Raw genomic sequence first — 179,897 nt, 5'->3', positions numbered from 1 at the left:
ATGCGTCCGTAGCTCAGTTGGTTAGAGCACCACCTTGACATGGTGGGGGTCGGTGATTCGAGTTCACTCGGACGCACCATTCAATCTCGATATCGCCTTCTTTCTAAAACCTTTCCTTACCCTATCTATTTCAAACTTTAGAACAATTCCTTATCACTCATTCATCCACATATTGCTGGCCTAAATGTTATTATCGCGGTGGTTTCATTTGTTGCGCAACAAACGCAATGGATTTATTACATTTGCGCAGCAATCGTCGATTTTTTAACTAATCACGTGTTGATTGAGGCAAATTCGTTGTCATTTCTAAGACTAAGACCGTATAATACGAAACGTCATTTCAATTGAATGGTTTCAGCCCTTGATCTGTCGCTACGCAAACTACAACTCATATATGCTTTCGCGCTTATCAATACTTAAACGCGGAGAACACTTTTCCGCATCCATCCCTCAGCTGTCATCTATTCTTAGTCATGTTTCTACATCCCGATTACCGACGTTCAAATTTTTAGGCAACGTTAACCTTTTAAGCAACATCGTTTTATCGGCTTCATCTCTTGCCCACGGCAATGCCTTGGACACTCTGTTTTTTCAATCCATCACAACTTGCAGAAATTAAACTTCATGAAAAAGACCAAAATTGTATGCACCATCGGTCCTAAGACCGAATCCGAAGAAATGCTAAACAACATGCTGACCGCAGGCATGAACGTTATGCGTCTTAACTTCTCCCACGGTGATTATGAAGAGCACGGACAGCGCATCAAAAATATCCGCGCTGTTATGGAAAAAACCGGCAAGAAAGCCGCGATCCTGCTGGACACTAAAGGTCCAGAAATCCGCACCATGAAACTGGAAGGCGGCAAAGACGCTGCGCTGACCGCTGGTCAGACTTTCACTTTCACCACCGACCAGAGCGTTATCGGCAACACCAGCCGCGTTGCGGTCACCTACCCTGGCTTCGCCGCTGACCTGAAAATCGGCAACACCGTGCTGGTTGACGATGGCTTGATCGGTATGGAAGTTATCGAAGTTTCAGAAACTGAAGTGGTATGTAAGGTTCTGAACGCAGGCGACCTGGGCGAAAACAAAGGCGTTAACCTGCCAGGCGTTTCTATCCAACTGCCAGCGCTGGCTGAAAAAGACAAACGTGACCTGGTATTCGGTTGCGAACAAGGCGTTGACTTCGTTGCGGCCTCTTTCATCCGTAAACGTTCTGACGTCATGGAAATCCGTGAGCACCTGAAAGCCCACGGTGGCGAAAACATTCAGATCATCTCTAAGATCGAAAACCAAGAAGGTCTGAACAACTTCGACGAAATTCTGGAAGCCTCTGACGGCATCATGGTTGCTCGTGGTGACCTGGGCGTTGAAATCCCAGTTGAAGAAGTTATTTTCGCTCAGAAAATGATGATCGAAAAATGTAACCGTGCACGTAAAGTTGTTATCACTGCAACTCAGATGCTCGATTCCATGATCAAAAACCCACGCCCAACCCGCGCAGAAGCAGGCGATGTAGCTAACGCCATTCTGGACGGTACTGACGCAGTGATGCTGTCTGGTGAAAGTGCTAAGGGTAAATACCCTCTTGAAGCCGTTAGCATCATGGCAACTATCTGTGAGCGTACTGACCGCGTAATGCAGAGCCGCATTGATACTCTGCACGACAGCCGTAAACTGCGCATCACCGAAGCTGTTTGCCGTGGCGCGGTAGAAACTGCTGAAAAACTGGATGCTCCACTGATCGTGGTAGCGACTGCCGGTGGTAAATCTGCGAAAGCCGTTCGTAAATACTTCCCAGATGCCATGATCCTAGCTCTGACTACTAACCCAGTCACCGCGCGCCAGCTGATCCTGAGCAAAGGCGTTGTTCCTATGCTGGTTAAAGAGATCGCTTCTACTGACGATTTCTACCGTATTGGTAAAGAAGTTGCGGTTGAAAGTGGACTGGCTCAGAAAGGCGATATCGTCGTTATGGTTTCTGGCGCACTGGTTTCCAGCGGCACAACCAACACGGCATCTGTGCACGTTCTCTAATAGCATTTATTCTCAATATATCAAGCGCCGGTTTCCGGCGCTTTTTTTTTACATTTGTACAGCATTTTTTCCTCTTGAATTCGTATTATTATTATAATTAATTTTCAAATCAAATAAGATGAATCCAATAGAAATGACCTGTTTTCTCTCCTTTTTTTAACCTTTTGGCAAAAGAAGGCGTTTCTTTGAGCGAACGATCAAAATAAAGCGATTAAGTACGAAAAATTTATTCTCTTTAGAAAATAGTTTGTGTAATACTTGTAACGCTACATGGAGATTAACTCAATCTAGAGGGTTTTATAATGAATCGTACTAAACTGGTACTGGGCGCAGTAATCCTGGCTTCTACTATGCTGGCTGGTTGTTCAAGCAATGCTAAAATCGACCAACTGTCTACTGATGTTCAGACTCTGAACACCAAAGTTGATCAGCTGAGCAACGACGTTAACGCAATGCGCGCTGACGTGCAGACTGCTAAAGACGACGCAGCACGCGCTAACCAGCGTCTGGACAACATGGCTACTAAATACAAGAAATAATATTTCTTGAGTCATGTAATAAAGGCGCACTTCGGTGCGCCTTTTTTTATCTCTCGATTCCACACCCTCTCGCCCTCCTCTTTTTCTACTTGCGCATAGCCCGCTTTTTTAAGCCCGACACATGCCCACATCACAGCAATAAAAAAAGGACACCTTGCGGTATCCCTGTTAAACGGCGTAAGACTACGCTCAACGCTCGCTGATAGTTTTTACTCTGCTACGCTAGTCGACGTCGCCTCAGCTTGCGTAATCTTCACAGCGTTCGTCTCAGGCTCTGATTTCACTTCCTGACCGTGGTTCACAATCACCGGCATACCTGACCGGCGCTTCACTGCGTCGTCAAACACCAACCGATCGGTTAGTTGGCTATCAGCAAACTTCTTCGCGGCAGGCTTTAGCGCAATATGCATCGTTTGCGGATCGTCTTTCTCAGTGCGTGATAGCGGCTGGTGCACTTCTACATAGCGCTTGCCATCAGGCTCCACCGACACTTTCACCGGTGCATTCACAATCTGCACTCGGGTTCCTTTCGGAACGGTTTTGAATAATGCTTCAATATCATCAGGACGCAGGCGAATACAACCGGAGCTGACGCGCATTCCAATGCCGAAATTAGCGTTAGTACCGTGAATCAAATAGACCCCACCTTGCGCGGATAGACGCAGGGCAAACAGCCCCATCGGGTTTTCTGGGCCAGCAGGTACCACCGCAGGCAGCGTGACGCCCTCAGCTTTATAATGCTTGCGAATGTTCGCCGTTGGCGTCCACGTTGGGTTAGCAATCGGCTGAGAAACGCTGGTCACCATTTCTGGCGTATTTCGCCCCAGCTGACCAATACCAATCGGATAGACCACGACCTTGCTCTGTCCTTTCGGATAGTAGAACAAACGCATTTCAGCCAAATTGATGACAATCCCCTCGCGCGGCGCGTCCGGTAGCAGCATCTGAGTCGGAATAGTCAGAACCGTACCCGGTTTCGGCAAATAAGGATCGACACCCGGATTGGCTTCCAGCATCCCTAGCAACCCGATTTGGAAGCGCGCGGCAACATCCTCTAGAGGTTTGCCATTATTCTGTACGGTAAACGTGGTGTTTTCGCCAATCAAACGGCTGTCTGGCGGCGGTAAAGGATATTCGGTTGCATTGGCGACAGACGTCCCTGCCATCCATACCGAAAGCAACATAGTTACAAGAGGTAGTGCACGCTTCATGCTTGATTCCCAGTCTTATCAGCTACCCTTCAGGCCGAAGGATAATCAATTAATTGTACAAGGCTGTAGAACTGCCCGTTTTATAAACACCCGTTATACTAACAGCCAGAGAGGAAAAGGCAATTTAAATGCCAGTAAATCAATGCGTTACTAAAATATTTTTGCTATACATTTCAGTTTGTTAACGGTTTCGCTGCTAATATGCACAAAAAATTAACCTCCGTGAATCAGATTGATCTGTTGTTCGGCGCATATTAACGATGTGGACTGCACAAAAAAACCGCAGCTGAACTACCAGCAACTATAATTAATCAAATTGTGCGACTTCTCGCCCATCCCTCTTCCAGCCCCCGATTCGGGTGGAAATATTTAGGTGGAAATATGGTGCGCTGCCTATTTTTACTCATTGCTTTCCTCTCCATTGGCACCGCGAGCCACGCAGCGCCGAGTAAAACCCTTTCGCTTCCTACCACCATCAATTCTGCCTATGGTGATTTTGATGCCATGCAACAGCGTAGGATCGTTCGTGTTTTAATCCCCTACAGCAAAACCTTCTATTTTTTAGATAACCAAGGCACTCCGCGTGGGCTGATGGTTGAGCTGATGCAACAGTTTGATAAAACACTTAATCACGGCATTAAGCCTGATAAAAAGATCCACATCGTTCTCATCCCCACCTCACGCGATAGGCTTATTCCTGATTTATTGGCGGGGAAAGGCGACTTGATCGCCGCAAACCTTACGGTTACACCAGAGCGTCAGCAGCTGGTTGATTTCACGATCCCGTTAGCCAGCGGCGTGCACGAAGTTGTGGTGGCCAATAAACTTCAACCCGCGCTAACAACGCGAGATGACTTAGCGGGCAAAAGCGTTTTTATCAATCCATCCACCAGCTATGTACAGAGCATTGCGCAGCTTAATCAACACCTCGCTAGCAACCAACTGGCTCCGGTTGAAGTCATTAATGCCCCAGGTAATCTCGAGCCTGAAGATATTTTAGAAATGGTAAATGCGAATTTGGCAGGTTATACCGTTGTCGATCGCTATCTCGCCTTGCTATGGCAGAAAATCTATCCCAATTTGGTAACCTACGACCAATTCGCATTGCGAAGCGACGGCAATATTGCCTTAGCCGTGCGGAAAAATTCGCCGCAGCTGCTCGCCGTCCTTAACCCATTTTGTAAAGCGCACAAATTAGGCACGTCGTTTGGTAACCAGCAGGTTTATAAATATTTGCGCAGCGTTAAGTGGGTAAAAAGCGCGACATCAGAAAACGAGATCGCAAAATTTAATCAGCTCACCACCATTTTCCAAAAGTACGGACAGGAGTACAGCGTAGACTGGCTACTGATGGTGTCTCAGGGATATCAAGAGTCGCAGCTAGACCAACGTAAACGGAGCCATAGCGGCGCCATTGGCATTATGCAGATACTCCCAAGCACGGGAAAAGATCTTAAAGTCGGCGATATTTCACAGGCAGAACCGAATGTGAATGCGGGAATTAAATATATCCGTTTTATGCAAGACCGTTATTTTGCCGATCAGCCCATGGATGAGCTCAATAAAATGCTCTTCACCTTTGCAGCCTACAATGCAGGCCCTGCGAAAATAGAGAGACTGAGAAAACAGGCCAAGCTGATGGGGCTTGATCCTAACCGTTGGTTTAATAACGTAGAGCGCGTGGCGCAATTAAAAATAGGGAATGAAACGGTGCAGTACGTCAGTAATATTTTCAAATATTACGTTGCTTACACGCTAATCAAGCAGCAGCAACAGAAGAAAGAGCAGGCTATTTCGCCTGCTCCCAATAAACCTAGTGCTTAATGATGTACATCGTCTGGCTGTAGGCCACATCTTCAGGGTTAGTAATCGGATACCCCTTCACCCAAGGCTTAATTAAGCGGCCATTGGTATATTGGTAGATGGGCGCAATCGGCGCTTGGTCGGCCAGAATCTGTTCAGCCTGCGCGTAGTCGGCGTTACGTTTACCTGCGTCAGTTTCCTCACTGGCCTGTTTTAGCAGCTTGTCGTATCCGGGACTGTTAAATTTGGCGATATTTCCGCTATGGCTCGATGTTAACAGCGTCAAGAACGTCGATGCTTCATTGTAGTCACCCACCCAAGACGCGCGAACCACATCAAATTTGCCGGTGTTGCGGCTATCGATATAGGTTTTCCACTCTTGATTAGTCAGTTTTACCTGTGCACCCAACGCCTTTTTCCACATTGAAGCCACCGCAATCGCAATTTTTTGGTGGTTCTCAGAGGTGTTGTATAACAAGGTGAGTTTTAACGGCTTATTCGGCCCATAGCCCGCTTCTTTCAGCCACGCTTTAGCCTGTTTATTGCGTTCGGCCTGCGTCATTTTCTGGATAGCCAGCGGTATAGGCTCGAATCCTGCGGTCACATCCGGCGTTAGGTGATAGGCAGGCTTCTCGCCGGTACCCAAAACTTTCTCAGCAATGATCTGTCTGTCGATGGCGTACGAAAGCGCTCTGCGCACGCGAGCGTCATTGAGCGGTGCTTTTTGGGTATTAAACGCGTAGTAATAGGTGCCTAGCTGGTCCGGCGTATAGACCTGTTCAGGAATATCCTTCATTAATTTGTGGTACATATTTTTAGGGAAGGATTCCGTGATATCAATATCCCCTGCCAGATAGCGCTTGGTTGCCGCCGACTCTTGGTTAATAGGGATAAATGTCACCTTAGTTAAAACGGTATTTTTACGATCCCAATAATACGGATTAGGCTTTAACACGATTTTTTCGTTAACGACCCGCTCCTGCATGGCATATGCGCCATTGCCCACCAAATTCTCTGGCTTAGTCCAATCGTTACCGTATCTTTCAATCGTTTTCTGCGGTACGGGGAACAGGCTAAAATTAGCCAGCAGGTTTACAAAGAACGGCACCGGCTTATTCAGCTGTACCACCAGCGTATGCGAATCTGGCGCAGCAACACCTAACTTTTGTACCGGCACTTGACCGCTAATAATGCCTTCAGCGTTGGCGATCCCCGCCATTTGAGCAAACCAAGCAAACGGCGACAGCGTTTTAGGATTAACTAAACGCTGCCAGCTATAAACAAAATCATAGGCCGTTACCGGCTCACCGTTCGACCACCTGGCGTTCTCCCGCAGTTTAAACACATAGCGTTTGTTATCGGTTGTTTTCCAGCTCTGGGCCACACCCGGCGTCGGTTTACCGTCTGCGCCCTGATTAACCAACCCTTCAAACAGATCTCTCGCCACCTGCGCCTCAGGTAATCCCACCACTTTTGCCGGATCTAACGAAGCAGGTTCATCTTTAATATGACGAACAATCTCTTGTTTTTCAGCCAATACGGCTCCCGCAGGAACCTGCGCGGCCTGCGCAGAAACGAACCCCGAAGCAATCAATGCGGATAATGCAGTAATACGAAAAAGATGCATAAATGGAACCCTATATATCCAAAATCATTGGCACGGCCGGCGGCATTCCCTAATCCCAGACACCTTCATTCCTCACGCTCGTTTATTTTTGTCGTTGCGAACGTTTTCTGAGGTCAAAAAGTATGCCTTAATAAGAAGGTTAACAGACGGAAATTATTCAGACTTAGCCCCAAATAATTGGAGTGCATCCAAGCAGATGGCGAGCACAGATGCAGCTTCAAGTATGACAACGTTATTCTACTATTACGGGAAACCTGTTGCATGGGAAATGGTGTAAAACAGATCCGCCCTCGTTCCGAACGCGGCCAAATTAGCGCGACGGCGGTCACTTATGGACACTCGCTGCTCGGTGCGCCGCTTCTTTATTTCCCCGCCGTTCAGCCCGATCGTGATACGGGGCTGATTATTGCCGGCACTCACGGTGACGAAACAACCGCGGTCATCGCCCTGTCCTGCGCGTTGCGCAGTCTGCAGCCGATGCAACAACGCCACCATGTCATTTTGGCAGTCAATCCTGACGGCTGTCAGCTAGGACTACGAGCAAATTCTGCGGGCGTCGATCTCAATCGTAATTTTCCCGCGGCTAACTGGCTATCCGGTCATAGCGTTTATCGCTGGAACAGCGCCAGCAGCGAACGTGATGTTAAATTATCCACCGGCGACGCGGCGGGTTCAGAACCTGAAACGCAGGCGCTTTGCCAGCTCATTCACCGTTTAAAACCGGCGTGGGTGGTTTCGCTACATGAGCCTTTGGCCTGCGTGGAAGATCCGCACCAAACGCTGCTCGGACAGCAACTTTCCGCCGATTTTGAACTGCCCTTAGTGAGCAACGTAGGGTATGAAACGCCGGGCTCATTTGGTAGCTGGTGTGCCGACCTCAGCCTGCCCTGCATCACGCTAGAGCTACCCGCGATTTCTGCCGATCTCGCCAGCGAAAAATACCTTCCGGCACTGCTGGCGCTGATCGACTACGATTTATAATCCGTGTTTTACGCTGGCACGTTAAGCTGAATGCCACCACAGCTGAAATTCAGCGCAGGGCTGGCATCCTGCGCCAGCCACGTAGGGCCATCAAGATCAACAAATTTGGCCGCTGGCGCTAACGGCAAAGCCGCACGAATAGCGCGAGAGGTGCAAATCATGCAGCCCAACATAAACGCCATGCCCTCTTTCTGCGCCAATGACCGCAGCGCTATTGCCTCAGTCAGACCACCGGTTTTATCCAGTTTGATATTTATCATGTCATAGCGACCTTTTAGCGCAGCAAAATCATCACGGGTATGACAGCTTTCATCAGCGCAAACCGGTAAGGGATGAATGAAATGAGCTAGCGCCTCGTCTTGGTTCGCCGGTAAAGGCTGCTCCAGCATCACCACCCCAACATCGGCCAGCAACTGGCAGCGCGCCGCTAATCCTTCGGCCTGCCAAGACTCATTGGCATCAACAATTAACGTCATCTCGGGCACAGCGGCGCGGATCGCCATCAATCGCTCAGTAATAAGGTGATCGTCGAGCTTAATTTTCAGCAGCGTAGCGCCTTTCTGATACAAAGAAAGCGCGGTGGAGGCCATCTGCTCCGGCGATCCAATCGACACGGTTTGCGCCATCACAATACGTTCTGGCTGTGTGACATTACATTGCTCCCACAGCGTGGTGTTAGTCTGCTTACACACCAAATCCCATAACGCACAGTCAACCGCGTTACGCGCTGCGCCTGCGGGTAATCGCGCTAATAACTCACGGCGATCAAGGCCATTCTCAATGGCTGATTTCACCGAGGCAAGCTGCGCCAGCACAGAGTCCACGCTTTCGTCATAGCGCGCATAGGGCGTACATTCACCGACGCCAACCACGCCATCATGTTCAATTTCCACGACGACGACGTAAGCTTCGGTTCGGCTGCCCCGAGCGATCACAAAAGGCGTATGCAAAGGCCAGACTTCTGAATAAAAACGCATTGTTTTCATACTTATTCCTTAGCGCTGATAAAATGCAGGATGCGAATAGCTGAAGTATTAGCCAAGAACATCATAATGTTATACCCAAATAATTCATGTTGCATTGAGGCAGCAAGTGAGCGCATCCCGATGAGCTTACTTATGTAAGTGATTCGGGTGTGCGAATGCAGCTAACAAAAATGCAGCATGAAGTATGAAGGGTATACGTAGCTATTTAAAATTGTTCGTATATTCAAGGTTATCGTGTTAGCGTAAACTCTAGTTCGTGTTAACTAACTGTAATAGGAAATACCATAATGACGCAGACAGTTCATTTTCAAGGCAACCCAGTGCACGTAGCAGGCCAAATCCCTCAGGCTGGCGATAAAGCCAAACCCTTCAAACTGGTAGCTAAAGACCTTTCCGATGTTGATCTGGCAAGTCTGGCTGGTAAACGTAAAATCCTGAATATCTTCCCAAGCATTGATACCGGCGTTTGCGCAGCATCAGTGCGAAAATTCAACCAGCTGGCAAGCCAGACTGATAACGCCGTTGTGTTGTGCATTTCGGCCGACCTTCCTTTCGCTCAGTCTCGCTTCTGCGGCGCTGAAGGCCTGAACAACGTCATCACACTGTCTACCCTGCGTGGCGGCGATTTCAAGCATGACTACGGCGTAGCCATTACCGATGGTCCATTGGCTGGTTTAACCGCACGTGCCGTGGTCGTTTTAGATGGCAATGACAACGTGGTCTATAGCCAACTGGTAAACGAAATCACCGAAGAGCCAAACTACGATGCGGCATTAGCTTCGCTGAAGTAAAATTGTTGCGATATTGATTGTTGTAACGATAGAAACAAAAACGCGGTGCTATTTCAGCACCGCGTTTTTTTTAGTTCTCTTCTGCGTCTGGGTGTGTTTCCACATGACGCCGGCTGCTAAGGCCATACTCGCGTAGTTTATTGGCAATCGCGGTATGCGATACGCCCAAGCGTTTTGCCAGTTTTCGCGTGCTTGGATAGTTGCGATACAAACGGGTCAGCACTGAACGCTCGAAGCGCTTGCAAATATCATCCAGTGAACCATCCAGAACTTCATCGCCTAGCGCCATTTCAGCTTCAAACTCAGGCAGAACAACGTCCTGTGGACGCAACTCATAGCCTTCAAGCTGGGTTAACGCGCGGTAGATCGCATTCTTTAGTTGACGAACGTTGCCCGGCCAACCGTATTGACTGAGGAACGCGTTCAGCTCAGGCGCCAAACGCGGTCTTGGCATCCCCTGCTCATCAGCAAAGCGCGATACAAACAGCTCGGTCAGCGGCATGATGTCCTGCGTACGTTCACGCAGCGGCGGCAGATTTAGCGTCAAGACGTTAAGGCGATAATAAAGATCTTCACGGAACAATCCACGTTGCACCAGATCGATCAGGTTTTTCTGGGTCGCACAGATAACGCGAACGTCTACACTCACTTCGTGTTCTTCACCCACGCGGCGGAACGTCCCGTCGTTGAGGAAACGCAGTAGTTTGGTTTGCATGCGCGGCGACATTTCGCCAATTTCATCCAGCAACACCGAACCGCCGTTGGCTTGTTCAAAGAAACCTTTTTTGCCTTCCAGCGCATTCGGATAGGCACCCGCGGCGTGGCCAAACAGTTCGCTTTCAGCAACGTCATCCGGTAACGCCGCACAGTTCAGCGCAAGGAATGGCTGCTTACCGCGTGGGCTACGCAGATGGCAGGCGCGAGCCAGCACATCTTTGCCGGTACCGGTATCACCCACAATCAGCAAAGGCGCGTCTAGCATCGCGAGCTTACGCGCTTGATCTAGCACCTGACGCATTTTCGGGCTAACGCCGATAATGTGCTCGAATTCGCTGTCGTCATTGACCGCGAGGTTTTGCAACTGACGTCCAATGCGAACCGCCGATTTCAACACCACCACCGCCCCTACCGGCGCAGACATTTCACCCTGCTCTTCACCCAGATAGATTGGCGTGATATCCATCAGGTAATCCTGACCGCGAATAACCACTTTTTCGGCATGCGGAGCAACGGTTTCATTCTCCAGCCAGCGCAAAAAGTTGTAGCCGCCAATCAGTCCACCCGCGGTTTGATTACAGATCTTATCTTCCGTGGTACCAAACAGCATTAACGCCGCTTGGTTTGCCAGCTCAACTTTCCCCTTCATATCAATAGAGAAAACCGGCTCTGGCAGTGATTCTAGCAGCGCCCACATTGCACGATGTTCACGCTCTGACGGCATGTATGGCACGGTGCGTACGTCGGTGACACCGCTGATGCGGCGAATCTCTGCCATCAACTGACGGAAGACTTCGAAGTCAAGTTCATTAAAATTCAAATAGATACGACCGATGGTATCGATCTCAATCCCACGTAAATCAATATTACGCGCTGCCAGCAGATCCAGCAGTTCTCGGGTTAAGCCGATTCGGTCTTCACAAAAAACTTCCAGGCGCATCAGTTTTGACCTTAATCTGCATATTACGGTGTGTAAAACATACGTGTAGATACACGAGAGAAAACCAATTGCCCTACATCACGCTCGTTATTATGGCGATTGTACGACAACTGAAACAGTAACTGTCAGTATAAGTTGACAGATCTTTCTATTGTTATCCAGCCAGTCATTTCTGATTTACAACTTAGCTAACTATAAACTAGCGCAATGACACCTCAACAATTGTTACTACAAGCTATATAATTATCTTCTAGGTAGGCATCATGCCTATATCATCATGTCTAGACAGCAGAATCTTATCACCTATTCATCACACATTTTAGATATAAATAGGGGAAGTGCAGCATATGATCATCCGACAGGCCGTCCCTACAGACTATGATAGCATTTTGGAAATTCAGCGACTGAACACGCCTGAAAATCTGGATGCCGAAAACCTCCAACAGGGATATATCGTTTCACAAATGAGCCGAGCGCAGCTTGAAGCCATCAACAGCAAACTGGGCATTTTAGTTGCCGTTGAAGGCAAAACCGTCGCTGGATTCGTCTGTATGACCGCGACCTGCGCCAAACCTCACCCTCCAGTGATTGATGCGTTGCTTGAACAGGCCGAAACCCATTCGCTCAATCAACGTCCAATGACCGAACTCAGCCCTTTTCTGTATGGTCCCGTGTGCATCTCACGTCGTTTTCGCGGCGCTGGCGTGCTTTCTCAGCTCTTCGCCGCGGTAAAATCGCATATGCATGGAAAATACGACGCGGGTTTAGCCTTTATCGCCGACGATAATCCACACTCGCTGGTTGCCCACATTCAAGGACTTGGCATGAGCGATGTCACACGCTTCCGCTTCGATGGAAAAGATTACCACCTTGTAGCGTTTGAGGTATAAATAACGGCTTAGATATTGTTTCAATGAGATTTTCTTAGATTAAATGGATGATTATTTCCCATGACAAACACCTTTTTCGTTACGGCCGACTGGCTTTCAGCACATTTGAACGACGATGATATTCAACTCATCGACGCACGTATGCCTCTCGCCGGACAAGAAAATCTGCGCGATATCCATGCTGAATTTATCGCTTCACATCTACCCGGTGCGCTGTTTTTTGATATTGATGCCCTCTCCGATCACGCTAGCCCATTGCCTCATACGATGCCGTCGGCCGAAAAATTCTCTGCTGATATGCAAGCGTTGGGAATAAATCGGGAGAAACATCTGGTGGTATATGATGAGGGAAACCTGTTCTCTGCCCCGCGTGCGTGGTGGATGCTGCGCACTTTCGGTGCCCAAAAAGTCTCGATATTGGCCGGTGGCTTTCATCAATGGAAAGCACAGGGCCGCGAGCTAGAAAGCGGCCTGCCAACGCCTAAACCTGCGTCCTTCAGCGCTCAGCTCGACCCACGCGTGATTAAAAACGCCAACGACGTTTTGCTGGCAACCCAAACTCAAAGTGCTCAAATCGTTGATGCACGTGCGGCTGCGCGGTTTAGAGGGGAAGTCGCCGAGCCAAGAGCGGGATTACGCCAAGGCCACATCCCCGGCAGCCATAACGTACCGTGGGGCGATTTAGTCAAAGACGGGGCATTAAAACCACACGAAGAATTGAAAACGATTTTTGCCGCGGCGGGCGTGAGTTTTGAACAGCCGATTATTGTTAGCTGTGGTTCTGGCGTCACTGCAGCGGTGGTGGTTCTGGCTCTGACCACGTTACAGGTCAACGGCGTGGCACTTTATGATGGTTCGTGGAGCGAATGGGGAGCAAGAGAAGAGCTCCCTATCAGTCGTTGATACCGCTATGTACAACATCGATTTTTATTATTGCCCATTTAATAAAAATACAACCTCCCCCAGATAATGGGGGGACGTTGCTAAATAGCGCTGCCAATGCAGATCCCACACACCGTTTTGTGCCAGCCCGATTTTAAAGGGAATTTTAAGCCTTAGTAGCGCCGGCAGGTATTCTTGATAGCGCGTAACCGTATGCCGTCCTTGGTAAGTCTGAATCACAATTTCATCAACAGGAAGTTGGTTAAGCTGTTCGATACTGCCAGTTTTAGCCCAATCTAATAGCCCTGTGACGCTCAGCTTACAATTCGGCGGCAGTTTGTTTTTCAGCTTTCGCAAAAAAACAGAATATTGATCGAGACGATAGCTGTTGGCATCAAAATCAATTTGCATACCCACCACATGACTTCCCGTTTTAACCCAATTCTGGCGCAGTTTTAATAACGCATTCAGCATCGAATCAGGGATATCCAGCGTTGACACCCGCACCGTAATCCAGAGCTCAGGCACTTTAACCGCCGAATAAGGCAAACCCCGCTTATGTAGCACGGGTTTACCCTGCCGAAGCATAATCTCAGCCTGATGTAGGTACAAAATTTGCGCCTGTTTTAGCACCGGCTGAGATTGCACGGCTGACCATAACCAAAATGCATGATAACGCTTGGCGTCCACCCGCCCCTCATCAGCATGTACGCTCAGACTCAGGATCAGCCCTATGATTCCCCAGCGCCAGAGACTCACCAATAAAACCGCAAGCGGTTCGCCCACTCACTGCCGGGATAATCATTTTTGAGCAGAAGAAACCATCTTTGGCGGGTATTTTTATCAATATCTTGCCCGTCGCAATCGTTATAGCCTGACGGGGCGTAGCACATCACCGCGCGGTAAAGCGCATAGCTTTTATCTTCAGGGGGCGCATCAGGCATACCAATCACGCGTTGGTAATTCATTAAGCGACTGACCGAACGATCGGCATATTGAGAATCAACCTTGGTTAAATCAGCGACGATACTGATGCTGTAGCCATCAGGCATCACGAGGTTGGAAGTACGAAAATATTCGCCTAAACAGTTTAAGGCTCGAGCATCTTTTGGGCGCTGCACCAAGGTTGACACAACGTCATCAAGCGCATGACAGACATATCCCTCTTCCGCATTGCGGCCATCCCAAGTGAAATCGCTAAGCGCGACATCTTTCATATCATCACGCACGGGCTGCTTAAACAGTTCGGTACGGGGCTTATCTTGTAAATATCCTTGATAGTCACCGTTTAGTAATTCCTTCGCCAACAACGTATGCAGGGCGATAATCTGCTCTTCCGCACTTTGCCCTGTTTCAACCTGTTTACGCAGTAATTCTTGGCTCGCCAGCGCCTTCAACACGCTTGAACGATAGGCGAGATTTACCACCGGGCTGCTAGCCGCAAAAATATCTTCAATTTTTCCCTGATGAGTCAGACTATTGGCCAATTGATATTGCAAAAACGCCTGCTGTAACCCTGCATGATCGATAGTCAGCAAATGCCGCCAATAGGTTTCAGCATCAGACCATTGCCCTAATCCTTGCATCGCAAGGCCCCGTAGCACCTGTTGGCTGAACAACAATGTATCATTTAGCGCATCTTTGTCTTCGGGTGCTGCAGCACTGAGTACGCCGGCATAATCATGCTTCAGGTAGAATGCCCATGCCGTTTGCAAATACTGCCAAGCAGGCAGCATATTTGCTTTCTCAAAGAGTGCCTTATAACTTGCCAATTCTTCTGCAGTCACCGGCGTCGCCGTTGTTTCTGTTTGGTAATGTTCACGCAGCCGTTTTAACACCTGAGTAAACGTTATTTGTGGGCTGTTAGGTTCACCAATAAACGGTGGCTTGAGGTATTGATTCCCCAGCAATCGCGTATCCAGTTCATTGATCACCGACTGTAGCGCTTCTGGCGTAGGAGCCTGAGCAATGGATTTTTCTCCCGCCACAGCCAACGCATTGTAATCCCCAATATACCAATTGATTCGGCGATACAGCCCTTGAACAGATTGAACATAGAGTCCCGCGGGGAAGCTACTCAGGTATTCATCCCCTCTCTGTAGAGCCAGCGCGGCAGCCGCTTTATCGCTTTTCGCGCTATCAAACATCCCCATGTCATCTACCGCATCAGCGACAATCTGATTAAGCGCGATACGAAATAGCATATACTGCGCGGTTTCAGCCACCCATGATTGCGAGCTTTGTTTCAACGCGATAAATTTTGCTTCTGCATCAGAGAAATTACCGCGATAAAAGGCATCAATGCCCGCCAGATAATCACGAAATGCCTGGGCGTGCGAACCTGCGGGGAATGGTTGATCCGCCTGCTGTTTCTCTTCTTCGGCGTCATGCAACAAACGAATGCGTTCGTTGGCCAAAGCGCGGCGCTGCTCATCAGTCAGGGACGTATCCGCCAATAATTGGCTAAAAAAACGCTGCAACGTTGCAGGGTTGTTGGACACCCAGCGGCCGCCATCCATATTGGTGTAGCTCGGCTCTAGTGATACCCCCTCCAGATTAATACTCATTTTACGCGCGTCCGCCATCAGCGCCTGCACGTCGACAGGAATAACAATGCTTCCTGTTTCGTCAAAACCATCAGTCGTTTTAAGGCGGGTAATATAAAAAGGCGTTTCACGGTAGCTGCGTTCATCGGTGGTAATTTGCCGGAAAGGCGAAGCAAAATGATGTTGTTCAGAGGCCAACATGAGCAAATTACTGCGAGTGTCATTCGCGGGGGCATAAAATGGGTAGCTGTCCATGCTGCATCCTTCAGCCCACCATTCACACTCATCGACATCCATTGAGGCTAATGCCTGCTGGCCGCACACCAAGACAAACACACCAAATATCCATTTATTCTGCTTCACCTTGCATCCTTATATTTGTCTCATATGAAAACGGCTATCCGCTGAGCGCTTATTAGATAAGATTCAACCGATATAATATACGTAAGCGTGTATCCAAACCATTTAGGCAGGCTGAAATTAGGATATTGGAATGAGGGTTTGCATTATTCGGGGAAAAGAGAGTGGAGGGACATTTTAGCCCCTCCATTTTAATTTAGCCTACTGAAGGCCGATCGCCCTTCTTCGGCGCAACGCGCTTCAACTGAGAAATCAATTCCTTACGGAAATCACCCAAACGCGGTTTGTCATTTTCCAGCCACGGCAGAGGACGACATAGCTCCATCGCTTTAATCCCCAAACGCGCGGTCAGTAACCCGGCACCAATGCCTTGCGCGGCACGTGCTGAAAGACGAGCAGCCAGATCTTGCGAGATCCAATCCATGCCCACCTCACGCACCAGCTCGGAAGCACCGGCAAAGGCAATATTGAGCAGCACCAAGCGGAATAAGCGGATGCGGCTGAAATAGCCTAATTCAATGCCGTACAGCGCCGCAATTCGGTTAATCAGGCGGATATTTCGCCACGCGATAAACGCCATATCCACCAGCGCCAACGGGCTCACAGCGATCATAAGGGTCGATTCCGCGGCGTAGCGGCTGATTTCACGCCGAGCCTGAACGTCCAGCACCGGTTGCACCAGTTTGCAATACAGTTCGACCACTTCTCGATCGTTATGCGTTTCATGCAGCGACGCCTGCCAGCGCTGTACCGCCGGATGGCTCTGGTCTAAATTCGCCTGCTGCATCAGTTTTTCACAAAACGCCTTACCCTGCCCGATGCCGTGGCTATGCAATAAATCGCGCGCAACGTCACGCTCTTGCGCTCGTTCGCGTAAACGATACAGACGCCGCCATTCCGTAATTAATGAACCAACGCCCGCTAATACGATCAGGCCACCGGCAACGGTTCCGCCCAGCGCAATCCAATCCTGCTGTACCCATGCCTGATGAAACCACTGCACGCCTTGGGCTATCACGCTCACGCCAAACAGGGCTAAACCAGCCCCCACCATGCGCCGCCATAGGCTACGCTTTGGTTTCAGCGCCGCATTGATAATGCCTTCTGCGCGCCCTTCGTCCTGCTCTTCCGTCAGTACTTCTGGCTCGGCTGGGAGGAAATTTTCAGCGTCCTGTGGCGCAAACTGTTGGCTGGCTTTCAGCACCATTTCCGGCTCGGTCGCCAGTGGTTGGTCGAAATCAATTCTTGGTTTTATCGGTTCGCTCATCGCAGCTTATCTCCCAATAAAAACTCCATCACGCTGTCCATGCGGATATGCGGTAATGGGCTGTCCACGTTCATACTTTGTGGGCGGAAATCTTCAAAATGGAACCCTTGCTTCTGCCAAAACTCGTTGCTGGGCAAACGCGCGGGCACTTCGCCGGGAAATACGGTCAGTGGCTTCTCATCGGCAAGGCGATATCCCTTCAACGCGGGAATTTTCTGCCCTTGATGCTCAACTAAACCGCTCTGTGTGGCCTGTACCGATGCGATACCGGCGCAGTCCATGCTAATCCCTTCGAACGCCGCATTTTGCCATGCGTCCTGCACCAGCTGTTGGAGCAAAGACACCAGATTGGCATGCTGATCGGCGGTCACGTGGTCGGCTTTGGTGGCCGCAAACATTAAGCGATCGATGCACGGCGAAAAAAGTCGGCGATACAGCGTACGTTTGCCGTAATGGAAACTCTGCATCAGCTGAGTTAACGCCAAACGCATTTCATTAAACGCCTGCGGTCCGCTATTCAGCGGCTGTAAACAATCCACCAGCACAATTTGGCGATCGAAACGGACAAAGTGCTCTTTGTAGAAACCCTTCACCACTTCGTTGCAATAATAGCTGTAGCGCGAGCGCAACATGCCGATGTTGGAATGCTTATCGGCCTGAGCCAGTTTAGATTCCCCCATACTTTCGACCTGCGGCCAAGGGAAAAACTGCAGCGCGGGCGCACCGGCTAAGTCGCCGGGCAACACAAAACGCCCCGGCTGAATAAAGTGTTGCCCTTCCTCTTTGCAGCGCAGTAAATAATCGGTATAAGCCTGTGAAATTGCCGCTAACTGTTTTTCATCTGCCGGCGCCAGCGGATCGCATTGTTCACATAGCGCTAACCATTCAGCGGCCCACTCTTTACGCTGCCCCTGCAATAAGCCATTCATCTGACGCGACCAGCTCAGATAGTCTTGCTCTAGCATCGGCAAATCGAGCAGCCATTCGCCGGGATAATCGACAATTTCCAGATACAGCGTCGAAGTATCTTTAAAATGGCGCAGCAGTGAATCATTACTGCGAAACTTCAGCGCCAAACGGATCTCACTCACGCCACGCGTCGGCGTTGGCCACGTTGGCGGCGTACCGTAGAGCTGAGAAAGCCCTTCATCATAGGTAAAGCGAGCCACGCCAAGATCGCGTTGCGGTACACGTTTTGCGCCGAGTAACCGCTCTTCACGCACGGCAGAAAACAGCGGTAAACGAGCGCCGCTGTGAATATGTAGAAGTTGGTTGACCAGAGAAGTGATAAATGCGGTTTTTCCGCTCCGGCTTAACCCGGTCACCGCCAAACGTAAATGGCGATCGACACCTCGGTTAACCAGAGACGCTAATTCATTTTGTAGCCTTTTCATTCCTCTCCTTACACGAAGCCGTTATGGCTTTTCAGCTCCGTGGCGATAACGAGACGTTGCCTGACGAACTGCGCGCTGTAATAAGGGTTCTAAGCCCCATATTAACAGCCAGCGCAATGGCCGCCACGTTACATAACGTAATACACCGGCGGCAATACCGGCTGGAGCAAAAGTCAGCCCCAAAAGCAAACCGTTCTTAATCAGGCCAGGCAGATGACGCCGAGCCTTGCGGCCACCTGCACGCAGCATATCAGCAGGTTTAAATTGACTCATCGTTTTCTCCCCAGCGTGTCATTAATAAAACTATAAATTCTGGAAACGCTTATTGACGCCAAACGTTTCCGAGGTCACATAACGTTCTAAACGACGCAGGCGCTGCTCGCATTCATTAAGTTCCGTGGTAACCACCTGCATTTGCTGACGCGGTGACGGTTGATGATCGCCGCTAAGCTCCGCAACTTGGGCGGTAGGCAGCGTCATTGATAGCACCACGTACAATATGGCGGTGATGATAAACAGGCCGCAGAAAATCGACAGCACCGCCATCACGCGCACCAGAGCAACAGGAACGCCCATATATTCGGCCAGCCCTGCGCAAACGCCTTTCACCACGCCACGCTCAGGAATGCGATACAGTTTTTTACCGCTCATCGGCGTTGTCATTTAAGCGTCCCTCCAGTTTGGATGCTCCGCATCCAGAATGGATTCCAATGCGCTAATACGCTGACGCATGCGCTGTGCTTCTTCATTCAACTGCGCTAAGCGCTGCACTTCTTGCGTTTGCAAGACGCTATCATTTTGCTGGCGATTGCTGTAATGCAGCCACAGCCAAACAGGTAATACAAACAGCACAAAAATAGTCAGAGGGATGGCAAGAAAAAGGTAGCCCATCGTGAATTCCTTATTATTAGTTTACAGCCGTTAGCAACAGTCTATTCCCTTCTCCGGCGTTATGGATGTATTCCATACCATAACGCCGGTCATTTGATTTTAAATCGCGCTTATTCAGAACGATTCATTTTGGCTTTTAACGCCGCCAGCTGTTGACCGATTTCATCATCGGCTTTCAGATCGGCAAACTCTTGGTCGAGCGATTTCTTTTTGCCCAAGCCCATGGTTTCAGCTTCGGCTTCCATATGATCGATACGGCGTTCAAACTGCTCAAAACGCGCCATCGCCTCATCTAGTTTACCGCTGTCTAACTGACGACGAACTTCACGAGAAGAGGCCGCAGCCTGCTGGCGCAGCGCCAATGCCTGCTGGCGAGCGCGTGTTTCCGTCAGTTTGCTTTCCAGCTCGGTGATTTCACGCTTCATGCGATCCAACGTTTCTTCCACGTTGCTCACCTCATGGCGCAGCGTGGTCAGCAAATCACTCACGCGCTGTTTTTCAATTAACGCCGCACGCGCCAGATCTTCTTTATCTTTACGCAGCGCCAGCTCGGCTTTGTCCTGCCATTCGTTAAGCTGAGTTTCACCCTGCTCGATACGGCGCATCAGCTGTTTTTTCTCGGCTAAAGCGCGGGCGGAAGTGGAACGCACTTCGACCAAAGTATCTTCCATTTCCTGAATCATAAGGCGAACCAGCTTCTGTGGATCCTCTGCTTTATCCAACAGAGTATTGATGTTGGCGTTTACGATGTCGGCGAAACGAGAAAAAATACCCATTGTTAATACCCTCACTCTTGCGTTGCGGCGTGCGTTTGGTTCGGCACATCCGTTGTTAAAATGGTTTACTGTCTCGCAAATACATAATCAACTATCGTGCCAACTTTTAAATTAAATTTAATAAATTGATTTATAAGGAAATAATAAAAAACATTGCCATTAATGGGCAAATCGTGATGTGATGAATTTAGCCAACAGATAGCGAAATTCACTAAATGGGATCCTGCGATGTCAGATAATATTGAAAATATGCTCGGCCAAGCCAACAGCTTTCTTGAAGTGCTGGAGCAGACTTCGCAGTTGGCGAAGTTGAATAAGCCGGTATTAATTATTGGCGAACGCGGGACAGGCAAAGAGCTGATCGCTCATCGTCTGCACTATTTGTCTAACCGTTGGCAGGGGCCGTTCGTGTCGCTAAACTGCGCCGCGCTCAATGACAACTTGTTAGATTCCGAACTTTTTGGCCATGAGGCCGGCGCGTTTACCGGTGCTCAGAAGCGCCATTTAGGCCGCTTCGAACGTGCCGACGGCGGTACGCTTTTTCTTGATGAGCTGGCTACCGCGCCAATGTTAATTCAGGAAAAACTGTTGCGCGTGATTGAATATGGTCATTTAGAACGCGTAGGCGGCAGCCAGCCCTTGCAGGTCGATGTGCGTTTAGTGTGCGCGACCAATGCCGATTTACCGGCCATGGCTGAAGCGGGTACCTTCCGCGCTGATTTACTGGATCGTTTGGCTTTTGACGTTATTCAACTGCCGCCGTTAAGAGAGCGTCGCAGCGACATCATGTTATTGGCTGAGCATTTTGCTATGCAAATGTGTGGTGAACTGGGGCTCGCGTTCTTTCCCGGCTTTAGCGATGCCGCACGACAAACGCTGTTGGACTATGGCTGGCCCGGCAATATCCGTGAATTAAAAAACGTCGTGGAGCGTTCAGTCTATCGTCATGGTGATTCACCCGAACTGTTAGACGCGATTGTGATTAATCCTTTTAAACATCACACAGCCAGCTTGCCCTCTTCGGCCAGCACGCCTGCGGCTCTACAAGGGGATGCTCAAACGGTGCAGCCGTCTTTACCCATCGATCTTAAAGATTGGCTGGCAGAACGCGAAAAACAGATCATTATTCAGGCGCTACAAGAAAGCCGACACAATCAGCGTCAGGCCGCAGAGTTACTAAATCTGACCTATCACCAACTGCGTGGGATCATGAAGAAGTTGGGGATTCAGGGATAGTGGCGATCTGGCGGTTAAGTAGTCATATCGCTGGGGCGATCGAGATACACGGGTCTAGCACACCGCGGGGCCGTTATGGAACACATCCTTGTGTTCCACCCTGCGGGCCAACGCTTCCGCGTTGTTCAACTTTGCTCCAAGCAAAGTTGTCGGCGGCTTACGCCGCTACGACCCCATCGGTGTACTCCCCCTAAAATCAAGCTCAAGCTTTAAAATTGCTCTAGATAAGAAGTTTTAGGCAAAAAAAAAGCCAGCACCCGGCTGGCTATAAAGTAGATCTGGAAGCAATGTGAGCAATGTCGTGCTCTTAAGAGAATTGATTGCCCTGAGGAGGCATTCTCTAAAGAACGAGATGGATGATAATGGTTATCACTACCATGTGTAAAGTGGTTTGTTGCGAATTTTTCTTATTTGTATTTGCAGCGTGCGCCAGCTCACATCTTCGTGGCCGCTTTATTACGCAATATTTAGCACAAAACCCCGCTGTTCCGTGATTTCTGACTTATGCTTACCATTAGATTGGTTAAGCAAAAGGCAAATAACCCCTTCATCTCACTGGAATGATTGGGCTGCCAGCCAATGTACGTTACACTAAACACTTTGCTCAACAACCTCTTGAAGCGTTTATGCGTGGTCTAAAAACCCTGATGCTGGCATTAAGTTGCCTGTCTGCCGTTGCGACAGCAGCCGAAATTGCCCCTGTGACCAAAACCAAACCGCTGCCGGATATCCGCCAGAGCGGCTTCATTTATTGCGTCAGCGGGATCCTGAATACCTTCAATCCACAGATGGCAAGCAGCGGTCTTACGGTCGATACCCTCGCCGCGCAGCTTTACGATCGTCTGTTAGATGTTGACCCCTATACCTACCGCCTCATTCCTGAATTAGCCCAGAGCTGGGAAGTGTTAGACGGTGGCGCGACCTATGTGCTGCATCTGCGTAAAGACGTTCCGTTCCAAACCACAGACTGGTTTAAACCAACGCGTAAGATGAACGCCGATGATGTGGTGTTTAGTTTTAACCGCATGTTTGATCCTAACCATCCGTATCATGAAGTGAACGGTGGGCATTATCCCTATTTCGAGAGTTTGCAGTTTAGCAACGCAGTGCAAAGCATACGCAAATTGGATAGCTCAACGGTAGAAATTCGGCTTAAACAGCCGGATGCCTCTTTCTTATGGCACCTTGCCACGCATTACGCGCCAATACTCTCGTCCGAGTACGCGGATAACTTAGCGAAAAAAGGCAAACAGGAAGATATTGACCGCCTGCCCGTGGGCACGGGGCCGTTTATGCTCAATGAGTACCACGCGGGGCAATATATTCGCTTGGATCGCAACGATGCGTTTTGGAAAGGTAAACCGCGGATGCCACAGGTTATTATTGACCTCGGCGCCGGCGGTACGGGGCGTTTATCCAAATTGCTGACCGGCGAGTGCGACGTACTGGCTTACCCTGCGGCCAGCCAGTTGAGTATTCTGCGCGACGATCCGCGTTTGCGTTTAACGCTGCGCCCTGGAATGAACGTCGCCTACTTGGCGTTCAACACCCGCAAGCCGCCGTTGGATAATCTAGACGTGCGCCGTGCCATTGCTTATTCCATCAATAACCAGCGCCTGATGCAGTCTATCTACTACGGCACGGCGGAAACCGCGGCTTCGCTGCTGCCTCGTGCCTCTTGGGCGTATGACAGCGAAGCAAAGATTACCGAATACAATCCAGAGAAATCACGCGAACTGTTGAAACAGGCCGGCGTTACCAATCTGCATTTACAGCTGTGGGTGCCAACGGCGTCTCAGGCTTATAACCCGAGCCCGCTAAAAACCGCCGAGCTGATTCAGGCTGATATGGCGCAGGTGGGAATTAAGGTCAGCATTATTCCGGTGGAAGGTCGATTCCAAGAAGCGCGCCTGAGCGACATGAGCCACGATATGACGCTCTCCGGCTGGGCAACCGACAGTAATGACCCAGACAGTTTTTTCCGTCCGTTGTTGAGCTGTGCGGCAATTCAGTCACAGACTAACTTGGCGCACTGGTGCGATCCCTCTTTTGACTCATTGCTGCATAAAGCCCTGCTGTCTCAGCAACTGTCACAGCGCATTGACGATTATCAGGACGCGCAAAAGATCTTAGAAGAACAACTGCCGATCTTGCCTCTGGCCTCATCGTTGCGCCTACAGGCATATCGTTATGACATAAAAGGATTGGTCTTGAGCCCGTTTGGTAACGCCTCATTTGCCGGTGTTTATCGTGAAAAACAGCCAGAACCGGCTGCCACCAACGATCCTGATGCGGGACCACCGACGCCAGCCTCAGAACCCCCTGTCGTCGTGGAGGATAAACCATGATTATCTTCACCTTGCGTCGCCTTTTACTGCTGCTGGTGACGCTGTTTTTCCTGTCGCTAGTAGGGTTTAGCCTGCTCTATTTCACGCCACATGCGCCGTTAGGCGGCGCTTCGCTGTTCGACGCCTACCGTTTCTATGTGCATAGTCTGCTGCAAGGCGACTTCGGCGTTTCCAGCATTAACGGGCAGTTGATTATCGAACAACTGAAGGAAGTTTTCCCGGCCACCATGGAGCTGTGCATTCTGGCGTTCGTCTTTGCGCTGGTAGTGGGTATTCCGCTGGGCATTATTGCCGGTTTACTGCGCGGCAAATGGCAGGATGGTGCGATTAGTGCACTGGCGCTGTTTGGCTATTCAATGCCGGTATTTTGGCTGGCAATCCTGCTGATGCTGTTCTTCTCGTTGCATCTCGGCTGGCTGCCGGTTTCAGGCCGCTACGATCTGCTCTACCCAATGAAAAACGTGACCGGTTTTGCGCTGATTGACGCTTGGCTGTCAGATTCTCCATATCGTGATGCCATGCTGATGAGCGTTGCCCGTCATATGATCCTGCCGGTAACGGCGCTGGCGCTGGTGCCGATGACCGAAGTTATCCGCCTAATGCGTATCAGCACCGATAACGTCGTCAGCCAGAATTATATTAAAGCCGCCGCCACCCGCGGTTTGTCGCGTTTCACCATTATTCGCCGTCATGTGTTGCACAATGCGCTGCCGCCGATTATTCCACGGTTGGGACTGCAATTTTCGACCATGCTGACGCTGGCGATGATTACCGAAGTGGTGTTCAGCTGGCCGGGACTCGGCCGCTGGTTGATTAACGCCATCCGCCAACAAGACTTTGCCGCAATCTCAGCCGGTGTCATGCTGGTGGGCACGTTGGTTTTAGTCGTCAACGTGCTGTCTGATATTGTGGGTGCGCTGACAAATCCGTTGAAACATAAGGAATGGTATGCACTTCGATAACGTATACCGCGAAAAACGCGTACCGAGCCCGCTGCGTCAGACATGGCTACATTTCCATGCCGATACCCTCGCCATGATTGGTCTGTATGGCGTGCTGCTGCTGATCGCCCTGTGCTTTTTTGGCACCATGCTGGCTCCCTATGCGTTGGATCAGCAGTTCCTTGGTTATCAACTGCTGCCGCCGTCGTGGTCGCGCTACGGTAACGTTTCATTCTTCCTTGGCACCGACGATCTCGGCCGCGATATTCTTAGCCGCCTATTAAGCGGCGTCGCGCCAACGTTTGGTTCCGCGCTGGTCGTCACCATCGCCGCCAGCTTTTTTGGCGTCATTATCGGTATTCTAGCGGGCGTTACCCACGGCCTGCGTTCCGCTATTTTGAACCATATTCTGGATACGTTGCTGTCTATCCCTTCTCTGCTGTTAGCTATTGTGGTTGTCGCCTTTTTAGGGCCGCGCCTTGAGCACGCCATGCTGGCCGTGTGGTTAGCGCTTTTGCCACATATGGTGCGAGAAGTTTATACCTCGGTTCACGAAGAGCTTGAGAAAGAATATGTGGTTGCCGCCCGTTTAGACGGCGCATCAACGTGGTTTATCCTGTGGGATTCCGTGTTGCCCAATATCGCGGGCGTGCTGGTAGGTGAATTTACCCGTGCTCTTTCCATGGCGATATTAGATATTGCCGCGTTAGGCTTTCTCGATCTGGGGGCTCAACTGCCGTCGCCGGAATGGGGAGCCATGCTAGGCGATTCCTTGGAGCTGGTTTATGTCGCGCCGTGGACGGTGATGTTGCCAGGGGCTGCCATTATGGTCAGCGTGCTGCTGGTGAATTTGTTAGGCGACGGAATGCGCCGCGCGATTAACGCCGGTGTGGAATAGGAAACAAAATGCCGTTACTTGATATTCGTAACCTCACCATTGAATTCATGACCGCCGAAGGGCCAGTCAAAGCCGTCGATCGGGTCAGCCTCACGCTCACCGAAGGCGAAGTGCGCGGATTGGTTGGTGAATCTGGCTCAGGCAAAAGTTTAATCGCCAAAGCGATCTGCGGCGTCACCAAAGATAACTGGAAGGTCACCGCCGACCGTTTCCGCTTTGACGACATTGACCTGCTGCGCTTAACGCCGCGTCAACGGCGTCGGTTGGTGGGCCATAACGTGTCGATGATTTTTCAGGAGCCGCAGTCCTGTCTAGATCCTTCTGAGAGCATTGGTAAACAGGTGATTCAGGCGATCCCCGGTTGGACCTATAAAGGCCGCTGGTGGCAGCGTTTTCGCTGGCGTAAACGCCGCGCCATTGAACTGCTGCACCGCGTCGGGATTAAAGACCACAAAGACATCATGCGTAGCTTCCCGTATGAGCTGACGGAAGGTGAATGCCAGAAGGTGATGATTGCCATCGCCTTGGCTAACCAACCGCGTCTGCTGATTGCCGATGAACCGACCAATGCGATGGAGCCAACCACGCAGGCGCAGATTTTCCGTTTGCTGTCGCGCATGAATCAAAACAATAACACGACAATTTTGTTAATTAGCCATGACCTGCAAATGATGAGTAAATGGGCTGACCGCATTAACGTGATGTACTGCGGACAAACGGTTGAAAGCGCAGCCTGCGAAGATATTTTAGTTGCGCCGCATCATCCCTACACGCAGGCGCTGATCCGCGCGATGCCTGACTTTGGCCGCGCATTGCCCCATAAAAGCCGCTTAAACACGCTGCCGGGCGCGATCCCTTCGTTAGAACATTTACCTATTGGTTGTCGCTTAGGGCCTCGTTGTCCGTATGCGCAGAAAAAATGCATTGAGACACCGCCTCTGCGCAGCGTAAAAACGCATAAGTTTGCCTGTCATTTCCCGCTTAACATGGAGGAGACGCAATGAGTACGCTGTTGGAGGTGCACAATCTACAAAAAACCTTCCGCTACCGCACCGGCTTGTTTCGTCGCCAAAATCTTGAAGCGGTTAAACCCGTTAGCTTTACCCTGCGCGAAGGGCAAACGCTGGCGATTATTGGCGAAAACGGCTCGGGGAAATCAACGCTGGCAAAAATGCTGTCAGGCATGATTGAACCCACTGCGGGCGATATCGTCATTGATGACAAGCAGCTGCAGTACGGCGATTTTCGCTACCGCAGCCAGCGGATCCGCATGATTTTTCAGGACCCGTCTACGTCGCTCAATCCGCGCCAGCGTATTGGTCAGATCCTTGACGTTCCCCTGCGGTTAAATACCGAACTCGATGCACCACAACGTGAACAGCGTATCAATGAAACGCTGCGCCAAGTCGGTTTGCGTTCCGACCACGCCTATTACTATCCGCATATGTTAGCTTCCGGGCAAATTCAGCGTATCGCCTTGGCGCGAGCCTTGATATTGCAGCCACAGGTTATCGTGGCGGATGAAGCGTTGGCGTCGCTGGATATGTCGATGCGTTCACAGATTATTAATTTGATGTTGGAACTGCAGCAAAAACACGGTATCGCTTATATCTACGTCACCCAGCATTTGGGCATGATGAAGCATATTAGCGATCAGGTCATGGTGATGCATCATGGCGAAGTTGTGGAGCGCGGTAGCACGTCAGAAGTCTTGGCGGCTCCACTGCATGAGCAAACTAAACGCCTCATTAATAGTCATTTTGGTGAAGCGTTAACGGCCGATGCATGGCGTCGTGACGGTGGCGTTTTCTGAAAAGCGATTTTATCGCCAATTACGGACTAAAATTCAGCCACTGCTCCGAGCAGAGCATCAAAAGCATTCCACAGTGAATCAAGCGTGATAGAATCGCTCGGTTTTGTTTTATTAACACAAGTGCTGGAAGAATTAACAATTCCTGTTTCTATATCGAAGCATGAATCGGTTTTCCTCCGCCTCTATCAGTTTATGCCCTGCTCCTCCAATATTATTGGTATCGCAGTACGGCATAAACTAAGACTACAAGGACTATTTGTATGGGTTTTCTAACCGGTAAGCGCATTCTGATCACTGGCGTAGCCAGCAAACTCTCCATTGCCTACGGTATTGCACAGGCTATGCACCGTGAAGGCGCCGAGCTGGCTTTCACCTACCAGAACGACAAACTGAAATCTCGCGTAGAAGAATTCGCCGCTCAGTTGGGTTCTAATCTGGTTCTGGCTTGTGACGTAGCAGAAGACGAAAGCATCGATGCGATGTTTACCGAGCTGGCAAAATCTTGGCCGAAATTCGACGGTTTTGTTCACTCCATTGGCTTCGCTCCAGGCGACCAGTTGGACGGTGACTACGTGAATGCGGTTACCCGTGACGGTTTCAAAATCGCACACGACATCAGCTCTTACAGCTTCGTTGCGATGGCAAAAGCATGCCGTACTATGCTGAACCCAGGTTCAGGTCTGCTGACTCTGTCCTACTTGGGCGCAGAACGCGCAATCCCTAACTACAACGTTATGGGCTTAGCTAAAGCATCTCTGGAAGCTAACGTTCGCTATATGGCTAACGCGATGGGCCCTGAAGGTATCCGTGTTAACGGTATCTCTGCGGGTCCAATCCGTACGCTGGCGGCGTCTGGTATCAAAAACTTCCGTAAGATGCTGGCTCACTGCGAAGCGGTTACCCCAATTCGCCGTACCGTTACCATTGAAGACGTCGGTAACTCAGCCGCATTCTTGTGCTCACCGCTGGCAGGCGGTATTTCTGGTGAGATCCTGCACGTCGATGGCGGTTTCAACATTGCAGCCATGAACGAACTGGAACTGGATTAATTTCCGTCGTTTATTCTGCTGAAAAATCCCTGGCTTCGGCTGGGGATTTTTTTATCTCTGCGCGGTTATTCCTTTTCAGCCTAGGCTATTCCTTAACAATATTTCATCTCTAGGCCGCATTCGGCAAGGATAGTACCCTGTTTCATAAAGGGTTCCCCCTTTTCTTGCCCGACGTCTGAAGGATATCCGATGGAGCGACCAAACTCGCCGCTGACGATTTTTAGCTCACGCCATAACGCACCGACCTCTGAGGCGGATAATCACCAGCATTTGGCTCAGGGCCGCTTTCCGTTATTCAATGAACGAACTGAACGTGATACCTATTTCCGACAGGTTGGCGATGCCTATCGTGAGCTGTTAGGCTCAGAGCCTGAAGTCTCGCGCGAGTACTCTCTCTCACGCTATGATCGCTTAAGCATTGCGCTCACCGTGGCACAAGTTTCTCAGGTAACGCCTTTGTGCTCTTTTTATGCCAAGCAGTTGGCACCGCTGCATTGCCCGCATAACACCCGTGAAAGCAATCAGCGCTTAGCTCAAATTACCGAGCACGCTCGGTTACTCGCATGGGACCCCACGCGCAGTACGAAACAAACCTTGCGCGCGCTGCGTGCGGTAAAATTGTCCTATCCCGATATAGTGACACTGTCACAGATTGTGGGCTTTGTGGTATTGCAATCTCGCCTTATTGCCGGGACGGCGGCTCTTTCCGGCTGTTCATTACCATCTGAGCCAAGAATATTTCCCACCCTTGAATTGGCTCCGCTAACGGAAGCGACATCGGCGGCATGGCGTCCTTGGCTACCGCTCGGTGCCGATGCCACGCTGGCACCGGTGGCAATATGCGGGGCGCCTTCGGGGCTCGCCATCGTCTTAATGCTGATTAAGATGCATGACGGGGAAGGTGTTGATATCACTAGTGAAATTTTTAGCGAAGGCTATAACTGTAGCGATCTACTGCGTCAACCGCTGCGCGAACTGGCCTTTTTAGTCAGTGCTAGGCTTCTCGGCTGTCATCGCAGTAGCCAGCACCACGCCCGTCGCTTCTTGCTGCTGAGTAAACATCGCCAGCAGGCGGATGCGGTACTCGCCAATCCCGTTACCGCGCTTTCTCAATGCAGTCGTCGAGAACAGGCTATCATTCAGGCCAGTCTGACTCTCACGCAAACCCCCTGCTTGTTCTCGCCCGATCACATTGCGTCTTTAACTCAGTCGGGGCTGTCTGCCGCAGAAATTCTTGAGCTTATCATTGCGCTAGCAACCGGCGCGTGGAGCCAGCGGCTACTCGTTTCGCTGGGGGAATGAGCAGATTTCCACCATTTGCCGATCATTTCATCCACAGTCGCATCATGGGCTTGCTCACAGGCACTGATTCGCGTAAAAATGTGAACCGCTCTTGAGGTCATTCACTTCATCCACCTGCCGGAATCTACGTTTCAATACTATGTTTCAGGATAACCCGCTGCTCGCGCAGCTAAAACAGCAACTGCACTCCCAGACACCACGCGTTGAAGGCGTCGTTAAAGGGACCGACAAAGGTTTTGGCTTCTTGGAAGTTGACGCCCAGAAAAGCTATTTCATCCCGCCGCCATACATGAAAAAAGTCATGCATGGTGACCGCGTTCTGGCTGCTGTTCACACTGAGAAAGATCGTGAAGTCGTTGAGCCGGAAGAGCTGGTTGAGCCTTTCCTGACAAGATTCGTTGGCCGCGTGCAGAAAAAAGACGATGATAACCGCCTTTCCATTATCCCCGACCATCCATTGCTGAAAGATGCAATCCCATGCAGAGCCGACAACAACGTCACGCATGAGTTTAAGCAAGGCGATTGGGCCGTTGCCGAGATGAACCGGCATCCGCTGAAAGGCGACCGCACTTTCTTTGCCAATATCACCACGTTTATTACCGATGCGGATGATGATTTCGCGCCGTGGTGGGTCACGCTTTCCCGTCATGGTTTGGATCGCACGGCACCAGAATGGTCTGGTAGTGAAATGCATGAAGAAGGCTTGGAGCGTGAAGATCTCACCTCTCTGCCATTCGTCACCATTGACAGCGCCAGCACGGAAGATATGGATGATGCGTTGTATGTGCAGGAGAACGAAGACGGTTCTCTGGCCTTAACCATCGCCATTGCCGATCCAACGGCCTACGTTGAACAAGATTCCGAGCTGGATAAAATCGCTCAGGTACGTGCTTTCACGACTTATTTGCCTGGTTTCAACATTCCGATGTTGCCACGCGATTTGTCTGACGATCTGTGTTCACTGCGCCCTAACGAGCGCCGCCCTGCGCTGCTATGCCGCGTCACAATACAGAAAGACGGCGCTATTTCTGACGATATTCGCTTCTTTGCTGGCTGGATTGAATCTAAAGCCAAACTGGTTTACGACGAAGTTTCAGATTATCTGGAAGGCGTTGGCAGTTGGAAACCGGAAAATGCCCAAATCGAACAGCAGGTTCGCCTGTTGCATCGTTTAGCGGATTCCCGTTCTGATTGGCGTCAGCAGCACGCGTTGGTATTTAAAGATCGCCCAGATTATCGCTTTGTTTTAGGCGAAAAAGGCAGCGTGGTTGATATCATTGCCGAACATCGCCGTGTGGCCAACCGCATCGTGGAAGAGTGCATGATTACCGCTAACGTCTGCGCCGCTATCATGCTGCGCGAACGTTTAGGCTTTGGTGTTTACAACATCCATTCTGGTTTCGATCCGGCGCTGGTTGAACAGGCCGTGAGCATTCTGCAAGCCAACGATGTATCTGCCAACGCAGAAGCATTATTGACGTTGCAGGGCTTCTGCGAACTGCGTCGTCATTTGGATTCGTTGCCAACCACGTTCCTCGATAGCCGCGTGCGCCGTTTCCAGACCTTTGCTGAAATCAGCACCGAGCCGGGCCCGCACTTTGGTTTAGGCTTAGAAGCTTACGCAACCTGGACTTCGCCAATCCGTAAATACGGCGATATGGTGAATCATCGTTTGCTGAAAGCGCTGATTGCGAATAAACCCGCCGAACGTCCTGATGACGCTATTACCGTGCAGATGGCAGAACGCCGTCGCCTGAATCGTATGGCAGAACGCGACGTGGGTGATTGGTTATATGCTCGCTTCCTGAAAGATAAAGCGGATCCTGCGATTCACTTTAACGCTGAAATCGTTGATATTTCGCGGGGCGGCATGCGCGTGCGTTTGGTTGATAACGGTGCGATGGCGTTTATTCCATCTTCCTTTATTCACGCCGTGCGTGATGAACTGGTATGCAGCCAAGAAACCGGCTCCATTCAGATCAAAGGCGAAACCGTTTATCAAACGGGCGATGCCCTGCAGGTTTATCTGGTTGAAGTGCGCCTAGAAACGCGCAGTATTATTGCCAAGCCTGTCGTTTAATCTGAAGCATTGAGGCACATGTGGCGCTTGCCCCATGTGCCTCAATTGTTTAAACACTCGGCATTAGATCAACAGACGTTTTTCACCGATAAAAATCAATCCCAATCTGGCGCAAACTCAGGGCTGACTAAACGCTCATTGCGTTCAAGTTCTGCAATCTGCTTCATTTCCGCATCGCTTAAAACTATCGTCAACGCATTTAGATTGCTTGCCAAATTCTCACGCTGGGTGGACGAAGGGATCACCGTGTAACCCTTTTGCAACGACCACGCCAGAGCCACCTGCGCGGCGCTCACACCATGCGCCTGCGCAATCTGATTAATGACAGTGTCAGTTAGCACTTTGCCATAGGCGAGAGGCATATAGGCGGTCACTGGAATACCCTGAGACGCAGCAAACTCGGCCACTTGTTCATTTTGCAGGAACGGGTGGATCTCAATTTGCTGGCTGGCAATATTCTGCGCGCCAACGGCATCGATGGCCTGCTTCATTTGTTCGATAGTAAAATTCGAAATCCCTATCGCTTTGGTTAAACCCATCTGCTGAGCCTGATACAACGCCTGCATACTGTCAGCAATGGTTGGCGATGCATCACGCGTTGGCCAGTGGATCAGGGTTAAATCGACCTGCGCCAAACGCAGTTTTTTCAAGCTTTCTTGCAGGCTTTCAATCAGCTTTTCAGGCGCAAGATTTTCTAGCCAAATTTTCGTGGTGACAAACAGTTCATCACGCGGTACGCCGCTCTCTTCGATAGCTTGTCCAACCTCAGCCTCATTGCCATAGATCTGCGCGGTATCGATATGACGATAACCCAGCTCTAACCCATTGCGCACAGAATCAATCACGACCTGCTCTTTCAGGCGAAACGTTCCCAGTCCCAGTTTTGGCATCAACATTTTAGCGTTGCTCATTTTCTATCCTTTTGATTTTGTAAGATAACAGAGTGATGTTGGGCGTAAGCGTTGCCCTGTTGCTGAGAGTGAGTATGTGAGGAAGTTTTTTTGTTATAAATAGCGTTAATTGCAAATGTATTGTGATCAACAATCACAAATGCCCAGACTAATCTTATTCCACCTTCAATTATTGACTCAAACGCAAAGGTGTTGTGATTCAGATCGCCTATTTTATGAAAATAAATAGTGTGATAATTGCCTCAGTTGCTAATGACATTATCGAATCACAACACGGCGCCACGCCCTATTCTGCGCCGCATGAGGAGTTTCATTATGAGTAAGATTTTCCTGATCAACGGTATGAAAGCGTTTGGCCATTCTAAGGGTCAACTGAATACCACTCTGCATGACGTCGCTAAAGAGACATTGGCTGCGATGGGCCACGAACTGCGTGAAACCACAATTGACCACGGTTACGAAATCGAACAAGAAATTCAAAACTATCTGTGGGCCGACGTGGTTATTTACCAGATGCCGGGCTGGTGGATGGGCGAGCCGTGGATCGTTAAAAAATATATCGACGAAGTCTTCACCGAAGGTCATGGCCGTCTGTACGCCAGCGATGGTCGTACCCGTTCAGACGCGAGCAAAAAATATGGTTCTGGCGGCTTGATTCAGGGTAAGCAGCACATGTTGTCTCTGACTTGGAATGCGCCGCAGGAAGCTTTCGACGATCCAGACCAGTTCTTCCACGGTCAGGGCGTTGATGGTCTGTACATGCATTTCCATAAAGCCAACGAATTCTTGGGTATGACTCGTCTGCCAACTTTCCTGTGCACTGACGTGATCAAGAATCCAAATGTGGAGCACAACATTGCATGTTACCGCGACCATTTGGCAACCGTGTTTGCTAACAAATAAGAGATTGCGATGATTACTGTTATTGCCGAAATCAAAGTTCGTGCGGGACATTTAGACGCTATCGTTAAGCGCTTTCAGGCTTTGCAGGCAGAAGTGCTGGCGGAGGAAGGTTGCTATCAGTACACGCCGCTCACGGATGCCCTGCCCGCTATCGAGCGTCAGAGTTTAGCCGCTGACACACTTTTCATGGTTGAACGTTGGGAATCTCACGCGCATTTGGATGCCCATCTTAAAACGGTACACATGGTTCGCCACCATGAAGAAACGCAGGATCAGGTAGAATCTGTCACCCTGCGCATCTTGACCGATCATTCTGTTTGCTAACAGTTTTTATTGCCACTGCGTCTATGACTTTAGCCGCTGATATTTCAGCGGCTTTTTTGTGCGGCTAAGCACTTAGCCTTTGGCTTTCAACGCGGTTAGCTCGGCGATACGCATAATCACCGATACCGCTTTTTCCATGCCTTCTAGTGTGATGAATTCATGTTTGCCGTGGAAATTATAGCCCCCGGTGAACAGATTCGGGCAAGGTAGACCACGGAAAGAGAGCTGCGCGCCATCTGTACCACCGCGAATCGGGCACATAATCGGCTCAATGCCAACGTCGTGCATTGCCTGCTTTGCTAATTCAATGATATGTGGGTGTTTGGCCACTTCATCACGCATGTTGTAGTAGCTGTCATCTAACGTCACTTCGATATAGCAGTCACGGTGCAACCCTTTACCTACTTTCTTCGCGATATCCATGATGTTTTTCTTGCGTGCTTCAAAGCCTTCACGGCTGAAGTCGCGCACGATGTAATGCATTTCGGCTTTCTCAACCGTACCTTTCATCGATGCAAGATGATAAAAACCTTCATAGCCTTCTGTGTGTTCAGGCGTTTGCTCTGGCGGTAATTCATTGTGAATACGCGCCGCGAGTGACAGCGCGTTAACCATCACGCCTTTCGCCGTGCCCGGATGCACGTTGTTACCCACGATCTTAATCGTCACCGATGCCGCATTGAAGTTTTCACATTCCAACTCGCCCACGCCACCACCATCGACGGTATAGGCCCATTCCGCGTCAAAGGCTTCAACGTCAAAGAATTGAGCCCCCTTGCCGACTTCTTCATCAGGCGTAAACGCGATGCGAATATCGCCGTGCGGAATGTTGTTATGCTTGAGGCGCAGCATGGCGGTCACGATCTCGGCGATACCGGCTTTGTCGTCGGCCCCCAGCAGAGTTTTGCCATCGGTGGTAATCAGCGTTTGGCCTAACAGCTGGTGTAATACGGGGAACATCACCGGAGAGAGAACTTCATCACCAATGCCCAAGGCGATATCACCACCGCGATAGTTTTCAACGATCTGCGGGTTCACATTTTTACCGCTGGCGTCGGGTGCGGTATCCAAATGCGAGATAAAACCGATGGTCGGCGCTTTCCAACTAACATTAGACGGCAGCGTTGCCATCACACAGCCATGATCGCTTAACGTAACTTGCTCGAAACCGAGCTCAACCAATTCTGCCTGTAGCGCCCGCGCCAACTTCATCTGGCCATCGGTGCTAGGAACCTGACGTACACCTGCTTTGGACTGTGTGTCGAAAGAAACATAATTAAAAAAGCGATCGAGTAAGTTATTCATAAAAGTGTCTCGCAATGATTCGTTATTCGTCGCAGTCCACATCATTCCCATAATCGATGGTTAAGAATGAAGGACAAGTGCCGCATTAGATAAATAACCCTGAAATTTTATGCTGGGTTTAAACAATCGACTAATGGGCTAGCCTGACAACGTCAAGTGGGGGCTTTGCAAGGGTATCTCTTCATAATCATGTGATCTGTCTCTTATTATGAAAAATCCCCTAGGCCCTCGCCATAGGTTTTACATTATGCGTAGGGCACAAAACGGAAATATTGCGTCAGGTCATTTTTAGCTAAAGTTAAAGAAAGTAAGGAAAGTAATACCGGATAAAAATAGCCGTTTCGCAGGATTTCTGCCCCATTTGGGGTAAATTAGTGCATCATGGTGCGTCTAAGGCGGGAAAATCAGGTTTTCTTGGCAGGCTGGCTTTTAATTAAGGTTCACACAGTCTATTATTCGCGCCTTAATTTTTGAGTGGCGCCGCTGGTTTTGAGCTACCTGACTCATTGATTTGCTTTGAGTCTTCTGCTTCTACAGTCTTTTTTTTCAGCGGCGGTTCTATCTGCAACACGTAACGGGATAGAGTAGCAAATAAATGACTGAGATATCTTCTCTGGGTTCTAACGCAGCATTACAGCCTGTTGTTCGTTTGACAGGTATCCGTAAGTCTTTTGATGATAAAGACATCATCACCGATCTTGACCTTACTATTAATCATGGCGAGTTCTTAACCATTCTCGGCCCCTCTGGCTGCGGGAAAACCACCGTTTTGCGTCTTATTGCCGGTTTGGAAGACGTTGATGATGGGCGCGTGATTTTGGACGGTGATGATATTACTCACGTCCCGGCTGAGAATCGTTGCGTAAATACGGTATTCCAAAGCTATGCGCTGTTTCCGCACATGACCGTGCTCGACAACGTCGCTTTTGGGTTGCGCATGCAGAAACGCCCTGAAGCAGAAATTATTCCTCGCGCTCATGAAGCGCTGCGCATGGTGCAGTTAGAGGAGTTCGCCCAGCGTCGTCCTCATCAACTGTCTGGTGGGCAGCAGCAGCGCGTGGCGATTGCGCGTGCGGTGGTAAATAAACCCAAGGTGCTTTTGCTGGATGAATCGCTGTCTGCGCTTGATTATAAGCTACGTAAACAGATGCAAAATGAGCTTAAAGCCTTGCAGCGTAAGCTGGGTATTACCTTTATTTTCGTCACTCATGACCAAGAAGAAGCGCTGACTATGTCAGACCGCATCGTGGTGATGCGTGATGGCAAGATTGAGCAAGACGGTACGCCGCGCGAAATCTACGAAGAACCCAAGAATCTGTTTGTCGCCAGCTTTATTGGCGAGATCAATATTTTTGACGCAGAGGTTCTGCATCGCGTGGATGAATATCGCGTGCGTGCCAACGTTGAAGGCCGTGAATGCAATATTTACGTCAATGCTGAAATGGACGTACAGCCAGGCGATAAGCTGAACGTGCTGCTGCGCCCTGAAGATGTACGGGTTGAAGAAATCCACGATGCCGGACAGGTGGATGGCATCATCGGATATGTGCGCGAACGTAACTATAAAGGCATGACCTTGGAATCTACCGTTGAATTAGAAAACGGCAAGATGGTGCTGGTGAGCGAATTCTTTAACGAAGATGACCCCGACGTCGATCATTCGTTGGATCAGAAAATGGCCGTGACTTGGGTCGAAAGCTGGGAGGTGGTGCTGGCTAATGAAGAAGTCGCGTAAGTATTTTCAAAACGTGGTGATCACAACCGTGGTCGCTTGGCTGGTGCTGTTTGTTTTTATGCCGAATCTGATGATTATCGGCACCAGCTTCCTAACTCGTGATGACACCCATCTGATAAAGATGGTGTTTTCCTTCGATAACTACACTCGCTTATTTGATCCATTGTATGCCGAAGTGCTGCTGCACTCGCTGAATATGGCCATCATCGCCACGCTGTGTTGTTTGGTGATCGGGTATCCTTTTGCCTTTATTCTGGCGCGGCTCCCGGAAAAAGTTCGCCCTCTTCTGCTGTTTTTACTGATTGTGCCTTTCTGGACCAACTCGCTGATCCGTATTTACGGCCTGAAATTATTCCTCAGTACCCGAGGCTATTTAAACGAGGTTCTGCTGTGGATCGGGATTATTGATAAACCGCTGCGCATTATGTATACGCCTGAGGCTGTGATCCTTGGGCTGATTTATATTCTGCTGCCGTTTATGGTCATGCCGCTCTATTCCAGCATCGAGAAGCTGGATAAATCGGTTTTAGAGGCCGCGCGTGATTTAGGCGCAAATAAGTTCCAGACGTTTATACGCATTATTATTCCTCTTACCATGCCCGGAATTGTCGCAGGTTCGTTGCTGGTCATGCTGCCTTCTTTGGGGCTGTTTTACGTTTCCGACCTGCTGGGCGGCGCGAAAAACCTGCTGATCGGCAACGTGATCAAAAGCCAGTTCCTGAATATCCGCGACTGGCCATTCGGCGCGGCCACCAGCATCTGTTTAACGCTGGTCATGGGGATCTTGCTGTATATCTATTACCGCGTTGGGAAACTGATGAATAAAAAGGTGGAACTGGAATGATCGGACGCCTGCTGCGCGGTGGATTTATGTCCATCGTCTACGCCTATTTATATATCCCTATTATTATTCTGATCGCTAACTCATTTAATAGTTCGCGGTTTGGCATCAATTGGAAAGGCTTCACCTTTGATTGGTACAGCACGTTGATGAACAATGATAGCCTGCTGCAAGCGGCTGGGCATTCCATCACCATGGCCGTCCTTTCTGCCACTTTTGCCACGCTCATTGGCTCGTTAACGGCGGTGGCGCTTTTCCGTTACCGATTCCGTGGCAAGCCGTTTGTTAGCGGGATGCTTTTCGTGGTGATGATGTCGCCCGATATCGTGATGGCAATTTCGCTGTTAGTCCTGTTTATGCTGCTGGGCGTCTCTTTGGGCTTTTGGTCGTTGCTGTTCTCACATATCACCTTCTGCTTGCCCTTTGTGGTTGTCACCGTGTATTCGCGCTTAAAAGGTTTCGACGTGCGAATGCTTGAAGCAGCAAAGGATTTGGGCGCGGGTGAAGTGACAATTCTGCGAAAAATTCTCCTGCCGTTGGCGATGCCGGCGGTGGCTGCGGGTTGGCTGCTGAGCTTTACCCTATCCATGGATGACGTGGTGGTTTCATCATTCGTGACGGGGCCAAGCTATGAAATTTTACCGCTGAAAATCTACTCGATGGTGAAAGTCGGCGTTTCACCAGAGGTAAACGCATTGGCCACTATACTGTTGGTGCTTTCGTTAGTCTTGGTTCTGGGCAGCCAGCTTATTTTGCGTGATAGAACGGCCAATAAGTAGAGTGAAAAACGATGCCGGTCGCTATTTGGCCGGCAGTAAACTTTGCTTAACCATTGAAATATTCGCTAAAAAACCGCCCCTCAATAAAAACTTCACACAGCAGATCGCTTTATTGCCCCCAAGATCTATATTTATTGTGTATTCCTACAGCAATTACTATACAAGACTGTTTTAGCTCAAAGCATTGTCGTTAACGCTGGGGCAAGTGTGATCCACGTCGCAATTTGTCATATAATTCATCCAGGATTTCTTTCGATAAAACGACAGCATGCCGTGACGGAACACAGCTAATGCTTGATGTTAACGGGGCTAACATGGCGTCTTCTAAAAAAATCGGGCTCATTGCCTGTACCGGTATCGTCGCGGGAAACATGATGGGGAGCGGTATAGCGCTCCTGCCTGCGAACCTCGCCAAAATTGGTTCTATTGCACTCTTCGGCTGGATCATTACTCTAATCGGCGCCATGTCATTGGCGTATGTTTTTGCTCGTTTGACGACTCGCGACCCGCAGGTCGGTGGGCCAATCGCCTATGCGGGTCGATTAGGCCCTGCATTCGGTTTTCAAACCGCCGTTCTTTACTACCACGCCAACTGGATTGGTAACCTAGCCGACTGTTTGGCCGGTGTGGCTTATCTCTCGATCTTTTTCCCCGCGCTCAATCACCCGATCCCCGCAGGGATCGCGAGCATTGTGATTATCTGGATCATGGCGCTGGTGAATATGATGGGTGGTAACTGGGTCAGTCGCTTAACCACGCTGGGGCTAATTCTGGTTTTAGTTCCCGTCATTGGCACCGCCGTTGCCGGCTGGCATTGGTTTGATCCTGCGCTTTATCAGGCAAACTGGAACACCTCAACGCATACCGACAGCAAAGCCGTTATGCACAGCATTTTGATTTGTCTATGGGCGTTCGTCGGCGTGGAATCGGCGGCAGTTAGCTCAGGTTTAGTTAAAAACCCACAGCGTACCGTGCCTATCGCCACCATGCTGGGCACCGCGCTGGCGGGCATCGTTTATATCTTAGCCACCCAGGTGATGAGCGGAATGTTCCCTGCTGAAGTGATGGCGAAAACCGGTGCACCGTTTGCCGCCAGTACCTCATTGATGGTCGGTAGTTGGGCCGCTCCGGTGGTGTCTGCTTTCACTGCGTTTGCCTGCCTAGCGGCATTAGGTTCTTGGATGATGTTGGTCGGTCAGGCTGGCGTACGCGCCGCTCGTGACGGTAACTTCCCTAAAATTTACGGCGAGGTCGATAGCCACGGCGTACCGCGCAAAGGGATTATTTTGTCAGCCATAAAAATGACGCTGTTGATGGCGTTCATGACCTTTATGAGCTCGAAAGGCAGTAACTCATCCGATATTTTTGGGGAGCTCATCGGGATCGCGGTTCTGCTTACCATGCTGCCGTATTTCTACTCCTGCGTAGCGTTGATTCGTATGGAAGGCGCTTCGCTGAGAAATATCGTGAGCGTAATGGCCGCAACCTTAGGCTGTATCTTCTGCTTTATCGCTTTGTCAGGCGCTGACAACATCAAGCTCACCGCCACCTTTATCATCAGCTTAAGCATTTTGATGTTCTATGCCCGCAAACAAGGGGAACATGAAAAAGCCTATGCAATTCAACTCAAGAAAAATCCACCGCCTGACGATAACTTAGGCTAAGCATTTATTTGGCTCGATTAGCTGCGCCGCCACTGTTTTTTTGATTGGCGGCGCGAATGTCTTTCTCCTCCCGCTTTACCTTTACCCCTACTCCCACGGCTCCTATAATGACCGCCCTGATGGCGCGACTCCCATAAAAACGTTTTGTTCTTGTTGAAGTGTTCCATTCAGGATTCATAGAGATTTTCTCTTTATTTCGACCTTCACTATAGGGATACGCTGAATGAAAAAGTGGTCACCTCTGGTAGCCGCAGGTTTGTTGGCTTTGGGAGTTAATGCCGCAATCGCTGCCGATGCGCCGAAAACGGAAAATGACAATAACACTGTCTATTTCTATAACTGGACTGAATATGTGCCGCCGGGACTGCTTGAGCAGTTCACCAAGGAAACCGGCATTAAGGTGATTTATTCCACCTACGAGTCCAACGAAACTATGTATGCCAAGCTGAAAACCTATAAAAGCGGCGCATATGACTTAGTTGTACCTTCCACTTACTTTGTTTCCAAAATGAGTAAAGAAGGTATGCTGCAAAAGATCGACAAATCTAAGCTGACCAATTTCCATAACTTAGATCCAAATCTGTTGCACAAGCCTTTCGATCCAGAGAACGACTATTCTATTCCGTATATCTGGGGCGCGACGGCGATCGGCGTTAATTCCGATGCCATTGATCCAAAAAGCGTGACCAGCTGGGCCGATCTGTGGAAACCAGAATATAAAGGCAGCCTGCTGTTGACCGATGATGCCCGCGAGGTTTTCCAAATGGCCCTGCTTAAGCTCGGGTATTCGGGCAACACCACCGATCCCAAACAAATTGAAGCCGCTTATGAAGAGCTGAAAAAACTGATGCCAAACGTGTTGGCCTTCAACTCAGATAATCCAGCCAACCCGTATATGGAAGGCGAAGTGAATCTGGGCATGGTTTGGAATGGTTCAGCGTTTGTCGCTCGTGAAGCTGGAACGCCGCTCGAGGTTATTTGGCCAAAAGAAGGTGGGATTTTCTGGATGGACAGCCTGTCGATTCCTGCCAATGCGAAAAACCCAGAAGGCGCGATGAAGTTAATTAACTTCCTGCTGCGCCCTGAGATCGCGGTGCAGGTAGCGAAAACCATCGGTTATCCAACGCCGAACTTAGCCGCTCAGAAGATGTTGCCTAAATCAATTTCTGGCGATAAATCACTGTACCCTGACGCAGAAACCATCGCCCATGGCGAATGGCAAAATGACGTGGGCAGCGCCAGTGAAATTTACGAAAATTACTTCCAGAAGCTGAAAGCAGGCCGTTAATCTCTATCTTTCCCGGCCTCCCTGTGTGGATGCCGGGAATTATCAAACAACAAAAATCATCAAGAAACCGTTTTGAACGCGCGGATTTTTTGCAGGTGCTGCGACAAACTTTTAAATTTATGCGTTTGCTGCTCATCCCAAATAATTTCATAGAACGGCTGCAAATATTCAGCGCTACGCTGGCTGTCTAGCACTTCATCGGTGCGAGAAAGCACCGCTAAACACCGTTCGCGATTCTTCTCACGGAAGTTTTCAACGCACTTGGTCGCAATATCCAAATACTCTTCTGGACGGTCAATCTGACCCACCATATTTTCCTGCGGGAACAAATTAGGATTGAACATCACCTGTCGAATACCGCACAGATAGCCGATACGCTCAGCCCAAAAACCGCCGAGCCCAACGCCGCAAATCAGCGCATGGCTATCGCCTGCCTGCTGAACCACTTTATCGACTTCTTTCAAAAGATGCTGCATATCATGACGAGGGTGACGGGTGCTGTAGCTAATTAAACGCACGTCGGGGTCGATGAATTGCAGCTGCATCACCTTTTCGTGATTGCCCGGACTGGTGGAATCAAAACCGTGAAGATAAATAATCATGTTCTCACTGCTCCCAAAAAGCGGCTAACCCTCAGCCGCTTTGCGTTATTGTCATTTGAGCGTCGAGCTTATGCTTTGCTCTCTTCCCAACGCAGATGAAGTTGCTCCAGCTCTTGATGCGCCGTTTTCCAACGCGGTGAAGCCATTAACTCTTCACGTGTAAATTTACCATTATGATACAGGGCGCTAACGCGTTCTGCGGTGATCGGCGCCAAATTATCTAACACGCTCACCGCGCCTGCGCGATGATTACACACCAGAATCATATCGCAGCCCGCATCCAGCGAGGCTTGCCCGCGTTCAGCGTAGCTACCCATTACCGCAGCGCCTTCCATTGACAGGTCATCAGAGAATATCACGCCGTTAAAGCCAAGCTGCTGGCGTAATACCTGCTTCAGCCAGTATGGCGAACCGCTGGCCGGAAGACTATCCGCCGCTGGGTAAATCACATGAGCCGGCATAATTGCGTCGAGCTTAGCGCGTGAATTCAACTGGTTAAAAATAACCATATCATGATTAATGATTTCTTCCAGCGGACGCGGATCTATCGGCGTTTCTTTATGCGAGTCTGCGGTGACTGCGCCATGCCCGGGGAAATGCTTGCCCGTGGTTTTCATGCCAGCTTCATGCATGCCATCGATGAAGCTTTCCGCCATACGAATCGCAATCTGCGGATCTTCATGGAAAGAACGTTCACCAATGGCGGCGCTGCCGTGGCCGAGATCCAGAACAGGCGCAAAGCTGATATCGATATCCATCGCCATCATTTCGTTGGCCATCAACCAGCCCGCTTCCTGCGCTAATCGGCGCCCCTCTGCATCGCTATTTATTGCGGCAAAAGACTGCGCAGCGGGCAGTCGCGTAAAGCCTTGGCGAAAGCGCTGCACTCGGCCGCCTTCCTGATCCACGGCAATAACCAGACGATTGCGTGACGCCTCACGGATCTGGCGCACCAGCTCACGAAGCTGCTCGGCATCATGGAAGTTTCGGGTAAATAAAATCAGACCGCCTACCAGCGGATGCTGCAAAATCTCACGCTCTTCAGCATCCAGTTCATAGGCTGCCACATCCAACATTACAGGACCCACAGGGATTCTCCTTTATACCCATCATAATTTGAAGCTGCATCCATGTTGGCTACGCCAATTATTCAGGGTGTAGATATTAACTATATTGCGTGATGGCGTGATTTCACGCCGTCAGTGTTTTTATCGCGCATACCGCATCTGTGCTACTTTCCCATTTTTAGCTGTGAAAGCAACAGATTGGCGGTCTCACGAAATGAATTCTGTTTTGATTGTTGCCAACGCACTTCATACCATAACCATGCCATATAATCGACGCGCGGCAGCCATTGCTCAACATGCTGTTGCAATTTTTTCGCATCGCAATAGCCTCCGGCCCGCACGTATCGCTGAGTAAAATCGCGTCGCTGTGCATACTCCCAACCGAAACTACGGTACATGGCGGCCAGATCCAAAGCAATATCGCCCACCGCAGCATACTCCCAATCGATCAACCGCAGCCCGTGACTCGTCAAAACGATATTACCCGGATGAATATCCATGTGCAGCATGGCAATTTTCAACGGCTGAGGGACGTGGCGAGACTGCCAGTACTGATGAATTCTTAATCCTTGCGGCGTCACTCGCTGGTGGGAACTTAGTTGGCAGTAGGATTGGCAATGACTATGAAAATCCCGCGCCTGCCCGCAGGGTTTTATATTATGCAGCGTAACGATTTTTTCGGCTAAAGCTTGCAGATGCGGCTGATAGGTTGTTTCGCTGAGAACGTCGCCCGAAAGCCACTCAGTGACTAACCAACCATCGTGCAGCCCTAAGCTTTGTGGCGCGAGGTCATAACCCGCCGCTAGCTGTAATGCATGAGCCTCACGTTTGCGCTCGATGCCTAGTTGCGCTTTTTCTACGGTTTGGGGACGAATTAAATAAGTGACACCGTCACTCAGTTTTGCCTTCCAATTCACGCCGGTTAAACCTTCAACCGGCGAAAGCTGCCACTCATGCGGTGCTACAGATGGAAAACAGCGGGCCAGAACGGCCCGCACAGAAATCAACGAAGGGTGAAAAGCATTCGACATAGAATCAGCGTGTCACGGCCCCATTGCCAGACCAGATAATCTCACCGGTTTGCACCAGCATCAGCTGCATCGCCACTTTAGGTGACTGTACGTCGCCCTCTACCGTGCTATACAGCACGTATTGAGCGTTTACAATGCGCGCTAAACCAATCGCTTTACGGCGTGAACCTAAGCTATCTTCGGCAGATAAGCCCAGTGACTGTTTGGCACTGGTAACCTGATTAGCGGGAACCAGCGTAAATTTATTGCCCTGCTGCAGCGCCTTTTTCAATTCAGCCGTGGCGTTTGATACCTGCAAGCTACCGTTGGTTTGGTTTTGCACGTTATCCACCAGCAAAACGCTGCCCGCGGTGACGTCTGGCGAGCCTAGCATCTGATTAATCAGCGGCGTTAGACTAGCGCTCCAGTTGAAGCTTTGTACCTTCGGCGGCGTTGGCACCGTAGTCACCGGTGGCTGTTCGGGCGGTGTGGTCGGTGCCGTCACCGGCGGCTGTGTTTGCGTTGGCTTTTCTGGTTCGGTGGTGGTTTCACTACCTTGTTGAGTGATCGTTTGACAACCCGCCAGCACCATCGCCGCGAATGTCACACCTAAAAGCTTCTTCATCATCCCTCTCCCATGAGGTTGTGGCTTAATTTATAGATAGAGGTAGAGACGTACCTGTTTTGCTCGGGTATTCGCGCTGGTGGATTCCAGACGCACTTCTTGGCCTGGGTTTAGCTTAATCGTCCGCGGTGGTTCGTGTGGGAAGATATCCAGACCTTTGGCGTCATACCAATAAAAACGGTAGTTCAGCGTGACAGGCTGTTGCTCTTCACCATAATTAACCACGGCGCTGGCCACAGGATAGATATCCCCCGACGATACGGTTGGATTATCCGCCGTCACGCCTGCCGTGAGTACCGAAGGATCCATCACCACTCGCTGCCCATCGCTGACGGCGATGTGGCTCGGCGTGCTACACCCTGCGAGTAATGCCAGCGGCAAGATCACCGTCAATGTACATCTGGATAATGAGAATCGCATAACGGTGAACTCCAACTGAATATTTTCTGCCTAGCAAAACGCGGCAGGATGACATTAACGAGCGAGCAAAGGACCTAATGAACGGCCGCCCAACAAATGCATGTGGATGTGATAAACCTCCTGCCCCGCATGACGGTTGCAGTTGATAATCAGGCGATAGCCATCTTCAGCAATGCCTTCCTGCTGGGCAATTTTTGCCGCTACGGTGACCATTCTGCCCAGCGCCGCTTCATCTTCTGGCTTAACGTCATTCACCGTTGGGATCAGCTGGTTTGGAATAATGAGAATATGGCTAGGTGCCTGTGGAGAAATATCACGGAATGCAGTTACTAAGTCGTCCTGATAAACGATATCTGACGGGATCTCACGACGAATAATTTTGCTGAAAATAGTTTCTTCTGCCATGACGAATATCCTTTAGCAATCAATTGAGATAAAAATCTTGTGCTTGCAGTATGAGTAGAGCGAGCTCGGCTTTCAAGCCTGAGAGGGAGACAAATCATCAAGTGAGGGAAAATCAGCCGAAATCGCGCGGTGTTTCTTGTTCTATCGCCGTCATAATTAAAGTTGCTTGACGTATCACGGGTATCAGCGTTGAAGGAGCACGTCCTTGTGCTCCATCGCAAGTGAGGCGGTCTAACTAGAGAGGATCCACCTTCAAACACGAAACCGCATGGCGGAAACTCCCCTCCATTAACGGCCGCGTTAATGCGCATTCTGGCCCAGCAATTGGGCAGCGTGTACGGAACACGCAGCCTGATGGTGGATTGATCGGCGAAGGTAGCTCGCCTTCCAAGAGCTGAATTTTTTTATTGCGCTCTAAATCTGGGTCAGGAACCGGCACCGCAGACATCAGCGCTTTAGTGTAAGGGTGCTGAGGATTGTGATACACCTCATCATAGGTGCCGAGCTCAACCGCGTGGCCGAGATACATCACCAGAACGCGGTCGGAAATGTGTTTCACCACGGCAAGATCGTGCGCGATAAAGATCAGCGAAAGCCCCATTTCTCGCTGAAGCTGCTGTAGCAGGTTAACAACCTGCGCCTGAATCGACACATCGAGCGCGGAAACCGGCTCATCACAAATAATCAGCTTGGGTTCCAATATCAGTGCTCGAGCAATCCCGATGCGCTGGCACTGACCGCCCGAGAATTCATGAGGATAGCGGTTAATCAGGTTCGGCAATAACCCCACTTTCATCATCATATTTCTGACGCGATCTTTCACCTCGCTGCGCGCCATTTTGGGATGATATGTCCGCAGCGGCTCCGCAATGATTTCACCGATGGTCATGCGCGGGTTCAGCGATGCCAGCGGATCTTGGAAAATCATCTGGATATCGTGACGGACTTCATGCCAATGTTTGGCGTCCATGCCCAGCAGACTCTTACCGAGCCACGCCACGCGGCCATCGGTCGCTTTCACTAAACCGATTAATGCACGCGCCAGCGTTGATTTACCGCAGCCCGATTCACCAACCACGCCTAGGGTTTCGCCTTCATACAGGCGCAACGTCACACCGTCGACCGCTTTCAAGGTTTTGGCTGGTTGCCAGAACCACGCCTTGTTGTCTTTTATCTCGAAGTGAACCTTCAGATCGGCAACTTCGAGCAATACTTTTTTGTCTTCGTTGCTCATGCCAATTCCTCCACGGTTCTAAAACAGGCGCGTAAACGCCCTTCCCCAAATGACTCCAGCGGCGGCATTTGCATACACTGCTCAGTAGAGTGAGGACAACGCGGCTGGAATGGGCAGCCTTTCGGCAAGCGCAACAGATTGGGTGGATTACCAGGGATGGTTAGCAGAGATTCATTTTCGCCGTCTAAACGCGGCACTGCGTTTAGCAGGCCAATCGAATAGGGATGGCTAGGCGAATAAAATACGTCGCGTGCTTGACCGTATTCCATGGTTCGCCCGGCATACATCACCAACACTTTGTCGCAGATGCCCGCCACCACGCCCAGATCGTGAGTGATCATGATAATCGCGGTATTAAACTCGCTTTTCAACTCATTGAGCAGCGTCATAATTTGTGCCTGCACCGTAACGTCCAATGCCGTGGTGGGTTCATCAGCGATCAACAGTTTAGGCCGACACAGTAGCGCCATGGCAATCATCACGCGCTGACGCATACCGCCGGAAAACTCATGCGGGAACATGCGCATGCGCTTGCGCGCTTCCGGCATTTTTACCGCATCCAGCATACGCACCGATTCTTCGAAAGCCTGCGCTTTGCTCATGCCTTTATGCAGCATCAGCACTTCCATCAGCTGTTCGCCGACGCGCATGTAAGGGTTCAGAGAGGTCATCGGATCTTGGAAGATCATTGCAATCTCTTCGGCGCGCAGTTTATTGAGCTGCTTCTCCGGTAGATTGAGTATTTCACGTCCGTTGAACAACGCGGAGCCGCCGATACTGCCGTTTTGTGCCAACAATCCCATCAGCGCAAACGCCGTTTGTGATTTCCCTGAACCCGACTCGCCAACGATACCGAGCGTTTCACCCGCTCGCAGCGAGAAGTTTAAATCGTTGACCGCCGTGACATCGCCGTCGTTGGTGGTGAAGGTGACGCGGAGATCTTTTACCGCCAGCAGCCGCTCTGCGCTTTTATCTGTTGTCATCATCGTAAACTCCTTAACGATCTTTCGGGTCGAGGGCGTCACGTAGACCATCGCCGATAAAGTTGAAACAGAATAGCGTCACAACTAGAAACGCAGCCGGATACATCAGCAACCACGGAGACACTTCCATTGAGTTGGCGCCATCGCTCAGCAACGCGCCCCAGCTGCTCAACGGTTCTTGAGTCCCTAGCCCTAAGAAGCTGAGGAAGGATTCAAACAAAATCATGCTTGGCACCAATAAAGAGGCATACACCACTACCACGCCCAGCACGTTGGGAACAATATGGCGAGTGACAATTTTGCGTGTGGATACACCGCCCACCAGCGCCGCTTCAATAAACTCTTTGCGCTTCAAACTCAGCGTTTGTCCACGCACGATACGCGCCATGTCCAACCACGACACCATGCCGATCGCCACAAAGATCAGCAGGATATTTTGCCCAAAGAAGGTCACCAGCAAAATCACGAAAAACATGAATGGGAAGGAGTTGAGGATCTCGAGCAGGCGCATCATCACCGAGTCGGTTTTGCCACCCACGTAACCGGCCATCGCGCCATACAAGGTGCCAACGACCACCGCAACCAGCGCCGCCGCAATCCCTACCATTAACGAAATACGGCCGCCAATCGCCACGCGCACCAGCAAATCACGCCCGGAAGAATCCGTGCCAAAGTAGTGGCCTGACTCCATATCTGGCGCCGATGACATCATTCCCCAATCGGTGTCGTCATAGGCAAATTGCGATAGCATCGGGGCAAAAATCACAAATAGCGCGATCAGGCTCAGTACAAACAGGCTCGCCAACGCGGCGCGGTTATGAACGAAACGACGGCGCGCATCTTGCCACAGGCTACGACCTTCCACTTCCAGTTGTTCACCGAAATTTTCGACCACCTGCGCATTTTTTTTATTCAGTAACATTTGCGATCTCCCGAATCAGTAACGGATTTTCGGATCGATGACGGCATAAAGCACATCGACAATCGCGTTAAACAGGATGGTCAGCGCGCCAACCAAAATGGTTAGGCTCAACACCAAGGAGTAGTCACGGTTCAGCGCACCGTTAACAAACAGCTGGCCGATACCCGGCAATCCATAAATAGTTTCGATAACCATCGAACCCGTAATAATACCGACAAAGGCTGGGCCTAAATACGAGAGCACTGGCAGCAACGCAGGTTTCAATGCGTGACGCAAAATAATGCGACGCATCGGTAAGCCTTTCGCCCGTGCGGTACGAATAAAGTTGGAATGCAAAACTTCAATCATGGAGCCACGGGTAATACGCGCGATGCTGGCGATATAAGCTAATGAGAGTGCCACCATTGGCAAAATCATAAACTTGAGCGCCCCGCCGTTCCACCCGCCTCCCGGCAGCCATTTCAGCTGAATGGCAAAAATTAACACCAATAACGGCGCAACCACGAAACTGGGGATGACAATACCGGTCATGGCCACCCCCATAACCGCATAATCCCATTTGCTATTTTGTTTTAGCGCAGCTAACACGCCCGCCGTCACACCAAAAACTACCGCCAATAAAAAGGCTGCAAAACCTAATTTGGCCGAAACAGGAAACGACGCGCTCACCAAATCATTAACGGAATAATCTTTATATTTAAATGAGGGGCCAAAATCACCGTGGCCTAATTGCACTAAATAATGTCCGTATTGTTTCCAGATAGGATCGTTAAGATGATATTTCGCTTCGATATTAGCCAAAACTTCTGGCGGCAAAGCGCGTTCACCGGTAAATGGGCTACCCGGCGCTAAGCGCATCATGAAGAATGAGATGGTGATCAGGATAAATAGCGTCGGTATCGCCTCAAGCAAGCGCCGAAAGATAAATTTTAACATTGCCCTAGCCCTGCACTTCAGCCTTATGGCTGATTATATTTTTGAAAAGTGGCGAGGTTACCCTGCCACTGCTACTTCTATATCGGCTATCAACGCCGTAGCCTTATTTGCTACGGCGTTGATAAATTTACATATATTAGTGCTGAATAATGTACAAGTTTTTATCGTATACGTTATCTTGCGGATCTTTACCGGTATAACCGCCTACATAGGGTTTCACCAGACGCGCATTAACGTAGTAATAGACAGGGACAATGGCAGAATCTTTATCAAGCTGCTGTTCAGCCTGTTGATAAACGGCGGCTCGCGCCTCTTTGCTGTTGGTTTGCAGTGCGCCAGCCATGATTTTATCAAAGGCTGCGCTCTTATAGTGAGGCGTGTTACTGCTGCTGTCAGACAGCATCATGTTCAGGAATGAACTTGGCTCGTTGTAATCGGCACACCAGCCCGCACGCGAAACATCATAGGTGCCCTGATGACGGGTATCCAAGAACGTTTTCCACTCTTGGTTTTCCAACTTAACGTTCACACCCAGATTTTTCTTCCAAATAGAAGCTGCGGCAATCGCCAGTTTTTTATGCAAATCGGAGGTGTTGTACAACAGGTTAAACGTCAGTGGTTTATCTGGGCCATAGCCCGCAGCGGCGAGTAACTTCTTCGCCTCTTCATTACGTTTTTCCTGTGACCAACCAAACCACTCAGGCGGGGTTAACTTAGCGCCATCGGTATAAGGAGGGGTAAAGCTGTAGGCTGGCAGATCGCCCTGGTTTTTGACTTTGTTAACGATAATATCGCGGTCCATCCCTAACTTAAGGGCCTCACGCACGCGCTCATCGTTAAATGGTGGCTTCTGGTTATTAATTTCATAGTAGTAAGTGCACAGATAGGGATCGGCTTTAACTTCCTGCGGGATCTCTTTTTTCAACTTCTGGAATAGTTCGATTGGCATATTATTATAGGTGACATCGATTTCGCCGGTACGGTAGCGGTTGACGTCGGTCACTTCAGAAGCAATAGGCAGGAACGTGACTTTATTAATAACGGTTTTCGCATTGTCCCAATATTCAGGGTTACGCTCTAAGACAATACGCTCGTTAACGACCCAATCTTTTAATTTATAAGCGCCGTTGCTCACGTAGTTTTCAGGCAGCGTCCATTTGTCGCCAAATTTTTCCACCACGGCTTTGTTCACCGGTTTCATGGCGTAATGCGACGTCATTTCTGCTAAATACGGTACGGGCTCGGTTAAGGTAATTTGGAAAGTTTTATCATCAAGCGCTTTCACGCCCAGCGTCGATTTATCTTTTTTTCCCGCAATAATGTCGTCTACGTTTTCAACGTGAGCGTATTGCAGATAGCTGGCGTACGGCGATGCGGTTTTTGGATCAACAATACGCTGCCAGCTATAAACAAAATCTTCTGCGGTAACAGGCTGACCATTTGACCATTTGGCATCAGGGCGAATATGGAAAGTCCATACTTTAAAATCTTTATTGTCCCAACTCACCGCCGTGCCTGGGATAGTTTTCCCCTGAGGATCGTGCTGGGTTAAACCTTCCATCAAGTCATTAGTGACGTTGTTTTCGGGTACGCCTTCAATTTTATGCGGGTCTAATGACTGAACTTCAGAACCGTTATTTTTGACCAGCTCTTGTTTATCGGCCAGCTTAACACCGGCAGGAACATCCGCCGCCTGGACCTGCGCAATACTAAACATGCCCAATGCCGCCATAACGCTTACGGCCAGTAAATTCTTTTTGATGTGTTTGCTCATTGTATACCCACTCCCCTTTAATAAGATGTCCATGAGGACATGCCAACTTTTGTTAGCTTTATGGCCAGATCAGCAAGGAACGAAGTTGCCGACATGATAGGTGGTTTTAAAACGTCATTACTGTTTCAGATCTAGAACTTTTAGCGATAGCAATCTTTGACTCAGGTCAGACACAGAAATATTCAGCGGCGCTTTTTCTGGTAATGCTTCAGCACAAAGTTGTCTCATCAACGCTAAGCGCAGTGATTATGCCCAGAAGCTAACAGATGGTTAAAATCACTGCTAATTATTTTTATAGAAATGTTACGCAATTCTCTTTATTACGACTCTAGCCTTCTGACAGACTGCACTGAGGGAGGGGAAAGATCAATGATAACTCGCTGATATAACATAATATCTTTTCTTCAAGCCATGTTATAAAGCAAATCATTCAGGCTTAAGGAAAGTTATGAAGTAATACATCGTTAAATTAACAAATGTAAGAAGATTCAACCATTGATGATCTTATGAGCATTCTATAAGCCCGTTAATAACGGGTTTCAGCAGAATGTTGTGATGTGATTTTTTGAACAAAATTTGTGCTCATTACGTCAATAAATCATCACGTAAGTAAAACAAACTTATTGAAATAACGCAGGTTTATGGCTGAAGTGCGAAACAACACACTATTGAAGTAAGTATGCGGCCCAGTGAAAAAAACCGCCATCGGCAACGCCGACAGCGGTTTCATCATATCGTGATATTTGATGGGTTATAACAGTCCGGGGAATATAGATCGCAGGCCTGTAACAATAAATTCAATACCTAACGCCATTAATAGCAAACCCATGATTCGCGTGATGACGTTAATGCCTGTTTGACCGAGCAAGCGGACCAGCAACGGTGCAGCCCTAAATAGTAGCCAACAACAGAACGCAAACAGAATAATGGCCAGAGAAAACCCAAGCAGGTTTTGCCAACCGTGGTAGCGAGAACTCCAAACAATCGTTGAGCTGATTGCGCCGGGTCCAGCCATTAATGGCAATGCCAACGGTACAACGCCTACATTTTCTCGGATCGCAGTTTCTGATTTTTCTTGTTTATTCTGCTTATCTTCGCCCAGTTTCCCGCTAATCATCGACATCGCAATGGTCACCACCAAGATGCCCCCCGCAATACGGAAGGAATCAATCGAGATGCCGAAGAACATCAATATTGAATCGCCCAGCAATAAAGAAGAGATCAAAATGATGGCAACTGACGTATTGGCCGTCAGATTGGTTTTGTTGCGTGCCGCAACCGCCTGATAGCTCGTCATGCTAATAAACACCGGCAGAATACCTACTGGGTTTACCAACGCGAAGAGACCAACAAAAAACTTAATGTAACCAGATAAATCCAGCAAAGACTGGCTCACCATGCTCTCCAAAACCAGATTAATAATGCGACTGTCATTTTCAACATTGTCACTAGCAAACCCACTTGGTGAACAATGTTAGCAAATCACAATAGAAGTGATACGTTCTTGCGGCGTAATGTAATGGAAATAATGGCCCCGATCTATGCTCAATGTATTAATTTCTTACTCCATTTACTCAGAAGCGTAAAAAGAGGCTCATTGTTGCAAAATTGTTTTATTTTATCGATACTTCGCTGCAAAATTCGACGCTTTTGCCCGTTAATGATAAAGACTCTCAGTATCATATTGCTGAAAGGTGTCAGCTTGGCATTTTTGTGATTCAAATCACAAAACAACTACCTAAGAATGGGTAAGCTCAGAGTCACAGTAAAGGCCTGCTATTATCATCTGGCCCACTGATTAGCAGAAAGCCAAACCGTTCATGTTTAACACAGGCTTTACTTCTCCACTGCTAGCTAAGCTGTTTTAGCAAATCAGCCAACGGGAACTTTTCAGTAAGTGAAGTTTCTGAAAGAGAGCACATTTATCTGTCTATACTTGTTGCTTGTGCGGCTCATTGACTAAAAAAGTTTAACATTATCAGGAGAGCATTATGGCTGTAACCAATATCGCTGAACTAGATGCGTTAGTAGCACGTGTTAAAAAAGCCCAGCGTGAGTTTGCCAATTACACTCAAGAGCAAGTAGATAAAATCTTCCGCGCCGCCGCTCTGGCTGCTGCTGATGCCCGTATCCCGTTGGCTAAATTAGCCGTTGAGGAATCAGGTATGGGTATCGTGGAAGATAAAGTGATTAAAAACCACTTTGCATCCGAATATATCTATAACGCTTATAAAGATGAAAAAACCTGTGGCATCCTGTCTCAGGATGACACGTTCGGTACTATCACTATCGCAGAACCTATCGGTATCATCTGCGGTATCGTGCCAACAACTAACCCGACGTCCACTGCAATCTTCAAGGCACTTATCAGCCTGAAAACCCGTAACGGTATCATCTTCTCTCCGCACCCTCGTGCCAAAAATGCGACGAATAAAGCGGCAGATATCGTTCTGCAGGCAGCTATCGCAGCTGGCGCGCCAAAAGATATCATCGGCTGGATCGATCAACCAAGCGTTGAACTGTCTAATCAACTGATGCATCACCCAGACATTAACCTGATTCTGGCCACCGGTGGCCCGGGCATGGTTAAAGCAGCGTATAGCTCTGGTAAGCCTGCTATCGGCGTTGGTGCAGGTAACACACCGGTTGTTGTTGACGAAACTGCCGACATTAAACGTGTTGTTGCTTCTATCTTGATGTCTAAAACCTTCGACAACGGCGTGATCTGTGCTTCAGAACAGTCTGTTATCGTGGTTGACTCCGTGTATGACGCAGTACGTGAGCGTTTCGCCACTCACGGCGGTTACATGCTGCAAGGTAAAGAATTGAAAGCCGTTCAGGATATCATCCTGAAAAATGGCGGCCTGAACGCGGCTATCGTAGGTCAGCCAGCCACTGAAATTGCAAAAATGGCCGGCATTACTGTTCCAGCGACCACCAAGATCCTCATTGGTGAAGTGAAAGTTGTTGATGAGTCTGAACCATTCGCTCATGAAAAACTGTCTCCAACGCTGGCAATGTACCGCGCTAAAAACTTTGAAGAAGCTGTCACTAAAGCTGAGAAATTGGTTGAGATGGGTGGTATCGGCCATACCTCTTGCCTGTACACCGATCAGGATAACCAGCCTGAGCGTGTAAATTACTTCGGCGAAAAAATGAAGACTGCACGTATCCTGATCAACACCCCTGCTTCTCAAGGTGGTATCGGTGACCTGTATAACTTCAAACTTGCTCCATCTTTGACTCTGGGTTGTGGTTCTTGGGGTGGTAACTCCATCTCTGAAAACGTCGGGCCTAAACACCTGATGAACAAAAAAACCGTGGCGAAGCGAGCAGAAAACATGTTGTGGCATAAACTTCCGAAATCTATCTACTTCCGCCGTGGCTCTCTGCCAATCGCGCTGGATGAAGTAGCATCTGATGGTGCAAAACGTGCCTTCATCGTGACTGACCGCTTCCTGTTCAACAATGGTTACGCAGATCAGATCACTAAAGTCCTGAAAGGCCACGGTATCGAAACTGAAGTCTTCTTCGAAGTTGAAGCTGACCCAACGCTGAGCATCGTACGTAAAGGTGCAGAGCTGATGAACTCCTTCAAACCAGACGTGATTATCGCGTTGGGCGGTGGTTCACCAATGGACGCAGCGAAAATTATGTGGGTGATGTACGAACATCCTGAAACTCACTTTGAAGAACTGGCACTGCGCTTCATGGATATACGTAAGCGTATCTACAAGTTCCCTAAAATGGGCGTGAAAGCGAAAATGATCGCCGTCACCACCACTTCAGGTACCGGTTCAGAAGTCACTCCGTTTGCCGTGGTCACCGACGATGCAACAGGCCAGAAATACCCACTGGCTGACTATGCATTGACACCAGACATGGCGATCGTTGATGCGAACTTAGTGATGAACATGCCAAAATCACTGTGTGCGTTCGGTGGTCTGGATGCCGTAACTCATGCTCTGGAAGCTTACGTATCTGTTCTGGCTAACGAATACTCTGACGGTCAGGCTCTGCAAGCGCTGAAGCTGCTGAAAGAAAACCTGCCAGCAAGCTACCATGAAGGGGCTAAAAACCCAGTTGCACGTGAGCGTGTTCACAATGCGGCAACTATCGCAGGTATCGCTTTTGCCAACGCCTTCTTGGGTGTATGCCACTCCATGGCCCACAAGCTGGGTTCTGAGTTCCATATTCCACACGGCTTAGCAAACGCCCTGCTGATTTCTAACGTTATCCGCTACAACGCGAACGATAACCCAACTAAGCAGACTGCTTTCAGCCAGTACGACCGCCCTCAGGCTCGTCGCCGCTATGCTGAAATCGCAGACCATTTAGGTCTGAGCGCACCGGGCGACCGTACTGCTGCGAAGATTGAAAAACTGTTGGCATGGTTGGACAACATCAAGGCAGATCTGGGCATTCCAGCATCTATCCGTGAAGCTGGCGTTCAAGAAGCTGACTTCTTGGCTAAAGTTGACAAACTGTCTGAAGATGCATTCGATGACCAGTGTACCGGAGCTAACCCACGCTACCCGCTGATCTCAGAACTGAAGCAAATTCTGATGGATACTTTCTACGGCCGTGAGTTCAGCGAATCACTCGAAGCTGAAGCCGTAAAAGCACCTGCCGCCAAAGCTGAGAAAAAATCTAAGAAATAATTAGATTCTGTTATACGAAAACCCGCCGCTGGCGGGTTTTTTTGTGCCTATTGATACCCACTATTCTCTTAATGTCCTTCTATCATCATAAATAGAAATGCATATAAACGAACACGCAACTCAACATCCAAACATTGGACCTCACAGAGCAATATTCGGCCAGCACCGCGAATCTGATTTGGGATTAAAGATGGGGAATTAGGGAAATGAAATATAGAAGGCGTTAAAGATCGATGCCCTTACACCGGCAACGGCGTTGATATATAGCGAGAGTGGCATCATCAATGCGTAAACTTGAACTAAGGGGATTGGTTTATCATTCAGCACACGCCCTGAGAAGACGTGTGCATCAATATCTATACTTTGCCTACGCTCACACCGAGTATCACGCTAGCGCGTCTTTATAATGCTTACGACAGACTGAGACATAGCTTTCATTACCACCAATCACAACCTGCTCGCCGTCTTTTAACGCTTTACCGTGCTCATCTAGACGTAGCACCATATTTGCTTTGCGCCCGCAGTGGCAAATCGTTTTAAGCTCAACCAATTTATCAGCCCAAGCTAATAGATATTGGCTTCCGCCAAACAATTCACCGCGAAAATCGGTTCTCAGTCCATAGCACAACACTGGAATATCTAAGCTATCGACTACATCGGAAAGTTGATTAACCTGATCTTTGGTCAGGAATTGACACTCATCCACTAACACGCAGTTCACAGGCAAAAGATCATTTTCCTGCCGAATCATATCGAACAAAGGTGTTTCGCTATTATAAAGTTGAGCCTGTGAACTCAGACCAATACGCGAGCTCACTTTTCCCACACCAAAACGATTGTCAATTTCTGCGGTAAACACCAGCGTGCGCATTCCTCGTTCCTGATAGTTATAGGAAGATTGAAGTAACGCCGTTGATTTGCCCGCATTCATCGCTGAATAATAAAAATATAGTTGTGCCACAGCCTGCTCTAAGCCCCATATAGAATCGCGTAACTGGCCGGATTTTATCACAGCCAACGTCGCGATGATGGCATAAAATTATGAAAAAAAACGTCTAGCCAAAGACGTTATTCTTAAAGCCTGAATCTATATCAATATCTGATAAAACAATATTTTGTCTAAAAATGAGAGGGACACAACACTCTGTTAAGAAATGATGTTACACCGAACTCTGATTTTGCTAATTGATGGGATCGTTACTATAAAGGACTTTAGTACACTCGTTTTTCCGATAATTCTCACCGGTTTTTGCCTTATATTAGCAATGAGGAGTGTGACCAAGCTTAAAGATCTGTAGATTTAATCAACAAAAAATATCTACTGTGAAACATAACAATACCGTCAACACGATTATATTTTAATAGACTTCGGTTTGGCGCCCTAGCCTCTTTGAACCTGATGTTGTAATCTGAATAACAAGTAGCTATATTCGTTATAGTGTTTAAAGAAGCATTATTTGCTTATATTACGAAATATTTTGCTAATCTTACAAAATTCACTATTGCGTTAAATAAACTGGCACTCTATTATAATCGAGACGCCCCCCACCAATATAATTTGAGATTAGGACAATGAGCGAAGCATTAAAAATTCTGAACAACATCCGTACTCTTCGTGCTCAGGCTAGAGAATGTACTTTAGAAACTCTAGAAGAAATGCTGGAGAAATTGGAAGTTGTTGTAAACGAACGTCGTGAAGAAGATAGTCAGGCACAAGCTGAGATCGAAGAACGTACTCGTAAATTACAGCAATACCGCGAAATGCTGATTGCTGACGGTATCGATCCTAATGAACTGCTGCAAAGCATGGCTGCTGGTAAAGTAGCGGGTAAAGCAAAACGTGCTGCTCGCCCTGCTAAATACCAGTATGTTGATGAAAATGGCGAAACTAAAACCTGGACTGGCCAAGGCCGTACTCCAGCTGTGATTAAGCAAGCTATCGAAGAACAAGGTAAGTCTCTGGACGATTTCCTGCTGTAATCTTCTTCTAAGCATTACATCTAAATCTGTATAAATAGCCTCTTATGAGGCTATTTTTTTGCCCTTAATTCGTCTATGGTCTTATGCATCTAAACTCTGTTGTATAGCATTTCATTCTTTGCACTTAAATAAATTCGATTTTTAAAATCCATTTTGGATAGCATGGCACCAGAAGCCATACTACTGCCAGTAACAATATGGATCAGAAAACACCGTCTAGCACTACATGCCCTCTTCTGTGAATTTACAGCAGCGCTCCTACACCGCTGTAGGACTTATCTTTCACGCTGTAGTCATTCCTGTAATTACGCCCCTCTACATTAATTTCTCATCGTGGCAGTAGGTATGGAAACAGGTGATAACCATGCATTTAAAATACCTTAAATTGATAGTAAACATCTGAGTAATAAACAACAGTAACTATGGCTATATTGATATAATCAATCTTCAGTAAAGTTAATATTTTTTGATTTACTACCCAACATATACCACAAACAAGGTATGGGATTGTTCCCGTATCGCCTTAATTCAAGAGAAATGCTTTTTAGCGAGACATCATTATTAAAAAAGACTTATCTTTTGATGCTTCTAGGCGCTCTTTAGAAGGCTTGAGAAACCACGGGATGGGGATTAAATCAAAGAGGTCATACATTTAGTCATTATTTGCTTAGAAAATTATTTAAGTGGCCTCACATTGCTAAGATAGCTCGCATAAAAAAAGGATGCCTAGGCATCCTTTACAAAGTTTCTTTAGCCATGATGGCCTTTAGTCGTTCAAGTCTAACGACTTTAACCACGTGGTGAATTCTTTACCTAAAGAAGCGTGGCGCATGCCATATTCAACAAACGCCTGCATGTAACCCATTTTATTTCCGCAGTCATGGCTCAGACCTTTCAGATGATAAGCCTCAACGGTTTCTTTCTTCATTAACATCGCAATCGCGTCTGTTAATTGGATTTCTTCGCCAGCGCCTGGAGGTGTCTTAGACAGCAGTGGCCAAATCTCTGGTGATAGCACGTAGCGACCTACGATAGACAAGTTTGACGGTGCCTTATCGCGTGCCGGTTTCTCAACTACCGCTTTCATCGGAGTGCTCTCACCCGCCTTCAGCTCAACGCCGCTGCAATCTGCAACGCCGTAGTTAGAAACATCTTCCATCGGTACTGGCTCAACCATAATTTGGCTATGGCCTGTTGCTTCATAACGAGACAGCATCTCACTCAAGTTGTCTTTACTTAGATCGGAGGTGTACTCATCTAAGATCACGTCTGGCAGGATAACGGCAAATGGCTCATCGCCAACCAGTGGATATGCGCACAGGATCGCATGGCCTAAACCTTTCGCTAATCCCTGACGAACTTGCATGATGGTAACATGCTTAGGACAAATAGACTGCACTTCAGCTAGAAGCTGACGCTTAACGCGTTTTTCCAGCATTGCTTCTAATTCAAAACTGGTGTCGAAATGGTTTTCGATAGAGTTTTTTGAAGAATGTGTAACCAGAATTATTTCGTTAATCCCTGCAGCAATGCATTCATTCACAACATATTGGATCAGTGGCTTATCAACCAACGGCAACATTTCTTTTGGAATGGCTTTGGTGGCTGGCAACATACGCGTTCCTAGCCCTGCGACAGGTATTACGGCTTTTCTGATTTTTCTTACTGACGTTGACATACAACCTCTCTAATCGTTTAGCTCCGTGTTCATATCCATTTTATTCGGCGGACATGAATGCTAATTTCCAGCGCGAGTATACCAGTTCGTATTTTGTGCGCATTAAATTCAAAGTAATTGCAGACTGATTGGAGATATTACAAGCAACCAGCCTTTTAGATAAATAGCGACCCATTAACTGATTAAATTAAAAAGCAGATAAAGCTGAAAAGTCAGTGTTACGGTGAAGTCAGCATTAAACGCAGATGCCCACCCACGCCCCAGATTTGGCTCTGCCAATGACTACATCGCTGGCTAACCTGATTGACGTGAATTGACCCCATCGTGCCTAAAGGTACACCGCTATTGAGCTGGATCAGATTATCACCCGCATGAATTTTGGCATGTAATCCCGCAGAAACAAGAATCAGATTCTGTTGCTGAACATGATAATACCCAGCCAGCAAAGGAAATTGCCCTTCAAGGTTTGCCTGACGCAGCAGGTGGTTGACCTGTTTAAGAATGGTAGACATTTGAGGCAAGCGCAATTCTTGGTGAGCCAGCTGTTCTTGCAGCAACCCGTTAAAAATCGCCCGCACCATCAGTGCCGCCAAAATGCCGTTTTCTCCTGCCCGCGAAACATCTAAACAATAGAATGCGAGATCTTTACTGGATAACGGCGCAATGTCTAATACCAAACCTGAATTATTCAGAGACGTGAGCTGTCGATAATTAACCTTACAGCCACAAATGTTTTGTTGAACCGGCGGCTGTAACTGTTTTAGCAAACGCGCTGCATATTCAGGATCTTGGCTTAATAACTCCCAATCATGGATAAACTCGTCTTTCTCTAAAGCCGGTGATTCAAATAGATCGGGATAAAAGCAAGATAAAAGCGTTTCCTGCAATCTGCTGAGATCGGTTATTGGCTTGAGCAATACATCACGAACACCAAGCCGCATTGCATTCGCAACGTCAGCCATTTCTTCAGTTGCAGAAATCACAACTACCGGTGTTTGAAAGCCTCGCTCTCTTAACCGTTTAATAAACTCGATCCCGCCCATTTCTGGCATCGCAAGATCGCAAAGGATTGCGTCTGGAGTGAACTCATCCAGTAAACCTAAGGCCTCTATTCCATTGGCTGCTTCTTGGACCAAAGCGCCTTGGGATTGGAGGTAGCCGGCCAGTACACAGCGAAAGACAGGGTCGTCTTCGACGATCATCACTCGCTTACTTTCCAGTGGCAACGCCATTAAGAACCTCCTTTCACTAGTGCTCCTTCTATTCTGGCTCAATATGCAGCCTTGTGCTGCATAGATATTTCTGGAATGACGCGTTTTGCGCACTATTACGCACATTTAACTAAAAGGTCTATTCGTTACAATTATTTATTAGCTACTGATTCAGAATATTATCTCAGCCACACTCCCTCATGGCGGCTGAGATAAGGATTCGATACCATAGTCCCAATTCGTCTTTCAATAAGGTTCGACCACCATGATCCCCACCACATCTATACCGCTTGATAGCCATTCACCCTGCCCGTGTCAAAGCGGCAACGCCTTTGCCCAATGCTGTGAACCCATTATTAGCGGGCAACGTATGGCCGCTGAGCCCGAACAGCTGATGCGTTCACGTTACACCGCCTATGTGGTGCACAACGCAGATTATCTGGTGGATACCTGGCATCCAGAATGTGGCATGGACAAACAACGCGCCGCGATTGAAGAGAGTTTTGCTGATACCGAGTGGCTAGGATTAACGATTGTTAAAACTGCCAGCGGTAAGAACAAGGATGAAGGCTTTGTTGAATTCTTCGCGCGTTACCATTCTGATGCCGAAAATCAAAATAATTCGATTCATGAATGTTCACGCTTTATTCGTTTGGATCAACGTTGGTATTATGTGGATGGAACCAAACCGCAGATCGGCAGAAACGATCCCTGCCCATGTGGTTCTGGCAAAAAATATAAGAAATGCTGTGGTCAATAAGATCATCCGCAATAATAAAAATATCTAGACAGGAAACCAACACATGTCACAACCCGTTATTCAACGCAAAGTTCTCCGCACCATCTGTCCAGATGCGAAGGGGCTCATCGCCAAGATCACCAACATTTGCTATAAACACCAGCTTAATATCATTCAAAATAATGAATTCGTTGACCATCTCACCGGCCGTTTTTTCATGCGTACCGAACTGGAAGGTATTTTCAACGATGAGACGTTGCTGGCCGATCTGGATGGCGCACTACCCTCCGGCTCTGAGCGAGAACTTACGGTATCAGGCCGTCAACGCATTGTGGTGCTTGTCACCAAAGAGGCACACTGCCTTGGCGACCTGCTGATGAAAAGTGCATTTGGGGGATTAGACGTTGAAATTGCAGCGGTCATTGGTAACCACTCCACGTTGCAATCGCTGGTTGAGCGTTTCGATATACCGTTCACGCTAGTCAGCCATGAAGGTCTCTCGCGTGATGAACATGACGCCGCCATGGTGGCTGAAATTAAAAAACATGCGCCCGACTACGTGGTGCTAGCGAAATATATGCGGATATTAACGCCTGACTTCATCAGTCACTTCCCCAACCAGATTATTAATATTCACCACTCTTTCCTTCCAGCTTTCATTGGCGCACGCCCATATCATCAAGCCTATGAGCGCGGTGTGAAGATTATTGGTGCAACCGCGCACTTCGTTAATAACGATCTCGATGAAGGTCCAATCATCATGCAAGACGTTATTAACGTTGACCACACTTATACCGCCGATGAAATGATGCGCGCAGGGCGCGACGTTGAAAAAAATGTACTCAGTCGTGCACTGTACCGCGTGCTGGCACAGCGGGTATTTGTTTATGGGAATCGTACAGTTATATTCTGATTGGCGGTTTTTTCTCTGCTTTTTGTTCACACAAAAGGCGTTAAGTGCAAAAAAACGGCAAACAAATTATTTTTTACCTCCCAATGCTTTACAGCGCGGCGCGATTTGTTATTATGCGCCCCGCTTCCGGTGATAACGGAGCGATTAAAAATCTGGTGGGGTTCCCGAGCGGCCAAAGGGAGCAGACTGTAAATCTGCCGTCTCAGACTTCGAAGGTTCGAATCCTTCCCCCACCACCATCTCTTCTTCAGGATGAGATAAAAAAGCTGTTAGCCGCAGCTTTCCGGAGAAAACCGGGCAACAATTCGTAACCACGAATTTCGTGGTGGGGTTCCCGAGCGGCCAAAGGGAGCAGACTGTAAATCTGCCGTCTCAGACTTCGAAGGTTCGAATCCTTCCCCCACCACCATCCTTTCTTAGCTCCGCAATCCCAAACAAATATTAAAATCGCATATTCCCCACGGGGAAGGTCGAGAACCTTCGATTACGCTCTCGATATAATTTTCTGTTCTCCATCATCCCCTTGAATTCCTAGCATCAATCCGCTATACCACTGCTTTTCTCTCAGCAGTAGGATATGTCATGCGTAACAATATCTGCGTTTTTTGCGGCGCCAATGAAGGCACTCATCCAGCCTATTCCGATGCAGCTAAATTGCTTGGCCACACACTTGCGCAGCAAGGTCGTCGGTTAATCTATGGCGGCGGCAGCAAAGGGCTCATGGGTGTATTAGCTAATGCGGTCCTTGAGGCTGGGGGCGAAGTGCATGGCGTCATACCGCAGCGCTTAGTCGAAGCGGAAACCGCACACTATGGCTTAACCTCGCTGGATATTGTTCCCGATATGCATACCCGCAAGGCGCGCATGGCTGAGTTGTCTGATGGATTTATCGCCCTCCCCGGCGGCATCGGCACTCTAGAAGAGTTATTCGAAATCTGGACGTGGAGCCAAATCGGCTATCACAATAAACCTATTGCACTCATGGACGTTGCTGGCTATTACCAAAAACTCATCGAATTTCTACGCTACAGCGCCCAACAGGGTTTTGTTCGTCAACTGTATGTCGATACGCTGGTCTGTTTAGAAGATCCTGCGGTAATCCTAAAAGAATTCGACCACTATCAACCACATAATTTGAACCGTTGGGACTAGTGGCTGACCGTGATTTTTGAATTGGTGGGCTTTCTGCTACTATTCATTCACAACTGTTGTTTAACAACGCTTTGTTAACATGAACGCTTCAATATGGCCTGCACTTATGAAATTTATCTCTTTTAATATCAATGGACTGCGTGCCCGTCCACATCAACTTGAAGCCATCATCGCAAAACATCAGCCTGATGTAATTGGCCTGCAAGAAACAAAAGTTCACGATGATATGTTCCCACTGGCTGATTTAGAGCATCTGGGGTATCACATTTTCTATCACGGTCAGAAAGGCCATTACGGCGTTGCGTTGCTGACAAAGGAAAAACCACTAGCCGTGCGCAAAGGCTTCCCGACCGATGAAGAAGATGCTCAGCGTCGTATCATCATGGCCGATATTGCTACGCCGACCGGCGTGCTCACGGTTATCAACGGTTACTTCCCTCAAGGCGAAAGCCGCGACCACCCCACCAAATTCCCAGCGAAAACTAAGTTCTATCAAGATTTACAGAACTATCTTGAGTCTGAACAGACACCTGCGGGACAAGTGATCGTCATGGGTGACGTAAATATTAGTCCAACCGATGATGACATCGGTATCGGCGAAGAAAACCGTAAGCGCTGGCTACGCACAGGGAAATGTTCATTCTTGCCGGAAGAGCGTGAATGGATGGAACGCCTGAAAAACTGGGGGCTTATCGATACCTATCGCCAAGCCAACCCCGAGCGTAACGATCAGTTCTCGTGGTTTGACTATCGTTCGAAAGGCTTTGATGACAACCGTGGTCTGCGCATAGATTTAGTGTTAGCAAGCCAACCGCTGGCTGAAAAGTGCATTGATACCGGTATCGATTACGAAATTCGTGGTATGGAAAAGCCATCGGATCATGCACCAATTTGGGCTGAATTTAAGTTGGCATAATGGAAATGACTGCATCTCATAATACGATCGATGTCGTTGCCGCCATTATTGAGTGCCGAGGAAAAATCTTGTTAGCTCAGCGTGGGGCAAGCAAAGATCAGGCTGGTTTGTGGGAGTTTCCCGGCGGTAAGGTCGAGATTGGCGAAACTCAGCCTGAAGCGCTGTGCCGTGAGCTGGCAGAAGAGCTGTCGGTAAGATGCAGCGTGGCGGACTATGTCGCCAGCAGCACACTGAGACTTGAGAATAAAACCATCCATCTGCATGCTTGGCGCGTGCAGCATACCGAGGGTGAATTCACCGCCAACGAGCATGCTGCATTGGTATGGGTAACTCCGCAACAGGCCGAGTCTTATGATTTAGCCCCCGCTGATATCCCCCTGCTACACGCTTATCAACAAAAGTTAGCGCGGTTATCGCAACAAGATGATGAAGCGTAGATAAGTAAAAAGGCCAGAGCTAAACGCTGGCCTTTTTAATTTCATTTGCCCAATAGCCTTGGGATTTTGCAGCGGCTTGCTAACGTTGTGGCATCAACCTTTTTTCAACACAACCCACTTGAGATTATTGGTGCTCAATACATTTTTATCCGCTGAACACTGCAACAATACCCCTTCGGCCTTCACCACCGCACCTTCGGAATAGCTACGATTATCATAAATACAGCAGCGCGGACAATTCACATTGCTGTCGTTATTACTATAGCCATTGGTGTTATTAAAAATTTCTGGAGAAACCGGCACCACGACATCAATACCATTGTTGCGATTTGCCATCGCCGTGGCGCTGAGCAGTACCAACGGCAATACCCAGAATCCTATCGCACTCTTTTTCATGCCTTGTTCTCCTTTGCTTTTGGCTTATATTTTCGCTTGGCGCTTTTTTCAGCCGCCGGAGGTAAACCGCGAAACGCCTGAGGATTTCGATTACTTCTCGCCTGATCGATAAGCTGGTACAAAGTGCCCACCAGCGGCTGCATAAAGTCCTGATAGCGCCGTGTCTTTTCACTGATTTGTGTCAGCGTAGCTTCCCAATCTGCGGTCATATCAGGTCTTGCGGCAATTTCAGGCAAACAATGGATCAGTGCTCTGCCCGCTTCTGACGAATGTATATAGCGACCCTTTTTGTACAAAAATGTACGCCGGAACAATAATTCTATAATTCCAGCACGCGTAGCTTCGGTCCCTAAACCATCGGTCGCTCGTAGGATTTTCTTTAGCTCTTTATCTTGGACAAAACGAGCAATACCCGTCATGGCTGATAATAGCGTTGCATCGGTAAACGGACGCGGAGGCTGAGTTTGGCGCTCCATCAACTCACCTTTCTCGCATAGCAGTTCATCACCTTTGGCAACAACCGGCAGCGGCGAGCCTTCATCCTCATCATCCCGCTCTTTAGCACCCAGCAGAGCACGCCAGCCCGCTTCAGCAAGGAAGCGCGCTTTGGCAACAAATTTACCGCTGGCAATATCTAAATCGATAACGCATTTACGGTACATAGCATCCGGACAAAACTGCATCAGGTATTGACGCGCAACCAAGGTGTAAATTTTACGTTCATCGTCGCTTAAATTGATATTACCTGCACGCGCGGTTGGGATAATCGCATGGTGAGCATCAACTTTCTTATCATCCCAGCAACGATTGCGTTTGTCGGGATTAACGGCGGCAACCTGCTGTAATTCTGGAACATGGGAGGCGATTGCGTTCATCACGGCATGGCGTCCAGCGAAATGCTCTTCAGGTAAATAGCGGCTATCGGAACGAGGATACGTAATCAGCTTGTGGGTTTCATACAGTCGCTGACAGAGATCTAACACCTGCTGAGCACTTAGGTTAAAGCGTTTTGAGGCTTCAATTTGCAGCGCTGAGAGCGAGAACGGCAACGGTGCGGTTTCTGATTCCCGTTTATCATTATAACCGGTGACGATGGCTGGCTGGCCTTCAATCCGTTTGATCACGTGCTCAGCCAGAGCCTTATTCAGCAAGCGTCCTTCTTCATCCTGATGAGGCTCACACGATTCGCTCGGTATCCACATTGCCGTAAAACGCTCTTCCGCTGGCGTCACAATATGGGCTTTAACTTCGTAGAAATCCTTGCTGACGAAGTTTTCAATCTCTTCGTCACGGCGCACCACCAAACCTAATACCGGCGTCTGCACACGACCTACCGACAGCACTCCGTTATAACCTGCATTTCGGCCCAAAATGGTATAAGCACGGGTCATATTGATGCCGTACAGCCAATCTGCACGCGAGCGTGCCAGCGCGGACACGCAGAGCGGAATAAACTCGCGGTTATCACGCAGCCGCGAAACCGCACGTTCAACCGCCTGCGGGTTTAAGTCATTGATCAGACAACGCTGCACGGCTTGGCGTTTCTCGGGAGCCAGTTCTAGGTAATCTAAAACCTCGTCCACCAGCAACTGTCCTTCACGATCGGGGTCTCCCGCGTGAATAACCTGCTGGGCATCACCCAGTAATCGCTTAATGACGTTGAACTGCTTAGCAACAGAAGGCTTAGGCTTTAGCTGCCATTTTTCAGGCACAATCGGCAGATCGGCTAAGTTCCAGCGCGCATAGCGTGTGTCGTAAGCATCTGGCTCCGCTTGTTCGAGCAAATGACCAACACACCACGTGACAGTGTCACCTGAACCACAAGAGATATACCCATCACCACGTCGATGGGGTTTTGGCAGCACGTCGGCAATCGCGCGCGCCAGGCTTGGTTTTTCCGCAATAAACAGACGCATCAGTCACCGTAAGTCTGGCTGGTCGCCAATAAATAGTCCTTAACTTCCGAATAATTGCCTCGGAAGACAATACGCTCCGCCTTCTTTTCCAGTTGATAGCGGTACATCGGGTCATAGTATTCTTGCAACAGCGGCACTAGCCACGCGAGATGCCCATCGCTGATACGCGTTTCACGTTGCTGAATAAGCGCCTGCTCTAGATAGAGTTTAAGTTTAGTATAACGTTCCATGCCCAAGCGCTTACGGATCGCAAACAAACCGTGATGCAGGTATTCAACGTAATTATCCCAACCTAAATCTCGCCCGTAGGCTCGCTCAAATTCAACGCGCATCAGATCAATGTACTCTTCCTGCAGTCGCACAACGCGGATTTCGAAGGGATCGTCCACCACCGCAACCGGCGCTTTTTGCATTTGATCGTAAAAACAGATCGGCAGATGATTTGAGCCAATAATTCGCCCCTCATCTTCGAGAAACCAGTGGCGTATGCCTCGATCTTGTTTCTTTAATATATCGACTGCCAGACGATTTTCAAAATCGATCTGGCTGCTTTGTTTGACCAACGTGCGGCCAAACGATGAGCCTCGATGGTGGGCTACACCTTCTAAATCGATACCCGCCGCCAGCTCTCGCAGCATGCGGGTTTTACCACTGCCGGTATTGCCACCAATAAGCACCATCGGCAGCAGCGATGCTTGCTCAGTGGCTTTCATCGCAAAAGTACGCAGCGCTTTATAGCCACCTTCAATCAGCGGATAGTCCACCCCGCTTTCATGCAACCACTGCTGAACGATATGTGAACGCAACCCACCGCGGAAACAATAAATATAGCCTTCGGGGTGCTGAGCGCATTGTTCGCGCCATGCAGCAAGACGGGCATCACGCACCGCGCCATAAACCAGTTCATTACCCAGTTTAATCGCCGCATCCTGTCCATGCTGTTTGTAACAAATGCCGACGGCTTCGCGCTCGCTGTCTAACATAAGTGGCAAGTTTTGCGCGCAGGGAAATGCTCCCTGAGCGAACTCAACGGGAGCACGAACATCAATTAAGGGGATATCATCAACCAAAATACGATGGTAATCCACGCCGTTGGCTCGCGAGTTAACGCGTGGATTGAACGGCAAAACCATTACTGCACCTCAATCAGAGGCTGTTCTGACTGGCGCGGATGGAGCTCACCGATGGCCGTTAGCGTCAGTCCAAAGCGATTGGCTACGTCTTGGATCTGAGCTTCTGCTTCTGGTAAAACAGCCAGTAACAAACCGCCAGAGGTTTGCGGATCGCACAGCAATTGGCGCTGTAAATCCGTCATTTCGCCCACCAAATGGCCATAGCTTTCAAAGTTACGGCCTGTTCCGCCCGGCACGCAGCCTTCATTAATATAGCTTTCGACATCAGGCAGTTTCGGTATTTGATCAAACCAGATAGTGGCTTGTAAACCTGAGCCTTGGCAAATTTCGCTGAGGTGACCAAGAAGACCAAAACCCGTTACATCCGTCATCGCCGTAACGCCCGCGATATCGGCGAAATCTGCGCCTGGTTTGTTCAGCTGACACATAGTCTCAGTGGCGACGCCCTGATGTTCTGGACGCAGCTTGCTTTTCTTCTCTGCGGTGGTTAACACACCGATACCCAGCGGCTTGGTCAGATAAAGCTTACACCCCGCCAGAGCAGCGCTGTTTTTCTTCACGCGATCGGTGCTTACCATGCCGGTGACAGCCAAGCCAAAAATCGGCTCCGGTGCGTCAATCGAGTGACCACCGGCCAGTGAAATACCCGCCTGTTGGCAAACAAAGCGTCCACCTTCAATCACTTGCTGCGCGATTTCTGGTGCTAGCTTATCCACCGGCCAGCCGAGAATAGCAATCGCCATAATCGGTTTTCCCCCCATCGCGTAGATATCACTAATCGCGTTGGTGGCGGCTATGCGGCCAAAATCAAAGGGATCGTCAACGATTGGCATGAAGAAATCGGTGGTACTGATGATCCCGATCCCGTTACCGATATCATAAACGGCGGCATCATCACGCGTTTCGTTGCCCACCAACAGATTGGGGTCAACAAATTTAGCGTGTTCACTGTGCAGAATGGTTTCTAACACTTTAGGGGAGATCTTACATCCACATCCCGCCCCATGGCTGTACTGAGTCAAACGAATGGCTGGCGCAGTCATATCTACTCCTTTCCATTTAATTTATGGGTGCTATGTTAGCGCTTGGAGCCGAACTTAGTAAGGGAGTGAAGGAAATACCGGAAAGATCTGTGGAATAAATCGCGTGATTGCGCAGTAAACCAGCAAAATAGTTTTCTGCTTAAGATTTTTGGTGGCTATCGCAAGATAACTTTCACTCTGCGGCGAGGCATTCACTGCGCGGCAGAGTGAAAATGACAATAGCTTAGAAAGCGCGGACGAATTGGCTGCTGTCGAGTGGCGCTACACGCGGAGACTTCAGCTGTGGCGTTCCGAGATACAGGAATCCAACTATCTCATCTTGCTCGCGGCAGCCAAAGGCCGCACGAACCTTCTCATCGCTCGTCCACTTTCCGGTACGCCAAATACCGTTAAATCCTTGCGCCTGCGCGGCCATCTGCATGGCCATAACGGCACAACAGGCTGAAGCAACTTGTTCCCAGTGTGGAACCTTGGTTTCCGTATTACAGTGAGCCACAACGGTAATAATCAGCGGCGCACGAAACGGGGCATTTTTCGCTTTCTCAATGCCCTTTTCATCTAATTGTTCTTCCACGGCAATGCCATGTAGTAACTCACTCAAACGCGCTTGGCCTTCACCTTCAACGGTGATAAAACGCCACGGCTGCAATGTTCCGTGGTCTGGCGCACGTAGGCCCGCTTGGTAAATGGCTTCTAACGCATCACCGGTAGGTGCCGGTGCGGTCAAACGTGAAGCCGAACGGCGTTGTAATAATATTTCCAGCGCATCCATAACGATCTCCGAAATTACGTTGTTTCTAATTGATAATTGTTATCAACATTATCACGATTTGTTAACCTAGACATTATCGTTTTTGCATCATGCGCGGCGCCATCAGCGTTCACCCATATGAAAAGCAAAAGCTATAAGAACCATTTATGCTTGTTACAGTAAAATACGGCACGGCAACCCTAACTCTGGCATAGTGCGAGAATCGCAAAATGCTGATGTTTTTAAAAACTGATATTCTTAGAAAAATACGGTCATAAGCAAGACATAAGACAACCCAATTTTATATGGAGAGCACATGCACTTTTTGTGGAGATGCATTTCAGGCGTATTTCGATGGACTTGGCGGATACTGAATTTTATCCGCGAGTTTATTTTGAACGTATTCCTGATCCTACTGATTTTGGTTTGTGTGGGAATTTACTTCCAGATGCAAACCAAACCCGTCGAACCTGTTAAAGGCGCCCTGCTGGTGAACCTGACCGGCGTCGTGGTCGACAATCCTGCCATCAGCAATAAATTTAGCCAAATCGGCAGAGAATTGCTGGGCGCGAGCAGCAACCGCCTGCAGGAAAACTCGCTGTTTGACGTGGTCGATATGATCCGTCAGGCCAAGACCGATCCGAATATCACCGGCATGGTGCTGTCGCTTAATGAATTTGCCGGTGCCGATCAACCTTCGCTGCAATATATAGGTAAAGCGCTGCGCGAATTCCGCGACAGCGGCAAACCTATCTTTGCCACCGCCGATAGCTATAGCCAAGCCCAATACTATTTGGCGAGCTATGCCAACAAAATCTATCTGTCACCACAGGGCGTAGTCGATCTGCACGGCATGGCGACCAATAATCTTTACTACAAAACCTTGCTCGATAAGCTCAAGGTCAGCACCCATATTTTCCGCGTCGGCACGTATAAATCTGCGGTTGAACCGATGATCCGCGACGATATGTCACCAGCGGCACGCAATGCGGATAACGAGTGGCTTAGCGGCATGTGGAATAACTACGTCACAACCGTTGCCGCAAACCGTCAGATCAGCGCTGAGCAACTGTTCCCTGGCGCAGAAGGCGTATTGAAAGGCCTACAGGCTGCGGGCGGCGATACGGCTAAATATGCGCTAGACAATAAACTGGTCGATGGCTTGGCTTCACGCTCAGACGTCGAAAACCTGTTTACCAAAGCCTTTGGCTGGAATAAAACCACCAAAGATTTCAGCGCCATCAGCATGTATGACTACACCCCACCAGCAGAGAAGAAAAGCGGGAGTGAAATTGCCGTTATCTTTGCCGATGGTGCCATTATGGATGGTGAAGCCACGCCGGGTAACGTGGGTGGAGATACCACTGCGAACCAGATCCGCGATGCGCGTTTAAATCCTAAAATTAAAGCTATTGTTTTACGCGTCAACAGCCCTGGCGGTAGCGTTTCAGCCTCTGAGGTTATTCGTTCTGAATTGGCTGCTGCACGCGCGGCAGGCAAACCGGTGGTAGTCTCCATGGGTGGGCTCGCTGCTTCAGGCGGCTATTGGATATCCACACCGGCTGACTACATCGTTGCAAGCCCAAGTACGTTAACCGGCTCTATCGGTATTTTCGGCGTGATTAACACCTTCGAAAATACGCTCGATAGCATTGGCGTTCATACCGACGGCGTGGCGACATCGCCATTGGCCGATCTCACGGTCACCAAAGCGCTGCCTGACGCTTTCTCACAGATGATGCAAATCAACATTGAGAACGGCTATAAAAACTTCATTACGCTGGTGGCCAAAGCACGTAACAAGACGCCTGAACAGGTTGATGCCATCGCTCAGGGCCGCGTGTGGTTGGGTACTGATGCGAAGAAGAACGGTTTGGTTGACCAACTGGGTGATTTCGACGACGCAGTGACCAAAGCGGCAGAGCTTGCCAAGCTAAAAACTTACCAGTTGAACTGGTTTGTTGAAGATCCAAGCTTTGGACAGATGGTGTTAGGACAGTTAACCGGTTCGGTACAAGCGGCATTGCCTTCAGCCGTACGTGCCATGCTGCCAGAGTCTTTAGTGCGTATTTCTGCCCTGCTGAAAGATAAAACCGACTGGATGGCCACCTTGAACGATCCACAAAACCGCTATGCGCTGTGCATGAGCTGCGGTGATGTGAAGTAAAAACACAGAAGTAAAATGCTGGCCCACCAAATTGATTAAGCCATTATTCTGGTTTATCGGCTTGGTGGGCTTTTTTATTTGGCGTTCGCCCTATAATCCACTCCATCTCTAGGCCATTGCGCTTAATCCACCGCGAAAATCTCGCCACACAGAATCCTAAGCCATGCAGAAGAAATCCATTTACGTAGCCTACACCGGCGGTACCATCGGCATGCAGCGTTCAGAGAATGGCTACATTCCTGTTTCGGGCCACTTGCAGCGCCAATTGGCCTTGATGCCGGAGTTCCATCGTCCTGAAATGCCTAACTTCACGCTTCATGCCTACGAGCCGTTGATTGACTCCTCCGATATGACGCCAGAAGACTGGCAGCATATTGCGAATGACATTGAAGCCAACTACGACAAATATGATGGTTTCGTGATCCTGCATGGCACCGACACCATGGCGTTCACCGCTTCTGCGCTGTCGTTTATGCTCGAAAACCTCGCGAAGCCGGTGATCGTTACCGGATCTCAGATCCCGTTGGCGGAGCTACGCTCAGATGGGCAAATCAATTTGCTCAATGCGCTATATCTAGCCGCCAACTATCCGATTAACGAAGTTTCGCTATTCTTCAACAACAAGCTGTTTCGCGGCAACCGCACGACCAAAGCGCACGCCGACGGTTTTGATGCTTTTGCGTCACCTAACTACCCGATGTTGCTTGAGGTTGGGATTAATATCCGTCGTATTGCGCCACTGATCACTCAGTTACATAACGCGCCGCTGAAGGTTCATCAAATTACGCCGCAGCCGATTGGCGTAGTGACGATTTATCCTGGAATTTCTGCTGATGTCGTGCGTAACTTTTTGCGCCAACCAGTCAAGGCTCTTATCTTGCGTTCTTACGGCGTCGGCAACGCCCCGCAAAAAGCCGATTTGCTGGCCGAATTGCAGGAAGCTTCAGATCGAGGGATCGTGGTAGTTAACCTGACTCAATGCATTTCGGGCCGCGTTAATATGGAAGGTTACGCCACGGGAAATGCGCTGGCGCATGCGGGCGTAATCAGCGGTTTCGACATGACGGTTGAAGCGGCCCTAACAAAACTGCACTATCTGTTGTGCCAAAACCTCAGCCCAGAGCAAATTCGCGAACTGATGAAACAGGATCTTCGCGGAGAGCTGAGCATCACCGATTAAGAAAGATAAAAAAGGAACTGCCAATGTCAGCCGCATTATTGCTTATCGATTTACAGAATGACTTTTGCCCTCAGGGCGCACTGGCAGTTTCCGAAGGCGATCGGGTAATACCTATTGCTTTGGATGCGATCAAACAGGCTCAGCATAAAAGCGTGCCAATTATTGCAACTCAGGATTGGCATCCCGCGCATCACGGTAGTTTTGCCAGCCAGTCTGGAGGAAATATTGGTGAGATGGGGGAGCTGGCAGGCTTAGAACAAATTTGGTGGCCCGATCACTGCGTTCAAGGTTCCGAGGGCGCTGAGTTTCATCCATTGCTGAATGCCGCCCAGTTTGACCACATCGTGCATAAAGGCACCGATGCCTCGATCGATAGCTACAGCGCTTTTTTCGACAATGGACGCAGGGCTTCAACCGAGTTGCATCACTGGCTGAAAAAGCACCAAATCGACACGCTCTACATGATGGGGCTGGCGACGGATTACTGTGTAAAATACTCCGTGATGGATGCACTGCATCTGGGTTATCGCGTAGTCGTCATTACCGACGGCTGCCGGGGAGTAAACATTAAGCCTGAAGACAGCAAAATTGCGCTCCAGCAGATGCAAACGCTTGGCGCAACGTTAATGACGTTAAGCGACGTCAAATTCTAAACCTTTATTCTCTTTCATAGGGCGGACGTCAATCGACGCTTCCCCCCTATCGTTCCCAAGCCATGTCACCTGAATAATCACCTAAAGAGAGATTTATGCTTCAGGCTTTAAGCGAATGATGGCATCGCGCTCAAAACCTTTTTTAAAGTCCTGCTTACTTTTCATTTCAATTTGGCCCTGCGTATTAATGCTCATGTGCTGAGGATCGGTGTTATGGCGCGACTGCCACAGCATCACCATTTGCAGGCTGTTTTCTTTTTGCTCTGGCGTCAAACTCACGCCGTCAGGCCATTTGCCGAGTTCAACCGCGGTTGCCAAGCGTTGATAAATTTCTGGCGTCATCGCCGACAGCAAATCGTCAAGTTCCATTTTAAACCTCGCTTAATATGCACTTTGCTGAATCGTTTCTTCTGCGCTATAATAAGCACATAGAAAAGAGTTTGCTGTTAGCCCTGAGTCTGTGTACCGGAGTCTTCATCGGTGAAGCTAAGCGATGCAGAGTTCACGCAATAGCGGTCACCGGTAGGCTGTGGTCCATCAGGGAAAACATGGCCAAGATGCGCATCACAGTGAGCGCAGCGAATTTCAGTACGCTGCATGCCATGTGAGTTGTCTTCAAGGTAGCGGATAGCCTCCGCACTAACGGGCTGGTAGAAGCTAGGCCAGCCGCAGCCAGAATCGTATTTGCTGTTTGAGTAGAACAGTGGACTGTTACAACACAGGCAGTGATAAATGCCTTCTTGTTTATTGTGTAACAGTTTACCGCTAAAAGGTGGTTCAGTACCCCGCTGCTGTGTGACGTAGCGTTGCATTTCAGTTAAGTCATTCGGGTGTTGTGCAGAGAAATCGTCTTTAGCCATTTGTGCGTTCTCGAAGAGTTGTTTTTGATTATCATTGATCACTTTTTTTGGCGATTAATTATAACAAACAGTTAACAACGGTTCAGCCAAATTTGGTCTAAACTGTTTAGCGAATCGGCGGCAGCCTCATTTTTGTGATGAACATCACAAATGAAAGCCAAGATGGCTTGAGACTCAGATGACTGCCCCCATGTATAATCCGAAACAGAGTGTTAAATGGAAGCGTGTGATATGTGCTCAGCCAAGGCTTCGCTTTGATTTACAGCAATAATTGACACGATTCCGCTTGACGCTTTATAAGGTTTTTGTAATTTTACAAGCAACCTTTTATTCACTAACCAATAGCTGGTGGAATATATGACTATCAAAGTAGGTATCAACGGTTTTGGCCGTATCGGCCGTATTGTTTTCCGTGCTGCTCAAGAACGTTCTGACATCGAAATCGTTGCAATCAACGACCTGTTAGACGCTGAGTATATGGCTTACATGCTGAAGTACGACTCTACTCACGGTCGTTTCAACGGCACTGTTGAAGTTAAAGATGGCCACTTGGTCGTTAACGGCAAAACTATCCGTGTTACCGCAGAACGTGATCCGGCTAACCTGAAATGGAACGAAGTCAACGTTGACGTTGTTGCTGAAGCAACTGGTCTGTTCCTGACTGACGAAACTGCACGTAAGCACATCGCTGCTGGTGCTAAGAAAGTCGTTCTGACTGGTCCTTCTAAAGACAACACCCCAATGTTCGTAATGGGTGTTAACGATAAGACTTATGCTGGCCAAGATATCGTTTCTAACGCATCTTGCACCACTAACTGCCTGGCTCCACTGGCTAAAGTTCTGAACGACAAGTTCGGTATCGTTGAAGCACTGATGACTACCGTTCATGCGACTACCGCAACTCAGAAAACCGTTGATGGCCCGTCTCACAAAGACTGGCGCGGCGGCCGCGGCGCATCCCAGAACATCATTCCTTCATCTACCGGTGCTGCTAAAGCTGTAGGTAAAGTAATCCCAGAACTGAACGGCAAACTGACTGGTATGGCGTTCCGCGTTCCTACCCCTAACGTTTCTGTTGTTGACCTGACTGCTCGTATCGAGAAGAAAGCAACTTACAAAGAAATCTGTGCTGCAATGAAAGCTGCGTCTGAAGGCGAGCTGAAAGGCGTACTGGGTTACACCGAAGATGACGTAGTTTCTACTGACTTCAACGGCGAAGTTTGCACTTCAGTATTCGATGCTAAAGCGGGTATCGCGCTGAACGACAACTTTGTGAAACTGGTTTCTTGGTACGATAACGAAACTGGCTACTCAAACAAAGTTCTGGATCTGATCGCTCACATCTCTAAATAATTTAGCGATGAGAAGTTGATGAGAGGGCGACATTTATGTCGCCCTTTTTTTTGGTTTTTTGCACCTAGCATATGAAGGCCAATCTGATGTCACAACAAAATCTGTCTGAAAAGATCTTTACCCTGCCCGTTCAAGAACAAATCACCCCGTACATTTCTCAACGCCAAATCGACGAACTTCCCGTTGTCGTGGTTAACCACCCCAAAGTGCGTGCCGCTGTCACCCTGCAAGGCGCGCATTTACTCACTTGGCAACCTTCTGGCGAGAAACCAGTGCTGTGGTTGAGCAGCGAAACTGCGTTCAAAAACGGCGTGGCGATTCGCGGTGGTATTCCTATCTGTTGGCCTTGGTTTGGTCCTGCAGGTCAGCCAGCGCACGGTTTTGCCCGTAATCTACCTTGGACACTCACCGCGCATGATGAAGATGAAAGCGGCGTTATCTTAACGTTCACTCTTGAGCAAAGCGCTGACAGCAAAAAACATTGGCCGCATGACTTCTGCCTGATTGCACGATTCAAGCTCGGTGAAGTATGCGAAATGGAATTGGAGTCTCACGGTGAATACGAATATGCCGCCGCGCTTCATACCTATTTCAATATCGGCGACATCACCCAGATTGACGTTAGCGGTTTGGGCGCGCCATACATTGATAAAGTCAATCCAGGCACCGGCGAACAGCAAGGCAATTTGACCTTTGCCACGCGCACAGACCGTATCTATACCAAGCCTGAGCCATTCAGCGTCATCACGGACAAAGCACTACAGCGCGTGATTGAAGTGCATCACCATAACAATACTGATGTGGTTGCATGGAACCCGTGGTCTGAGCTTTCTGTCAGCATGGCCGATATGCCAAACGATGGCTACAAGACCATGGTCTGTGTAGAAACTGCGCATGTCACTAGCCCGATGAAAACCTCCGCGAATACCCCGTCACGACTTTCCGTGACGCTGCGTGCGCGCCCTCTGCGCTAATCTCCCTGCCGCTTAGCGCTGATTTAAGCGTATAAAAAAGGGACGCCTATGCGTCCCTCATTTTCAACAGTCAATGCCATGCTTAGAAGGTGTATGTCACACCGGTCCACAGCAAACCGCTGTAGCTCTTATCAATCATTGGACTATCTTTCACTTCATCGCTCAGGCGGATATAACGCCCGGTGAAGAACGCATTCCAGCTGCTATTAATCTGGTAGCGAGCCGTTAGCTCAACATACGGATTCCAGCTGTCACTTGCGGTATAGCGTTTGTAGCCGCTACGGTTTGATTCGCTACCGCTCACGCCAAAGTAGTAATCATTTTGGTTAGAGCTGTTCCAAGTCACACCCGCGCCCGGTGTAAATGACCAGTCTCCGGCTGTAATGGGGAACAAATAAGCGGCATCGGCGATCAGGCCGTTGCTGTTATCCAAAATATCACCGGCGAATGAGGTACGGATGGAGCCCCAGTCTTCTTTGTGGGTATAAGAAACCCCCGCCATCACGGTGGAATGACGGTTACTCAACTGCTTCATGTGACGATCGTCGCTATCGCTCGCCTTGAAGTGTAATGGGTTATAGAAAGCCATCACGCTCAGTTGGTTCTGTTCATCTTTCCACAGGTAATAACCGGCGGTCAGACTGCGGAAATAAAAATCATCGCCTTCATAGTTAATGATCGGAACAGGATATACGCGATCGTTATTACCGCGATAAGGGTCTGGGCTGACTAACGCAGAAGCCCCCAAAGACCACGTTCCGGCCTGAGCGGCACTTGTAGCAGCCAACACGAGCAGACCTAGCGTAGTTAATTTTAAAGTTTTCACGTTTATGTTTTGTCCCTAACTAAATAGTCTATAAACAACGCGCTGATTGTAGACCAAAAACTTGTTTTAAGTCGATTTTTTACAATTTTTCAGGCAGTTTCGGAATCTTTACATCTGTCAAACAGGCTGCGCCGAAACATAACTATTTTTTACGCTTCAGCCTCCATATCTGCCGTTATACAAATACCTTTAATAAATATTTGTTGTAGTGAATTCTGCGAAAATATTGGCAGCGTTATATGCTTTTTAGCACAAACCGTAGATTTATCCCTTTCACACCCACCTTCCTCAGCATTTATATCTAAATGCTTTTCATCATGCCGATAAATTTTATATGAATCTTACCCGTAGGTAACTTGACCAACTGATGAAAGCCGCTCATAACAATATGGTAACAGTTTCAAAATTTTAACCCCCAAAATGAAGACTGTTACTTTTTTGTTCCCAACCATTTTATCAGGACGGGCATCGCTATGAACATATTTGACCACTATCGCCAGCGTTATGAAGCTGCCAAGGACGAAGAGTTCACTCTGCAGGATTTCCTTGCAATCTGCCGTCAGGATCGTAGCGCCTACGCGAACGCCGCTGAGCGTCTGCTTATGGCTATCGGCGAGCCTGCCATGATCGACACTGCGCTTGAATCACGCATGTCACGCTTGTTCTCGAACCGGGTCATAGCCCGCTACCCTGCTTTTGAAGAATTCTATGGCATGGAAGAAGCCATCGAACAAATCGTGGCGTATCTCAAACACGCCGCGCAAGGTCTGGAAGAGAAAAAACAAATCCTGTATCTGCTGGGGCCTGTCGGCGGCGGTAAATCATCGCTGGCGGAACGCCTGAAAGCATTGATGCAGCGCGTGCCCATCTATGTTCTCAGCGCCAACGGTGAACGTAGCCCGGTTAACGATCATCCGCTGTGCCTGTTCAATCCACAGGAAGATGCCAATATCCTGAATAAAGAATACGGTATTCCTCCGCGCTATCTTGGCACCATCATGTCGCCGTGGGCGGCCAAACGCCTGCATGATTTTGGTGGTGATATTACCAAGTTTAAAGTTGTCAAAGTGTGGCCATCAATCCTTGAACAGATCGCCATCGCTAAAACTGAACCGGGCGATGAGAATAACCAAGATATCTCAGCGCTGGTGGGTAAAGTTGATATTCGTAAACTCGAAAATCACGCCCAAAACGATCCTGATGCCTATGGTTACTCCGGCGCACTGTGCCGCGCGAACCAAGGGATGATGGAGTTCGTTGAAATGTTTAAGGCCCCGATTAAAGTGCTGCATCCGTTGCTAACCGCAACACAGGAAGGCAACTATAACGGTACCGAAGGGATTTCCGCCCTGCCGTTCAGCGGCATCATTTTGGCGCACTCCAACGAATCGGAATGGGTAACTTTCCGTAATAACAAAAATAATGAGGCTTTCCTTGACCGTGTTTACATCGTCAAAGTGCCTTATTGCCTGCGTGTGTCTGAAGAGATGAAAATCTACGACAAGCTGCTGCGCAACAGCGAACTGGATCACGCACCGTGTGCGCCAGGTACGTTGGAAACGCTGTCACGCTTCTCCATTTTGTCTCGTCTGAAAGAGCCGGAAAACTCCAGCATCTATTCAAAAATGCGGGTATACGACGGCGAGAGCCTGAAAGATACCGATCCGAAAGCCAAATCCTATCAGGAGTACCGCGATTACGCCGGCGTTGATGAAGGCATGAACGGGCTATCTACCCGTTTCGCGTTCAAAATCCTGTCGCGCGTGTTCAACTTCGATCACAGCGAAGTAGCGGCTAACCCAGTTCACTTGTTCTATGTATTGGAACAACAAGTTGAGCGCGAACAGTTCCCTCAGGACGTTGCAGAGAAATATCTGGAGCACCTGAAAGGTTATCTGATCCCGAAATACGTTGAATTTATCGGCAAAGAAATTCAAACCGCGTACTTAGAATCTTATTCCGAGTACGGACAAAATATCTTTGACCGCTATGTCACGTATGCCGACTTCTGGATCCAGGATCAAGAATATCGCGATCCTGAAACCGGTCAGCTGTTCGATCGTGAATCCTTAAATGCGGAACTGGAGAAAATTGAAAAACCGGCAGGCATTAGCAACCCGAAAGATTTCCGTAATGAAATCGTTAACTTCGTGCTGCGTGCCCGCGCTAATCACAACGGACATAACCCGAACTGGACGAGCTACGAAAAACTCCGCACCGTTATCGAGAAGAAAATGTTCTCGAATACCGAGGAGCTGTTGCCGGTGATTTCGTTCAATGCCAAAACCTCGACCGATGAACAGAAAAAACACGACGATTTTGTCGACCGTATGATGGAAAAAGGCTATACCCGCAAACAGGTTCGCCTGCTGTGCGAATGGTATCTGCGAGTAAGAAAATCATCATAATGCGCGTAACCAAAGCCGCGTCGGCTCATCCGCCGGCGCGGCTTACCCGAGTTGGCATACGGGAATTTACGGCGTATTTCAGACGGTAACGTCGTTTGGGGGAAATATGGCCTATTTCATTGATCGGCGACTGAACGGCAAGAATAAAAGCATGGTTAACCGCCAGCGTTTTTTACGCCGCTATAAGTCGCAAATAAAACATTCTATCGCCGACGCGATCAATAAACGTTCGGTGACCGACGTAGAAAGCGGTGAGTCTGTCTCGATTCCAAATGAAGACATCAATGAACCGATGTTTCATCAGGGACGCGGCGGCGAGCGTCATCGTGTCCATCCGGGCAACGATCACTTTGTGCAAAACGACCGCATCGAACGCCCACAAGGTGGCGGAGGTGGCGGCGGAAGTGGTCAAGGTGAAGCCAGCAAAGACGGCGAAGGTGAAGATGAATTTGTCTTCCAGATATCGAAAGATGAATATCTCGATCTTCTGTTCGAAGATTTAGCACTGCCAAACCTACGCAAAAACCAATACAAACAGCTAACCGAGTATAAAACCCATCGCTCGGGTTTTACCTCTAACGGGGTGCCCGCCAATATTAGCGTGGTACGTTCGCTGCAAAATTCATTAGCGCGCCGTACCGCCATGACGGCGGGGAAACGGCGTGAGCTGCACGAACTCGAAAGCGTGCTTGAAGAACTGCGTCACAGCGAACCGGCGCAGCTGCTGGAAGAAGAGCGTATCCGCAAAGAAATTGCGGAGCTGCGCCAGCGGATCGACAGAGTCCCATTCATTGACACTTTCGATCTGCGTTACAAGAACTATGAACGCCGTCCTGAACCCTCCAGCCAAGCCGTGATGTTCTGCTTGATGGACGTTTCGGGCTCGATGGATCAAGCCACTAAGGATATGGCTAAGCGTTTTTATATTCTGCTCTATTTATTCTTAAGCAGAACCTACAAAAACGTGGACGTGGTGTATATCCGTCACCACACCCAAGCAAAAGAAGTTGATGAGCAGGAGTTCTTCTACTCGCAGGAAACAGGCGGCACCATTGTATCTAGCGCGCTTAAACTCATGGATGAAATTGTGCGTGAACGTTACAACTCGGCAGAGTGGAACGTTTATGCCGCGCAGGCCTCCGATGGCGATAACTGGGCCGATGACTCACCGCTGTGCTCTGAGCTGTTAGCCAATAAGCTTCTGCCGCAGGTTCGCTACTATAGCTACATTGAAATTACTCGCCGGGCGCATCAGACGCTATGGCGTGAATACGAAGGGCTCAAACAACGGTTTGAAAACTTTGCAATGCAGCATATTCGTGAACCCGATGACATCTACCCTGTATTTAGAGAACTGTTTCAGGCTCAAGTTAACAAAAACTAAGTTAGCAACCTTGACCGCCAGCGGAATTCTCCTCCGCTGGCGGTTTTTTGTTCTTTCCGTGCTGACACCTCCATTTACAACTGAACATTTGTGGGATTGTGCTGTCTGTCACAATCTAGACAGCAGTTTTTTTGTCGCTTTGTTTATCACTTTTATTGTCACCATTGCATCAGGAATACCGTCTTATGCAGCAACCTCTTCACCGAACAACACACTGGTCAGAAGTGTGGCAATTGATTAAACCCTACTGGGTTTCTGAGGAAAAAGTCAGCGCCTGGACTCGCCTTATTGCGATCATCGCCCTCACGCTCGCTGGCGTGTATATCAATGTTTTGTTTAACGAATGGAATCGTGTTTTCTACGATGCCCTTCAAAATCGTAATTACGCCGTGTTTAAAGCGCAGCTAATACGCTTTAGTTATCTGGCAGTCATTTTTATTGTTATCGCGATTTATCGTATCTATCTGACTCAGGGCTTGCAGATGCTCTGGCGTCGTTGGATGACCGAAAAATACATGACTAAATGGCTTTCGCATCAGGCTTATTACCACACGGAAATTCAACAAACCATTGATAACCCCGATCAGCGTATTTCGCAGGATCTCAACGCACTCACCAATGGCACGCTCTCTTTAAGCCTCGGCCTGCTTTCCAGCCTGGTAACACTATTCTCATTTGTCGCTATATTATGGACGGTCAGCGGTTCCATTTCGTTCATGTTGAATGACCACCAGTTTGTTATCCCCGGTTACATGGTGTGGTTTGCTCTGCTTTATGCGGGTATGGGGTCGATTTTGATTTGGTGGATTGGGCGTCCGCTGGTTGGATTAAGTTTCGACCAAGAACGTTTTGAAGCAAACTTTCGTTTTGGTTTGATTCGAATCCGCGACAATGCCGACCCGATTGCGCTGTATCACGGTGAGCAGCAGGAAAAAAATCAGCTTAGCGGCCAGTTTGAAAACATTCGCGGAAACTGGTGGTCGATCATGCGCTTAACTAAGCGCTTGAATGTGGCCTCTACCTTTTACGATCAGTTTGCCAATATCTTCCCTATTCTGGTGGCGTCACCCCGTTATTTCTCCAACGCCATTCAGCTCGGTACGCTGATGCAGGTTGCTTCCGCGTTTGGACAGGTACAGGGTGCCCTTTCTTGGTTCATTGGTGCATTTACCGATTTGGCCTCGTGGAAAGCCTGTGTAAACCGTTTGGCCGGTTTTAACGCCGCAATAACGGCGATTGAGCAACACCCCAATAATCTTTCCCACACGACCTGCTCCGACCGCGATGATTCACTCGTCACCCGCGATCTCACCTTGAGTTTGCATCAGGGGCGCGAACTGTTCAGCCATGCCAATCTCCACGCACGCCGCGGGGATAAAATCTTAATCACGGGGCCATCTGGCTGTGGAAAATCAACGCTGCTACGCGCCATTGCGGGTGTCTGGCCTTATGGTCACGGGGAAATTTCACAACCTCCGGCAGACCAACGCACCGTGCTGTTCTTGCCTCAACGCAGCTATTTGCCGATTGGTACACTGCGTGATGCGCTTTGCTACCCGCAGAGTTCAGACGGTTATAGCGACGAAGAGTTGCAGCAGGTCTTGAAAGCCTGCCGTTTACATCATCTACATCAGGCATTAGACATTCGCGCTAACTGGACTCATCAGCTCTCCCCTGGTGAACAGCAGCGTTTATCATTTGCCCGCGCACTGGTGATAAAACCCGATGTGCTGTATCTGGATGAAGCCACCAGCGCGCTGGATGAGGAAACCGAGCAGCGTGTTTATCAACTGATCAACCAAATGCTACCCGACACCACGTTGATAAGCGTCGCACACCGTAGCAGCGTGGCACCTTTCCACAATATTCGCTGGAAATTTGTTAAGCAGGCCGATGCCGACCAAGAAGAGATTTACTACTCTGCCCCATCCGTGATTGAAATTAGCTCGCTTAATCACTAAAACAAACCCCGCGTGCTGACTATCAGTACGCGGGGTTTATTCAATGTATGAACACGCTATTGTTTGAAATCATATCCGTTAGAACTGGTAAACCAATCCTAATGCCACCACATCATCCGTATTCAAATTCAGCGGATTATTGTCGTTTAGCTGGTTTATTTTGTAGTCCACAAACGCCGACATATTTTTATTGAAATAATAGGTTGCCGCCACATCGATATATTTCACTAAATCAGCATCGCCCACGCCCTCAATATCCTTACCTTTGGATTGGATATATCCCAGCGACGGACGCAGGCCAAAATCGAATTGATATTGCGCAATCACTTCAACGTTTTGCGTTTTATTAGCGAGTCCTTTCACGCTGGTATTGACCCCATTAATCACAGATGAGCCTGATATTGGGGTCATATTACGTGTTTCCGCATACATGGCAGCTAAGTAAACATTATTAGCATCATATTTTAAGCCACCGGTCCAAGCATCCGCTTTGTCGCCGTGACCAAATGCAGCCGCCTGCTGCGCGCGAGTACGGTCTGAAGAGGCGTACGCGCCACCGATGGAAATACCATCAACGATTTCATAGGTTGTCGATAAAGAGTAACCATCACCATTCTGTTTGGTAATGTCGCGATCGTTTTCATTTTTACCCTGATACTGCAGCGCAAAATTTAAACCATCAACCAGACCAAAGAAATCACGGTTTCGATAGGTTGCGAGACCGGTGCTACGGCCCGTCATAAAGTTATCGGCTTTGGTATAGCTGTCGCCGCCAAACTCGGGGATCATATCCGTCCACGCTTCAACGTCATAGAGCGCACCGTAGTTACGGCCATAGTCGAATGAGCCAAACTCGCTAAACTTCAGCCCTGCAAAGCCTAAACGTGTTTTCGTTCCTGTCGCGCCATCACTTTCTGCGCGGTTGGCGGCAATTTGATATTCCCACTGACCAAAGCCCTGCATCATATCGTTGATCTGCGTGACGCCTTTGAATCCGAAACGCACATAGGACTGGTCGCCATCAACCGCATTATTGTCAGAAAGATAATGTTCAGCCTTCACTCGGCCGTACATATCCAGCTTGTTACCATCTTTATTGTAAACTTCTGCCGCCTGCGAAACAGATGTTGCCAGAGAAGCAACCGCCAATGTCATCATCATTGCCAACGCGCTTTTTTTCATTGTCTCATCCATCAATGTTGTTATCTGCAATTACGTATTTTTTATGCCTTGCCTATTTCTTCTGAAGGCGCAGATGTTTTACCGGATGTAGATGTAAGTTTTATTGCACAAAAAATACTTTTGATGACAATGAAATAGACCCATATAAAACAGGGCTTAATTTTAGAAAAAATTCGGTTAATTAAATACCTACAGAGTTCTGGGATAATGTGACCACAACCTGTATTTATAAGAGATTTTAATGTTTTTGGCTATTATGTAAAATATCAAAATGTTTGCTAACATTTTTCTAATTATCATCATTCTCTTTTACCGTGGGCAGGCTGAAAACAGGTCTATACTTTTGAGGTTTTACTTTTTTGCACTGTTCAAGTGCATCCTTAAATGCTGACCTAGCTTGGCCTGAGTGTAGGAACTGACTGATGAATAGCTTATTAATTGACGATGTCGCCCAGAATTTATTTCGCAATGAAGTTTCAAAGGTTATCGGCGAGGCCGTCAGTGATTTAGTCGGGCGTGAGGGGGATATCGTTTATGGTAAGTTAATTAACTCGTTAGCTCACTCTGCCGATCAAGAAACCAGCCTTGAACGCAAGACGTTATTATTAAGCGCCATTGACCGCCTTATTGGCGATGAAAATTTGCTGCGCCGCAAGCGACTCTTGCAAACCAAATGATCTGTTCAGTTATGCTCAGCCATGTTCAATTATAGGGGCCATGTTTAGCATCAAACGGCAGCATAAACGTATCGGCAATGAGAGAAAACGGCACATCTAAAGCCGTGACATAACGCCAAGGGCTATCGCGAAGATCCCACTGTACGCCCGGATAATATTGATACCCGTGCCCTTTCGCCACCATCCGGCTAATGATGCTGCCACAGCCGCTGAGCAGCAGCACACACGATAAGAGTAATAGATATTTCAACGCACAAGCCTCTTTGTAAGATAGAGTAATTTGCCTATGCATTCATCATAAGGCCTTTTGCCACACACCTGTAGCTTGAATCAAGCTTAAGTATTATGTTCGCTATACATCAAACTACAGGTTTGTTTATATGATAACTATTGATGCACTGATATGGCTTCTTTGTTTGCTATTTTTGACAAAATTTCATCCAGCATGACCTGCTTATTTTCACCTTCGAGCATGCTCTTATTAAGAGTACACTTCCTATTAAAATCATCACAGTTTATGCGTAATACCACTGCATTTTTATTTTCTTTAACCAACATAACGTCACTTAATGGCACGAGGTAGGTGTCTGAGCAAGGACGCATCGTGATGATTAGCTTATCGTGTATCACGCCAATGGCAATACGATCCTTTAAGCGGAATGTCGTAATCCAACCGATAACCCCTGAAACAACAAGCAACCAGCCTATCGCTGACCCAAACATGATAGCAATAACCCCTACGCCCGCCATAACGAGTTTTAGCATGATAATATAAGATACATTAAAATACAGCGCCGCCTCATTCGAGGGTGTTTTTTCTATAGAAAAAACAGGTAGTTTCTTATTACGCTCCGTTTCATAGCTGAAGACATATCCGGTCAAAAAAATACAGCTTGTGGGTAGCATGATAATAGACCCAACAATAGCCAGCGTTAGACTCATCGTGGTTGATTTAAATAAAACAAACACGCTAGCAATTTGCATTAAGACACAAATAAACCATGGAACAATCATCACAGACATAATCTCAATGAGATTTCGCTCAGAGTAACTTAGTCCATCGTAATATTCTTGCGGCATTGATGATACGTACCATAAGAACACCCCCATGATAATATTTATCGAAAGTCCAATCCAAACAAAAACATTGATCTTTTTCATATGTACGAATCCCTGTTGAGCTTGCATTTCCTATATTTTCAGCAAGCATTAGTTAAATATATATCACGTCAGAATACAGATTTCACATCGATAGATTTATTGCTATTGTATTTTGATGGCAACCCTCCCATTAAAATAAAACCTATTTTCTAATCGAAGAGAATTATCCTCATCAATTAGAAAATCAAGCATCTTTCATCAATTTGAATATTATTGCCTTAGAAATTCATGGGCAAACACGGTGAAAAATGGTTAAATTTATAGCACTTAGCCTCTAAAAACTAACCCAACAGCGAAAACAAGTTCATACTAGATCAGGTCACTTCATTCATCTTTAAGGAGGCTGTTATGTCAGATCCACACCACATCGCCGATTGGGCGCGTCTACGTCAGACATCTGTCGAAATCGCACACGCAATTTTCGAATTAGCTAAAAATGATGAAGTATTAGCTGAAAAAATTTGGGAAGAAGGCAGCGACGAAGTCTTGCCATTAGCATTCTCTAAAACAGATAAAGATGAGCTGTACTGGGGTGAAGAAACCATCTTCCGCGCCAACGTGTAACGCGCCTCATCCCTTCAGACCATGCCCGTGACCGCGGGCATTTTTATCTCTTTTTTTCCTATTTTTGTCGTTAAAGGCTAGGTTATGCACCATCTGATGCTGGATATTGAAACCTTGGACACCACGCCAAGTGCGGTGATCCTTTCTGTCGCAGCCGTATTTTTTGAGCCGATGACGGGGGAACTGGGCGAAAGTTTTACCGCTCAGGTCAGCCCGCAGAAACCTCAGCCACAACGCACCATCAGCGCAGATACGGTCGCGTGGTGGGCGCAACAGTCTGACGCGGCGCGTAAAGAGGCCTTTTCCGGCACCGAAACCCTGAAGAAAGTACTGACTCAGTTCAGCCGTTTTATTCAGATTCACACTACGGATAAAATCCACGTGTGGGGCAACGGAAAAGAGTTCGATTGCTCAATTCTGGAACATGCCTATGGTCAGCTTGAAATGAACTGCCCGTGGGATTTTTGGCGTACGCAAGATGTGCGCACGTTAGTCACGCTGGCGCGCACGCTTGGCTTTGACCCTAAGAAAACGCGTGCTTTTGAAGGTGTACCGCATCTGCCGTTGGATGATGCTCGGCATCAGGCTCGTTACGTCTCAGATATCTTCCGTTCGCTACGTGTGATACCGTCTGCACTTGAAAATCATCAGTAAAAATTTCCCAAAATACAGATGAGAAACACCTGCTTAACTGCCAATCACCATTAAAAAAATTATTATGCGAAACTATATTCTGCTACTGCTTACGCTTGTTTTGTTTGGTCCTTTGGGGATCGACCTTTTCCTGCCGACTATCCCGGCCATTGCCACTGATTTTCAGGTTAAGAACGAAGTCATTCAGTCCACCATTTCCCTATTTTTATTAGTCATGGGGCTGGGTCAGCTTATCGCGGGCCCGTTGGTAGATAAATTTGGTCGCCGCCCTATCGCGCTGGTGGGAATTTCGCTCTACATCGTGGGCTCGATCTTGGCGGCGCTTTCCACCTCTTCCGATATTTTCGTTATTGCCCGCGTAGTTCAAGGCTGTGCCGTTTGCTGTACCGGCGTGGTGTGTTTCAGCGGGGTTCGTGACCGTCTGAGCGGCAACGAGGCGGCAAAAGCCTATGGTTTCCTCAACGGAACGCTCAACATTGTACCGGCCTTAGCACCGCTGTTAGGCGGCATATTGGCAGAGTTATTTAACTGGCGCGCACCGTTCTGGTTCTTGGTGTTCTATGCCGTAGTGGTTTTCATCATTATGGCTATCTGGCTGCCCGAAACTCGCCCTGCGGATACCAAACCGGTCACAGGTTTACCGCTGAAACAATATGCACGTATTCTCAGCAACGGACGCTTTGTGCGCTTTGCCTTAGTGAATGCCGGCGCGATGGGGATGGCAATTACCTATGTCTCATTTGCACCCACCGTTTTGATGACGGAAGGCCAGCTTTCACCGCTGACTTTCTCGCTTATTTTTGGCGGTAATGGTTTCTGGATTTTGCTGGTCAGTCTGTTGGCAAATAAAGTGATTCAACGCGCGGGTCGCCCATTCTGTCTTATGCTCGGCACCATTCTGATGGGGTTAGGCTGCGTCGGCTTATTCGCCGGGATGCATTTACTACCGGAGGCTGCCAGCCAACACTGGCTTAGCTATATGCTACCCGTCGCCAGTGCCTGTGCGGGATTAGCGTTTATTATGGGGCCCGCCACCAGCTATGCACTGGAGCCATATTCCGACGAGGCAGGCATTGCTTCTGCCTTGGTTGGTTTTGTGCAAATGGCGATTGGCTCAACTATTGCGCTAATCGCCATTGCGTTGCCAATGCCGGCTAAGCCTGCGTTGGCGATTGTCATGCTACTCGGTGGCTTATTAGCCTTATCAGCCCGATTATTGAGCAGCAAACTCAAAGGTCGTGTTAAGTCGGTTAATCAGGCCTGATTCGATTAGGGCTCTTGCACCATCAGCGAATGATCACTGGAACTCTCTGCGCTACGGCGCAGAGAAGTTCATAGCCTATCGTTCCCGCAGATTGAGCAACATCGTCAACCGGCAGATTTTGTCCCCACAGTTCGACAGACGCACCCGTCTGCACGTCGGGCAGCGCGGTTAAATCTACCGCGAGCATATCCATCGATACTGCCCCCAACAGCGAAGTACGAACTCCGTTCACCCACACCGGCGTTCCAGACGGCGCATGCCTTGGGTAACCATCAGCATAGCCACATGCCACGATGCCGACTCTCTGCGGCTGATCCGCTTGGTAGCGGCTGCCATAACCGATAGCATCGCCCGACGCCATATTTTGAATCGCAATAATTTCACTGTGTAAGCCCATCGCCGGCTGTAAATTGGCGTCGGCGATGTCCTGCCAGCGCCCAGTTGGCGATGCACCATATAAAATAATTCCGGGTCTAACCCAGTCTGCGTGCGTATGTGGATGCCAAAGCACGGCTGCCGAGTTGGCTAAACAGCGCGGCGCCAAAATATCTGCGCAAGCTGCGTTAAACGCAGTGAGCTGTGGCTCAACGCCAAGATGATTATCAGCGTTCGCAAAGTGAGTCATCAAAGTGGCTTGCCCCACATTAGGCAGCGCACTGACCGAATGATAAGCCGTCATCAGATCCTCTGGCATAAAGCCCAGACGATGCATTCCCGAATTAACTTTGAGATAGATATCTATCGGCTGACTTAGGTGTGCGTGCTGCAGCATCCGTATCTGTCGCTCACAGTGAATCACCGTAGTCAGGCGATATTGATCAATCAGCGCTAAATCCTGCGCGTGAAAAAAACCTTCCAGCAGCAGAATGGGTCCTTTCCAGCCCTGCTTACGCAGCAGGATGGCTTCGTCGATATCCAACAAAGCAAAGCCGTCCGTTTCTTTCAACGCTGACCAGATCCGACTGAGTCCATGGCCATAAGCATTGGCTTTAACCACCGACCAAATTTTAGCACCGCGAATTTGCTGGCGTATCTGACGCAAATTATGGGTCAGTGCCGATAAATGTACCGTAGCGTGAATGGGGCGAGGCATAGCCCTCTCCTGTGAAATTAAAGCAAGATGCAGGTGAACCGCAGCGTTTATGAGTGCATAACCTGCCTCTCATAAACGCGTTATTTTTTATTAATGTGCGGTATGGATATCGCTTAAGCTACGCCCGCTTTGCTGATGAAAACGTTTGTCGTAGCGTGCAACGGAAAGATCTTCCGAAGGTATAGCTGGAGTGACGCCGGAAATAATGTCGGCCAGCAGCTGCCCAGAGCCACAGGCCATCGTCCAACCTAATGTTCCGTGCCCGGTGTTTAGATACAGATTTTTAATCGGCGTTTTGCCGACCATTGGCGTTCCGTCTGGCGTCATCGGGCGCAAGCCTGTCCAGAATTTAGCTTGCTCAATATTGCCACCGTTTGGATAAAGATCGCGAACCACCATTTCCAACGTCTTACGACGCGCATCCAGCAGGTTAGTATTGAAACCGACGATTTCCGCCATTCCCCCAACACGAATGCGCTGGTCAAAGCGAGTGATCGCGATCTTATAAGTTTCATCAAGTACGGTAGAAACCGGCGCACCATCAGGATTTGTGATGGGAATGGTCAGCGAATAGCCTTTCAATGGGTAAACCGGGATCGCCAACATGTCATGCAGCAGAGCGGTAGAATAAGAACCTAACGCCACCACGTAAGCATCGCCGGTAATAACGTCGTTTCCGCACTGAATACCGGTGATCTGGTTGCCCTCTTTCAGCAAACGATCAATCGATACATTAAAACGAAACTCGACGCCTGCTCGTTGCGCCATGGCTGCCAATTGCTGGGTAAACAGCTGACAGTCGCCGGTTTCATCATTGGGTAACTGCAAACCGCCGGTGAGTTTGTGCTGAACCTGTGCCAATGCCGGTTCAACAGAGCCTAACTCGCTCGCCTCCATCAAACGATAGGGTACCCCCGCGTCCTTCAGCACTTCAATATCACGCGCCGCATTCTCAAATTGCTGCGCGGTGCGGAACAATTGAAGCGTCCCTTTTTGACGGCCTTCATAATGGATGTTGGTTTCCGCCCTCAATGCCTTTAAACAATCGCGGCTGTATTCAGACAAACGCACCATGCGGGATTTGTTCAGCGCATAGTGAGAACTATCGCAGTTACGCAGCATTTGCCACATCCAACGCAGTTGATCGCTGGTGCCGTCCAGACGGATCGCCAGCGGTGCATGGCGCTGGAACATCCATTTAATCGCTTTTAACGGAACGCCTGGTGCAGCCCATGGAGCCGCATAGCCAGGAGAAATTTGCCCAGCGTTAGCCGCACTGGTTTCCTGCGCAGGGCCATCTTGACGATCTAACACCACAACATCATGGCCAGCCTGCGCCAGATACCAAGCACTCGCCACGCCGACGACTCCACTACCCAGCACGATAACACGCATAGACGACTCCACATCCCGATGGTTAAAAGCACAATATTCTAGTTACATAAAAACAACCAAATATAAAAGCCTATCCAACATCTCTTGGCGCAAGTGTGAATTAAATCACGATTATTCATAGGGTTCTGTTAATGACGCTTATTTCTCTACATAGAGAAAATTGTCACTAACTCATTGAAATCTAACAATCCGAATCATTATTTATTTTACACGCTTGTAACATCAGTCTTAAGCATATGACATTCTAAACAGCCGTGCTGAGCGCCGAGCTTTACTTTATGTTGTATAAATGTGACTCGTAGTGACTTCTCTTGCTTGCCCAGTATCAAACAGCCACATACATCTACACGAAAGCTAAAAGTCAGCATAAAGTGTCAATTTTCATTTCGTTATCTACAAAATTAACTGAGCAACTACGTTGCAATCAACTGGGTCATATCGTCACTAGGAACAGCACCATGAATAAAATTTAATGCTGAAATAAAGCGATATGCGTGGAGTTAAAAACTATAAAGAGTAAGATTTCTAGCCAACAAAAAACCTTTCTGATAACGCGTTTTCGTCACTTTAAGTGATTGGTAGCACGACAAAACATCTCGCTTTTTCTCCCTTGAGCTACGCTTGTTACAGGGTCTGCATGTCTGACAGATCCACTGACAAAAAGTCCACTGACAATCATGTTTCGTCGGGAGATGCGCTAATGACTATTTCAACTCGCAAGCAGGCACGGGAAGCCACCACATTAAGTGATGGTCCTGATTGGACATTTCCGTTGCTACAGGATTATTTAGATCAAATCGATCGGGTTGCTAAACACTACCGACTGGACACCTATCCGCATCAGATTGAGGTGATTACCGCCGAACAGATGATGGACGCCTATTCCAGCGTTGGTATGCCTATCAACTATACCCATTGGTCATTCGGTAAAAAGTTTATCGAAACTGAGCAGCTTTATAAGCATGGTCAGCAAGGCCTGGCGTATGAAATTGTCATAAACTCCAACCCTTGCATCGCTTATTTGATGGAAGAAAACACTATAACCATGCAGGCGCTGGTGATGGCTCATGCCTGTTATGGGCATAACTCGTTTTTTAAGAACAACTATCTATTTCGTAGTTGGACAGATGCGAGTTCGATCGTGGATTATCTGCTCTTTGCTCGTCATTACATTACTCAATGCGAAGAACGTTACGGCGTTGATGAGGTTGAGCGCCTATTAGATTCATGCCACGCGCTGATGAACTACGGCGTCGACCGCTACAAGCGCCCGCAAAAAATCTCCATGGAAGATGAAATTGCGCGTCAAAAGTCACGCGAAGAGTATCTGCAAAGCCAAGTCAATGAGCTGTGGAAAACATTGCCGCGCCGTGAGCGTGAAGAGCATGCGGTTGAGGCCGCCCGTTTTCCTAGCGAGCCGCAGGAGAACATCCTCTATTTCTTAGAGAAAAATGCCCCGTTGCTTGAGCCTTGGCAGAGGGAGATCGTACGCATCGTGCGTAAGGTGAGCCAGTATTTTTATCCGCAAAAACAGACTCAGGTGATGAATGAGGGCTGGGCCACCTTCTGGCACTATACGATTTTGAATCATCTCTATGACGAGAATCTGGTCAGTGACCGGTTTATGCTGGAATTTTTGCACAGCCATACCAACGTGGTGTATCAACCCGCGTACAACAGCCCCTATTATAATGGTATTAACCCCTACGCGCTGGGCTTTGCCATGTTCCAAGATATCAAACGGATTTGTCAAAACCCAACCGAAGAGGATCGCCATTGGTTCCCTGCTATCGCCGGTACGGATTGGCTTGATACGCTGCATTTCGCCATGCGTGATTTTAAAGACGAGAGCTTTATCAGCCAGTTCTTATCACCCAAGCTGATGCGCGACTTTAGGCTTTTCACCGTATTGGATGATGACCGGAATAACTATCTGGAGATCGACGCGATTCATAACGAAGAAGGCTATCGCCGCATCCGTGAGCAATTATCAGCTCAGTATAATTTGAGTAACCACGAGCCGAATATTCAGGTATGGAATGTCGCTTTGCGCGGAGACCGCTCATTAACGCTGCGTTATGTGCCGCATAATCGGGCCCCGTTGGATAAAGGCCGCCGCGAAGTATTGAAGCATCTGCATCGTTTATGGGGATTCGATGTGTATTTAGAACAGCTAAACGAAGATGGCAACGTCGAACTGCTGGAACGCTGCCCCGCTCGGCCCAATCAGCTTTAACCGTTTTCAGATCGCTGCACGCAAAAAGGGCGCATCATGCGCCCTTTATTTTATTCTCTATTACGACCCAATCAACTAGCGACGGCCTTCCGCCAAATCGCTTGGAATTGATCCTTGCATGCTATGCCAGATAGCACCGCTGTCTTTTCCATAGTTACGAACGTATTCCATGACTTTTTCATAGTTCTGTTCATGGCACAGCTGGCTCAGCTTGGCATAAAAGGTCAACGCTAATTTGCGCGCTTCCGGATTTGAGAAGTAATAGCGCCCAACGCGGGTATACAACCCTTTCAGACCGTTGAGGATCAAACCGTAGATAGGATTGCCAGAAGCAAAGGCTAGACCGCGGAAAATTCCATAGTCCAAATCGGTGAAAGCTTCTGCGTGATCGTCCACTGTCTCTGCCTGAGCCAAGATCTCTTGCACTTTATCTGGATGCTGACGCACCGCGGTACGGATAAAGATAGACGCGATATTGGTACGCACAGACAATAGATTATCAATAAGCTGCGGAACACTATCGTGATCGAGACGAGCTAACGTTTCCAGAATATTTAAACCTGAGGTTTCCCAGAAATTATTCACTTTTGTTGGTTTACCATGCTGAATAGTTAACCAACCATCTCGAGCCAATCGCTGTAGAACCTCACGTAGCGTGGTGCGCGTGACGCCTATGAGCTCAGACAGCTCGCGCTCTGCCGGTAAGATTGATCCAGGTGCAAAGCGATTATTCCAAATGCTTTCAATGATATACTCTTCTGCAAACCCTGCTGGACTCTGCGCCTTAATAACCATATTTTGACGTTCCGTAACGACGATATTCCACTAATAACATGGCGCTCATCATACCAGATCGCCTATGGCTGATATAGCGTTGATGCTTTAGATTCCACGAAACAATAGATCATCCATCACAAAAATAACCTCATTTCCATACGGTAATTATGTTACACACCTGCATTTCTATGTAAAAGATACCATCGACAATTAACACCCCGTTATCAAATAAGAATAAAACTCAATTAGATCTGGATTGCTGATGGCTATGAGAGTTAAAATAACAATCGTTAACAATCGTTATCAATCGAGTTCAGAGGACAGTATGGATCTTGCAGGTATTTTGATTAGCGCATCCTGTGTGTTAACGACTTCCGCCCTACTGGTGACGGTCTATGGGGGCAGCGGTATGCCGCGTTTTTTCCGGAAACCTCAGCCTAAGTCTGAACCACATTATCAACAGTCAATTGAAGCTTGCGTTTTAGAGGATGGAAAATCCCCTGACGTTGGCGATCTCAATATCTCTTTGCCAGCAATGAGCGCTATGGGCGATCTCAATATTGCATTGCCGGTAACGCAAACCGTGATTGGCGATATTAGAGAAGCCTATTAGGCTATTGTGATGTGCATAAAAAAACCGCCTGAACGGCGGTTTTTTTGTGTCTTGCGCAACTAAATTTTGCAGCCTTCGCAGTCGGCTTGATCGTTCAGCTCAACAGGGACTTCATTGGCTTTTTCTTGCGCACGCTTTTCAGCCTGCTCAAGCTGAGCATCAATGTCAAAATCAAAAATATCTTCGTTCATACAGAATACCTCGCTAGATCAATAAACGCAGTATAGCGACGTTATCGATGCAGGTAAAACGTCGCATTCATGTTCATATTCTGTACAGACATAAATTATCCAGATAAAAAACCATAATAATGAAATGATTTTTAAGGAATTATTTTATTCCCGTCAACTTTTACGTCATAGAACAAAAAGAGTATAGTCAGAGCTTCGCATTAAAATATTCTATCTGTTTGTTCAAATTTTGGGTGCAGAGTTGTTATGAACACCACATTTTCTCAGGCTTTCAGCAAAAATTTTCTCGGTAACGCGCCAGACTGGTACAAAATAACCATTCTGCTCTTTCTGCTAGTGAATCCACTGGTATTCTTTTTTGTCAGCCCGTTTACGGCTGGGTGGCTGCTGGTTGCCGAGTTCATTTTCACTCTCGCTATGGCGCTAAAATGCTATCCCCTGCTCCCTGGTGGCCTACTCGCTTTTGAAGCCATTCTCATCGGGATGACTACGGCGGAAAAGGTTAAGCACGAGGTAGCCGCTAATATAGAAGTCGTACTGCTGCTTATTTTCATGGTGGCGGGTATCTATTTCATGAAACAGCTACTGCTGTTTGTATTTACTAAGCTGCTGCTTAACATTCGTTCAAAAATCGCACTCTCATTGGCTTTTTGTATTGCATCAGCCTTTCTATCTGCGTTTCTCGATGCGCTGACGGTCATCGCGGTTGTCATCAGCGTCGCCGTCGGATTCTATGGTATCTATCATAAAGTCGCTTCAGGCATAGATGAATCTTTGGCACTAAATGATGATAGCCATCTACAAAACGCAGGCCGTCGCTCGATCTTAAATCAGTTCAGATCTTTTTTGCGTAGCCTCATGATGCACGCAGGCGTGGGCACCGCGCTCGGTGGCGTAATGACCATGGTCGGTGAACCACAAAACCTAATTATTGCTAAAAGCGCTGACTGGGATTTTGTTTCCTTCCTATTACGTATGGCGCCTGTCACCGTCCCCGTGTTCATTTGTGGGATATTGACCTGCTATTTGGTTGAGCGTTTCCACGTATTTGGCTACGGCACCCGGTTGCCAAAGCGCGTTCGTCAGGTACTCCGTGAATACGATCAAAACGCTACGCGTAAGCGCACGCGTCAGGAACGTCAAAAACTATTTATTCAAGCACTGATTGGTATTTGGCTCATTGCGGCCTTAGCGTTCCATCTTGCTGAGGTAGGTTTGATTGGTTTAAGTGTTATCGTATTAGCAACAGCATTTTGTGGTGTCACCGATGAGCACGCTATCGGCAAGGCTTTTCAGGAATCACTGCCATTTACCGCCTTGTTAACCGTATTTTTTGCTGTTGTCGCCGTTATCATCGACCAGCAGCTATTCTCACCGGTCATTCATTTTGTGCTTCAGGCATCACCAGAACATCAATTAACACTTTTTTATCTGTTTAATGGTCTACTTTCGTCTATTTCAGACAACGTGTTCGTGGGTACAGTGTATATTCATGAGGCTAAAGCGGCATTGGAGTCTGGCGCGATTTCGCTTAAACAGTTTGAGATGCTGGCCGTTGCGATCAACACCGGTACGAATTTGCCATCGGTTGCAACGCCAAACGGTCAAGCCGCGTTCTTGTTTTTATTAACGTCAGCGCTCTCCCCGCTTATTCGTTTATCATATGGGCGGATGGTGTGGATGGCTCTGCCTTATACCGTTGTAATGACACTTGTTGGGTTGGCCTGCGTCCAGTTCACATTAGAACCGGTGACTCAGCTGTTTTACCAGTGGCATTGGCTGTCTGTACCGCCGGTCAATGAGGTATTGTCGAGCATTAATTAGCAACATCATTAATACTTAAACAATGACTAGTTTTTCAATCAAATAGCTGGCAGGTAAGACAATATCGTTTACACTGCGCACATCTAGCTGTGGCATGGAATGGATCTGATATGTTGCAATTTTTGAATGGTTGTTCTCGTGGACGCGGAGCTTGGGTACTTTTAGCCATTACCGCATTAATATTTGAGTTGGTCGCGCTGTATTTCCAGCATGTCATGCTATTAAAGCCTTGCGTATTATGCATTTATGAGCGCTGCGCATTGTTTGGCATTATGGGTGCAGGCATTGTTGGTGCCATTGCGCCCAAAACACCGCTACGTTGGGTTGCTATCCTGATATGGATTTATAGCGCCTATGAGGGCTTGATGCTGGCATGGAAACACACCATGATTCAGCTGCATCCGTCACCGTTTGTCACCTGTGATTTCTTTGTCTCCTTCCCTTCGTGGTTGCCGTTAGACAAATGGGCTCCGGGCATTTTCTCGGCATCAGGCGACTGTTCAGTCCGTCAGTGGGAGTTTCTGACGTTAGAGATGCCGCAGTGGTTAGTCGGTATCTTTGCTGCGTTTTTGCTGGTTGCAGCATTGGTGTTCATTGCGCAGTTTGTGAAACCGAAACGCCGCGATTTGTTTGGCCGCTAACGACCTCTTTAGTATACGAAAGCACCTTAATAGGTGCTTTTTTTACACCTCACCGGTATCAAACTGGCGTAAATCGGGTGGATTGTCACAGTTGCTAGCCTATTTATCCTCGCATCCTTGAATCCCTCGCCTCAGCCCTCTAGTCTTGAATGATGACATCCAACATTCAGAGAGCTAACCTATGATGCACCAATTCAAAGTTGTCTACAGATCGAACAACGAAGTTCATGATTTCATCATGAACGGGCAAGCCACATTGAATAAAGAAGATGGAGAGGTTCTAGAGGCCGCGCTGATTGACGTGGCGCAATACCTAAGCGCCAGCGCGAAAGATCTGCACATACTCTCGGTTGAACGACTACAGCATCTGTAAGTTAGCCATTGAAGCAAAATTTAACGTAAAAGAGCCTGTAGATTATCAACGAATAAAATTCGAAGATATCTACTAGGCTCTTTATCTTTTAGAGATCTCGCACAGATAATAATATTTAAATTCTACTATTAATTAAACCAGCTGCTGGCTTTTTTCTCACGAGACTTCCCTTCACTTTGCATCAACTCTTTACCGCCAACAGAAAGGTTGCGGTTCACATCCGCTTCAGACTGAATAACATCAGTTTTCGCTGCCTGAGATTTTAAGTCCTGATCGATAAAATCATTTTCTCTCTTAGCACGAGCAGCCTGTCGTTCCAATTCTAATTTTCTGGATTGGATTTCTAACTGTCTCAATTCATCTTCGTACGACTGCTCTCTCTTTTTATCGGCATTCGCTACAACCAAGCGCTGTTTTCTTTCTGCTGCATTAATAGCTGCTTTTTCCTGTCGCTTCTTTTCAGCTAAAGCATTTGCTTTAGCTCGTCGAGATTGCTCATTTCTTAATTCACGCTCATATTGAGCCTGCCTTAAATCAGCCTCTCGACTTTCTTGCGCTTTACCTTGATTTTCAGCTTGTGCAACCGCAGAAAGTTGGTCCTGTAGGGAAGACGCGTGAACGAATGCAGGAGAAATCAGCAATGACGTTAGAATATAAAATAATACCTTACGCATCGAGATAAGTCCTTATTTCTTAACAGGGCAAGTTGTATTTGGCTGAATACGGGTTTCATTTTCTTTTGTAGAAATAACTACAGCCAGCCCAGTGGTGAATTGGCAAGCCTTACCCACCTGAGTAGACGTATAGATTTTAGTGCCTTCTTTGTAAGTCAAAGATACACCTTCAACCAATACTTTATCTTTCACTAAGGAGCCAGCGGCTGCGCCTACAGCGCCGCCGCCAACAGCTCCAGCACCGGTGCCTAATGCTGACCCAGTACCTACATTATGGCCAGCTACGCCGCCTGCTACCGCACCAAGAATGGCGCCAAAAGTCTGGGCTGCTTTTTTATTTTCAGTATTATCTACGGAGATTTTCGCAGGTAGGATTGAAATCAAGTTAACAGTTTTCGTCTCCTGCTTGCCATTCAAATTACTGGTTTCATAAACATCGGCTGCATAGCTATCAGCATTTGATTGGCAACCGGTTAACGCTACTACAGAAACCAAAGAAGAAATTAATAAAGCATATTTTTTATTCATTTAATTATATAACCCCAAAGGAAAAAGTGCGGCGATAATACTGAGTTATTATTTTATTGTAAATGTCATACATTAAAAATAAATACTCGAAAAATAACCCATAAAAAACTGATAACTTATTACGTCTTAATTTAAATGTTTTCATAAATTATAAAATAGTGTTCTAAACCGCTTCACACGGCAATTAGAAAGATATTACTTTTTTATTGCATTTACATGAATTCAACACATAGCATTGAAAATTCCAACATTTATTTTAAAAAAATATATTTATATGAACTGATTTTTTTATATTAAATTTAGGTTAATTAAACCCCTGGGTATTTTTTACTCAAAATAAAATACGTAAATTGAGAAATGAATGAAGAAATGAAATAATTAACCTGCTTATAAATAACTTATATTTCTTAATACAGGTTTATTCTAGTCACCCATCACTCGTCTGATAAGTAACACATGCATGGACTAGATCTGTAGGAAAGTGAGAGAAAAATGAATCACAGTTGCTAACGAGCATTCAGTATATACAAGCCCCCCTAAGCTAACACCGTTTCCCTACACGATTAGATTCGCTTCATGCTCGCATTCATAATTTCAATGAATGTATAATGGTCGTCAAATCTAGATCAGCCGAACATACGGCAAATCATCACAGGATGCGACACATTAAATTACTCACTTGCTTGATATTTGCACTGTCTAAGGATGCTAAAGATCTTCGAGAGTTTTGGCGAATCGAGATTGTCCGAAAGGACAAATTTTCATGGCGAAGATTGCTAACTAATAAATCCAACCGCAGACGTAATTTTCTCTTTTGGTGGCGCCTCGCCAGCGAAATGGACAAACACGGCTCAAAGCACCATCAAAAAATTGCATCAAGAATATGCGACAAGTTAAAGACGCGCTATGCAGCAGATGTTGAATTGGGTGCAGTCATTGGACCTGGCTTACACATGCCACATCACGCAGGCGTTGTTATATCCAAGCATGCTCGAATCGGATCCAATTTTATTATTCGCCAAAATACAACTATCGGCGCAGTGCAAGATATGCCGCCAGATTCGATCATTCAGATTGGAAACGACGTCGACATTGGCGCTAACTGTTGCCTGATTGGCCCAATAACCATTGGTGATAACGTTAAAATTGGCGCGATGTCTTTCGTAAATAAAGACATTCCTGCAAATGGGGTTTATATCACCCGAAAAACCTCAACGTTTACTCCGAACGACATGAGTTAACCTGATCAGAAGCCGCAGTAAACCATTTAGGACTGGCTAAAAATGGATAATTAGACAGTCCAGAACAGCGGCTAAAATGAGCTTTTAGTCTTTACGAATCAGACCCATTAGTCGCCCAGAAGGGTTTGTTCATGATGTGATCCTCCCAGTCATTGACTTCGCTTTCACGCACGGCAATGTAGCGCACCGAGATCCGCTCAGCGTGCATCGCTTTTTTAGAGCCTACTTTGAGGGGATGCCACTCTGGCAAGTCTTTTCCTTCATGCACCATACGATAGGCGCAGGTAGGAGGAAGCCATTCGAAGGTTTCCAGATTTTCGCGGGTTAGCTTGATACAGTCTTCTTCATACTCAAAGCGGCGCTCATAGTGACGACACTGGCACGTTTTGATATTGAGCAAGTTGCATGCAACGTTAGTGAAGTAAATTTCGTCGGTATCTTCGTCTTGAAGCTTATGTAAGCAGCACTGCCCACAACCATCACAAAGTGATTCCCATTCGTCATTGCTCATTTCAGCTAATGTTTTTTCTTGCCAGAAAGGGAGAGTTGTCATGCTTGTGTGTCCGATAATTACAGTTGGGCTGCACTATATAGACGCTTTAACGGTGAGATGCAAGTTTTGTCCTTACTAAAACTGGGCTTAGTAAGGACGCTGCTGGCTAGATAATGCGGGTACTCAATGAGTTACCATTGACGGATAGCGTTAGCATATCACCAGAGACCAAAGGACCCACACCCTGTGGCGTTCCGGTCAAAATAATGTCGCCCGCACGCAAAGTAAAGTAGCGGCTCATATAGCTAATCAGCGGCAGAATCTGCGTAATCATGTCACGCGTGTTGCCCTGCTGGCGAATAGAGCCGTTGATACTTAAGCTTAGTTCAGCGTTTTGCGGGTCACCAAACTCAGATTCAGGAATGAATCCAGAAATTGGACAAGAACCATCAAAGGCTTTCGCTTTTTCCCAAGGACGTCCTGCTTTTTTGCATTCAGCCTGAATATCACGCAGCGTAAGATCCAAAGCGACACCGTAACCTGCGATAGCGCGCGCAACACGATCTTCGTTAGCCTGCTTCAGAGGTGTACCAATCAGAATGGCTAGCTCAATCTCATGATGAACAGAACCAAAATCTTTAGGGATAGCGACAGGCTGACGAATATCACAAAGAGCCGTTTCCGGTTTTAAAAATAAGACCGGCTCTGGTGCCTGCATACCGCCCATTTCTTTGATGTGATCGCCGTAGTTACTGCCAACGCAAACCACTTTATTGACAGGAAGCTCCAGTAAGGCACCCTGCCAATCACGATGTTGATACATAGACTTCTCCTGTGGTTATACCCAACGCGATGTTATGTCCACGTTATTCAAGGGCATACTTGGTCTGAAGCGAGAATCGAGCCGCCAACGGCATCTGAGCCTCCTGCCCTTCTTCTATTATGAAACTAGATATGAAGCTAGGTATGAAACTACAGCCGCAATCATCAACAGTTCAATGGATTTGCGCCGAGTTAGCTCGGCGCTCTATATTTATGTGAATAACATCACACTATTCATTCACCAGAAGATTTTTTAGTTTGCTCGAAATGCATCTTTAGCAAACTTTCAGGCGGCGGAGGCAGTTGTAAATAATACCCTTGCTCTTTCAAGGCGCTTTTGACTTTTTCGATGTCAGCAGACGCCAGCTTCTTTTTATTCTCTAAATCGATCATCATGGCTAATTGTGGTTGGCCAAAACTTTTCATCAGTTCTTCAGGCACCGATGAGAAATCGTCTCTTTTTTCGACATAAAGATAGGTCTGATCGCGTTTTGAACTTCTGTAAATGGTACAAATCATTTTTTCACTCTAATTAATTCAGACGGCGACTTGCCTAGATATAGCACTGACTATAACATGCTTAATGTACATCGGAATATTACCCCCTGTGTGGTTATTCCGGGGATTTAAAGTTGCTGAAACTGAGTCAGGATAGATGTCACAATCGCCAATAGAACTAAAAGGCAGCAGTTTTACCCTTTCGGTTGTTCATTTGCATAATTCGCAACCGGAGGTAATACGTGAGGCATTAATCGAAAAAGTTGAGCAAGCGCCCGCTTTTTTGAAAAATGCCCCTGTTGTTATTAATATTGCTAACGTCTCTGAAGGCGCAAGCTGGCAGAAATTACAACAGGCCATTACCGAAGCTGGGCTGCATGTCATTGGCGTAAGTGGTTGCACCGATGAAGGGCTTAAACGTGCTGTAACGCGTGCAGGCTTGCCTTTGCTAAGTGAAGGGAAAGGTATTAAGAAAAGTGCGCCCGTCGCGTTACCCGAGCCACCCGCACCGGTTAAAACCCGAATTGTGAGTACGCCGGTTCGGTCTGGACAGCAAATATATGCACGAGACTGTGATTTGATTGTCACCGGCAGCGTCAGCGCGGGTGCCGAGGTCATCGCCGATGGCAATATTCATATTTACGGCATGATGCGCGGCCGCGCCCTTGCCGGAGCCAGCGGAGATACATCCAGTCAGATTTTTTGTGCTCACCTTGCCGCTGAACTGGTGTCTATCGCCGGTCAGTACTGGTTGAGCGATCAAATCCCTGAAGCTTTTTATGGGCAAGCTGCCAGACTCAATTTGAGTGACAGTGCCTTAACTATACAACCTCTATTCTAGGCCCTTCGACAAGGAACCCATATACATGGCACGCATTATTGTTGTTACATCCGGTAAAGGGGGCGTTGGTAAAACCACATCTAGCGCAGCCATCGCTACCGGTTTGGCCCAAAAAGGTAAAAAGACCGTTGTTATCGACTTTGATATCGGTCTGCGTAATCTAGACCTGATCATGGGCTGTGAGCGTCGTGTAGTGTATGATTTTGTTAACGTGATTCAGGGTGATGCCACTCTCAATCAGGCGTTAATCAAAGATAAACGTACAGAAAATCTCTACATTCTTCCAGCCTCACAAACTCGCGACAAAGACGCATTAACACACGAAGGCGTTGAGAAAGTCTTAAACGATCTCGGTGAGATGGACTTTGACTTCATCGTCTGTGATTCACCAGCAGGCATCGAAACCGGCGCATTAATGGCACTGTATTTCGCTGATGAAGCCATTATTACCACCAACCCAGAAGTATCGTCTGTACGTGACTCAGACCGTATCCTCGGCATTTTGGCGTCAAAATCTCGCCGTGCAGAGAAAGGCGATGAGCCTATCAAAGAGCATCTGCTGCTGACTCGCTACAACCCGGGCCGTGTGAGCCGTGGTGACATGCTGAGCATGGAAGACGTGCTGGATATCCTGCGCATCCCATTAGTTGGCGTGATCCCAGAAAGCCCATCCGTACTGCGCGCATCAAACCAAGGCGAACCTGTTATACTGGATAAAGAGTCAGACGCCGGTCAGGCTTACCAAGACATGGTCGATCGCTTACTGGGCGAAGAACGTGCATTCCGATTTGTTGAAGAAGAGAAAAAAGGCTTCCTGAAACGCCTGTTCGGGGGATAAAACATGGCATTACTTGATTTCTTCCTGTCGCGCAAAAAGCCGACAGCCAATATAGCCAAGGAACGGCTGCAAATTATTGTCGCGGAGCGACGTCGCGGTGATAGTGAGCCACAATATTTGCCCCAGTTAAAACGAGATATCTTGGCTGTAATCTGCAAATACGTGCAGATAGATCCAGAAATGCTGACGGTACAGTTTGAACAAAAAGGCGATGATATTTCGGTATTAGAGCTTAATGTGACCTTGCCTGAAGCAGAAGAAGCAGCTAAATGATTTTATCATTCTGACGTTCTCTTATAGAAATATAAGGGAACGCCTGTATATATAAACAGACCTTTTAATAAGTAATTATCTCAAGAATAGCTATTATCAAGATTATTCCTAATATTAATTAATGCGCCAATGGCTATTAAAAATATTCACGTAGACTACTTTCTATAAGCTTTGTTTTTATATTATTGATTCATTTTCTGAACTGTTCGAAAAAATAAAGACAGCCAATCGCTGTCTTTATTTTTATTGTTATCCTTGGCAACAATCACAATGTAGCCAAAATGGCCCTTACCTGCTCGCCAAGCAAATTTGCTCTCCACCCCTGAAGTAAGTCAGGCTGTTCGTCTTTCAGCTGCCAGTGCCAGCTTAGCAGTGCGTTTATTTGTCTACGCGAAGCAATCAGCTCTGCCGTTAATCCACTACGTTCAGCCGCGTTTTGTACTACGGCTTTTAACTCCTTGAACGCATGCTTATAGCCACTGTGATCAACCAATCGTTCAACCGGCTGTGGCCATTCAGACTCAGGAATATTGGCAGACTCAGCCACCATTGCCACCAGCGTTTTGCCATGGAAACGGATCTCAGGACCGCTCAATCCCAGCTCGCCTAATTCGCCTTGAGAGGTCGGTAGATAACGCGCAACCTGCCACAGGTTCTCTTCACGCACCACGAAATTAACCGCCATGTCACGCTGTCTAGCTTGATTAATACGCCACTCAGCCAGTTTCTGTAAACACGCTAGCTGACGCGTACGCAGCTGCCAAGCGTTGGTAATATCACGATAGGCTAATGCCGGATCCACCACTTCCTGACGACGACGACACAGGGCCAAGCACTCGTCGTTTGCGGCATCGGTCCAGCCGGCCTCAGCCACTTCCGCAATAAGCTTATGCGCTAGCGGCAGCAAATAGAAAACATCAGCGGCAGCATATTCACACTGACGTTCAGTCAGCGGACGTGCCAGCCAGTCAGTACGCGACTCGCTTTTATCTAATTCAACCTGCAAATACTCATTCACCATGGCGGCAAAACCACAGGAAAGCGGGCGACCAGTGAATGCAGCTAAAATCTGCGTATCGATCATTGGCGTTGGCAGCGTCTGAAAATCATGGATAAAAACCTCCAGATCTTCGCTACCGGCATGCAGTAGCTTGGTGACGTCTGGGTTTTTCAACAGTTCAACAAAGGGTTGCCAATCGGTAATCGGCAACGGATCGATCAAGGACAGTGTTTCACCATCAAAAAGCTGAATTAGGCCTAACTGGGGATAATAAGTGCGGGTACGAACAAATTCGGTATCTAGCGCAATGTAAGCGTGGTGGCTTGCCTGCTCGCAAACCTGCTTAAGTTCGCTACTGGTAGTAATTAACTGATAATTCAAAACAGCATTCTCATTTTCATATTTCTGGCGCTATCACAACGCCAGCTGAGTGAGCCGGCACAAACAACGACGCCGGTAGCAACCGGCGTCAAAGTTTATCAGCTCAGAATAATGGGGAGCTATGCGGCGCTTTCCTGCGAGGCCGCTTGCTCCTCACGCAATTTTCTGCGTAGGATTTTTCCTACGTTAGACTTTGGCAACTCATCGTAAAACTCGACCTTCTTCGGAACCTTATAGCCCGTGAGATGTTTACGACAGTGTGCAATCAGCTCATCGCGAGTCAGAGAGGGATCTTTCTTCACAACGCAGATTTTAACCATCTCGCCTGAAGCCCCGTTCGGAACTCCGATCGCCGCGCACTCAAGCACTTTATCATGCATTGAGACCACTTCTTCGATTTCATTCGGATAAACATTGAAACCAGATACTAATATCATATCTTTTTTACGATCGACAATCCGCAAGAAGCCCTCATCATCGACGGTGACAACATCGCCGGTAGATAGCCAACCATCCTTTAGAATTTCGTCGGTCGCCTCAGGACGCTGCCAATAGCCTAGCATCACCTGCGGCCCTTTCACCTGCAGCTCCCCTGCCTCACCGTGCGGGACTTCATTGCCGTTATCATCGACCAAACGCACGTCGGTAGAAGGAACCGGAAGACCGATGCTGCCGCTGTAATGCTTCAAGTCATAGGGATTGCCTGAAACCAATGGCGCGCACTCCGTCAATCCGTATCCTTCCAGTAAATGACGCCCGGTGAGTTTTTCCCATTTTTCGGCTACTGAGCGCTGAACTGACATCCCGCCGCCTACCGACAAACGTAGCGTTGAGAAATCTAATTCACGAAAATCTTCATTATTCAGCAACGCATTAAACAGCGTGTTGACACCCGTTAACGCCGTAAATGGATAGCGGCTGAGCTCTTTCACCATGCCAGGAATATCACGCGGGTTGGTGATCATCAGATTACAACCGCCCATTTCGATAAACAGCAGGCAGTTCACGGTCAAGGCAAAAATGTGGTACAGCGGCAGCGCCGTAACCACTAGCTCATGTCCTTCATTCAGCAATGGGCCATAAGCCGCACGAGACTGAATCAGATTGGCCTGCATATTCCGATGCGTCAGCATCGCGCCTTTCGCAACGCCGGTAGTACCGCCGGTGTATTGCAGAAATGCGAGGTCATTATTGGTGATATCAGGTTTGATATATTGTTGGCGTCGCCCACGTTGTAACGCAGAGCGAAAAGAAATCGCATCGGGTAAGTTATATTTGGGCACCAGCCGTTTAATATACTTCACCACGAAGTTAACTAGCGTCCCTTTTGCCGCAGAAAGCTGGTCACCCATGCGGGTCAAAATGACATGTTTCACCTGCGTATTGAATACGACCTTCTCCAGCGTATGCGCAAAGTTAGACACGATCACAATCGCGCTCGCGCCGCTGTCATTTAGCTGATGTTCTAACTCACGCGGGGTATACAGCGGGTTAACGTTAACCACAACCATCCCTGCACGGAGCACGCCAAACAGCGCAATCGGATATTGCAGCAAGTTAGGCATCATCAGTGCAACGCGATCGCCCTTCTTCAGCCCTAATTCATTTTGCAAATAGGCCGCAAATGCACGGCTGCGCTCTTCAAGCTTACGGAAGGTCATCACCTGCCCCATGTTGATGAACGCAGGCTGGTCAGCAAAACGCGCCACCGACTGCTCGAACATCTCCACCAGAGAGGTGTATTGATCAGGATCGATTTCCGCAGGAACATCTGCGGGATATCGTTTCAGCCAAACCTTTTCCAAGGTCGTTCTCCCGTAATTATTGTTATCTTGTTTAAGCATCGTTTGCATCGCACACCTGAACTATTAGCCATGAGAAACAACAGAACAATATCTAATGTTTAACAAAATTTTAACTCAGCGTACCAGTTCATGTGTAAACAATTTTCAGGTTGCGATATGCATCACTAAAATGGCCTCTACTCAGGTCTTACCCAGCATATATTGAGATAGGCAGGTCGGTATAAAAGCAAAAAGCGGCCTCGTGGCCGCTGTGGATATAATACCAAAAAGAGTAACTTTTTGTAAAATTAGCAATTTTTTAGTCTAAAAAAACATCAACATGCTTATTTTTTCCGCTGTAATTGTGTACTTAGATGGCGACTGTGACCAATGCAACACTCAATATTTCAAGAAGTGATAAATCGCGGTTCGTATCGGAGCTCAACTCATGTATATTCCGCTTTTTATCGGAGGGAACCATGCTGACCAACTCATCGACTCGTCTGAACAAATACATCAGTGAAAGTGGCATTTGCTCACGACGCGACGCCGATCGCTACATTGAGCAAGGGCATGTTTTTATCAACGGTAAACGTGCCGGAATTGGCGATCAGGTTTTCGCGGGTGACGTCGTGAAAGTTAATGGCCAATTGATTGAGCCCCGTGACGCCGACGATCTCGTACTCATCGCGCTCAATAAGCCCGTTGGCATCGTAAGCACCACGGAGAACGGCGAAAAAGATAATATCGTGGATTATGTCAACCACAGCACTCGTGTTTTCCCCATCGGTCGCTTAGACAAAGATTCACAGGGCATCATTTTCCTCACCAACCACGGCGATCTGGTGAATAAAATTCTGCGCGCCGGTAATGACCATGAAAAAGAGTATCTGGTCACCGTGAATAAACCGGTAACCGATGAATTCATTCGTGGCATGGGTGCGGGAGTACCGATTCTCGGTACGGTGACAAAAAAGTGCAAAGTGAAAAAAGAAGCGCCCTTTGTATTTCGTATCACTTTAGTTCAGGGCTTGAACCGCCAAATTCGCCGGATGTGTGAACATTTTGGCTACGAGGTCACCAAGCTCGAGCGCACGCGTATCATGAACGTCAGCCTAGCAGGCCTACCGTTGGGCGAATGGCGCGATTTAACCGACGATGAACTTATCGAACTGTTTAAGTCTATTGAAGACTCTTCTTCTGAAGCCAAACCGGCGAAAAAAGCCAAGCCGAAGGCAAAACCCGCGGTCGCGGCTAAAGGGCCAAAAACCGCCGCTAAAGGTGCAGGAGATGCGAATTCACGCAAGCGCTTTACCCAGCCCGGACGTAAGAAAAAAGGCCGTTAATCAGCACGCACCTAAAATGACAAAGCCCCGAAATCGGGGCTTTGTTTTAACTAAACGCTTAAGCAGATTAATTCTCTGTTACCACACTTTGCACTCTGGCTGGACCTGGGTTATACCAACCCCAGCCGGGACCAAAGCCTGGGCCCCAGAAGCCACCGCGACCGTAGGCACCATAGCCATAATCCCACGGACCAAACGGCTGTGGCGGCATCACGATTTCCTGAGTGACACGCCAGCGCTGATAGCCCTGCACGTCCATCGTGACAAAGGTATACGGCGTCTTACCGATTTTGCCTTCGACGCTGCCGGTAAGCGGTCCGACGACCGTCACGAGCTGACCTTTGAAATCAACCGGATCCAAGAATGTTGCGCTCTTGGCAATCAAACGCCCAACCGAAGGCTGATTCAGGATTGGCCTCGCGGTGTCATCCAATGGCATCACCGCTATCTCTAACATCGTGGCGTCTTTTTGGTTAATCACGTTAACCACGGTGCCGCCAAAGCGAGACTCTTGCCCGACATAAAGATCCGGCGCGTTATGAACCGCAACGAAATTCTGCTGCGGCGTTGCCGACGTGCCTTTGATTGAGTCCGGGATTGTCACACACCCAGACAACAACAGCGGGCTACAAACGATCGCCACGCTGACTAACCGACGAACCCATTGCATTGAAGGCATATTTTATTCTCCAAAAACTAACTATCTTGTTCTTATGACTATTAGTTTAGACAGAAGTTGCCTGAATTATTCACGCCCCGGTAGTTTTTTCCATGTCACTTCATTCCGTAAATAGGTTGGCTGCGCATTTTCGACCGCGGTAACCTTACTTAAGGCAAAATCAGCCAGCGCAAGAGGCAACATATCTTCAGCCTGTGGGAGCAACATCTGGCCGTCAATCAAGCGAATGACGGTATCAGAAGCCATATCAGGATAAGTCCCCCAACCGGTTCCAACGTGTGCCCACTCACCGCTTAACGCCATAATATTTTGCTGCGCGCGATCGGGTGTTAGCACGGCTTCGGTGCTCTCTCCTACCCACACACCATTATCTTGCCGCTGATATTGTCCCCAGTAGACTTCGCCCATACGGGCATCAATAGCGGCTAATACCTGAGTGGCTCCGGTTACGCGAAACGCACCTTGCGCCATGGTGGCCAGCGTGGAAACGCCGATCATTGGCAATTCAGCCCCCATTGCTAACCCTTGAGCAATGCCGATACCAATACGCACGCCGGTGAAACTGCCCGGCCCCCGGCCAAAAGCCAATGCGTCCAATTGGCTCAGCGTAACGCCTGATTCAGCCAACACCTGCTGTACCATGGGCAAAATACGCTGCGTGTGCTCGCGTGGACAGATTTCAAACAGCGCATGTTTTTCGCCATTATTCCAGAGTGCAACAGAACAGGCTTCTGTTGCCGTATCGATCGCTAAAATTCGCGTGGACATGCCAACCTCGGGCGGGACAGTGAATGAATAAAGAAAAATCAGGATGCGGATCATAGCACAGCCTGTGTTTTGATGCTTCTGAAGGGTTTGATGCGCTGAAAAAATCGAGATATGCGAGGAAGCTCGCAGCGGAACAGAGATGAAACGCCTCTGCGTTCCATCTCACTGGAAAATGTTAATCGTGCGCTGCTTGACTACCGGCTTTAAGAAACGTAATCACCTTATTGAGATCGCGTGTGCGTGGCGCTGGCGGTAGGCTGTTCAGGAAAACCTCGCCATAGGGCCGCATCACTAAACGGTTATCGCAAATAATCACCACGCCACGATCGCTGGTATCACGAATTAAACGCCCCACGCCCTGTTTAAGGGTAATCACCGCATCAGGCAACTGGACTTCAGCAAAAGGATCGCCGCCGCGAATGCGGCAGTCTTCAATTCGCGCTTTGAGCAACGGATCGTCCGGTGAGGTAAACGGGAGCTTATCGATAATCACACAGGATAATGTATCACCGCGCACGTCCACGCCTTCCCAAAAACTGCTGGTTGCAACTAACAGTGCGTTACCGGCAGCAACGAACTCTGCCAATAAACGAGGCTTGCTGGTTTCACCTTGTAATAACACCGGCAGCGTCATCGTGGCTCGAAACTCTTCGGCTAAATCACGCATCATGGCGTGTGAGGTACACAGGAAGAAGCAGCGCCCTTCGTTATCCTCAATCACCGGCCTCAACATTCGCGCCAGTTGACGCGCCGCACCGCGCTGATTCGGCGTGGGCAAAAACCGAGGCACGCACAGCATCGCTTGGTTGGCGTAATCAAACGGGCTCGGCAGTAATAAGCTTTTGGCTTTATTTAACCCCAGCCGCGCCGTGAAATGAGAAACATCGTCGTTCACCGCCAGCGTTGCAGAGGTAAAGATCCATGAACCTGGCTTCTCTTTCATTACTTCACTGAATTTTTCCGCCACGGTGAGCGGCGTCAGCGCCATCACAAAATGGCGCGAGTTGCATTCATACCAGTAGCTATAGCCGGGAATCGACACATCGCGCAGGCGCTTCAAGCGATTACGATATAGCGTGGCTCGCTCAAACGCTGCATCAAGTAACGCCGAACGCCCGAGTGACATTTTCACCACGTCATAGCAAAGCTCTAAAGCATCATCGAGCAACACCAGCGCACGCTGCACTTCTGGTAATGCTAAAGCCTCACGTAAATTTCCGCGATAACCGGGATCGCCGAGCGCCAAACGAAAATCTTGAGCGCTCTGGCTTAGCCTGTCGGCGCATTTTTGCAGCTGCGCGGTGTCACGGACTTCAGTGCGATAGGCAATCGTAATATCTTTGGCCAAATCCATCAGTTGGCGGCTGGTCAGCTGCTGGCCGAAATATTGGCTGGCAATATCGGGTAGCTGATGAGCTTCATCGAAAATCATCACGTCAGCATCTGGGATAAGTTCACCAAATCCAGTTTCTTTCACCACCAGATCCGCCAAAAATAGATGGTGGTTAACCACGATGATGTCAGCATCCATCGCTCGGCGACGCGCTTTAACCACGAAGCAATCTTTATATTGTGGACAGTCACTGCCCAAACAGTTGTCATTGGTGCTGGTGACGAGTGGCCAGATCGTACTATCTTCCGATACGCCATGACAGTTGCTGACGTCCCCATCTTCCGTTTGGATAGACCAACCACGCAGATGCATAAGATCGGATAACGCATCAGAAGCCAGTTCGCCGCCGACCATAGATTGCTGTTCTAAACGCTCAAGGCACAAATAGTTCGAACGCCCTTTCAGTAAAGCCAACTTTCCCGTGAACTTTAACGCATCGCGAACGGTAGGCAAATCGCGGGCATAGAGCTGATCCTGTAGCGCTTTAGAACCGGTAGAGATAATCACCTTTGCGCCAGAACGCAGGGCGGGAACCAAATAAGCATAGGTTTTTCCCGTTCCGGTTCCCGCTTCAACCACTAACTCTTCTTTGAATTGAATCGCTTTGGTGACAGCTTCGGCCATATGTTGTTGTGCTTCACGCGGTTTAAAACCCCGTATCGCTTTAGTTAGAATGCCATCGGGCGCGAAATCGTCTGTCACACAGCCTCTCTTTCATTTGGTGAAGGCGTGATTATGCCAAGTGTTGGCACTAACAACCACCTACTTTGCTATAGCCTATATATGATTAAGGCCGCCCGAAGGCGGCCTTAACAGATACATAAATGCGATGATAGCTTAGATCGCCGGTTTAAGGTTTCCCCGGGTGATATGCGTCAGCGGAACGTTAATATCAAAAATGCGGCTGCGAATATCAGTCGCCCCCATTTGCGCTACGCGTTTGATATGCATGGCGGCATACTGTTCTGCACTGGCTTTATCACGAAACAGATAAATACCACCGGCTTCACCAGCATCTACATTCTCAGTCCAGATTTTTGAGATAAAACCCGGCTCCTGTGTGATGCTCTGCGCCAACGGCGTTGCCATTTCGGCCAAGCGATCGCCTAACATGTCTCCCGGCATTTTAAAATCAATTTGCAATAATACGGTCATTTATGACTCCTTATAATTTCTAGTTCTTGTCTGTCTCTTCGAGAATGCCACAGACCGACAGTTGAAAGCAGTGTTTTTCATCCATTTTCTATATACTTTATGGATTGCTTTGCTCTAAACCTAAAAGGAGTTATGTATGTCTATCGAACGTATCAATCCAGAAAAGCGCTGGTCAGACGCCACCGTTTTCAATGACACTATCTATTATACCAGCGTTCCTGAAAACTTGGATGATGACGCCACTTCACAAACGGCCAACGCGCTGGCAGCTATTGATATGATCCTTAATCAACTGGGCACGGATAAAACGCGTATTCTTGATGCCACTATTTTCTTGGCCGATGGCGACGATTTTCAGGCGATGAATGCCGCATGGGATGCTTGGGTACCCGCTGGAAAAGCCCCGGTGCGCTGTACCGTTCAGGCCAAGCTGATGAATCCTAAATACAAAGTTGAAATCAAGATTATCGCGGCACGTTAATGTGCTCGTAAAAAAAGCCGCTCACCATATTGAGCGGCTTTTTCCTGTAGCTAATCTGTTGTTACGCCAGCTTAATCATTATCATGCCAGCCAGCAGTAGGGTTAATCCCGCCCAACCTTTTTTATTCAAACGCTGACCGAACAGTATCCAGCCGGCAGCCACCGTGGCTGCGATACCAAAACCGCCCCACAGCGCATACGCCACGGACAGCTCGATACCTTTCACCGCTTGTGACAAGGAACTAAATGCACCTAACACCGCGGCCAGCGATAGCAATCCCATCCAAATACGGCGGAAGCCGTCTGACCATTTCAGGAAGATATTAGCTAAAATCTCTAATACGACAGCAAATGCTAACCACGCAATATGGAACCACTCAAGCTGTTGCATGATTGCCTCCTACGTTAGCTTTGGTTTGCGCAGGTTTATTTTTCATCGCTACGGCGCTTTTCTGTTCACCTGTTTTAGCAGATGGTTTTTTAGTTTTTACCGTACCCGATTTAACCAGCGCGATACCCGCAATCAGCGTAACCAAGCCCATCAATTTCATCAGGGACATACTTTCGTCAAACCACATTACGCTGAATAAGGTAATAAACAGAATACCAATACCTTCCCACAGTGCGTAAGCAACGCCTAAAGCAACACGCTTCACCGCAAAAGAAAGTAAGATATAAGAGATGGTAATCATCACCAGCATAACGATATTGCCCGTCATACCGCCGCTCAGACTTGCCCATTTCATTGATAGCGTACCGATAATTTCGGCCGCGATGGCACATGCCAAAAAGATCCAATAAATCATTTTTCTCTCCACAGAGTTTTATTTTTTATTCGACCCGTTATTTTTTAATGTTTAACCCTATCAGGCTCGAAAATAGGCGCAGTAAGGCTAAATAACATTACAGAAAACCATAATTGGTGTTCCGATGTTAAATACGGATCGGTAAGAATTATTCGGCTAGGATAAACGCAGACAACATCTGGCTGAGTCGCTGGTTTTATCAGCTACCGTAAGTGGAGAAAGAAGCTAAAGCTCGCTACACCAGTGATGTTCACTAGAAAGCGTTGTAGAAATGAATAAGAGATATGTAGAAGTTTTAATCATCAAGCGATTGTGAGTTTTCATAATAGTTTACATCTTCCCCCCGTACCTACTCCCTACCATACGGTTTGTTCAGTGTCCTCATCAGGTTTAATTAACTGCATTATTTGTATCATAGGCGATTTTATTAAGCAAACCGCCTTTTTGCAAGTTTTCACAGAAAAATGAATATAAATAAGCAAGTTAGATAATTAAAAAAGAAAGCCACCCTAAATGGATGGCTTGATTTCTGTGGAGCCTCAACGAGTTAGCGTTGCTTAACTATTATGCACTGTGCATAAAACAACGCTTTTTGTGCTCACAAAAAATGGACAAAATATTTTACGCTTTCGCGCCTGCAACCGCTTCTTTAGCCAGTTCAGTGATACGTGCGTAGTCGCCGTTATCCAAAGCATCGTTAGGGATCAGCCAAGAACCACCGATGCACAGCACGCTTTTCAGTGCCAGATAGTCACGATAGTTTTGTGGATTGATACCGCCAGTTGGGCAGAAACGAACGTGCGAGAATGGACCTGCGATAGCCTGCAACGCTTTAACGCCGCCGTTAGCTTCGGCTGGGAAGAATTTGAATTCTTTCAAGCCATGATCCATACCTAACATCAGTTCTGAAACCGTGCTGATACCTGGGATAAGTGGGATTGAACCGGCAGTTGCTGCTTTCAACAAATCAGCGGTTAGACCTGGGCTGATAGCAAACTGAGCACCGGCTTCGGTGACGTCAGCCAATTGTTTGGCATTGGTAACGGTACCCGCGCCCACAATAGCTTCTGGAACTTCTTTAGCGATCAGGCGAATCGCCTCAACCGCACACTCGGTACGCAGGGTGACTTCCAGCACACGCACGCCACCGGCAACCAGCGCTTTAGCCAAAGGCACGGCCTGCTCAATTTTTTTAATAACGATTACAGGTACAACCGGGCCGGCTGTCATGATTGACTCGGCGCTTACTTTCCAGTTTTTCATCTGCTTATTATCTCCATGGTGCCTTGCGGCATGGTTTATGGCTGGCGCTGCTGTTCTCAAACAGGAAAACCTTGCTATACCCCTCTTTCTTCATGTGGATCGAATGATTTAGGGTACACAACGCCAAAAAGAATCATTAACGCGAGCTCACATCAGCTCGCGTCATTGAATTAATAGAATTTAATGCAGCTAGCGCCTTCTTCGGCACCGGAGAGCTGCTCACGCAGCGCAGCAAACATCTCACGGCCTGAGCCATCGTGCATTTCGGACAAATCAGGGTGCACCAGTTCACGGCTTGCCAATTCAGCTTCATCCACCAGCAAAGTGAGTTCGCCAGTTTTGCCGTTAACGCGAACCACATCGCCATCACGGACTTTCGCCAGCAGGCCGCCTGAATAAGCTTCAGGGGTAACATGGATCGCTGATGGCACTTTGCCTGAGGCGCCAGATAGACGGCCATCGGTGACTAATGCCACTTTCAGCCCGCGATCCATCAGAACGCCTAATGGTGGCATCAGTTTGTGCAGTTCAGGCATACCGATAGCGCGTGGCCCCTGATAACGAACCACCACTACGCAGTCTTTGTCCAATTTACCCGCTTCAAACGCAGGAACCACGTCGTGCTGGCTGTGGAATACCACCGCAGGGACTTCAATAATTTGGTTATCAGCAGGCACCGCAGAGGTTTTCATCACGGCACGGCCTAAGTTGCCCGTCAGCACTTTTGTACCGCCGTGAGATTCAAACGGTGATGCAAAGCTCGCAATGACGTTGCTGTCATGGGATTTTTCAGGACCTGGGCGATATACCAGCTTGCCCTCTTCCAAGAAAGGCTCTTGGGTGTAACGGCTCAAACCATGGCCAGCTACGGTTTCAACATCTTCATGCAGCAAGCCACCTTTCAACAACTCTTTTACCAGCACCGGCACGCCGCCCGCTGCTTGGAAATGGTTGATATCTGCGGGACCGTTTGGATAGATGCGGCACATCAATGGCACTACGTCAGACAGGTCAGAGAAATCATCCCAGTTGATATGAATGCCCGCGGCACGCGCCATCGCCACTAAATGCATGGTGTGGTTGGTAGAACCACCGGTGGCTAGCAGAGCGATAATACCGTTCACGATGACCTTCTCGTCAACCATGCGACCAACAGGCATGTAATTGCCGCTCGTCTCAGTCATACGAGTTACCTGACGCGCTGCAGCATCGGTTAATGCGGCGCGTAATGGCATATCTGGCTGAACGAAAGATGATCCAGGTAAATGCAGGCCCATCACTTCAATTACCATCTGGTTGGAGTTCGCCGTACCGTAGAAAGTACAGGTGCCTGGCGCATGGTAAGACGCTGCTTCAGCTTCAAGCAGCGCATCGCGACCCAGTTTGCCTTCCGCATACAGTTGACGAACACGGACTTTTTCTTTGTTAGGCAAACCGCTCGGCATTGGACCGGCTGGAACGAACAGGGTCGGTAAATGGCCAAAAGACATCGCGGCCATAAACAGACCCGGCACAATTTTGTCGCACACGCCAAGATACAGCGCGCCGTCAAACATATTGTGCGAAAGACCCACAGCGGCAGACATGGCAATCACTTCGCGGCTCATCAATGAGAGCTCCATGCCGTCCTGTCCCTGAGTTACACCATCGCACATCGCAGGTACGCCAGCGGCCACTTGCCCTACCGCTCCAACCGAATGCAGCGCGGCTTTGATCTGCTCTGGATAGGTTTCATAGGGCTGATGCGCCGAGAGCATATCGTTATACGAGGTTACGATACCGATATTGCTCTTGATCATGCTGGTCAGAGACGCTTTATCATCCTGACCGCAAGCGGCGAAACCGTGCGCCAAGTTGCCACAGGCTAACTGAGAACGATGTACCTTCTTGCTGCGCGCTTTTTCGATTTTGGCCAAGTAGGCCGCACGGCTGTCGCGGGAGCGTTCAATAATGCGTTGAGTAACTCGGGATACTGTTGGGTTCATTGCTGCCTCATGCCGTCCAGTAGATGTCGACCGGCGTTTGTGTTTGCTGTAACACCGCGCGGATCGGCATCTCATTCACATCCGTGCCCTGAATTGCGCGCTGATAAACATCACGCTTGCTGCCACCTACCACATGCAGGTAGATATGGCGGCTATTGAGCAGAGCCGGAAGTGTTAGGGTGATACGATCGAGTGGCGCGGTCAGCGGGGTCATCCCCATGCAGACTCGGCCAGAATCCATCGCGAGAGCTGGGAACAGATTCTCTGCCCCAGGGAAGAGCGAAGCGGTATGGCCATCATCACCCATGCCGAGGATCACGACGTCAAACGGACGGGCAATAGATTGCAACGCACGTTCGGTGTCTGCGGCTCCGGCAAACGGGGTGGCATGACTATTTTTCAAACCAACAAACTTCGCGTTTGAGGCGTGGCCCTTCAGCAAATGTTCTCGTACCAGCTTTTCGTTACTGGAATCATCATTTGCATCGACCCAACGCTCATCCGCTAAGGTGATGGTGACCTTGCTCCACTCAATGGCTTGCTGAGTTAACGCCTCGAACAGTCCTAGCGGTGTACGACCACCCGACACGACTAGACTGGCTTCTCCCTGAGCGCTAATGCTGTGGCTCAGAGCTGCGGCTATTTCCTCTGCAAACTGTTCGTTAAGCGCCTGTGCGCTCGTAAATTCTTTAAACTGTGCCATTTCAACCACTCCTAAACTGTTTGAATCTCAACACACGGAGGGTGTTCCCTCCGTGATACTTTGCGATCAAATAACGTTGTGACGTTATTCGAATTCATTCCATGCACGGCCATCGCGACTGATCATCGCAACAGAGGCTACAGGGCCCCAAGTACCGGCTTGGTATGGTTTAGGAGATTCATTGTCAGCGGCCCATGCTTCCATAATGGAGTCGACCCACTTCCACGCTTCTTCCACCTCATCACGGCGCACGAACAGCGCTTGGATCCCACGCATGGTCTCCAGCAGCAAACGCTCATAGGCATCAGCTAAATGCTCTTGATGGAAAGTATCGGAGAAGCTCAGATCCAGCTTAGTGGTTTGTAAACGATGCTTATGCTCCAGACCTGGCACCTTGTTAAGGATATCAATCTGTACGCCCTCATCAGGCTGCAAGCGGATCGTCAGTTTGTTCTGCGGCAGCTCTTGGTAAGAGTCGCTGAACAGGTTGAGCGGCGGGTTCTTAAAGTAAATAACTACTTCAGAACATTTTGATGGCAGACGTTTACCGGTACGGAGATAGAACGGAACGCCAGCCCAGCGCCAGTTATCAATATCAACGCGAATAGAGACGAAGGTTTCCGTGTTACTACTTTTGTTCGCCCCTTCTTCCTCCAGATATCCTGGTACTTTTTTGCCTTGGACAAAGCCCGCGGTGTATTGGCCACGTACCGTGGTATCACGCACGTTGGAATGGTTAATACGACGTAGTGAGCGCAGCACTTTGACTTTTTCATCACGAATACGGTCGGTAGAGAGATCCGCCGGCGGTGACATGGCAATCATAGTCAAAATTTGCAACAGATGGTTTTGAATCATGTCGCGCATCTGGCCAGCTTTATCAAAGTAGCCCCAGCGACCTTCAATGCCCACTTCTTCGGCAACGGTGATCTGCACGCTGTCGATCATGCTGTTGTCCCAGTTATTCGCAAACAGGGAGTTAGCAAAGCGCAACGCCAGCAGGTTAAGCACCGTTTCTTTGCCCAAATAGTGGTCAATACGGTAAACCTGTGACTCGTCAAAGAATTCAGCCACCTGATTATTGATGGCGCGTGAGGATTCCAAATCGGTACCGAGTGGTTTTTCCATCACGATGCGGCTTGGATCTTTATTCAGACCGGATGCACCCAAACCTTGGCAGATAGCGCCGAAAGTGCTTGGTGGCATAGCAAAGTAGTTGATGGTGACGCGTTTCTTCTGATCCAGCATTTTTGCCAGATTTTTGAAATGCTGAGTGTCATTGACGTCAAGGTTACAGAAATCTAGGCGCGCACTGAGCGTCGCCCACAGTTCTTCATCAACCTTTTCCTTCAAGAAGGTGTCCAGTGCTTCGCGAACGACCTTGGTGTAGGCGTCTTTATCCCAATCGGCGCGACCTACGCCGATGATACGAGTGTCCGGATGGATATGACCGGCTTTTTCTAATTGGTACAGGGAAGGCAGCAGTTTACGGCGGGCTAAATCGCCCTTGGCGCCGAAAATGACCAGGTCACAGGCCTGTGCTGTTGACGTAACCGCCATGTTCATCTCCTCGTTGCAGGATGCTTGTAATTTTATTACATAATTAATGTACTATTTTTGACTATAGCCAGTAAACATGCTTTTTTGTCGAAAATTTAAACATAAATGGTATGAAATTTTCGTTGACCCCGCCGCAGACCGCGTAATGACAGACACATTATGTAATTTTCTGTCAAAACTGAACTAATATTACCATATCGAAAGTTAGACACGCGTCATACTCTGGTAAAAAAAGCCCGCGAAGCGGCATCATCTCGCTGCAAAGCAGTTGTGGCTCGTAGTATATTTTCATCAAACAATCATAGATTTCTCCTTTCTTTGAAATCGTTTTGCTCAATAGATGTCAAAATGTAGGAAGGCGGCGAGCGAACAAGACCCGATGAGCTTACCAGAGTAAGTGATTAGAGCAGCCAACACACCTCCAGTTTGAAAGATGACGGGCATACAATCCATGAGTGAATTTGTATATGAATACGCTGGACAAAATTCAGGCCAACCTGGACCAACTCAGTAAATCCGAGCGCAAAGTTGCCGAGGTTATCTTGGCTGCACCGCAAACCGCGATTCACTCTAGCATTGCGACGCTGGCGAAAATGGCTGATGTCAGTGAACCCACGGTAAACCGTTTTTGTCGTCGTTTAGAAACTAAAGGCTTCCCCGATTTTAAACTTCATCTAGCACAGAGCCTTGCTAATGGGACGCCGTATGTCAATCGAAACGTCGAAGAGACTGACAGCGTTGATGCTTATACCAGCAAAATATTCGAATCTGCGATGGCCAGCCTTGAAATGGCCAAGAATAACCTTGATATGGCCGCGGTTAATCGCGCCGTTGATCTGCTCACTCAGGCCAAGAAAATTTCCTTCTTTGGTTTAGGCGCATCCGCGGCGGTTGCCCATGATGCCATGAACAAATTCTTCCGGTTTAACATTCCTGTGGTTTATTTTGATGACATCGTGATGCAAAGAATGAGCTGCATGAATTCAAACGAAGGTGATGTTGTGGTCCTCATCTCCCACACTGGACGCACCAAAAGCTTGGTCGAAATGGCACATTTAGCGCGCGAAAATGACGCTACCGTGATTGCCATTACCTCTCGTGATACCCCTCTTGCACTTGAAGCGACCCTCCCCTTAATTCTGGATGTGCCAGAAGACACCGATGTCTACATGCCAATGGTGTCAAGAATTGCTCAATTGACGCTTATCGATGCGCTGGCAACTGGCTTTACCCTGCGCAGAGGCGCAAAATTCAGAGATAACTTGAAGCGAGTCAAAGAAGCGTTGAAAGAATCGCGCTTTGATAAAGGACTGGCGCTGCCCCACCATTTCGATTAATGCGGTAAAGGGCTAAGATAGAAAGTATAAGTTTAACGTCAATCAGGCACCAAAGCATAAAAACAACCTGTCATTTTCTGCTAGATAATGAAGATACGGGTATTTATCAACCGCATGCTTTCTTTTGCGGTTTCATGCGAGCAGGCTTGATGAGTTGATCTACCCAGTCATTTTTAAGCGTAAGTAAGAACGTGCCTAATGCTAGCTTAAAAAACAATCGGGTTACGCGGATGCGTAATCAACTGCCTGTTCGTTGTATTGGCACCAACACCAATGCTTCACATGTCAACGGAGTTACACATGTCCAGACGGCTCAGAAGAACCAAGATCGTAACCACCTTAGGCCCAGCAACCGACCGCGATAATAATCTAGAGAAGATTATTTCTGCTGGTGCTAACGTCGTACGTCTCAATTTCTCTCATGGTACAGCTGAAGATCATCTTGCTCGTGCCAATAAAGTCCGTGAAATTGCAGCAAAACTAGGACGACATGTTGCCATCCTCGGAGACCTGCAGGGTCCGAAAATCCGCGTATCCACCTTCAAAGAAGGCAAAGTATTCCTTAACATCGGCGATAAATTCCTGCTCGATGCCGATCTCACCACCGGTGAAGGCGATAAAGAGAAAGTCGGTATCGACTACAAACGCCTGCCAGAAGATGTGGTTCCTGGCGACATTCTGTTGCTCGACGATGGCCGCGTGCAGCTAAAAGTGCTCGAAGTTAAAGGCAGCAAAGTATTTACCGAAGTGACCGTCGGTGGCCCTCTATCCAATAATAAAGGGATTAACAAGTTAGGCGGCGGTCTGTCTGCAGAAGCCTTAACCGAAAAAGATATCGCTGATATCGCCACTGCGGCAAAAATCTCTGTCGATTATCTGGCTGTTTCTTTCCCCCGCACCGGCGAAGACATTAACTACGCACGCCGTCTCGCACGCGATGCCGGTTGTGATGCCAAGATCGTGGCTAAAGTTGAACGTGCCGAAGCGGTATGCAGCGAAGAAGCGATGGATGACATCATCTTAGCCTCCGACGTCGTGATGGTTGCGCGTGGCGATCTGGGCGTCGAAATTGGCGATCCTGAACTTGTTGGCATTCAGAAACAGCTGATCCGCCGCGCACGCAAATTAAATCGCTCCGTTATCACTGCAACCCAAATGATGGAGTCAATGATCACCAACCCAATGCCTACGCGCGCTGAGGTCATGGACGTGGCTAACGCCGTGCTGGATGGCACTGATGCCGTGATGCTGTCAGCAGAAACAGCTGCCGGACAATATCCCGCTGAAACGGTCGCTGCGATGGCTCGCGTATGTTTGGGTGCCGAAAAAATCCCAAGCATCAACGTTTCTAAGCATCGTTTAGACGTGCAGTTCGACAATATTGAAGAAGCGATTGCGATGTCTAGCATGTACGCGGCTAACCACCTGAAAGGCGTTACCGCTATCATCGCCATGACCGAATCAGGCCGTACGGCGCTGATGATGTCTCGCATTAGTTCTGGCTTGCCAATCTTTGCCATGTCCCATCGCGAACGTACGTTGAACCTGACAGCCTTATATCGTGGCGTAACGCCGGTTTACTTCGATAGCACCAGCGACGGCGTGGCAGCAGCTCAGCATGCTGCAAACCTGCTGCGCGATAAAGGCTTCTTGGTTTCGGGCGATCTCGTTATCGTGACCCAAGGTGATGTGATGGGCACCATCGGTAGCACCAATACCAGCCGAATCCTACGCGTTGAATAAATTACGAAAAAAGAAATAACAAAAGGGCGCAATTGAATTGCGCCCTTTTTCTTTGGGATCAGCTCTGAAATCTTAAGCGAAACCTATAGGTCTTTTCGCTTATAAGGCTCAAGCTCGCCCGGCTTGCGGGTTTTTAGCAGCTTCAGGATCCACGTATATTGCTCTGGGTGTGGCCCCATCAGTAACTCAACTTCTTCGTTCATGCGACGAGCCATATCGTGCTCATTCATATCGGCTATATCATCCATCGGTGGACGGATATAGATATCCAACATGCTAGTTTTCCCGTCATACACAGGGAAAAGCGGAATGACCTGAGCACGGCAAAGCTTCATCAAGCGGCCAATTGCAGGCAACGTGGCTTTATAGGTAGCAAAGAAATCGACAAACTCGCTATGTTCTGCCCCATGATCTTGGTCGGGTAGATAATAGCCCCAATAGCCATGGCGTACCGAACTGATGAAAGGCTTAATTCCGTCGTCGCGGGCGTGCATACGCCCACCAAAACGCCGACGACAGGTATTCCACAGCCAGTCCACCATCTTATTCTTTTGATTGTGGAACATCGCGGCCATAGGCTGACCTTGTGCAGCTAGCAACATCGCGGGGATATCAACGGCCCAACCGTGCGGCACTAAAAAGATGGCATTCTTACCGCTTTCACGCAGCGCTTCGATATGCTCCATGCCATGCCAGCGGGTGCGTTTTAACACGCGCTGTGGATCGCGCAGCGTTAGCTCGGCCATTAAGAACATAGACTGCCCTGCACGCTCGAACATGCGATCAATAATGTCTTCACGCTGAGCTTCGGTTAATTCTGGAAAGCAGTACAGCAAATTTATTCTTGCGCGGCGCCTTGCTCCACCTGCGAGTTTCCCGGCCCAGCGCCCAACGGTAGCAAGGATAGGATCTCTTAGGCGCACCGGCAAATAGGCCATCGCAACCATGGTCCCAACGCCTATCCACGCCCCCCAGTATTTAGGCAGCAGGAAGCTTTTTTCAAACTTAGGGATAAACTCCACGTTTGACCGTTGTTCTTTTTCCATAGAAAAGCTCTTTAATAAAACATCAGCTAATTATACACCTAAGTGACATCAATACGTTTGGATATACGTTTTGATATAACTCTTGGGCGTAAAACGACTGAAAAAATTTGCACATAAACAGCGCAAAGAAAAACAGCCGGTTAACCGGCTGTTATAAACGATGTCTAATCTTAATCTAGCTGGAGTTGCGGAACAACCTGACGCACCTGAGCTAAATACTCGCGGCGATCTTTGCCAGACAAACCATCAGAGCGAGGAAGTTGCGCCGTCAATGGATTCACTGCCTGATTATTCAACCAGAATTCATAATGCAGATGGGGTCCTGTGGAGCGTCCAGTATTGCCTGACAATGCGATGCGGTCACCACGTTTTACTTTTTGCCCCGGCTTAACCAGAATTTTTTTCAGGTGCATAAAGCGCGTCGTATATTGGCGACCGTGACGGATAACCACATAGTTGCCCGCAGCACCGCTACGTTTAGCGATGACCACTTCACCATCACCAACGGCTAATACAGGTGTCCCCACCGGCATTGCGAAATCTACACCTTTGTGCGGTGCTACACGGCCTGTTACCGGATTCACACGGCGCGGATTAAAGTTGGATGATACGCGGAATTGTTTTGTGGTTGGGAAACGCATAAAGCCTTTTGCCAAACCGCTGCCCTGACGATCGTAGAATTTGCCATCATCTGCACGCACCGCGTAATAATCTTTACCACCCGAGCGCATTCTTACGCCCAGCAACTGGCTCTGCTCGCTACGACCATTCAGCTCTTCACGCGACATCAGAACTGAAAATTGATCGCCCTTCTGCAATTTACGAAAATCCATTTGCCACTGCAGCGCTTTGATCACGGCATTCACTTCTGAGCGGTTCAGACCTGCAGCACGCGCGCTATTGACGAAGCTGCCGTTCAATGTTCCCGTGACAACTTTATTTTTCCACTCGCCCTGCTGTGACTCAACGGCTTCTTTAAAGTTACCGTTCACCAAATTATAGGTGCGCGTTTCGCGACGATTCACTTCCCAAGTCAGCTGTTGTAGTTCGCCTGCATCATTCACTGCCCACGACAGCGTTTGGCCTATCTTGAGGTTACGCAGTGCTGGGTTTTTCTTCGCTAATGCGGACACCTCTGACATATCAATGCCAAACTGGGTCAAAATGCTGCCAAGCGTATCACCGGTGGAAACCACGTAATCATGGGTACCAGAATCGCTATCTGCTTTATCGTCTAATTCGTCGGTAGGAACTTCATCTTCTGGGGCGGGTTGATCCAGTGGCTCACTAGCCTCAGGGACAAGCGTTCGCAACTGTTTGTTATCCAATGGGATAATTTTAGCAGAAGCGCTATCGCTATCAATATTCGGTTGGTAAACGAATGGCCGCCAAATAGAGACGGCCAACGTGATGACGGTCAGTGACCCTAGCATAACCCGATGTGGTCGGGGCAAGTTGTTATACGCTAGGGCGATAGATCGCGCTATCTGCTGCACTCGGTTATTCCTCTTAATCTCCGTTCAGGCAGCTTGAATACTGTTGCGATAGCTGAGTTAAGAACCTCATGTAACTATCAGCACCCAGTGCGATCGCGCTTCCCAAGGGATCTAAGGTTCCCTGGCGGACTTTTGTCCCCTGCGCAACCGCTGAGATTACTGCTGGCCTGAACTGTGGCTCAGCGAAAACGCAAACCGCTTTCTGCTCAACCAACTGTGTTCGAATTTGATGTAAACGCTGTGCGCCAGGCTGAATCTCGGGATTGACCGTGAAGTGACCTAAAGGAGTCAGACCAAAGGTTTTCTCGAAGTAACCATAGGCATCATGAAAAACAAAATACCCTTTACCTTGCACAGGCCGCAGCATCATACCAACATTTTTTTCTGTCTGCTCTAGTTGTTCCTCGAATTTACGTAGGTTGACATCCAGTTTGTCTTTGTTTTGTGGGCTTTGTAACAATAATTTGTCGTGTATCGCTATCGCGATCTGTTTTGCAATGGCTGGAGAGAGCCAAATATGCAGGTTATATTGCCCGTGATCGTGATCATGATGCTCTTCTGAACCAGTCTCAGCGCCATTTGTAACATTATGTGTAGCAGATTTTTCAGATTTTTCTACATTGCTTTCTGCTGCATGCGCTTTATGGTCATGATCGTCATCGTCATCACCGGCCATCAGCAGGCTGTGAACGGCTGGCAGCCCTGTCAGCATCAGATTCTTGTTATTTTCGAGCTGTTGGACTGGTTTTGTTAGGAAAGCTTCCATTTCCGGCCCTACCCACACAACAAGGTCAGCGTCACGCAAACGTTTGATGTCGGATGGCTTAAGTGCATAATCATGCGGTGACGCCCCATCAGGAAGCAAAACTTCCGTTGTCGTAACACCATCAGCAATTGCCGAAGCGATAAATCCTAAAGGACGGATTGAGGTTAATACCGCAGCCTGTGCGCAGCTGATCCCAGCGCTTGTTACCAGTGCAGCAGCAATAATAGTGCGCTTAAACCAGGCTTTTTTGTGTATCATGTCAAAATTCTCTTCTTCAATTTGGGTGATCGTTATATTATAACATTTCATCCATTCTGCAATATGCAAAAACATGTCGAGTCAAAATACAGTTCAAAACAAAAGTAGTTTGGTATCGCTGAAAGACATTACCGTAAGCTTCGGTGCTCGCAATGTGCTTTCTCACATATCGCTCGATCTCAAACCCGGACGCATTCTGACACTGCTGGGGCCAAATGGTGCAGGAAAGTCTACGCTGGTTCGCGTCGTGCTTGGGTTGATTAAGCCTACCTCAGGCACTATTGCCACCGCAGAAAAGCTCACCATTGGCTATGTACCGCAAAAACTGCACCTCGATGCAACGCTGCCGTTAACCGTCAGTCGGTTCATGCGCTTGCGCCCTGGCGTGCGCAAAGAGGATGTGTTGCCTGCTCTGAAGCGTGTACATGCGGCTCATCTGCTCAATCAACCGATGCAAAAACTTTCTGGCGGTGAAAACCAGCGGGTTCTACTGGCGCGTGCGTTGCTCAATAAACCCGATTTGTTGGTGTTGGATGAACCTACCGCCGGCGTGGATGTTAACGGACAACTGGCGCTGTACGATTTAATCAATCAGCTCAGGCAAGAGCTTAACTGCTCAGTGCTGATGGTATCGCACGATTTACATTTGGTGATGGCAAAAACGGACGAAGTGTTGTGTTTGAACCAACATATTTGTTGTTCAGGTACACCGGAAGTGGTTTCTATGCACCCTGAGTTTATCGCTATGTTTGGCAACCGCGGCGCGGAACAGCTAGCGATTTATCGCCATCATCATAATCATCGCCACGATCTGCAGGGAAAAATTGTGTTGAAAAGTAATGGGAGCCAGCCGCAATGATTGAGTTACTTCTCCCCGGCTGGATCGCTGGCACATTGCTGGCGTTAACTGCTGGCCCGCTTGGCTCGTTTGTCGTATGGCGCCGAATGTCATATTTTGGCGATACGCTGGCTCACGCGTCCCTGCTAGGCGTTGCTTTTGGCCTACTGTTGAATGTAAACCCTTTCTTTGCCGTTATCGTCGTTACGCTGTTGCTGGCCATTGGCCTTGTATGGCTAGAGCGACGCCCAACGCTCGGCGTAGATACCTTGCTCGGCATTATGGCCCACAGCGCACTGTCGTTGGGACTCGTGGTTGTGGCTTTGATGTCAAACGTACGCGTGGATCTGATGGCGTATTTATTCGGCGATCTGTTATCCGTCACCTATGACGACATTATTATGATTGCCATCGGTGTCGCCGTCGTACTGGGAATTTTATGGTGGCAATGGCGACCACTGCTTTCGGTAACGATAAGTCCAGAGCTTGCCCACGTTGACGGCGTTAATCTCGAACGTGTGCGTATGATATTGATGCTAGTCACTGCGCTAACCATCGGCTTAGCGATGAAATTCGTAGGGGCATTAATCATCACCTCACTGCTGATTATCCCTGCCGCCACGGCGCGCCGCTTCTCACGCACGCCGGAACAAATGGCCGGCATCGCCGTTATCATCGGTATTTTAGCCGTAACCGGCGGCCTCACATTTTCTGCTTTCTACGATACGCCAGCTGGCCCCTCAGTGGTGCTATGCGCTACCGCGATGTTTATTCTCAGTTTGAGTAAAAAGCAGAGCGTGTAGAATTACGTAAATATAAAAAGCCCGAGACATTGAAGATGCTCGGGCTTTTTTTTCGACGAGAGAAACTATTCTCTTGGACGAGATCCTCTCTATGAAGGCTATTCTTCGCGGGTCAGACCAAAATGCTTATAAGCGTGATTGGTCGCCATACGACCACGCGGCGTGCGCTGCAGGAAGCCCTGCTGAATAAGATAAGGCTCCAACACGTCTTCAATGGTTTCACGCTCTTCACCAATGGCCGCCGCAAGGTTATCGAGCCCTACTGGCCCGCCCATGAACTTATCAATCACTGCCAGCAGCAGCTTTCTATCCATGTAGTCGAAGCCTTCGGCATCAACGTCCAGCATATTTAGCGCCTGCGTCGCCACATCGCCGTTGATATTGCCATCGGCGCAAACTTCGGCGTAATCCCTCACTCGGCGCAACAAACGGTTAGCAATACGCGGCGTACCGCGAGAGCGACGCGCCACTTCGTGTGCGCCCTCTTCCGTCAATGATAAACCAAGACATTGCGCGCTGCGACCAACAATGTGCTGTAAATCAGCAACCTGATAAAACTCCAAGCGCTGTACAATACCGAATCGGTCGCGCAACGGCGAGGTGAGTGAGCCCGCTCGCGTCGTTGCCCCCACCAGCGTGAAAGGAGGAAGGTCGATTTTAATGGAGCGTGCCGCAGGCCCTTCGCCGATCATGATATCAAGCTGATAATCTTCCATCGCCGGATACAAAATTTCCTCAACGACCGGTGACAAACGGTGGATCTCATCGATAAACAGTACATCATGAGGTTCGAGGTTCGTCAGCATGGCGGCGAGATCGCCCGCTTTTTCTAGCACCGGGCCAGAGGTTGTGCGTAAGTTCACGCCCATCTCATTGGCGACAATGTTCGCCAACGTGGTTTTCCCTAGCCCTGGAGGGCCGAAAATCAACAGGTGATCGAGTGCATCGCCGCGCAGTTTGGCCGCTTTGATGAAAATCTCCATCTGACCACGCACCTGTGGTTGCCCAACGTATTCTGAGAGGCTTTTTGGGCGGATAGCGCGATCGATAATTTCTTCTTCGTTTTGCACTTCCGCAGTAATCAGACGGTCAGCTTCAATCATCCTTCATTTACCTCACTGGCGATCACAGCGCCGCGCGCAGTGCATCACGAATTAATGTTTCGCTATCAGCATCTGGTTTGGCAATTTTACTTATCATCCGGCTGGCCTCTTGCGGTTTATAGCCCAGCGCAATCAGTGCAGCAACGGCCTCACCTTCAGCATCAATTTCAGCGGCCGGTTTCTTCGCTTCAGGCATTGGCAGGTCACTGTGGTTATTAAACAGATCGCCGGTTAAACCTTTAAAGCGGTCCTTCATTTCAACGACAAGACGCTCCGCCGTTTTCTTACCCACGCCGGGTAATTTCACCAGCGTGCTAACTTCTTCACGTTCAATAGCGGTAACAAACTGCGGGGCTGACATGCCGGATAAAATAGCCAGCGCCAACTTTGGCCCAACACCATTAACCTTAATCAGCTCGCGGAACAGTGCGCGTTCTTGTTTGTTGTTAAATCCGTACAGCAACTGCGCATCTTCACGCACCACAAAATGGGTGAAAATAATGGCTTCCTGCCCTACATCAGGCAGTTCATAAAAACAGGTCATCGGCATATGGACTTCATAACCTACGCCGTTGGCTTCCAGCAGCACTTCCGGCGGCTGTTTTTCCAGAACAATACCTCTGAGACGACCTATCACGCGCAATTCCTCTTAAAATGTTAACTCTTTCATTATGGCTTACAGCTTATACCATAAAAAAGGCTGGATGAATATCCAGCCCATTGAGTTCGATACCTAATTACTTTAAACGCCCACGAGCCAAGTTCAAGCGAGTTGGACTGGCTCTCAGCGCATTTTGGCTCACATGACAATGCGTGATTGCTACCGCCAGCGCATCGGCAGCATCAGCCTGTGGGCTTGCCGACAGTTTGAGCAGAGAACGCACCATATGCTGAACCTGCGATTTCTCCGCAGCCCCCGTTCCAACCACGGTTTGCTTGATTTGCCGTGCGGCATATTCAAACACGGGCAAATCAACGTTCACCGCGGCCACAATCGCGGCCCCACGAGCCTGACCCAGCTTTAAGGCTGAATCGGCATTTTTAGCCATAAAGACCTGTTCAATGGCAAAAATATCGGGTTGGAACTGAGCAATGATTTCGCTGACACCGGCATACACCAGCTTAAGACGTGTAGGTAAATCATCGACAGAGGTGCGGATGCACCCGCTGCCGAGATATTCGAGCTTTCGCCCCACCTGGCGGATCACGCCATAGCCTGTGATCCGCGAACCGGGGTCAATCCCGAGGATGATACTCATTCCAGAGTAGCCGCAACCTCGTCGGAAACTTCACCGTTGTGATAAACTTCCTGCACGTCATCACAATCTTCCAGCATGTCGATCAGGCGCATCAGTTTCGGTGCGGTTTCTTCGTCCATTTCTGCCTTAGTAGAAGGGATCATAGAAACTTCAGCAGATTCAGCAACCAGACCGGCAGCATCTAACGCATCTTTCACTTCACCGAAGGTTTCCCACGGAGTGAACACGTCGATAGCGCCGTCGTCATAGGTGACAACGTCATCAGCACCGGCTTCCAGCGCGGCATCCATCACGGTATCTTCATCCAAACCAGGGGCGTAGGAAATCACACCTTTTTTGGTGAACAGATAAGAAACGGAGCCATCAGTTCCTAAGTTACCGCCGGTTTTGGTGAAGGCATGACGCACTTCAGCCACAGTACGGTTACGGTTGTCGCTCAGACATTCAACCATAATCGCAGAACCGCCAGGACCGTAACCTTCATAGATGATGGTTTCCATATTGGTATCATCATCGCCGCCAACACCACGCGCGATTGCACGGTTCAACGTATCGCGGGTCATGTTGTTAGACAGCGCTTTATCAATTGCTGCGCGCAGACGTGGGTTCGCACCCGGATCACCACCACCTAATTTCGCAGCGGTAACCAGCTCGCGAATAATTTTGGTGAAGATTTTACCGCGCTTAGAATCCTGCGCGGCTTTACGGTGTTTCGTGTTGGCCCACTTACTATGACCTGCCATATGTTTCTCCGGTAAAAGCCGTAGGGCTTTAAAAATGACAAACTTTACGCCTGTTAGGATGAATAGTGACAAACCGCCAAGCTTATTGGCTTAACACGGTTTGCCACACAGGCACTTAATCAATGAACGAGTTCTTCAATCGCCTGCCGGTTGCTCCACGATTTGGTGAGCTGGGCAGCCTGCTCAACGTCTAGCCATTGATAAGCCAGATGTTCCGTCAGTGGGATCTCTCTCTCTGACGGCAGCGCCAAACAGAACCAGTGCTCCAAATTGCGAGTCACACCGGGTGCATAGCGATGGCGCAAATGCGCAAATAACTCAAACTCCACACAGTGCTGACAGTCCATCAATGACAGGCTTTCACCTGAAATATCAATACCGACTTCTTCCTTTACTTCACGCTGTGCGGCGTGCGGCGCAGATTCATTTTCCTCTAAACTGCCGGTAACCGACTGCCAGAAATCAGGATCGTCGCGCCGCTGTAACATCAGCACCCGACCACTCTGGCGGGCATAAATGACCACCAGAATCGACTCAGGACGCTTATATGCCATTAGGCTTTCTCTGCGTCGTCTGCGCTGCCTTTTTTGGCAACCACAGCGATAGAGAGCTCCTGCAACGATGCAGGATTTGCAAAGCTTGGCGCATCGGTCAGCGGGTCAGCGGCAGCCGTTGTTTTAGGGAATGCGATAACATCACGGATATTATCGGTACCGGTTAACAACATCACCAGACGATCCAGACCAAATGCCAGACCTGCGTGTGGAGGCGTACCGTACTTCAGCGCATCCAGCAGGAAGCCAAACTTATCGCGTTGTTCTTGCTCGGTAATACCCAGAATACCGAATACGGTTTCCTGCATTTCGCCGTTATGAATACGCACAGAACCACCGCCCACTTCATAGCCATTCATGACCATGTCATATGCGTTAGCAATAGCGCCAACGGGATGTGCTTTCAGCTCTGCTGGGGAGATATCACGAGGTGCGGTAAACGGATGATGCATCGCTGCCAAACCACCTTCACCATCGTCTTCAAACATAGGGAAATCAACAACCCACAGCGGTGCCCAGCTGTTTTCGTTGGTGATTTTCAGCTCACGACCCACTTTCAGACGCAGCGCGCCCATGGCATCGGTGGCGATCTTGCTAGTATCCGCGCCGAAGAACAGAATATCTTCGTTTTGTGCACCGGTGCGTTCCAGAATAGATTCTAAAACTTCAGCGTTCAGGAACTTGGCAATTGGGCTTTGAACCCCTTCCATACCTGCGGCACGGTCATTGACCTTCATCCATGCCAAACCTTTAGCGCCATAGATGCCGACAAACTGGCCGTATTCATCAATGATTTTACGTGTCAGCTGCGCGCCACCTGGAACACGTAATGCAATTACGCGGCCTTTAGGATCGTTAGCAGGACCTGAGAAGACTTTGAAATCAACGTCCTTAACCAAATCCGCAACGTCAACCAACTCCAGCGGGTTACGCAGGTCTGGTTTATCAGAACCATAACGGCGCATCGCTTCAGCAAACGTCATAACGGGGAATTTGCCCAGATCAACGCCTTTGATTTCCTGCCACAGAGAATGAGCGAGTTCTTCCATCACTTCACGCACTTGTTCTGCGCTCATGAAAGAAGTTTCGACATCGATCTGGGTGAATTCAGGCTGGCGGTCAGCACGCAGGTCTTCATCGCGGAAGCACTTAACGATCTGATAGTAGCGGTCAAAACCAGACATCATCAGCAGCTGTTTGAACAGCTGTGGAGACTGTGGCAATGCATAGAACTTGCCTTTATGCACGCGGCTTGGCACCAGATAGTCACGGGCACCCTCAGGCGTTGCCTTAGTCAGCATCGGCGTTTCGATATCAAGGAAACCGTGGTTATCCATGAAACGACGTACAAACGCAGTAATGCGCGCACGCGTTTTCAGACGCTGTGCCATTTCAGGACGACGCAGGTCAAGATAACGATACTTCAGGCGGTTTTCTTCGCTGTTAGTCTGATTGAAGTCTAACGGCAGTGGTTCTGAACGGTTAATGATTGTCAGAGCATGACCAAATACTTCTACTTCGCCGGTGGACATGTCTTTATTTTTTTGGCTATCTGGACGTGCACGAACGGTACCCGTGATTTGCACGCAGAACTCGTTACGCAGCTCTGAAGCTTGCTGGAACGCTTCTTTATGATCAGGATCGAAGAATACCTGTACCACGCCTTCACGGTCACGCAGATCGATGAAGATTAAACCACCCAGATCGCGGCGGCGATGTACCCAACCGCAAAGCGTGACTTCCTGACCCTCATGGGACAAATTCAACTGCCCGCAATAATTAGTACGCATAACGATATCCTTTGGCTTTCTTATGTACTTCACCGATGCCACATCCGAACATAAGTCCGGATGGGTGCTGCCTGTGCAGCCCTATAATATTTTAAACTCGAGTCGTGCTAATTCTCTGATTTTCCTGACTTCGGCTTGAAGTCAGTGGCATACCATCCGGTTCCCTTTAGCTGGAAACCCGCAGCAGAAACGCGTTTTTTCAGCGTCGGTCTGCCGCACTCCGGACAATCAACCAACGGCGCATCGGCCATTTTTTGCAATTTCTCTAACTGATGATTGCATTCGCTACAAGCGTATTCGTAGATCGGCATAGCAGTGATAGATTACATGTTCGATGAAAAAAGGCGGCTATTATAAAGGAAATTCGCCGCTGCGATAAGAGCAGGCGCGCACTTTGCGCGGATTCTCGCCATCTCATCAAAACAGTCTATACTCTCGCCGCTATGCAGGATACTGCTTGTTAACTTATTGATACAACACATTTTCTTTTTAAATTAACGAATTACAGAATATCGTCACCAAGTCGTTGCTACATCCCGTTACGTTTAACGGGCTTATTTTGCGTTTTCTTTAAACAAAGGCCTTGTTGCACTGTCGCCGTTTTACTGGCTATTTTCACATACCGATGATGAACGGTTTCCCATTTTTGCGCTATGACGCATATCTACGATTTGATAAGAATCAAATAAGTACAATAATCTTTCATTCACAAAGCAAATTCACCGCAGACAAACTCAAGACTTATTGCATTATCAGGGGAGAATAAGAGTACACGCACGCCCTATAGCCTCATACATCACCCACGGATCTCAAAATCGAAATAGAGAACTTATCAATATGCTGGCAGACCTACACACTACGTCTTAGGCACATGAGCGCCAGAATTTATCCATTCCGACCAATAGTTCAACGAAGATTAAATAAAAACGTCAAAAGTCGAGAGATACAACATTATTTTGTAAGTAATGAATGCAATTTAAATACCGATACTTTTATATACTTAGAATCAAATAAAAAACTTAATTCAAATAAATTAAATTCAGATCAAATAGCAATGACTCCCTTTTTTATTTACTAATCGTTTAACCATTCAGGAATAACATACCCTCGAATATCTTATCTAGCATTGGAAATGAAAAAATGAATCTACTTATTACTGGGGCAACTGGTTTTTTAGGCGGTGCCGTACTCGCAAAAGTATTGCTTGATGACAAGCCAGTATCTCTTCTTCTTTTAGTACGCTCAGATAATTCGCAAAATGCTTTAGCTAGGATAAAAAAGAATCTGGTTAATTTTGGCTGCTCTGAAAAAACATTAGAAAAACTAACGAGTGATAATATTCTCATCGGCGATCTTTCTGACCCTGATGGTTTTATTCACGATGAAAGGTTAAACAATATAACTCACGTTATTAATAGCGCGGCTATCGCTTCGTTTGGCGAAAACCCACTCATTTGGAAAGTGAATGTTGAAGGCACATTAAAATTTGCCGCTCACATGTCTAAACATGCGAAACTTCAGCGATTCGTACATGTCGGTACAGCAATGTCATGTGTGCCAGAGGCAGACTCGGTCGTCACTGAAAGCCTGACGTTAAAAGATGAAAACGAACATCTGGTGCAGTATACGTATTCAAAATCTGTTATCGAGAATCGTATGCTGACAGAGTGCCCTGATTTACCGTTAGTGATTGCCAGACCTTCGATTATTGTGGGTCACAGCGAGCAAGGCTGTACACCGTCTACCAGCATATTCTGGGTATTCCGCATGGCGCTAATGTTGGGCAAATTTATGTGCTCAATGGACGATAAAATTGATGTTATCCCCGTTGATTATTGCGCTGACGCCCTTCTCCTTCTTCTACAAAAAGAAAATATGGATGAAAAAATATTTCATATTTCAGCAGGTGAGGCGGGCAGCGTGACTTTCGGTGAAATAGACAGTGCTATTGCTCAAGCAACAGAGACAAAACCGGTTAATCTCTCTTATGAACAAGTAGAATATATCGAATTAGTTAAATCCAGAAAAAGTTTTAAAGGCATATTTGGACAGTGTAACGAGCGACTTATGCTACGAGCTATGCGTCTCTATGGAGAGTTCTCGATTCTGAATGTCCGTTTTTCTAACGAGAAATTACTCCAGCTTGGAATATCTGCACCGCCACGATTCACCGACTATGTTGCTAAGTGTGTAGCCACTACAGCAAATCAATCAATACCTGAGCAAATGGTCGTAGATTTTAAATAATAACCATAGCGTAGATAGGCTTATTTAATTAAGTCTATCTACCCATTTGCCTAGCCCGCTAATATTCATTTTATGTTATATTTCTCTTGCGTTTATTTTAGAGAGATATCGACATCATGATGTTTATCGGCCTTCCACAATGGCAACACGCCGCTTGGCATAAAATCGGGCTCAAGGACCTTGCGGATTACAGCCAATACTTCAACTGTGTTGAAGGCAATACCACGTTTTACGCACTGCCCAAACAAGAGCTTTCACGGCGCTGGCGCGATATGACTGATGATGACTTTCGATTTTGCTTCAAGTTTCCATCGGCAATCAGCCATCAAGCCGCCTTAGCCCACTGTGATACACATCTTCAGGATTTCTTTAGCAGCCTCTCCCCTGTCCATTCACGCATTGGTCAGTTTTGGCTACAGCTGCCTGCTGCATTTTCGCCACAGCATTTACCCCGTCTATGGCAATTTTTAGATTCACTGCCGAAAGAGTTTACCTATGGCGTTGAAGTCCGCCACACAGACTTTTTTGCCAAAGGCGACGCTGAACGTGCGCTTAACCGTGGACTCTATGAACGGAAAATAAACCGCGTGATATTAGATAGCAGACCCGTTCATCATGCTTCACCGCATACTCCAGCAGTCCGTGATGCGCAGCAAAAGAAACCGAAACTTCCCGTACATGCTGTTTTGACTGCTGAAAATCCACTCGTGCGTTTTGTTGGAGGCGATGTGTTAGATGACAATCGTCGCTGGCTGGACCAGTGGGGAAATAAGCTGACTGAATGGGGTAGCACCACCACGCCCTATCTTTTCGTTCACACACCTGACTGTACCGATGCACCACAGCAAGCACGAGCGCTTTGGCCACTTCTTGCCAAATATATCCGCAGTTTGCCGCCTCAGCCCGATTGGCCTTTGCAAACAGATATGTTTTGATAGGTAGCAAAATTTCAATACCTGCATCACAACCCCAACCTGACTGATGCTTTAACAAGCTAACTATTTTACTTACAACGATATTTCCTAAGGACAATGCTCTTTGAGCCCGCTATTATTCATTCGTAGGTAAATTATTGGGCAATGGAGCTAAAAATGGTAAGCGCGCTTTATGTCGTGCTCGGCGCACTGTTGTTGATCAAGCTATCTTTGAACGTTGTAAAACTGCGTATGCAGTATCGTGTTGCCTACGGTGATGGCGGTTTTTATGAGCTGCAAACCGCAATCCGCGTACATGGCAATGCCGTTGAATACATTCCAATTGCGGCAATACTGCTGGTTATGATGGAAATGAACGGTTCGCTGATTTGGATGATCCACGTATGCGGAATTTTACTGATCGCGGGTCGGCTAATGCATTCCTACGGTTTACGTCACCGTGAAATTCGCTGGCGTCGCTCAGGAATGAGTGCAACGTATATCTCACTGGTACTGATGGTGATCGCCAACCTGTTTTATCTACCGTGGGATCAAATGTTTACGCTAGATTAAAACATCGTCTTAACATGCTTTTGTTAAAGGAGGAGAGTTCCCTCTCCTCCTTAGATGCGACCTAAATCAGCTAAAAAATCTCAATGCTGTTTCAAGCAGTTGCAACGCAGCAACCATGAACTTTGCAAGAACTGTGAGCAGTTCTAGAAATTTCATACGCTCTCTCCTAGTCAGGAGCACTAACGATGACCTTGCCTTTCCGCTGCCTATCAGCCATCGGATTGTTGAAAAATACTAACGTGCTTCCTTGAGTTAAGGCACCAATCGACACCACTCGCTATTGGCTAGGACTTTAAACTCGTTGCCCGATTGCGGCTCAAAACACGTTATTCATTTCAACAAAAATGATTATATGCCATGACACTGTATATACAACCAGTATTTATGGTAAGATTTATTAAGTTTGTTGTAACTGCCAATAAATTGACTTGCTTGCCCTGCCGTCTTATATTTGTCTAGTTGAAGAATACTAACGTGCACCGTGGTCACCAGCCGCAGTCACAAAATAAAAAACCTCGCATACCAGCGAGGTTTTTTATTTTCAGCCGAATGACATGGCTAAAAGACAATCCGAAGATTGTCTTTTGCTCAGCGCGTACAGCTTATGCTTTGTTTTTCTTACGAGACAGCATGAAGCCAGCCCACAGAACCGCCACCCAAATTGGAAGTAGGACCACTGAAATTCGGATCCCCGGTGTCATATACATGATCACCAAGATGAGCCCCAAGAAAGCCAGACATAAGTAATTGCCGTACGGATACCAAAGCGCTTTGAAGGCCGTCGCCACACCCTGTTGGTTTTTTACCGCTTTGAACTTGAGATGAGCCATACAGATCATCACCCAGTTAATCACCAGCGTAGAGACCACCAGCGCCATCAACAGCTCAAAAGCCTCGCCCGGCATAATATAGTTAATCAAAACTACCGCTGACGTTGTTAATGCAGAGAGGCCAATCGACAGAATCGGTACGCCGCGACGGTTCACTTTCGTCAATGCCGCAGGTGCATTACCTTGCTTTGCTAGCCCAAACAGCATACGGCTATTTGAATACACACAGCTGTTATAAACAGACAGAGCCGCAGTGAGAACCACGATATTTAGCGCGGTGGCCACCCAGTTGCTATCTAGCGCATGGAAGATCATCACAAACGGGCTTCCGCCCTGTACAACGTTTTGCCACGGGTAGAGAGACAGCAAAACGGTCAATGAACCGATATAGAAAATCAGAATTCGGTAGACCACCTGATTGGTGGCTTTAGGGATACTTTTGCGCGGTTCGCTTGCCTCTGCGGCGGTAATTCCTACCAGCTCAAGACCACCAAAGGAGAACATAATCACCGCCATGGCCATAATTAAACCGTGCCAGCCATTTGGTAAAAAGCCACCTTGAGTCCATAGGTTAGTGATACTTGCCTGCGGACCACCAGAGCCGGAAGCTAACATCCATGCACCAAAGACAATCATGCCAATAATCGCGCCGACTTTGATGATTGCAAACCAAAATTCAGTTTCACCATAAACGCGAACGTTGACCAGATTGACAATATTGATGATCACAAAGAAGCCAGCCGCCGACATCCACGTGGGAATATCCGGCCACCAATATTGGATGTAGATACCCACCGCGGTCAGTTCCGCCATCCCTACCAGCACGAACATAACCCAGTAATTCCAGCCCGCTAAGAAACCGGCAAAACTTCCCCAGTACTTATAGGCAAAGTGGCTAAATGAACCCGCTACCGGCTCTTCAACCACCATTTCACCCAGCTGGCGCATGATCAAAAATGCGATAAAGCCACCAATAGCGTAACCCAGCAGCACCGATGGGCCTGCCATTTTAATGGTTTGCGCAATACCCAAAAATAGCCCCGTACCAACCGCACCTCCGAGTGCAATCAGTTGGATATGCCTATTTTTCAATCCCCTCTGTAGGGTTTCTTCTTGTTGCAGATCGCCCATTTTATCCTCTGTGCGAAAGCGTCATTCGCGCTGTGTGAACGCTGAATCGTGGCGCATCGTATTATTTTATTTACATTGCGGGCTGCTTTGTATCACTTCCGGCCTATTGCAATCAAGCCAAACTTCATGCTAGGCGAGCTAGTTGTTGCCAGTTTATCCATTCGTCAACGCACTCATCAGGCGCTATCTATGCCTTATCACCGCCGCCACATCCCTCTTCTTCGCAAGGGAATAGCTCTCGCAGGGGTTTATCTGCTAAAATGTGCGCCCTTTGTTGAAACCGCATGCACCTGTTTATGTCAAACCGCGATACTCATTCTGATAACACTTTTGATGATAAGAAAGGCGTTGACCGCGATACGCTTTTCTCGGCCCCGATTGCTAAGCTCGGCGATTGGACTTTTGACGAGCGCGTCGCTGAAGTATTCCCCGATATGATCCAGCGCTCGGTGCCAGGTTATTCCAACATCATCTCAATGATCGGGATGTTGGCAGAGCGTTTTGCACAACCCAAAACAAACGTGTACGACTTGGGCTGCTCGTTAGGTGCGGCGACGTTGTCTATGCGCCGCAATATTCGTGCCGAAGGATGCCAAATTATCGCCGTGGATAATTCGCCGGCGATGGTAGAGCGCTGCCGTCGCCATATTGACGCGTTCCGCGCACAAACCCCCGTCGATGTCATCGAAGCCGATATTCAACATATTCACATTGAAAACGCCTCGATGGTGGTTCTCAATTTCACGCTGCAATTTTTAGCGCCCGAAGAGCGTCAATCACTGCTGAATAAAATCTATCAAGGCCTATTGCCGGGTGGCGTGTTAGTGCTATCTGAGAAATTTAATTTTGAAGATAAAACGCTGGGCGAGCTGCTATTTAACATGCACCACGACTTCAAGCGTGCCAACGGCTATAGCGAACTAGAAATCAGCCAGAAGCGCAGCATGCTGGAAAACGTCATGCTGACAGATTCAGTAGAAACCCATAAAAAACGCCTGAATCAGGCCGGATTTGAACACGCTGAAATCTGGTTCCAATGCTTTAACTTCGGCTCCTTGTTAGCCGTGAAGGGAGACGTCGTCGCATGATCGAGTTTGGTAATTTTTATCAACGCATTGCCAATAGCCCACTCAGCCATTGGCTGGAAGTGTTACCGGCACAGCTGGCCATATGGCAACGCGAGTCGCTGCATGGCAAATTTAAAGACTGGTTTAACGCCGTCGACCGTCTCCCTGAAATTACGCCACATGCTTTAGATTTACTTCACGGCGTCAGTGCTCAGGCAGAACCTGAGCTAGGGCCTGGACAAAAAGAAGGCATTGAAAAAATGCTGCGTGCGTTGATGCCGTGGCGTAAAGGTCCATTCGATTTGTACGGCATTCATATCAACACCGAATGGCGCTCTGATTGGAAATGGGAACGCGTTTTACCGCATATTTCTCCGCTGGAAGGTCGCACTATCCTCGATGTTGGCTGCGGCAGTGGTTACCACCTGTGGCGCATGATTGGCGCCGGCGCGCATTTTGCCGTGGGCATCGACCCAATGCAGCTTTTCCTATGCCAGTTTGAAGCCGTGCGCAAATTGTTAGGTGGCGATCAGCGAGCGCATTTACTTCCGCTCGGCATTGAGCAGCTACCCGAGTTAGCCGCCTTTGACACCGTGTTCTCGATGGGCGTGCTCTACCATCGTCGCTCCCCCCTTGATCACCTCTACCAGTTAAAAAACCAACTGGTCAAAGAGGGCGAACTGGTGCTTGAAACTTTGGTTATCGAAGGCGATGAGAATCAGGTTTTGGTGCCCGGCGATCGCTATGCACAAATGCGCAACGTCTATTTTATTCCTTCGGCTAAAGCCTTGGTAAAATGGCTCGAAAAATGCGGTTTTGTTGATGTTCGCATCGTTGATTCTTGTGTGACTACGTTGGATGAACAGCGCCGCACCGACTGGATGATCAGCGAATCATTGGCGGAATTCCTCGATCCTAACGACCAAACGAAAACCGTAGAAGGCTACCCTGCCCCTATCCGTGCGGTCATCGTGGCGCGTAAACCCTAAGCGTCAAACGAAAAAAAGCCCCAACAACAATTGTTGGGGCCATACTGTTTAGTGAGACATCCACTAAAATTCGTACTACTTCTACTGGAACTGCTCAACACACGTCTGCGCTAGGCAGAACGTGGATACGGTTCACCAAGACTCAGCGCGGTTTTCATTGCTTCGACCACTTCGCCATCGACGCAATAATGAGTAAATTCATCAAACTCACTGTCTGAGCACATTGTCACTCCCGCCTTACGGTAGCGCATCGCTGACGGCACCATATGGCCCGCAGAGCTGTGTACTTCACTCAAACCAACCTCTTGGAATTTATGCAGGTTCGTTAAACGCACTCCTGCACCCGCCATAATGACCGGCCCTTGAGTTTCATTAAGCAACTCTTTAAGCAGCGGTAAGCCAACTTCAGCGCTTTGCTGCTGACCAGATGTCAGAATGCGCGCAATCCCTAAATCGGTCAACTGGCTCAACGCAACGAGTGGGCTCACGCACATATCAAAAGCGCGATGGAAGGTGATCGCCATATTACCGCTCAGCTGCATCAGCTCACGCATTCTTGGCAAATCGATATGACCTTCAGCGTCTAACATACCGATGACAGCGCCGGGGAAGCCCATATCGCGGATCATCGCCATGTCATTTTTCATCACTTCAAATTCAGTATCGCTGTAGCAAAAATCTCCGCCGCGTGGCCGAATAATTGGATGTACGGGAATAGAGACCTTATCGCGAGCCAGTTTCAGGGTCCCGTAGCTTGGCGTTAAACCACCGTCTAACTGGCTTGCACAAAGCTCAATACGGTCTGCACCTGCGCGTTCCGCCGTCAGGGCGCATTCCACCCCGAAACAACAAATTTCCAATTTCATAATGAAAAAACCTCCAAAAAAAACCGCCAAAACAGACTACGTTACGTGAAAACTTTTCATTCCAACGTAATGACACTTGAGAAAGTGGAACCTTCTCGCGTAGGCTGACAAAAAACGTGATAAGTATCGTTCCCAGTAACGAACTCTTGATACGCTTAAGAACACTCATACAAACCGGCAGAAAAACGCACATTAATCATCGCCATGACGTTTTTACCGTCTGTTTTACTATTGCCTACTGGGGCAGGAACTAAGCCTACTAAAGGATGAATACTATGACATTCAATTTTGATGAATGGGTCGACAGAAGTCACAGTGATAGTCAGAAATGGAACAAATATGCGAACAAAGACATCATTCCGATGTGGGTCGCTGATACCGATTTCCGTTCCCCACCGGCTGTTATTGATGCGCTGCAAAAACGCGTTGCTGAAGGCGTATTTGGCTACGGTGACCCATCACAGGAATTGGTGAGTATATTTATTGAGCGCATGCGCAATTTATACCAATGGGATGTAAAACCTGAATGGCTAGTCTTTTTGCCGGGTATGGTTTGCGGCTTGAACCTAAGCGTTCGCGCCTTTACCGCCCCTCAGCAGCACACATTGGCGCCCTTCCCAATCTATCCGCCGTTTGTTAAATCATCCCGCTTTGCCCATCGTCAACAGTTGTCTATTCCCGTGAAGTTGCGCGATCAACGCTGGGTAATGGATGTAGACAGCGCTGAGCAACAGCTTACTGGCAATGAAAAACTCATGATGCTGTGCAACCCGCATAATCCGGGCGGTACCGTTTATACGCGCGAAGAGCTTGAGGCTCAGCTCGCCTTTGCACAGCGTCACGACCTCGTCATCTGTTCTGATGAAATTCATTGCGATCTGCTACTAGAACCGGGAGCAAAACATATTCCCATCGCCTCTCTGAGCGATGAAGCAGCCCAGCGCAGCGTCACGCTGATGGCACCATCAAAAACGTATAATATTGCCGGACTCGGCGCGACTATTGCCATTATTCCAAATAAAAACCTACGCGATCGTTTCAACGCTGAACGCGCGGGGCTGGTTCCTAATGTAGATATTTTAGCTTACGTTGCCGCCGAGGCTGCTTACCGTGATGGACAAGCGTGGCTTGACGCTCAGCTTGATTACCTACGAGGCAACCGCGATCTGCTGGTGAAGCGCATCAATGCGATGAAAGGTCTGTCTACCGTTAATCTCGCTGCCACCTATCTGGCTTGGGTCGATGCATCCGAACTGCCGGTTGATAATCCACATGCGTTCTTCGAGCAGGCCGGCGTCGGCCTGTCACCGGGCGCAGATTTTGGTGATGCCAAATTTGTGCGCATTAATTTTGGCTGCCATCGTGATCTTCTGGTCAAAGCGCTCGACCGCATGGAAAATGCCATCAACGCCCTGTAATTTTCCATAAAAAAAGCGCCATGTCCCACAACGGAATGGCGCTTTTTTACTTTGAAACTCACGCTTACTGCTGTTCGCTCGCCACAATTTCACGAATAGAGTAAGGATGGAATTTTATCGTGACTTCACCATCGGTGACCGCCAATGTCGGATTTGGCAAACGCTCTTGCTCCCCTTTTGGGCTGCTGAATTTCAACTTAATGCCCGGCGCCAGCAGTGCCGAATCTGACAGTAATTCTAGCGCGCGCGGATGCAAGGTTTCAGGATCGCCGCCAATAACCAATTCAACATGCTCCCAGCCTTCGTGCGGATAGCGTTTTTCACCCGGGTAAGGCAGCTCCACGCAGTCAATCAGCCACGGTCCCACACGAAGCGGCTGGCTGAGGTCAAACAAACAAATGGGCCGACCGTTAATCATATTTTCAGACAGCAGTGTTCCACAAGTTTCGAACCCCGCTCTCCAGCGATCGGCCGTGGTATTCTGGTGACAGCGTAAAGAGATATGGTCCGCGCTGAAGGCAGATAAATCGAGCTCAAGCTTGTCGGCAAACCCCTGTAACAGCGCAGTAAAACGATCTAAATCTGCATCTAAATCGCGCAGTATTTCAATCTCTGCCAAAAATGTCATTTTCTCTCTTCTCCGCTATCTACAAGGCTGCGTACTTTACCTGCTCTTTTCACAGACTTCCACGCCCTATTTATGGCGGCTATATTCGCTGCATAAGCGCATGCTTGCTGACTCACGCAGCGAATTGACATATAATTATCGGCTGTTTTGGTGCGTATGCGCCTCGATTAACGATCTCACATATAAAACGCCGTCGTCACACACGTCTGGCGTTACAAACTTAAGGTAACCCGGTGAATATTCAGGTACTTCTTTCAGATAAAGTCACCCAAGCTCTGGTGGCTGCAGGCGCTCCTGCTAACAGCGAAGCTCTTGTCCGTCAATCCGCGAAAGCGCAATTCGGCGACTATCAGGCCAATGGCGTCATGGGCGCGGCAAAGATTCTGGGTATTGCTCCACGACAACTGGCAGAACAGGTGCTAACCCATCTTGAGCTAGACGGTATCGCTAACAAAGTCGAAATCGCGGGTCCGGGTTTTATTAATATTTTCTTAGATCCTGCATGGTTGGCAAAACAAGTCGAAGCAGCGCTGGCAGATGAGCGTTTAGGCGTTGCTCCGGTGAAACCACAAACTATCGTGGTTGACTACTCCGCGCCTAACGTCGCCAAAGAGATGCACGTCGGCCACTTGCGCTCTACCATCATCGGTGATGCATCCGTTCGCACCTTGGAATTCCTCGGCCACAACGTTATTCGCGCCAACCACGTCGGCGACTGGGGTACCCAGTTCGGCATGCTGATCGCCTATCTGGAGAAAATGCAGAACGAACACGCGAATGAAATGGACCTTTCCGATTTGGAAGCCTTCTATCGCGAAGCGAAAAAGCATTATGACGAAGATGCCGCGTTTGCTGAGCGCGCACGTGCCTATGTAGTCAAACTGCAGGGCGGCGACGAATACTGTCGCCAAATGTGGCGCAAACTGGTCGACATCACTATGTCGCAAAACCAGAAAAACTATCAACGTCTGAACGTCACCTTAACCAAAGATGACGTGATGGGTGAGAGCCTATACAACAGCATGCTGCCTGGCATCGTTGCAGATTTGAAAGCCAAAGGTTTAGCGGTGGAAAGCGAAGGCGCAACCGTTGTATTCCTCGATGAATACAAAAACAAAGACGGTGAGCCTATGGGCGTCATCATCCAGAAAAAGGATGGCGGCTACCTGTACACCACCACCGATATAGCCTGTGCGAAATATCGTTACGAAACGCTGGGCGCTGACCGCGTGCTGTATTACATCGACTCCCGCCAGCACCAGCACTTGATGCAGGCATGGACTATCGTGCGTAAAGCGGGCTACGTACCAGACTCTGTTAGCCTCGAGCACCACATGTTCGGCATGATGTTAGGCAAAGACGGCAAGCCATTCAAAACCCGTTCAGGCGGTACCATTAAACTGTCTGATCTGTTGGAAGAAGCGGTTGAACGCGCAGGCAAACTGATCGCCGAGAAAAATCCAGATCTCAGCGGCGAAGAGCTGGCTAAGCTGGTTGAAGTTATCGGCATTGGCGCCGTGAAATACGCGGATCTGTCAAAAAGCCGCACCACAGATTACATCTTCGACTGGGACAACATGCTGGCGTTCGAAGGCAACACCGCGCCGTATATGCAATACGCATATACGCGTGTGTCTTCCGTATTCAAACGCGCCGGTATCGATGAAAAATCCCTGACGGGTGACATCGTCCTGACTGAAGATCGCGAAAAAGCGCTGGCGGCTCGTCTGATTCAGTTCGAAGAAACCATTACTCAGGTGGCTCGTGAAGGCACTCCGCACGTCATGTGTACCTATCTGTATGACTTAGCGGGTCTGTTCTCAAGCTTCTACGAAGCGTGCCCTATCCTGACAGCCGAAAGCGAAGTACAGCGTAACAGCCGCCTGAAATTGGCTGCGCTGACGGCACGAACGCTGAAAACAGGTTTGGATACGCTGGGTATCGAAACCGTAGAGCGTATGTAATTCCTCGCGTGTCATTTGACACGCGTTGCCTCATAAAAAAACGGCTCATATGAGCCGTTTTTTCAATTTAGCCTCGTTCCAATACCATCAGAACTGGCTCTCATCAAACAGTCGTAACTTCTTATCAACGGAATAATTAATGCCATTGAAATGCAAGGTATAGTCGGCTTGCTTTTTCGCAGCTTCTGTCTCCGTGCATTCATCTTTTCTCTTGGTTGCTTCACTATGAACCGAGACTTCATGTACGCCAAGATCGGCAAAACCTGAGGTTGAGGTTTTTAAAATAGAGATCGTACGGATTTTTTTATCAAAATAACCGGCACAATCACCATCCCACTCCCCGCCAAGATCCTCAACCGTTAACTGATTCACCATCAGCGGCAGCGCCTTATCCTTCAGGACATATAAATTGAGATTGTTATACTCAATAGGGTTGACTCTTGAAGCCCCATGCCGGTTAAACCGAATACCAAAAGCCCTTAACTCAGGGGTAAGTTGGTAACGAGCGGTATCGATAGTGACGCTGCTCAAAGCGATCGCATCATTCGTAATCGCTCGAGGATGATAGTTACGCGCTAAAATCTTCCCCGACTGTGTATCAGTCACCACGACGTCAACATCGTAGTCAAACAGAGACTCATCAAGCGACTTATTTTCTGGCTGATTAATTAACATCACCATGATGGTTTTATCTGGTGAGTAAGGCCAAACTTTGCACACGCTCAAGCTATCATCATCAACCGCACGGGAGCCGTAAAGCTCGTGGGAGATAGACTTGAGTTGCTCTTGGCAATCAGCCATTGCCATAGGCGTTACCATCATCGCGCCGGCTAAAATCAAAAATCGCTTCAATTTGTCATCCTTAACCATCATCCACAATATAAACGTACGCTACACGCTATACCACGACGTTGCGCGTAAAGTCTCGTACACGGAATCCAAGCAGTGCCAATGCTGCAAAATAGGAGCCCGCACCAACCACTACCACCGCCATTAAGCGTAACAAACGCATCAGCATGTTGCCTGAGTCCCACGCTGGCATAAACCACATCATACCAATGAGCACCGCAGTCATGATAACAACCGCGACCACCAGCTTAACCAAGAATAGGGTCCAGCCCGGCTGAGGGGTGTACATTTTTTGCTTACGCAACTGCCAATACAGCAGGCTAGCATTAAGACAGGCCGCAAGACCAATAGAGAGAGAAAGCCCCGCGTGTTTAAACGGCCCAATAAAAGCTAAGTTCATCAGCTGAGTCAGAATCAATGTGGCGATGGCAATTTTCACCGGTGTTTTGATGTTCTGACGGGAATAAAACCCGGGTGCCAACACTTTTACCAGGATGAGCCCCATCAAACCGACTGAATAGGCAATTAACGCTCGCTGCGTCATCTCGGTATCAAATGCGGTGAACTGACCATATTGGAACAGAGACGCAATCAGTGGCTTAGATAAAATCCCCAGCGCAATTGAGCTCGGCAGTGCCAATACAAAGCACAGACGCAGCCCCCAATCCATCAGGCGGGAATACTCTTCATGCCGTCCACTTGAAACGCTTTTCGCCAATGAAGGCAGCAAAATAGTGCCCAATGCCACGCCCAAAACGCCGGATGGGAATTCCATTAAACGGTCAGCGTAGTACATCCAAGAAACCGAGCCCGACACCAAAAATGACGCGAAGATGGTGTTGATGATCAATGAAATCTGGCTCACGGAAACACCAATAATGGCGGGCCCCATCAGCGTCATCACGCGCCAAACGCCTGCATCACGCAGGTTCAAACGCGGCAGGACTAACATCCCAATCTTTTTCAAATGTGGCAGTTGATAAGCCAACTGCAATACGCCACCCACGGTGACCGCCCACGCCAATGCCATCACCGGTGGATGGAAATACGGAGCCGCAAACAGAGAAAAACCGATCATGCTGACGTTTAAAAAGGTCGGCGCGAAAGCAGGCACCGAGAACCTATTCCACGTATTCAGTATTGCGCCCGCTAACGAGGCCAAAGAGATCAATAAGATATAGGGGAAAGTGATGCGCAAAAGCGACGAAGTCAGCGTAAATTTATCCGGCGAATCGACAAAGCCCGGCGCAGTTACATAAATCACCCACGGCGCTGCCAGCATGCCGAGAACCGTAACCACCGCTAGCACCAACGTGAGCATACCGCTGACGTAAGCAACAAAGGTCCGCGTTGCCTCTTCACCCTGCTGACTTTTGTATTCCGCTAAAATAGGCACAAATGCCTGTGAGAACGCGCCTTCAGCAAAAATACGTCTTAACAGATTCGGCAGTTTAAATGCGACAAAAAAGGCATCTGTTGCCATTCCTGCACCAAAAATACGCGCCACAAGCGCATCCCGCGCAAATCCCAACACGCGCGAAAACATGGTCATCGAGCTGACCGCCGCCAGTGATTTTAATAAATTCATGAGTTAGTTTTTTCAACGGTTGCGGCCCTTACTGAATAACAGCAAGGGCAATTTAGGAGCACTAGTCTACTTATCTCACGCGGAAGATCTAGCTAGAGATGTTACAAACCAAGATGATGGGGATAAAATGCGCGCCAATGCGCCTACTGAGAAAGTAGGCTTTCAATAATTCGCTGAGCGGCAATCGCCTGTTCACCCGAGGTTATTGGCGCCGTTTGGTTCTCAACGCTGTCGATAAAATGATTCACTGCGCCAACAAATCCTCGTTGCTCAAGGGTTGATTGCCAGCCAGAGATAGGCAACTCACTCAAAACGGTATCACGTTCGATGTGCAAGCTCCTAAGATCCTGCGCATCATAAATCGCCCCGTTACTGACAACCTGCATCACTTCACGCTGCGATCCCGCCGCACGGTGCATGGAGGTGGTAACCTGAATCTGCCCTGCGCTAAAGTGATGCTCGGCATAAATCATTTGCCCCACGTCGTTGGTGTGCAAGGTACCCGACTTTAGCTTTAAGTTTTTGCCGCTCATCCATAGCGCCGTATCCACCACGTGCAGATAGTCATCAAGCAAAGTGAAGCGAGCATCCTTGGGGCCAATATTTTGATGTCGATGTTTATCCATGCGAATGGCGGCTATATCGCTGGCCTGCTGTTTTATTTGCACGTAGCGCGGGGCAAACCGGCGATTAAACCCCACCATTAAACGACAGTTTTTCTGCTCAGCTAACGTAATTAATTGCTCGGCCTGATCGAGCGTTTCCGCCAACGGCTTATCGACGTAAACATGTTTGCCGCGCAGCAAAAGCTCGCGCACGACATCAAAATGCGTATTGGTGCTGCTGTGCACAAACAGCGCATCGCACTGTGCGGCAAGTTCATCTAAACGAGAAAATGCCGTCATTCGGTAGCTATCGCAAACTCCCTGCGCCTTAGCCAGCGTGGGAGAAAAACCACCTACCAACTGCCAGCGCTCTGCCTGACTCAAAATAGGCAAATAGGCTTTTTGCGCGATACCACCTAAACCAACAACGCCAATACGTAATTTCGTCATTCTTGTTCTCTTAGTCAGCAAGGTGATCTAGCAGGCTTTGTACGCGCTCTTTTAATTCGGCCACTTCGGCTTCAAGGGCTTCGACACGCTCGGCTAATCCACTATCAGCCGGCGCACTGTAGGTACTTTCAATAGCCGAGGTCGCAACGTTTTCAACCTCACCGCTAAAGAGATGCGCATAGCGGCTTTCACGTTTACCCGCCTCACGCTCTAGACGCACCACAAAAGGGCCATCTTCGCGCGCAGCAAGCTCATTGAGCACCTGTTCAACCTGCGTCACATCGCTAAACTCATGCATGCGGTTGGTACGCGTGCGCAACTCGCCGGGGGTTTGCGGCCCGCGAAGTAATAGGCAACACACCACCGCAACTTCGGCATCTGAGAATTTCAGGTTTCCGAACTCTGAGTTACAGAACCGATGTTCGTATTTCATCACGCGACTGCCGGGAATACTTAATGAACGCACCTGATGCTTTTTCATCAACATATCCAACGTTGACTGCACGTCAGACTCGCTAAGATCCATCACCGGCTCACGGTTGGTTTTCTGATTGCAGGCGGTGGTTAAACCATTGAGAGAAAGTGGATATTGATCGGGCGTCGTGACCTGCTTCTCAAGAAAACAGCCAATCACGCGAGCTTCAAGTGGAGATAATGGGTTTTTCATTGGTCTTAGATCCTTGTGAACGCAAACAGTTAGCGCGGCGCAGTCCATTCTCGATTAACCAGCGCAGTCAAAACGTGATCCTGCCATTTACCGTTGATCAGCAGGTAATCTTTGGCATAGCCCTCTTTCTCAAAGCCCATACGCTTGAGTAAATCCCCACTGCGTTGGTTATGCGGCATATAGTTAGCCATAATCCGATGCAGCCGCTGCTGGCGGAACATATAACGAATCGCCGCCTGCGCACCTTCATACATTAAGCCCTGCCCCTGCCATTTCTCACCGAGCGAATAGCCAAGATAGCAAGCATGGAAAGAGCCACGCAGTACGTTACTGAAATTAGCCACACCTCGAACTTCATTCTCATCGTGATCGAGCAACAAAAAATAGTAGGCGCTACCCTGTTTTTGCAGCTCATTGATGAGTCCTAATCGAGCCTGCCAGCCCGAAGGATAACAATGACTTTCATCGCGTACAGGTTCCCATGGTTTTAGGAACTCGCGGTTTTCTGCGTAATAGTCGGCCAAACGATAGGCATCGCGGTCATGAACCAAACGCACCACCAAACGATCGGTGGTTAAACGGACTTTTGGCCCGCTATTGTGATAGCCAAACATCGATCCTCCAGCCCCACGTACAAAAATTTTATTACTTATCACTATAACCGCTCTTTGTATGGCGGGTAATACCTTAGCTGTAGCAATATTGCGCACTTAGCAGCGGTTAAGGCCTTTTTATTCTATTTCTGCTGTCTGGTTAACGGTTAATTTCTTACTGCTCATAATGAAAAGTATTATTAGGGTGACTATTTGCAGAAAAATATTATTAATCAAACCTATACCCACGCTGAAAATGGGTAGAAAATGAACGAGTCAATCCCTCCTTTTTTATTTTCTCGCTGATGGTGAAACATGTCGCTGGTGTCGCAAGCTAGGAGCTTGGGTAAGTACTTTTTATTGTTAGACAATTTACTGGTTGTACTCGGTTTCTTTGTCGTTTTCCCTCTTATTTCGATTCGCTTCGTCGACCAACTCGGTTGGGCCGCGGTAGTGGTGGGGGCAGCGCTGGGATTGCGACAATTAGTCCAGCAAGGATTAGGCATTTTTGGTGGTGCCATCGCCGACCGCTTTGGCGCAAAACCGATGATCGTCATTGGCATGTTGCTGCGCGCTGCGGGGTTCGCCTCAATGGCGGTTGCCAGCGAGCCTTGGATCCTGTGGCTCTCCTGCGCCCTCTCTGCGCTGGGTGGAACGCTGTTTGACCCGCCGCGCACTGCGCTGGTGATTAAATTGACCCGCCCGCATGAGCGTAGCCGCTTTTATTCATTGTTGATGATGCAAGATAGCGCAGGTGCCGTGGTGGGTGCGCTGATCGGCAGCTGGCTACTACAGTACGATTTTCATTATGTGTGCTGGGTCGGTGCGGCTATTTTCGTGCTGGCGGCGGCCTGTAATGCGTGGCTACTGCCCGCCTATCGAATTTCGACGGTTCGTGCGCCGATAAAAGAAGGCATGATGCGCGTCATTCGCGACCGGCGTTTCCTGCTTTATGTTCTGACGCTGACGGGTTACTACATGCTGGCTGTTCAGGTCATGCTGATGTTGCCCATTATGGTCAACGAAATTGCAGGCACACCAACGGCGGTAAAATGGATGTATGCCATAGAGGCTACGCTGTCTCTGACGTTGCTCTACCCTATCGCGCGCTGGAGCGAAAAGCACTTCCGTCTCGAAACACGGTTGATGTTTGGGCTATTGATTATGACCATCAGTATGTTCCCTGTGGGTTTAGCGACCGAGCTGCGCACGCTGTTTATTTTAATCTGTTGCTTCTACTTCGGCTCAATTATCGCTGAGCCAGCACGTGAGACGCTAAGTGCCTCATTAGCCGATCCGCGTGCGCGAGGCAGCTATATGGGCTTTAGTCGTTTAGGCTTGGCGCTGGGTGGCGCTATCGGTTATACCGGCGGCGGTTGGATGTATGACACCGGCCAAGCACTTGGAACGCCGGAACTGCCGTGGTTTTTACTCGGTGTGGTCGGCGTGCTTACGCTGATTCTATTGTACTGGCAGTTCAATCAACGCAGCATCGCTCCAGCCGTGTTGGGTGGGAGCTAAGCTCCGCTGAAGTACTGCGTTCTGAATTTTCGTCATTATCTGATTCAGAACGCAGTACGTTCCCTCTAAATTCATTTGAACATTTTGCCCATCATCTGTGAAAAAGGTGTTTTTCGTCCGGCGATTAATGCGCATTAACAGGATGAAACATACGTTATTTTTCTCTCTGATAGATCTATGACACAATCAGGTCGATAGCATTAACATGTTAATTAGCACACTTATTTTATTCTGTATTTAGAGGTCAGATAATATGAAAAAGGCGATTTATATTGCAGGGATCGTTGCTGCGGGGCTGGTATTAGTAGCCTGTAATAAACTGACCCAATACACCATTACTGAGCAGGATATGAACCAATATCTGCAAAAGTATAATAATTTTCAGAAGCAAATTGGTATTTCAGGGTTAGTTGACGCCGATATCACCGTCGACCAACTTAACAGCCAAATTGGACGAACTGACCCCAATAAAATTACGCTAACGGGCCATGCCAAAGTCAATATCAGCTCAATTCTTGGCCCACAGACCAGCGATCTACAAATCACACTGCAGGCGCAGCCGGTTTATAACAACGAGCAAGGTGCCATTTTCCTGCGTGATATGGAATTAACCGATTACACGGTTAAACCTGAAAAAATGTCTGGCGTGATGAAAGCGGTGGTTCCGTATTTAAACCAATCGTTAAAAACCTATTTTAACGAAAAAGCCGTTTATACGTTGGATCCGAATAAGAGCGAAAAAGAAGCCTTGGCGAAAAAACTGGCTAAAGGCATCGAAGTTAAACCGGGCGAAATCATTATTCCTTTCACTGATTAATACTCGGCCTGCCATAATAAAAAGCCGGCGCTCATGATTGAACGCCGGCTTTTTTATTGAGCAGTTCGAAAACGTTTATTCGGCGTCTTCGGCAAAGCTCTCATCTTCAGAAAGTTCATCCCACACAGCGCGATCTGCGCCTGAACTTCGTCTTCGGCAGACTGATCTTCCAACCACGATGCGGCAAGCAACAACTCCCCAAACGCATCTGCAGACAGGTTGCCTAAAGGTATTCCACGCTGGGTTAAAAAATCGCGAACGCTTCCACAATGAGTTTACAGTTAACTCAAACTGATACAGCACAATGAGCTGCAGCGCTTATATCGATAAAGGAATGTAGAATTACCAAAAGCCTTTTTGAAATCTATAAAATTTTTCATTATTAGTACTTTCCTAAAGTAGAAATGATACAAGCGTTATTAAAATCCAAAAAACAACAAAAAACACACAAAATATCTTAATTTATAGCAATTTTCTGCAATGACTTTTATTTTAGATTTCAATAAGTAATATATAAGAAAAAATAATAATTAGGACTAAAAATGACACAGACAATCCAGCAGATAGTGACTCAACGTGACATTAAATGCCTACTACATTTCACTCGTGTTGAGAATTTAGAAAGTATCATGGCTAACGGCATAATCCCTATTGCTACGACGCGCCAAAATCAAATGCCAGTACTGAGCAATGATGCGTTTTGATGGGATGGATATCCCAATGCATCCTGCTTATCGATCTCTTTTCCAAACTCTCTGATGTTCTACAAATGCCGTCAAGCTGATACACATGCTGATTGGGTTGTTCTTGGAATAAGCCCCAGAGTGTTGTCAGATAAAAACTGTGCATTTTGCAAACGAAATGCAGCAACAAAAGAAATTAGTGGGCAACCATTGGAAAATTTGCAAACCCCAGCATCGCTAGAAGGCATGTTCGAAGAGATTGAAAATTACAGCTCACGTCAAATGCAAGGTTTGAAGCCAAGCCACACTACAGATGTGCAAGCAGAAGTGTTAGTATTTGATGTCATTGAACCCCAATACATTTTTGGTGCTGTCTTTAACAAACAAGACCTTAAAACCCATTACGACAGATTCCTTGAGGGTAAGCAATCACACCTACAAGGAATTAATAGTGGATATTTTTACCGCCGCTGAGGCTAATTATGGCTCAAAGACCTGTATACGTTCCTATGAGTGAAAAATCACTCTTTGTAAAAACTGAATTTGTAGACTTCACTTGGTTTCCAGGCATGTCCGTCTCCCAAAAACAGAAATCGATAGATTCTCTCCATGAAGCAGCCAAAACAAGTCTGCCTAATGTGAATAAGATTCTTGAAATTTCCAGTAAGTCTCGTGACCCCCTCGGAGTTGCACTGAGTGCTTTCAATCTGTCGTTCACTACGCTCAAACAGCAGCGAACACTAACTATCGAATGTGCGTTTCAGGGTAGTAAAGTATTTCAACGTGGCGGACCATATGTCGATATGTTTGAAATGACGCCTCGTGAAGCAAAAAAAGATAAGCGCCTACTGACTTCAGGTCGTCTGACTGGATTCAAATTTTTCGGTAAGGAATGGGAGTTAGAGCCTCAAACCGCTTTTTATGACTGGCTTTACATCAGCGCATTGAGGAAACAACCAAAAGTTGCCGAGCAGATCGTTGATTATGACGCGTTCACAGATATTGAATTTAATCCAGAACGTTCTATCAATTGCCAAGCTTATTCAGCTGCTCTTTACATATCTCTGTTTAAGTTAGGTATTCTTGATGATGTTATTTCCTCAAAGGAACGTTTTTTAGAGACAATCAAGAGTGTATCTATAAGTAACTCTCAACAAGATGAAACTAATCAATCTGGCTTTTGTTTTTGATGCCGCAAATATGTAGAATTTAAAAATTAGCGAGAAAAATCTTCATCTTTTACTAAGCATATCTATAAAATATTATGGTCATGTAGAGATATAAATCGGTATTCAATTATGAACACCGATTTTTTATTGAGCAGTTCGAAAACGTTTATTCGGCGTCTTCGGCAGAGCTCTCATCTTCAGAAAGTTCATCCCACATGGCCTGAAGCGCTTCACGCGTCAACTCAGCCAGCGTGCGATAAAACGCGGTGGTTGCATGCGCTTCGACTTTACCCAGAAACTTACCGCACCACGGCAATAAATACTCATCAAACAGCGCGATTTGCGCCTGGACTTCGTCTTCGGCAGACTGATCTTCCAACCACGATGCGGCAAGCAGCAGCTGCCCAAAGGCGTCAGCAGGCTGGTCACTCAAAGGCATTCCACGCTGGGTTAAAAAATCACGAACTTCCTGCTCGGTGGCATTCTCTTGATAATCGCTACGATGAATATCAACGGACGCGTCGTCACCGCTAAACATGGCGTCGTAATCAGCGCTTAACGCGGCACGATCTTTCGCTGCGGTTTGCAAACGGGTCAGCAGCGCATCTTGCTCAATTGGCCAAAACTGCTGCAGTTTACCTTGCGTCATCAGTTCAAATACGGGAGTCAATACGGCATCCTGCGGCTGGCGGGAAAACAGGCTTCCCAACAAACGGCAGATGATAGAAAAATCGTTCATCTCTAATCCTGAAAAATATGGCCTGAAAAATATGGCCTGCAAATACGGCTAAAAAATGTGACATTGTCACTTCACGCGAGTTGCTAATTAATTACCAATCGGCCAGTTCTGGGATCGCACCCTTCCCTCGCTCAACCAGAAAATCGAGCAGACGGCGCGGCGTTACGTTGAGCACCCGATCCTGCGGGAAGTTTACCTCATTCATGATCTGGATACAGTGATCAAAACTTCCCAGCGAAAATGCAACATGCGAATCTGACCCTAGCGACAGATAGCCACCGGCATCACGCACCGCTTCCGCAATGGCTCGGCAGTTTGCTTCACTACCAATTCGCGAATGTGTAAATGAGGAGTTGTTCAGCTCTAGCGCCACGTTATAACGCGCAGCCGCTTCAGCAACCGCGCGAATATCGATTGGAAATTTCGGATTGCCCGGATGGCTAATAATGTCAGCATCGCCGTTGGCCATGGTGGCGATCATCGCTTCGGTATGGCTATCGCGGTCGCGCGGTGCAAACACCGGCTCGTGGAATCCCGCAATAATCAGGTCCATCTCGTCTAACATACGGCCCGTGCAGTCAATTTCGCCCTGCGTATTCTTAATGTTAGATTCGATGCCGCGCAAAATAGCCACGCCATCAACAATGCGTGGCCACACACGCATGTTCATGAAATGCCAATAATGCGGCGCATCGGCCATATCAGGGCCGTGATCGGTAATGGCAAAAAGTTTGATACCACACTTTTTTGCTTGGGCGATATAGTCATGAAGGGTGCTGTAAGCGTGGGTACTTGCCACGGTGTGCATATGCAAATCTACGGGATACATGGCTTCTCCTGTCTAAGGCCCGCTGGTTTTGGCACCAGCAGGCGTGTCCCTATAAGGTTAGCAAATAGAACGTATTCATACAGCAATGAATATTTTCTAAAGCATCAATAACCTAAATCCATGTTTACTACACCTTCCGGCGTTTTCCCAGCTTCAATCGCCAAGATGTTTTGTGCGACATAATCCATCGCAACGTCGGGCAGGGTGATAGCGGCGATATGTGGCGTAATCGTCACTCGAGGGTGTTTCCAGAAAGGATGATCGATCGCCAAAGGTTCTTTGGCAAACACGTCGAGCGTTGCCGCGGCAACCTGTCCAGACTCCAACGCAGCCAGCAAATCATCCTCTTTCATGTGCGCGCCGCGCGCCAAGTTGATGATATAGGCACCCGCATTAAGCTGCGCAAACAGAGACTGGTCGAGAATACCCACGGTTTCTGGCGTATTCGGTAGCAGGTTTATCAGCAACTGGGTCCCTTGGAGGAACGACGCAAACTGATCTTGACCGAAGAAACTCTGAACGTCGCTATAGTGTTTTTCCGTGCGGCTCCAGCAGCGAACCTGTAGGCCAAACGAAGCCAAACGCTCAGCCACTTTTCCGCCCAGAACCCCCGCGCCCAAAACCCCCACCACAAACTGCGAGGCGTCATGCGGTGCCAGATACTGCCAGACACCCTGACGCTGTTGCTGCTCGTACTCGTCGAAGCGACGGAAATAGCGCAGCGCGGCGGCCGCCGCATACTCTTCCATCTGCAACGCCATTCCGGTGTCTTCTAAACGCACCAGCGGAACACCTTTCGGCAACGTTCCTGGATTCGCCCTTTCCTGAGCTAAAATCGCGTCAACGCCTGCGCCCAGCGCAAATACGCCGCGTAAATCTTGACGCTTAGCCAGCATCTCAAACGGCGGTTGCCAAACCAGCGCATAGTCTGCGGGCTTATCATCCCCAGATTGCCACTGGCGAATATTCGCTTCCGGTAAGCGTTTCCGCATACCATCCAGCCAAATCTGCGCATTAAAAAACGGATGGTAGTAAATGATATCCACTTCGTGCCTCCAGTTTTCTGTCTTAATCACATTGTTCGCTCGCGCGGTATTATCTAGCCTGATGCTGTTGGGCAATTAATCGACGCAGCAGCGGGATTAACAACACCAACACCACGCCGGTGGCGACAGAACCCCAGCCTAACGCATTGAATACGCTGCTGTAGCCAGGGTTAGTTTCTAACGGTGTGCTGCCGCTATTTTGCGGCATCAACCCTGAAACGTATCCGGCCAGCACGGAGGCCACGCCGGTGACCATCATCCAACAGCCCATCATCAAACCTTGATGGCGTGCCGGCGCTAGTTTTCCGATCATCGCGTAGCCAATTGGCGAAATCATCAGTTCACCAAAGCTTTGCAACACATAGCTCAACGCAATCCATTTGAATGCGACTAAACCATCACCGCCTGCAAGTTGGATCCCCAGCGGCAGAACCAGCATACCTAATCCCATGCAAAACAGTGAGGCACAAAATTGCAAAGGTATATCAATGTTTAAGCCACGTTCACGTAAGCGTTTAAATAGGAGTGCCATCAGCGGTCCACCGACGACAATCACTACCGTATTAATATTTTGGATCCACTGAGGTGCTACGCGCAGACCATAAACATTCAGATCGATATTATGCTCGGAGAACAGCATCAAGCCCATTGGGGCCAGCTGGTACAGCGACCAAAACACTAAAGATCCTGCCGCTAAAATCAGGTAGGCCACCATACGACGACGCTCGTCGGCTTCACGATGACGCAGCGTCATAATGCACAGCATAATGAAAATCAGAATGCCTAACACGACCACGAAATAGCTGCTGAAATCGGCGTGGGTCAGCAGCACACGGATAATCGGCACCAATGCCACCAGCACAACCAAGCCCGCCAGCATTCGCAAATAGAAAGATTTGCGCGATGCCTGCTTGAGAGGAGTATTGATGTCCGCCAAGATGCGCCAGCGCGATAGCGTAACCAGAATGGCAACCGCATTACCGATGGTGGCAAATAAGAACAGTGCGCGATAGTTTTCACTGAGTTGGAAATACCCCGCGACGGCAAAACCGGCAAAAAAGCCAAGGTTCATGCCCGCATAGTTCCACAGGAATGCGCCTTCACGGCGATCGTCGTCTGGGGCAAAGCGTTGGGTCAGCATCATGTTCAGGCACGTGACGTTTAATCCGCTGCCGGTAAGGAACATCGCCAATCCCCAATACAGGCCTGATACGCCCATCTCAGCAATCATGTAACAGCCGATGACCTGCAATACCATACCTAAAATAAAGAGGTTACGGTTGCTCAGGCAACGGCCACCAAGATAGCCGCCAAACAGGTGCAGCCCATAGTTAAACGCACCAAAGACGCCCATCATGGCATTGGCATCGCTTTCGCTGAATCCTAGCCGCTTGGTCGCATACAGCACCAAGGTGGAGTAAAGCACGGCAAAACCAAGCGTTGAAAAGGTTTGGATAAAGAATAGTGCACCAGAGCCAGCCGGAATGGCGCTGCGGTGTGAAGATGGTTGAATGGGTGTCGTCGAGCTCACCGCTGTCCCCTTACTAAATGATGTTGTAGACACTCTTCCTGAGGATTACCTGGGCCTAGGCTCGGCGGGCTTGTTGGCTATTATTCCGTTATCTTTTGTTCAAGCCTCGTTCTCATTTAGCGGGATAAATATCCAAAACACCAGAGTTAATGTTGTTATTTCGTCTGTTTAGTCATTATTTATCCAGTTTATTGGCGTAACTATTCACGTTTGCTGGTTTTAAAAACTTACGTCGCCTTCATGTATACATCTTGAAGCTAATGTTTTTATATACAAAGGCCATTACAATCTGGTTTTCATTATTGATAAGGCTGATTATGCGTCTGCGAAATCTACTCCCTACCCTTTTGACCAGTTTGTGTTTGCTCACCCCAGCGGTGTACGCCGATACAGCGGAACCTACGGCGGCATGGGTGCAAACTCTAAAACAGGCAGAGGGCCAAACGGTTTATTTCAACGCTTGGGGTGGTAGCACGCAGGTGAATCACTATCTCGACTGGGTAACGGCCGAGCTGCAAACCCGCTACGGTATTACGCTAAAACAGGTAAAAGTGGCAGATATTGCTGAGACAGTTAATCGCATTCGTGCTGAGAAAGCCGCTGACAATACCGCAAATGGCAGCACCGATCTGGTGTGGGTCAACGGCGAAAACTTCAACGCCTTAAAACAAAATGGTTTACTGTATGGCCCATTCGTACAGGCTTTACCCAACTGGCAATGGGTTGATAAAAAACTGCCGGTAACGCAGGACTTCACCGTATCTACCGACGGATTTGAAGCGCCTTGGGGCGTCGGGCAACTGGTCTTTATTCATGATGTAAAAGCCACGCCGAATCCTCCTGCCGATCTTTCCGCATTGCTTAATTATGCGAAAGTTCATCCAGGACGTATTACCTATCCACGCCCTCCTCAATTCCACGGTTCCAGTTTCTTGAAAATGGCGCTGATCGGGCTAACGTCGGGCGTTGCGCTAGACAAACCGGTCGATGCAGAGACATTTGCCCGCGATACGGCACCGCTGTGGGCTTATCTCGACGCCCTGCATCCGTTCCTGTGGCGGCAAGGGAAAGTATTCCCAGCCAGCGATGCGCAGATGATCCAGATGTTTAACGATAATGAACTTGATATGGCGATTACGTTCAATCCTGGCATTGCGCCAGCGGCTATTGCCGCCGGTAGCCTCCCGCCCGATGCGCAAACTTACGCATTAAATCAGGGTGCACTCACCAACGTGCACTTCTTAGCGATCCCCTTCAACGCACGCGACAAACCCGCTGCCGAAGTTGTGATTAATTTCCTCATGTCGCCAGAGGCACAGGCACGTAAGGCTAATAGTAAACAGTGGGGAGATCCGAGCGTTTTAGACGTTGAGCGTTTACCACCGGCTGAGCGCGCACTATTTACCGCGCAGAAACCGCTGTTTAATGCCATCGCGGAGCCTCATCCGTCGTGGCAAGTGGCATTGGAAGCTGAATGGCAAAAACGCTACGGGCACTAACAGGGTGTTGTAAAAGACGCCAGCTATCGTTGAGGAAAACAACAATCTGCTGATTGTTTAGCTAAACAGTTGGTTTTGATAAAAATAAAGTTGACGCATCACGCTGTTTTCCCTACATTAGCGCCCATCGCAACGGCGACGCTGCGATAAACGGTGAGGTGTCTGAGTGGCTGAAGGAGCACGCCTGGAAAGTGTGTATACGCGAAAGCGTATCGAGGGTTCGAACCCCTCTCTCACCGCCATATTCTAACAAAAAGCCCTGAATGAAAATTCAGGGCTTTTTGTTTTTCCCCTCATCTAGCATCACACATGCCCATCCTCTCTAATTCGCAAATCGGCATACGATAAAAATACTGTTTTATCTTAATACAAGATACAGATCATTTATGTGTTGGATTTTTGAGTATATAAATAGATACGTTGCTTATTTAGCATAACAATCTATTAAAGCTAAATTTTATGGATGAAAAAAATGGATAATAAAATAGCTCGTATCTGCTGGAATAGTAATGATTGGAAAAAGCCTTCAGGCCCGAATGGAAAAAGTACTGATAACAACTCATTCGAAGTGAACCCTGGATTTGGACACGAGGAATGGTTGTTCGACTATACAAATTTAATTCACGGATATCAGTACTCTTTTCTTCAACCCATTAATAACAATGCTCATAAAGGGAGGGTCTACACGATATATTTATATTACTTTGAGAAGGCATCTAGCAAAAAAATCTGTATAGGTCACATAGCGAATGTGGTCTGTATAGATGAGCATGAAGCCCAAAGTGCTATTAACCACTTCTGGGAAAATGGTCGATTAGCAAAAATGCAGCATGATTTATCCTCAATTGGATTAGAGCCTACATCGATAACTAAAAACACATCAGCCCTTCTAAATTTCAATATAAAGTTCAAACCGGATGATGTTGTATTATATAACAACCCAATAGATATTACAGAGAACATAAAAAACCATAGATATATTTTACTGAATACAGATGAAGCTCCCTTCGAAGGGAAAAAAGACAATATTGATCCATTATCATCAGATATAACTAGCATTCTTACCTCCGATTTGAGCGATACTGAGAAGGATACGCTTATCAAGGCGCGTATTGGTCAAGGCCGTTTTAAAGAGAATGTGATTAAAACCTGGGGCGGGGAAAAATGCGCAGTAACATTAGTAAATATTAGAGAGATGCTAATAGCATCTCACATAAAACCCTGGCGAGATTGTGAAAGCTCGGATGAAAGGTTAGATGGCGCTAATGGTATATTATTGTGTTCTCACATAGATAAACTGTTTGATCGTTATATGATTACTTTTAAATTTCAAGGCTACAAGTGCATATTAAAAATTTCTCAGCATTGTGATAAGCAGCAACTGAAGGGATTGGGTATATGTGATGGCGAAGAGTTAAATCTAGATAATATCAATGTAACTGAGTTAAGTCGTTTTAAAAAATATATAGAACATCACAATGCTATTTTTGACCAAAATAACTAATGCGGGCTCTCTGTTCTAACAAAAAGCCCTGAATGAAAATTCAGGGCTTTTTGTTTTTTATCATTCAGGCGTGCGTGCTAAATGGCTAAATGACGTTCAGTTTCACATCAATATTGCCACGGGTTGCGTTGGAATATGGGCATACCTGATGCGCTTTCTTCACCAGATCCTCTGCCACGCTACGTTCGATACCTGGCAAACTGATATCCAGCTGAACCTCAATCCCAAAGCCTCCTGGAATTTCGCCTATTCCCACGGTACCTTCAATCTGAGCATCGGCGGGAACTTTGACCTTTTCTTTCGAGGCCACAAATTTCAGCGCGCCGAGAAAACAGGCCGAATACCCTGCGGCAAAGAGCTGCTCTGGATTGGTCACCGCACCACCTGCACCGCCCATTTCCTTTGGTACGCCCAACTTAACATCCAACACACCGTCAGATGAGGTGGCACGACCATCTCGGCCGCCGGTGGCTTTCGCTTTTGCACGATAGACAACTTTTTCAATCGACATAACGTTTTCCTTTTGGCTGATTAGAGAATTGTGGTTTAGTCACTTTAATTTGGTAACTCACTTATATTGGGTAACTGTAGTACATCTCGACCAAGGATGATGTCAGAGCACTCCGATTGGCTATTCCCTCGCCAGACGCGCGTTTTTACTGAAATTATTCTTGACCCTGCGAGGGTGAATCCCTATAGTAGCGCCCCGTTGCAGTGCATAGCACGGCAACGAAACGGTGAGGTGTCTGAGTGGCTGAAGGAGCACGCCTGGAAAGTGTGTATACGCGAAAGCGTATCGAGGGTTCGAACCCCTCTCTCACCGCCATATTCTATAAAAAAGCCCCGAATGAAAATTCGGGGCTTTTTTATATCTAAAATTTAGGTTGGGGCATGACTCTTGGCCTCACACTATTCCGTCAGGCCAAGAATCGTTAGCCACCTACTTTCCGGCGTTTTTAGCTGCCAAAGAGCGCAGTAGCACACCCAGCGTAGTGCCGTTATGCAGCAACGCACTGGCGGTTGGCGTTAACCAGCCCAGCGCCGCAGCCAGCATAATGGAACTGTTCACCCACTCCGTTAGACGAATATTGCTGTTGACCAGCTTCATCGCTTCCAAAGAGAGCTCACGTGCGGCCACAATGCCGTGCAGATGATCCTGCAACAGCACGGCGTCTGCCGCCTGCTGAGCCAGCTCCGTGCTCTGGTTCATCGCTAAGCCTACGTTGGCCTGCGTTAGCACCGGAGCATCGTTGATACCGTCGCCCACGAACAAGACGCGGTGTCCCTGCTCTTGTAACTGACGCACCACGTCAACTTTGCTTTCTGGCGTTGCCTGCGCATAAAAACGATCAATGCCCAGTTCCGCGGCTAATTGCTCCGCTTTCTCCGCTTTATCGCCGGTCAGCAACACAACGTTGTTGATGCCATGCTCGCGCAGCTGTGCAATTACCTGAGCAGCCTCTTCACGCACGTTGTCCTGTAGACCAATCATACCCACGAGCTGATTATCCAAACCGATAAACAGAAGATGACGGCCTTGCTGTTCCAGCTCAGCAATTTCATCCGCATACGGGGCAAAATCGATATCATAGTGACAGCTGAGGAAGTGACGGCTACCAATCACCATCTGGTGATCGTCCAACTCACTCAATAGGCCATGGGCAATCACGTATTCAACTTCGCCGTGGTTAATGTGCGGTAATTCGTGATGTTCTGCTGCCGCTACCACCGCACGCGCCAATGGATGATTGCTGTGCTCTTCAACCGACGCGGCAATAGCCAGCAAACGTTCAGCCCACGTGCGCTCCGGATCGAAGCTCACCACATCGGTCACCAGCATGTCGCCATGGGTGAGCGTGCCGGTTTTATCGAAGACGACGGTATCAACCGCTGCCAACTGCTCGATTGCACGACCGCCTTTCAACAGCAGGCCGTTGCGCGCAGCACGATACATGATCGACTTGAACGCGATTGGCGTACTGAGTTTTAACGCACATGAGTAATCGACCAAGAACACCGAGGCCAAGCGTTGCCAGTCACGGGTCATTGCAAATACCGAGGCCCCCACACCCAAGGTGATCGCCACACGGCGATCGGCCATTTCCTGCGTGACCTTCTGCGTCTCACTACGCTGGCTTAATGAGTCAGTGATAAAGCGGCGGATATTGGCCGTAGAAGAATCATCGCCAACGCGTTCGGCACGCACGGCGATATTGCCATCTTGTACCTGCGTACCCGCATAGATCCACGCGCCAACCTCGCGGCGAACGGGAACGCCCTCCCCGGTCATCGATGCTTGGTTGATTAACCCGACGCCACGAATCACGGTGCCATCGGCGGGAATATTATCGCCCGGCCCCAATAGCATCACATCGCCGTTAACCAGAGCTTCAGACTGGATTTCAACGCTTTGCCCATCACGCTCAACCCAAACCGGATGCTCGCGCGGCTGCATGAGGCTTGCCAACAACGCATCGGAATGACGGCTGGTTTCCTGCTCCATATATTCGCCAAGCGTCAACAGCGATTGGGTCAGCATCGCGGTACGATAATCACCGCGCGCCATCGATAACCCTAGCGCCAGCGCGTCCAGCACTTCGACTTTCAGCTTACGCTGGGCAAGCTGATGTGCCCCTTCGCTCAACGTCGATGACGTCAGCAATAAGGTTGGCAACGCCGCCCATTTTTTGGGTAACAGCTGAGAAAGCGCCAGCCCACCGATGTTAAGTAGGTTATCCCCGCCACAGTATTCGGTTTCGTATTCGCCTTCGGTTCGCTGCGCCCAATCGAGGCTGCGCAGCTTAGCTAATAGCGGTTCCTCGCTGGTCGCCGCCACGTCATAGGTGATGACTGCCGAACGTGCCTCAGGCCGCAGGCGTGTCCCCGTCACACCGGGGAATGAAAGCAGCTGACGCTTCAACCATGCCGCACAATCTGGCATGGTGCGAAGCTGAGGAACACGCACGCGCATACGCCCTGGCAGACGGTGTACAACAACAATCATGTCAGGAGAGATAGCTTTCACTCGGCGTCCTGTTCCTTGCTGTGGTAATAATCGAGCTCGGCCTGTAAATCTGCCAGACGCTCTTTGAGCTCTTCCACTTCGCCCCGCACGGTTCCCCATGCTTTGCTCGCTGTGGTGGTGATCCCCTGCTGAACCTGACGATTAGTCAGTAAGTACGCGATAGCTGCACCAGCCACCATGCCAGTTAGCAAGTGAGTACGTCCATTCGCCTGACGATAGTTCGAAGGCTGAGGCGCAGCGGGCTGTGCAGGCATCTGCTGTGGATTAACATAGCCTTGCGCATTGTTGTAGTAGTAATACGGGTAACCATAAGGATAGTTAGGCTGATTCATTGTCATTTTCCTTATTTTTCATTGCGTCCATCAGATAAAGTCCGGCAGCTCCGGCACTGATCACGGTCAACATCGTTAAGAGTGGGCGGCCCGCCGTTGCGCTGGCGACCGCCATCACAGCACCGCTAACCAAACCCGCTTTGGTGGCATCGCTAACCACTTTCGCCGCCGTTTGATTGAGGCTTTTCTCACCGTTCTGATAGCTGCGCCACTGTTCAATACAAGACGTCGTCGTTCCTACCAAGGCGCCAGCAATCAACGCGCGGCTGACGGAACTTAATTCATCACGATTGTTGCTCATCCAGAGATCCTTCCGTCTCTTGCCCTTCTCCCATCGCAGCGGCGGCAGGCGCAGGCTGGCGATGACGTTCTACTGACTCAGTGAAACCATCTTTACCGGCTTTCAGCGTGTCACGAAAAATCGTGCTGCTGGTGGTAGCGGTTTCTTTGATCGTTTCTGCTCCGCTCATCACGCCATCTTTCACTTTCGCACCGCCGGTTTTCAACAAATCGCCAGCGTTAGCCACGGTTTGCATCAACATGTTGCGTACGCTTTCGTTGGTCAACAGCAGCGTGGCAGCTGCGCCGATCATCGCGCCTTTCCAGAATTCTTTATCGTCGGCACCAATTGTGCTGATGATGTTTTTCAGCAAACCAGCCTGTTCGCCCATCATGCCTTCAACCATACCCTGCGCCTGTGAGCTCCAATCAAATCCCGGAGCAGCTGCGTGATGATGGTGATGTGGATGATGCGGATGTGGCATAGCCTGTTGCGGTGGCATCATTGGCTGCTGCGGCATCGGATAGCCCATTGGAGGGAATCCCGGCATCATGTGCGGATACCAAACCGGCTGCTGTGGCCAGCCCATCGGCGGCTGCTGCGGCTGCGGGGGCATCTGCTGAGCAGGCTGTTGTTGCATCTCAGGCATTGGCGGGTAATACGGATAGCCAAACGGTGGATAATAAGGTGCACCCTGATTCATTGGGTTATTGTTGTCGTTACTCATAGTGTGTTCCCTTATTTGCTTTCTGAATGTGAAAGAATGGAGTAAATCTGCTCAAGAGCCTGATGAGCGAGAGCGTCGTCATCGCCAAAAAGCTGATTAAGTGTTGTTGGTGAAATGTGCGCGGCACTGTATTCCAGCACCAGACTTCCCGTGGACGTATTCAGTGAATAGCTACGCAGATAGCCCTCTGGGTGGCATATTTCTTCAAGTGCAGACAGCTTGTTCTTGCTTAAACCTGAAATCAGGCGATTGGTGAAGCGCAAACGAATGCGCCCTGGAATATGATGAGCCACCTCAACAAAGCGACGTAGCGTCATGAGTCCGTTTAAATCTTCTAACTGCATGAAAAATCCCGTTCATCATTGGCGTTCAAGTGCAAAGTACTTTGGATGTCTAGGGCTAATCTATCGTATAAAGCTATAGGTATTCACACTAAAAGTAAGCTTTTAGCGCTATGTTTGCGGTCCATCAATTAATGATCGAAAGTGAGAATTGATACGTTCTGAAAGTGCGGAAAAAGTCGACAAGGGATAGACAGAGTGATTTCATTAATATAAATTATTCTCATTACGGTTATCATGTATGAGGCTCACATGTCACCTTACCTGCACCAAACTCAAAATCGCATCCGTGTACGTTCGGATTTTATTCAGCGCAATCCAAAGCTTGTCAAAGAAGCGATCAAACAACTGCAAGCGACAGATGGAATTGAAGAGATCACTCACCGCCTTTATGCGGGCTCGGTGGCGATTCGTTTTGACTCTAAGCAGGTCAAAGCAGCAGCTCTGCTCGCTCAGATTGAGGCAATGGGCTGGTTGTCTGTGCAAAAGGACAAAGACTACATTGATAGCACCATTCGCCGTAGCGCGGTCTCTTTAGTTAAAGGCATCGCCATTCTGACCTTAAAACGTACCGTGGGTGGCTCACTGGTAAGCGCGGTTACTGCCCTCGCCCGCTAATGTATATTCTTTCTTAAACGCCGTTTCTGCCCGCAGAGACGGCGTTTTGCTATCTAGTGAATTAGATTCGTGATAAGCATCGCGGCTGAATTAACGTTGAACGTGCTGAGTTATAACTAACCGGTCTAGCTCTGCGCTATGCCAAACGTTATGCTGCCATTTTTAGATGAAGGAAAACCCTCAATGAATACTGAAGACGAATTAGCCCTGCTTGCCGCAGAAGAAGCCAACTTGCAGTTTTCTTCATTTAATACCGATAGCGCATGGGAAATTGGCTCTGCGCTGAAAGCCGAAGCTGAACGCCGTGGGGTTGCCGTCAGTATTGATATTCAGTTAGCTGGGCACACGCTATTCCATTACGCCATGCGCGGCACATCTCCAGATAATGCCGAATGGATCCGTCGGAAACGCAACGTGGTTAATCGCTTTCATAAGAGCTCTTATGCTATCGGTCTGCGGTTACAGCAACGCAATTCGACGCTGGAAGAACGCTACGGCCTAAGTTTAAATGACTACGCCGCGCACGGCGGCTGTTTTCCGCTGATCATTAAGGACACTGGATGTGTAGGAACCATCACTGTTTCTGGTGCTCCGCAACTTGACGATCACCAGATAGTAACAACCGTAATATCTCGTTTTCTCAAGTTAACCGCTCGTTAACCGCTATACCGACTAAAAGTAGAAATTGACTTCATTCAGCTTCGCCATTGCTATAGCGTAATATACTGTCTGTATTGAGCAATGGCGCAGCAATAAACCACGATATCTATCGCAAAAAAATAGCGTTATTCACCCGCAATGTTGCTGTCGGCACCACAATTTTCTACTAATTAGTCATTAGCCACCACGGTGTCAATTAAGCATTCGCACCGATATATATTAATTGCTCATCTTTAATTTACGCATGCGCCATTTAAGCGGAGTATTTCGCGCTGACGTTCATCTCTAGAAGACTTACCTACCAGCATCGCTAAAGCACTGGTTAATGACTCATCAGATAGATGAGCGCGGAAGCGCTGAGTATAATCAATAAAAAAACCATGAAAACAAATAACTTAGCTGACGACGTATAGTTCACCCACAAACTCCATTGCTTAAAATAATAGTAAAAAAAATTGAAAAGCTCACTGCTATGCTCAGCCATGTGTCATTAATAGCGCTTTATGTAGACTTATCTAAAAGTAAATAGTCGATGGCATTAGCGTGATAATAATCAAAAGAAAATAGTTTCGCTGGTAGATAACCTATGAGTAAAAGCGATCAAATAACTTAGCGATCCTCAAATTCATGCGAATTTATCTTCTAATAAGAATAAATATTATCATAAGAGTCAATATAGGATTTTTATTCCACTTTTAATTATCGCTAACATAATCCATTCTTTCTCACCCTCATTTTCGCGAGTCTAGGCCCGACTTTGGCATCAGGTTTAATTTGCTCTTTAAGATTGATAAACCAGCTTTTTTTTGACTTTGAGAGAGAGTTATAGACTTTAGTCAAGGCAATTTCAGCCAACTGGGTGTAAACTGTCATGGATGGTGGTTGATTCAGTAACCTAGTTCTAGGTCTGATGAAAACAGTGGTTAGAAATTGTGCCCTTCTTTGAGATTCTGTTTCATCCGTTATATTCCGGTTCCAAAGCGATTCGTCGCTGGAGTGATTCTTTTGTGTGAATCAGCGGATTTATCGCGATAAAGCAAGCTTGGGGTGTACCAAAATTGTGCCCATTTTGTCACCAGCGGGAGTCCATTTGGCCAGATGCCAATGGTGTAGTCGTTGAACCTCTCTTAGGGAGCTAGGTCACTAGCTAACAATTCGTATAATGAAAACGCATAAAATTAACGGTGTGATGCCGTTTAGCGCGCTGATAGAGGCCTGCTGGCGTGAGCCTTATAACGCACAGCGCTTTGTTAAAGATATTATTGCCGGCATCACCGTCGGCATTATTGCGATTCCTTTGGCGATGGCCCTTGCCATCGGCAGCGGCGTACCGCCTCAATATGGTTTATATACCTCAGCCGTTGCGGGTATTGTGATCGCATTAAGCGGCGGTTCACGTTTTAGTGTTTCAGGCCCAACGGCTGCTTTTGTGGTTATTTTGTATCCAGTGTCGCAGCAGTTTGGTCTATCCGGCCTGTTACTCGCGACGTTGATGTCTGGGGTATTTTTACTGCTGATGGGGCTGGCTCGTTTTGGCCGTCTGATTGAATATATCCCCCTTTCTGTCACCCTTGGTTTCACCTCTGGTATTGCGATTACCATTGGAACCATGCAAATCAAAGATTTCTTTGGTTTGCATCTCGAACATGTGCCAGAAAGTTATCTCATGAAAGTCGCGGCGTTAGCGCAGGCTCTGCCCACCATTAGTTGGGCAGATACGCTGATTGGCGTAACCACGCTGGCAGTATTAATTTTCTGGCCTCGATTAGGGCTGCGTTTACCGGGGCATTTACCTGCGCTACTGGCTGGTACTGCCATCATGGGTATTTTTGCGCTCTTTGATACGCACGTAGCCACTATCGGTTCTCGCTTTAGTTACCTGCTCGCCGACGGTACCCAAGGCCAAGGCATACCGCCGATTTTGCCGCAGTTTGTGCTGCCGTGGAATCTGCCATCGGGAAATGGGCAGCCTATTGATTTAAGCAGGAACACGCTCACCGCCTTGATGCCAGCGGCCTTCTCTATGGCGATGTTGGGTGCTATTGAGTCCCTACTGTGCGCAGTGGTTCTCGACGGTATGACCGGGAAAAAGCACAATTCTAACGGCGAACTTATCGGTCAGGGATTGGGTAATATTGCTGCGCCTTTCTTTGGCGGTATCACTGCTACGGCGGCGATTGCGCGCTCAGCCGCTAACGTTCGTGCGGGAGCAACCTCCCCTGTCTCTGCCGTTATTCACTCACTGCTGGTGATCCTCGCCCTGCTGGTGTTAGCGCCATGGCTCTCCTTCCTGCCGCTGGCCGCAATGGCTTCACTGCTGCTAATGGTGGCGTGGAATATGAGCGAAGCGCATAAAGTGGTTTATCTGCTGCGTCGCGCCCCGAAAGACGACATCATCGTTATGCTGATGTGCATGTCATTGACGGTGCTATTCGACATGGTGATTGCCATAACCGTGGGAATTGTGCTGGCATCTCTGCTGTTTATGCGTCGCATTGCACGGATGACGCGCTTAAGCGTGTTGAGTGAGTCGGCCGAAACGTCAACGCTGATGCTGCGCGTTAGCGGGCCTCTATTCTTCGCTGCTGCCGAACGTATCTTCTCTGAGCTGTTGGCACAAAGCGAAGATTACAATACCCTCGTTATGCAGTGGGACGCGGTTCCGGTGCTTGATGCGGGAGGGTTGAACGCATTCCAGCGCTTCGTTGAAGCGTTACCCGAAGGGAAACAGTTGATTATCACCGATATTCCTTTCCAACCGCTGAAAACCTTTGCTCGCGCTCGGATCGCGCCCATCTCTGGCAAACTCGCCTTCTTTTCTACCCTGCCAGACGCAGTTAAACATTTGAACGAGAGCGTTGCCTCTTAGTTCTAAGCTCGTTAGAGACAAAAAAGGCACGCCATCATGCGTGCCTTTTTCATATCCTAACTAAAATCTCAATAAGATTAGTTAGAAGTATCTAGCTCTGGGAAGTTTTTCACCAGATCGTCAATCGCTTTCATCTGAACCAAGAATGGCTCAAGTTTATCAAGCGGCAGTGCAGATGGGCCATCGCAGCGTGCATTGGCTGGATCTGGATGGGCTTCGATAAACAGGCCAGCCAAACCAATCGCCATGCCTGAACGAGCCAGCTCGGTCACCTGCGCACGACGTCCGCCAGATGCGGCGCCAAACGGGTCACGGCACTGCAGTGAGTGGGTTACGTCGAAGATCACCGGGCTACCTTTAGATGCATTTTTCATCACGCCAAAGCCCAGCATATCAACAACCAGATTGTCGTAGCCGAAGTTAGCACCGCGATCGCACAGAATGATTTTATCGTTGCCGCCTTCTTCAAACTTATCAACGATGTTACCCATTTGACCAGGGCTCAGGAACTGTGGTTTTTTCACGTTGATTACCGCACCGGTTTTCGCCATGGCTTCAACCAGATCGGTTTGGCGGGCCAAAAATGCAGGCAGCTGGATCACATCAACCACGTCGGCAACAGGCTGTGCCTGTTCTGGCGTATGCACGTCAGTGATAATTTTAACGCCGAAAGCCTGTTTGATATCTTGGAAGATGCGCATTCCCTCTTCCAGACCTGGGCCACGGTAAGAGTGAATGGAAGAACGGTTGGCTTTATCAAAAGAAGCTTTGAAAACGTAAGGGATACCCAGTTTTTGAGTAACGGTAACGTAGTGCTCACAGATACGCATCGCCAAATCACGCGATTCCAGCACGTTCATGCCACCGAAAAGAACGAACGGTAAATCGTTCGCGACTTTGATATCACCAATGCTGACAACTTTCTGTTTCATGCTTGCGCCTTAATGTTCAAGTAACCGTGTATACCTTTTGGCTCTGAAGTCGCTGTTGTAACAGCGATAACAAAACGTCCGGCATAAGAATCAATAAATGGAGGCAAAAATAACGAATTTAAACCCCACAAGCGCGGTTGGCGTTCATGGGGAAAAATAAATCAGTGCAGAACAATATTTTTCTGCTCAATGGAATGTATCTGAACCTTAATCACTTCAGACACGGGATCTTCTGGGCACTGTTCAACAAAGTAGCTGAGGTCAGAAACCGCAATATGATTACAATCCAGCTGCGCATAAATCAAGCCGCGGTCACGGATTTCGTAGGGATCTTCCGGGTCGAATTCCAGCAAGGCCTCGCAGGCACGCAGTGCAGATTCGATCTGTTTCTCTTCCATCAGCGCGGCTTTCAGGGTGCTCAACATTTTGCGCACCACCATGCTGTTTTCTGCTTCGTCAAAGTCGGTATCTTCAAGGCTGGCCATTAAGCCAAGATTGCCCTTCAACCAAACTTCTAGCGTATGCTCGTTTAACGTTTCGCCATTGAGCGGGTTAACCAGCCACATTTCTTCATCGAGCCAATCTGCACGCATAATCAGCTGGGTTGGGAAAATAACCGGCTGCAGAGGCAAATCAAGCTGGTGCGCGATATGCAGGAAAACAATCCCTAAAGAAACCGGCGTTCCCTGACGTGAGCTAAGAACCTTATCCAGCCAGAGCGCATCAGAGAGACGATATACGCCGCCCACGCCGCCAAACCCCCACTCATTGAAGAACAGATCGATCAGCCGCTCAAGTTTCTGATCCTGATCTAATTCCGCATCAATACGCGCCAACGCCTGCTCAGACAGCTGCTGCAATGTTTCGCGCACTGTATCGGCAGGGAAATCACGACGTATAGCTTGCGAAACTAGAATAACCCCTTCGCTCAGAGGGAAGCGGTTAAACTCAAAATCAGCTATGGAACTCATACATACCCCATCAGCAACGGCATTTTCGTCATTGCCAGTTTAATAATTAAGTACAAACATACGAGTGCTGCCACAAAAGCAAAGCATCTTACTTTTTGGCTACGTGGTCGTTTGCCCAGAGCAACATAGCCAAGCACGACGTAAATAATAACACCGACCAGTTTTTCCGTCAGCCAAGTCCCCTGCGGGGTAAATGGATAAAATCGAGTGATAAAGACCAAGGCAATACCGGTTACAAATAGCAGGGTATCGTTCACATGTGGCGTAATCTTCACCCAACGGCGCTCTATCATAGCTGAATTACGCCATTTCCAGAAGAAACGCAGAATGAATAGCACAACGCTTATTGCTACCGTCAGCAAATGCAGATGTTTTATCCCAATATAAGCTTCCATACGTTATTTCCTCTTTTTGTAGTCAACGACATTGGGCACGATAAAAACGTGTGTTCCAGCTATTTGCCTATCCACTGACCGAATGAAATCCGGTCATTGTTGCCATAATCTCTCTGCGTGGCGACCTGCACAAATCCACGCGCGTTGAGTAATTGACGTACCGCTTCGCCCTGCTGCCAGCCATGCTCCATGATCAGCCATCCTTCATGGATAAGATGATCGGGCGCATATTCCACGATATGGCGTAAATCCGCTAACCCTTGCTCAGGAGCCACTAATGCACTCGCCGGCTCAAAGCGAACATCGCCCTGCGAAAGGTGCGGATCGGCTTCATCAATATAAGGCGGATTACTCGCGATCAGTGCAAACTGCTGTCCTGCAACCGGCTCAAACCAGCTCCCTGTAACAAATGAAGCATTAGTGAGGTTTAAACGTGTTGCGTTACGCAGGGCAAGCGCAGCGGCATCGGCTGAATAATCAACGCCGATGAACTGGCTATCCGCCCTTTCACTGGCAAGCGCCAAGGCAATTGCGCCAGTGCCAGTCCCTAAATCCAGCGCCCGACAAGGCGTTGCGGGTAGCAGCGAGAGCGCTTTCTCCACCAAGCATTCGGTATCTGGACGAGGGATCAGCGTCGCAGGTGACACTTCTAGCGGAAGCGACCAAAACTCGCGCTCTCCAACCAGATAAGCCACCGGTTCACCCCGTTCGCGGCGCGCCAGTAGATTCTCTAACTGTTGCGCCTGCTCTGGCGAAAGTACGGTTTCGCCAAACGCTAAAATATAGCTGCGTGTTTTGCCAGTAACAAAACCCAGCAGGATCTCGGCGTCACGCTTAGGGCTTTCACCGGTAGACAGCCTGTCAATCGCCTGTTTTAGCCACTGGTCAAATCGCATCAGTCTTGCTCAGAAAGTGAAGCCAGCTGATCCGCTTGGTATTCTTGAACGATAGGTTCGATCAGCGAATCCAGTTTTCCTTCCATCACTTCATCCAGACGATAAATCGTCAGGTTGATGCGGTGGTCGGTCACACGCCCCTGCGGGAAGTTGTAGGTACGGTTACGGTCCGAACGATCGCCACTGCCTAACAGGTTACGACGCGTTGACGCTTCTTCCTGCTGGCGCTTAGCCATTTCAGCCGCACGGATACGCGCGCCCAACACCGACAACGCTTTCGCTTTGTTTTTATGCTGGGAACGTTCGTCCTGACACTCAACCACGATACCGGTTGGTAAGTGAGTAATACGAATCGCTGAGTCCGTGGTGTTAACGTGCTGTCCACCCGCGCCCGATGAGCGGAAGGTGTCAATACGCAAATCACCTGGGTTGATATCCGGCAATTCAGCTTCTGGAATTTCTGGCATCACCGCAACGGTACAGGCAGAAGTATGGATACGGCCTTGCGATTCCGTTGCTGGGACGCGCTGCACGCGATGGCCGCCAGATTCAAACTTCAAGCGCCCATAAGCCCCCTCGCCGATCACTTTGGCGATAACTTCTTTGAAGCCGCCGTGTTCGCCTTCGTTAGCACTCATCACTTCAACTTTCCAGCGACGTGCCTCGGCATAGCGGCTGTACATGCGGAACATATCGCCAGCAAACAATGCGGCTTCATCGCCGCCGGTTCCTGCACGAATTTCTAGATAGCAGCTGCGCTCATCGTCAGGGTCTTTCGGCAACAGCAGAATTTGCAATTGTTGCTCAAGGTCTGCGATCTGATTTTTAGCTTCAGAAATCTCTTCCTGCGCCATTTCACGCATTTCAGGATCGTCTAGCATCAGCTCAGCCGTGGCGAGATCCTCCTGTACCTGTTGCCAGGTCTGGAAACAACGAGTGACGTCGGTCAACTGCGCGTACTCGCGTGACAGCGCGCGGAAACGGTCTTGGTCGGCAATCACTCCGGCATCTCCGAGGTGCGCCTGCACCTCTTCGTGACGCTCTTGTAATGCTTCTAGTTTGGCAACGATAGAAGGCTTCATGCGTGGCTATTTACCTGTATGTAATAAGAGGAACTAATTTTGGTCCAGCCCGAGACTGTCGCGCAACACCTGTAATTTTTCGATGTCGCCGTTACTCGCGGCCTGCTGGAGGGATTTGGTTGGTGCGTGAATCAGTCGATTGGTTAGCCGATGCGCCAATTTATGGATGACGGTTTCAACATCGGCACCCTGTGCAATCGCGGCCAGTGCTTCAGCTTCCGCCTCGGCGCGCATTTGATCGGCCTGTGAACGATAATCTCGGATAGTTTCCACCGCACCTTGGGCTCGTAGCCAGGCCATAAAATTGGCACTTTCCTGCTGCACAATATGCTCAGCCTGAACGGCTGCGGCTTTGCGCTGGGCAAGATTGCTTTGAATGATCGAATGCAAATCATCGACGCTATACAAATAGGCGCTGGCTAGTTTGCCGACTTCCGGCTCAATATCACGCGGAACCGCGATATCAACGAACAGCATCGGCTGGTTACGGCGAGCTTTAAGCGCACGCTCGACCATGCCTTTACCGATGATCGGCAACGGGCTTGCGGTAGAACTAATGATGATATCAGCCTGCGCCAAACGCTCATCAATTTCGGGTAACGTAATCACTTCCGCGTTAACTTCATCCGCCAACGCCTGAGCGCGCTCACGGGTGCGGTTAGCAATCATCATATGCCGCACTTTATGTTCACGCAGATGACGCGCCACCAGCTCGATGGTTTCACCTGCGCCAACCAGCAGCACATTGACTTCAGAAAGCGATTCAAAGATCTGGCGCGCCAGCGTACAAGCGGCAAAAGCCACCGATACCGCGCTCGCACCGATATCTGTTTCCGTACGCACGCGCTTGGCGACCGAAAACGTTTTTTGGAACAGACGCTCAAGGTCAGCAGACATCGACTGCTCACGTTGAGATTCCGTGTAGGCCTTTTTGACCTGCCCTAAAATTTGCGGTTCGCCCAATACCAAAGAGTCCAATCCACTTGCTACACGCATCAAATGGTTCACGGCATCGTTATCTTGATACCAATAGAGGCTCTTGTTGACTTCGTCAGGGGACAGTTTGTGGTAAGCGCACAGCCAATCAACGATCTGTTTATGCAGATCCTGCGGCGGCACATCTTCCGGTTGCTCCATGCTGAGATACAGCTCGGTGCGGTTACACGTAGACAGCACAACGCCAGCCTGCACCAGGGGTTGCTGGCGTAAGCTTTCAATAGCATGGTTCAGTGTTTCAGGTGAAAACGTCACCCGCTCACGGAGTGCTACCGGCGCAGTTTTGTGATTGATTCCAAGTGCAAGCAGGCTCATGACAAATCGTCGAATAGTATCGCTTCAGATACCCTAAGTAATTCGAACTGCAGGCAGGCGGCGAGAGAATGAATCCCGATGGGCTTACATCAAGTAAGTGATTCGGGTGATTGAACGCAGCCAACGCACATGCAGCTTGAAGTATGACGGGTATATTCGTTTATTTATGCGGGCATTCTACTTGATGCGCGAGATCAATAAAAGCCACACGAAATCGGGATGTATCTTATTGAATCAATTTCTCTGACTTTTACCCTTAATATTTGCTACACAACACGCAGAAAGCATTGACGCTGCTAGATAAGACCGCTAGCGTTAGCCGCAATGATCATTCTCCGCCCCACCCTCGAGAATCTGAACGGACAACCCGATGCAAAAACTAAAACTACTTAAATTACTGCCGCTTAGCTGTGTTTTATTGGCTGCTTGTAGCTCTACGCAAAATAAAGGCCCAGCCGTTAGCCCTACCGCACCGCAGTGGCGCGAACATGAGTCTCAGGTTCAGAAAATCGCCGAATATCAAACTCGCGGAGCTTTTGCCTATCTTTCCGATAAGCAAAAAGTATATGCCCGCTTCTTCTGGCAACAAACGGCCCCCGAACGTTATCGACTGCTGCTGACTAACCCGCTGGGCAGCACTGAAATGGAATTAAACGTTATTCCGGGCGTGGTGCAACTGACAGACAATAAAGGCAAGCGCTATGTCAGCGATAACGCTGACGAAATGATCCAAAAACTGACCGGCATGCAAATTCCGCTGCAGAGCCTGCGTCTATGGATGCTGGGCCTGCCGGGTGACGCAACAGAGTTCACCCTCGATAGCCAGTATCGTTTGCAAGATCTGACATACAGTAAAGATGGCCTCACGTGGAAAGTGAACTACCTGAAATATGATGCCGACAGCAAACCTTCTCTGCCCGCTCAGTTAGAAATTACGCAAGGTGAACAACGTATCAAGCTCAAAATGGATAATTGGACGCTGCAAAAATGATGTCGACCACCCGCGTTTGGCCTGCGCCCGCCAAGCTAAACTTGTTTTTATATATCACGGGCCGTCGTCCAGACGGCTACCATAATCTGCAAACGCTGTTTCAGTTTTTGGATTATGGCGATCGGCTCACTATCACGCCGCGTAATGATGGTCAGATCAATTTGCTCACGCCTATCGACGGCGTGCCAAATGAGCAAAACCTCATTATTCGTGCAGCAAAACTGCTGCGCGACAATTTGCCTGAACGTTTTTCACACTGCGGGGCGGATATTGCATTAGAGAAGATCATTCCAATGGGGGGAGGTCTTGGTGGAGGTTCGTCCGATGCGGCAACCGTGCTTGTGGCACTCAATACATTATGGCAAGCCAATCTCAGCGACAGCGAGCTGGCAAAGTTAGGTTTAACGCTCGGCGCGGATGTACCTATTTTTGTTAATGGCTTTGCATCTTTTGCAGAAGGTGTTGGTGAATTGTTACATCCAGCACATCCTGAAGAAAAATGGTACCTTGTTGCACACCCCGGTGTAAATATTCCTACCCCTGCTATCTTCGCCGATCCGGAGCTGAAAAGAGATACTCCTGTGCGGTCTTTGCAGGAACTTCTCCGTATTCCGTACGCAAATGATTGCGAACTTACCGCAAGAAAACGTTTCCGTGAGGTTGAACAGGTCATTTCATGGCTGTTACAATACGCGCCGTCGCGTCTGACTGGCACAGGTGCTTGTGTGTTTGCTGAATTTGACACCGAGTCTTCTGCCCGTCAGGTGCTTTGCAGAGCCCCCGAGTGGATCAAGGGTTTTGTTGCGCGTGGCGTTAATACCTCACCGTTACACCTTGTCCGCTCAGAGCTTATTGAGTCCGTAAAATGATTTTTACGTTTGATGCACCCTGTTCGATACGTGTTTTAAGTATCAGCAACGCATCAATAGCGCGAACTATGAGCACAATTGAGCGCAAGTAGCCACGTTTTGACTCGGCCATTTGTCTTGTTTGGCAAATGAAGAGAACTTAGACATATTCAAAGTCCTGAGCATTTGGTTGCAACCGCTTTGAATATTTGAGTTCTGAAACACCCGTAGGGTATTGCAGCACGCTATCACCACCCCCTGTTTAACGTGTCTGTACTGCCAAC

172 protein-coding genes, 5 tRNA genes and 1 pseudogene are annotated in these 179,897 nt (G+C 48.5%); 81 read left to right on the top strand and 97 right to left on the bottom strand.

The window, feature by feature from the left end; all coding sequences use genetic code 11:
* Positions 1-2 precede the first annotated feature (2 nt).
* The 3 genes from BN1044_RS03775 to BN1044_RS03765 all read left to right on the top strand — a co-directional run bounded on the left by BN1044_RS03775 (position 3) and on the right by BN1044_RS03765 (position 2,576).
* Positions 3-79: transfer RNA gene (locus tag BN1044_RS03775), tRNA-Val, on the top strand.
* Positions 80-624: 545 nt separating this feature from the next.
* Positions 625-2,037, top strand: a complete 1,413-nt coding sequence (gene pykF / locus BN1044_RS03770) for a pyruvate kinase PykF (RefSeq protein WP_025801234.1) — start codon at positions 625-627, stop codon at positions 2,035-2,037.
* Between the two features lie 302 nt (positions 2,038-2,339).
* Complete coding sequence (locus BN1044_RS03765) at positions 2,340-2,576, top strand: major outer membrane lipoprotein (protein WP_025801233.1); 237 nt, start codon at positions 2,340-2,342, stop codon at positions 2,574-2,576.
* Positions 2,577-2,785: 209 nt separating this feature from the next.
* On the opposite strand, the gene BN1044_RS03760 is transcribed toward BN1044_RS03765, so the two are convergent.
* Positions 2,786-3,787 (bottom strand): L,D-transpeptidase family protein, encoded by a 1,002-nt coding sequence (locus tag BN1044_RS03760; RefSeq protein ID WP_072307599.1) that lies wholly within the window; start codon positions 3,785-3,787, stop codon positions 2,786-2,788.
* A gap of 381 nt (positions 3,788-4,168) precedes the next feature.
* On the opposite strand from BN1044_RS03760, the gene BN1044_RS03755 reads away from it, so the two are divergent.
* A complete protein-coding gene (locus BN1044_RS03755; protein ID WP_072307598.1) occupies positions 4,169-5,611 on the top strand; it encodes an MltF family protein in 1,443 nt (480 codons plus the stop codon).
* Here BN1044_RS03755 and BN1044_RS03750 read toward each other — a convergent pair.
* Complete coding sequence (locus BN1044_RS03750) at positions 5,601-7,217, bottom strand: peptide ABC transporter substrate-binding protein (RefSeq protein WP_072307597.1); 1,617 nt, start codon at positions 7,215-7,217, stop codon at positions 5,601-5,603. The two genes, BN1044_RS03755 and BN1044_RS03750, sit on opposite strands and share 11 nt — an antisense overlap.
* Positions 7,218-7,478: 261 nt before the next feature.
* Here BN1044_RS03750 and mpaA point away from each other — a divergent pair, with 261 nt between their 5' ends.
* The gene (gene mpaA / locus BN1044_RS03745; protein WP_072307596.1) at positions 7,479-8,198 is read left to right on the top strand and encodes a murein tripeptide amidase MpaA; all 720 of its coding nucleotides are present in this window, start codon (positions 7,479-7,481) and stop codon (positions 8,196-8,198) included.
* A gap of 8 nt (positions 8,199-8,206) precedes the next feature.
* Here the strand turns inward: mpaA and ycjG are convergent, their stop codons facing one another.
* Positions 8,207-9,184: an L-Ala-D/L-Glu epimerase gene (gene ycjG, locus BN1044_RS03740; RefSeq protein ID WP_072307595.1), complete on the bottom strand. Its 978-nt coding sequence runs from the start codon at positions 9,182-9,184 to the stop codon at positions 8,207-8,209.
* Between the two features lie 287 nt (positions 9,185-9,471).
* Here ycjG and tpx point away from each other — a divergent pair, with 287 nt between their 5' ends.
* Entirely contained in the window at positions 9,472-9,975 is a 504-nt protein-coding gene (tpx, locus tag BN1044_RS03735) for a thiol peroxidase (protein ID WP_072307594.1), read from the top strand.
* 70 nt (positions 9,976-10,045) lie between these two features.
* Here the strand turns inward: tpx and tyrR are convergent, their stop codons facing one another.
* On the bottom strand, positions 10,046-11,632 hold the full coding sequence (tyrR, locus tag BN1044_RS03730; protein WP_072307593.1) for a transcriptional regulator TyrR: 1,587 nt from the start codon (positions 11,630-11,632) through the stop codon (positions 10,046-10,048).
* Positions 11,633-11,979: 347 nt separating this feature from the next.
* Between tyrR and BN1044_RS03725 the strand changes: the two genes are divergently transcribed.
* Both BN1044_RS03725 and sseA read left to right on the top strand, forming a co-directional pair.
* Positions 11,980-12,522 (top strand): N-acetyltransferase, encoded by a 543-nt coding sequence (locus BN1044_RS03725; protein WP_072307592.1) that lies wholly within the window; start codon positions 11,980-11,982, stop codon positions 12,520-12,522.
* A 60-nt stretch (positions 12,523-12,582) separates the two neighbouring features.
* Positions 12,583-13,425 carry a 3-mercaptopyruvate sulfurtransferase gene (gene sseA, locus BN1044_RS03720; RefSeq protein WP_072307591.1) on the top strand — a complete coding sequence of 281 codons (843 nt, stop codon included), beginning with the start codon at positions 12,583-12,585 and terminating at the stop codon, positions 13,423-13,425.
* Between the two features lie 27 nt (positions 13,426-13,452).
* Here sseA and BN1044_RS03715 read toward each other — a convergent pair whose 3' ends face one another.
* From BN1044_RS03715 to pspA, 8 genes are all read right to left on the bottom strand, one after another.
* Positions 13,453-14,190 carry a DUF3142 domain-containing protein gene (locus BN1044_RS03715; protein ID WP_072307590.1) on the bottom strand — a complete coding sequence of 246 codons (738 nt, stop codon included), beginning with the start codon at positions 14,188-14,190 and terminating at the stop codon, positions 13,453-13,455.
* The gene (locus BN1044_RS03710) at positions 14,160-16,313 is read right to left on the bottom strand and encodes a PA5441 family protein (protein ID WP_072307589.1); all 2,154 of its coding nucleotides are present in this window, start codon (positions 16,311-16,313) and stop codon (positions 14,160-14,162) included. The genes BN1044_RS03715 and BN1044_RS03710 overlap by 31 nt, the downstream gene beginning before the upstream one ends.
* 193 nt (positions 16,314-16,506) lie before the next feature.
* Complete coding sequence (locus tag BN1044_RS03705; RefSeq protein ID WP_072307588.1) at positions 16,507-17,577, bottom strand: YcjF family protein; 1,071 nt, start codon at positions 17,575-17,577, stop codon at positions 16,507-16,509.
* The gene (locus tag BN1044_RS03700; RefSeq protein ID WP_072307587.1) at positions 17,574-18,971 is read right to left on the bottom strand and encodes a YcjX family GTP-binding protein; all 1,398 of its coding nucleotides are present in this window, start codon (positions 18,969-18,971) and stop codon (positions 17,574-17,576) included. The genes BN1044_RS03705 and BN1044_RS03700 overlap by 4 nt, the downstream gene beginning before the upstream one ends.
* Before the next feature lie 21 nt (positions 18,972-18,992).
* On the bottom strand, positions 18,993-19,244 hold the full coding sequence (locus tag BN1044_RS03695) for a phage shock protein PspD (protein ID WP_040045045.1): 252 nt from the start codon (positions 19,242-19,244) through the stop codon (positions 18,993-18,995).
* 30 nt (positions 19,245-19,274) lie between these two features.
* Positions 19,275-19,634 (bottom strand): envelope stress response membrane protein PspC, encoded by a 360-nt coding sequence (pspC, locus tag BN1044_RS03690; protein ID WP_025801220.1) that lies wholly within the window; start codon positions 19,632-19,634, stop codon positions 19,275-19,277.
* The gene (pspB, locus tag BN1044_RS03685) at positions 19,635-19,862 is read right to left on the bottom strand and encodes an envelope stress response membrane protein PspB (RefSeq protein WP_025801219.1); all 228 of its coding nucleotides are present in this window, start codon (positions 19,860-19,862) and stop codon (positions 19,635-19,637) included.
* A gap of 110 nt (positions 19,863-19,972) precedes the next feature.
* Complete coding sequence (pspA, locus tag BN1044_RS03680; RefSeq protein ID WP_072307586.1) at positions 19,973-20,638, bottom strand: phage shock protein PspA; 666 nt, start codon at positions 20,636-20,638, stop codon at positions 19,973-19,975.
* Between the two features lie 228 nt (positions 20,639-20,866).
* On the opposite strand from pspA, the gene pspF reads away from it, so the two are divergent.
* The 9 genes from pspF to BN1044_RS03635 all read left to right on the top strand — a co-directional run bounded on the left by pspF (position 20,867) and on the right by BN1044_RS03635 (position 32,305).
* The gene (gene pspF, locus BN1044_RS03675; RefSeq protein WP_072307585.1) at positions 20,867-21,874 is read left to right on the top strand and encodes a phage shock protein operon transcriptional activator; all 1,008 of its coding nucleotides are present in this window, start codon (positions 20,867-20,869) and stop codon (positions 21,872-21,874) included.
* 626 nt (positions 21,875-22,500) lie between these two features.
* The gene (gene sapA / locus BN1044_RS03670) at positions 22,501-24,222 is read left to right on the top strand and encodes an ABC transporter substrate-binding protein SapA (RefSeq protein WP_247650372.1); all 1,722 of its coding nucleotides are present in this window, start codon (positions 22,501-22,503) and stop codon (positions 24,220-24,222) included.
* Entirely contained in the window at positions 24,219-25,184 is a 966-nt protein-coding gene (gene sapB / locus BN1044_RS03665; RefSeq protein WP_072307583.1) for a putrescine export ABC transporter permease SapB, read from the top strand. The genes sapA and sapB overlap by 4 nt, the downstream gene beginning before the upstream one ends.
* The gene (gene sapC / locus BN1044_RS03660; RefSeq protein ID WP_072307582.1) at positions 25,171-26,061 is read left to right on the top strand and encodes a putrescine export ABC transporter permease SapC; all 891 of its coding nucleotides are present in this window, start codon (positions 25,171-25,173) and stop codon (positions 26,059-26,061) included. The genes sapB and sapC overlap by 14 nt, the downstream gene beginning before the upstream one ends.
* 8 nt (positions 26,062-26,069) lie before the next feature.
* Positions 26,070-27,065 carry a putrescine export ABC transporter ATP-binding protein SapD gene (gene sapD, locus BN1044_RS03655; RefSeq protein ID WP_072307581.1) on the top strand — a complete coding sequence of 332 codons (996 nt, stop codon included), beginning with the start codon at positions 26,070-26,072 and terminating at the stop codon, positions 27,063-27,065.
* A complete protein-coding gene (sapF, locus tag BN1044_RS03650) occupies positions 27,062-27,874 on the top strand; it encodes a putrescine export ABC transporter ATP-binding protein SapF (protein ID WP_072307580.1) in 813 nt (270 codons plus the stop codon). The genes sapD and sapF overlap by 4 nt, the downstream gene beginning before the upstream one ends.
* Positions 27,875-28,134: 260 nt before the next feature.
* Positions 28,135-28,923: an enoyl-ACP reductase FabI gene (gene fabI / locus BN1044_RS03645; RefSeq protein ID WP_025801211.1), complete on the top strand. Its 789-nt coding sequence runs from the start codon at positions 28,135-28,137 to the stop codon at positions 28,921-28,923.
* Between the two features lie 189 nt (positions 28,924-29,112).
* Positions 29,113-30,225 (top strand): peroxidase, encoded by a 1,113-nt coding sequence (locus BN1044_RS03640; RefSeq protein ID WP_072307579.1) that lies wholly within the window; start codon positions 29,113-29,115, stop codon positions 30,223-30,225.
* A 139-nt stretch (positions 30,226-30,364) separates the two neighbouring features.
* Positions 30,365-32,305, top strand: a complete 1,941-nt coding sequence (locus BN1044_RS03635; protein ID WP_072307578.1) for an exoribonuclease II — start codon at positions 30,365-30,367, stop codon at positions 32,303-32,305.
* 95 nt (positions 32,306-32,400) lie between these two features.
* Here BN1044_RS03635 and dkgB read toward each other — a convergent pair whose 3' ends face one another.
* Positions 32,401-33,201 carry a 2,5-didehydrogluconate reductase DkgB gene (gene dkgB, locus BN1044_RS03630; protein WP_139130884.1) on the bottom strand — a complete coding sequence of 267 codons (801 nt, stop codon included), beginning with the start codon at positions 33,199-33,201 and terminating at the stop codon, positions 32,401-32,403.
* A gap of 330 nt (positions 33,202-33,531) precedes the next feature.
* Between dkgB and BN1044_RS03625 the strand changes: the two genes are divergently transcribed.
* Together BN1044_RS03625 and BN1044_RS03620 are read left to right on the top strand one after the other, a co-directional pair.
* Entirely contained in the window at positions 33,532-34,119 is a 588-nt protein-coding gene (locus tag BN1044_RS03625; protein ID WP_072307576.1) for an NAD(P)H-dependent oxidoreductase, read from the top strand.
* A 9-nt stretch (positions 34,120-34,128) separates the two neighbouring features.
* Complete coding sequence (locus BN1044_RS03620; protein ID WP_072307575.1) at positions 34,129-34,443, top strand: putative quinol monooxygenase; 315 nt, start codon at positions 34,129-34,131, stop codon at positions 34,441-34,443.
* Between the two features lie 72 nt (positions 34,444-34,515).
* Here BN1044_RS03620 and pepT read toward each other — a convergent pair whose 3' ends face one another.
* Positions 34,516-35,748 (bottom strand): peptidase T, encoded by a 1,233-nt coding sequence (pepT, locus tag BN1044_RS03615; protein ID WP_072307574.1) that lies wholly within the window; start codon positions 35,746-35,748, stop codon positions 34,516-34,518.
* Between the two features lie 595 nt (positions 35,749-36,343).
* Here pepT and potA point away from each other — a divergent pair.
* From potA to cadB, 4 genes are all read left to right on the top strand, one after another.
* Positions 36,344-37,483 (top strand): spermidine/putrescine ABC transporter ATP-binding protein PotA, encoded by a 1,140-nt coding sequence (gene potA, locus BN1044_RS03610; RefSeq protein ID WP_072307573.1) that lies wholly within the window; start codon positions 36,344-36,346, stop codon positions 37,481-37,483.
* On the top strand, positions 37,467-38,327 hold the full coding sequence (potB, locus tag BN1044_RS03605) for a spermidine/putrescine ABC transporter permease PotB (RefSeq protein WP_040045056.1): 861 nt from the start codon (positions 37,467-37,469) through the stop codon (positions 38,325-38,327). The genes potA and potB overlap by 17 nt, the downstream gene beginning before the upstream one ends.
* Positions 38,324-39,103 carry a spermidine/putrescine ABC transporter permease PotC gene (gene potC / locus BN1044_RS03600; protein ID WP_061554670.1) on the top strand — a complete coding sequence of 260 codons (780 nt, stop codon included), beginning with the start codon at positions 38,324-38,326 and terminating at the stop codon, positions 39,101-39,103. Before potB ends, potC begins: the two co-directional genes overlap by 4 nt.
* A gap of 314 nt (positions 39,104-39,417) precedes the next feature.
* Positions 39,418-40,767, top strand: a complete 1,350-nt coding sequence (cadB, locus tag BN1044_RS03595) for a cadaverine/lysine antiporter (RefSeq protein ID WP_072307623.1) — start codon at positions 39,418-39,420, stop codon at positions 40,765-40,767.
* A gap of 4 nt (positions 40,768-40,771) precedes the next feature.
* On the opposite strand, the gene BN1044_RS23535 is transcribed toward cadB, so the two are convergent.
* On the bottom strand, positions 40,772-40,945 hold the full coding sequence (locus tag BN1044_RS23535; protein WP_168780331.1) for a hypothetical protein: 174 nt from the start codon (positions 40,943-40,945) through the stop codon (positions 40,772-40,774).
* A 45-nt stretch (positions 40,946-40,990) separates the two neighbouring features.
* Here BN1044_RS23535 and potD point away from each other — a divergent pair, with 45 nt between their 5' ends.
* Positions 40,991-42,055 (top strand): spermidine/putrescine ABC transporter substrate-binding protein PotD, encoded by a 1,065-nt coding sequence (potD, locus tag BN1044_RS03590; protein ID WP_040045059.1) that lies wholly within the window; start codon positions 40,991-40,993, stop codon positions 42,053-42,055.
* A gap of 59 nt (positions 42,056-42,114) precedes the next feature.
* On the opposite strand, the gene ycfP is transcribed toward potD, so the two are convergent.
* From ycfP to BN1044_RS03530, 12 genes are all read right to left on the bottom strand, one after another.
* A complete protein-coding gene (ycfP, locus tag BN1044_RS03585; protein ID WP_072307572.1) occupies positions 42,115-42,657 on the bottom strand; it encodes an alpha/beta hydrolase YcfP in 543 nt (180 codons plus the stop codon).
* A gap of 68 nt (positions 42,658-42,725) precedes the next feature.
* Positions 42,726-43,733, bottom strand: a complete 1,008-nt coding sequence (nagZ, locus tag BN1044_RS03580) for a beta-N-acetylhexosaminidase (RefSeq protein WP_072307571.1) — start codon at positions 43,731-43,733, stop codon at positions 42,726-42,728.
* Positions 43,734-43,888: 155 nt separating this feature from the next.
* A complete protein-coding gene (locus BN1044_RS03575; protein ID WP_072307570.1) occupies positions 43,889-44,755 on the bottom strand; it encodes a phosphotransferase in 867 nt (288 codons plus the stop codon).
* A gap of 4 nt (positions 44,756-44,759) precedes the next feature.
* On the bottom strand, positions 44,760-45,359 hold the full coding sequence (gene lpoB / locus BN1044_RS03570) for a penicillin-binding protein activator LpoB (protein WP_072307569.1): 600 nt from the start codon (positions 45,357-45,359) through the stop codon (positions 44,760-44,762).
* Positions 45,360-45,389: 30 nt separating this feature from the next.
* Entirely contained in the window at positions 45,390-45,779 is a 390-nt protein-coding gene (locus BN1044_RS03565; protein WP_072307568.1) for a YcfL family putative periplasmic lipoprotein, read from the bottom strand.
* 54 nt (positions 45,780-45,833) lie between these two features.
* The gene (gene hinT / locus BN1044_RS03560) at positions 45,834-46,184 is read right to left on the bottom strand and encodes a purine nucleoside phosphoramidase (RefSeq protein ID WP_025801190.1); all 351 of its coding nucleotides are present in this window, start codon (positions 46,182-46,184) and stop codon (positions 45,834-45,836) included.
* A 235-nt stretch (positions 46,185-46,419) separates the two neighbouring features.
* Positions 46,420-47,418, bottom strand: a complete 999-nt coding sequence (gene oppF / locus BN1044_RS03555; protein ID WP_072307567.1) for a murein tripeptide/oligopeptide ABC transporter ATP binding protein OppF — start codon at positions 47,416-47,418, stop codon at positions 46,420-46,422.
* On the bottom strand, positions 47,415-48,404 hold the full coding sequence (locus BN1044_RS03550; protein WP_072307566.1) for an ABC transporter ATP-binding protein: 990 nt from the start codon (positions 48,402-48,404) through the stop codon (positions 47,415-47,417). Before BN1044_RS03550 ends, oppF begins: the two co-directional genes overlap by 4 nt.
* Before the next feature lie 10 nt (positions 48,405-48,414).
* Positions 48,415-49,323, bottom strand: a complete 909-nt coding sequence (gene oppC, locus BN1044_RS03545) for an oligopeptide ABC transporter permease OppC (protein ID WP_025801187.1) — start codon at positions 49,321-49,323, stop codon at positions 48,415-48,417.
* Between the two features lie 15 nt (positions 49,324-49,338).
* Entirely contained in the window at positions 49,339-50,259 is a 921-nt protein-coding gene (gene oppB, locus BN1044_RS03540) for an oligopeptide ABC transporter permease OppB (RefSeq protein ID WP_025801186.1), read from the bottom strand.
* A gap of 136 nt (positions 50,260-50,395) precedes the next feature.
* Entirely contained in the window at positions 50,396-52,033 is a 1,638-nt protein-coding gene (gene oppA / locus BN1044_RS03535; RefSeq protein WP_072307565.1) for an oligopeptide ABC transporter substrate-binding protein OppA, read from the bottom strand.
* A 751-nt stretch (positions 52,034-52,784) separates the two neighbouring features.
* Positions 52,785-53,429: a YchE family NAAT transporter gene (locus BN1044_RS03530; protein WP_025801184.1), complete on the bottom strand. Its 645-nt coding sequence runs from the start codon at positions 53,427-53,429 to the stop codon at positions 52,785-52,787.
* Between the two features lie 595 nt (positions 53,430-54,024).
* On the opposite strand from BN1044_RS03530, the gene adhE reads away from it, so the two are divergent.
* A complete protein-coding gene (adhE, locus tag BN1044_RS03525) occupies positions 54,025-56,694 on the top strand; it encodes a bifunctional acetaldehyde-CoA/alcohol dehydrogenase (RefSeq protein ID WP_072307564.1) in 2,670 nt (889 codons plus the stop codon).
* A gap of 385 nt (positions 56,695-57,079) precedes the next feature.
* Here adhE and BN1044_RS03520 read toward each other — a convergent pair whose 3' ends face one another.
* On the bottom strand, positions 57,080-57,655 hold the full coding sequence (locus BN1044_RS03520; protein WP_072307563.1) for a thymidine kinase: 576 nt from the start codon (positions 57,653-57,655) through the stop codon (positions 57,080-57,082).
* Between the two features lie 611 nt (positions 57,656-58,266).
* Between BN1044_RS03520 and hns the strand changes: the two genes are divergently transcribed.
* The gene (gene hns / locus BN1044_RS03515) at positions 58,267-58,674 is read left to right on the top strand and encodes a histone-like nucleoid-structuring protein H-NS (protein ID WP_046459616.1); all 408 of its coding nucleotides are present in this window, start codon (positions 58,267-58,269) and stop codon (positions 58,672-58,674) included.
* A gap of 766 nt (positions 58,675-59,440) precedes the next feature.
* On the opposite strand, the gene galU is transcribed toward hns, so the two are convergent.
* Together galU and rssB are read right to left on the bottom strand one after the other, a co-directional pair.
* Positions 59,441-60,352, bottom strand: coding sequence for a UTP--glucose-1-phosphate uridylyltransferase GalU (gene galU / locus BN1044_RS03510; RefSeq protein WP_072307562.1), 912 nt, complete (start codon positions 60,350-60,352; stop codon positions 59,441-59,443).
* Positions 60,353-60,570: 218 nt separating this feature from the next.
* Entirely contained in the window at positions 60,571-61,584 is a 1,014-nt protein-coding gene (rssB, locus tag BN1044_RS03505; RefSeq protein WP_072307561.1) for a two-component system response regulator RssB, read from the bottom strand.
* Positions 61,585-61,828: 244 nt separating this feature from the next.
* On the opposite strand from rssB, the gene BN1044_RS03500 reads away from it, so the two are divergent.
* From BN1044_RS03500 to BN1044_RS03470, 7 genes are all read left to right on the top strand, one after another.
* A complete protein-coding gene (locus tag BN1044_RS03500; RefSeq protein WP_072307560.1) occupies positions 61,829-62,323 on the top strand; it encodes a YchJ family protein in 495 nt (164 codons plus the stop codon).
* Between the two features lie 43 nt (positions 62,324-62,366).
* The gene (purU, locus tag BN1044_RS03495; RefSeq protein ID WP_072307559.1) at positions 62,367-63,215 is read left to right on the top strand and encodes a formyltetrahydrofolate deformylase; all 849 of its coding nucleotides are present in this window, start codon (positions 62,367-62,369) and stop codon (positions 63,213-63,215) included.
* Between the two features lie 154 nt (positions 63,216-63,369).
* Positions 63,370-63,454, top strand: a tRNA-Tyr gene (locus BN1044_RS03490).
* Positions 63,455-63,539: 85 nt separating this feature from the next.
* Positions 63,540-63,624: transfer RNA gene (locus tag BN1044_RS03485), tRNA-Tyr, on the top strand.
* Between the two features lie 173 nt (positions 63,625-63,797).
* Complete coding sequence (locus BN1044_RS03480; RefSeq protein WP_072307558.1) at positions 63,798-64,367, top strand: LOG family protein; 570 nt, start codon at positions 63,798-63,800, stop codon at positions 64,365-64,367.
* Between the two features lie 106 nt (positions 64,368-64,473).
* Positions 64,474-65,283: an exodeoxyribonuclease III gene (xthA, locus tag BN1044_RS03475; protein ID WP_072307557.1), complete on the top strand. Its 810-nt coding sequence runs from the start codon at positions 64,474-64,476 to the stop codon at positions 65,281-65,283.
* Positions 65,284-65,288: 5 nt separating this feature from the next.
* Positions 65,289-65,720 (top strand): pyrimidine (deoxy)nucleoside triphosphate diphosphatase, encoded by a 432-nt coding sequence (locus tag BN1044_RS03470; protein ID WP_139130877.1) that lies wholly within the window; start codon positions 65,289-65,291, stop codon positions 65,718-65,720.
* 93 nt (positions 65,721-65,813) lie between these two features.
* Here BN1044_RS03470 and BN1044_RS03465 read toward each other — a convergent pair whose 3' ends face one another.
* The 5 genes from BN1044_RS03465 to BN1044_RS03445 all read right to left on the bottom strand — a co-directional run bounded on the left by BN1044_RS03465 (position 65,814) and on the right by BN1044_RS03445 (position 70,980).
* Positions 65,814-66,116, bottom strand: a complete 303-nt coding sequence (locus BN1044_RS03465) for a DUF1496 domain-containing protein (protein WP_072307555.1) — start codon at positions 66,114-66,116, stop codon at positions 65,814-65,816.
* Positions 66,113-68,032, bottom strand: a complete 1,920-nt coding sequence (locus BN1044_RS03460) for a DNA topoisomerase III (protein ID WP_072307554.1) — start codon at positions 68,030-68,032, stop codon at positions 66,113-66,115. Before BN1044_RS03460 ends, BN1044_RS03465 begins: the two co-directional genes overlap by 4 nt.
* Complete coding sequence (mnmH, locus tag BN1044_RS03455; RefSeq protein ID WP_072307553.1) at positions 68,032-69,165, bottom strand: tRNA 2-selenouridine(34) synthase MnmH; 1,134 nt, start codon at positions 69,163-69,165, stop codon at positions 68,032-68,034. Before mnmH ends, BN1044_RS03460 begins: the two co-directional genes overlap by 1 nt.
* Positions 69,165-70,208: a selenide, water dikinase SelD gene (gene selD, locus BN1044_RS03450; RefSeq protein WP_072307552.1), complete on the bottom strand. Its 1,044-nt coding sequence runs from the start codon at positions 70,206-70,208 to the stop codon at positions 69,165-69,167. Before selD ends, mnmH begins: the two co-directional genes overlap by 1 nt.
* 223 nt (positions 70,209-70,431) lie before the next feature.
* Positions 70,432-70,980: an NAD(P)H nitroreductase gene (locus BN1044_RS03445; protein WP_072307551.1), complete on the bottom strand. Its 549-nt coding sequence runs from the start codon at positions 70,978-70,980 to the stop codon at positions 70,432-70,434.
* A 295-nt stretch (positions 70,981-71,275) separates the two neighbouring features.
* Here BN1044_RS03445 and sppA point away from each other — a divergent pair, with 295 nt between their 5' ends.
* The 3 genes from sppA (at position 71,276) to pncA (ending at position 74,959) form a co-directional block, all read left to right on the top strand.
* Positions 71,276-73,126: a signal peptide peptidase SppA gene (sppA, locus tag BN1044_RS03440; RefSeq protein WP_072307550.1), complete on the top strand. Its 1,851-nt coding sequence runs from the start codon at positions 71,276-71,278 to the stop codon at positions 73,124-73,126.
* 163 nt (positions 73,127-73,289) lie between these two features.
* Positions 73,290-74,306: an asparaginase gene (gene ansA / locus BN1044_RS03435; RefSeq protein ID WP_072307549.1), complete on the top strand. Its 1,017-nt coding sequence runs from the start codon at positions 73,290-73,292 to the stop codon at positions 74,304-74,306.
* Between the two features lie 23 nt (positions 74,307-74,329).
* On the top strand, positions 74,330-74,959 hold the full coding sequence (gene pncA / locus BN1044_RS03430) for a bifunctional nicotinamidase/pyrazinamidase (RefSeq protein ID WP_072307548.1): 630 nt from the start codon (positions 74,330-74,332) through the stop codon (positions 74,957-74,959).
* Positions 74,960-75,052: 93 nt separating this feature from the next.
* On the opposite strand, the gene BN1044_RS03425 is transcribed toward pncA, so the two are convergent.
* Together BN1044_RS03425 and msrB are read right to left on the bottom strand one after the other, a co-directional pair.
* Complete coding sequence (locus tag BN1044_RS03425; RefSeq protein ID WP_072307547.1) at positions 75,053-75,328, bottom strand: YeaC family protein; 276 nt, start codon at positions 75,326-75,328, stop codon at positions 75,053-75,055.
* Between the two features lie 77 nt (positions 75,329-75,405).
* Positions 75,406-75,819, bottom strand: a complete 414-nt coding sequence (gene msrB / locus BN1044_RS03420; RefSeq protein WP_072307546.1) for a peptide-methionine (R)-S-oxide reductase MsrB — start codon at positions 75,817-75,819, stop codon at positions 75,406-75,408.
* Positions 75,820-76,176: 357 nt separating this feature from the next.
* Here msrB and gapA point away from each other — a divergent pair, with 357 nt between their 5' ends.
* Together gapA and BN1044_RS03405 are read left to right on the top strand one after the other, a co-directional pair.
* A complete protein-coding gene (gapA, locus tag BN1044_RS03410; protein ID WP_038502170.1) occupies positions 76,177-77,172 on the top strand; it encodes a glyceraldehyde-3-phosphate dehydrogenase in 996 nt (331 codons plus the stop codon).
* A gap of 101 nt (positions 77,173-77,273) precedes the next feature.
* Complete coding sequence (locus BN1044_RS03405; RefSeq protein ID WP_072307622.1) at positions 77,274-78,146, top strand: D-hexose-6-phosphate mutarotase; 873 nt, start codon at positions 77,274-77,276, stop codon at positions 78,144-78,146.
* A gap of 82 nt (positions 78,147-78,228) precedes the next feature.
* Here BN1044_RS03405 and BN1044_RS03400 read toward each other — a convergent pair whose 3' ends face one another.
* Positions 78,229-78,972 carry a MipA/OmpV family protein gene (locus tag BN1044_RS03400; protein ID WP_072307545.1) on the bottom strand — a complete coding sequence of 248 codons (744 nt, stop codon included), beginning with the start codon at positions 78,970-78,972 and terminating at the stop codon, positions 78,229-78,231.
* 473 nt (positions 78,973-79,445) lie between these two features.
* Between BN1044_RS03400 and BN1044_RS03395 the strand changes: the two genes are divergently transcribed.
* From BN1044_RS03395 to BN1044_RS03385, 3 genes are all read left to right on the top strand, one after another.
* Positions 79,446-81,380: a PrkA family serine protein kinase gene (locus BN1044_RS03395; RefSeq protein WP_025802022.1), complete on the top strand. Its 1,935-nt coding sequence runs from the start codon at positions 79,446-79,448 to the stop codon at positions 81,378-81,380.
* Between the two features lie 106 nt (positions 81,381-81,486).
* The gene (locus tag BN1044_RS03390; protein WP_072307544.1) at positions 81,487-82,764 is read left to right on the top strand and encodes a YeaH/YhbH family protein; all 1,278 of its coding nucleotides are present in this window, start codon (positions 81,487-81,489) and stop codon (positions 82,762-82,764) included.
* Positions 82,765-82,949: 185 nt separating this feature from the next.
* Complete coding sequence (locus tag BN1044_RS03385; protein WP_072307543.1) at positions 82,950-84,725, top strand: ABC transporter ATP-binding protein/permease; 1,776 nt, start codon at positions 82,950-82,952, stop codon at positions 84,723-84,725.
* 78 nt (positions 84,726-84,803) lie between these two features.
* On the opposite strand, the gene ompC is transcribed toward BN1044_RS03385, so the two are convergent.
* Positions 84,804-85,907 (bottom strand): porin OmpC, encoded by a 1,104-nt coding sequence (ompC, locus tag BN1044_RS03380; protein ID WP_072307542.1) that lies wholly within the window; start codon positions 85,905-85,907, stop codon positions 84,804-84,806.
* Between the two features lie 422 nt (positions 85,908-86,329).
* On the opposite strand from ompC, the gene BN1044_RS03375 reads away from it, so the two are divergent.
* Positions 86,330-86,584: a hypothetical protein gene (locus BN1044_RS03375; protein WP_072307541.1), complete on the top strand. Its 255-nt coding sequence runs from the start codon at positions 86,330-86,332 to the stop codon at positions 86,582-86,584.
* A 25-nt stretch (positions 86,585-86,609) separates the two neighbouring features.
* Here BN1044_RS03375 and BN1044_RS03370 read toward each other — a convergent pair whose 3' ends face one another.
* Positions 86,610-86,834, bottom strand: coding sequence for a YceK/YidQ family lipoprotein (locus BN1044_RS03370; protein ID WP_081329528.1), 225 nt, complete (start codon positions 86,832-86,834; stop codon positions 86,610-86,612).
* Between the two features lie 137 nt (positions 86,835-86,971).
* The gene (locus tag BN1044_RS03365; RefSeq protein ID WP_139130875.1) at positions 86,972-87,745 is read right to left on the bottom strand and encodes a hypothetical protein; all 774 of its coding nucleotides are present in this window, start codon (positions 87,743-87,745) and stop codon (positions 86,972-86,974) included.
* Positions 87,746-88,093: 348 nt separating this feature from the next.
* Between BN1044_RS03365 and BN1044_RS03360 the strand changes: the two genes are divergently transcribed.
* The 3 genes from BN1044_RS03360 to BN1044_RS03350 all read left to right on the top strand — a co-directional run bounded on the left by BN1044_RS03360 (position 88,094) and on the right by BN1044_RS03350 (position 90,227).
* On the top strand, positions 88,094-88,309 hold the full coding sequence (locus tag BN1044_RS03360; RefSeq protein WP_025802010.1) for a YccJ family protein: 216 nt from the start codon (positions 88,094-88,096) through the stop codon (positions 88,307-88,309).
* An 84-nt stretch (positions 88,310-88,393) separates the two neighbouring features.
* Complete coding sequence (locus tag BN1044_RS03355; RefSeq protein WP_072307538.1) at positions 88,394-88,963, top strand: 3'-5' exonuclease; 570 nt, start codon at positions 88,394-88,396, stop codon at positions 88,961-88,963.
* A gap of 64 nt (positions 88,964-89,027) precedes the next feature.
* Positions 89,028-90,227 (top strand): multidrug effflux MFS transporter, encoded by a 1,200-nt coding sequence (locus BN1044_RS03350; protein WP_072307537.1) that lies wholly within the window; start codon positions 89,028-89,030, stop codon positions 90,225-90,227.
* A gap of 22 nt (positions 90,228-90,249) precedes the next feature.
* Here BN1044_RS03350 and dadX read toward each other — a convergent pair whose 3' ends face one another.
* Together dadX and BN1044_RS03340 are read right to left on the bottom strand one after the other, a co-directional pair.
* A complete protein-coding gene (gene dadX, locus BN1044_RS03345) occupies positions 90,250-91,320 on the bottom strand; it encodes a catabolic alanine racemase DadX (RefSeq protein ID WP_072307536.1) in 1,071 nt (356 codons plus the stop codon).
* Positions 91,321-91,410: 90 nt separating this feature from the next.
* A complete protein-coding gene (locus tag BN1044_RS03340) occupies positions 91,411-92,715 on the bottom strand; it encodes a D-amino acid dehydrogenase (RefSeq protein WP_072307535.1) in 1,305 nt (434 codons plus the stop codon).
* Positions 92,716-93,415: 700 nt separating this feature from the next.
* On the opposite strand from BN1044_RS03340, the gene BN1044_RS03335 reads away from it, so the two are divergent.
* Positions 93,416-94,951 carry a SpoVR family protein gene (locus BN1044_RS03335; RefSeq protein ID WP_043493042.1) on the top strand — a complete coding sequence of 512 codons (1,536 nt, stop codon included), beginning with the start codon at positions 93,416-93,418 and terminating at the stop codon, positions 94,949-94,951.
* 75 nt (positions 94,952-95,026) lie between these two features.
* Here the strand turns inward: BN1044_RS03335 and fadR are convergent, their stop codons facing one another.
* On the bottom strand, positions 95,027-95,746 hold the full coding sequence (fadR, locus tag BN1044_RS03330) for a fatty acid metabolism transcriptional regulator FadR (protein ID WP_025801997.1): 720 nt from the start codon (positions 95,744-95,746) through the stop codon (positions 95,027-95,029).
* Between the two features lie 244 nt (positions 95,747-95,990).
* On the opposite strand from fadR, the gene BN1044_RS03325 reads away from it, so the two are divergent.
* Positions 95,991-96,341: an alpha trans-inducing factor protein gene (locus tag BN1044_RS03325; RefSeq protein WP_247650373.1), complete on the top strand. Its 351-nt coding sequence runs from the start codon at positions 95,991-95,993 to the stop codon at positions 96,339-96,341.
* Between the two features lie 59 nt (positions 96,342-96,400).
* Here BN1044_RS03325 and BN1044_RS24105 read toward each other — a convergent pair whose 3' ends face one another.
* Positions 96,401-96,532 (bottom strand): hypothetical protein, encoded by a 132-nt coding sequence (locus BN1044_RS24105; protein ID WP_282100184.1) that lies wholly within the window; start codon positions 96,530-96,532, stop codon positions 96,401-96,403.
* Positions 96,533-96,778: 246 nt separating this feature from the next.
* Between BN1044_RS24105 and nhaB the strand changes: the two genes are divergently transcribed.
* The 3 genes from nhaB (at position 96,779) to BN1044_RS03310 (ending at position 99,370) form a co-directional block, all read left to right on the top strand.
* Positions 96,779-98,356 carry a sodium/proton antiporter NhaB gene (nhaB, locus tag BN1044_RS03320; RefSeq protein ID WP_072307533.1) on the top strand — a complete coding sequence of 526 codons (1,578 nt, stop codon included), beginning with the start codon at positions 96,779-96,781 and terminating at the stop codon, positions 98,354-98,356.
* A 110-nt stretch (positions 98,357-98,466) separates the two neighbouring features.
* Complete coding sequence (dsbB, locus tag BN1044_RS03315) at positions 98,467-98,997, top strand: disulfide bond formation protein DsbB (protein WP_072307532.1); 531 nt, start codon at positions 98,467-98,469, stop codon at positions 98,995-98,997.
* A 181-nt stretch (positions 98,998-99,178) separates the two neighbouring features.
* On the top strand, positions 99,179-99,370 hold the full coding sequence (locus BN1044_RS03310; RefSeq protein WP_072307531.1) for a hypothetical protein: 192 nt from the start codon (positions 99,179-99,181) through the stop codon (positions 99,368-99,370).
* 128 nt (positions 99,371-99,498) lie between these two features.
* Here the strand turns inward: BN1044_RS03310 and BN1044_RS03305 are convergent, their stop codons facing one another.
* Positions 99,499-100,044: a DUF5384 family protein gene (locus BN1044_RS03305; protein ID WP_072307530.1), complete on the bottom strand. Its 546-nt coding sequence runs from the start codon at positions 100,042-100,044 to the stop codon at positions 99,499-99,501.
* 12 nt (positions 100,045-100,056) lie between these two features.
* The gene (locus tag BN1044_RS03300) at positions 100,057-100,572 is read right to left on the bottom strand and encodes an outer membrane lipoprotein (protein ID WP_072307529.1); all 516 of its coding nucleotides are present in this window, start codon (positions 100,570-100,572) and stop codon (positions 100,057-100,059) included.
* Between the two features lie 608 nt (positions 100,573-101,180).
* Between BN1044_RS03300 and BN1044_RS03295 the strand changes: the two genes are divergently transcribed.
* On the top strand, positions 101,181-101,813 hold the full coding sequence (locus tag BN1044_RS03295) for a serine acetyltransferase (RefSeq protein ID WP_432612999.1): 633 nt from the start codon (positions 101,181-101,183) through the stop codon (positions 101,811-101,813).
* A gap of 91 nt (positions 101,814-101,904) precedes the next feature.
* Here the strand turns inward: BN1044_RS03295 and BN1044_RS03290 are convergent, their stop codons facing one another.
* From BN1044_RS03290 to BN1044_RS03280, 3 genes are all read right to left on the bottom strand, one after another.
* Positions 101,905-102,366, bottom strand: coding sequence for a YcgN family cysteine cluster protein (locus tag BN1044_RS03290; RefSeq protein ID WP_072307528.1), 462 nt, complete (start codon positions 102,364-102,366; stop codon positions 101,905-101,907).
* 106 nt (positions 102,367-102,472) lie between these two features.
* Positions 102,473-103,129 (bottom strand): fumarylacetoacetate hydrolase family protein, encoded by a 657-nt coding sequence (locus tag BN1044_RS03285; protein ID WP_072307527.1) that lies wholly within the window; start codon positions 103,127-103,129, stop codon positions 102,473-102,475.
* Between the two features lie 233 nt (positions 103,130-103,362).
* Positions 103,363-103,647 carry a YcgL domain-containing protein gene (locus BN1044_RS03280; protein WP_072307526.1) on the bottom strand — a complete coding sequence of 95 codons (285 nt, stop codon included), beginning with the start codon at positions 103,645-103,647 and terminating at the stop codon, positions 103,363-103,365.
* 136 nt (positions 103,648-103,783) lie between these two features.
* On the opposite strand from BN1044_RS03280, the gene minC reads away from it, so the two are divergent.
* From minC to minE, 3 genes are read left to right on the top strand one after another with little or no spacing between them, the layout of a single operon-like run.
* Positions 103,784-104,467 (top strand): septum site-determining protein MinC, encoded by a 684-nt coding sequence (gene minC, locus BN1044_RS03275; protein WP_072307525.1) that lies wholly within the window; start codon positions 103,784-103,786, stop codon positions 104,465-104,467.
* A 25-nt stretch (positions 104,468-104,492) separates the two neighbouring features.
* Positions 104,493-105,305, top strand: a complete 813-nt coding sequence (gene minD / locus BN1044_RS03270) for a septum site-determining protein MinD (protein WP_072307524.1) — start codon at positions 104,493-104,495, stop codon at positions 105,303-105,305.
* Between the two features lie 3 nt (positions 105,306-105,308).
* A complete protein-coding gene (gene minE, locus BN1044_RS03265; protein WP_004090202.1) occupies positions 105,309-105,578 on the top strand; it encodes a cell division topological specificity factor MinE in 270 nt (89 codons plus the stop codon).
* 265 nt (positions 105,579-105,843) lie between these two features.
* Here minE and rnd read toward each other — a convergent pair whose 3' ends face one another.
* Positions 105,844-106,959 (bottom strand): ribonuclease D, encoded by a 1,116-nt coding sequence (gene rnd / locus BN1044_RS03260; protein WP_072307523.1) that lies wholly within the window; start codon positions 106,957-106,959, stop codon positions 105,844-105,846.
* Between the two features lie 119 nt (positions 106,960-107,078).
* On the bottom strand, positions 107,079-108,764 hold the full coding sequence (fadD, locus tag BN1044_RS03255) for a long-chain-fatty-acid--CoA ligase FadD (RefSeq protein ID WP_072307620.1): 1,686 nt from the start codon (positions 108,762-108,764) through the stop codon (positions 107,079-107,081).
* A gap of 458 nt (positions 108,765-109,222) precedes the next feature.
* Between fadD and rluF the strand changes: the two genes are divergently transcribed.
* Entirely contained in the window at positions 109,223-110,089 is an 867-nt protein-coding gene (rluF, locus tag BN1044_RS03250) for a 23S rRNA pseudouridine(2604) synthase RluF (protein ID WP_072307522.1), read from the top strand.
* Positions 110,090-110,156: 67 nt separating this feature from the next.
* Here rluF and BN1044_RS03245 read toward each other — a convergent pair whose 3' ends face one another.
* The 4 genes from BN1044_RS03245 to BN1044_RS03230 all read right to left on the bottom strand — a co-directional run bounded on the left by BN1044_RS03245 (position 110,157) and on the right by BN1044_RS03230 (position 114,084).
* Entirely contained in the window at positions 110,157-110,768 is a 612-nt protein-coding gene (locus tag BN1044_RS03245) for a Slp family lipoprotein (RefSeq protein WP_072307521.1), read from the bottom strand.
* Between the two features lie 66 nt (positions 110,769-110,834).
* Positions 110,835-111,536: a tRNA (adenosine(37)-N6)-threonylcarbamoyltransferase complex dimerization subunit type 1 TsaB gene (tsaB, locus tag BN1044_RS03240; RefSeq protein ID WP_072307619.1), complete on the bottom strand. Its 702-nt coding sequence runs from the start codon at positions 111,534-111,536 to the stop codon at positions 110,835-110,837.
* 175 nt (positions 111,537-111,711) lie between these two features.
* A complete protein-coding gene (locus BN1044_RS03235) occupies positions 111,712-113,631 on the bottom strand; it encodes a DNA repair helicase YoaA (protein ID WP_072307520.1) in 1,920 nt (639 codons plus the stop codon).
* A gap of 135 nt (positions 113,632-113,766) precedes the next feature.
* Positions 113,767-114,084 (bottom strand): monooxygenase, encoded by a 318-nt coding sequence (locus BN1044_RS03230; RefSeq protein WP_072307519.1) that lies wholly within the window; start codon positions 114,082-114,084, stop codon positions 113,767-113,769.
* Positions 114,085-114,220: 136 nt separating this feature from the next.
* Here BN1044_RS03230 and BN1044_RS03225 point away from each other — a divergent pair, with 136 nt between their 5' ends.
* The gene (locus tag BN1044_RS03225; protein ID WP_025801958.1) at positions 114,221-114,565 is read left to right on the top strand and encodes a RidA family protein; all 345 of its coding nucleotides are present in this window, start codon (positions 114,221-114,223) and stop codon (positions 114,563-114,565) included.
* A 61-nt stretch (positions 114,566-114,626) separates the two neighbouring features.
* On the opposite strand, the gene mdtI is transcribed toward BN1044_RS03225, so the two are convergent.
* The 6 genes from mdtI to zwf all read right to left on the bottom strand — a co-directional run bounded on the left by mdtI (position 114,627) and on the right by zwf (position 120,882).
* A complete protein-coding gene (gene mdtI, locus BN1044_RS03220; RefSeq protein ID WP_025801956.1) occupies positions 114,627-114,956 on the bottom strand; it encodes a multidrug/spermidine efflux SMR transporter subunit MdtI in 330 nt (109 codons plus the stop codon).
* Positions 114,943-115,371, bottom strand: coding sequence for a multidrug/spermidine efflux SMR transporter subunit MdtJ (mdtJ, locus tag BN1044_RS03215; protein WP_072307518.1), 429 nt, complete (start codon positions 115,369-115,371; stop codon positions 114,943-114,945). Before mdtJ ends, mdtI begins: the two co-directional genes overlap by 14 nt.
* Before the next feature lie 621 nt (positions 115,372-115,992).
* Positions 115,993-116,634 carry a bifunctional 4-hydroxy-2-oxoglutarate aldolase/2-dehydro-3-deoxy-phosphogluconate aldolase gene (locus tag BN1044_RS03210; RefSeq protein ID WP_025801952.1) on the bottom strand — a complete coding sequence of 214 codons (642 nt, stop codon included), beginning with the start codon at positions 116,632-116,634 and terminating at the stop codon, positions 115,993-115,995.
* A 170-nt stretch (positions 116,635-116,804) separates the two neighbouring features.
* Positions 116,805-118,619, bottom strand: coding sequence for a phosphogluconate dehydratase (gene edd / locus BN1044_RS03205; RefSeq protein ID WP_072307517.1), 1,815 nt, complete (start codon positions 118,617-118,619; stop codon positions 116,805-116,807).
* A gap of 7 nt (positions 118,620-118,626) precedes the next feature.
* Complete coding sequence (pgl, locus tag BN1044_RS03200; protein WP_072307516.1) at positions 118,627-119,322, bottom strand: 6-phosphogluconolactonase; 696 nt, start codon at positions 119,320-119,322, stop codon at positions 118,627-118,629.
* 84 nt (positions 119,323-119,406) lie between these two features.
* Positions 119,407-120,882: a glucose-6-phosphate dehydrogenase gene (gene zwf / locus BN1044_RS03195; protein WP_072307515.1), complete on the bottom strand. Its 1,476-nt coding sequence runs from the start codon at positions 120,880-120,882 to the stop codon at positions 119,407-119,409.
* 467 nt (positions 120,883-121,349) lie between these two features.
* On the opposite strand from zwf, the gene BN1044_RS03190 reads away from it, so the two are divergent.
* Positions 121,350-122,219 (top strand): MurR/RpiR family transcriptional regulator, encoded by an 870-nt coding sequence (locus BN1044_RS03190; RefSeq protein WP_025801944.1) that lies wholly within the window; start codon positions 121,350-121,352, stop codon positions 122,217-122,219.
* A gap of 300 nt (positions 122,220-122,519) precedes the next feature.
* Entirely contained in the window at positions 122,520-123,962 is a 1,443-nt protein-coding gene (gene pyk, locus BN1044_RS03185; RefSeq protein ID WP_025801942.1) for a pyruvate kinase, read from the top strand.
* Positions 123,963-124,045: 83 nt separating this feature from the next.
* Here the strand turns inward: pyk and lpxM are convergent, their stop codons facing one another.
* The 3 genes from lpxM to znuA form a co-directional block, all read right to left on the bottom strand.
* Positions 124,046-125,008 (bottom strand): lauroyl-Kdo(2)-lipid IV(A) myristoyltransferase, encoded by a 963-nt coding sequence (gene lpxM / locus BN1044_RS03180; protein WP_072307514.1) that lies wholly within the window; start codon positions 125,006-125,008, stop codon positions 124,046-124,048.
* 170 nt (positions 125,009-125,178) lie between these two features.
* Positions 125,179-126,504, bottom strand: coding sequence for a murein DD-endopeptidase MepM (mepM, locus tag BN1044_RS03175; protein ID WP_072307513.1), 1,326 nt, complete (start codon positions 126,502-126,504; stop codon positions 125,179-125,181).
* Positions 126,505-126,517: 13 nt separating this feature from the next.
* Positions 126,518-127,528, bottom strand: coding sequence for a zinc ABC transporter substrate-binding protein ZnuA (gene znuA, locus BN1044_RS03170; RefSeq protein ID WP_025801936.1), 1,011 nt, complete (start codon positions 127,526-127,528; stop codon positions 126,518-126,520).
* A gap of 73 nt (positions 127,529-127,601) precedes the next feature.
* On the opposite strand from znuA, the gene znuC reads away from it, so the two are divergent.
* Both znuC and znuB read left to right on the top strand, forming a co-directional pair.
* Positions 127,602-128,387: a zinc ABC transporter ATP-binding protein ZnuC gene (gene znuC, locus BN1044_RS03165; protein ID WP_072307512.1), complete on the top strand. Its 786-nt coding sequence runs from the start codon at positions 127,602-127,604 to the stop codon at positions 128,385-128,387.
* Positions 128,384-129,169 carry a zinc ABC transporter permease subunit ZnuB gene (znuB, locus tag BN1044_RS03160; RefSeq protein ID WP_072307511.1) on the top strand — a complete coding sequence of 262 codons (786 nt, stop codon included), beginning with the start codon at positions 128,384-128,386 and terminating at the stop codon, positions 129,167-129,169. The genes znuC and znuB overlap by 4 nt, the downstream gene beginning before the upstream one ends.
* Before the next feature lie 98 nt (positions 129,170-129,267).
* Here znuB and ruvB read toward each other — a convergent pair whose 3' ends face one another.
* From ruvB to BN1044_RS03125, 7 genes are all read right to left on the bottom strand, one after another.
* The gene (gene ruvB, locus BN1044_RS03155) at positions 129,268-130,272 is read right to left on the bottom strand and encodes a Holliday junction branch migration DNA helicase RuvB (RefSeq protein WP_040045112.1); all 1,005 of its coding nucleotides are present in this window, start codon (positions 130,270-130,272) and stop codon (positions 129,268-129,270) included.
* Positions 130,273-130,294: 22 nt separating this feature from the next.
* Positions 130,295-130,909 (bottom strand): Holliday junction branch migration protein RuvA, encoded by a 615-nt coding sequence (gene ruvA / locus BN1044_RS03150; RefSeq protein ID WP_072307510.1) that lies wholly within the window; start codon positions 130,907-130,909, stop codon positions 130,295-130,297.
* Between the two features lie 100 nt (positions 130,910-131,009).
* Complete coding sequence (ruvC, locus tag BN1044_RS03145) at positions 131,010-131,531, bottom strand: crossover junction endodeoxyribonuclease RuvC (RefSeq protein ID WP_025801926.1); 522 nt, start codon at positions 131,529-131,531, stop codon at positions 131,010-131,012.
* The gene (locus BN1044_RS03140; RefSeq protein ID WP_072307509.1) at positions 131,528-132,274 is read right to left on the bottom strand and encodes a YebC/PmpR family DNA-binding transcriptional regulator; all 747 of its coding nucleotides are present in this window, start codon (positions 132,272-132,274) and stop codon (positions 131,528-131,530) included. Before BN1044_RS03140 ends, ruvC begins: the two co-directional genes overlap by 4 nt.
* 119 nt (positions 132,275-132,393) lie before the next feature.
* A complete protein-coding gene (gene nudB, locus BN1044_RS03135; RefSeq protein ID WP_072307508.1) occupies positions 132,394-132,828 on the bottom strand; it encodes a dihydroneopterin triphosphate diphosphatase in 435 nt (144 codons plus the stop codon).
* The gene (aspS, locus tag BN1044_RS03130) at positions 132,828-134,618 is read right to left on the bottom strand and encodes an aspartate--tRNA ligase (RefSeq protein ID WP_072307507.1); all 1,791 of its coding nucleotides are present in this window, start codon (positions 134,616-134,618) and stop codon (positions 132,828-132,830) included. The genes nudB and aspS overlap by 1 nt, the downstream gene beginning before the upstream one ends.
* Before the next feature lie 107 nt (positions 134,619-134,725).
* The gene (locus BN1044_RS03125; protein WP_072307506.1) at positions 134,726-134,929 is read right to left on the bottom strand and encodes an FmdB family zinc ribbon protein; all 204 of its coding nucleotides are present in this window, start codon (positions 134,927-134,929) and stop codon (positions 134,726-134,728) included.
* Between the two features lie 829 nt (positions 134,930-135,758).
* Here BN1044_RS03125 and BN1044_RS03120 point away from each other — a divergent pair.
* The 3 genes from BN1044_RS03120 to BN1044_RS03110 all read left to right on the top strand — a co-directional run bounded on the left by BN1044_RS03120 (position 135,759) and on the right by BN1044_RS03110 (position 138,352).
* Entirely contained in the window at positions 135,759-136,865 is a 1,107-nt protein-coding gene (locus BN1044_RS03120) for an SDR family oxidoreductase (RefSeq protein ID WP_072307505.1), read from the top strand.
* A 116-nt stretch (positions 136,866-136,981) separates the two neighbouring features.
* Positions 136,982-137,800 (top strand): DUF72 domain-containing protein, encoded by an 819-nt coding sequence (locus BN1044_RS03115; protein ID WP_072307504.1) that lies wholly within the window; start codon positions 136,982-136,984, stop codon positions 137,798-137,800.
* A gap of 156 nt (positions 137,801-137,956) precedes the next feature.
* On the top strand, positions 137,957-138,352 hold the full coding sequence (locus tag BN1044_RS03110) for an MAPEG family protein (protein ID WP_025801912.1): 396 nt from the start codon (positions 137,957-137,959) through the stop codon (positions 138,350-138,352).
* A gap of 602 nt (positions 138,353-138,954) precedes the next feature.
* On the opposite strand, the gene BN1044_RS03105 is transcribed toward BN1044_RS03110, so the two are convergent.
* The gene (locus BN1044_RS03105; RefSeq protein ID WP_072307503.1) at positions 138,955-140,313 is read right to left on the bottom strand and encodes an amino acid permease; all 1,359 of its coding nucleotides are present in this window, start codon (positions 140,311-140,313) and stop codon (positions 138,955-138,957) included.
* A 296-nt stretch (positions 140,314-140,609) separates the two neighbouring features.
* On the opposite strand from BN1044_RS03105, the gene cmoA reads away from it, so the two are divergent.
* Entirely contained in the window at positions 140,610-141,401 is a 792-nt protein-coding gene (gene cmoA / locus BN1044_RS03100; RefSeq protein WP_072307618.1) for a carboxy-S-adenosyl-L-methionine synthase CmoA, read from the top strand.
* Complete coding sequence (gene cmoB / locus BN1044_RS03095) at positions 141,398-142,369, top strand: tRNA 5-methoxyuridine(34)/uridine 5-oxyacetic acid(34) synthase CmoB (RefSeq protein WP_072307502.1); 972 nt, start codon at positions 141,398-141,400, stop codon at positions 142,367-142,369. The genes cmoA and cmoB overlap by 4 nt, the downstream gene beginning before the upstream one ends.
* A gap of 110 nt (positions 142,370-142,479) precedes the next feature.
* Here cmoB and cutC read toward each other — a convergent pair whose 3' ends face one another.
* Positions 142,480-143,238: a copper homeostasis protein CutC gene (gene cutC, locus BN1044_RS03090; protein ID WP_072307617.1), complete on the bottom strand. Its 759-nt coding sequence runs from the start codon at positions 143,236-143,238 to the stop codon at positions 142,480-142,482.
* 272 nt (positions 143,239-143,510) lie between these two features.
* Between cutC and BN1044_RS03085 the strand changes: the two genes are divergently transcribed.
* Complete coding sequence (locus tag BN1044_RS03085) at positions 143,511-144,653, top strand: MalY/PatB family protein (protein ID WP_072307501.1); 1,143 nt, start codon at positions 143,511-143,513, stop codon at positions 144,651-144,653.
* A 64-nt stretch (positions 144,654-144,717) separates the two neighbouring features.
* On the opposite strand, the gene BN1044_RS03080 is transcribed toward BN1044_RS03085, so the two are convergent.
* Complete coding sequence (locus tag BN1044_RS03080) at positions 144,718-145,281, bottom strand: VOC family protein (RefSeq protein ID WP_072307500.1); 564 nt, start codon at positions 145,279-145,281, stop codon at positions 144,718-144,720.
* Positions 145,282-145,514: 233 nt separating this feature from the next.
* On the opposite strand from BN1044_RS03080, the gene argS reads away from it, so the two are divergent.
* Positions 145,515-147,245 carry an arginine--tRNA ligase gene (argS, locus tag BN1044_RS03075; protein WP_072307499.1) on the top strand — a complete coding sequence of 577 codons (1,731 nt, stop codon included), beginning with the start codon at positions 145,515-145,517 and terminating at the stop codon, positions 147,243-147,245.
* A gap of 87 nt (positions 147,246-147,332) precedes the next feature.
* Here the strand turns inward: argS and BN1044_RS03070 are convergent, their stop codons facing one another.
* The 5 genes from BN1044_RS03070 to rimJ form a co-directional block, all read right to left on the bottom strand.
* Positions 147,333-148,097: a PA3715 family protein gene (locus BN1044_RS03070; protein WP_139130874.1), complete on the bottom strand. Its 765-nt coding sequence runs from the start codon at positions 148,095-148,097 to the stop codon at positions 147,333-147,335.
* Between the two features lie 46 nt (positions 148,098-148,143).
* Positions 148,144-149,682, bottom strand: a complete 1,539-nt coding sequence (gene murJ, locus BN1044_RS03065; protein WP_072307498.1) for a murein biosynthesis integral membrane protein MurJ — start codon at positions 149,680-149,682, stop codon at positions 148,144-148,146.
* A gap of 143 nt (positions 149,683-149,825) precedes the next feature.
* Positions 149,826-150,737 carry a Gfo/Idh/MocA family protein gene (locus tag BN1044_RS03060; protein ID WP_072307497.1) on the bottom strand — a complete coding sequence of 304 codons (912 nt, stop codon included), beginning with the start codon at positions 150,735-150,737 and terminating at the stop codon, positions 149,826-149,828.
* Between the two features lie 10 nt (positions 150,738-150,747).
* Complete coding sequence (locus BN1044_RS03055) at positions 150,748-151,404, bottom strand: DUF480 domain-containing protein (RefSeq protein WP_072307496.1); 657 nt, start codon at positions 151,402-151,404, stop codon at positions 150,748-150,750.
* A gap of 29 nt (positions 151,405-151,433) precedes the next feature.
* Positions 151,434-152,018 (bottom strand): ribosomal protein S5-alanine N-acetyltransferase, encoded by a 585-nt coding sequence (gene rimJ, locus BN1044_RS03050; protein WP_072307495.1) that lies wholly within the window; start codon positions 152,016-152,018, stop codon positions 151,434-151,436.
* A 294-nt stretch (positions 152,019-152,312) separates the two neighbouring features.
* On the opposite strand from rimJ, the gene mdtH reads away from it, so the two are divergent.
* Both mdtH and BN1044_RS03040 read left to right on the top strand, forming a co-directional pair.
* Positions 152,313-153,518: a multidrug efflux MFS transporter MdtH gene (gene mdtH, locus BN1044_RS03045; RefSeq protein ID WP_046457730.1), complete on the top strand. Its 1,206-nt coding sequence runs from the start codon at positions 152,313-152,315 to the stop codon at positions 153,516-153,518.
* 253 nt (positions 153,519-153,771) lie between these two features.
* On the top strand, positions 153,772-154,335 hold the full coding sequence (locus BN1044_RS03040; protein WP_072307494.1) for a lipoprotein: 564 nt from the start codon (positions 153,772-153,774) through the stop codon (positions 154,333-154,335).
* 125 nt (positions 154,336-154,460) lie between these two features.
* On the opposite strand, the pseudogene BN1044_RS23805 reads toward BN1044_RS03040, so the two are convergent.
* Positions 154,461-154,595 (bottom strand): annotated as a pseudogene (locus BN1044_RS23805) (molecular chaperone); the annotation flags it as partial.
* Positions 154,596-154,877: 282 nt separating this feature from the next.
* Between BN1044_RS23805 and BN1044_RS23530 the strand changes: the two are divergent.
* From BN1044_RS23530 to BN1044_RS03025, 3 genes are read left to right on the top strand one after another with little or no spacing between them, the layout of a single operon-like run.
* Positions 154,878-155,039 (top strand): hypothetical protein, encoded by a 162-nt coding sequence (locus BN1044_RS23530; protein WP_168780333.1) that lies wholly within the window; start codon positions 154,878-154,880, stop codon positions 155,037-155,039.
* Between the two features lie 54 nt (positions 155,040-155,093).
* Positions 155,094-155,492: a DarT ssDNA thymidine ADP-ribosyltransferase family protein gene (locus tag BN1044_RS03030; RefSeq protein WP_072307493.1), complete on the top strand. Its 399-nt coding sequence runs from the start codon at positions 155,094-155,096 to the stop codon at positions 155,490-155,492.
* 8 nt (positions 155,493-155,500) lie between these two features.
* A complete protein-coding gene (locus tag BN1044_RS03025; protein WP_072307492.1) occupies positions 155,501-156,208 on the top strand; it encodes a DarT1-associated NADAR antitoxin family protein in 708 nt (235 codons plus the stop codon).
* Positions 156,209-156,353: 145 nt separating this feature from the next.
* Here the strand turns inward: BN1044_RS03025 and BN1044_RS03020 are convergent, their stop codons facing one another.
* The 4 genes from BN1044_RS03020 to BN1044_RS03005 all read right to left on the bottom strand — a co-directional run bounded on the left by BN1044_RS03020 (position 156,354) and on the right by BN1044_RS03005 (position 160,332).
* Entirely contained in the window at positions 156,354-156,926 is a 573-nt protein-coding gene (locus BN1044_RS03020; RefSeq protein ID WP_072307491.1) for a TorD/DmsD family molecular chaperone, read from the bottom strand.
* Positions 156,927-157,017: 91 nt separating this feature from the next.
* Positions 157,018-157,755, bottom strand: a complete 738-nt coding sequence (locus tag BN1044_RS03015) for a phosphatase (RefSeq protein ID WP_072307490.1) — start codon at positions 157,753-157,755, stop codon at positions 157,018-157,020.
* A 104-nt stretch (positions 157,756-157,859) separates the two neighbouring features.
* Positions 157,860-158,801 (bottom strand): glyoxylate/hydroxypyruvate reductase GhrA, encoded by a 942-nt coding sequence (ghrA, locus tag BN1044_RS03010; protein WP_072307489.1) that lies wholly within the window; start codon positions 158,799-158,801, stop codon positions 157,860-157,862.
* A 49-nt stretch (positions 158,802-158,850) separates the two neighbouring features.
* Positions 158,851-160,332: a peptide MFS transporter gene (locus BN1044_RS03005; protein ID WP_072307488.1), complete on the bottom strand. Its 1,482-nt coding sequence runs from the start codon at positions 160,330-160,332 to the stop codon at positions 158,851-158,853.
* Between the two features lie 317 nt (positions 160,333-160,649).
* Here BN1044_RS03005 and BN1044_RS03000 point away from each other — a divergent pair, with 317 nt between their 5' ends.
* The 3 genes from BN1044_RS03000 to BN1044_RS02990 all read left to right on the top strand — a co-directional run bounded on the left by BN1044_RS03000 (position 160,650) and on the right by BN1044_RS02990 (position 163,335).
* Positions 160,650-161,831: an ABC transporter substrate-binding protein gene (locus tag BN1044_RS03000; RefSeq protein ID WP_072307487.1), complete on the top strand. Its 1,182-nt coding sequence runs from the start codon at positions 160,650-160,652 to the stop codon at positions 161,829-161,831.
* 152 nt (positions 161,832-161,983) lie between these two features.
* Positions 161,984-162,073, top strand: a tRNA-Ser gene (locus BN1044_RS02995).
* Positions 162,074-162,303: 230 nt separating this feature from the next.
* Entirely contained in the window at positions 162,304-163,335 is a 1,032-nt protein-coding gene (locus tag BN1044_RS02990) for an HNH endonuclease (RefSeq protein ID WP_072307486.1), read from the top strand.
* An 85-nt stretch (positions 163,336-163,420) separates the two neighbouring features.
* Here the strand turns inward: BN1044_RS02990 and BN1044_RS02985 are convergent, their stop codons facing one another.
* On the bottom strand, positions 163,421-163,846 hold the full coding sequence (locus BN1044_RS02985) for an organic hydroperoxide resistance protein (protein WP_072307485.1): 426 nt from the start codon (positions 163,844-163,846) through the stop codon (positions 163,421-163,423).
* Positions 163,847-164,071: 225 nt separating this feature from the next.
* Here BN1044_RS02985 and BN1044_RS02980 point away from each other — a divergent pair.
* Positions 164,072-164,161, top strand: a tRNA-Ser gene (locus BN1044_RS02980).
* Positions 164,162-164,275: 114 nt separating this feature from the next.
* On the opposite strand, the gene BN1044_RS02975 is transcribed toward BN1044_RS02980, so the two are convergent.
* The 5 genes from BN1044_RS02975 to BN1044_RS02955 are packed head-to-tail and all read right to left on the bottom strand — an operon-like array spanning position 164,276 to position 168,043.
* Positions 164,276-166,360 (bottom strand): heavy metal translocating P-type ATPase, encoded by a 2,085-nt coding sequence (locus tag BN1044_RS02975; RefSeq protein WP_254663913.1) that lies wholly within the window; start codon positions 166,358-166,360, stop codon positions 164,276-164,278.
* Positions 166,357-166,692 (bottom strand): YtxH domain-containing protein, encoded by a 336-nt coding sequence (locus tag BN1044_RS02970; protein WP_175421580.1) that lies wholly within the window; start codon positions 166,690-166,692, stop codon positions 166,357-166,359. The genes BN1044_RS02975 and BN1044_RS02970 overlap by 4 nt, the downstream gene beginning before the upstream one ends.
* Complete coding sequence (locus BN1044_RS02965; protein ID WP_004090330.1) at positions 166,679-166,993, bottom strand: magnetosome protein MamC family protein; 315 nt, start codon at positions 166,991-166,993, stop codon at positions 166,679-166,681. The genes BN1044_RS02970 and BN1044_RS02965 overlap by 14 nt, the downstream gene beginning before the upstream one ends.
* Positions 166,977-167,699, bottom strand: a complete 723-nt coding sequence (locus BN1044_RS02960; RefSeq protein WP_072307483.1) for a YtxH domain-containing protein — start codon at positions 167,697-167,699, stop codon at positions 166,977-166,979. Before BN1044_RS02960 ends, BN1044_RS02965 begins: the two co-directional genes overlap by 17 nt.
* An 11-nt stretch (positions 167,700-167,710) precedes the next feature.
* Entirely contained in the window at positions 167,711-168,043 is a 333-nt protein-coding gene (locus BN1044_RS02955) for an HMA2 domain-containing protein (protein WP_072307482.1), read from the bottom strand.
* A 249-nt stretch (positions 168,044-168,292) separates the two neighbouring features.
* On the opposite strand from BN1044_RS02955, the gene BN1044_RS02950 reads away from it, so the two are divergent.
* The 3 genes from BN1044_RS02950 (at position 168,293) to dauA (ending at position 172,187) form a co-directional block, all read left to right on the top strand.
* Complete coding sequence (locus BN1044_RS02950) at positions 168,293-168,658, top strand: HMA2 domain-containing protein (protein ID WP_072307481.1); 366 nt, start codon at positions 168,293-168,295, stop codon at positions 168,656-168,658.
* 183 nt (positions 168,659-168,841) lie between these two features.
* Positions 168,842-169,318, top strand: coding sequence for a heme-degrading domain-containing protein (locus BN1044_RS02945; protein ID WP_072307480.1), 477 nt, complete (start codon positions 168,842-168,844; stop codon positions 169,316-169,318).
* 1,162 nt (positions 169,319-170,480) lie between these two features.
* The gene (gene dauA / locus BN1044_RS02940; protein WP_072307479.1) at positions 170,481-172,187 is read left to right on the top strand and encodes a C4-dicarboxylic acid transporter DauA; all 1,707 of its coding nucleotides are present in this window, start codon (positions 170,481-170,483) and stop codon (positions 172,185-172,187) included.
* 77 nt (positions 172,188-172,264) lie between these two features.
* Here dauA and kdsA read toward each other — a convergent pair whose 3' ends face one another.
* The 6 genes from kdsA to hemA form a co-directional block, all read right to left on the bottom strand.
* The gene (kdsA, locus tag BN1044_RS02935; RefSeq protein ID WP_040045137.1) at positions 172,265-173,119 is read right to left on the bottom strand and encodes a 3-deoxy-8-phosphooctulonate synthase; all 855 of its coding nucleotides are present in this window, start codon (positions 173,117-173,119) and stop codon (positions 172,265-172,267) included.
* Positions 173,120-173,280: 161 nt separating this feature from the next.
* Positions 173,281-174,090: an invasion regulator SirB1 gene (sirB1, locus tag BN1044_RS02930; protein ID WP_072307478.1), complete on the bottom strand. Its 810-nt coding sequence runs from the start codon at positions 174,088-174,090 to the stop codon at positions 173,281-173,283.
* A complete protein-coding gene (locus BN1044_RS02925; RefSeq protein ID WP_072307477.1) occupies positions 174,087-174,485 on the bottom strand; it encodes a SirB2 family protein in 399 nt (132 codons plus the stop codon). Before BN1044_RS02925 ends, sirB1 begins: the two co-directional genes overlap by 4 nt.
* Positions 174,486-174,544: 59 nt before the next feature.
* Positions 174,545-175,381, bottom strand: coding sequence for a peptide chain release factor N(5)-glutamine methyltransferase (prmC, locus tag BN1044_RS02920; protein WP_072307476.1), 837 nt, complete (start codon positions 175,379-175,381; stop codon positions 174,545-174,547).
* On the bottom strand, positions 175,381-176,463 hold the full coding sequence (gene prfA, locus BN1044_RS02915) for a peptide chain release factor 1 (RefSeq protein ID WP_025801849.1): 1,083 nt from the start codon (positions 176,461-176,463) through the stop codon (positions 175,381-175,383). Before prfA ends, prmC begins: the two co-directional genes overlap by 1 nt.
* Before the next feature lie 33 nt (positions 176,464-176,496).
* On the bottom strand, positions 176,497-177,774 hold the full coding sequence (gene hemA / locus BN1044_RS02910) for a glutamyl-tRNA reductase (protein ID WP_025801847.1): 1,278 nt from the start codon (positions 177,772-177,774) through the stop codon (positions 176,497-176,499).
* 370 nt (positions 177,775-178,144) lie between these two features.
* On the opposite strand from hemA, the gene lolB reads away from it, so the two are divergent.
* Positions 178,145-178,765, top strand: coding sequence for a lipoprotein insertase outer membrane protein LolB (gene lolB, locus BN1044_RS02905; RefSeq protein ID WP_072307475.1), 621 nt, complete (start codon positions 178,145-178,147; stop codon positions 178,763-178,765).
* The gene (gene ispE, locus BN1044_RS02900; RefSeq protein WP_072307474.1) at positions 178,762-179,634 is read left to right on the top strand and encodes a 4-(cytidine 5'-diphospho)-2-C-methyl-D-erythritol kinase; all 873 of its coding nucleotides are present in this window, start codon (positions 178,762-178,764) and stop codon (positions 179,632-179,634) included. The genes lolB and ispE overlap by 4 nt, the downstream gene beginning before the upstream one ends.
* The last annotated feature ends 263 nt before the right edge of the window (positions 179,635-179,897 follow it).

Origin of the sequence: Hafnia alvei (assembly GCF_900095695.1) — a bacterium.
GTDB lineage: Bacteria > Pseudomonadota > Gammaproteobacteria > Enterobacterales > Enterobacteriaceae > Hafnia > Hafnia alvei_B.
This window is presented reverse-complemented; position numbering and strand designations above follow the sequence as displayed.

Bases quoted from the DNA above. Each gene is read 5' to 3' on its own strand.
- purU (WP_072307559.1), top strand. From the start codon at position 62,367: ATGTCACAACCCGTTATTCAACGCAAAGTTCTCCGCACCATCTGTCCA.
- pepT (WP_072307574.1), bottom strand. From the start codon at position 35,748: ATGAATAACTTACTCGATCGCTTTTTTAATTATGTTTCTTTCGACACA.
- BN1044_RS03425 (WP_072307547.1), bottom strand. From the start codon at position 75,328: ATGGAACTTGACGATTTGCTGTCGGCGATGACGCCAGAAATTTATCAA.
- BN1044_RS03625 (WP_072307576.1), top strand. From the start codon at position 33,532: ATGAGTAAGATTTTCCTGATCAACGGTATGAAAGCGTTTGGCCATTCT.
- BN1044_RS03305 (WP_072307530.1), bottom strand. From the start codon at position 100,044: ATGCGTAAGGTATTATTTTATATTCTAACGTCATTGCTGATTTCTCCT.
- sseA (WP_072307591.1), top strand. From the start codon at position 12,583: ATGACAAACACCTTTTTCGTTACGGCCGACTGGCTTTCAGCACATTTG.
- oppB (WP_025801186.1), bottom strand. From the start codon at position 50,259: ATGTTAAAATTTATCTTTCGGCGCTTGCTTGAGGCGATACCGACGCTA.
- BN1044_RS03080 (WP_072307500.1), bottom strand. From the start codon at position 145,281: ATGACATTTTTGGCAGAGATTGAAATACTGCGCGATTTAGATGCAGAT.
- BN1044_RS03640 (WP_072307579.1), top strand. From the start codon at position 29,113: ATGGAGCGACCAAACTCGCCGCTGACGATTTTTAGCTCACGCCATAAC.
- nagZ (WP_072307571.1), bottom strand. From the start codon at position 43,733: ATGTTGGATGTGGCAGCCTATGAACTGGATGCTGAAGAGCGTGAGATT.
- BN1044_RS03120 (WP_072307505.1), top strand. From the start codon at position 135,759: ATGAATCTACTTATTACTGGGGCAACTGGTTTTTTAGGCGGTGCCGTA.
- BN1044_RS03355 (WP_072307538.1), top strand. From the start codon at position 88,394: ATGCACCATCTGATGCTGGATATTGAAACCTTGGACACCACGCCAAGT.
- ansA (WP_072307549.1), top strand. From the start codon at position 73,290: ATGCAGAAGAAATCCATTTACGTAGCCTACACCGGCGGTACCATCGGC.
- BN1044_RS03695 (WP_040045045.1), bottom strand. From the start codon at position 19,244: ATGAGTCAATTTAAACCTGCTGATATGCTGCGTGCAGGTGGCCGCAAG.
- pncA (WP_072307548.1), top strand. From the start codon at position 74,330: ATGTCAGCCGCATTATTGCTTATCGATTTACAGAATGACTTTTGCCCT.
- xthA (WP_072307557.1), top strand. From the start codon at position 64,474: ATGAAATTTATCTCTTTTAATATCAATGGACTGCGTGCCCGTCCACAT.
- sapC (WP_072307582.1), top strand. From the start codon at position 25,171: ATGCACTTCGATAACGTATACCGCGAAAAACGCGTACCGAGCCCGCTG.
- sapD (WP_072307581.1), top strand. From the start codon at position 26,070: ATGCCGTTACTTGATATTCGTAACCTCACCATTGAATTCATGACCGCC.
- mdtJ (WP_072307518.1), bottom strand. From the start codon at position 115,371: ATGATTTATTGGATCTTTTTGGCATGTGCCATCGCGGCCGAAATTATC.
- BN1044_RS03465 (WP_072307555.1), bottom strand. From the start codon at position 66,116: ATGAAAAAGAGTGCGATAGGATTCTGGGTATTGCCGTTGGTACTGCTC.
- BN1044_RS03335 (WP_043493042.1), top strand. From the start codon at position 93,416: ATGACTATTTCAACTCGCAAGCAGGCACGGGAAGCCACCACATTAAGT.
- BN1044_RS03230 (WP_072307519.1), bottom strand. From the start codon at position 114,084: ATGACCGTATTATTGCAAATTGATTTTAAAATGCCGGGAGACATGTTA.
- znuC (WP_072307512.1), top strand. From the start codon at position 127,602: ATGTCGAGTCAAAATACAGTTCAAAACAAAAGTAGTTTGGTATCGCTG.
- BN1044_RS03705 (WP_072307588.1), bottom strand. From the start codon at position 17,577: ATGAGCGAACCGATAAAACCAAGAATTGATTTCGACCAACCACTGGCG.
- BN1044_RS03125 (WP_072307506.1), bottom strand. From the start codon at position 134,929: ATGCCGATCTACGAATACGCTTGTAGCGAATGCAATCATCAGTTAGAG.
- BN1044_RS02960 (WP_072307483.1), bottom strand. From the start codon at position 167,699: ATGAGTAACGACAACAATAACCCAATGAATCAGGGTGCACCTTATTAT.
- BN1044_RS03310 (WP_072307531.1), top strand. From the start codon at position 99,179: ATGATGCACCAATTCAAAGTTGTCTACAGATCGAACAACGAAGTTCAT.
- BN1044_RS03105 (WP_072307503.1), bottom strand. From the start codon at position 140,313: ATGGGCGATCTGCAACAAGAAGAAACCCTACAGAGGGGATTGAAAAAT.
- lolB (WP_072307475.1), top strand. From the start codon at position 178,145: ATGCAAAAACTAAAACTACTTAAATTACTGCCGCTTAGCTGTGTTTTA.
- BN1044_RS03470 (WP_139130877.1), top strand. From the start codon at position 65,289: ATGACTGCATCTCATAATACGATCGATGTCGTTGCCGCCATTATTGAG.
- BN1044_RS03000 (WP_072307487.1), top strand. From the start codon at position 160,650: ATGCGTCTGCGAAATCTACTCCCTACCCTTTTGACCAGTTTGTGTTTG.
- BN1044_RS03115 (WP_072307504.1), top strand. From the start codon at position 136,982: ATGATGTTTATCGGCCTTCCACAATGGCAACACGCCGCTTGGCATAAA.
- murJ (WP_072307498.1), bottom strand. From the start codon at position 149,682: ATGAATTTATTAAAATCACTGGCGGCGGTCAGCTCGATGACCATGTTT.
- lpxM (WP_072307514.1), bottom strand. From the start codon at position 125,008: ATGGAAAAAGAACAACGGTCAAACGTGGAGTTTATCCCTAAGTTTGAA.
- hns (WP_046459616.1), top strand. From the start codon at position 58,267: ATGAGCGAAGCATTAAAAATTCTGAACAACATCCGTACTCTTCGTGCT.
- gapA (WP_038502170.1), top strand. From the start codon at position 76,177: ATGACTATCAAAGTAGGTATCAACGGTTTTGGCCGTATCGGCCGTATT.
- sapB (WP_072307583.1), top strand. From the start codon at position 24,219: ATGATTATCTTCACCTTGCGTCGCCTTTTACTGCTGCTGGTGACGCTG.
- prmC (WP_072307476.1), bottom strand. From the start codon at position 175,381: ATGCGATTTGACCAGTGGCTAAAACAGGCGATTGACAGGCTGTCTACC.
- minC (WP_072307525.1), top strand. From the start codon at position 103,784: ATGTCACAATCGCCAATAGAACTAAAAGGCAGCAGTTTTACCCTTTCG.
- dsbB (WP_072307532.1), top strand. From the start codon at position 98,467: ATGTTGCAATTTTTGAATGGTTGTTCTCGTGGACGCGGAGCTTGGGTA.
- mnmH (WP_072307553.1), bottom strand. From the start codon at position 69,165: ATGGTTTTGCCGTTCAATCCACGCGTTAACTCGCGAGCCAACGGCGTG.
- BN1044_RS03385 (WP_072307543.1), top strand. From the start codon at position 82,950: ATGCAGCAACCTCTTCACCGAACAACACACTGGTCAGAAGTGTGGCAA.
- BN1044_RS03575 (WP_072307570.1), bottom strand. From the start codon at position 44,755: ATGTCGAATGCTTTTCACCCTTCGTTGATTTCTGTGCGGGCCGTTCTG.
- BN1044_RS03190 (WP_025801944.1), top strand. From the start codon at position 121,350: ATGAATACGCTGGACAAAATTCAGGCCAACCTGGACCAACTCAGTAAA.
- tpx (WP_072307594.1), top strand. From the start codon at position 9,472: ATGACGCAGACAGTTCATTTTCAAGGCAACCCAGTGCACGTAGCAGGC.
- BN1044_RS03565 (WP_072307568.1), bottom strand. From the start codon at position 45,779: ATGCGATTCTCATTATCCAGATGTACATTGACGGTGATCTTGCCGCTG.
- minE (WP_004090202.1), top strand. From the start codon at position 105,309: ATGGCATTACTTGATTTCTTCCTGTCGCGCAAAAAGCCGACAGCCAAT.
- sirB1 (WP_072307478.1), bottom strand. From the start codon at position 174,090: ATGAGTTCCATAGCTGATTTTGAGTTTAACCGCTTCCCTCTGAGCGAA.
- ompC (WP_072307542.1), bottom strand. From the start codon at position 85,907: ATGAAAAAAAGCGCGTTGGCAATGATGATGACATTGGCGGTTGCTTCT.
- BN1044_RS03015 (WP_072307490.1), bottom strand. From the start codon at position 157,755: ATGTATCCCGTAGATTTGCATATGCACACCGTGGCAAGTACCCACGCT.
- BN1044_RS03750 (WP_072307597.1), bottom strand. From the start codon at position 7,217: ATGCATCTTTTTCGTATTACTGCATTATCCGCATTGATTGCTTCGGGG.
- BN1044_RS03365 (WP_139130875.1), bottom strand. From the start codon at position 87,745: ATGAAAAAGATCAATGTTTTTGTTTGGATTGGACTTTCGATAAATATT.
- BN1044_RS03040 (WP_072307494.1), top strand. From the start codon at position 153,772: ATGAAAAAGGCGATTTATATTGCAGGGATCGTTGCTGCGGGGCTGGTA.
- oppA (WP_072307565.1), bottom strand. From the start codon at position 52,033: ATGAGCAAACACATCAAAAAGAATTTACTGGCCGTAAGCGTTATGGCG.
- rssB (WP_072307561.1), bottom strand. From the start codon at position 61,584: ATGGCGTTGCCACTGGAAAGTAAGCGAGTGATGATCGTCGAAGACGAC.
- ycjG (WP_072307595.1), bottom strand. From the start codon at position 9,184: ATGAAAACAATGCGTTTTTATTCAGAAGTCTGGCCTTTGCATACGCCT.
- dadX (WP_072307536.1), bottom strand. From the start codon at position 91,320: ATGCCTCGCCCCATTCACGCTACGGTACATTTATCGGCACTGACCCAT.
- ruvB (WP_040045112.1), bottom strand. From the start codon at position 130,272: ATGATTGAAGCTGACCGTCTGATTACTGCGGAAGTGCAAAACGAAGAA.
- BN1044_RS23535 (WP_168780331.1), bottom strand. From the start codon at position 40,945: ATGAATCCTGAATGGAACACTTCAACAAGAACAAAACGTTTTTATGGG.
- BN1044_RS03340 (WP_072307535.1), bottom strand. From the start codon at position 92,715: ATGCGTGTTATCGTGCTGGGTAGTGGAGTCGTCGGCGTGGCGAGTGCT.
- BN1044_RS03060 (WP_072307497.1), bottom strand. From the start codon at position 150,737: ATGACGAAATTACGTATTGGCGTTGTTGGTTTAGGTGGTATCGCGCAA.
- fabI (WP_025801211.1), top strand. From the start codon at position 28,135: ATGGGTTTTCTAACCGGTAAGCGCATTCTGATCACTGGCGTAGCCAGC.
- BN1044_RS02950 (WP_072307481.1), top strand. From the start codon at position 168,293: ATGTCACCTTACCTGCACCAAACTCAAAATCGCATCCGTGTACGTTCG.
- BN1044_RS03760 (WP_072307599.1), bottom strand. From the start codon at position 3,787: ATGAAGCGTGCACTACCTCTTGTAACTATGTTGCTTTCGGTATGGATG.
- ruvC (WP_025801926.1), bottom strand. From the start codon at position 131,531: ATGAGTATCATCCTCGGGATTGACCCCGGTTCGCGGATCACAGGCTAT.
- mpaA (WP_072307596.1), top strand. From the start codon at position 7,479: ATGGGAAATGGTGTAAAACAGATCCGCCCTCGTTCCGAACGCGGCCAA.
- BN1044_RS03030 (WP_072307493.1), top strand. From the start codon at position 155,094: ATGTTCTACAAATGCCGTCAAGCTGATACACATGCTGATTGGGTTGTT.
- pyk (WP_025801942.1), top strand. From the start codon at position 122,520: ATGTCCAGACGGCTCAGAAGAACCAAGATCGTAACCACCTTAGGCCCA.
- pykF (WP_025801234.1), top strand. From the start codon at position 625: ATGAAAAAGACCAAAATTGTATGCACCATCGGTCCTAAGACCGAATCC.
- potA (WP_072307573.1), top strand. From the start codon at position 36,344: ATGACTGAGATATCTTCTCTGGGTTCTAACGCAGCATTACAGCCTGTT.
- BN1044_RS03300 (WP_072307529.1), bottom strand. From the start codon at position 100,572: ATGAATAAAAAATATGCTTTATTAATTTCTTCTTTGGTTTCTGTAGTA.
- mdtH (WP_046457730.1), top strand. From the start codon at position 152,313: ATGTCGCTGGTGTCGCAAGCTAGGAGCTTGGGTAAGTACTTTTTATTG.
- msrB (WP_072307546.1), bottom strand. From the start codon at position 75,819: ATGGCTAAAGACGATTTCTCTGCACAACACCCGAATGACTTAACTGAA.
- tsaB (WP_072307619.1), bottom strand. From the start codon at position 111,536: ATGTCCACGCGAATTTTAGCGATCGATACGGCAACAGAAGCCTGTTCT.
- BN1044_RS03285 (WP_072307527.1), bottom strand. From the start codon at position 103,129: ATGTATCAACATCGTGATTGGCAGGGTGCCTTACTGGAGCTTCCTGTC.
- BN1044_RS03725 (WP_072307592.1), top strand. From the start codon at position 11,980: ATGATCATCCGACAGGCCGTCCCTACAGACTATGATAGCATTTTGGAA.
- dkgB (WP_139130884.1), bottom strand. From the start codon at position 33,201: ATGTTGATGCCAAAACTGGGACTGGGAACGTTTCGCCTGAAAGAGCAG.
- BN1044_RS03480 (WP_072307558.1), top strand. From the start codon at position 63,798: ATGCGTAACAATATCTGCGTTTTTTGCGGCGCCAATGAAGGCACTCAT.
- BN1044_RS02970 (WP_175421580.1), bottom strand. From the start codon at position 166,692: ATGAATCAGCCTAACTATCCTTATGGTTACCCGTATTACTACTACAAC.
- BN1044_RS03085 (WP_072307501.1), top strand. From the start codon at position 143,511: ATGACATTCAATTTTGATGAATGGGTCGACAGAAGTCACAGTGATAGT.
- potB (WP_040045056.1), top strand. From the start codon at position 37,467: ATGAAGAAGTCGCGTAAGTATTTTCAAAACGTGGTGATCACAACCGTG.
- zwf (WP_072307515.1), bottom strand. From the start codon at position 120,882: ATGGCGGTTACGTCAACAGCACAGGCCTGTGACCTGGTCATTTTCGGC.
- ispE (WP_072307474.1), top strand. From the start codon at position 178,762: ATGATGTCGACCACCCGCGTTTGGCCTGCGCCCGCCAAGCTAAACTTG.
- BN1044_RS03635 (WP_072307578.1), top strand. From the start codon at position 30,365: ATGTTTCAGGATAACCCGCTGCTCGCGCAGCTAAAACAGCAACTGCAC.
- ycfP (WP_072307572.1), bottom strand. From the start codon at position 42,657: ATGATTATTTATCTTCACGGTTTTGATTCCACCAGTCCGGGCAATCAC.
- lpoB (WP_072307569.1), bottom strand. From the start codon at position 45,359: ATGAAGAAGCTTTTAGGTGTGACATTCGCGGCGATGGTGCTGGCGGGT.
- hinT (WP_025801190.1), bottom strand. From the start codon at position 46,184: ATGGCAGAAGAAACTATTTTCAGCAAAATTATTCGTCGTGAGATCCCG.
- pspC (WP_025801220.1), bottom strand. From the start codon at position 19,634: ATGACAACGCCGATGAGCGGTAAAAAACTGTATCGCATTCCTGAGCGT.
- BN1044_RS03350 (WP_072307537.1), top strand. From the start codon at position 89,028: ATGCGAAACTATATTCTGCTACTGCTTACGCTTGTTTTGTTTGGTCCT.
- BN1044_RS03375 (WP_072307541.1), top strand. From the start codon at position 86,330: ATGAATAGCTTATTAATTGACGATGTCGCCCAGAATTTATTTCGCAAT.
- BN1044_RS03700 (WP_072307587.1), bottom strand. From the start codon at position 18,971: ATGAAAAGGCTACAAAATGAATTAGCGTCTCTGGTTAACCGAGGTGTC.
- selD (WP_072307552.1), bottom strand. From the start codon at position 70,208: ATGACTGCGCCAGCCATTCGTTTGACTCAGTACAGCCATGGGGCGGGA.
- prfA (WP_025801849.1), bottom strand. From the start codon at position 176,463: ATGAAGCCTTCTATCGTTGCCAAACTAGAAGCATTACAAGAGCGTCAC.
- rimJ (WP_072307495.1), bottom strand. From the start codon at position 152,018: ATGTTTGGCTATCACAATAGCGGGCCAAAAGTCCGTTTAACCACCGAT.
- minD (WP_072307524.1), top strand. From the start codon at position 104,493: ATGGCACGCATTATTGTTGTTACATCCGGTAAAGGGGGCGTTGGTAAA.
- BN1044_RS03245 (WP_072307521.1), bottom strand. From the start codon at position 110,768: ATGCCTTCAATGCAATGGGTTCGTCGGTTAGTCAGCGTGGCGATCGTT.
- znuB (WP_072307511.1), top strand. From the start codon at position 128,384: ATGATTGAGTTACTTCTCCCCGGCTGGATCGCTGGCACATTGCTGGCG.
- tyrR (WP_072307593.1), bottom strand. From the start codon at position 11,632: ATGCGCCTGGAAGTTTTTTGTGAAGACCGAATCGGCTTAACCCGAGAA.
- cmoB (WP_072307502.1), top strand. From the start codon at position 141,398: ATGATCGAGTTTGGTAATTTTTATCAACGCATTGCCAATAGCCCACTC.
- pgl (WP_072307516.1), bottom strand. From the start codon at position 119,322: ATGGCACAGTTTAAAGAATTTACGAGCGCACAGGCGCTTAACGAACAG.
- sppA (WP_072307550.1), top strand. From the start codon at position 71,276: ATGCACTTTTTGTGGAGATGCATTTCAGGCGTATTTCGATGGACTTGG.
- BN1044_RS02925 (WP_072307477.1), bottom strand. From the start codon at position 174,485: ATGGAAGCTTATATTGGGATAAAACATCTGCATTTGCTGACGGTAGCA.
- BN1044_RS02990 (WP_072307486.1), top strand. From the start codon at position 162,304: ATGGATAATAAAATAGCTCGTATCTGCTGGAATAGTAATGATTGGAAA.
- sapA (WP_247650372.1), top strand. From the start codon at position 22,501: ATGCGTGGTCTAAAAACCCTGATGCTGGCATTAAGTTGCCTGTCTGCC.
- BN1044_RS03140 (WP_072307509.1), bottom strand. From the start codon at position 132,274: ATGGCAGGTCATAGTAAGTGGGCCAACACGAAACACCGTAAAGCCGCG.
- BN1044_RS03110 (WP_025801912.1), top strand. From the start codon at position 137,957: ATGGTAAGCGCGCTTTATGTCGTGCTCGGCGCACTGTTGTTGATCAAG.
- BN1044_RS03055 (WP_072307496.1), bottom strand. From the start codon at position 151,404: ATGAAAAACCCATTATCTCCACTTGAAGCTCGCGTGATTGGCTGTTTT.
- BN1044_RS03210 (WP_025801952.1), bottom strand. From the start codon at position 116,634: ATGAAAAACTGGAAAGTAAGCGCCGAGTCAATCATGACAGCCGGCCCG.
- pspB (WP_025801219.1), bottom strand. From the start codon at position 19,862: ATGGGCTACCTTTTTCTTGCCATCCCTCTGACTATTTTTGTGCTGTTT.
- hemA (WP_025801847.1), bottom strand. From the start codon at position 177,774: ATGAGCCTGCTTGCACTTGGAATCAATCACAAAACTGCGCCGGTAGCA.
- dauA (WP_072307479.1), top strand. From the start codon at position 170,481: ATGAAAACGCATAAAATTAACGGTGTGATGCCGTTTAGCGCGCTGATA.
- BN1044_RS03765 (WP_025801233.1), top strand. From the start codon at position 2,340: ATGAATCGTACTAAACTGGTACTGGGCGCAGTAATCCTGGCTTCTACT.
- potC (WP_061554670.1), top strand. From the start codon at position 38,324: ATGATCGGACGCCTGCTGCGCGGTGGATTTATGTCCATCGTCTACGCC.
- BN1044_RS03390 (WP_072307544.1), top strand. From the start codon at position 81,487: ATGGCCTATTTCATTGATCGGCGACTGAACGGCAAGAATAAAAGCATG.
- oppF (WP_072307567.1), bottom strand. From the start codon at position 47,418: ATGAGCAACGAAGACAAAAAAGTATTGCTCGAAGTTGCCGATCTGAAG.
- znuA (WP_025801936.1), bottom strand. From the start codon at position 127,528: ATGATACACAAAAAAGCCTGGTTTAAGCGCACTATTATTGCTGCTGCA.
- edd (WP_072307517.1), bottom strand. From the start codon at position 118,619: ATGAACCCAACAGTATCCCGAGTTACTCAACGCATTATTGAACGCTCC.
- BN1044_RS03025 (WP_072307492.1), top strand. From the start codon at position 155,501: ATGGCTCAAAGACCTGTATACGTTCCTATGAGTGAAAAATCACTCTTT.
- BN1044_RS03395 (WP_025802022.1), top strand. From the start codon at position 79,446: ATGAACATATTTGACCACTATCGCCAGCGTTATGAAGCTGCCAAGGAC.
- BN1044_RS02955 (WP_072307482.1), bottom strand. From the start codon at position 168,043: ATGCAGTTAGAAGATTTAAACGGACTCATGACGCTACGTCGCTTTGTT.
- cmoA (WP_072307618.1), top strand. From the start codon at position 140,610: ATGTCAAACCGCGATACTCATTCTGATAACACTTTTGATGATAAGAAA.
- potD (WP_040045059.1), top strand. From the start codon at position 40,991: ATGAAAAAGTGGTCACCTCTGGTAGCCGCAGGTTTGTTGGCTTTGGGA.
- pspA (WP_072307586.1), bottom strand. From the start codon at position 20,638: ATGGGTATTTTTTCTCGTTTCGCCGACATCGTAAACGCCAACATCAAT.
- BN1044_RS03460 (WP_072307554.1), bottom strand. From the start codon at position 68,032: ATGCGTCTGTTTATTGCGGAAAAACCAAGCCTGGCGCGCGCGATTGCC.
- BN1044_RS03325 (WP_247650373.1), top strand. From the start codon at position 95,991: ATGGCTATGAGAGTTAAAATAACAATCGTTAACAATCGTTATCAATCG.
- BN1044_RS02945 (WP_072307480.1), top strand. From the start codon at position 168,842: ATGAATACTGAAGACGAATTAGCCCTGCTTGCCGCAGAAGAAGCCAAC.
- aspS (WP_072307507.1), bottom strand. From the start codon at position 134,618: ATGCGTACTAATTATTGCGGGCAGTTGAATTTGTCCCATGAGGGTCAG.
- oppC (WP_025801187.1), bottom strand. From the start codon at position 49,323: ATGTTACTGAATAAAAAAAATGCGCAGGTGGTCGAAAATTTCGGTGAA.
- BN1044_RS03500 (WP_072307560.1), top strand. From the start codon at position 61,829: ATGATCCCCACCACATCTATACCGCTTGATAGCCATTCACCCTGCCCG.
- BN1044_RS03280 (WP_072307526.1), bottom strand. From the start codon at position 103,647: ATGATTTGTACCATTTACAGAAGTTCAAAACGCGATCAGACCTATCTT.
- BN1044_RS03290 (WP_072307528.1), bottom strand. From the start codon at position 102,366: ATGACAACTCTCCCTTTCTGGCAAGAAAAAACATTAGCTGAAATGAGC.
- galU (WP_072307562.1), bottom strand. From the start codon at position 60,352: ATGTCAACGTCAGTAAGAAAAATCAGAAAAGCCGTAATACCTGTCGCA.
- BN1044_RS03620 (WP_072307575.1), top strand. From the start codon at position 34,129: ATGATTACTGTTATTGCCGAAATCAAAGTTCGTGCGGGACATTTAGAC.
- sapF (WP_072307580.1), top strand. From the start codon at position 27,062: ATGAGTACGCTGTTGGAGGTGCACAATCTACAAAAAACCTTCCGCTAC.
- BN1044_RS02985 (WP_072307485.1), bottom strand. From the start codon at position 163,846: ATGTCGATTGAAAAAGTTGTCTATCGTGCAAAAGCGAAAGCCACCGGC.
- BN1044_RS23530 (WP_168780333.1), top strand. From the start codon at position 154,878: ATGACACAGACAATCCAGCAGATAGTGACTCAACGTGACATTAAATGC.
- BN1044_RS03360 (WP_025802010.1), top strand. From the start codon at position 88,094: ATGTCAGATCCACACCACATCGCCGATTGGGCGCGTCTACGTCAGACA.
- mdtI (WP_025801956.1), bottom strand. From the start codon at position 114,956: ATGCAACAGCTTGAGTGGTTCCATATTGCGTGGTTAGCATTTGCTGTC.
- nudB (WP_072307508.1), bottom strand. From the start codon at position 132,828: ATGGCATATAAGCGTCCTGAGTCGATTCTGGTGGTCATTTATGCCCGC.
- fadR (WP_025801997.1), bottom strand. From the start codon at position 95,746: ATGGTTATTAAGGCGCAGAGTCCAGCAGGGTTTGCAGAAGAGTATATC.
- kdsA (WP_040045137.1), bottom strand. From the start codon at position 173,119: ATGAAACAGAAAGTTGTCAGCATTGGTGATATCAAAGTCGCGAACGAT.
- BN1044_RS03755 (WP_072307598.1), top strand. From the start codon at position 4,169: ATGGTGCGCTGCCTATTTTTACTCATTGCTTTCCTCTCCATTGGCACC.
- BN1044_RS02965 (WP_004090330.1), bottom strand. From the start codon at position 166,993: ATGAGCAACAATCGTGATGAATTAAGTTCCGTCAGCCGCGCGTTGATT.
- adhE (WP_072307564.1), top strand. From the start codon at position 54,025: ATGGCTGTAACCAATATCGCTGAACTAGATGCGTTAGTAGCACGTGTT.
- cadB (WP_072307623.1), top strand. From the start codon at position 39,418: ATGGCGTCTTCTAAAAAAATCGGGCTCATTGCCTGTACCGGTATCGTC.
- BN1044_RS24105 (WP_282100184.1), bottom strand. From the start codon at position 96,532: ATGAACGAAGATATTTTTGATTTTGACATTGATGCTCAGCTTGAGCAG.
- BN1044_RS03020 (WP_072307491.1), bottom strand. From the start codon at position 156,926: ATGAACGATTTTTCTATCATCTGCCGTTTGTTGGGAAGCCTGTTTTCC.
- BN1044_RS03550 (WP_072307566.1), bottom strand. From the start codon at position 48,404: ATGATGACAACAGATAAAAGCGCAGAGCGGCTGCTGGCGGTAAAAGAT.
- BN1044_RS03295 (WP_432612999.1), top strand. From the start codon at position 101,181: ATGGTCGTCAAATCTAGATCAGCCGAACATACGGCAAATCATCACAGG.
- pspF (WP_072307585.1), top strand. From the start codon at position 20,867: ATGTCAGATAATATTGAAAATATGCTCGGCCAAGCCAACAGCTTTCTT.
- rluF (WP_072307522.1), top strand. From the start codon at position 109,223: ATGCTGACCAACTCATCGACTCGTCTGAACAAATACATCAGTGAAAGT.
- nhaB (WP_072307533.1), top strand. From the start codon at position 96,779: ATGAACACCACATTTTCTCAGGCTTTCAGCAAAAATTTTCTCGGTAAC.
- BN1044_RS03445 (WP_072307551.1), bottom strand. From the start codon at position 70,980: ATGGATGCGCTGGAAATATTATTACAACGCCGTTCGGCTTCACGTTTG.
- BN1044_RS03225 (WP_025801958.1), top strand. From the start codon at position 114,221: ATGTCTATCGAACGTATCAATCCAGAAAAGCGCTGGTCAGACGCCACC.